Raw genomic sequence first — 229,728 nt, forward strand, 5'->3', positions numbered from 1 at the left:
CGGCAACGCCAAGAAATATAAGTCCGATGCCAAGATCGAGGGCGTCCAGGTGCAGCAGATGCTGGCCGGCGGCACCGAGGTCATCGTCGGTTCCATCACCGACGGCTCGTTCGGCAAGCTGGTGGCCTTCGGCCTCGGCGGCGTGCTGGTCGAAGTCCTGAAGGACATCACCTTCCGCCTCGCGCCCGCGACCAAGGAAGACGCGCTCTCGATGCTCGACGGCATCCAGGCCCATGAGATCCTGAAGGGCGTTCGCGGCGGCGAGCCGGTGAACCGCACGGCGCTTGCCGACGTCATCGTCAAGGTCTCGCAGCTGGTCACCGATTTCCCTGAGATCGTCGAGCTCGACCTCAACCCGGTGTTCGCGACCCCGAAGGGCGCAACCGCCGCCGACGTCCGCATCGTCGTCGACTTCGCCTACAAGCCCAAGCCGAAGCCGCGTCCGACCGAAGAGATTGTCGCGGCCATGAACCGCATCATGCAGCCGAAGGCGGTCGCCGTGGTCGGTGCCTCCGCCGAGGACGGCAAGATCGGCAACTCCGTGATGAAGAACCTCATCAACGGCGGCTACAAGGGCGAGATATACCCGATCCATCCGAAGGCTGCCGAGATCCTCGGCTACAAGGCCTATAAGAGCGTCAAGGACGTTCCCGGCGTAATCGACGTCGCGGTGTTCGCGATCCCCGCCAAGTTCGTGGCGGCAGCGCTGACCGAATGCGGCGAGAAGAAAATCCCGGGCGCGGTGCTGATTCCGTCGGGCTTTGCTGAAGCCGGCGCGCCGGAGCTTCAGGCCGAGATCGTCGAGGTCGGCAAGAAGTATGACATTCGCCTGATGGGGCCGAACATCTACGGCTTCTACTACACGCCCGCCAATCTCTGCGCGACCTTCTGCACCGCCTATGACGTCAAAGGCCACGCCGCGCTGTCGTCGCAGTCGGGCGGCATCGGCATGGCCATCATCGGCTTCTCGCGTTCGGCGAAAATGGGCGTCTCGGCGATCGTCGGGCTCGGCAACAAGTCCGACATCGACGAGGACGATCTGCTCGCCTTCTTCGAGCAGGACCCGAACACCAATCTTATCGCGCAGCACTGCGAAGACCTCAAGGATGGCCGCGCCTTTGCGGAAGCCGCCAAGCGCGTCTCCAAGAAGAAGCCGGTGGTCGTGCTCAAGGCCGGCCGCACCTCGGCCGGAGCAAAGGCGGCCTCGTCGCACACCGGCGCGCTCGCCGGCAACGACCGCATCTACGAGGACGTGTTCAAGCAGTCCGGCGTGATCCGCGCCCGCAGCTTGCGCCAACTGCTCGAATTCGCTCGTGGCGTGCCGGTGCTGCCGACGCCGAAGGGCGAAAATGTGCTGATCATCACCGGTGCCGGCGGCTCGGGCGTGCTGCTGTCGGACTCCTGCGTCGACAACGACCTGTCGCTGATGTCGATGCCGCCGGATCTCGATGCCGCCTTCCGCAAGTTCATCCCGCCGTTTGGCGCGGCCGGAAATCCTGTGGATATCACCGGCGGCGAGCCGCCGATCACCTACGTCAACACGGTGAAGCTCGGCCTGTCCGATGACCGTATCCATGCGCTGATCCTCGGCTACTGGCACACCATTGTCACCCCGCCGATGGTGTTCGCCCGCAACATGGTCGAAGTGAAGAAGGAGATGGAGGCCAAGGGCTTCGTGAAGCCGATGGTCGCCTCGCTCGCCGGCGACGTCGAGGTCGAGGAAGCCGCCGAATATCTCTACCAGCACGGCATCCCGGCCTACGCCTATTCGACCGAGCTTCCGGTCGAGGTGCTCGGCGCCAAATACAAGTGGGCGCGCGGGGCAGGGCTGCTCTGAGCGTCATCCCGCCTTTCATCCCGGGTCGATGTGACGGGACCGCGCAAGCGCGGCCCGGAGCATTGAACCCGGGACATCGAGATTCCGGGTCTGGTACGCCAGGCCCGCGCTGCGCGCAGCCCCGGCGCACCATCCCGGAATGACGGATGTACAAGCGGCAGGTCGCGATGAGCAAGAACGTGATCCGGCGCAAATCGCTCGAACCTCGGTCGCCATCGGACACCGAGCACGAGGCGCGTGACGGCGGCGTGCAGTCGGTCGATCGCGCGCTGTCGATCCTCGAAACACTCGCCGAGGATGACGAAGGCTATCGCCTCAGCGATCTGGCCGTGCGCACGGGCCTGTCTGCCTCGACCGTGCACCGCCTGCTGGCGACGCTGGAGAGCCGCCGCTTCGTACAGTTCGACCGTGCCGAATCCAAATGGCATGTCGGCGTGCGCGGCTTCACGGTCGGCGCCAGCTTCGCGCGGCGGCGCAATTTTTCCACCCAGGCGATTCCTTACTTGCGCAAGCTGCGCGATCTCACCCGTGAGACCGCCAATCTCGCCGTGGTCGACGACGAGTTCATCATCGTGCTGACCCGCATGGAGAGCCGCGAGATCATGCGCTCGCTCACCCAGGTCGGCGGCCGCGTCGCGATGGTGACCTCAGGCGTCGGCAAGGCGGTGCTCGCGACCTATTCCGACGAGGATGTCGGCGCGGTGATCCGCCATCATGGCATGCCGCGTCTGACCGAGAAGTCGATCGTGCGGCCGAGCGACCTGTTCAGGGAGCTCGAAAAGATCCGCAAGCAGGGATTTGCGATCGACGATGAGGAGGCCTGCATGGGCCTGCGCTGTATTGCCGCAGTGGTCTATAACGACTGTGCCGAGCCGCTCGCGGCGATTTCAGTCTCGGGGATGACCAGCCGCCTGACCGACGACAGATTGCCGGAAATCGGCCAGATCGTGCGCGACGTCGCCGGCGAGCTGACCATCGCGCTCGGCGGAGCGATGCCCGCCTCCGCATAGCGAGGAACCCGGGCGCTGTCGCTGGACAGCATCGGCCGTTTTGGTTGATATGCGACCAAACGACACAATGCGGCACACGATCAACACGTCCGCACGAGCCTGGAGGCTGCACTGATGTTTCAATTCCCCGCGCGCCTTGTCGGCGCAGCCGTCGCGCTGACCCTTGCGGCAGCTAGCCCGGCCTTCCCCCAGCAGCTCGAGCTCAAGCTGATGGCGCCGGCAGCCCCGGGCGGGGGATGGGACCAGACCGCGCGCTCGATGCAGCAGGCGCTGGTCGCCTCGGGCGTGGCGCGCAGCGTGCAGGTCACCAACGTTCCCGGCGCCGGCGGCAGCGTCGGCATCGCCCAGTTCGTCAACGGCGCCAAGGGCGACGGCAACCAGCTGATGGTCAACGGCTTCGTCATGGTCGGTGCGCTCGCCATGAACAAGTCGCCTGTGACACTCGATCAGGTGACGCCGATCGCGCGCCTCACCGAGGAAATCCAGGTGATCGTGGTGCCCGCGAATTCGCCGATCAAGACCGCGCAGGATCTCGCCGCCGCAGTGAAGGCCGACATCGCCAAGGTGACCTTCGCCGGCGGCTCGGCTGGCGGCGTCGACCATGTGATGGCGGCGTTGTTCGCAAGCGCCGTCGGCGCCGACGCCAAGAAGATCAACTACATCCCGTTCTCCGGCGGCGGCGAATCGCTCGCCGCGATCCTCGGGGGCAAGGTCACCGCGGGCATTTCGGGCCTGAGCGAATATGAAGGACAGATCAAGTCCGGCAAGCTGCGTGCGATCGGTCTCACCTCGGAGAAGCGCATCGCGGGCAGCGACATCCCGACCTTCAAGGAGCAGGGTATCGATCTCGTGATCGCCAACTGGCGTTCGGTCGTTGCGCCTCCTGGCATCACGCCGGAGCAGAAGAAGACGCTCAGTGACGCGGTCGAGAAGATGGTCAAGTCGGACGCCTGGAAGGAGATCCTCAAGCAGAAGGGGTGGGAGGATGCCTATCTCAGCGGCGACGCCTTCGCCGACTTCCTGAAGCAGGAAATCGTGCGCGTCACTGACGTGCTGAAGTCGGTCGGCCTCGTCAAATCATGACCTCAGGCGACCCCGCCCAGCCGCGGCGCGTCGATCGGGCCGGCATCGTCATCGCTGCACTTCTCGCAGGTCTCGCCGCGGTGCTGGTCTGGGACGCGCGCGGCCTGCAATCCGCCGCGATGTACGGCATGGGACCGGAGGCGATGCCGGTGGTGGTCGCCACCGGCCTTGCGCTGCTGGCGATCGGCAACTTCATCGACGCGCTGCGCGGCAACCTGCCGGCGCGCGAGAGCGCCGATCCGGTACCGGTCGTTCTGATCCTCGTTGGCCTTGCGCTGCTGATCGCCATCATCGGCTTCGGCGGGGGTTTCATCCTGGCCACTTCGGCGCTGTTCGTGACGACGTCGGCCGCGTTCGGGCGCCGCGCCATCCTGGTCGACAGCATCATCGCGCTCGTGATGTCGGCCCTCATTTATCTGGCGTTCGACCGCCTGTTGACGCTGAGCCTTCCCGCCGGCCCGCTGGAGCGACTGCTGTGATGGACACTTTTGCCGCGCTGGCCCACGGCATGGCGGTCGCCGTCCAGCCGATGAACCTGCTCTATGCGCTCATCGGCGTATTTCTCGGCACGGCCGTGGGCGTGCTGCCCGGCATCGGCCCGGCGCTGACGGTCGCGCTGCTCTTGCCCGTCACCTACAAGCTCGACCCCGGCGGCTCGCTGATCATGTTCGCCGGCATCTATTACGGCGGGATGTATGGCGGCTCGACGACTGCGATCCTCATCAACACGCCCGGCGAGAGCGCCTCGATGGCGACCGCGCTCGAAGGCAACAAGATGGCCAAGGCCGGTCGCGGCGGGCCGGCGCTCGCGACCTCCGCGATCGGCTCCTTCGTCGCCGGCACCATCGCCACCATCGGGCTCGCCTTCCTCGCGCCATGGCTGGTCGATTTCGCCGTGCGCTTCGGCCCCGAGGATTATTTCGCGCTGATGTGCGTCGCCTTCGTCACGGTGTCGGCGACCTTCGGCGATTCTCCGGTCCGCGGCCTGACCAGCCTGTTCATCGGCCTGACACTCGGCCTCGTCGGCATCGACAAGTTGACCGGACAGGCGCGGCTTGCGTTCGGCGTGCCCGAGCTGCTCGATGGCGTCGAGGTGACGACGCTCGCGGTCGGCCTGTTCGCGGTCGGCGAGGCGCTCTACGTCGCATCGCGCCGTCACCATACCGAGGAGAAGCTCGAGCCGGTGCGCGGCTCGCTGTGGATGACCAAGGAAGACTGGAAGCGGTCGTGGAAGCCGTGGCTGCGCGGCACCATGTTCGGCTTCCCGATCGGCGCGCTGCCGGCGGGCGGTGCCGAGATCCCGACCTTTCTGTCCTATTCAACCGAGAAGCGTCTTACCAAACACCCCGAGGAGTTCGGCAAGGGCGCGATCGAAGGCGTCGCTGGGCCGGAGGCCGCCAACAACGCCTCGGCCGCCGGCACGCTGGTGCCGCTGCTGACCCTGGGCCTTCCGACCTCGGCGACGGCCGCGATGATGCTGGCGGGCTTCCAGCAATATGGCCTCAACCCGGGGCCGCTGCTGTTTGCCGAGCGGCCCGATCTGGTCTGGGGCCTGATCGCCAGTCTCTTCATCGCCAACATGATGCTGCTGGTGCTCAATCTGCCGCTGGTTGGCCTGTGGGTGCGACTGCTCGCAATCCCGCAGCCCTGGCTCTATGCCGGCATTCTCGTCTTCGCGACCATGGGCACGATCGCGGCAAAGCCCTCGGTGGTGGAATTGTCGATGCTGGCCGGCTTTGGCGTGCTGGGCTTCCTGATGCGGCGGTTCGATTTCCCGATCGCACCCGTCGTCGTCGGCCTGATCCTCGGGCCCATCGCCGAGAGCCAGCTCCGCCGTGCGCTCGCGATCAGCCTCGGCGATCCCATGACGCTGGTCCAGAGCCCGATCTCGGCGACGCTGCTCGGCGTCGCGCTGATCGCGCTGTTGGCGCCGTTCGTGCTGAAGGGGCTCGGCCGGTTTAAGGCGAACGAAGATTAGCGGAACCCTTATCAGGCGCGCTTGCCTAATGCGTAAGCAGGAATGCCGTTTTATTTGAGTTGCCCGTGCCGCCTGCGCCGCGCAACCATCGCTGGGCTGTGCCCGTCAAACGAGAGCTCCGATGGCCAAACTCACCCGCTTTTCCGTCGCGCCGCTGCATAGCATGACGCGGCGTCTTGCCGACGTCGCCTCTGCGCGTGCCGCGCCGGATCTCGTCGTCACGGGCGCGCGGGTGCTTTCGACCTATTCGGAGCGTATCCATGCGGGCCGCGAGGTCTGGATTAGCGGCGGCCGCATCGCGGCGGTGAGGCCGGCCGGAACGGCGAACAAAGCCTGGAGCGGCATCGCGACTTATGACGCCGCCGGCGGCATCATCGCGCCGGGCCTCGTTGATCCGCACATCCACATCGAATCCTCGATGGTGACGGCCTGCGCCTATGCCGAGGCAGCGCTGCTCAACGGGACCACCACGATCTTCTGCGACAGCCACGAGATCGGCAATGTCATGGACGTCGCCGGCGTCGAGGCGATGCTCGAGGACGCGCGCGAGGCGCCGCTGTCGATCTTTCTGACGGTGCCGAGCACCGTCCCGGCGACCTCGGCCGAGCTCGAGACCGCCGGTGGCGATCTCACGCCGGACAAGATCGCCGGCTTGTTCGATCGCTGGCCCGAGGCGGTCGCACTCGGCGAGAAGATGGACTTTGTGCCTGTCACCATGGGCGACGAGCGCAGCCACGCGATCCTCGCAGCAGCGTTGAAGCGCGGGCGGCCGGTGTCCGGCCATGTCTACGGCCGCGAATTCGTCGCGGCCTACGCGGCATCCGGTGTCACCGACACCCATGAGGCAATCGATCGCGACATCGCCGACGATCTGCTCGACGCGGGCGTCTGGGTGTTCCTGCGCGGCGGGCCGCCGACCACGCCCTGGCATTCGCTGCCGCAGGCGATCCGGACGATCACCGAGCTTGGCGCCTCGCACAAGCGCACCGCGGTGTGCACCGACGACCGCGATGCCGACGATTTGCTTCTGTTCGGCCTCGACTGGGTGGTGCGCGAAGCGGTGAAGGCTGGGATGTCGCCGGAGCAGGCCTGGTCGATGGGCTCGCAACACGGCGCCGCACGCTTCGGCATGGAGGGCGATATCGGCGGCCTCGGCGGCGGCCGCCGCGCCGACCTCGTGTTGATGGACGATCAGCTCAAGCCGCAATGCACCTGGTATGGCGGCGAGCTTGTGGTCGAGCACGGCAAGATCACGGATCGCCTCGATCAGGCGCTGTCGCAGCGCTACCAATATCCGAAGGCGGCTTACGCGACCGTCAAACTGCCAGCGACGATGAAGCTGACGCCCGAGCTTCCTGCGAAGGCCTGCACCGTCAACGCGATCAAGACCGCACTGCCGGGCATCACGCTGATCCACGAGAAAGTGGCGATCGAGCCCGCAAATGATTGGCCGTCGCTGTTCGCGCGCCACGGTCTCTGCTTCGTCGCGGTGGTCGAGCGCCATGGCAAGTCGCCCGGCAACGTCGCCCATGGCCTGCTCAAGGATTTTGGCCTAAAGCGCGGCGCTGTCGCCTCCAGCGTCGGGCACGACAGCCACAACATCATCGTCGCCGGAACAAATGAACCAGACATGCAAGTCGCGATCGCGGCGATCAAGGACAAGCAGGGCGGCGTCTGTGTCGTCGCCGACGGCACGGTGAGGGCGCTAGTCCCGCTGCCGATCGCTGGCCTGCTCTCCGACAAGCGAGTCACCGAAGTCGCCGAAGAGGTGAAGGCGCTGAAGAAGAAATGGGCCGAGGCCGGCTGCACCATTCCCTACATGGGCTTCAATTTGATTCCGCTATCGGTCATTCCGGAAATTCGCATCACCGATAAGGGCCTGGTACTGGTGCCTCAGATGGAGCTGGCGCCGTTGTTCGAGTGATTTCTTTCATGCATTTCTCGATCTAAGCGCTTGAACCAGACGAATTTTTCCCACGGCTACCGCATCGTGGAAAATAAAATCGATCTCGTTGAGATCGGCTTCCGCGCATCTGATGATCTCGCTCGCCGACTTAAGCCAAAGCGAGGTCCGATATGGCGAAGATGCGAGCCGTCGATGCAGCCGTGCGTATCCTGGAGAAGGAAGGCATCTCGACTGCCTTCGGCATTCCCGGAGCTGCGATCAATCCGCTTTACTCGGCCTTGAAGAAGCGCGGGTCGATCCGCCACATCCTGGCGCGCCATGTCGAGGGCGCCTCGCACATGGCCGAAGGCTATACACGCGCCAAGGCCGGCAATGTCGGCGTCTGCATCGGCACCTCGGGGCCGGCCGGCACCGACATGATCACCGGGCTCTATTCGGCGATCGCAGATTCCATCCCGATCCTCTGCATCACCGGCCAGGCGCCGCGGGCGCGGCTCTACAAGGAGGATTTTCAGTCCGTCGACATCGAATCGATCGCAAAGCCCGTGACGAAGTGGGCGGTGACGGTGCGCGAGCCGGCGCTGGTGCCGCGCGTGTTCAGCCAGGCGTTTCATGTGATGCGCTCGGGTCGGCCGGGACCGGTGCTGATCGACATGCCCCTCGACGTGCAGCTCGCCGAGATCGAGTTCGACGACGAGACCTATGAGCCGCTGCCGGTCTACAAGCCCGCCGCGACCCGCAAGCAGGTCGAGAAGGCGCTGGAGATGCTCAACGCCGCCGAACGTCCGCTGATCGTCGCGGGCGGCGGCATCATCAACGCCGATGCGTCGGACCTCTTGGTCGAATTCGCTGAGATCGCCAACGTCCCTGTCGTGCCGACGCTGATGGGCTGGGGCGCGATCCCAGACGATCACGTCCTGATGGCCGGCATGGTCGGCCTCCAGACCAGCCACCGCTACGGCAATGCGACGCTGCTCGAATCCGACTTCGTGCTCGGCATCGGCAATCGCTGGGCCAACCGTCACACCGGCTCGGTCGAAACCTATACCAAGGGCCGCAAATTCGTCCATGTCGACATCGAGCCGACCCAGATCGGCCGCGTGTTCAATCCCGATCTCGGCATCGTCTCGGACGCCAAGGCTGCGCTCGAACTCTTCGTCACCGTCGCCAGGGAGTGGCGCCGGTCAGGCAGGCTCCGCGAGCGCCAGGCCTGGCCCGCAGCCTGCCGCGATCGCAAGAAGACCATGCTGCGCAAGAGCCATTTCGACAACGTCCCGATCAAGCCGCAGCGCGTCTATGAGGAGATGAACAAGGCGTTCGGCCGTGACACCACCTATGTCACCGTGATCGGCCTGTCGCAGATCGCCGGCGCGCAATTCCTCGGCGTTTACAAGCCGCGCAACTGGATCAATGCCGGGCAGGCGGGACCGCTCGGCTGGACGCTGCCGGCGGCGCTCGGCGTGCGCGCGGCCTGTCCGGATCGCGAGATCGTCGCGCTCTCCGGCGACTACGACTTCCAGTTCCTGATCGAGGAGCTCGCGGTCGGGGCTCAGTTCAATCTGCCCTATATCCATGTCGTCGTGAACAATTCCTATCTCGGCCTCATTCGTCAGGCCCAGCGTGGCTTCGACATGGACTACCATGTCCAGCTCTCCTTCGAGAACATCAACGCGCCCGAGATCGGCGTCTACGGCGTCGACCATGTCGCCGTCGCCGAAGGCCTCGGCTGCAAGGCGATCCGCGTCACCGACCCCAAGGACACGCAGGCTGCGTTTGCCACTGCGCGTGAATTGATGGCGAAGCACCGCGTGCCCGTGGTGGTCGAGTTCATCCTTGAGCGCGTCACCAACATCGCGATGGGGACCGAGATCGACAACATCGTCGAGTTCGAGGAGGTGCTGGACCTGCCGCTCGATGAGGTCGAAACGACGCGCACCGGCGTGCTGCAGCCGGCAGAGTAGGGGAGAGTCATGCCGAAATTTGCCGCCAACCTCACCATGCTCTTCAACGAGATGCCGTTCCTCGACCGCTTCGCTGCGGCCAAGGCGGCGAGTTTTTCTGGGGTCGAATATCTCTTCCCCTACGATTTCGACAAGGCGCAGCTGCGCGAGCAGCTCGATGCCCATGGCCTGACCCAGGTGCTGCACAATCTGCCTGCAGGCAACTGGGCCGGCGGGGAGCGCGGCATCGCGATCATGCCCGATCGCGCTAGCGAGTTCCGCGATGGCGTGTTCCGCGCCATCGACTACGCCAAGGCACTCGATTGCGACCAGCTCAACTGCCTCGTCGGCATTGCGCCTGCGGACGCCGATCCGCGCGAGCTTCAGGAGACGCTGGTCGGCAATTTGCGCTTCGCCGCCTCGACGCTGGCGCGGGAGAACATCAAGCTGCTTGTGGAGCCGATCAACACGCTCGACATCCCGGGCTTCTACCTCAACGGTACCGAGCAGGCGGTTCAGCTGATCTCCGAGGTGCGGTCGAACAATCTGTTCGTCCAATACGATATCTATCACATGCAGATCATGGAAGGCGATCTCGCCCGCACCATGCAGGAGTATCTGTCGCAGATCGCGCACATCCAGCTCGCCGACAATCCCGGCCGTAACGAGCCCGGCACCGGCGAGATCAACTATCCCTTCCTGTTCCGCCATCTCGACGCGATCGGTTATCGCGGCTGGATCGGCTGCGAATACAAGCCCCGCACCACGACGTTGGAAGGCCTGTCCTGGCACGCGGCGCAGACTTTTGAGACCTGAGGAATCTGGACATGATCGACATTGGCTTCATCGGACTTGGCACCATGGGACGGCCGATGGCCGGCCATCTCCTTGCGGCGGGCCATCGCGTTCTCCTGCATGACGTCGCCCCCGTTGCCCCCGAACTGATCGCTGCCGGCGGCATCGCCTGTAAATCGGCAAAGCAGGTCGCGGAGGAAGCGGATGCGGTCATCATCATGGTGCCGGATACGCCGCATGTGGAGGCCGTGCTGTTCGGCGAGGACGGCGTCGCGGCAGGCATCTCCAAGGGCAAGATCGTCGTCGACATGAGCTCGATCTCACCGCTTGCGACCAAGGAATTCGCGAAGAAGATCGAGGCGCTCGGCGCGGACTATCTCGACGCGCCGGTGTCGGGCGGCGAGGTCGGCGCGAAAGCCGCGAGCCTCACCATCATGGTCGGCGGGCCGGAGCGCGCCTTTGGCACGATGAAGCCGGTTTTCGACAAGATGGGCAAGAACGTCACCCATGTCGGCGCCAATGGCGATGGCCAGACCACCAAGGTCGCCAACCAGATCATCGTCGCGCTGACGATCGAGGCGGTGAGCGAGGCGCTGCTGTTCGCATCGAAAGCCGGCGCCGACCCGGCGCTGGTGCGCAAGGCGCTGATGGGCGGTTTCGCTTCGTCGCGGATTCTCGAAGTGCATGGCGAGCGCATGGTGAAACGCAATTTCGAGCCCGGCTTCCGCATCGAGCTGCATCAGAAGGATCTCAACCTCGCGTTGGAAGGCGCGCGTTCGCTCGGCCTGTCGCTGCCGAGCACGGCGGTGGCGCAGCAATTGTTCTCGTCCTGCACGGCGCACGGCGGCAAGGCCTGGGATCACTCCGCGATGGTGCGGGCGCTGGAACTGATGGCGGGGCACGAGATCGCGGCGGCCTGAAATGTTACGCGGTAACAGTCTTCGGATGTGATCCGCCTTTCGTCGCAGGGGAACCGGAACAATGATCCGGCCCCGCGGTTGAAGACGCACACGCAATCACTGGAGACTGAAGCACATGAAGACCCGTCTTGCGATTACGTTGGCTGCCGCGTCGGTGCTGGCGTCGAGCGCAGCCTTTGCCCAGTCGACGACCGAGGAAGGCGCGAGGAACGGCGCGCGTGCGGGCGGCGATATCGGCGGTCCGATCGGCGCGATGGTCGGCGGCACCGTCGGCGCGGCTGTTGGCGCGGGCCTCGAAATTCCGAATGCGGTGCTTGGCGGCATTCCGCGCGACGATTCCGTCGTGGTGCATGAGCGCGTTGTGGTCGGCGAGCCGCTGCCCCCGACCGTGGTGCTGCGGCCGGTGCCGAACTACACCCAATATCGATATGCCGTCGTGAACGATCGCCGCGTGATCGTCGAGCCGCGCACGCGCCGCGTGATCAAGATCATCGACTGATCGATCAGAAGGCAGAAGAGCCGCGCCCTGCGGAGCATCACTCCGCGGGGCGTCGGTCTGTCAGGGCCGGAGTTGCGCGAATGCGCGCGAGCGCCCAATCGGCTGCGGCGGCAAGCGCAAAGCCGATGCAGGCCGTGCCGGCGTCGACCAGGAAATCCTCCAGCCGAGCATGCCGTCCCGGTGCCCAGAATTGCATCAGCTCGAGCACACCGATCAGGACCACCGCGATGGCGGTAACGGCTCCGCGGCGATTCCTGTAAGCAAGTCCAAAGGCCAGTCCGATCAGAACGAAGGCGAGAGCATGCTCGCCGTCCTGCCCGAGATCGGAATGCGGCCGCAGGGTCGGCGGTCCCAGGGTCGCGAAGGTGACGGCGGCCGCAAGAACCCAGGCAAACAGGCGAACAAGAATGGACATCCGGCGCCGATAGCACGGATTGGCAACAGCTTGTTACCCGATATGGATCAGATCGCTGTGTAGTTAATGACGGAACGTTAAAGCGGCTCGCGTACGCCGAGGCCGTGCATGAAACGTTCCCGTATCTGTACGGGGTCGCGCCGGGTGGTGCCGACGCCCGGCTTGTCGTCGATGCGCACCGCGATCAGGCTGGGCTCCGAGCGCGACATCGCCTCGTCGATAAGGCGCTCGAAATCCTCCTCGTCCGCGGCCCAGACGCTGTTGGCGAGCCCCGAAGCGGTGGCGATGCCGACGATGTCGGCCACACTCGCAGCCGGCGTCGGCTGCGCGCCAGTGATCTGGTAGATGCCGTTGTCCATCACGATCATGATCAGGTTCTTGGGTTTCAACGCCGCAATGGTCGAGAGCGCGCCGAGCTGCATCAGCAGCGAGCCGTCGCCTTCGAGCGCGAAGACGCGGCGGTCGGGCTGCGCCAGCGCGACGCCAAGCGCGATCGGGAAGGCGAGGCCCATGCTGCCCAGCATGTAAAAATTCTGCGGGCGATGGCCGGCAGCCCAGAGATCGAAATTGGTATTGCCGATGCCGCCGATCACAGCTTCCTCGTGCTCGAGCTTTGCGATCAGACGCGAGGTGACGTCGAAGCGGTTCATGATCTTGGTGTTGCGCGTGGCCATGGCGGCGCTCACTTGTCGAAAACCTTGCCGCCCGTGAGCAGCGGGTTGAGGATCAGCGCGACCGGCGCCTGCGTGGTCACGGCCTGCTTGATCGAGCGGTCGGCGATGAACTCGAGCTCGTCGAGCCTTGTGATGGTGTGGTGCTCGAGGGCGAGCGAGTCCAGGACCGGGCGCATGGTACGGCAGACCAGCGACTGGCCGTAGTTGAACTCGCCGAGCGTGCCGCGCTCGGACACGAACATGATCAGCGGGATCTGGTAGGGCACCGCGAGCGAAGCAAGCACGTTGGCGAGCGTGGCAAAGCCCGAGGTCTGCATCAGCACCGCGCCACGCCGTCCGCCCATCCAGGCGCCGGAGACGATGCCGACGGCCTCTTCCTCGCGAGCGGTGGCGAAGGTGGTGAAGAAGGGATCGGCATGCAAATTCTTGATCAGCGGCGTCAGCACGCGATCGGGCACGTAAGGGATGAGACTGATCTCGTTCCGCTTCAGGGTCTGCAGGACGATGCCGTGCCAGCTCTTGTCGCTGGGCGCCTGTGCTGCCTGGGCCTGCTGTTCTGCAGTCGCCATTGCGTTCTCCCCGGAGCCGCGCATGCTTGTTGGTTCTGGCCGTCGCGGCGGTCTGCCGAACTTGACCCAGGCAGCGGGATTGTCAACATGCCCGGCCCGGCACCGTGATCTGCGCCAGACGGCCTGCCGTGGCCGGCACCGCCATGGCATAAGCGGCAGCCATGAGAAACGGGAGGGACGCATGGACCGGGTAAGCATTGCGCGGGCCTTGCGGGTCTCCATGAGAGAGCCGGAAGGGTCCTGATGTCCGTCAACAGCAAGCGCGTCTTCTACGTCAAATATCTGGCCAATCCGATCTATATCGACATTCTGAAGGCGCGCCCCGACGTCCGGCTCGATCGCATCGAGAACGAGAGCCCCGAGGACTTTTACGCCCCGATCCTGAGCGCGGCCCATGTCTACCAGATCGGCGCCGCCCGCGACGAGCTCGCGCCGCATTTCCATGTCGACGCCGCGTTTCTGAAGCGCACGCCGAACCTGCTGCTGGTCTCCAGCAACGGCGCGGGGTTCGACCCTGTCGACGTCGAGGCCTGCACCGATGCGGGCGTGCTGGTCGTCAACCAGTCCGGCGGTAACGCCCATTCCGTGGCCGAGCACGCGCTGGCGATGATGCTGACCCTGTCCAAGCGCATCATCCAGTCCGACCGCAGGCTCCGCAGGGAGTCCAACGTCAACCGCAATGAACTCGTCGGGAACGAGATCGAGCACAAGACCGTCGGCATCATCGGCCTCGGCAATGTCGGCCGCCGCATCGCCGCGCTGTGCAACGGCCTGTTCGGCATGAAGGTGCTGGCCTACGATCCGTATCTGACGGCCGAAGTGATGGCCGAGCGCGGCGGGGAAAAGGTCGACCTCGACGAACTGCTGCGCCGCGCCGATTTCGTCTCGATCTCCTGCCCGCTGGACAAGCGCAGCCGCAACATGATCAGCACGCGCGAATTCGCGCTGATGCAGCCGCACGCTTATTTCATCACCACGGCGCGCGGCTTCATCCACGATGAGGACGCGCTGCTCCAGGCCTTGCGCGACAAGCGCATTGCCGGCGCCGGTCTCGACGTCTGGTCCAAGGAGCCGCCGCCGCCGGAGCATCCGCTGCTCCAGCTCGACAACGTGCTGGCGAGCCCGCACACCGCCGGCGTCACCGTCGAGGCGCGTCAGAACATGGGCCGCATCGCCGCCGAGCAGGTGCTGGAGACGCTCGACGGCAAGCGCCCGCCGCGCATCATCAATCCCGAGGTCTGGCCGCGCTATGCCGAGCGCTTCAAGCAGGCTTTTGGCGTGACGCCGGGGTAGGCGGCGCGCTCATGGGATTGCGCTCCGATCGTTGGTTACGAGGCTGAAAACAAAAAGCAGCGGATTTTACCGATGCCGTGAATGAACGCGCATGACTTGTGCTGTAGATCAGGATGCATGAGCATACTCTCGATTGCGGCATCCGGACTTTCGGCGGCGAGCCTTCGCGTGAACGTGGCCGCCAGCAATATCGCCAACGTCAACACGATCGGGCCGCTCCCCGTATCAGGCGGATCGAGCACATCGGCCAGCTCGGGCATTGCTCCGACGTATCCCGCCGCTTATGTGCCGCTGCGCGTCGATCAGGTCGCCCAATCGAGCGGCTCGGCGCCCGGCGGGACGATCGCGACCGTATCGGCGGTTTCGCCGAGCTATACCGCGCAATCCGACCCGAGCGCTCCCTTCGCAAATCAGGCGGGCCTGGTCGCCGCGCCGAACGTCGATCTGGCCAACGAGTTCGCTCAGGTGGCGACCGCAAAGTACAGCTTCATTGCCAATGCGAAGGTCATTCAAGCCTACGCCGAGACCGAAGACACACTCCTCGATATCAAGACGTGATCGCTGACGGATCGTTTCGAGGCCTCCTTTGGCGACGGGAACCGTCGCCGGCCTTGATCCGCGTCAAAATCTCCTTCCCCAATCCGGCCTAAATGGGATTAGAGTGCCGCCGGGGCAGGCAGGAGGTCCGATGTCCACTTATGTCGTCAGGTTCATGAAGGACGTGCTCGGCCACGGCCGGCAGATCGAGGTTTGCCAGGGCACCCTCGAGGTCGATGCCTGCGATGAGAACGAAGCCAAGGAGCGGGCGAAAGCAAAATTCTGCAAGGACCAGGCGTTGCTTCACTGGTCGTTGCATGCCGACCGCATCCAGGTCAGACCGGCTGACTATCCGTCCTGAGGTTTAGCGTCCAGGTGCCGTGAGCGCCGGCGGCGAGGTTGCGCCCGCGCCGAGCGAGCGCTGCACCATGACGGTGTCGGACCAGCGGCCGTGGCGATAGGCGACGCCGCAGAGCAGGCCGGCGCGCGCGAAGCCAAACTTCTCGTGCAGTGCCAGCGAGGGCGCATTGTCGGCATCGATATAGCCGATCATCTGGCGGAAGCCAGCCGCAGCGCAGGCGTTGATCAATTCCCCGAGCAAGAGCCGCCCGACCCCGCGGCCGAGATGCTCGTGGTGGACGTAGATCGAGTGCTTGGCGGTGTAGCGATAGGCCGGCCGCTTGCGGAACAGCACCGCATAGGCATAGCCGACCACCTCGCCGCGAAAGGTCGCGACAAGGTGCGGCAGGCGGGTCTGCTTCAGGTTCTTGCGGCGGTCGCGCAAATCGTCAGGCTCGGGCGCGCCGGTTCCCTCGACGTCGCGCGGCACGCCATTGCGGACGTGATGGCGATAGATCGCCAGCATCGCCTCGACATCGCTCTCGCGTGACGGCCTGACCAGGACAGGCTCGTCACTCGCGCGCACAGCTGTCTCGTTCATCGGCACCTACTCGGCAACGACGTATGTATAGAGACCGATGCGGCCCCGCGCATCGATCTCCTTGTAGACGCCCTGGATTTCCACGTCGAATCCCGGGAAAGTGTTGAAGCAGGTCTCGAACATCTTGAGATAATCCACCATGGGCTTGGCCCGTTCCGTCAGCCGCTCGCCGGGCACGATGGTGGCGATGCCGGGCGGGTAGACCACGAAGGGCGTGGTGGCGATGCGGCCCGCGATCGCCTCGATCGGCAGATAGTCCACATCGTTCTTGAACAAATAGCGCGCAGCATCACGGGGCGACATCGCGATCTCAGGCATATGCTCGGGCATGAACTGGCGGGCCTGGAGCGCGCTGACGTCGGCGGCGCGGAAGAAGCGGTGCATGTCGGCGCAGAGGTCGCGCAGCCGCACGCCGGCATAGCGCGCCTGGCGCCGCTGGTAGAACTCCGGGATGACCTCGGCCAGCAGCGCATTGTCGTCATGCAGCTTCTTGAAGGCGACGAGGCCGGAGATCAGCGTGCCGGCCTTGCTCGCCTCGACGCCGGGGGTGAGCAGGAAGAGCAGGGAGTTGAGGTCGTTCTTCTCGGGGACGATGCGGTTCTCGCGCAGATATTGTGCGAGGACGGGCGCGGGGATGCCGTGGTCGGCATAGGCACCGGTCGCGCGGTCGAAGCCGGGGGTGAGGAGCGTCAGCTTGTTCGGGTCGGTAATGGCGAAGCCTTCAGTAAGATTGGGGAAGCCGTGCCAGTTTGTATCGGGCGAGAGCTGCCAGAGCGCGGGATTGGTGGCGAGCTCGTCGGTGGAGAGCGACTCCCAGGCGACGTTATGCGCGGTGCCGGGCCGGCCGACGTCGGGAATGGCGACGCGATCCGGCACGAAGGGTTCGAAGAACCAGCGCCGATCCGGATTCTGCTCGTTCTCCTCGAACTCCCGGCGCATCGCGCGGACTTTCTTGCGCAGCTCGATGCCGAGGCGGATCGTGTCGTCCCACAGCACCTCGCCGGATCGACCCTTCATCATCTGCGCGCCGACGTCGAGCGAGGCGAACAGCGGGTAGAAGGGCGAGGTCGAGGCGTGCTGCATGAAGCTTTCGTTGAAGCGGCGGTGCTCGACACGACGCTTCTGGCCGCGGATGTGGCGGTCCTTGATGTGGATCTGCGAGGCCTGCGAGAAGCTCGCGAGCTGCTTGTGGGTCGACTGCGTCGCGATGATGCCGGGCGCCTCAGGAGGGAGGTTCGACAGCCCCATGGCAAAGCGGCCGGCATAGAGCGGATGGAATTTCATGAAGCCGGCCCAGGCCTCGTCGAACAGGATGTATTCGCAGAGATGGCCGATGCGCTTCAGGATCATCTCGGCGCTGTGGATCGAGCCATCATAGGTACACTGCTCGACCACGGCGACGCGGAACGGCCGCTCCTTGCGCCAGGCGTCCCTGTCGGTCACCAACGGATGGTTGCGGATCGCCTCGCGCAAGGCCTTCTCATCGAGCATGTCCCACCGCATCGGGCCGATCAGGCCCCAGGCGTTGCGGACGCTGGGGACATAGACCGGGATGCCCCCATTGATCATCAGCGCGCCGTGATGGGCGGCCTTGTGGTTGTTGCGATCGAACAGCACGAGGTCGCCGTCGGTAACGAGGGCGCCGAGCGCGACCTTGTTCGAGGTTGAGGTGCCGTTGAGAACGAAATAGGTTTTTTCCGCGCCGAAGATCTGCGCGGCTTCCTTCTGCGCTTTCAGCGCCGGTCCCTCATGGGTGAGGAGGTCGCCGAGATCGAGGACCGAATTGTCGAGGTCGTCGCGGAACACGGATTCGCCGAGATGCTCGACGAAGACCCGGCCGATCGGGCTGCGGTTGTAGAACACGCCGCCGTTGTGCCCCGGGCAGGTCCAGAGCTGGTTGCCTTCCTCGGCATAGTCGACGAGGGCACCGAAGAACGGTGTCTTCAGGGTCTCGGCATATTGCTTGAGCCGGCTGATCAGGTTCCTGGCGATGAAGGTCGGCGTCTCCTCGGACAGGAAGACGTAGCCGTCGATGAAGTCGAGCACCTCGACCGGCAGGTCCTCGAAGCGCTTGCGCCGGATCAAGAGAATGATCGGGAAGTCGAGGCCGCGGCGCCGCATCAGGTTGATCAGGGCCGACGTCCTGCCTTCCAGGCCCTTCTTGCCCCAGTCCACCACCATGCAGCCGATCGCGGCATCGGTCTGTACCGCGATCTCGGCGTCTTCCAGCTTGCGTGCCCGGACCACCTCGAAGCCGGAGCGCTGGATCTCCTCGATGATCTGGTTGAAGCGGAGGCCCTCGAGGTCGTCGGCGTCGAATGCAGGTGCGGCGAACAGGAAGTTGAAGCGTTTGAAATAGTCCATGGCGTGTCCCGAATGTGCGAGACGGACAGGTCTCTGCACATTCGATGACAGTTATATGACGGCGGCTTGCGCGCGACGAACCCGGTCAGTTCGCGGCGGCGATGATCATGCGCTTTCGTCCGAAATTCGCCACGGCTGCCTCGGGAACACCGAAATTGTTGGCCAGCAGGTGGCGCGGCGCCTTGGCCAGCCAGTCGCCGAGGCTGCTTTCGTGATAGGTGCCGCTGTCGAGCACGCCGACGACCTCGGCGTCCTCGTTGCCGATGTTCTGGATCGAGTGTCCGCAATTGGCGGGGACGTAGGCGCATTCGCCGGACGAGAGTTCTGCGATCGCAACACGCTTGTCGAATGCGAACAGCGTCACGCGCGTGCGCCCCTTCAGCACGTAGTGCCATTCATTGGCATCGGTGTGCCAATGCGGCTCGTGCATCGCGCCGGGTTTGAGCTTCAGCACCGTCCCTGTCATGGTGCTCGACACCGGAAACTCGTTGGCCGAGGCGACGTAGAGCTGGCCGCCGGCCGTGCTCACCCGCGGCTTCTGCGACGTCAGCGGGAAACGGTGGGTGCGGTCGCGGTCGAGCGCGCGGGCGACTTTCGCCTGCGGACCATCGAGCGCCAGCACCTCGCCCTGCATGATGTAGGTTTCGGCCTTCGGATTGGCGCCAAAGATATCGGTGGAGACACCCAATGCCTGCGACAGCGTGGGGGCGTCGTAGCGGCTCATCCAGTCGCTGATCCCGAACGTACCATGCTCGGAATAGAGCCCATCATCGAAGGCGAGGATGGCGTGACAGGGGGCAGACCCCAGCGTCTGGATGGCGTGGCTGTGGCCTTTCGGGAAGAACCAGAGATCGCCGGGCGCGAGATTGACGATCTCGAGCTGGCCTTCAGGATCGACCACCGTCACCTGGCAATGGCCGTCGACGACATAGGCCCACTCGGCGGAATTGTGCCAATGCATTTCCCGGGCGCCGCCGGCATTGACGAACAGATGCGCGCCGGCAATGCCGGTCGCGAGCGGGAGGGTGCGGGTCGTGACCTCGCGCGCCCAGCCTCCGGAGGTGGCCTTGATCGGACCCTTGTCGAGTGAGGCCGTGAACACGACGGGATCGCCGGACTTGCGCGGGATCGTCTTCAGGAAGTCCGCCGCCGGAGCGACATCGTAGCCCGCGGCATGTCCATCGGGAGCCGCGATCGCGGATTTGGCAGCGCCGAGGCTGCCGGCACCGAAGGCAACAGATTGAATGAAGAGACGGCGGCTGGATTCGAACATCGAAGACCCCAATATCAGATGGTTGCATGAAACGGACCCGCGAAGCCTCTACGCCTCCGCGCCATCATCTGGGTCTGATGAACCCGCCCGCCGCGCCTCAACCATTGGGTTGAGACGGCGCCTCAATTATCTTTGATTGAGCAATGAAAACGACTGTGAAGCGGTGCGCTTGACAGCACGATCCGCGCCGCGGGCGGCGATTCAGCTAGCGCTTGGCTTCGCCGAACACCACCGTCGGCACGGCGCGGTTGACGATTTCGCGGAGCGCGAAGCTCGATTGCACCCGCGCCACGCGCGGCAGGCGCGACAGCTCGGTGCGATGGATGCGCTCGAAATCCTGGATGTCGCGGGCGAGCACAATCAGGATGTAGTCGTCGGTCCCCGACATCAGGAAGCAGCGCACAACCGAAGGGCATTTCACCACCTCGGCCTCGAACGCCTTCAGCGCCTCGTCGCTTTGGCTCTCGAGCGCGATGCGGACCAGCACGGTGGTGGTGAGGCCGAACTGGTTAAGATCGAGCGCGGCCTGGTAGGCCTGGATGTAGCCGTCGTCCTCAAGGGCTTTCTGACGACGCGCCAGCGCCGTGCTGGAGAGCCCGATCTTGTTGGCGAGCTCGGCGTGGCTCGCCCGCGCATTGGTGGTAAGTTCCGCGAGGATAGCGAGATCTTTCCGGTCGAGGGCCAAGGTTTTGTTTCCGGCGTGAAAGGGCGCTTCCGCGCCGGAAACCGGCGCGCAAGCAGCCAAACTAGCGGATAATTGCACGAAACCAAACCGCCCCCGTCGCTACGATCAACAACGGAATCAATGCGATGGCGAGGGAGCTCAAGATGCGCGTCGGTGTGCCCAAGGAGATCAAGGTACAGGAATATCGCGTCGGGCTCACTCCGGGTGCGGTCCGTGAATATGTCGCGGCCGGACATCAGGTCGCGGTCGAGACCGGTGCCGGCAGCGGCATCGGCGCGTCGGACGAGGTGTACGAGCGGGCAGGGGCTGCCATTGCCGCGAGCGCGCGCGACATCTTCGCCACGTCCGACATGATCGTGAAGGTGAAAGAGCCGCAGGTAAGCGAGTGGGTCCAGCTCCGCGAAGGCCAGATTCTGTTTACTTTCCTGCATCTTGCGCCGGATCCCGAACAGGCCAAGGGTTTGCTTGCGTCCGGCTGTAGTGCGATCGCCTATGAAACCGTCACCGACGCGGCCGGTCACCTCCCCCTGCTGGCGCCGATGAGCGAAGTCGCCGGCCGCCTCGCGATCGAGGCCGCTGGCGCCGCGCTCAAGCGGTCGGCGGGCGGCCGCGGATTGCTGCTCGGCGGTGTGCCCGGCGTACAGCCGGCGCGCGTCGTCGTGCTCGGCGGCGGCGTCGTGGGAACGCAGGCGGCGCGCATGGCCGCCGGCCTCGGCGCGGAAGTCATCGTGATCGACCGTTCGATTCCACGTCTGCGCGAGCTCGATGATCTCTTTGTCGGACGGGTCCGCACCCGTTTCTCGACGATCGAGTCGGTCGAGGATGAAGTGTTCGCCGCGGACGTCGTGATCGGCGCGGTGCTGGTGCCGGGGGCCAGCGCGCCAAAACTCGTCACGCGCGCAATGCTGAAATCCATGAAGCCGGGCGCCGTGCTGGTCGACGTCGCGATCGACCAGGGCGGCTGCTTCGAGACCTCGCACCCGACGACGCATACCGATCCGACCTACGAGGTCGACGGCGTCGTGCACTATTGCGTTGCCAATATGCCGGGTGCGGTGCCGGTGACGTCGAGCCAGGCGCTGAACAACGCGACGCTGCCGTTCGGCCTGATGCTCGCGAGCAAGGGCTTTGCCGCGGTGCTGGAGAACCCGCATCTGCGCAACGGTCTGAACGTGCATCGTGGCCGGATCACCAACAAGGCCGTGGCGGAGAGCCTTGGGCTGGACTTTGCGCCTGTCGGGAGTGGGCTCGCGGCCTGAGTAGCGACTTACCCCTTCGTCAGCCGGTACTGCTCCAGATCCGGATCATGCGTCATGCGCCAGTAATCGACGAACCGCCACGGCATCGCCGAGAACACGCGACCGCTCGCGTTGCGATAGTAGGTACTCATGCCCGGATGGGTCCAGATCATGGCCTCGTGCTCGGCATCGACTTTACGAACATAGTCGTCGAGAACGTCTGGGCGAACGTCGATCGCGGCTATATCGTGCTCGATCATCTCGGCGAGACAGGCGGAGATGTAGCGGCTCTGGCATTCCGACTGGAAGATGACGCTGCCGCCGTGCGCAGGACCTGAGTTCGGGCCGAGCATGCAGAAGAAGTTGGGAAAATCAGGCACCGTGAGGCCGAGGAATGCAGTCGGATTGTCGTTGGCCCAGGCCTCGCGCAGATTCTTGCCACCGCGGCCTATGATGTTGAGGCGCGCCGCCATCTCCGTGACCTTGAAGCCGGTAGCGACGACGATGACGTCAGCGTGGCGATGCTTGCCGTCGGCGGTGACGATGCCGGTTTCGTCGAAATGGTCGATCGTGTCGGTGACGAGCTCGACATTGTCCCGCCTCAGGGTCTTGAACCAGTTGTTGTCGAGCAGGATGCGCTTGCCATAGGGCGGATAGGTCGGCACGCATTTCTCGATCAGGTCCGGCCGTCCCTGCAGTTCCGACAGGATGAAGTCAGTCAGCTCCTGGCGGTGCCGGTCATTGCCCTTGTTGACGGCGCGCTCGGGATGCGGCCAGGCCGGGTCCTTGCGCAGGAATGGCAACAGGCCGTCGCCATAGCGCCAGAACATGTTGAAGCGGTACCACTGCACATAGAACGGCAGATGCGCGAGCAGCCAGCGCGCGCCTTTGCTGATCGGATCGGAATAACCCTTCACCGGACGCGCCCATTGAGCGCTGCGTTGATAGACCGTGACCGAGGCGACGCGGCCCGCGATCGACGGCACCAGCTGCATCGAGGTCGCGCCGGTGCCGATCACGGCGACATGCTTGCCGTCGACATTGATGTCGCCGGACCACAGCGCCGAATGCAGGATCGTGCCCTTGAAGGTCTCTTCGCCCTTGAAATGCGCGCGCGAGGGATCGTTGAGCTGGCCGATGGCCGAAACCAGCGCGGTGGATTCGAAGGTCTCTTCGCCGTCTCTCGTCTTCAGCGTAGAGACCCAGCGCTTCTTGCCTTCGTCCCAGCGCGAGGAGGTCAGCTCCGTGTTGACCCGCAGATGCTTGCGGATGCCGAATTCGTGCGCGACCTTGAGCAGATAGCCGAGCAGCTCCTCGCGCTGGCAGAAATAGCGCGTCCAGGCATTGCCCGAGCCGAACGAGTAGGAATAAGAATGGTTCGGCGTATCGACGCCGCAGCCGGGATAGCGGTTGATCCACCAGGTGCCGCCGAGCTCGGCGTTCTTCTCGACGATGGTGTAGGGGATGCCGAGATGGCCGAGCGCTACGCCGAGCGCGATGGCGCAGACGCCGGCGCCGACGATCAGGACGTGCTGCCCCGCAAGCTTCTCGTCCGCGGGTCTCTTGGTCCAGCGTGCCTCGCGCGGCACAAAACCCATCTCCTCGCGCATCAGGGGCGCATATTCCGGCGCAACATTCTCGCCAAGGCAGGCGCGCATCATCCTGAGCAGCAGCTCTTCGCCGGGATCGGTGATGACGGGTTTTGGCGTCCCGCCGGCAAACAGCTCGACCACGGCGGCGCGGATCTCGTCCTGGATATTGCGGGGCACGCCGGCCTCGGGATCGGGGATGAGGCGGATGTCGCGCTTGGGCAGATACGGCGGCTCCAGCCATTTCTTGTCGCCGGTCATGTGCACCAGCACCATCAGCAGGCAGCGGATGTCGGCTTCGGCGATGGCCGAGGCGAGGTCGAGCGGATTGTGGGAAGATGCGATGTTCATGGCGTGTCACCGGAGGCAGTGAAGAGGCCACGCGTCATCAGCTTGCGATAGGCGGAGATAACGTGGTCGGGCACGGTGGTGACGCCGCCTTCCGAATAGGAGTAGCGGCGGCTGAGATAGCCGCGCGAGCCCATCAGCATGTGGACGATGGCTTCGAATTCCTCGTCGCTGTAGTCGTGAATCGCGCCTGCTGCGCGTGCGCGACGCAAGATGCGCACATAGGCCGTCGAGATGTTGTCGAGGTGCTTCTGATAGCCTGTGGGCGCGAAGAATTCGGCCTCGTTGAGGATGCGCAAGAATTCCGGCACCTCGCGGATGAAGTCGAAGAAGGCGGAGAAGCGCGAAATTTCCTGCCGCGCCGCGTCCGCCGTGCCGGTCCGGGCGCGGATGAACTCGACCATGTCGAGTCCGATCTTCGGCAAGAGCTGGTCGAGCAGCTCCTGCCGGTTCTCGAAATGGTTATAGAAGGTGCCCTGCGCGACGCCGGCCTCTTCCGTGATGCGGGCGACCGAGGCTTCGGCGTAGCCATATTTGCCGACGACCTTGGTCGCAGCGTCAAATATCTTCTGCTTGGTCCAGGCATTGCGCTCGACGCGGTTCAGCTTGGTCACCTTGGCGTTCGCTTGCGTCATTCAGACGTCTCCAGCTCGGCGCGCAGCACGCGCTTGAGGATCTTTCCGCTCGGATTGCGCGGCAAGCTGTCACGGATGATCAGCTGTTTCGGCACCTTGAAGCTCGCCAGTCGCGCCCGGCAGTGTTCGGTGAGGGCAGGAAGCCCAAGACTCGCGCCTTCCGCCAGCACGACGATAGCGACGGGACGCTCGCCCCAGCGCGGATCGCGCAGGCCGATCACGGCAACCTCGCGCACCTCGGGCAAGTCGTAGATGACGCGCTCGACCTCGGAGGAGGAGATATTTTCGCCGCCGGAGATGATCATGTCCTTCTTGCGGTCGGTCAGGTAGAGAAAGCCCTGATCGTCGAGATAGCCGACATCGCCGCTGCGGAACCAGTCGCCGAAAAAGGCGGAGGCGGTCTTCTCCGGATCCTTCCAATAGCCACGCGTGATCTTGGGGCCACGCAGGCAAATCTCGCCATTGAAGTTCGGCGGCAGCGCCTTGCCGTCCTCGTCGCGGATCTCGATCTCGACATGGGCGATGGCGCGGCCTGTCGAGCCGATCTTCTCGATCTCGCGGCCCGCTTCCATAAAGGTGTCGCCGCCCATGGTCTCGGTGAGGCCATAGGCGTCGATGTAGCGCGCATTGCGGAAGAATTCCGAGAAGGCGCGGATGCGCAGCTCCGGCGTCTTCTCGCCGCCGCCGATCGCCCATCGCAGGCTCGACACGTCGTGGCGATCGCGGGTCGGGCAGGTGAGCATTGCGGTGGTCATGACAGGCGCGAACCAGGCGGCGTTGAGCTTGTCCTCGGCGATCGCGGCGAGCGCCGTTTCGGGCTCGAAGTTTCGCTCGATGCGGATGAAGCCGCCGTGCCAGAGCACGGCGATGCCGGGCAGGTCGAGCGCGCCGACGTGATAGAGCGGGCCGACGACGAGCAGACGCACGTCGGCGCTGAGGCCGAGCGCGATCGTCTGGTCGGCCGACTTCCAGTAGAAATTATCGTAAGAAAGCATCGCGCCTTTGGGGCGATCGGTCGTGCCCGAGGTGTACATCAGCCGCATCAGGTCGGATGGCGCGCGGATGTTCATGGATACAGGTGCCGCGTCGCGCGCGAGATGCGTGACGCTTTGTTGCGCGGCCTCGCTCAGAACGACGGTCTTTGCGCCCGCTGCGTTCGCAACCAATTCTTCATCGATGATCAATAGCCGCGCGCCGGCATTGCCGGCGATATAGCCGATCTCGTCGCGGGAGAGGCGAAAATTGATCGGCAGGAACACCGCGCCGAGATGGCTGGTCGCAAACACCAGCTCCAGGAACGCCGCGCTGTTCTTCATCAGCACGGCGACGACGTCGCCGGCTCCGATGCCTTGCGAGGCGAGCCAGCCTGCGGCTTGCCCGATGCGCGCATCGAGCGCCGCGTAGGAAATCACCTCGCCGCGATATTTCAGCGCGGGCCGGTCCGGCGTTCGCCGGGCATGAAAGGCGATGAAGCTCGAAAGGTTGATCATGCTGCGGTTTCGGGCCGATTGGTGGCCTCGTTTCCTCCCATTCTGAATTCTGACTCATAATTCATGTTTGTCTTGACGTCACCCCCTGCCTCTGAAATTGTTGGGAACACGGAGACGAGACGATCTTCGACAAGGGACTGGAACGCCGACCCGAAAGAGGGAGGGGAAAATGAAGAGAACCCGCACGCCGGGCGTCAGCCGCCGTTCAGCACTGGCGCTGATGGGCGCCGGTGTGATGAGTGTTGCCGCGCCGTGGGTGGCGCGCGCCCAAGCCAAGACCATCAAGATCGGCATGCCGACGATCTTGTCGGGCCGCGTCGCGCAGCTCGGCACATCGTCGCGCAATGCGGTGATGCTCGAGGTCGAGAAGGTCAACGCCGCCGGCGGTCTTGCCGGCCGACAGATCGAGATGGTGATCCGCGACTCCAAGGGCCAGCCGCAGGAAGCAGCCCGCGTCGCGCGCGAGCTCGTCAACACCGATGGCTGCGAGCTGCTGATCGATGCCGAAGCCTCCTCCGGCGCCTTCGCGGTGCATGAGGTCGCGCGCGATCTCGGCGTGTTCTGCGTCCACACCAATTCGGAAACGTCGTCGCTGACCGCCGATCCCAAGCAGCACATTCCGAATGCCTTCCGCACCGCGCGACAGGGCGTGCACGATTCTATCGTCGGCGGCAGCTATGCCGCGGCGATCGCAAAGGCGAAGGGCTTGAAGAAATGGGCGACCTGCTCGCCCGACTATGCCTATGGCCGCGACACCACGGCGGAGTTCACGCTGTACCTCAAGCGCTTTGCGCCCGAGGTCGAGATCATCAGCGAGTCCTGGCCGAAGCTGTTTCAGCCCGACTATACCGAGGTGGTCACCAAGATCCTGCAGGCCAAACCGCAAGCGCTCTATTCCTGCTTGTGGGGCGGCGATCTGACCTCCTACATTGACCAGGCCAACATCTACGCGATGTTCGGCCAGATGGAGGTGTTCGCGGTTAACATGGCCGACTACACCGCGCTCACCGTGGTGAAGAACCTGCCCAAGGGCATCCACTCCGGCAACCGCTACATCAAGACGTTCCCGGCCACGCCGGAGAATGCCGCCTGGGGCGACGCCTACAAGGCCAAGTATAATGAATACCCGACCAACTGGTCCTGGGAGAACGCCACTGCCATCATGCTGATGGCGGAAGCCGCGAAGAAGGCGAACTCCGCCGACGGCAAGAAGATCGCGGAGGCGCTGAAAGGCCTCACAATCAAATGCCCGTTCGGCGCCGACGGCACCGTGACGATGCGCGGCGACGACCACACGCTGGTCGGCTACGCCATCGGCTGGGGCACCACGATTCCGCAGGAGCCTTATGTCCCGGAGGTCAAGGCCGGCGACTGGAAGACCATCTTCGAGTTAGAGGCCGAGTGGAAGAAGAGCAAGGGTTACACCTGATGTGATGTGCGGCGGAGGCGGGTGACTTCCTCCGCCGTTTTCGTCTGGCTTTCGCGCCACATCGGGCGCGCCGCAATGAAAGTGCTCCCGTGGACCTCGATGCGCTCACCGGCTGCCTCTCCAGCTCCGCCTGCCTGGTGACGCAAACCACCAGCGGGCTCATCATCGGCATGCTGCTGTTCCTGGTCGCGGTCGGATTGACCCTGATTTTCGGCGTGCTCAAGGTCGTCAATTTCAGCCACGGCGCCTTCTATATGTTCGGCGCATATTTCGCGATGACGGCCAATCAGCTCACCGGCAGTTTTGCGCTGGCGATGCTGGCCGGCGCGGCAGGCACCGCCATTCTCGGCCTGATCTTCGAGCGCGTCTTCATGAGCCGCGTCTACGGCGCCGACGTTTTGATGCAGCTCCTCGTCTGCTACGCCTTCGTGCTGATCTTCGACGACGTCGTGCGCATCATCTGGGGGCCGGAGTTCAAGTCGATGGGCATGCCGTCCGCGTTCCAGGTGATGCCGCTGTTCATCGCCGGCGGCGTGGTGCCGCCCTATTATCTCTTGCTGATCGGCGTCGCGCTGCTCGCGGCGATCGTGCTCGGCATCGGGCTGTCGCGCAGCCGCATCGGCAAGGTGATCCGCGCCGCAGCACATAATCCCGGGATGGTCTCCGCGTTGGGCATCAACACCGGCCTGATCTATGGCGGCGTGTTCGCGCTTGGCGGCATGTTGGCGGGGCTCGCGGGCGCGCTGGCTGCGCCCGTGCGTTCGCTGACGCCCGGCATGGGATTTTCGGTGCTGATCGAATCCTTCATCGTCACCGTGATCGGTGGCATGGGCTCGATCCTGGGTGCGCTGATCGGAGCGCTGCTGCTCGGGCTGATCCGCTCGTTCGGCTCGCTCGGTTTTCCCCTGTTCACGGAAGGCCTGATGTATCTGTTCATGGTGATCGTGCTGGTCTCGAAACCCACCGGCTTGTTCGGCAAGGAGGCAGCATGACCGAGCTGGAGGCCGGACGCGCGCAAACGCTAGCGCCGGTGCGAAGCGGCTCGGCGCTTCATCGCTACCGCGACGTGCTGATCGCGCTGGCCGCCTTTGCCGTGCTGGCGAGCCTGCCGCTGTTCACGGGCAGCAAGGCGCTGCTCGATTTCGTGATCCGCTGCTCGGCGTACGGCCTGTTCGCGACCTCGCTCAATCTGCTGGTCGGCTACACCGGCCTGACCTCGTTCGGACACGGCATGTTCTTCGGCCTTGGCGCATACAGTTTCGGCCTGATCATGCAGAAGCTCGGCGTGCCGATCCCCGTGGCTTTCGTCGCGACACTCGCAATCACCGCGGTGATCGCCGCCATCATCGGCGCGATCTGCGTGCGGTTGAAAGAGATCTACTTCGCCTTCGTCACGCTCGCGTTCCAGATGCTGATCCACTCGACTATTTTGTCTTGGGCGTCCTTCACCGGCGGTGATCAGGGCTTGCGCGGCGGCATCCCGCGCCCGGTTTTCCTCGGCATCGATCTCGCCAACCACGTCCATCTCTATATCGCGAGCTGCGCGCTGCTGATCCTCGGTCTGCTCGCGATGCGCCAGATCGCGCAATCGCCGTTCGGCTACACACTGCGCATGATCCGCGACAACGCCGCGCGCGCGAGCTTTCTCGGCATCGACGTCTGGCGCGCAAAGCTCACCGTCTTCGTGCTGGCGGCGCTGTTCGCATCCATGGGCGGCATGGTGATGGCGCTGTTCGTCTCCGGCGCCTATCCCGAGTTCGCCTATTGGACCATCTCGGGCGAGGGCATTTTCATTAACATGCTCGGCGGGGTCTCGACGTTCCTGGGGCCGATGGTCGGCACCGTGCTGCTGCTCCTCCTCAACGACACCGTCACGCGCTTCACCGAATATCACGGCATCGTGCTCGGCATGGTCATCCTGTTCTTCGCGCTGGGCCTGCGCAAAGGCCTGCTCGATTTCGTCGCCGAATGGTTCGCGCACCGGCGCGATGCAGGCGAGGGGCGCTAGCATGCCTGGAGTGTTCAAGATGGAGTCATTCCGGGGCGCACGAAGTGCGAACCCGGAATCTCGAGATTCCGGGTCTGGCCCTGACGGACCATCCCGGAATGACGGGGCCAGGCGAAGGCCTGAGGGGTGCTAGCCATGCTGGAGATCCGCATGCTCGCAAAGTCTTTTGGCGGCGTGAAGGCGACCAACGACGTCTCGCTGGATTTCCCGGATGGTTCGCTCACGGCGGTGATCGGCCCGAACGGTGCCGGCAAGAGCACCTTCTTCAACCTGATCACCGGCGCGTTGAAGCCGGATTCCGGCCAGGTGCTGCTCGACGGCGTCGATCTCGTTGGCCGCTCGCCGCCGGAGATCGTGCGTCATGGCATCGGCCGTGCCTTTCAGGTCGCAAGCATCTTCAAGTCATTGACGGTGCAGGAAACCATGCTCGCCGCGGTCAGCGCCGACCAGCGCTCGTCGGCGGTGCTGCACAAGCGTTTTCCCTTGCCGGAGACGCGCGACCGCGCCGAGCGCGTGATGGAGCTGCTCGGCCTTGCCGGAAAGCGTCATCGCACCGCCGCGACGCTGTCGCATGGTGACCAAAAGCTGCTCGACATCGCTCTCGCGCTCGTTCTCGAACCGAAGGTGCTGCTGCTGGACGAGCCGACCGCCGGCATGGGACCGGAAGAGCGCTGGCGCATGATCGACAAGGTGCGCGAGCTCTGGGAGACCCAGAAGATCACGGTCATCTTCATCGAGCACGACATGGACATCGTGTTCAAGATCGCGCCGAAGATTGTCGTGCTTTGCTACGGCCGCATCCTCGCGACCGGCACGCCGGACGAGATCCGCAACAACAGCGCGGTGATCGATGCGTATCTCGGCACCGAACATGCGGGAGCCGCCGCATGAGCACGCCGGTCATCGAGGTCGCCGATCTCGACGTCTTTTACGGCACGAGCCAAATCCTGTTCGGCGTCGGCCTCTCTGTGCGACAGGGCGAGACCATGGCGCTGCTGGGGCGCAATGGCGCCGGCAAAACGACGACAATGAAAGCGATCATGGGCCTTGCGCCGCCGCGGCGAGGCAGGGTCAGCCTTCGCGGCGCGGTGATTTCCGGCCACAAGCCGCACCACATCGCGCGCGCCGGGCTCGGCTTCGTGCCCGAGGATCGCCAGATCTTTCCGGAGCACACCGTCGAGGACAATCTCATCATCGGGAAGAAGAAAGGGCCGGAAGGCCAGGACGAATGGCCGATCAAGCGCATCTACGAGGTCTTTCCGCTGCTGGAGCCGCTGCGCCATCGTATCGCCGGGCGTCTCTCTGGCGGCGAGCAGCAGATGCTTGCGATCGCGCGCACGCTGATGGGTAATCCGGCGCTGCTGCTGCTGGACGAACCGAGCGAGGGGCTCGCACCGATCATCGTGCAGCGGATCGGCGAGCTGTTGCGGCAGCTTCGTCAGATCGGCTCGACCGTGCTGATCGCCGAGCAGAACATGCATTTCTGCCTGGGCCTTGCGAGCCACGCCACGGTCATCGACAAGGGCCAGATCGTCTATGCCGCCGGGATCGAGGAGCTGAAAGCCAACGACGCCATCCGTCGCCGCTATCTGGCCCTCTAGGCCGGTGGCCGGGGTCCAAATAGGCCGAAAGAAGAAAACCATTGCCTTGGCGCCGTCGAGAGGAAGGAGTTTCCCCTCCGGAGGATAAAAACGCCAATCGCTTCCATTGCTGTTTTGGGCCGAAACGACGACATTTCCGCCAGAGATTGATGGATTTGACCGCCATGGAACGCACCGGATTTGAGCCCTTCGGCGAGCAACTGGTGTCCGCAACGGACACCCAGCCGCGGTCGCGCGCCTCAAAAATGTTGCTGCGGGTCGGCACCGGCCTGTTCTGGTCGCTGGTCGCCGGCATCGTGCTCGCCCGTGCCGCTTTCTTTGAGCCGGGCGTCTATGATGGCTTCAGCCGCGTCGCTTTGCTCGCCAAAAGCCTGATCTTCTGACCCTCGCTCTTCCGGGCCGAGCACAGAACTTCCCTCGGCCCTGATATGCCGAAAACTTATTCCCCAATCGGACGGCGCTGCGTATAAATCCTTCCCCTTGGGAGAGATTTGTGTCGCAGAATCAAGCATCCAGCCCGGCCGATTCCAAGCCGGCCACCACCGCGAGCCGGGTCCTCGCGTTGATTCCCGGCATTCTTCTGTGCATCGTCGTCGCCGGGGTCTCGGCTCTGCTGGAGCGGGCTGAGCTCGGCGTGTTCGAGCATCCCTATGTCGAGGCGCTGGTGATGGCGATCCTGCTCGGCATGGCGCTGCGCAGCTTCTGGAAACCCGCGCCACGCTGGCAGGCCGGCATCGCCTTCAGCGCCAAGCAGCTGCTCGAAGTCGCGGTCATGCTGCTCGGCGCCTCCATCAGTTTTGCCGCCATCGCGGCCTCGGGCATCGCGCTGCTGGCATCGATCGCGGCCGTCGTCGGGGTCGCGCTCTGCGTCTCCTTCGGCCTCAGCCGGATGCTCGGCCTGTCGACGCGGCTGTCGATCCTGATCGCCTGCGGCAATTCGATCTGCGGCAATTCCGCGATCGCGGCGGTGGCGCCGATCATCGGCGCCAACAATGACGAGATCGCATCGTCGATTTCCTTCACCGCTATCCTCGGCGTGATGATGGTGCTGGGCCTGCCGCTGCTGATCCCGTTGCTGCAACTGTCCGCCACGCAATACGGCATCCTCGCAGGTCTCACCGTCTACGCCGTGCCTCAGGTGCTCGCCGCAACGGTGCCGGCCGGGCTGGTCTCGACGCAGATCGGCACGCTGGTGAAACTGATGCGCGTGCTGATGCTCGGGCCGGTCGTGGTCGTCCTGTCGCTAGTCGCCTCGCGCTGGCAAAGCGGTGCCAAGAAGGCCAATGTCGGTTTCTTCCGTCTTGTTCCCTGGTTTATCCTCGGCTTCCTCGCGCTGGCGACCTTGCGCTCCCTCGAGATCGTGCCGGCGACGGTAGTAGGGCCGGTGACGAAGATCACGAGTTTTCTCACGGTTGTGTCGATGGCCGCGCTAGGTCTGGGCGTCGATGTGCGCGTGCTGGCGAATGTCGGCGGCCGGGTGACGGCGGCCGTGACGCTGTCGCTGCTGCTGCTGCTTGGCATCAGCATCGCGCTGGTGCACTGGTTCAAGTGAGGCACACGAAACTGCCGTCGGGGTGAGCGAAGGCACGAACGCGCGGTGTCCACCATCTGCGTGACCAAAGATGCTGGGCACCCTCCGCTTTGCCCACCAATACGAGACCGTCGTCTCCGCAAGCGGGGAGGGCTTAATGAAATCCTCTAGCGATTGGCCGTGGACTTCCCATGCCAGACCGCTATTGGTTTTCGCCAATGTGGTTGGCCGTGAGCAAGCGCGGCCGATCCGACGAGAGCGAGGACGCGGCCATGACGACTTTGACGGTAAAGGACCTTCTCCCCGAGGACGGAACACGCGGCACGCTCGCCGGCCGCGTCTGGCTGCCGCAGGTGAATGGCCCCGCCGTGGTCGCCGTGCGCGGCGCTGGCGTGTTCGACGTCACGGCAAAATTTCCGACAATCAGCGCACTCTGCGAGGAGAACGATCCGGCCAAGGCGTTGGCCGCGGCGAAGGGCGAGCGCATCGGCGGTCTCGAAGCCATCGTGGCCAACACCGCGCCCGATAGTCGTGACCCCAAGAAGCCGTGGCTGCTCGCGCCGGTCGATCTCCAGACCTTGAAGGCCGCCGGCGTCACCTTCGCGATTTCGATGTTGGAGCGCGTGATCGAGGAGCGCGCGAAGGGCAATCCGGCGTCGGCCGAGGCGATCCGCAAAGAGGTGACGCGGCTGATCGGTGACGATCTGTCAAAGCTCAAGCCGGGCTCCGACCAGGCGATGCACCTGAAGCAGGTGCTGATCGATCAGAACGCCTGGAGCCAGTATCTCGAGGTCGGCATCGGCCCCGATGCCGAGGTCTTCACCAAGGCGCCGACCATGTCCTCAGTCGGCACCGGCATGGATGCGGGCCTGCATCCGAAGTCGACCTGGAACAATCCGGAGCCGGAGCTCGTGTTGTTCGTCTCCAGCCGCGGCAAGATCGTCGGCGGCGCGCTCGGCAACGACGTGAACCTGCGCGACTTCGAAGGCCGCTCTGCGCTGCTGCTGTCGAAGGCCAAGGACAACAACGCGTCCTGCGCGATCGGCCCACTGCTGCGCCTGTTCGACGACAGTTTCACGCTCGATGACGCGCGCAAGCTCGACATCAGCCTGAACGTGACGGGTGCGGACGGCTTCGTCCTCGACGGCCATTCCTCGATCAGCAAGATCAGCCGCGATCCGACCGATCTCGTCGCGCAGACCATCGGCAAAATCCATCAATATCCAGATGGATTCGTGCTGTTCCTCGGCACCATGTTCGCTCCCGTGAAGGATCGCGACGCGCCGGGGCAGGGGTTCACCCACAAGCGCGACGATATCGTCACCATCGCGGCGCCGCAGCTCGGCAAGCTCGTCAACCGCATGCGCACCAGCGACGAGTGCGAGCCCTGGACGTTCGGCATTGGTGCGCTGATGAAGAACCTGGCGCAGCGGAAGCTGATCTAGCTCTTTTCCTGCGTCTGCTTGCGGCTTCGTCATGGCCGGGACTAGTCCCGGCCATCTACGTCTTGCTTGCGGCACAAGGTGTGGAGCCCAGAACAAGCCGGGCATGACGCGTTGCTGGCACGCAAACCACCCCGCACGTTTTCCTTCATCCTCCCGTTGCACTTGCGGAACAAAATCGCGCTTGGCGTGTCATCTGCGCGGCCGTCCTGCACGCCTGCGCCGCTTCATCTAATAGTCAAATAATATGACTATACGGAACCGATCTTACGTGAAATAGTATCTTCCGCCAGCCTAAGGGGCCGGCCTGCGGGTGCCATGCTACCAATCGGCGCCCGAGATAACTCTTGGGAGACACGCCTTGATGACCCCTAAAGCCCTCTTTGCGGCCAGCGCCATGGCCGCGTTGCTTCTCGCGTTGCCGGTCAGTGCCGCAGAGCTCACGATCGGCTTCTCGCAGATCGGATCGGAATCCGGCTGGCGCGCGGCTGAGACGTCGGTCTCCAAGCAGGAGGCGACCAAGCGCAACGTCAATCTCAAGATCGCGGACGCGCAGCAGAAGCAGGAGAACCAGATCAAGGCGATCCGTTCCTTCATCGCGCAGAACGTCGATGCGATCTTCCTTGCGCCGGTCGTCTCGACGGGGTGGGATTCGGTGCTGAAGGAAGCCAAGGAGGCCAAGATCCCGGTCGTGCTGCTCGACCGTGACATCGATCCCTCGGGCAAGGAGCTCTATCTCACCGCCGTCACCTCGGATAGCGTGCATGAAGGCGAGGTCGCCGGCGACTGGCTGGCAAAGACGGTCGGCAACAAAGCCTGCAACATCGTCGAACTGCAGGGCACGGTCGGCGCCAGCGTCGCCGCGAACCGTAAGAAGGGTTTTGACACGGCGATCTCCAAGCATCCGAACCTGAAGGTGGTGCGCAGCCAGACCGGCGACTTTACCCGCGCCAAGGGCAAGGAGGTGATGGAGAGCTTCATCAAGGCCGAAGGCGGCGGCAAGTCGATCTGTGCCGTCTACGCGCACAATGACGACATGATGGTTGGCGCCATCCAGGCGATGAAGGAAGCCGGCCTCAAGCCGGGCAAGGAGATCCTCACCGTCTCGATCGACGCGGTCCCCGACATCTTCAAGGCGATGGCCGCGGGCGAAGCCAACGCCACGGTGGAGCTGACGCCGAACATGGCCGGCCCTGCGCTCGATGCCATCGCGGCCTTCAAGGCGAAGCGCACGGTGCCGCCGAAATGGATCCAGACCGAGTCGAAGCTCTATACGGCTGCCGACGATCCGCAGAAGATCTATGACAGCAAGAAGGGCCTTGGTTACTGAGGTGAAATGCGCCGCCGCGATGGATCATCCGGCGGCGCCCCTTCGAATCCGCTGCGCGAACGATTAGGCTGGCTGTCCGCGTCGCAAGCGCGGCACCGGTGGGAGTGAATTTGCCATGGAGAACGGCCTTGACGCTGCTCCGCCGCTACTGGAGGTGCGCGGGATCAGCAAGAGCTTTGGCGCGGTGCGCGCGCTGCAGGAGGTCGACTTCACGCTCCGCGCCGGCGAGATCCATGCGCTGCTCGGCGAGAACGGCGCCGGCAAGTCCACGCTGATCAAGGTGATCACCGGCGTCTTTCCGCGGGATGCCGGCATCATCAGGATTGGCGGCGAGGAGGTTGCGCCGCGCTCGGCCAAGGCCGCACTTGGGGCCGGCATCGCCACGGTCTACCAGGAGGTCAATCTGTTGCCCAATCTCTCGGTGGCGCAGAACCTGTTCCTCGACCGGCAGCCGATGCGCTGCGGCATCGTGCGCGAAGGCGAGATGCGGCGCCGCGCCAAAGCGCTGCTTGCGGATTTCGGTCTCGATATCGACGTCACCGCGCCGCTCGGCAACTACTCCGTGGCGGTCCAGCACGTCACCGCGATTGCGCGCGCCGTCGATCTCTCCGCGCGGGTACTGATCCTGGACGAGCCGACCGCGAGCCTCGACCGTCATGAAGTCGAGATCCTCTTCGGCATCATGCGACAGCTCGCGGGGCGCGGCATCGGCATCGTCTTCATCAGCCATTTCCTCGACCAGGTCTACGAAATTTCCGACCGCATCACCGTCCTGCGCAATGGCCGCCTCGTCGGCGAGCGCGAGACCGCCTCGCTGCCGAGGCTGGAGCTGATCCGCATGATGCTCGGCCGCGAGCTGGCCGAGACCACCAGCGCGCGGGCCTCGGCCGGCGAGCACAGGACACGCGAGGTTTGCGCGAGCTTCGAAGGCTATGGCAAATCAGGCTATGTCGCACCGTTCAATCTCGAGCTGCGCCACGGCGAGGTCGTCGGTCTCGCCGGTCTGCTCGGCTCGGGCCGCACCGAGACGGCGCGGCTGGTGTTCGGTGCCGAGCGCGCCGATTGTGGGCAGGCGAGGGTGGAGGGCACGGCCGTACGGCTGCAGTCGCCGCGCGATGGCGTGCGCCACGGCTTTGGCTATTGCCCGGAGGAGCGCAAGACCGACGGCATCGTCGCCGAGCTCACCGTGCGCGAGAACATCGTGCTCGCGCTTCAGGCCAAGCGCGGCCTGCACCGTCCATTGTCGCGCCGCGAGCAGGACGAGATTGCGCGTCGCTATGTCAGGATGTTCGACATCCGCCCGCCCGATCCCGAGCGCGCCGTCGGCCTGCTCTCCGGCGGCAACCAGCAGAAGGTGCTGCTCGCACGCTGGCTCGCGACCTCGCCGCGGCTCCTCGTGCTGGATGAACCCACACGCGGCATCGACGTCGGCGCGCATGCCGAAATCATCCGCCTGATCCGCGAGCTCTGCGACGATGGCCTCGCACTGCTCGTGATCTCTTCCGAGCTCGACGAGATCGTGACCTATTCCGACCGCGTCGTCGTGCTGCGCGACCGCGCCCATGTCGAGGAGCTCCAGGGCGAGGCGATCGACGTCACCAACATTCTCGCGGCCATCGCCGCCGACGACTCGGCCATCGCGCATGAGGGCAGGGCATGACAGCGCTGTTGCCGCGCCGCGGCCTTGCCCAGATCCTCGCGCTGATCGTCATCCTGGCGGTCGACCGCGCGGTTTCGCCGCAATTCTTCGACCTGCGCCTCCAGGACGGCCGCCTGTTCGGCAGCCTGATCGACGTGCTCAACCGCGGCACGCCGGTCGCGCTGCTCTCGCTCGGCATGGTGCTGGTGATCGCAACGCGCGGCATCGATCTCTCGGTCGGCGCGGTGATGGCGATCTGCGGCGCGATTGCGGCGACCCTCGCGGACAGCCACGGGCTGCCGGTGGTGCTGGCGGCTGCGCTGGGAGCCGGCCTCGTCTGCGGCTTGTGGAACGGTTTTCTCGTCGCCGTGCTCGGTATGCAGCCGATCGTGGCTACGCTGATCCTGATGGTGGCGGGGCGTGGCATTGCCCAGCTCATCACCGAAGGGCGGATCGTGACCTTCTCTTCGCCGGACCTGGTCTGGCTCGGTAATGGTTCGGTGCTCGGCTTGCCGGTGCCGGTCGTGATCGCCTTGGGCATGCTCATCCTGACCGGCGCGGTGGTGCGCGGCTCGGCGCTGGGGCTCCTGATCGAGGCGACCGGCGGCAATGCGCGCGCGAGCGAGCTTGCTGGCGTTGGCACCCGCGCGATGATCCTTTCCGTCTATGTCTGGTGTGGCATCTGCGCCGCGCTGGCCGGCGTGATCGCGGCGGCCGACATCATGGGCGCGGATGCCAACAATGCCGGTCTCTGGCTCGAGCTCGACGCCATCCTCGCCGTCGTAATCGGCGGTACCTCGCTGTTCGGCGGCCGCTTCAGCCTCGTTCTGGCCGTTCTCGGTGCGCTGATCATCCAGACCATGAACACCGGCATCTTGCTGTCCGGCTATCCGCCGGAGTTTAATCTGCTGGTCAAGGCGGTGGTGGTGCTCGCGGTGCTCCTGCTGCAATCGCCGAAACTACCGGGCATTGCCGGTGTCGTGTCGCGGCTGTGGAGGACGAAAGCATGAAAAGCTTGCCACCCGTCCTCATCACCGCCGTCGTGCTCGTTGTGGCCTTTGCGGCCTGCGCGGTGCAGTTCCCCAACATTGCCTCGACCCGTGTGGTCGGCAATCTCCTCACTGACAACGCCTTCCTCGGTATCGTCGCGACCGGCATGACGTTTGTGATCATCTCCGGCGGCATCGATCTGTCGGTCGGCTCGGTCATTGGTTTCACCACCGTGTTTGTCGCGCTCGCGATCGAGCGCTGGGGCGTGCCGCCGCTGGTCGCCTTCGTCGCCATCCTCGCGCTCTCGGCTGCCTTCGGCGCGGCCATGGGCGCTGTCATCCATATCTTCGACCTGCCGCCCTTCATCGTGACGCTGGCCGGCATGTTCCTCGCCCGTGGCGCGAGCTTCCTGCTCTCGACGGAATCGGTGCCGATCACCGCGCCGTTCTATTCCACCGTGTCGGATTTCGCGCTGCGGATGCCCGGCGGCGGGCGGTTGACGGCGATCGCGGTCATCATGCTCCTGATCGTGATCGGCGGTGTCTTGCTGCTGCATCTCACCCGGTTCGGGGCCAATGTCTATGCGCTCGGCGGCAGCCGGACGACCGCGAGCCTGATGGGCGTCGCGGTCGGCAAGATGACGATCAAGATCTACATGCTGTCGAGCCTCCTCGCAGGCATCGCCGGCATTGTCTTCTCGTTTTACACCAGCGCCGGCTATTCGCTCTCGGCGGTCGGCGTCGAGCTCGACACCATCGCCGCTGTCGTGATCGGCGGCACGCTGCTGACGGGCGGGCAGGGCTCGGTGATCGGCACTTTCCTCGGCGTGCTGATCCAGGGTCTGATCCAGACCTACATCAATTTCGACGGCACGTTGTCGAGCTGGTGGACCAAGATCGCGACCGGCGTGCTGCTGTTCGCCTTCATCGTTTTTCAGCAGGGCCTTGTCGCGCTGGCGCGCCGACCGGTGGCGAAACGAGCGGGAGCCGTCTCATGACCTCGCGCATCGTTGTTATTCCGACACGACGAGCCCATTCCAACCATGCAGAAGTCGCCCGCTCGATCGGCGTCGACATCATCGCGGGCCGCTATGCCGAGGGCACGCGGCTTCCCGGCGATGCCGAGATGATCGCGATGTTCGGCGTGTCGCGGCCGGTGCTGCGCGAGAGCGTGAAGACGCTGGTCGCCAAAGGCCTGCTCAGCACAAAAGCGCGGGTTGGCACTATCGTGCGCGAGCGCGCCGCCTGGAACATGTTCGACGCCGACGTGCTGGCCTGGCATCTCGATGCCGGCATCGACAAGCGCTTCCTCAACGACCTCGCCGAGATCCGTCTCGCGGTCGAGCCGCGCGCCGCCATGCTCGCGGCCGCACAGCGATCTGAAGAGGACATCGCCGAGCTTCGCCGCAGCATGGAACGCATGCGTCTTGAAGCCTCCGACTCCGTCGGCTTTGCCGACGCCGACCTCGCGCTTCACGTGGCGGTGGCGCGTGCCTCGGGCAATCTGTTCATGCGCTCGATAGGGCACGTCATCGAGGCCGCGCTTCGCGCCTCGTTCCTGCTCAGCGCTCCGGTCGAGCAGGAGGACCGCGACACCGTGTTGCTCTGGCATCAGAAGATCGTCGATGCGATCGCCGCCGGCGATGCGGAAGCCGCATCAGAGGCGATGATTTACGTCATTCACAACGGCATGCGCCGCCACGAGGGTACGGTGATCGAGACTGCCCCGGCGGACCCGCTACCGTCAGCAGATACTGGAGAATAAGCGTGCGCGAACTTCGCATTGCCATCGTCGGCTTCGGCAAGATCGCACGCGATCAGCATGTCGGCGCGATCGCCGCCGTAGAAGGCGCGACGCTCGCCGCCGTTGCCAGCCGCAACGCCGCCTTGCCGGGGCTGCCGCATTTTGCGACCATCGAGGAATTGCTGGAGCAGGGCCCGCTGGTCGACGCCGTCTCGCTCTGCACGCCGCCGCAGGTGCGCCGCGCCCAGGCCGCCGCGGCGCTCGCGGCCGGCAAGCATGTGATGCTGGAGAAACCGCCCGGCATCGGCGTTGCCGAACTCGATCCGCTCATCGCGATGGCGACGGAGGCAAAGCGGACGCTGTTTGCGACCTGGCACTCGCGCTACGCGCCGGCAGTCGAGCCGGCGCGCGCATGGCTGGCCACGCGGCGGATCAAATCCGCACACATCAACTGGAAGGAAGACGTCCGCGTCTGGCATCCCGGGCAGACCTGGATCTGGGAGCCGGGCGGGCTTGGCGTATTCGATCCCGGCATCAACGCGCTGTCGATCCTGACTTGGATCCTGCCGCAGCCGATGTTCGTCACCTCGGCCGAACTTGCGTTCCCGGCCAATTGCCAGGCGCCGATCGCCGCGAATCTGAACCTGACGGATATCAACAGCCTGCCCATCAGTGCCGAATTCGATTTCCGCCAGACCGGGCCGCAGAGCTGGGATATCTTCGTCGACACCGACAAGGGGCAAATGACGCTGTCTCGCGGCGGCAGGATCATGGCGGTCGACGGCAAGGTTGTTGCCGAGGCGCCTGATGAGGAATATCGCGAGCTGTACCGGCGTTTCGTCGCGCTCACCGCGACCGGAGCGAGCGACGTCGACTTGGCGCCGCTCCGTCTCGTCGCCGACGCGTTCCTGCTCGGCAGGCGCACCCTGGTCGAACCTTTTGTGGACTGAACATGGCTGGCTCAAAAACAACAAAAGACGTCTTCGGAATGCTGCCTGACGGTCGCAAGGTCGAGCGCATCGTGCTGCGCGGCGAGGGCGGGTTTGAGGCCCACATCATCACCTATGGCGCGGTGATCCAGGCGCTGATCGCGCCGGACGCCAACGGCGGCACCGACGACGTCGTGCTCGGCCATGATGCTTTCGCCGGCTATCTCGCCGAACGGAAGTTCTTCGGCGCCACCGTCGGCCGCTACGCCAATCGCATCGCCAAGGGACAGTTTTCACTCGATGGCGAGACCGTCCAGCTCCCCGTCAACAACGGCCCGAATGCCCTGCACGGTGGCCTCGACGGTTTTGATCGCAAGCTGTGGGACATCGCCGCGACCGACGATGGCGCCGAGCCCGCAGTGACGCTCGCTTACACGAGCCCGCACGGTGAGGAAAACTATCCCGGCAAGCTCGAGGTCTGCCTGACCTATCGTGTGACCGGCCCGGCCGAGCTGTCGCTGATGATGGAAGCACGGACGGACCGTCCGACCATCGTCAACCTCACCAACCACAGCTTCTTCAACCTGGAAGGAGCCACATCCGGTACGCCCATTCTCGATCACAAGCTGACGGTCGCCGCCGAGCATTTCCTTGCCATCGATCCCACCGCCATTCCGCTGCCCGAGCCGCCACGCGCAGTGGCAGGCACGCCATTCGACTTCCGCGAGGCGCAGACCGTCGGTGCGCGCATCCGCGAGAGCCACGAGCAATTGCGCAACGGCAGGGGCTACGACCACACCTACTGCCTTGGGCGGGACGGCAAGCTGGCGCTCGCGGCGCGGCTGGAGGCACCGCGCTCGGGCCGTGTCATGGAACTCTTGACCAATCAGCCGGGGCTTCAGGTCTATTCCGGCAATTATCTCGAGGGCACGATCTCAGGCAAGGGCGGCAAGCTCATTCGGCAGTCGGATGCAATATGCCTCGAACCGCATTTGTGGCCCAATTCGCCGAACCGGCCGGACTTTCCGAGCCCGCGCCTCGATCCCGGCCAAGTCTATCGGCATCACACCGTCTATCGCTTTGGGACGAGGTCGCCATGACGGAGCAGGTACCAACCTCGGTTCTATCTGCCGAGCAGTGTCATCTCGGCGAGGGACCGACCTATGACGTCACCACCGACACCGCCTGGTGGTTCGACATTCGCGAGGGACGTCTGTTCGAGGCGCATCTCGCCAGCCGACGCATCCGCGTCCACGCCCTCGGCCGGATGGCGAGCGCGCTCGGGCGCATTGATGCCGAGCGTCAGCTGATCGTCGCGGAGGATGGCCTCTACATCCGCACACCCGCCGACGGCGCGATGACATTGCTCTGTCCGCTTGAAGCCGATAATCCCGCGACGCGCTCCAATGACTGTCGCGTGCATCAGTCCGGCACGTTCTGGATCGGCACCATGGGCCGCAAGGCGGAAGCCGGGGCCGGCGCGATCTACGCGTTCCACCGCGGCAAGATCTCGACGCTGTTTCCCGGCATCAGCATTCCGAACTCCATCTGCTTCTCGCCGGATGGCGCCACCGGCTATTTCGCGGACACCGCGCGCGCGGTGCTCTACGCTGTGCCGCTCAATCCAACCACCGGCCTGCCGCGCGGTGAGCCGGAGGTGCTGCTGCGCCACACCGGCGTCGGCGGTCTCGACGGTTCGGTGTGCGATGCCGAGGGGAACATCTGGAACGCCTGCTGGGGCGCGGCCCGCATCGATGTCTACTCGCCGCAGGGCGAGCGCCTGCGCTCGCTCAGCGTGCCGGCAAAGCAGTCGAGCTGCCCGGCCTTCGTCGGCCCAGATTTCTCGCGCCTTCTCGTCACCTCGGCCTGGCAGGACATGGATGCGGCGGCGCGGGCCGCCGATCCGCAAGCCGGCTGCACCTTTCTCTTGGAGGCATCCGCGCACGGTCGCGCGGAGCCCGACGTCAAGCTCGCATAGGAGACCAGAGGCAATCCACCCAAGTTCTCGACGAAACGAAGAAACAGTCTGACACCCAAAGGGAGTGAAATATGCTGAAATTGAAGACGACTTTCCTCGCGCTTGCTCTCGCGAGCGCCGCTGCGATGATCGCTGGTGGGCCTGCGTCCGCCCAGGAGAAAGCAACTGTCGGTATCGCCATGCCGACCAAGTCGTCGGCGCGCTGGATCGACGACGGCAACAACATGGTCAAGGTGCTGAAGGAGCGCGGCTACAACACCGACCTGCAATATGCCGAGGACGACATCCCGAACCAGCTCTCGCAGGTCGAGAACATGGTGACCAAGGGCGCCAAGGCGCTTGTGATCGCCGCGATCGACGGCACCACGCTGTCCGACGTGCTCAAACAGGCGAAAGCAAAAGGCATCACCGTGATCGCCTATGACCGCCTGATCCGCGGCACGCCGAACGTCGACTATTACGCGACCTTCGACAATTTCCAGGTCGGCGTGCTCCAGGCGGAGTCGATCGTGCAGGGCCTTGGCCTGAAGGACGGCAAGGGTCCGTTCAACATCGAGCTGTTCGGCGGCTCGCCCGACGATAACAACGCCTACTTCTTCTACAACGGCGCGATGAGCGTGCTGAAGCCCTATATCGACAGCGGCAAGCTCGTCGTCGTGTCCGGCCAGATGGGCATGGACAAGGTCGCGACCCTGCGCTGGGACGGCGCCACTGCCCAGGCCCGCATGGACAATCTTCTCAGCGCCTACTACGGCAACAAGAAGATCAACGCGGTGCTGTCTCCTTATGACGGTCTCTCGATCGGCATCATCTCCTCGCTGAAGGGCGTCGGCTACGGCAGCGCCGACCAGCCGATGCCCATCATCTCCGGCCAGGACGCCGAGGTGCCCTCGATCAAGGCCATGCTGCGCGGCGACCAGTATTCGACCATCTTCAAGGACACCCGCGACCTCGCCAAGGTGACCGCCGACATGGTCGACGCCGCACTCGCCGGCAAGCAGGTCACGGTCAACGATACCAAGACCTATGAGAACGGCGTCAAGACCGTGCCGTCCTATCTGCTCAAGCCGGTCGTGGTGTACAAGGACAATTGGGAGAAGGTGCTGGTCGACAGCGGCTACTACAAGAAGTCGCAGTTCCAGTAAAAGTTGCTTCTCCGTCATTCCGGGGCGATGCGTAGCATCAAGCTATGGTGCGCAATTGCGCACCTGAGAATCTCGAGGTTCCGGGTTCGCCCTTTGGGCGCCCCGGAACGACGGTGATTTAAGGACATGACACGATGACCGCCATGCTGGAGATGCGCAACGTCAGCAAGAGCTTTGCCGGTGTGCAGGCGCTGCGCGACGTCAACTTTTCGGTCGAGGCCGGCCAGATCCACGCCCTCGTCGGTGAGAACGGGGCCGGAAAATCCACGCTGATGAAGGTGCTGAGCGGCGTCTACCCCGCCGGCAGCTACGAGGGCACCATCGTTTTCGAGGGTGAGGAGCGGCGTTTCCGCGACATCAACGATTCCGAGGCGCTCGGCATCATCATCATCCATCAGGAGCTGGCGCTGATCCCGCTGATGTCGATCGCCGAGAACATTTTCCTCTCGCATCCGCCATCGAAGTTCGGCGTGATCGACCGCGACGAGGTGTACCGGCGCACGCGCGAGTTGCTGGCGCAGGTCGGCCTGAACGAGTCGCCGGATACGCTGATCACCGATCTCGGCGTCGGCAAGCAGCAGCTCGTGGAGATCGCCAAGGCGCTCTCCAAGCGGGTCCGCATGCTGATCCTGGACGAGCCGACCGCGAGCCTCAACGAGGCCGACAGCGCCGCGCTGCTCGAGCGCCTGATGGCGTTCCGCGAGCAGGGCATCGGCTCCATCCTGATCTCGCACAAGCTCAACGAGGTCGCCAAGGTTGCCGACCACATCACCGTGCTGCGCGACGGCCGCACCGTCGACAGCATCGACTGCCATGCCGAACCGATCCAGGAAGACCGCATCATCCGCAGCATGGTCAATCGCGACATGGCGCATCGCTTCCCGGAGCGTCGCGCGAAGATCGGCGAGCCGGTGCTGAGCGTCGAGAATTGGTCGGTCTATCACCCCATCCATCCCGAGCGGCAGGTGATCAAGAACGTCAATTTCGGCGTCAAACGCGGCGAGGTCGTCGGCATTGCCGGGCTGATGGGGGCGGGGCGCACTGAGTTCGCCATGAGTCTGTTCGGCCGCTCCTGGGGCACCAATATCAGCGGCCGCATCGCCCTCGAAGGCCACGAGATCGCGCTGCCGAGGGTCGCCGCGGCGATCGATGCTGGCCTCGCCTATGTCACCGAGGACCGCAAGCAGCTCGGCCTGATCCTCGCCGACGACGTCCGCAAGAACATCACGCTCGCCAGCCTGGACCAGGTCGCGCCGGGGAGGGTGATCGACGACATCGCCGAGCTGAAGGTCGCCAGCGATTACCGCAACCGCATGCGCATCCGCTGCTCCGATGTCTATCAGGAGACCGGCCAGCTCTCCGGCGGGAACCAGCAGAAGGTGGTGCTGTCGAAATGGCTGATGACGGACCCCAAGGTCTTGATCCTGGATGAGCCGACGAGGGGCATCGACGTCGGTGCCAAATACGAAATTTACTGTATCATCAATGAGCTGGCGGAAGCCGGCCGGGGCGTCGTGGTGATCTCCTCGGAGATGCCCGAGCTGCTCGGCATCTGCGACCGCATCTGCGTGATGAACGACGGCGCCTTCGTCGGCGAGTTCAATGGCTCAGAGGCGACCCAGGAAAAGATCATGCGCGCCATCATGCGCAACGAACGAAGCATTGGAAACGCCGCGCCCGCGGCCGCGGAGATGGGAGGATCGCAGCCATGACCGACAAGACGGTTTCGCTGCCCGAGGAGCGCCAGCACGGCAGCTTCATCAAGAACAATTTGCGCAACTACGGCATGTTGATGTCGCTGGTTGCGATCATGCTGTTCTTCCAGGTCGTGACCGGCGGCACGCTGCTGCAGCCGCTCAACCTCACCAACCTGGTGCTGCAGAACAGCTACATCGTCATCATGGCGCTGGGCATGCTGCTCGTCATCGTCACCGGCCATATCGACCTCTCGGTCGGTTCGGTCGCGGGCTTCATCGGCGCCGTGGCCGCGCTTCTCATGGTCACCTACAAGGTCGACTACACCCTCGCCTTCGTCGCTTGCCTCGCGCTCGGTGCAGCCATTGGTGCGGCGCAGGGCTATTGGGTGGCCTATTTCAAGATCCCGTCCTTCATCGTCACGCTGGCCGGCATGCTGGTGTTCAAGGGGCTGGCGCTCGCGGTGCTGCAGGGCCAGTCGCTCGGACCGTTCCCATCGACCTTCCAGAAACTGTCGTCGGGCTTCATTCCGGAGCTGCTGCCCGAAGCCGGCACGCTGCATCCGACCTCGATGCTGATCGGCGCTGTGCTCGCGCTCGGGCTGGTCTACGCCAGCGCCAAGAGCCGGGCGCGTGAAGTGTCGCACGGTATCGAGGTCGAACCCTACGCGTTCTTTCTCGGCAAGAGCATTGTGCTGTCCTGCGCCGTGCTCTACTTCACTTATCTGATCGCGACCTATCGTGGCCTGCCCAACGTGCTGGTGATCATGAGCGCCTTGATCGCGCTCTATGGCTTCGTCACCCGCCGTACCGTGATCGGCCGGCAGATCTATGCCGTCGGCGGCAACGCCAAGGCGGCCAGCCTGTCCGGCATCAAGACCGAGCGGCTGACCTTCCTCACCTTCGTCAATATGGGCGTGCTGGCCGCGCTCGCCGGCCTCGTCTTCGCCGCGCGGCTGAATACGGCGACGCCAAAGGCTGGTTTGGGCTTCGAGCTCGATGTCATCGCCGCCTGCTTCATCGGCGGCGCCTCGGCCTATGGCGGCGTCGGGCGCGTCGGCGGCGCCGTGGTCGGCGCAATGATCATGGGCGTGATGAACAACGGCATGTCCATCCTCGGCATCGGCATCGATTATCAGCAGGTTATCAAGGGCCTGGTGTTGCTCGGCGCGGTATGCATCGACGTATATAATCAGCGGCGGTAGGCGCAAAGATCACGTCGCGGAGGTGGCGCTCTGGCGCGGCCCCCGCCAGGCGACCACAATTTTCGTCAATTTCGATCACGGCATCGGCATCGCGACCGGAACCGATGCCTCGCGATGACCATGATTGCGGTCTAAATCCGGGGGTGCCGAGGAGGGCACGGGCAGGGCAGCACCAGTGGCGGCTCATATAGACGAGATGACGGATGATGAATTTGAGGGGCGGCTTCGCATCCTCTTGCGGATCGTTTCCGTCTGCACTCTCGGGCTCTGCTCCTTTGCTGCAGGCTTGTTGATCGGCGCCTTTGTTCTGTTTTGAAGGACGCGATTCACGCCAAAGCCTCGGAACGGAAGGCGCCAGCGCGTCTTCTTGATCTAGATCAACCGGCAGACAGTTTCGCGCGAATTTCATGCGGTTGGCGCAAGGGATCATGGGGAAGCTGAGTGACGCGTACAGTAAGGTCATCGCTGGCTTCGGAGGTGATGCTGGTCTCGACGTTTCCGGCGTTGCAACTGATCTACGACACTGCCCCGATCGGGCTTGCCTGTCTGTCACCGGACTGCCGCTACCTATTGATCAACCAGCGCCTGACCGAAATCTGCGGTATATCCGTCGATCAGATCGTCCGTTCGATCATGGAGACCGGCGATCCCGTGATCGGCATCGAGGTGGCGGGCCGACCGCCGGCGCGAACTGATCGCACCTCCGATCGGCAGCGTCTGGATTATTGTGTCGTGAACAGCACCGTCGCGATCGCGACGGAAAGACTCACCGCCGAAACCGTCGCGACCGTCGACAATACGCCCATACGCCGGAGCGCGATGGCGAAGACGATGATGATGGGTGTCGCGGTCATCAGCCCGATCTGTGCATCGCTCATGGCGTCGCTCGCCGCTCCCTGGGAAGCCTGAGCCGGTTCGTACCGCGATCGAGCGAAACGGACGTTGCGCCGGCGCAAACATCTCCGCCGCCGATCCCCAGTTTGTCCTGCGACAAATTCCGAACAAGACGGCTGAGCTAAGGCTCACTGGTGTCCTGATCCGGAAAGACGATGTCTGCGGCCGATTGCGAACAACAGGGAACCGGCTGGGGAATTTTGGAAGATCTCCCCGGCGATCCCATGATCTGGGTGCTGATCTTCAGCGAGCTCGTCGCTTTCGGCCTGTTCCTCGGCGCCTTCGTGGTCGCCCGCGCGATCCATCCTGCGGTGTTCGCGGCCGGGCAGGCCGCGCTCGATTCGAATCTCGCCGGCCTAAACACCTTGGTGCTGGTGACCAGCGGCTGGGCTGCCGCCCGGGCGACGAAATCCGCGCGGGCCGGTGAGAAGTGGACGTCGCGCCGCTGCCTGCTGATCGCCATGGCGCTCGGTGGCTTCTTCATCGCGATCAAGCTGGCCGAATATGCCGAGGAGATCGGGCGCGGCATCGGCTTGGAGACCAGCCCGTTCTTCACGCTCTACTTCCTGCTGACCGGATTCCATCTGCTGCATGTCGGTCTCGGCATCATCATCCTAGCCGTGGTCTGCCGCCGCGCCGAGACCGCGGGCGTCGAGACGGGCGCCGCCTTCTGGCACATGGTCGATCTGGTCTGGATCGTCATGTTCCCGATACTGTATCTGGCGCGATGACGATGCCGGATCGCCTCGAGATCACCTGGACCACGCTGATCGGCCTCGCGCTCGCGACCATCCTGCTTCCGCCGTTGATGCCGTGGCCGCTGCTCGGCAACGCGGTGCTACTGGCGCTGGCCGGCATCAAGGGCCGCCGGATCGCGCTCGACTTCATGGACTTCAGGGCGGTGCCCGCGCTGTGGCGCGGCCTCGTCAGCGCCTGGGTCGTCATCGTGCTGCTGTTCGCATGGCTCGCCTCCGCCGTGATCATCCTGACCTGACGCTGCCAACGCGAGCGTTCATTGCGCCCCGACAAAGACCCATCCGCGCTATCAGGCAAAATACAGCATCACCGCTTCCTCACGACCGGACTCACCACGGAAAGGATTGGCAATGGCTGAACGCCTGACCAAGTCGGCGGCTCGAAACGTCTTCTACGGCGGCTCGGCCTTTTTCTTCGCCATCTTCTTAGGGCTGACGGCACACAGCCATTACTACATGGCCACGACCTCGACGGATGCGACGACGCTGACGTCGTCGGTCGCGCGCGGCAAGCATGTCTGGGAGAAGAACTCCTGCATCAACTGCCATACGCTGCTCGGCGAGGGTGCCTATTTCGCGCCTGAAGTCGGCAACGTCTGGGACCGTTGGGGCGGCAACGAGGATCCGGCCGCGGCGCGCGAGACGCTGAAAGCCTGGATGCAGTCGCAGCCCTCGGGCGCGGAGGGGCGGCGGCAGATGCCGCAGTTCAACCTCACCGACCAGGAGCTCAACGACCTCGCCGATTTCCTGCAATGGAGCAGCAAGATCAAGCGCCAGGAATGGCCGCCGAACAAGGCGGGCTAGCGCGCTTGCCTCTTTCAGGTCCCTGCCTCTTTCAAGACAGAGAGAATCCGAGATGAAATATCAGACCCAGAAAGTCGCGATGCTGTATTTCTACGGCGCGCTGACCTTGTTCATGGCTCAGGTCGTGTTCGGCCTGCTCGCCGGAACCATCTACGTCCTGCCCAACACGCTGTCGGTCATCCTGCCGTTCAACATTGTCCGGATGATCCACACCAACGCGCTGATCGTGTGGTCGCTGATCGGCTTCATGGGCGCGACCTACTTCTTGCTGCCCGAGGAAACCGAGACCGAGCTGTACAGCCCGCTGCTGGCAAAGATCCAGTTCTGGATGTTCTTTGGCGCCGCGGCCGTGGCCGTGGTGGGCTATCTCTTCCACTATCACGAGGGCCGCGAATTCCTCGAGCAGCCCTTCATCATCAAGGTCGGAATCGTCGTCGTCTGCCTGATGTTCCTGTTCAACGTCACCATGACGGCGCTCAAGGGCCGCAAGACCACGGTGACCAACATCCTGCTGTTCGGGCTGTGGGGCGTTGCGATCTTCTTCCTGTTCGCCTTCTACAACCCGGCGAATCTCGCCGTCGACAAGATGTACTGGTGGTACGTCGTCCATCTCTGGGTCGAGGGCGTCTGGGAGCTGATCATGGCCTCCGTGCTCGCCTACCTGATGATCAAGCTAAACGGCATCGACCGCGAGGTCGTGGAGAAGTGGCTCTATGTCATCATCGGCCTTGCGCTGTTCTCCGGCATCCTCGGTACCGGCCATCACTTCTACTGGATCGGCGCGCCCGGCTACTGGCAGTGGATCGGCTCGCTGTTCTCCACGCTCGAGGTCGCTCCCTTCTTCACCATGGTGATCTTCACGGTGCAGATGACCTGGAAGGCCGGCCGCAAGCATCCGAACCGCGCTGCGCTGTTGTGGTCGGTCGGCTGCTCGGTGATGGCGTTCCTGGGCGCCGGCGTCTGGGGCTTCCTGCACACGCTGTCGTCGGTGAACTATTACACCCACGGCACCCAAGTCACCGCCGCGCATGGCCATCTCGCCTTCTTCGGCGCCTATGTGATGCTGAACCTTTCGGTGATGGCCTACGCGATCCCGCAGATCAAGGCACGTGCGCCCTATAACCAGTGGCTCTCGATGGCGAGCTTCTGGATCATGTGCACAGCCATGACGGTGATGACCTTCGCGCTGACCTTCGCCGGCGTGATCCAGGTCCATCTCCAGCGTGTGCTCGGCCAGAGCTACATGGATGTGCAGGAACAGCTCGCCCTGTTCTACTGGGTGCGGCTCGGATCCGGCGTGTTCGTTGCGATCTCGGCGCTGATGTTCGTGTGGGCCGTGCTGGTCCCCGGTCGCGCCAGGCAGCCGGTCATCCCCGGCGCCTTGCAGCCGGCCGAATGAGCGTAAAGGCGGCCGCGGGTTCGCCGCGGCCGCCGTCTCAATCTGAATTGCGGAGAATGACCATGAAAGCTGCCCTTCACGCCGTCACCGCGCCAGCGCTGCCGGCCTATGTGGCCAGCGGCAATGAATGCGCGCTATTCGAGCACGCCTGGCGGCACCAGCTGCCGGTTTTGCTGAAGGGACCGACCGGCTGCGGCAAGACGCGCTTCGTCGCGCATATGGCGGCGCGGCTGGGATTGCCGCTGCACACCGTCGCCTGCCACGACGATCTCACCGCGGCCGATCTCACCGGCCGCTATCTGCTCAGGGGCGGCGATACCGTGTGGAGCGACGGCCCGTTGACGCGGGCGGTGCGCGAGGGCGGCATCTGTTATCTCGATGAGGTCGTGGAGGCGCGCAAGGACGTCACCGTCGTGCTGCATCCCCTGACTGACGATCGCCGCATCCTGCCTCTGGAACGCACGGGCGAGGAGCTTGCCGCGCCGAACCGCTTCATGCTCGTGGTCTCCTACAATCCCGGTTACCAGACGCTGCTGAAGGCGCTGAAGCCCTCGACGCGGCAGCGCTTCGTCGCCATCGAGTTCGGCTTTCTGCCGCCCGAGCAGGAGATCGCGGTGATCGCGGCCGAGAGCGGATTGTCGCCGGAGCCTGTGCGGCCGCTGGTTGTGTTGGCCGGCCGCCTGCGCGCGCTGAAGGGCCACGATCTGGAGGAGGGCGTCTCGACCCGGCTCGTGGTCTATTGCGCGACCCTGATCGCGGCCGGCATGCCGATTCCAGACGCGGTGCTCGCCGGCATGATCGAGCCGTTGACCGATGATGCCGACGTCAAGTCGGCGCTGCTCGACGTCGCACGCGCCGTGATCGGCTGAGGTGCGACCATGCTCGCTTTCCTGGAACTGGAGGAGACGGTCGGTCATGCCTGGCACAAAATGGTCGGCGGCACTGCCAGTTATCCGGTTCACGCCGATCATGCGGTCTCGCTTGCCGAGATGAGAAGCAGGCTCGCGGTGATGTTCCGCGCACTGGGCGGCGAGGCGGGTGTGCAGATCGCGAGCGCCGGCGCGCGCAAGTCCGGGCACCGGCTCGGCTGGCGGCAGCGCATCGGTCTCGGCGACGAGCGCATCGAGCAGCCGGGCCGCGACGCCGCGACCATCTTCCTTCCTGACCGCCTCGCGATCTTTCCCGACAAGGCGCTGAATGCAACGCTCTATCGCTGGCTGGCGACCTGGTTCGCGGCCGCGCCGATCGAGGCGATCATCGAAACCGATGCGCTCCGGCGCGATCTGCTCGTGCTGCGCCGCGCCGCCGAAACCGCGGTCTTCGTGCTCACCCAGTTTCCCGGACTCGTCGCCGACTACGCCCAGCTTGCAGCGGCGACCGCCAAAGCCCGGCCGCGGCGCTCCCTGCCGCGTATCGAACAGGAGATCGAGCAGATCGTTCTCGCTTTACTCGGCGCGGGACCTGCGCCCGCGGGGAAATTGTGGCCGGCGATGATGGGGATGGGACCGCTGCCGGACAAGGCGCCGCCGGGCTATCGTCCGGTTCTGCCGTGCCCGCTCTGGGGAGATTGCTGGGCGCGTGCGCTGTCGCCGGCCCCTGCGGGCGAGGACGAGGGCGCGAGCACCGCGGCGCCGGCCGCCCAGGACAATCGCAAGCGGTTCGCTGTCCGCGAACGCGAGGACCGCGCCAATCGCCGCGATCCCTTCGTGCTCAATCGCTTCGAAAAAATCCTAGCGATGGCCGAGATGGTCAATGTCGATCGTCCCTCGGACGACAGTGAGGACGAAGATGCGCAGAAAGCGGCCGACGATCTCGAGGAGATCACACTCAGCCGCCGCAGCGGCAAGCCCGCGAGCCGATTCAAGTTCGATCTCGATCTGCCGCCGGAAGCGCTCGATGCCTCGCGACTGACTGCGGACCTGATCTATCCCGAATGGGACTATCGCAGCGGCTCCTATCTGCCCGATCATTGCCGCGTGCTCGCATCGGCCGCTTCTGAAACCGGCGAAAGTTGGAGACCCGACGAGGCCATGCGCCGGCACATCCGCCAGGTGCGCCGCCGCTTCGAGGTCTTGCGGCCGCGCCACGAATTGATGCGCGCCCAGGCCGACGGACATGACCTCGACCTCGACGCGCTGGTGCGCGCGCGGTGCGATCTCCGGGCCGGTGGCAATGGCGCCGGTCTCGATCGTGTCCACATGGCGATGCGCCCGCAAGGGCACGATCTTGCCGTCACGCTGCTCGTCGACGTCTCGCTCTCGACGGACGCCTGGGTCGATGGCTACCGCGTGCTCGACGTCGAGAAGGAGGCGCTGCTCGTGCTTGCCCACGGGTTGTCGGCCTGCGGCGATCACTACAGCATTCTCACTTTCACCTCGCGCCGGCGTTCCTGGGTGCGGCTCGAAAGGGTTAAGGCGTACGGTGAGCCGATGAGCGGCGTGGTCGAGCGCCGCATCGGGGCGCTCAAGCCCGGCTATTACACGCGGATCGGCGCGGCGGTGCGCCACGCCGCGGCCGAGCTTGCGCGCCAGCCGCAGCGCAAGAAGCTGCTGCTCGTCCTCACCGACGGCAAGCCGAACGACGTCGACCACTATGAGGGGCGCTTTGCGCTCGAAGACACCCGGAAGTCCGTGCAGGAAGCGCGCCGGCTCGGAATCGCGGTGTTCGGCGTGACGATCGACGCGGCGGCGCAATCCTATTTTCCGACGCTGTTCGGCTGCAACGGCTATGCCATCGTCGGCAACATCAAGCGATTGCCGGCGGCGCTGCCGCTAATCTACCGCCAGGTGGCGCATTGAGCTGGGAATGCCGCCGCGCCATGTTCGTGGCTGATCTATTGCTCACCTATTGAGTATATGATCGAATGGCCGGATGGACCAGGGCCGGTCAAAACCCGATCTGATCATCTTCGACTGCGACGGCGTGCTCGTTGACAGCGAACTCTTGAGCTGTCGCTGTCTGTCCGAGGTCTTGGCGGAATTCGGTCTGGTGCTCAGCGAGGAGCAGGCACTGGAGCTGTTCCTCGGGCGCAGCACCAGGGCGATCGAGCAGCACTACCGCGATCTCGGAGAGGTCGTGCCGGATGGCTTCCTGCCGCGATTGAAATCGCGCGTGCTGGAGACGTTTGCCGCCGCGCTCGAGCCGATCCCCGGGGTGGAGGCGGTGATCTCGGGGCTGACCGTGCCGTTCTGTGTGGCCTCGTCCAGCGACATTGACCGCGTCTCGCTCTCCCTCGACGTCACCGGTCTTCGGGCACATTTCGGCGACCGGATCTACACCGCGCAGATGGTCAGGCACGGCAAGCCGGCGCCTGATCTCTTTCTCCATGCAGCCGAGAACATGCGCGTCTCGCCTGCGCGCACGCTGGTGATCGAGGACAGTGTCAGCGGCGTGCAGGCGGGCAAAGCGGCCGGCATGACGGTCTTGGGATTTGTCGGCGGCAGCCATTATCGGGGGCGGGACGGCCGCGCTATATTGGCCGCCGCCGGAGCCGATCGGGTCTTCGCGCAGATGAGCGATTTCTGGAAGGAGACGTGACGCCTTGGCTGGCGAGAACGACAAGTCGAGGCTGGATGACGCCGCGCGGGCCGGCTGGCTCTATTTCATTGCCGGCCATACCCAGGACGAGATCGCAAAAATGCTCCAGGTCTCGCGCGCCTCGGCGCAGCGGCTGGTCTCGCTGTGCCTCGCCGAGCGGCTCATCACCTTCCGGCTCGAACATCCCATCGCCGCCTGCATGGAATTGGCCGCGCGCCTGAAGGAGCGGTTTGATCTCATCCATTGCGAAGTTGTGCCGGCCGATCTTGCGGCGCCGCAGGCCACTGCCGGCATCGCCGAGCGCTGCGCCAATCTGCTGGACTCGACGCTGCGCTCCGAGACTCCGGTCATCGTCGCGCTCGGCACGGGAAGGGCGGTGCGCGCAGCGGTCGAGCGCGTCACGCCGATCGACCGGCCCAACCATCAGATTGTCTCGCTGGTCGGCAACATCTCTGCCGACGGCTCGGCGAGCTTCTACGATACCGTCGGGCGGCTCGCCGACCGCACCGGCGCGCGGCACTATCCGATGCCGCTGCCATTCCTGATGTCGTCCGAGGACGAGCGCAACAAGATGGTGCGGATCGAGCCGATCGCGAAGGTGAAGGCGGTCGCGGCCAAGGCGGACTTGCGCCTCGTCGGCATCGGCCAGATGGACCAGAAGGCGCAGGTCCACGTCGACGGCTTCGTCACACGCGATGAATTGTTCGAGATGATGCGATTGGGTGCCATCGGCGAGATCACCGGCTGGGCCTATGATGCCAAGGGCCGCCTGCTCAAGGCCGGCACCAATAAGCGCCTCACCAGCATCCCGCCGGAAGTGCCGGCCAAGACCACGACCATCGGCGCAGCCGTCGGTGCCGCCAAGGTCCCGGCGATCGCCGCGGCGCTGAATGGACGGCTGATCAACGGCCTGATTACGGACGAGGCGACCGCAAGGGCGATTTTGGAGCGATAGGTTGGCGCGGCAGCGGGACCGGCTCCCTCTCCCGTTTGCGGGGGAGATCGAGCAAGCCGCGGCGTTCGTTCCCAACAACTGAAATCCCTCCCGCGCCGCAGCACTCATAAGTTGCGCGAACACCGGCGCGCCTGCTTGACAACCGTCGCCCTTCGGCCGAACATACGCTCAACGCGTGGGCATCTGCTCAAAAGCGCGAGCTTAGGGAGGTCACCGTGAAACAATTCCTCGGCGCCGTCTGCGGCGCGTCTGTCCTGTTGGCCGTCCCTGCGATGGCCGAAACCACCCTGACGATCGCCACCGTCAACAACGGCGACATGATCCGAATGCAGGGGCTGACCAGCGACTTCACCAAGAAGAACCCGGACATTTCAGTGAAATGGGTGACGCTGGAGGAAAACGTGCTGCGCCAGCGCGTCACCACCGACATTGCCACCAAGGGCGGCCAGTTCGACGTGCTCACCATCGGCACCTATGAGGTCCCGATCTGGGCCAAGAAGGGCTGGCTGGTGCCGCTCGCCAATCTCGGCGCCGATTATGACGTCGCCGACCTCCTGCCCAAGATCAAGGATGCCGTCTCCGTTGACGGCAAGCTCTACGCCGCGCCGTTCTATGGCGAGAGCTCGATGGTGATGTACCGCACCGATCTGTTCGAGAAGGCCGGCCTGAAGATGCCGGAAAAGCCGACCTGGGACTTCGTCATCGACGCCGCCAAGAAGCTCACCGACAAGAGCGCCGGCACCTACGGCATCTGCCTGCGCGGCAAAGCCGGCTGGGGCGAGAACATGGCGTTCCTGTCGGCGATGGCCAATTCCTACGGCGCGCGCTGGTTCGACGAGAAGTGGGAACCGCAGTTCAACACGCCGGAATGGAAGACGACGCTCACGACCTACGTCAATCTGATGAAAGAGGCTGGCCCTCCCGGCGCGAGCTCGAACGGCTTCAACGAGAATCTCGCGCTGTTCAACGCCGGCAAATGCGCGATGTGGATCGACGCGACGGTTGCGGCGTCGTTCGTGACCAACCCCAAGGATTCCAAGGTTGCCGACAAGGTCGGCTTCGCGCTTGCGCCCAACACCGGGCTCGGCAAGAACGCCAACTGGCTTTGGGCCTGGAACCTCGCCATCCCTGCCGGCTCGAAGAAGACCGACGCGGCCGAGAAGTTCATCGCCTGGGCGACCAGCAAGGACTACACCAAGCTCGTCGCATCGAAGGAGGGGTGGGCCAACGTGCCGCCGGGCACGCGCACCTCGCTCTACCAGAACGATGAGTATCTGAAGGTCGCGCCATTCGCGAAGCTGACGCTGGCCTCGATCGACGCAGCCGATCCGAACAAGCCGACGGTGAAGCCGGTGCCTTATGTCGGCGTGCAATACGCCGCGATCCCCGAGTTCCAGGGCATCGGCACGCAGGTCGGCCAGCAGTTCTCCGCGGCGCTCGCGGGCTCGACCACCGTCGATGCGGCGCTCTCCGCCGCGCAATCCTCCACCGAGCGCGAGATGAAGCGCGCCGGCTACATCAAGTGAACCCGAGCTCTCCTTCCTGAGCTCAAACTTGCGGCCATCCACCCATCCCGGATGGACGGCCGCCTTCTTCCGCCAGCGGAGACCTCAGGGATGGCAACCCGGCAGACGCAATTCCTTGCGCGGTCGCTCCTGACCCCGGCCGTCGGCCTGCTGTTCATCTGGATGATCGTTCCGCTCGCGCTGACGATCTACTTCTCGACCCTGCATTACAGCCTGCTCGATCCCGGTTCGGAATCGTTCGTCGGGCTGGAAAACTTCCGCTACTTCCTCACCGATCCCGCCTTCCTCGCTTCGCTCCAGAACACGCTGGTGCTGGTCGGCTCGGTGCTGGCGCTGACGATCGTGCTCGGCATCCCCCTGGCGCTGCTGCTCGACCAGCCCGTGGTGGGGCGCAACTTCGTGCGGCTGATGGTGATCGCGCCGTTCTTCGTGATGCCGACTGTGAGCGCACTGGTCTGGAAGAACCTCTTGATGCACCCGGTCTCGGGCTTGTTCGCCTGGCTCGCCTCGCTGGTCGGGTTGACGCCGATCGACTGGTTCAACGACGTCCCGCTGCTCTCTGTGATCCTGATCGTCGCCTGGCAATGGCTGCCGTTCGCCACGCTGATCCTGCTGACCGCATTGCAGTCGCTAGACGAGGAGCAGAAGGAAGCTGCGGAGATGGATGGCGCCAGCGCCGTGTCGACCTTCATCTACATTACTTTGCCGCATCTCGCGCGGCCGATCACCGTCGTGATCCTGATCGAGACTATCTTCCTGCTCACGGTGTTCGCCGAGATCTTCGTCACGACCGGCGGCGGGCCGGGCCTGCAGACCACCAACATCGCCTTCCTGATCTACTCGCAGGCGCTGATCCAGTTCGATGTCGGCAGCGCCTCGGCGGGCGGGCTCGTCGCGGTCGTGATCGCTAACGTCGTCGCTTTCTTCCTGGTCCGCATCGTCGGCCGCAATTTGGAGGCCTGACATGGCGCGGATGGCGACGACGCAGCGGGTGGTGGTCTCGACGATCGGGGCGTGGTTGTTCGGCTTTCTGATCTTCTTCCCGATCCTCTGGATGGTGCTGGCGAGCTTCAAGACCGAGCTCGAGGCCTTCGCGATTCCGCCGTCCTTCCTGTTCTTCCACTGGACAACGGAGAACTATGCAACGGTGCAGGAGCGCAGCGACTATTTCCACCACGCGATGAACTCGATCATCATCGCCGGCGGCTCGACACTGATCGCGCTCCTGATCGCAATTCCCGCGGCCTGGTCGATGGCGTTCTCGCCGACCAAGCGCACCAAGGACACCCTGCTCTGGATGCTCTCGACCAAGATGATGCCGCCGGTCGGCGTGCTGGTTCCGATCTACCTCATCTACAAGAATTTCGGCCTGCTCGATTCCCGCATCGGTCTCGTCTTCATCCTCTGTCTCGGCAATTTGCCGATCGTGATCTGGATGCTGTTCACCTATTTCAAGGAGATCCCGCGCGACATCCTGGAGGCCGCGCGCATGGACGGCGCGACGATCGGCCGCGAGCTCGTCTATGTGCTCACGCCGATGGCGATCCCGGGGCTCGCCTCCACGCTGCTGCTCAATCTGATCCTCGCCTGGAACGAGGCGTTCTGGACGCTCAATCTGTCGACCTCGAGCGCCGCGCCGCTCACCACGTTCATCGCCTCCTATTCGAGCCCGGAAGGGCTTTTCTGGGCAAAGCTGTCCGCGGCCTCGACGCTGGCGATCGCGCCCATTCTCGTCCTCGGTTGGTTCAGCCAGAAACAGCTCGTGCGCGGGCTCACCTTCGGCGCGGTGAAATAAGGGGGCTGCCATGGGCCAGATCACACTTCAGGGCGTGCAAAAATCCTTCGGTCCCGTACACATTATCAAGGGCGCCGATCTCGACATTGCCGACGGCTCCTTCGTCGTCTTCGTCGGCCCTTCTGGTTGCGGCAAGACCACGCTGCTGCGGCTGATCGCGGGCCTCGAGGATGTCAGTGGCGGCAGCATCCTGATCGACGGGAGGAATGTGGTGGACACGCCGCCCGCCAAGCGTGGACTGTCGATGGTGTTCCAGTCCTACGCGCTCTATCCACATATGAGCGTCCGCGGCAATATCGGGTTCGGCCTGAAGATGGCGGGCCTTGCCAAGGATGAGATCAACCGCAAGGTCGAGGCCGCCGCCGCAACGCTGAACCTCACGCCCTATCTCGACCGCAAGCCGCGTGAGCTCTCCGGTGGCCAGCGCCAGCGCGTCGCGATCGGCCGCGCTATCGTGCGCGAGCCCAAAGCGTTCCTGTTCGACGAGCCGCTGTCGAACCTCGATGCGGCCCTACGCGTGCAGATGCGCATCGAGGTGACGCGACTGCAGAAGCAGCTCGGCACCACCGCGATCTACGTCACCCACGACCAGGTCGAGGCCATGACGATGGCCGACAAGATCGTCGTGCTCAACGGCGGCAAGATCGAGCAATACGGCTCACCGCTGGAGCTGTACGAGCGGCCGGCCAATCTCTTCGTCGCCGGCTTCATCGGCTCGCCCAAGATGAACTTTGTCACGGGTGAGCCTGCATTGCAGAAGGGCGCGGCCACGATCGGCGTGCGGCCGGAGCATCTGAAGATCGATCGCGATGGCAGCGGCGGCTGGCAGGGAACGATCTCGGTCGCCGAACATCTCGGTAGCGACACTTTCCTGTATGTCGATGCCGGTCCGCTCGGCATGCTGACCGCACGCTACATCGGCGAGCTGAGCCTGCATGCCGGCGACCGCGTCTCGCTGGTGCCGGACCCCGCGCGCATCCACCGCTTCGACCAGAGCGGCAACGCTCTTCGCGCCTAACAGGAAACGGAAGATCACCATGTACCTGGAAAAATTCAAGCTGAACGGCAAGACCGCGTTCATCACCGGCGGCGGGCAGGGCATCGGCCTTGGCTGCGCCGAGGCGCTGGCTGAAGCCGGGGCCAAGGTGATCATCGGCGACCGCGACAGCAAGGTCGCCGATGATGCGAAGGCCGCTCTGAAGGCCAAGGGTTTTGATATCGAGACCGCGATCATGGACGTCACCGACACCAAGCGGGTGGCGGAGGTCGCGAACGATCTCTTCGCCCGCCATGGCAAGGTCGACATCCTCGTCAACAATGCCGGCATTGCCCGCAGCGAGACCCCGGCCGAGACCGTCACCGACGAGCATTGGCTCAACGTCATCGACGTCAACCTCAACGGCACCTTCTGGTGCTGCCGCGAGTTCGGCAAACACATGCTGAAGGCCAAGAGCGGCGCCATCGTCAATGTCGGTTCGATGTCCGGCTTCATCGTCAACAAGCCGCAGGAGCAGTGCTTCTACAACGCCTCCAAGGCCGGTGTGCACCATTTGACGAAATCGCTCGCCGCTGAATGGGGCGCACGCGGCATCCGCGTCAATGCGGTCGCGCCGACCTATATCGAGACGCCGCTCAACGCCTTCGTGAAGAGCAATCCCAAGATGTACGACGCCTGGATCGGTGGAACCCCGATGGGGCGGATGGGGCAGGTCGAGGAGATCGCCTCCGTCGTGCTATTCCTTTCTTCGGAGGCCGCGAGTCTGATGACCGGCAGCATCGTGCTGGTGGATGGCGGCTACACTTGCTGGTAGGCTTGCGTCAAAATTGACGGAGAGCGACCAGGAGCGACTATGCCGCGAGCGTATATCGGCGTCGACGTGGGAACCACGAGCACGCGGGCAGGGGTGTTCGATGAGGCCGGCACGTTGCTTGCGACCGCGCGGCACCCGATCCGGACCTGGCACGAGACCGGCGACGTCGTCGAGCAGTCCTCGCATGACATCTGGGAGGCCTGCGTCGGATCGGTGCGGGCGGCGATGGCGGAAGCCGCGATCCCGCCCGCCAGCGTCGGCGGCATCGGCTTTGATGCGACCTGTTCCCTCGTGGTTCTCGACAAGCAAGGCGAGCCGCTCACCGTCAGCGCCTCGGGCGAGGCGCCGCGCAACGTCATCGTCTGGATGGACCATCGCGCCGTTGCCGAGGCGCGGCTGATCAACGAGACCGAGGATGCCGTGCTGCGCTATGTGGGCGGCTCGATCTCGCCCGAAATGGAGATGCCGAAGTTGCTCTGGCTGAAGCGGCATCTGCGCGCGAGTTTTGATGCCGCCGGTCACTTCTTCGATCTCGCGGACTATCTGACCTGGCGCGCCACCGGCTCGCTCCAGCGCTCCACCTGCACGGTCACCTGCAAGTGGAACTATCTCGCCCATGACGACGGCGGCTGGAGCGCGTCGTTCTTCAAGCGCATTGGACTTGCGGATTTCGTCAATGAAAAATACGCCCGCATCGGCACCGAGATCGTCGCGCCCGGCACCCGCCTCGGCGAAGGGCTCACCCGGACCGCTGCGGCCGAACTCGGCCTGCCACCGGGCACGCCGGTCGGCGCCTCCTTGATCGACGCCCATGCCGGCGGCATCGGTGCGATCGGCGGCCGCGACGGCTTCGGCGCAACGGCGGATGTCACTGGTCGCCTTGCCTACATCATGGGAACGTCGGCCTGCATCATGGCGACGACGAAGGAGCCGTGCTTCGTGCCCGGTGTGTGGGGCCCATATTATTCCGGCATGGTGCCGGACTTCTGGCTCAACGAGGGCGGCCAGTCGGCGGCGGGCGCTGCGATCGATCATCTCCTCAAGTCCCACCCCGGCCACGCCGAGGCGAGCGCGGCGGCGCGCGGCGAGGGTCTCGACCTCATCGACTTCCTCGAGCGCCGCATCATCGCGCGCGCGGGCAGCGCCAGCCGAGCCGCGCTGCTCGCCCGCGAGGTCCATGTGCTCCCTGAATTCATCGGCAACCGCTCGCCCTACGCCGACCCGGATACGCGCGCGGTGATCGCCGGGCTCGATCTCGACACCGGTATCGGCTCGATGGAGCGGCTGTTCATCGCCGGCCTCTGCGGGCTTGCTTATGGCCTCGCCGAGGTGATCGAGGCCTTTGCCGCGCACGGCGTTCATTCCAGCCTCATGATCATGGGCGGCGGCGCCAGCCGCAGCCCGCTGGTGCGGCAGATCATGGCCGACACCACAGGTCTCACGGTCGCCCTGCCGCAGACCAAAGAGCCGGTGCTGCTGGGCGCGGCCATGTTAGGCGCGGTCGCCGGCGGCGCCTACGCCTCGATCGGCGAGACCATGGCAAAGATGTCGGTGCTCGGAGGCAAGAGCGAGCCGACCACGCCCGACATGGCCGCCTTCCACGCCCGCAAGCGTGAGGTCTACAAGCTGCTGCGTGACGTCGATCGCGACAGCCGCGCCGCGATGCGCGACATCGCCAAAGGTTGAAGCCAATGTTGATTTCCTGCGGCGATGCGCTGATCGATTTCGTGCCGACACGAAACGTTGCGGGGCGCGAGGCGGTGATGCCGGCTGTCGGCGGCTCCTGTCTCAATGTCGCGATCGGCATGGCGCGACTGGGCGCTGCGACCGGCTTTGTCGGCGGCATCTCAACCGATCTGTTCGGTCAGATGATCACAGATCACGCCGCGGCGTCCAACGTCCAGCTCGATCTCGCCACCCGCAGCGACGACCAGACCACGCTCGCCTTCGTCCGCATCGTCGCAGGCGAGTCGCACTACGCGTTCTACGATGCCGGGACCGCGACACGGAACTGGACTTACCGGCGCGGCTCGATTCCCTTCGCGAACGTCGAGGCCGTCCATGTCGGCTCGACCACGCTCGTCAACGACCAGGGCGCGGCCGAGACGAAGGCGCTCATCGCGGACGCGCGGGCTTCCTCGACCATCTCCTTCGATCCGAACTGTCGGCCCAATCTCGTCAAGGACAAGCCGGCCTATCTTGCGCGCATGATGGCGTTCGCTGCGGGCGCCGACCTCATCAAGATGTCCGACGTCGACTTCGCCTATCTCTTCGGCGACGAGCCTTATCAGCAGCGCGCGAATGCGCTGCTGGGGCAGGGCACGCGCCTCGTCGTGGTCACCCGCGGCAACAACGGCGCTGTCGCCTGGCACGCGGGAGCAGGGCAGATCGAGGTTGCTGCGCCCAAGATCGAGGTCGCCGACACCATCGGTGCCGGCGACAGTTTTCAGGCGGCTCTGCTGTTTGCCCTGCACAAGCAGGGCTGCATCGCCCGCGAGAGGCTGAAGGACATCGGCGCCGACGAGCTCCGCCGCGCGCTGTCGTTCGCCGCCAACTGCGCCGGCCTCACCTGCATCCGCCCGGGTGCGGATCCGCCGTGGAGCCACGAGGTGACGTGGGGCCGGTAGTCCACATCACAGCCGTGAGACGACCTTCTCAGCGCATTTGAGAAAGGTGCGGATCAGCGGGCTGTGCGCGTCGCGCCGCCAGCACACCGCGATGTCGATGGAGTCGGCGGCATCCCGCAGCGGCCGGAACACGATGCCCTGCGGCGCGCCGAGCCTGGCGCAAGCCGGCAGAATCGCAAAACCTTCGCCGGCGAGGACAAGGCTCATCGCCGAATGCACCGTCTCGACCCGGCTTGCGATCGGCATCACCACCTGGTGCCGGCGCAGCAAGGCGACGACGGCCGAGGAGGCGGGGCCATGGTCGGGATGCGGCAGCGCAATCAGCGGACGGCCCTGCAATCGCGCCATCGGCACCGAGCTCAGGCGGGCGAGCGGCGAGCTCGTCGGCATGACCAGCATTAAAGGCTGCGCGCCAATCCGCGCCACCTGGATCTCGGGATGGTTGATGGCGGGCATGCACAGCGCGACTGTGACGCTGCGGTCGAGCAGCCGCGCCTCGCGCGTCGAGGCGCTGAGCTCGGCGAAATCGAGATCAACGCCGGGAATCGAGCGGCGCAGCTCGGGAATGAGTCTCGGCAGCATCGCGTTCGCCAGCACGAACATGTAGCCGACCGACAGCCGCCCGCGCCGCCCTGAGGCAACCGCGCGCGCGGCTTCGATGCCGTCGGCCGCCAGTGCCAGGGCCTCACCGGCGCGTGCCAGCAGCGCCTGACCGGCTTCGGTCAGGTCCATGCCGCGCGTGCCGCGGCGGAACAGCGGCGCGCCGACCTCGGCCTCGAGCTTGCGGATCTGCACCGAGAGCGGCGGCTGCGCCATCCGAAGGCGCTCGGCGGCCTTGCCGACGCTGCGCGCCTCGGCGACCGCGACGAAATAACGAAGCCGGCGGAGATCCATTGGCATACCGAAAGTGTATGGCTTGGCGCTCAAAAACGTATTGGACGGTGAGTTAACAAAACTGTCATTCTCGCTGTCAATGCCTGCCAACGGTGGTGGGCTTTTGGAGCGTGACGTGACGATGAACGGCGATCCCTGTCTGCTGTCCGCAACCGAGCTGCGCGGCCTCATCGCTGCCAGGAAGATTTCGCCGGTCGAGGTCGTCAGCGCCGTGCTCGCGCGTGCCGAGGCGCTGCAGCCCAAGCTGAACTGCTTCATCACGGTCTGTACCGACCAGGCAATGGAAGCGGCGCGCGAGGCCGAGCGCAAAATGATGGCCGGCGAGGCGCTCGGCCTGCTGCACGGCATTCCCGTCACCGTCAAGGACATCGTCAACACCAAGGGTGTGAAGACCACCTTCGGCGCCGTTCCTTACCGGGACAATGTGCCGACTGAGGATGCCGTCGCGGTCGCACGGCTGCGCAGCGAGGGCGCGATCCTGATCGGCAAGACCACGACGCCGGAGTTCGGCAGCAAGTGCCTGACCGATTCGCCGCTGTTCGGCCGCACCTGCAATGCGTGGAGTCCGGAGCGCTCCTCCGGCGGTTCCAGCGGGGGCGCGGCGGTGGCGGTGGCGAGCGGCATCGCGCCGCTGGCGATTGCGACCGATGGCGGCGGCTCGACGCGGATTCCCGCGGCGTGCAACGGCGTGGTCGGCCTGAAGCAGAGCAACGGCGTGATCGCGCATAGCCAGGCGCTCGATGCCTTCGGTAACCAGACCTACGTCACGCCGACGACGCGCACGGTCGCGGATACCGCACTGATGATGCAGGCGATGGCCGGTGAGGATGCATGCGATCCCTGGTCGATCGGCGTGCCCGTGCCCGATTTCGTCGGCACGGCCGTCTCCCGCGGCGATCTGCGCGGGCAAAAGATCCTGTACTGCCTGACGCCGCCGGGCCGCCCGGCGTCCGCCGATGTCTGCGCCAGCTTCAAGGCGGGCCTCGACCGCCTCGCAGGCCTCGGTGCCGAGCTCGAGGAATTTTCCGGCGAGGGTTTTGACATCGAGCCGGTCTGGCGCGCCATCAACCACACGGTCTGGCGCACGCGCTTTGCCAAGCTCGCGGCCGAGCACAGGGACGAGCTGAGCGAGACCTTCCTCAAGCAGCTTGCGCTCGCGACCAATGTCAGCGGCGTCGACTATCAGGAAGCGATGTTCGCGCGCACCGCGCTGTTCCGCCGCGTTCAATCGCTGCTTGCGCGCGGGCATCTTCTGGCGATGCCGACGCTGACGCGCACCGCGCTGCCGATGGAGCAGGACCTGTTCGGCAGTATCGAGATCGATGGCAAGCTCTTCGACAGCGTTCGCCCGCACTGGTTCCCCTGGACCATGCTGTTCAACATGACCGGGCATCCCGCGATCAGTCTGCCCTGCGGCTTCGGCCGGGACGGCCTGCCGATCGGCCTCCAGCTCGTCGGCCGCTTCCGCGCTGATGCCGAATTGCTGCGCGTTAGTTCGCTGTTCGAGGCGTCAACCGACCTTCTGTCCCGCCGGCCCGGCTGAGGGGAGGAGGACCATGCCGCAAAGGACTTGCGTTGACCGTCCGGACATGTTGATCGTGCCGCGGATGAGCCGTGAACCCGAACGCGCATGAGCGTATTTGTCCTTCGACGTGTCCTGACATTGCTGGCGACGCTGGTCGGCGCATCCGTGATCATTTTCCTGGTGCTGGACGCGCTTCCCGGCAATGCCGCCCAGATGTTGATGGGCGCCGACGCATCGGCCGACGCGGTGCGCGCGCTCAGCGTCAAGCTCGGGCTCGATCAGCCGCTGGCGGTCCGCTACCTGCAATGGATCAAGGGCTTCTTCGTCGGCGATCTCGGCAACTCCTATGTCTACGGCACGCCGGTCGCGAGCCTGATCGCGGAGCGGCTGGTGCTGACCGTTCCGCTCGCGATCCTGTCGATGCTGATCACGGTGACGCTGGCGCTCTCGGCCGGCATCTACACCGCCGCCAACCACAACAAGCTCGGCGACGTCGGCGTGATGTCGCTGACGCAAGTGGGCATCGCGCTGCCGAATTTCTGGTTCGCGATCCTGCTGGTGTTGTTGTTCTCGGTGCGGCTGCAATGGCTTTCGGCGGGCGGCTTTGCCGGCTGGGAGGACGGCATCTGGCCGGGCATCAAGTCGCTGCTGCTGCCGGCCATCTCGCTGGCGGTGGTGCAGGCCGCGATCCTTGCGCGCGTGACGCGCTCGGCCGTGCTCGAAGTGCTGCGTGAGGATTTCGTGCGGACGGCGCGTGCAAAAGGGCTCGGCAAGCGCGAAGTGCTGTGGCGTCACGTGCTGCGCAACGCAATGATCCCCGTGATGACGGTGATGGGACTGCAATTCGCCAATCTGCTCGCCGGCACGATCGTGATCGAGAACGTATTCTACCTGCCGGGCCTCGGCCGGCTGATCTTCCAGTCGATTGCCAACCGCGACCTGATCGTGGTGCGCAATTGCGTGATGCTGCTGGCGGCCATGGTCGTCGTCGTCAATTTCGTCGTCGACGTGCTCTACGCCTTCATCGATCCCCGCATCAAGGTCCACGACCTGTGAGCGCGCCCCTGACCATTGACGCACCGGCGCGCCGCTTGCCGGCCAAAACCTTCTGGGGCCGCGCGCTACGCCATCGCAGCTTTGTGCTGGGTGGCGCGCTCAGCCTGCTGGTGCTGGCCTCGGCGCTGCTGTCGCTGGTGTGGACGCCGTGGTCGCCCTACGAGATCGACATCGCCTCGAAACTGCGGCCGCCGTCGGCGGCCCACTGGCTCGGCACCGATTCCTTCGGCCGGGACATCGTCTCGCTACTGCTCGCAGGCGCGCGCTCGACCATCCTGGTCGGCATCATCGCCGTCAGCATCGGTCTCACCTTCGGCGTCTGCCTCGGCCTGATCGCGTCGGCCAAGCGCGGCTGGACCGAAGAGATCATCATGCGGTTCTCCGACTTCACCTTCGCCTTCCCGGCCGTGCTGTCGGCGATCATGCTCGCCGCGGTGGTCGGCCCCGGCATGGTGACCTCGATCGTCGCGATCGGCATCTTCCAGATCCCGACCCTGACCCGGCTGACGCGCGGCTCGGCCAACGCGATCTGGGCGCGGGAATTCGTGCTGGCCGCGCGGGCCTCCGGCAAGGGCAAATTCCGCATCACCATCGAGCACGTGCTGCCGAACATCCTCTCGATCCTGATCGTGCAGATGACGATCCAGTTCGCGCTCGCGATCCTCGCCGAAGCCGCGCTATCCTATCTCGGTCTCGGCACCCAGCCGCCGCAGCCGTCCTGGGGCCGCATGCTGAATGACGCCCAGACATTGCTGTTCCAGTCGCCGATGCTCGCGGTCTATCCGGGCGCTGCGATCGCGATCGCCGTGCTCGGCCTCAATCTGCTCGGTGACGGATTGCGCGACCTGCTCGATCCCCGACTCGCGCGGGAGCGGTGACGATGGCTGATCCCGCAACCACACCGCTGATCGACGTCGGCAATCTCGGCGTCCGCCTCAACACCAGCCGCGGCCCGGCACAGGCCGTGCGCGGCGTCAGCTTCACCCTGAACCGCGGCGAGACGCTGGGGCTCGTCGGCGAATCCGGCTGCGGCAAGTCGGTCACCGCACTGTCGCTGATGGGCCTCCTGCCCGAGAGTGCGGTCGTTACCGGCAGCATCAAGCTGGATGGCAGCGAACTCGCCGGACTATCGGATGCGGAGTATTGCCGCCTGCGCGGCAACCGGATCAGCATGATCTTCCAGGAGCCGATGACCGCGCTCAATCCGATGCACACGATCGGGCATCAGGTTGCCGAGCCGCTGCGGCGCCACAAGAAATATTCGCCGGCGCAGGCGCGGAAAGAAGCAATCGCCTTGCTCGACCGCGTCGGACTGCCCGATCCTGCGCGGCGCGTGGATGCCTATCCGCACCAATTCTCCGGTGGCCAGCGTCAGCGCGTCACCATCGCCATGGCGCTCGCCTGCGAGCCTGATCTGTTGATCGCGGACGAGCCGACCACCGCACTCGACGTCACCATCCAGGGCCAGATCCTCGATCTCATTGCCGATCTCGTCGAAGAGCGCGGCATGTCGATGATCCTGATCTCGCACGATCTCGGCGTCATCGCCGAGAACGTCCAGCGCATGATGGTGATGTATGGTGGCACCGTGATCGAGAGCGGGCCGACCGACGAGGTGTTCCGCCGGATGGGACATCCCTACACGCAGGGCCTGTTCCGTGCCCGCCCGAAGCTCGGCGCGCGCAAGGGGACTCGGCTGAAGACGATCTCGGGTACCGTGCCGGAGCTGGCCGATCTGCCGGCCGGCTGCACGTTCGCCGATCGATGTCCGCTCGTGATCGATGCATGCCGCGCGGCGCTGCCGCCGATGGTCGACGTCGGTCCCGGCCATGGTGTGCGCTGCATCCGGACCGACGTCTCCATGGCTGCGAATGTCGGAGCTCTGTCTGCATGACCACAGCACCTCTTCTCGACGTCAAAAATCTCGAGCAGCGCTATACGCTGCGGCGCGAAAGCCTGTTCCGCCCGCCCGGCGAGGTGCGCGCGCTCAACGGCGTGAGCGTGACGGTCGCGGCCGGCAAGAGCCTCGGCATCGTCGGCGAGTCCGGCTCCGGCAAATCCACCTTCGCGCGCGTCGTGATGGCGCTGGAGCGGCCGACATCGGGAGAGGTCACGCTGCTCGGCCGCGATCTCAATCGCATCTCGCCCGATGAGCTGCGCCGCGCGCGCCGCGACTTCCAGATGGTGTTCCAGGATCCCTACGGCTCGCTCGATCCGCGCCAGACCGTCGCCCGCATCGTCACCGAGCCGCTCACCGTGCTGGAAGGGGCCGACCGCACCACCTTTCGCACACGCGTCTCGACGGTGTTGCGACAGGTCGGCTTGCGCGATGCGGACATGGACAAGTATCCGCACGAATTCTCCGGCGGCCAGCGCCAGCGCATCGCGATCGCGCGCGCGCTGATCACGCAGCCGAAACTGATCGTCGCGGACGAGCCGGTCTCCGCGCTCGACGTCTCCGTGCAGGCGCAGGTGCTCAACCTGATGCAGGATCTGCAGGAGCAGTTCGGCCTCAGCTACATCCTGATCAGCCACGATCTCGCCGTCGTCGACTATCTCTGCGATGAGGTCGCGGTGATGTATCTCGGCCGGATCGTGGAGCAGGGACGCCCCGAGGATCTGTTCGAGCGCTGCGCCCATCCCTACACGCGGGCGCTACTGGAGGCCGTGCCGCGGGCGCGGGCCGGGGGCGGCCGGCGCCGCCGCGGGGCGCAGGCGATCGCCTCGCAATCGGCGGCCACAACCGGGTGCCCCTATGTTGCCCGCTGTCCGCTTGCCGACCAGCATTGCCGCGGGGTTCCGCCCTTGCTACGCAAGGTGGGTGAGGGCCATCTCGCCGCCTGCCACAAGGCAGAGGGGGTGATGGCGTTGCCGCAGGCGGTGATGGAAGGTTAGTGTCCGCCGCTGGATTGGCGTAGGCTTAAAAAGAAAGCAGGCCGGGGAGTTACGAGATGTTCAGGAAGCTATCGATCGTCGCTATTGCTGCAGCCCTTGCCGCAGCGCCGCTGCCGGTGCTGGCGCAGGGCAAGAAGGACAGCGTCGTCATGGCGATGACGCTGGAGCCGCCCGGGCTCGATCCCACCAACGCGGCCGCCGCGGCGATCGCCGAGGTCACGCTCTACAACATCTACGAGAGCCTGACCAAGATCAACGAGGACGGCTCCGTCGCTCCCTTGCTGGCGGAGAGCTGGACCGCGTCGCCTGATTTGAAGACCTATACGTTCAAGTTGCGCAAGGGCGTCAAATTCCACAATGGCGAGCCGTTCGACTCTGCCGCGGTAAAGTTCTCGTTCGAGCGCAACGCGGCGCCCGCCAGCACCAACAAGGACAAGAGCCTGTTCCAGGCGTTCGAGAAGGTCGAGGCGCCCGACGCCGACACCGTGGTGATCACCCTGAAATATGGCGAGCCGAACCTGCCGTTCCTGCTCGGGCAGGCGAGCGGCTCGATCGTCGAGCCGAAGAGCGCAGCCACCAACGTCACGCAGCCGGTCGGCACCGGGCCCTATCAGTTGGGGGCCTGGGCTAAGGGCTCCTCGATCACGCTGAACAAATGGGCCGACTATCGTAACGCGTCCGCGGTCAAGCTCTCGAAGGTGACGATCCGCTTCATCTCCGATCCCGCAGCGCAGGCGGCGGCGCTGCTCTCGGGCGATGTCGATGCGTTCCCGCGCATCGCCACCCGCGTCGTCGCCCAGTTCAAGAGCGACCCACGCTTCACGGTGCTGATCGGCGGCTCCAAGGCCAAGACCATCGTTGCCATCAACCACCGCAAGAAGCCGCTCGATGACGTCCGCGTTCGCCGCGCCATCCTCGCGGCGATCGACCGCAAGGCGTTGATCGACGGCGCGGTCGAAGGTTTCGGCACGCCGATCGGCAGCTTCTACACGCCGGGATCGCTCGGCTATGTCGACACCACCGGGATCAATCCCTACGACCCCGAGAAGGCCAAGAAGCTGCTCGCTGAAGCCGGCGTCACGACGCCGCTCGAATTGTCGCTGAAGCTGCCGCCGCCTCCCTATGCGCGCCAGGGCGGCGAGATCGTCGCGGCCCAGCTCGCCAAGGTCGGCATCATCGCCAAGATCGAGAACGTCGAATGGGCACAGTGGCTGTCGCAGGTGTTCGCGGCCAACGGTCCGCATAATTTCGATCTCACCATCGTCAGCCATGTCGAGCCGTTCGACCTCGTCAAGATCACCGAGCCCGACTATTATCTCGGCTACAACAACGAGGCGTTCAACGCGCTCTACAAGCAGATCGTCTCGACGCCGGACGAAGCTGCGCGCGCAAAACTGCTCGGCGACGCGCAGCGCATGCTGGCGACCGACGCCGTCTCCGCCTACCTGTTCCAGCCGCAATGGCCGACCGTCATCAACAAGAAGCTCAAGGGCGTCTGGAAGGAAGTCCCGCAATTCGAGAACGATTTCTCGACGTGGTCCTGGGAGTAAGGACTGCGCGACCAGGTAACCTGTCGCCTCAACATCGGCCTCTTCCCATCGGGAAGAGGCTATTTTTTTGGCCGGTCCAAACCAAATTCTGAAAACAACCCCATGCACAGTAGCCCAGGGGTAGTCATTTCAACGGCTTGCGCGCGCTGCCCGACGGTATGCCCGAAATCCTCGATTCCGGTTGACCCGTCGGGCAAAACACTGGCATGATGGCATCATCGGTAATTCCGAAGTCGGCGCCCGCGATGGCCCAAACTTATACCGATGAGTATTTCGCGATTTGTCCCCTGCCGCCGATCTGGTTCAAGCGGCGCGGCTGGTTCGAGTGACAAAGCGGCGCACCGATTGGGAACAATGCGCCGCTTCCGAGTTACGCCGCTCTGGCGTCGACGCTGGCGATCCAGTTGCGGGCCAGCGTCACGTCGGCCTGCGATAGTTGATGGCCTGCCGGCAGCACCCTGTGGTCGACGCGCGCTCCTGCCTCCAGCAGCAGCGCCGTAAGCTGTTCCGAATTGCTCGCCGGCACGATCGGGTCGGCTTGCCCTGACAGCAGCAGCACCGGCTTGCCGTCGAGAGCCGGCTTCAGCGGATCGGTCTTGGGCGGATCCGACAGCGGCACCATGGCACGCAGCAGGATCGCGCCTGCCAGAGCCTCCGGCTTCAGCAAGAGCAGCGCGGCTGCGATATTGGCGCCGTTGGAGAAGCCGACCGCAACCGGCGCGGCGAGGCCGTATTGCTTCCGCGCCTCCGCGACGAACGCACCGAGCTCGAGCGCGCGTCGCCGCACGTCCGCCTCATCGAACACGCCTTCGGCGAGACGACGGAAGAAGCGCGGCATGCCGTGCTCGAGCACACGGCCGCGCGGCGAGAGCAGAGCGGAGCCGGGGGAGATCATCTTGCCGAGGCCGAGCAGGTCGTTCTCGTCACCGCCGGTGCCATGCAGCAGCAGCAGTGGAGGGGAGCCCGCGCGGGTCGCGGGCTCGAAACGATGGATGAACTCGGTCACGACACGCTCTCTTCCAGGCTCGGCAGAACTTCCTCGATCTGCTTGCGATGCTGTTCGAGGAAAGCCGGCAGCTTCAGGTCGCGTCCCAACGTCGCGACGGGCTCGTCGACGGCGAAGCCGGGGATATCGGTCGCGATCTCGAATAGAACGCCGCCGGGCTCGCGGAAGTAGATCGAGCGGAAGTAGTTGCGGTCCCGCTGCTCGGTCGGATGCAGGCCGTGATTGCTCACGAGCTTCTGCGCCATCTTGCCCTGCTCGGCATCGTCAGCCGCGCGGAAGGCGATGTGGTGCACCGAGCCGCCGCCCTGATGCCCGCGCAGAAAACCCTTGGCCTCGTAGATGTCGACGACGCTGCCCTCGGCATCGCCCGGCGCCTTGAAGCGGATCACCGAGCCTTCGCGTCCGGTCTCCTTGAAGCCGAACACGTCGGTGAGGACGGCCGCCGTCTTCGCCGCGCTATCGAGCAGCAGGGTCACGCCATGGAAGCCGCGGATCGCATGCTCGGCCGGCACATCGCCATTGCTCCAGCCGGGCTCGTTCTCGGCGCCGGGGACGCCGATGAGGGCGAGCGCCATGCCGTCAGGATCAGTGAACGGCAGCACGGATTCGCCGAAACGCTTCTCGAGCGCCTCGTAGGCAATGCCCTTCTCGATGAAGCGCTGGGTCCAATAGCCGAGCGAGCGCTGCGGCACGCGGAAGGCGGTCTGATGGGTCTCGCCGACGCCGCGGCGCCCGGCGGGAACGCCGGCCCAGGGGAAGAAGGTCAGGATGGTGCCGGGGCGGCCGGTCTCGTCGCCATAATAGAAGTGATAGGTGCCGGGATCGTCGAAATTGACCGTCTTCTTGACGACGCGCAGGCCGAGATCCCGGGTGTAAAAGCCGAAATTGCGGATGGGATCGCCGGCAATCGCGGTGACATGGTGCAGTCCAGACATTGTCGTCCTCCAGATGCGGGGAGCGTCTTGCTCTGGGGCGAAATATCGTTCCGCTTTGGATTGGAGACAATCCATGCAAATATGACGGCTATGTCTACCATTTGGAAACAATCGCCGGGGCTGGCCCTTGGATAAGGTCGCCAGCCTTCGGGCCTTCGTGAAGGTGGTCGAGAGCGGCAGCTTTGCCGAAGCGGGCCGACAGCTCAGGCTATCGCGCTCGGCGATCAGCAAATACATCGCCGATCTCGAGGAGAGCCTCGGGGTGCAGCTGTTGAACCGGACCACGCGGCATGCGAGTCCGACCGAGAACGGCCAGCGCTATTTCGAGCGCGCGCTCGTGATCCTTTCGGAGATCGAGGCCGCCGATCAGGCGGTGACGCAGGCCCAGTCGGCGCCGCGGGGCCTCTTGCGCGTCAACGCGCCGATGTCGTTCGGCACCATGCGGCTAGGTCCCGTGCTCGCCGATTTCATGGCGCGTTATGGCGAGCTCCAGCTCCAGATCGTGCTCAGCGACGATCTGCTCGATCCCGTTCAGGACGGCTTTGACGTGACGCTGCGGATCGCGGAGCTGGAGTCCTCCAGCCTGATCGCGCGAAAGATCATGCCGGTAGCGCGGATGATCTGCGCTTCGCCGGATTATCTCGCGCGTCACGGCACGCCGAGCCATCCGCAGGATCTGCGTGACCACGCGTCGCTGACCTACGGCTTCCTGCTGACAGGCAATCAGTGGAAGCTCACCGGCAGCGACGGCGATCACTGGATCCAGCCGGCCTGGTCGCTCTGCGTCAATAATGCCGAGGTGCTGCGCGACGTCGCGATCAAGGGCAGGGGGCTCGCGCTGCTTCCCGAATTCATCGCCGCCGATGCGTTGAACAAGGGCGAGCTGCGCTCGGTGCTGGACGACTATTCAGCGCCGCCGCTCGCGCTCTACGCGGTTTATCCGCCGACGCGGCATTTGTCGGTGAAGGTGCGGCTGTTCATCGATTTTCTGGTCGAGCGTTTTGGCCGGGAGGAGGAGGGCGCGCGGACGCGCTGAGGCGGCCAAGTGGACTCATATCAAGCGCTGGGGTTGCCGATGTCCGCTTCACCTCGAGCAACGATGGAAAACAGGGCGTACGGCGACTTCGCCTCGGGGCCAACAAGCAGGCTACCTGGCACCGTCCGCCTGCACTCCGCTTCCGAAAAGGCGACGTTCAGGCGTTTATGACGGAAGGCAGTTTGGAGCCAATAACGGAAATTTCGCTGTCCTATTAAGGAGGTGGCGCGTGTAGTAAGCTCCGATCGAGTTCAACCAATTCAGCAATACGCCTCCCTGGTCTTGGTCTTTGTCGCAACTTTGCACGCGGCAGGTCACGCGCGTCACCGCGTGCATTCTGGAGAGGAGAGTTAGATGAGGACTCACTCAATAAAGATATCTTTTGCGATAGCCCTGCTAGGTGGTGCCATCACGAGCGGTGCAATTGGTCAGCAAGACCAGCAGCTCGGTAAGGTGACATTCCCCACCTCTTGCGATCCCGGTGTACAAGCCGAGTTCGACCGTGGCGTCGCCATGCTGCATTCGTATTGGTTCCTGATCGCCCGCCGGAAATTCGAAGCGATACTGCAACAAGATCCCGGCTGCGCCATGGCATATTGGGGTGTGGCGATGGACCTCCTTGGCAACACGCTTGCGACCACGCCATCAAATGTCGAGGCACAAGCCGCCTGGGATGCACTTGAAAAGGCACGGTCGGTCGGGGCGAAGACTCCACGTGAGCGGGACTGGATCGAGGCGCTGAGCGCCTATTTCCGCGACTACAATAAGGTTCCCGTTGATGCCCGTCTGACGGCCTACAATGCTGCGATGGAGCGCATGGTGCAAACCTATCCTGACGACTACGAGGCGAAGGCGTACTACGCGCTCACGCTACAAGCTTCTGCGAAGAAGAACGACCTCTCATACACGAACCAGCTGAAATCCGCGGCACTTCTGGAACGCTTGTTCGAAGAGAACCCTCAACATCCGGGTGTGACGCATTACCTCATTCACGCCTACGATTTTGCTCCGCTTGCCGAAAAGGGTATTGCATCCGCCCGTCGCTACGCCGGCATCGCTCCGGCGGTGCCGCATGCGCGGCACATGCCGTCTCACATCTATTCCATGGTCGGGCTCTGGGAGGAATCCATCGCCTCAAACGCCTTAGCGCTTGAGATTCAGCCCGACTACTATCACGCATCTGACTTCACGGTGTATGCGCATCTGCAGCTCGCGCAAGATGCCAAAGCCGACGCGATGATCAAAAAGTCGCTGGCCACCGCCGATCGCGGCGACCGACCGATCAACTTCGTCAATTTCACTGCCAAGGCCGCCATGCCGGCGCGCTATGTCTTGGAGCGTGCCGACTGGGCCGGCGCTGCCGCCCTGGCGATGACGCCGACTAAATATCCTATGGCGGATTCGTTGATCCGCTTCACGCGCGGTCTCGGCATGGCGCGTGTCGGCGATATCGCCGGCGCCAATAAAGAGATCGAGGAGATGAGAGTGTTGCGCACAACGTTGCAGGGTGCTGACCAATCCTACTGGGCCGAACGCACCGAAGAGCAAATGCTTGCAGTTGCCGCGTGGGTCGCACTGAAGGAAGGCGACCACGATCGGGCCCTCAAGTTAATGCGGGCAGCCGCCGACAGCGAAGACGGCAGTGTCAAACACGTGGCTATGGAGAACCGCCTCTTTCCGTTGCGTGAACTGTTGGCGGAATTGCTCCTGGAGGTAGGACAGCCCACATCCGCACTGAACGAGTATGAGACCGCACTCAAGCAAACTCCCAATCGCTTCCGTGCATTCTGGGGCGCCGCGCGCGCCGCCGACCGCTCCGGCGACCGTCAGAAGTCAACCGAGTATTATAGCAAACTGATAGAGCTCGCCAGGAACGCAGATACGGAGCGGCAGGAAATCCGTGAAGCCAAAGCACAGCTACGGAACGACACCGTGGGTACTTCACGACAATGATGTTTCGGCTGTCCGACCCATGCCCAAGAGCGCCGTCAATGTAGGAATGACAACGCTGATCCCAGCAATTGCTGCGGCGACGGTGCTCGGTGGGCTTGTCGCCTATTTCGCCGTCTACGGGAATGACCGGACGGAATGGGGGATTATACAGCTGTTCAGTGGGTCCACCGGCAAAGTGACGACCGCAGTCGCGCCCGAAGCTTGGCCGATCTGCACCACCATGGCGCCGGTGGCGGCGGATGCTGAGTGGGTGGAGCTCGATCCCGATTTCAAGGCGGGCAAGATGGCGCTTGCCGCTGCGGACTGGAATGGGGCCATTGTATCGTTCATGCGCGCCGCCCTGCGTGACCCGGTCAATGCCGATATCCAGAACTACCTTGGTTATTCGTATCGACGCTTGCGCCAACTCGGGCCGGCTATTGGACACTATCAGCAGGCGCTAATGTTAAATCCGCGTCATCGCAGCGCGCACGAGCATCTTGGCGAGGCTTATCTGGTGCTCGGCGAACCCAGCAAAGCTGAACAACATCTGGCTGCATTGGAAAATCTCTGCCTCCTTCGTCCGTGCCAGGAATATGATGACCTCATGCGCGCCATCGCGGCGTACAGAAAGCTAGCTGCACGTTGAGGGCAGAGCGGCCGCTTCGGAAACTTCGGCCGATAAATCAGCCTATACGCGCGGCTTCGGCAATTGAACAAACGATATTTCCTGTGATGTGGACCCGCCCGCAGATTTCTGCTTAGGGGCAGTGGCGCTCCGCAGCATGCCTCCGCTCTGCCCGCTATTAGCCGGCATGTAGCTGCGCCGCATCAACGGAAGCGATGGGCCACAAGCCGACGTTGCGTCGTCGGTTCATCCCCAGGTGAACCCGACTTCGTGCCGACGAACCAAGTGAGACTTACTTACGTGGCTCGTTCACCACTTTGGTTGATCCGTCCGGCGCTGCCTGCATTCCCGGTGGGCTTTGACCTTGCGGGCTTTCCGGGTACGAGCAATTGGGTCCCTCACGCGTGTCTTGTTCAAAGGTCTATCTGAAGATTAAACCTATGTGTCTGCCACCTTCTGCATAGGAACTTAAAATCGCTCCGATGAGCAGAAGGAACACGCGATGGGAAAGAAGCGGAGGAGGTTTATGCAAACAGTTTCACTCGAAACACGGCTGACGCAGTTCGCTGAAGACATGCGGGAACGCGCGGAGCGAATCCCCGCCGGTGATGAGCGAAACTCCTTCGTAAAGCGAGCCTATAACGCAGATCAAGCAATCCAGTTGAAGCGGCAGCTTCGCGAGCATCATTAGGAACGAGACAGAAATGGGAGGTTGACTCTGCGTCCCTCCCAAACTTGGCCCCACGCGGGGCCTTTTCTTTGAATGCAGCATTTGAGCGCTGTCATTGCCGCCGACGCTCGGTCGCGTCATTCTTTGGGTAGGCCGACTTCTCTGGCGGTCCTTCGAGGCCACAAGCGGGGTCAACGCCCTAGCCCCGCGTCCGCTCCGCTTCCCATATCCGACATTGCAGATGCCTCGGCGGTTCGGCTGGGTCCAGACGCCGATATGAAGGGCGTAGCATTGCAAACCCGGCCGGTGTCTTGGTCGAATAGGAACCCAAAAATTGACTGCACGTTCCAACCCCAAGGATATCTGCAATGACAAATTATTTGAAGCTGCCGACTTGGGCCGACAAAGAGAACGTCTTCGCCGTCGTCGAGACTCCTCGCGGGAGTTGCTGTAAATTGGAATTTGATCCGAAGTTGCGGGTGTTTACGCTTTCAAAGGCATTGATGGCTGGCTTAACTTATCCTTACGACTGGGGATTCATTCCGTCCACTCGGGCTGACGATGGTGATCCGTTGGACGTGTTGGTGATCCACGATGGCGCTACCTATCCCGGCACGGTCCTTAGGTGTAGACCCATTGGCGTCCTCAAGGTCCTTCAGGTGACCGCGCGCAAGAAAAAGAGGAACGATCGAGTTGTTGCCGTGCCCCATCACTCTTTCTTTGCCGGTGATTTGCCGGACGTTCGTAGTCTACCTGCGACGGCGACGAAGCAATTGGAAAAGTTCTTTGATGCTAGCAACGCGCTCAAAGAAAAAAAGCTTCAGTTTCTCGGCTGGCGCGGGCCAGTTCGGGCAATGAAGCTCATAAATCGATGTCGTCTCTAGCCTCTTCAGGCAGAAACACCACCATGTCGATGCGCCGTTTGGTAAGCCTGTCAGTCACTTCTGATGTACCAGAGCGGCAGGATACGCGGCCACACCGCGATCTGAGACCCAGGTCCGCGAATGGGCAAGAGCGCTGGTTTGGCGCTCCGCAGCAAGCCTCCGCTCTGCCCGCTATTAGCCGGCATGTAGCTGCGCCGCGTCAACGGAAGCGATGGGCCACAGGCCGACGTTGCGGGTCGGCTCATCCCAGGTGAACGCGACTTCGCGACGACGAACCAAGTGAGTTACTTACGTGGCTCGGTCACCACTTTGGTTGATCCGTCCGGCGCTGCCTGCATTCCAGGTGGGCTTTGACCTTGCGGGCTTTCCGGCGGCGCGCCACCCGATTTCGTGTCCAGCGGCCCGGTCCAACCTTGTGGCTGCAATTGACCTTTTTCTTCTGGTGCCGAGCGTCCAGTTGTCATGCCCTTGGGGTCGGTCTGCGCTGCCGCAAATCCGCACGACAACGCCCAGCCGACCGCCGTTACCAGAATGATCCGCATTGCGAGACTCCGCTTGGCTGATCGATCGAACCAACAGGCTGGTCCCGCTTCAGTTCCGAATCGAACTCCCCGGAAGCGATGTCCGCCTCCAAGCGGGCTCCTGGCCTGTGGTTCGCGGCCGGAAAGCCGACGTATCGTCAGCCCAGGCTCATCCGCCTCGCGCGCCGCGCATCGCCTGTGCGACTTTCGTCGCCTGCGACGCTCGTCCGATCTTTGCGCCTGCAATGATCTTTCTTCGCGTGCTTGCCGGGCGGTCGCGTCACTGCGGACTCCGCTTCCAGTAACCGGTGCCGAGCTTGCCGGTGATGATCGCTGCGGTGTCCCGGATTTCGTAGGAGCCGCCGTCGTCATAGCCGGCGAGTCCTCTATTTGCGTGGATCGACCAGTGGCCGTTGCTGGCGGCGATCGTTCCTTCATGCGCCGGCGCTGCGCGATGTCCTTCGGCGCGGAATTTGTAAGTGCCGTCACCCATGATGCGCCAGATCCAGCGCGACATCCCGCGATCACTCGGCACCAAGATCTCCCAGGTCCCTACCAGCGCTGGATCGATTGCCAGAGAAGAAGGCGCGAGTGTCACCCTCGCTGGTGCACCTGCGCCCGCAGGCGCGGCATTCGCCTGGCTTGTACCCGCCTGGTCAGCTGACAACGGCAGGCCTGCAAGATAGATCGCCCTGCGCGAGAGCGAGCCGTAGACAAAGGGCTGCTGCTCATTGCTGGTTGCCTCCATGACGTCGTCGCGGACGTTGCGAAGCATGAAGGTGACCTCAACCCCCGGCGCTTCAATATTGTGCAGGAGCGCCGCGGTAAATGGGCTATTTCGCCCGTCCCCATCGAGAGCGGTGGTGCCGTCGCGAGCGGCATAAGCGACCAGCACGTTGCCGGCTGGCTCGATGCGACCGAGGCCGCCGCCGATGGCTGCGCGCAGCAACGGCGACCGAGACATCTTCGCAACAAATGGGTTGTTGCGGCAGGCGTCGAGTATGACGAGGCCGAGGCTCGTGGTGTTCGACAGTTGCAAAATCACGCTGCGGAGGCTGACGGCTTCGTTCGCTGCGTCGGTGTCCTTCTTCAAGTCCGCATCGACCGGGATCAGCCAGTTCTCGCCGCTGATCTCCATGCCGTGGCCGGCAAAAAAGACCGCCGCCATATCGGCCCCTGCAGCGTCGTGCCCGAGCGCGATGAGGCCTCGCCGCATCTGGTCGAACGAGGCGTTGGTGATAAGGGTCACGGCGAACCCGAGACGCTCCAGCGCCGCGGCGATATCAGTCGCGTCATTAGCTGGATTGGGCAGCGTCGGCACGTTCCGGTAAGTGCTGTTACCGATCACCAATGCCACGCGCTTGCCGTCCGCCAAGGCGGGCAGCACGGCGAAACCGGTCAGCACCGCGAAAAAGCCCAGTCCTCGAATAAATCCGCGTCGGTACATGCTCGCCCCGGATCGCCGTCTAACGGCGTCATCTTGTACAGCAACCGTAGCGGCCCAGCTATGGGACTGACCGCCGTAACGCATGAAAAGGCGATGGGCGAACGTGTCCTTTGGGGGGCACAAACGGGCTGCCATCAACCGAAGGGCGAGAGCAAGCTGCGGTGCAGTGAGGACATTCGCCTGCCGCTTCCTCAGGGATCGTGGTTCCCGCTCTTCAGGTGGCTATACCGGCATTGCGAACGCGGTGGCGAGAGGCATTTTTGGCAATTGTTTAGAAACCAGTCCTAAGTTGCAAAAAGAATTCGGGGCTCATTGGACAGTTGCGCCATGCGATCTTGGAGGGGATTCGTCGTTTTTGCGGCAATGCTTGGCGCTTTTCTGACCGGTTATACAGCCGACAGATGGCGCCATGTTGACGTTCCTCCCCACTGGCCCCTTCGCACTCTGGCCATTGAGGCGCAAGCAGCTCAGTTGCAAAAAAGCGGCTGGTTGTTGTTGGGCGATAGCATCGTCGAATTGGCCGCAGTTTCATCACTGTGCGGCGAGTCGGTATTGAATGCAGGCTTGGCTAGTGCCGGAGTTGCCGAAGTCGCTGGCGTCGTGTCCGGCCTTGGCTCGTTTAGAGCAAAGCACGTTCTCATAGCGGTCGGAGTAAACAACGCAAAGCGCACAAGCGGCACCGATGCAGTTGAATTTGCAAAAGCATACGGAGAGCTGGTTTCTTCCGCAAAATCGATCTCAACGGACGTTTTTGTCGCCCTGATCGCTCCAGTGGCCAAGGGAATGCCCGCTGGGGATCAATATTTTGATACGGCGAAGATCGCCGAGTTCAACGCCTTCATTCGACAAGTGAGCGGCGTGCGTCTGGTCGATTTCGCCGTCCTGGCCGGCCAAGATGGTTTTCTCCCGGCCGCGTGGACGGTAGATGGTGTTCACTTCACGCCGCCCGGCTATTCCGCTTGGCACAGTGTCATCGAAAAGACTGCTTGTAACCGCATCACTCCGTGACTACAGGCGCGCGAAGCGCCGGGAGTGGTGTAGCGAGTACACGGTGGGGGCCACTGTCAGGCTGATGCGCTACCGCCAAACGTTGCGCCTAATTCGATCGGTCGGCGTGACCTGGGCGAAAACCCGGCAATTGCAATCCGCGACAGAACGGCCGCCTCAAATCGTTCGAGCCGGTCTCTGAGCCGGAGTGCGTGTTTCTCGACGAGGTGCCAAGAGGCGATAGCAACGCCAAAGGCAATCGGCAGACTGATCAGGACGTTCAGATGCCAACGCTGAACCGACGGGTCGAACGCTGCAACGCACTGTTGGATGACGAAGCCATAGAGATACATCCCGTAGGAGTAGTCGCCGGACGACACGATCCAGCTTCGCCGCGGATACATGAGGCCCAGATAGCACGCGATATAAGTAGCGGGCACGGCAAAGAGCGCGTCGTGGCGTCCGCCAGCCATGCCGGCAGTACAAAGCACGAATGCGAACAGGCACGTCGCCCGGTTGTACGGTATCTTGTCGCGCCAGAGGTAGAAGCCGACACCCAAGAGGAAGCAGAACACAAGAAGGTGCGGGCGCAGGTGAATAAGCAACTCGTCACTATGGTAGATATCGTAGCAGACGAGCCCGATCTGGGCGAGCACCAGAAAGCCCAGGTATAGCACCCTGTTGAAGCAGATCGTGGTCACGGCAAGAAGCGCCAGGATGGTGTAGCACCACAGCTCATACGGCATCGTCCAAAGCTGAGCGTTCACCAGACCAGGCGTCGGATTGTGAAGAAATACGCCCGGCAGTGCAAAGTGGATGTCGCCGACGATGTTGAGAAAATAGATATGGAACTTCGGGTCCGCGAAGTACTCGCTCGCGGGCAGCTGGGTGAAGATCGGGCCGACGATGAGGGCCGACAGCGTCGTCTCGACCGCGAGCGCGGGCACGATGCGAAGCACGCGCAGGCCGATAAATGAAATCAGGCTTTTGCACCTCAACAAGCTCGCCGTCACCAAAAATCCGCTCAGAGCGAAGAAGAACGCGAGAAGCATGGCGTTCACCACGCGAAAATGGCCCACGATCTCCATGGCCCGATCGAGCCCAAGGGTGACGTTCGCGCCGTGCAGGCAGATAATCGTAGCCGCCAACACAAGTCGCAAGTAGTCGAAACCCGCGGGCCGATTGCGCGAAAGAGCCAACTGATCAGCCAGGCTGAACATGGTTGCGTGTCTCAAAGAAGCACCGCAAAGCCGCACGCGAAAGCGGCGATCAACCAGCAGCACTGCTCGGTCCGCGGATGGGACGCGCAACCTGTTCCGAGCGCAATTGAGAACGCGATCTGCAGATATTTCGATAATCCAATGCGGTCGAGCGACGCCACAGCTCTCGCAAAAGTCGACGCGCTGAACATTCCAATTCCAAACCAGCGTACGTGCAATTCTCGGGCAGTTCTCCTAGAAGTTTAGCATGCACACCGTCTGGTTGCACCGTGCGATCGAAGCTATCGATCTTGTTGGTGAATAGTGTGTTTCCAATTCAGGTTGCTCGTGCAGCGCAAGCCAACAATCTAGCGCCGAACAGTGAACTCATCCGCGCTGCGCCGGTGCTCCCATTTCGCCTGCTCCAGCTCCGGCTGATCGCATTCGGCCTCGGGATAGCCGACGCAGAGATAGGCGATGAACTTCCAGGTGTCGGGTACGTCGAGAATCGCGTGCATGCGCGCGGGGTTCAGGATCGACACCCAGCCGAGCCCGATCCCTTCCGCACGCGCGGCCAGCCACATCGCGGTGATCGCGGCAACCACGGAATATTCCGTCGCCTCCGGCATGGTGGCGCGGCCGAGGCCGTGACCGATGTCGCTGGCCTTGTCGGCGAACACGGCGAGTTGGCCCGGCGCCTCTTCGAGGCCCGACAGTTTGAGCGTGGCGTAGCGCGCGGCGCGTTCGCCGGCATAGGCACCGAGCGCATCGGCGTTGCAGGCTTTGAAATCGTCGATGACGGCGCGCCGGCGGGCGGCATCGTCGACGACGACGAAGCGCCAGGGCTGGCTGAGGCCGACCGAGGGCGAGAGGCAGGCGGTCTCGATCAGGCGGTCGATGGCGCGCTCCGGCAGCGGATCGCTGCGAAAGCGCCGCACGTCGCGGCGCCACACGAACAGCTCGTGCAATTGCCGGCGGAAGGTGTCGTCGAACTCGACCATCGGCTCAAAGTCCGATCTGGAAAGCTGCGGCGACCAGCAGGATCAGGATCTCGCCGATCTGCTCGAACGCGCCGAGAATGTCGCCGGTCTGCCCGCCGATCTGGCGGACGGCAAGCCGCGCCAGCAGCAGTCCGGCGAGCGAGAGCAGGATCAGGCCGACCAGCGCTTTGCCCGGCCCCAACGCAAGGGCGAGTGCGAGCGTTCCAATCGCAAAGGCGATGGCGACGCTGCGGCCCGGTGGCACTCCCGCGCTGGCCGACAATCCATCCGGCCGTGCCGGCGGGACCAGCGACATGAACGCCGGCACGCCCGCACGCGCCGCTGCATGCGCCGCGCACAGCGCCAGCGTCACGGCCGTGGGATTGGCGATCGCCGCGAGCGCGCTCCAGCGCAGTCCGAACGACAGGATGAGCGCGCAAGTACCATAGGTGCCGATCCGGCTGTCGCGCATGATCTCGAGCTTGCGCTCGCGCGTGCGGCCGCCACCGAGCCCGTCGGCGGTGTCGGCGAGCCCGTCCTCGTGCAGCGCGCCGGTGATGAGAGCGGTTGTCGCGAGTGCAAGGAGGGCGGCAAGATCCGGCGTCAGTCTGACGCGCATGGCGAGCATGTAGACCAAAGCGCCGGCAAGGCCGACCAGCAGTCCGGCAAGGGGAAGTGCCCAGGTCGCGCGCGCGACCGCTCCGTCGCCCGCGGGTTTTGACGATGCCACGGGAAGGATCGTGACGAACGACGCCGCCATCCTGAGATCGGCGATGATGTCCTTCAAAAGTTCAGTGCGCGGCGTCATTTCAGTTTCATCGGCAGGCCGGCAACGATGAACTCGACCTCGTCGGCGACGGCGGCGATGGTCTGGTTCATGATCCCGGCGGCGTCGCGATAGCTGCGCGCCAGCGAATTGTCAGGCACGATGCCGAGGCCGACCTCGTTGGTGACGAAGACGGCGGGGCTCTTCAGGCGGGGCAGGGCGCCGGCGAGCTCTCTCACTTCACGTTCCCAGTCGCGCTGCGCATGCATCAAGTTGGAGAGCCACAGGGTCAGGCAGTCCACCAGCCTTGCGCCGCCGCCATCGGTTGCGACCAGCACCTCTACGAGATCGAGCGGCACCTCGCGCTCGATCCAGCCGGTTGCGCGCCGCGTGCGATGTTTTGCGATGCGCAGCTCCATTTCGGCATCGAGCGCCTCGGCCGTCGCGATGTACACGGGCTCTCCGGGAAACGCGCGGGTGCGCATTTCCGCGCGCTTGCTCTTGCCCGATCGCGCTCCGCCGGTGATCAAGATGACAGCCATCAAAGTCTCCTTGAGCCTGACTAACCACCAAACACGGCCAAAGACAAAGCCGAAATCACGCGGGCAGGGGCTTGCGCTCGCCCCTCGCTTTGCGCAACAGGGGCGGGACAGGAGGCAGGTTTGGGCTTTGCAGGTGCGATGGTGGTGGCGATGGCGGTGGACGCCCTCTCGGGGTGGCCGTCATGGCTGTTCGCGCGGATCGGCCATCCCGTGATCTGGCTGGGCCGGCTGATCGGTGCGATCGATGTGGCCTGGAATCGCGATTCCGATCCGGCGGCCCTGCGCCGCGCTGCAGGTGTCGCTGGGGCGCTTGTGGTGATCGCGCTCTCCGTTGTGGCCGGCTGGGTGCTTCAGTCATGGCTCCCCTTGAGCTGGTTGCGGATCGTCCTGGTGGGCGTCCTCGCCTGGCCGCTCGTCGCGCTGCGCTCGCTGCATGATCATGTTGCGGCCGTCGCCGTGCCCTTGCAGGCCGGTGATATCGCGGCTGCGCGCGAAGCGGTCTCGCGCATCGTTGGGCGCGATCCGGCGGCGCTCGATGAGGCCGGCATCGCGCGCGCGGCGATCGAGAGTCTGGCGGAAAATGCGTCCGACGGCATCGTCGCGCCGGTGTTCTGGGGCGCGCTGTTCGGTCTGCCGGGCATCTTGGGCTACAAGGCGATCAACACGCTGGATTCCATGATCGGCCATCGCAGCGATCGCCATGACGCTTTTGGCTGGGCCGCCGCACGCATCGACGACGTCGCCAACTTCGTCCCGGCGCGCCTGACCGGGTTTCTGTTCGTGCTGCTTGCTCCAAAGCGATCAGAGGCGCTGGCGTGCATGATGCGCGATGCCCGCCGTCATCGCTCGCCCAATGCCGGCTGGCCGGAGGCGGCGATGGCCGGCGCGCTCGGCGTGCGGCTCAGCGGCCCGCGCATCTATCATGGCAGCGTTACGAACGAGCCGTGGCTCAACGGAGGCGCGCGCGATCCGCTTGCTGCCGACATCGGCGAGGGACTGACCATCTACCGCCGCGCCATGCTGCTGCTCGCCGGCATCCTTGCGATCCTCGCCTTCGCGTGAAAGAACGGGGGCATGCGCGAGCACGGTGGAAATCTCGATCTGGCCCAGCAGCGGTTTGGCGGCCGCGCGGAAGACTGGATCGATCTGTCGACCGGGATCAACCGGCTGCCTTATCCCGTGGGCGAGGTGAGCGCACGCGCGTGGAGCGCGCTGCCGTCGCGGGCCGAGATCGAGACGCTGCATCAGGCGGCGCGGCAAGCCTATCGCACAAATGCGCCGATCGTCGCGCTCGGCGGCGCGCAGGCCGCCATTCAATTGCTGCCGCAACTTGGCGGGCCCGGCCGCGCCCGCATCCTCGCGCCGACCTACAATGAATATGCCGGGGTGCTGTCGATGGCGGGTTGGGACGTCCAAGAAGTCAGCACGCTCGACGCGCTGGGCGGCGCGGACCTCGCCATCGTGATCAATCCCAATAATCCCGATGGCCGAACCTTCGCACCAAACGATGTGTTGACACTGCCGCCGCGCGTCGGCCGTCTCATCGTGGATGAGAGCTTTGCCGATGCCGTTCCGCACGTCTCGCTCGCATCGGAAGCGGGCCGGCCGGGGCTCCTGATCCTGCGCTCGTTCGGCAAGTTTTACGGGCTTGCCGGGCTGCGGCTCGGCTTCGCGATCGGCAATGCGAGCGACATCGGCAGGCTCGCGGCTGCGTCGGGGCCATGGCCGGTCTCGGGCGCGGCGATCTCAATTGGTTGTCGCGCATTGCGTGACGATGCCTGGGCCAAAGCGACCTCAGCGCGACTTGCCCGCGACTGTGCTCGCCTCGACGACATGGTGCAGTCGCAAGGCTGGACGCTCGTCGGCGGCGCGCCGCTGTTTCGTCTCTATGAAACGCCGGACGCATGTGCTGCCCAGGAAAAGCTCGCGCGTGGCCAGATCTGGTCGCGCGTGTTCGCGAAAGAGCCAACATGGTTGCGGCTCGGGCTTCCCGGCAGCGAAGCCGAATGGACACGTCTTGCCGAGGCCCTAGCGCGCTAGCGCGAGCAGGCCGTTGACGTCGAGATGCTTTTCGATGTGATCGGCGAGGGCGTCGAGCGCGCTCTCGACGCGGGCGTGATAGGGCTCGTTGCCCGCGGGAATGTCGAGCTTCGCCAAAAACGCCTTGCGGAAATCATCCGACGTGAACAGGCCGTGCAGATAGCTGCCCTGCACGCGGCCATCGCTGGAGATCGCGCCTTCCGGCTCGCCGTTGAGCTTCGCGAACGGACGGGCACGATCCGGACCGTCGGTGCGGCCGATATGGATCTCGTAAGCCTCGATCGGCTGATCCGTCGCCGCATGCACGGCTGCGACACGCGTCAGCGTCTTCTGCGGGCTCATCACCGTCTCGACATCGAGAAGCCCGAGGCCCGGCGTATCGCCCGCCGGGCCTTCAATGCCATGAGGGTCGGCAACATTGCGCCCCAGCATCTGATAGCCGCCGCAGAGGCCGAGCACATGACCGCCCCTGCGGTGATGCGCGAGCAGATCGATGTCCCAGCCCTGCGCGCGCAGGAAGGCGAGATCGCCGCGGGTGGACTTTGAGCCGGGGATGATGACGAGCCTGACGTCGCCGGGAATCGCTTCGCCCGGCCGCACCATCACGAGATCGACGCCAGGCTCGAGCTTGAGCGGGTCGAGATCGTCGAAGTTCGCGATGCGCGAGAGCGCAAGGCACGCGATCTTGCACTGGCCGGCCTTGCGCGCGTCGCTGAGGCCCAGCGCGTCCTCGGCCGGCAGCTCGCCCGCGCGGGCGAACCAGGGCAGCACGCCGAGGCCGCGCCACGACGTTTTCTGCGCGATCAGCCTATAGCCGTCGTCGAAAAGCGTGGGATCGCCGCGGAACTTGTTGATGACAAAGCCCTGGATCATGGCGGCATCCTCGGGGTCGATCACCGTCTTGATGCCGACGAGCTGGGCGATGACGCCCCCGCGGTCGATGTCGCCGACCAGCACGACCGGCACATCGGCCTTGCGCGCAAAGCCCATATTGGCGATGTCGGCCTTGCGCAAATTCACTTCGGCCGGGCTGCCGGCACCTTCGACCAGCACGAGATCAGCGCGCGCTTTCAGCCGCTCAAAGCTCTCCAGCACCGTCCCCATCAGCTGTGGTTTCATCGCCGCGTATTCGCGCGCGCGCGCGGTCGCGATGCGCTTGCCATGGACGACGATTTGCGCGCCGACATCGGTCTCCGGCTTGAGCAGCACCGGGTTCATGTCGGTGTGCGGCTCGACGCCGGCGGCGAGCGCCTGCAACGCCTGCGCACGCCCGATCTCGCCGCCATCGACGGTGACGGCCGCATTGTTCGACATGTTCTGCGGCTTGAACGGAAGCACGCGCAAGGCCCGCCGTGTAAAGGCGCGCGCGAGACCGGCGACAATGAGCGACTTGCCCACGTCCGAGCCGGCCCCCTGGATCATCAGCGCGCGTGCCATCGACTTCAGAACTCGACGCCGGCCTGCGCCTTGATGCCGGAGCGGAAGGGATGCTTGACCAGCGTCATCTCGGTGACGAGATCGGCGATCTCGATCAGCTCGTCCTTGGCGTTGCGTCCGGTGAGCACGACATGCGTCATCGGCGGCTTCGAGGTCGTCAGGAATTCGACGACCTCGGCGATATCGAGATAGTCGTAGCGGAGCGCGATGTTGATCTCGTCGAGCACGACCATGCGCAGGTTCTCATCGAGGATCAGCTCCTTGGCCTTCTCCCAGCCGGCGCGCGCGGCGGCGATGTCGCGGGCGCGGTCCTGCGTCTCCCAGGTGAAGCCTTCACCCATGGCGTGGAACTGGCAGAGCTCGCCGAAATGGCCGGTGAGCAGGCGCCGCTCGCCGGTATCCCAGGCGCCCTTGATGAACTGCACGACCGCGCAGGGCAAGCCATGGGCGACGCAGCGCACGATCATGCCGAAGGCCGAGGACGATTTGCCCTTGCCGGCGCCGGTGTGGACGATGATGAGCCCCTTTTCGCCGCTCTTGGTCGCCATGATCTTGTCGCGGGCGGCCTTCTTCTTCGCCATTTTCTGGGCGTGCCGGGCGTCGGTTTCCTCAGCTGTTTGGGTATCCGGTTCAGGCGTCATCGGTCCCGGTCCTTCGGCTTGACAAGAGGCGGCCGGGGGCAAATGGTGGCCCGGCACTGGTTCCTGTCCTATGACAGGCGAAGAGGGAATGCGATAGGGTCCGAATCGACAAGATTGGGGTCCAAAATGCAGCCGCCCCCGCGACCGTGATCGGAGAGATGCCCGAAGCCACTGATCCCCCTGGGATCGGGAAGGCGGGGATCGAAGGGCCAAAACCCTGCTCCGCAAGCCGGGAGACCTGCCAGCGCGGACGAGTTTTGGACCGGCGGACGGGGGTGTTCCGCGACGGGGAAACGGGCCTTCAGGAAATGGTCCGTGTGCCTCTGCGCCTCCCGCTGTTATTCTGGAAGAGGCGATGACCGTCACACTTCACGTCTGCATCACCTGCCGCGCCGGCCAGACGCTCAGCGAGGGCGAGACGACGCCCGGCAAGCGCCTGCATGGCGCGATCCTCGAGGCCGGCGTGCCCGAGGGTGTCCGCGTGGTTCCCGTCGAATGCCTTTCTGCATGCAGCCAGGGCTGCTCGGTCGCGCTCAGCGCGCCGGGGCGCTGGTCCTATGTCTATGGCCGCCTGTCGGATGCGAACGCGCAGGACGTGGTCGCCGGCGCTGCGGCCTATGCGGCCGCGCCCGACGGCCTCGTGCCCTGGCGCAGCCGGCCCGAAATCTTCCGCAAGCAGTCGCTTGCCCGCATTCCCCCCATTGCCGTGTTGCCGGAGGCCGCTGAATGAACTCGCTTGCAAAAGTCCCGGTGACGGTGGTCACCGGCTTCCTCGGCTCCGGCAAGACTACCCTGATTCAGCACCTGCTCGGCAATGCGGGCGGCAAGAAGCTCGCCGTGCTCGTCAACGAGTTCGGCAGCGAGGGCGTCGACGGCGAGATCCTGAAGTCCTGCGCCGATGCCAACTGCCCGGAGGAGAACATCGTCGAGCTCGCCAATGGCTGCATCTGCTGCACCGTCGCCGACGATTTCATTCCGACCATGGAGCAGCTGCTGGCGCGGCCGGTGCGGCCCGATCACATCCTGATCGAGACCTCGGGCCTGGCGCTGCCAAAACCGCTGCTGAAAGCGTTCGACTGGCCGGAAATCCGTTCGCGCATCACCGTCGATGGCGTGATCGCGCTTGCCGATGCCGAGGCTGTGGCGGCCGGTCGCTTCGCGCCGGACCCGGCGGCTGTCGAAGCGCAGCGCGCGGCCGACGAGAATCTCGATCATGAGACGCCGCTGTCGGAAGTGTTCGAGGACCAGATCGCCTGCGCCGACATCGTGCTGCTGACCAAGGCCGATCTCGCCGGCAGCGCCGGCATTGAAGCCGCCAAGGCCGCGATCAGCGCCGAGATGCCGCGCCGTGTGCCGATGTTGCCGGTGACCGACGGCGCGATCGATGCGCGCGTCATCCTCGGGCTCGGCGCAGCCGCCGAAAACGATCTCGCCGCGCGTCCCTCGCATCACGATGGCGAGGAGGAGCACGAGCACGATGATTTTGCATCGGTGGTGATCGATCTTCCCGAGGTTGCGGATGTCGATGCGCTGGTCGCATCGGTGCAGAAGCTGGCGCGCGAGCAGAACGTGCTGCGCGCCAAGGGGTATATTGCGGTGGCGGGCAAGCCGATGCGCCTGCTGCTTCAGGCCGTCGGCGAGCGCGTTCGCCACCAGTTCGACAAGCCCTGGGGCGTGGGTCTCCGGCAGTCGAAGCTCGTCGTGATCGGCGAGCACGGCGACATCAATGAGGCCGCGATAAGAGCGGGATTGGGAGTCTGATGCACGTCGTCTTCCGCGAGAGCCGGGGTCTCGAGGAGACCGCGACGCCAAGGGACATCGGCCAGGACCCGGCTGATCTCGTGGTGCTCTCGTATTCGGATTCCGACCTTGCGGCATTCGCAGCCGGCTGGCGGCGTGGCCGGGACAGCCTGCCGTCGCTGCGGCTCGCCAATCTCGCGGAGCTGCGTCATCCGCTCTCGGTCGACACCTATATCGAGCGCACCCTGTCGCAGGCGCGCGGCATCCTGGTGCGGCTGATCGGCGGGGAATCTTATTGGTCCTATGGGCTGGCAGCGCTCCAGCAACTCGCGAAGGATCGCAACATTGTGCTGGCCGTGCTGCCGGCCGACGGCCGCGACGACGTCAGGCTCGATGCCTACTCGACCCTGCCGGTCTCGACGCTGCGGCGGCTGAAGGTGCTCTGCGACACCGGCGGTCCCGTCGCCGCTCAGGCGGCGATTGCGCAGCTTGCGCTGGCTTCGGGCCTCTATGCGGGGCCGGTTGTTGGCGAGATGAGCGTGCCCGGGATGGGTTTTTACGATCCCGCGCGCCGTGTGATTGCCGCGCCGGCGTCGGGTGAAGGCAGGCCGCTCGCACTCGTCACCTTCTATCGCTCATATCTTACCGCTGCGGACACTGGCCCAGTTGACGCGCTGATTGCCGCGCTGCGCGAGAAGGGGTTCGACGCGTATGGGGTGTTCGTCACCTCACTGAGGGCTGCGGGCGCTGCGGATTGGCTGCGCGAGCATCTCATGCAAAATCCTCCGGCGGCGATCGTCAATGCGACGGCGTTCTCTGCCGTGGGCGATGACGGCACGACGCCGTTCGATGCCGCGCCGTGTCCGGTGTTCCAGGTCGCGCTTTCGAGCGCGCGGCGCGAGGAGTGGGCGACATCGCTGCGCGGCCTGTCGCCCGGCGATCTCGCGATGCATGTGGTTCTGCCCGAGGTCGATGGCCGCGTGTTCGCCGGCGTGGTGAGCTTCAAATCGGCGGCGGAGCGCGATCCGGATCTGCAGTTCTCGCATCTGGCGCACAGGCCCGATGAGGAACGCGTGACGGCCGTCGCCGCGCGCGTTGCGGCCTGGTGGCGCCTCGCGGCGACGCCTGCCGCCGAGAAGCGCGTTGCCATCGTGCTCTCGAACTATCCGGGCCGGCCGCACCAGATCGCTCATGCGGTTGGTCTCGATGCGCTGGCGTCGGTCGAGGCGCTGGTGTCTGACCTTGCAGAGGCCGGTTTCGATGCCGCGCGGGTCCATGCGCTCGGCGGGACGCTGCTCAAGCAGAAACGGTGCTGGGACGTTGCAGAATATCGCGCGGCGCTCGCGCGTCTGCCGCAAGTTTTGCAGGATGATCTCACGCAGGCCTGGGGCGCGCCGGAAAGTGATCCGACCTGCCGCGACGGTGCGTTCCATTTCGCGGCGATCCAGTGCGGTAGCTCGATCATCGCGGTCCAGCCGGAGCGCGGCGACGTGGCTACGCGCGATAGCGATTATCACGATCTCGCCCGCACGCCGCGCCACGGCTATGTCGCGTTCTATCTCTGGCTCCGTGAGCAGCGGATCGATGCGGTCGTGCACATGGGTGCGCATGGCACGCTGGAATGGCTGCCCGGAAAATCCGTGGCGCTGTCGTCCGCCTGCTGGCCGGAAGCGCTGGTCGGCGATCTCCCCGTCATCTATCCCTTCATCGTCAACGATCCCGGCGAGGCCGCGCAGGCCAAGCGGCGCGTCGGCGCCGTCACCATCGGGCACCTGCCGCCGCCGCTCCAAACGTCCGCGGTGCCCGAAGGTTTGCGCCGGCTCGAACGCCTGCTCGACGAATATTCGACCGCCGACGGGCTCGACCCCGCGCGCCGCCAGCGCCTGATCGCTGCGATTCGCGACGAGGCCCGTGCAGCGGGCCTCGAAGACGATCTCGGTCTCGATGCATCGGCCGCGCCGGCGGAAGCCATTCCGCGCATCGACCGCTTCGTCTGCGATCTCAAGGAGAGTCAATTCGGCGACGGCCTGCACGTGTTCGGTCGCGGCGCCTGCGGCGAGGCCGAGCGGGACGCACTGCGCGCCGCGCTCGCAGGGCAGCGCGTCGCCCCGGGGCCATCGGGTTCGCCCTATCGCGGCCGGCAGGACGTGCTGCCGACGGGACGCAATCTGTTCGCCGTCGATCCGCGCGCGGTGCCGACGCCGTCGGCGCAGGCGCAAGGGATCAAGCTCGCCGAAGAGCTGCTCCGCCGCCATTTGCAGGATCACGGCGACTGGCCGAAGGGCCTCGTCGTCGATCTCTGGGGCTCGGCGACGATGCGCACCGCGGGTGAGGAGTTCGCGATGGCGCTGCATCTGGCCGGCCTCGCGCCGCGCTGGGATCATGCATCGGGCCGCATCACCGGCTACGACATCATTGCGCCGGCCGAGCTCGGCCGGCCCCGCATCGACGTTACGCTGCGCGTATCTGGCCTATTCCGCGATGTCTTCGCGGGGCTTGCGCAATTGTTCGAAGCCGCCACTGAAGCGCTGGCAAGCCGTCAGGATGAGGGCGACGAGAATCCCTACCGCCACCGCGCCTCCCGCGTGTTCGCGCCGCGGCCTGGACAATACGGCGTCGGCCTCTCGGCGATCCCCGATGCGTTCACGCCCGAGACGCGCGATGCGGCGGGCGAAGCGTGGCTGTCGGCATCGTCCTGGGCATTCTCGGCTGATGGCGCGATCAAGCCGGATCGCACCGGCATCGAGCAGCGTCTCGCATCTGCCGATGCGTTCGTCCACGTCCAGGACCTGCCGGAGACCGATCTTTTGCTCGCCGCCGACTATGCCGCGCATGAAGCCGGCGTTGCGGCGGCGGCTGCGCATCTCGGCGCGGCCGGTCCTACGCTCTATCATCTCGACACGACGTGCCCGGAGCAGCCGCATGCGCGCACGCTGACCGAAGAGATTTCGCGCGTGGTTCGTGCGCGGGCCGCCAATCCGGCCTGGATCGCCGGCATGATGCGCCACGGTTTTCGCGGAGCCGCCGAGATCACCGCGACGCTCGAACACATGGCAGCGTTCGCGCATCTGGCCGGCGCCGTGCCGCCGCATCAGTTCGATCTATATTATGATGCGACGCTTGGTGATGCCGATGTCCGCGCCTTCATGGCTCGTGAAAATCCGGCAGCGCTAGCCGCGATGGAGACCTGCTTCACGCGCCTGCACGAGGCCTCGCTCTGGCGAACGCGCCGCAATTCGATCGCGGCTGCGCTGCGGGAGGCGTCATGAGTGCGTCGATGGTCAAGGGCTGGTGTCCCGGCGCATTGCGGCCGATGCAATCGGGCGACGGGCTCGTGGTCCGCGTGCGTCCGTTCGGCGGACGGCTCGAAGCAAACCAGATTGCCGGGCTCGCCGATCTCGCCGAGCGCCACGGCAACGGCCTCATCGACGTGACGAGCCGCGCCAACCTCCAGATCAGGGGCGTGAGCGAGGAGAGCCATCGGCCGGTGATCGATGGCCTTTCCCGGCTGCAATTGCTCGATCCCGATACCGACATCGAAGCCCGCCGCAACATCCTGGTGACGCCGTTCTGGACTGTCGGTGACGAGACGCAGGCGCTCGCCGCGGAGCTTGAAGAAGCGCTCGCGGATAGCGCGCTCGATCTTCCCACCAAATTCGGCTTCGCCATCGACGACGGCAAGTCGCGCGTGCTCGCCGGCGATTCCGCCGACGTGAGGATCGAGCGCGATCGCGGCGGCCGTTTGATGGTGCGGCCCGATGGCGCAAGCTTCGGCCACTCGGTCGCGCGCGGAGAGGCGGTGAGCACGGCGCTCGCGCTCGCAGCCTGGTTCATCGCTTCCGGCGGCGCGAAGGGCGGACGCGGGCGCATGGCGGCCCACATCGCGGCCGGCGCGGCATTGCCTGCGGCTTTGCGGGGCGAGACCGAGCCTGCGCCCGTGATGCCGGCGTCCCGGCCCGGGCCTTATCCGCAAGGAGCGCTCGTCGGCGTCGCCTTCGGGCAGATGCTGCACACGACGCTGCATCAGTTTTCCGGCTGCGGTCATGCGCTGCGCATGACGCCGTGGCGGATGGTTCTGAGCGAAGGCAAGCGCGCGATGCCGAGCGCGGCCGGCCTCATCACGGAGCCTCACGATCCGGCCCTGCGCGTGATCGCCTGCAGCGGCGCGCCGCGCTGCCGCGAAGCGCACGCCGACACGCGTGCGCTGGCGGCGGCGTTGGCGCCGCGCATCGCGCTCGACACGAAGCTCCACGTCTCCGGCTGCGCCAAGGGCTGCGCCCGCTCCGGAGCGTCCCCGGTGACGCTGGTTGCGACCAGCGCCGGCTTCGATCTCGTCCGGAACGGGTCAACCCGCGACGAGCCCGTCCTGCGCGGCCTGAGCTGTGCCGACATCGTCAGCGATCCCTCCATCCTGGTCGGAGGGCACTGATGCCGCACATCTACGAGACGGACGGCGCGGCGATCTACCGGCGGTCCTTTGCGACCATCCGGGCCGAATCCGATCTTGCGCGGTTCACGCCCGATGAAGAGCAGGTCGTGGTGCGGATGATCCATGCCGCCGGCATGGTCGGTCTCGAGGCGCATATTCGTTTCACGCCCGGCATGGCGACCGCCGCACGCGCGGCCCTGCAGAAGGGCGCGCCGATCCTGTGCGACGCGCGCATGGTCTCGGAAGGAATTACGCGCGCGAGATTGCCTGCGGCCAATGCCGTGATCTGCACGCTCGGCGACGAGGCGGTTCCCGCGCTGGCGCAGTCCATGCGCAACACGCGCTCGGCTGCGGCCCTCGAACTGTGGCGCCCGCATCTCGAAGGCGCGATCGTCGCGATCGGCAATGCGCCGACTGCGCTGTTTCACCTGCTCAACATGCTGGAGGACCAAAGCTGTCCGCGCCCGGCAGCGATCATCGGCTGTCCGGTCGGCTTTGTTGGCGCGGCCGAATCCAAGGCGGCGCTGATGGCCGCCCCGCCAGCGCCGGCATTGACGGTCGAGGGCCGGCTCGGCGGTTCCGCGATCACGGTTGCCGCCGTGAACGCGCTGGCGAGCCGGAGCGAATAGCGATGGGGCGCATCATCTGCTGCGGTCTCGGCCCCGGCGATCCCGATCTGATGAGCGTGCGCGCCGATCGCACGGTGCGCGGCGCAAAGCACGTCGCCTATTTCCGCAAGAAAGGCAGGCCCGGCCAGGCGCGGCGCATCGTCGAGGGCATGCTGGCGGCCGACGTTACCGAATATCCCATGGAATACCCGGTCACCACGGAGATCGCGTTCGACAGCGCTGAGTACGTTCAGCTGCTCGCCGGCTTCTACGACGAATGGACCGAGCGCCTTGCGCGGCTTGCGCGCGCGGTCGATGTCGTCGTGCTCTGCGAGGGCGATCCCTATTTCTACGGCTCCTTCATGCATCTGCACATGCGCCTGCAAGGCCGCGTCGAGATCGAGGTGATCGCCGGCATTCCCGGCATGGTCGGCTGCTGGAACGGCGTCGCGCAGCCGATCGCGCTCGGCGACGACGTGACGACGGTGCTGATGGGCACGCTGGCCGAGGACGAACTCGAACGGCGCATGCGCGATTCCGATGCGCTGGTCATCATGAAGACCGGGCGCAATCTCGTGAAGGTGCGCCGCGCGCTCGCATCCGCCGGTCGGCTCGACGACGCGTGGCTGGTCGAGCGCGGCACCATGCCCGGCGAGCGCGTGGTGCGGCTCGCCGAGATCGATGCCACCGATTGTCCTTACTTCGCGATCGTGCTGGTGCACGGCAAGGGCCGGCATCTGGACGCCGCCGAATGACGGGCACACTGACCATCGCAGGCCTCGGGCCGGGCAGCGATGCGCTGGTGACGCCCGAGGTCGCCGCTGCGCTTGCCGCCGCGACCGATATCTTGGGCTATGCACCTTACGTCTCGCGCGTGCCGCCACGGCCGGGTCTCACGCTGCATCCGTCGGACAATCGCGAAGAGCTGCAGCGTGCGAGTGAGGCTTTGCGGCTTGCGGGGGAAGGCGGGCAGGTCGTCGTCGTCTCCTCCGGCGACCCCGGCGTGTTCGCGATGGCTTCGGCCGTATTCGAGGCGCTGGAACAGGCGCCGCACTATCAAGCGCTGCCGATCCGCGTGCTGCCCGGCATCACCGCGATGCTGGCGGCGGCCGCGCGCGCCGGCGCGCCGCTCGGCCATGATTTCTGCGCGCTCAATCTCTCCGACAATCTCAAGCCGTGGGCGGTGATCGAGAAACGCTTGCGGCTCGCCGCCGAAGCCGACTTTTCGATCGCGATGTACAATCCGCGCTCAGTGAGCCGGCCAGAGGGATTTGGCCGCGCGCTGGCGGTGCTGAAAGCGGCCGGCTGCGGCGAGCGCCTCGTGATCTTTGCGCGCGCGATCAGTGCTGCTGACGAGAAGATCGAGATCGTGACGTTGAGCGAGGCCCGCCCAGAAATGGCCGACATGCGCACGCTGGTGATCGTCTGCAATTCGCAGACGCGCCGTGTCGGCCGCTGGGTCTACGCACCGAGGCGGTTAGAATGACCGAGCCACTGCATCACCTCGGCCACGCTCTCTACGCAGGGCCTTTCGGGCAGATGTGGCCGGGAGATCATGATCACGGGCAGGCCGAGCCTGCGCGCGGCGTCGATCTTGGCGCGCGCGCCGTCGCCGCCGGAATTGCGGGCGACGATCCAGGCGATGCCGCGCGCCTGCAGCATCTCCAACTCGCCCTCGAGCGTGAAGGGGCCGCGCGACACAATGACATCCGCGGCAAAGGGCAGGGGCGCTTCGGGCGGATCGACGAAGCGCAGCGTGTAGGCATGCTGCGGCTTGCTCGCGAACGGGGCGATGTGCTGGCGGCCGATGGCGAGGAATACGTTTGCCGGCGCGTCGGGCAGCGCGGCGACGGCGGCGTTGATATCGTGAATTTCGATCCAGTTGTCGCCGGGCGCTCTCGTCCAGGACGCGCGTTCGAGCGCTATCAGCGGCGTGCCGGTTTCCGCGCACGCCGCCACCACATTGCGGCTCATCTCGGCCGCGAAGGGATGCGTCGCGTCGATCACATGCGTGATGCCTTCGCTGCGGATATAGTCTGCAAGCCCGCCCACGCCACCAAAGCCGCCGATGCGGGTCGGCAGCGGCTGATCGGCGGGCGCGCGGGTGCGGCCGCCATAGGAATAGACGGCCTCGATCTGCGCGCGCGCGATCTCCGCCACAAGCACGCTCGCATCGGCCGTTCCGCCCAGAATGAGGGCGCGTATCATGACTGATCCTTGGCTGACCATCATCGGTATCGGCGAAGATGGCCTTGCCGGGCTGTCTGAGGCAAGCCGAAAGGCGCTCGCCAAGGCGGAAACCGTTTTTGGCGGCGAGCGTCATCTCGCGCTTGCAGACGTTGGTCACCGCGGCCGCCCCTGGCCGGTGCCGTTCGATGCGGAGATCGTGCTGAAGCGCCGCGGCCGGCCGACGGTGGTGCTCGCCTCGGGCGATCCGTTCTGGCACGGCGCCGGCGCGAGCCTTGCCGAGAAGCTCGATGCTACCGAGTGGATCGCGCATTCTGCACCGTCGACCTTCTCGCTTGCCGCAGCGCGGCTGGGCTGGCGGCTCGAAGCCGTCGCATGCCTCGGCCTCCACGCAGCGCCGTTCGAGCGTCTCGTGCCGCATCTGGCGAATGGTGCGCGGATCCTTTGCCTCGTGCGCGACGGGAAAGCGGCCGGTGATCTCGCTAAGTGGCTCAGCGAGCGCGGTTGGGGCGCCTCGGTGTTCTGGATTCTGGCTGCGCTCGGTGGACCGCGCGAAAGCATTGCGGGATATCGTGCCGACAGCTTTGCGGGCGACCTCGCTGCAAATCTTGTCGCAGTCGCCGTCGAGGCGAGAGGTGGGCATGGTGTTCCCCGCAGCTCCGGCGTTTCGGACGATCTCTTCGTCCATGATGGCCAGATCACCAAGCGGCCGGTGCGCGCACTTGCGCTCTCGGCGCTGGCGCCGCGCCCGGGCGAGCAGCTATGGGACATCGGTTCCGGCTCGGGCTCGATCTCTGTGGAGTGGGCGCTGTGCGGGGGGGCGGCAACCGCTGTCGAAATGCGCGAGGAGCGTGCGGCGAATATTCGCAACAATGCAGTGGCGTTCGGACTCGCGCATCGGATCACCGTTGTCACGGGAAAGGCGCCTGAAGCTCTTGCTGGCCAAGACGTACCGGATGCCGTCTTCATCGGCGGCGGTCTCGATCTCGCGATGTTCGATGCCGTCTGGTCCCGTTTCTCGCCGGGTGCGCGGCTCGTCGCACATTCAGTCACGCTGGAGACGGAAGCGCTGCTCGGCGAGCTGCATCGGCGCCATGGTGGCGAGCTGATGCGGGTCGAGATCGTGCATGCCGCCCCGCTCGGCCGCTATCGCTCCTGGGAGGCAGCGCGCCCTGTGGTGCAGTGGAGTGTGGTCCGATGAAGGTCGCGGGACTTGGCTTCAAACGCGATGTGACGCTGGCTTCGCTGCGCGAAGCGCTGCTGGCTGCCGGCGGTGCGGAAGGGCTTGTGGCGTTGGCGACCGTCAGCGACAAGGCCGACAGCGACGCGCTGAAGCAACTCGCACGTGAATGCGGTGTGTCGATCAGGGCCGTTCCGGCCGCGACACTGGCCGGCATCGACACGCCCACGCAATCGACGCTTGTCGCGCAGAAGTTCGGCACCGGATCCGTGGCCGAGGCCGCGGCGCTCGCGGTCGCCGGTCCACGCGCGCGGTTGATTGCAACACGGGTTGTCTCGCAGGATCGCACCGCGACCGCTGCGATCGCGGAAGGAGACAGCGCATGACGGTGCATTTCATCGGCGCCGGGCCGGGCGCGCCCGATCTGCTGACGCTGCGCGGCCGCGACCTGATCGCGGCCTGTCCGGTTTGCCTCTATGCCGGCTCGCTGGTGGCGGAGGGCCTGCTGGCGCATTGCCCGCCGGGGGCGCGGATCGTCAACACCGCGCCGTTGTCGCTCGACGAGATCATCTTCGAGATCGCCGCCGCGCATGCGGCAGGCCACGACGTCGCCCGGCTGCATTCCGGCGATCTCTCGATCTGGTCGGCGATGGGCGAGCAGCTCCGCCGCCTGCGCGCGCTCGGCATTCCCTTCACCGTCACGCCGGGCGTTCCGTCGTTCTCGGCGGCGGCTGCCGCCCTGGAAGCCGAGCTGACGCTGCCCGGCCTTGCCCAAACGGTGGTGCTGACGCGCACGCCCGGCCGGGCCAGTACGATGCCTAAGGACGAGAAGCTCGCTGCCTTCGCCGCCACCGGCGCGGTGCTTGCTATCCACCTGTCGATCCATCTGCTCGACAAGGTCGTCGCCGAGCTGACGCCGTATTACGGCGCAGACTGCCCGGTCGCGATCGTCTGGCGTGCGAGCTGGCCGGACCAGCGCATCGTCCGCGCGACGCTTGCGACGCTCGATGCTGCCGTGGGTGCCGAGATGGAGCGCACAGCACTGATCCTCGTCGGCAAGACGCTTGGCGCGGCGGATTTTGACGAGAGCCGCCTTTACGCCGTCGATTACGATCGCCGCTATCGACCCGTCGGCGCCGAGCCGCGCTTTCCGGAGGCATCGTGATGGCTGCTGGCCTCGTCATCTCCGCGCCGGCCTCCGGCGTCGGCAAGACCACGTTGACGCTGGCGCTCGCGCGCGCCTGGCGCCAGCGCGACTTGAACGTGCAGTGCTTCAAGAGTGGGCCTGACTATATCGATCCCGCCTTTCATGCCGCCGCGACGGGACGCGCCTCCGTCAATGTCGATAGCTGGGCGATGGATCGCGCGGACATCGCGCATCTCGTCAGCCGCGGCGCGGATGCGGATGTGGTGCTCGCCGAGGGCTCGATGGGTCTGTTCGACGGCGTCGCCGCGCGCGGCGTCTCGGGTACCGGTGCTACCGCCGATATCGCGGAGATGCTGGGCTGGCCGGTGGTGCTGGTGATCGACCCTTCCGGGCAGGCGCAGACCGCGGCGGCGATCGCGGCCGGCCTGCGCGACTATCGCGCCGGCGTGAGCCTTGCGGGCGTCGTGCTCAATCGTGTCGCCAGCTCGCGCCATGAAGACCTCGTGCGCCGTGCGCTCAACGACGCCGGCATCGCCGTTTTCGGCGCGCTGCCGCGCCATGCCGAGATCAGCCTGCCGAAGCGGCATCTTGGCCTCGTGCAAGCCGAGGAGCAGGCTGAGATCGGCAAGCTGATTGACGAAGCCGCGCGCTTCGTCGCCGAGCATGTCGATCTCGATGCGGTGCTGCGCGCGGCCGCCGTCTGGTCGCCGCAAGCTGTGTCGAACGGCCTCAACGTGACGCCCCCCGGGCAGCGCATCGCGCTGGCGCGCGATGCGGCGTTCTCCTTCGTCTATCCGCACATGCTGGAGGCCTGGCGCGCGGCCGGCGCGGAGATCTCGACGTTCTCACCACTCGCCGATGAAGGACCTAATGACAGTGCCGACGTGTGCTGGCTGCCCGGCGGCTATCCCGAGCTTCATGCCGGCAAGATCGCGGCCAATGCAAGCTTTCGTAGCGGCTTGCGCGCCTTCGCCGAGACGCGACCGGTGCACGGCGAATGCGGAGGCTACATGGTGCTCGGGACTGCTTTGACAGATGCCGACGGTGTGCGCCACGAGATGACGGGCCTGCTTGGCCTCGAGACGAGCTTTGCCAAGCGCCGCATGCATCTCGGCTATCGTCTCGCCGCGCTGGCAGCGCCGATGCCGGGGCATCGGGCGGGCGCGCGCCTGCGCGGCCACGAATTCCACTATTCGACCATCCTTGCGCAGCCTGACACGCCTTTGGCCGTCGTGCATGATGCGACCGGCGCGGTGATCACCGAGACCGGCTCGCGGCGGGGACAGGCGACCGGGACGTTCTTTCATCTGATCGCGGAGGACCGGTGAGCGGTTTTGTCTCCTTCGTCTCTGCCGGCCCCGGCGATCCCGAGCTCCTCACCGTGAAGGGCGCCGCGCGGCTGCGCGAGGCCGACGTCGTGCTCTATGACGACCTTGCCTCCGGCGCGATCCTCGACCTGGCGCGGCCCGGCGCCAATCTCGTCGCGGTGGGAAAGCGGGCAGGGCGGCCTTCGACCAGGCAGCACCACGTCAACCGCCTCCTGGTCGACTACGCCGCAACCGGCGCGCGCGTGGTGCGGCTGAAGTCCGGCGATGCCGGCATTTTCGGCCGGCTCGAGGAGGAGCTGGAGACGCTGCGCGAAGCCGGCATCGGCTACGAGATCGTTCCCGGCGTCACCTCGGCCTGCGTCGCCGCCGCCCAAGCCGGCATTCCCCTGACCCGACGCCATACCTCGCGCCGGGTGCAGTTCGTCACCGGGGCCGACGTCACCGGCGAGCTGCCCCAAAACCTCAACTGGGCGGCGCTGGCCGACCCCGAAGCGACGACCGTGGTCTATATGGGCCGGCGCACCTTTCCGGATCTTGCCGCAAAATTGATCGCGCACGGGCTCGCTCCAACCACCCCGGCGCTGTTCGCCGAATCGCTTGGCCGCGCCGACGAACGGCTGGTTCGCACCACGATTGCGGAGCTTGCCGAGCAGCTTGCGCGGGGCGGGGCGGCCTCGACGGCGGCCGTCATCCTGTTTGGCGCGCTGGCGGGGGATTATCCGTCATGATGGCCCGGGCTGCCTTCCACCCTTGACGCCCGGCTGGCGAAAGGGGCACACAGGAGAGGCATGGTGCTCCATGCGGCGCAAAGCGCCGGAGCATAATCGGGAATGGGGATGGGCGGACCCAGTTGCGGCGCCCAAAACCCCAGCCGCCCCCGCGACTGTAAGCGGTGAGGGGCTCCGATCAGCCACTGGGCCGTAAGGTCCGGGAAGGCCGGAGAACCCCAGTGAACCGCGAGCCAGGAGACCGGCCGTGCATGTTTTGAGGCCAAGGCCGTCGGGTGTGACGGCAGGAAGGAACTGAGCCATGCATATCGAACCCGGCATCGTGACGGGCGCCAAGCTCGTATTGAGTTACGCAACCGGCATCGCCGCAGGCGGCGTTGCCTTGAAGCTCGCGGCCGAGACCGTACGCGAGCAGGGCATCACATCGTTCGCGGTGCGCACGCTCGCCACCACCGGCCTCGTCTTCACCTTCTTCGAGATCCTGCCGCACTTCCCGGTCGGCGTCTCCGAGGTGCACTTCATTCTCGGCTCGACGCTGTTCCTGCTGTTTGGCGCTGCGCCCGCGGCCTTCGGCCTCGCGTTCGGCCTCTTGCTCCAGGGCGTGTTCTTCGAGCCCGCCGACCTGCCGCAATACGGCATGAACGTCACCACGCTGCTGGTGCCGCTGTTCGGAATCCAGGCGATCGCCGCGCGGATCATCTCGCGCAACACGGCCTATGTTGATCTCAGGTATCGCCAGGCGCTGGCGCTCTCGACGACCTATCAGGCCGGCGTGATCGCCTGGGTGGCGTTCTGGGCGCTCTATGGCTCCGGCTTTGCCATGAGCAACCTCGCCAACATCGCGACGTTCGCGGCCTCCTATGCGCTCGTCATCGTGATCGAGCCGCTCGCCGATCTTGCGGTGCTGGCGCTGGCGAAGTCGCTGCGCGGCGTCACCGCGCCCGGCCTCGTCACCCCGCGCCTGCACAACGCGGCCTAGGAGACAAGGGGCGGCCGCTAACGCCGCCCCTCGCGCTCGCGATGCTCACGCTCTCTCTGATAGGCATCGGTTGCGGCGATCCCGCTCAGCTCACGCGCGCTGCGATCACTGCCATCAACGCGGCCGATCTCGTCCTGATCCCGCGCAAGGGGAGCGCGAAATCCGATCTCGCCGATCTCAGGCGCACGATCTGCGCGGATGTGCTCACGAGCGACAAGACCCGCATCGCCGAGTTCGATCTTCCCGTTCGCGATGCGGGTGAAGCCGACTACCGCAAGGGCGTGGACGATTGGCACGATGCCGTCGCCGCAACGTGGTCGCAGGCGATCGCAGATCATCTTGGCGGCAAGGGCAAGGTTGCGCTGCTGATTTGGGGCGATCCCTCGCTCTATGATTCCTCGCTGCGCATTGCGCGTCGACTCAATCCCTTGCCCGAGATCGAGGTCGTGCCGGGCATCACCTCGATCCAGGCGTTGTGCGCGGCGCATGCATTGCCGCTCAACGACATCGGCGAGCCTTTCCTTGTGACGACGGGACGCCGCCTGCGCGAAGGCGGCTGGCCGCAGGGCGTCGATACCGTGGTAGCGATGCTCGATGGCGGCACCGCATTCCAGTCGCTCGATCCGGCGGGGCTTCACATCTATTGGGGCGCCTATCTCGGCATGCCCGATCAGCTCATCCTATCCGGCGCACTGGTCGAGGTTGGACCGCGCATCGTCGCCGCGCGGCAGGAAGCGCGCGAACGGCATGGCTGGATCATGGACAGCTACATTCTCAAGCGCGGGCGTTAGCGAGGCAGCATGCTCCCCGAATGGGTCTACCAAAAGTGCCCCGACATCTCGACGGTCCATCGCGAGGCGGCGATTGCGCGGCAGGCGCAGCTAACGAAACCGACCGGCGCGCTCGGCCGGCTCGAGCAGCTCGCGATCGAGCTTGCCGGCCTGCAAGCGACTGAGCAGCCGCGCGCGGCTCGCGTGCCGGTCACCGTTTTTGCCGGCGATCACGGCATCGTCGCGCAGGGCGTCTCGGCCTATCCGCAAGCCGTGACCATCGCCATGATGGCGAATTTCGCCTCCGGCGGCGCGGCGATTTCGGTGCTGGCTCGCGAACTGGGTTCGAGCCTGGAAGTCGTCGACGCGGGCACGCTCGCGCAGGAGGCGATGACAGGCGTCGTCACCGACAAGCCACGCAGCGGTACGCGCGATTTCAGCATCGAAGCTGCGCTCACGCCTGAGGAACTGGCCTTCGCGTTTGAAGCTGGCCAGCGCGCGGTCGCGCGCGCGGCGGCCACCGAGCCCGATCTCCTGATCTTCGGCGAGATGGGCATCGGCAACACCACGACGTCGGCGGCGATCGCCGCCAGCCTGCTCGGCACCAGCGCCGAGGAGATCGCCGGCAGTGGCACCGGTGTCGACGCCGCCGGCCGCGCGCACAAGGCGCGGGTGATCGATGCTGCGATCGCACGGCATGGCGTTGCAGGCGCGGCGCCCGAAAAAATCCTGTGCGCCGTCGGCGGCCTCGAGATCGCCGCGATCTGCGGCGCAATCATCGCGGCTGCGCAGCGCCGCATTCCCGTGCTGATCGACGGTTTCATCGTCTCGGTGGCAGCGCTGGCCGCGACGCGCCTCAATCCCTCCTGCCAGCCGTTCCTGTTGCCCTCGCACCAATCTGCCGAGCAGGGGCATCGGCTGGTGCTGCGTGCATTGAACGTGCAGCCGCTGATCAGCCTCGACCTCCGGCTGGGCGAGGGATCGGGCGCCGCCATCGCGCTGCCGCTGGTGCGATCGGCCTGCGCTCTGCACAACGGCATGGCGACGTTCGCGCAGGCCAATGTGCCTGATAGGCCTAAGCGCGATGAGATCATCGCGCTCTAGGTTGTTGTTTGAGCATGATCTTTTCGAAAAACCGCTGCGCACTTTTCCGGATCATGCGTTAGCTGATCCGCTGATTGACGGAGACGACGCGCCAGCCAGCCGCGAGCCGGTCGATCCGGGTCAGCGACAGCGGATCGACGACAAAGCGCAAGGCCGCTTGCGGCGTGAGGTCCAGCGCGATGCAGAGCGCGGCGCGGATGGTTCCGGAATGGACGACCAAGTTTGCACAACCGGCGCTGATCCGCGAGAGACCCTGCCTGACACGTGCGACCTGATCCTCAAAGCTTTCGCCGCCCGGCGGCCTTCCGCGCGCTGGATCGCTCCAGAACTGTGCATAGGCATCGCCGCCTGTCGCGGCGAGTTCGTCATGCCGATGGCCGGTCCAGCCGCCAAAATTCTGCTCATTGAAATCGCTCACCAGCAGCGGCTCCAGCCCCAGCGCCCGTGCCGTCTCGGCCGTGCGCCGCGACGGGCTGGCATAGCTCGCAGCATCCCGCGGCAGGCGCTGCCGTAGCGCGTCGAGTTGCGCGCGATCGCCGAGATCAGCCGGCGCGTCGGCGGCATGGATCACGGCTTTGATGCCGTCGACGGGCGCATGCCGTATCAACCAGAGGAAGGTCTCGCCTTCCATGCTCGTCTCCAGGGAAGTTGGTGGCTGTGGCAATAACGCCGCAGCTTGCACATTGACTCTGTCTTGGTCGTAATCCTAGATGCCTTTGACGGTTTCCCCGAGAGGGGATGAAAAGGGAATGCGGTGCGGGGACATTGTCCCCAATGCCGTAGCTGCCCCCGCAACTGTAAGCGGTGAATCCTTCGTCAGAAGCCACTGGGTCCTCGGTCCCGGGAAGGCGACGAAGCGGTCACGACCCGCGAGCCAGGAGACCTGCCGTCAGCCGTGGTCATACGCGAAGATGTCGGTCGGGGAGTACAGACATTCGGCTTCATCGGGCGGCTGACAAGCCCAGGGTGAGACCTCGTTCGCTGTGACGTGCCACTGACGTCATACCGAGGTCCAAACCGTGCCTTCCATCCATATTGTACGACCGCGTCGTTTCCTGCTCGCCTCCGCCGTGCTCGCGGCGCTAGCGGTCGCAGATAATGTGCCCGCCGCGCTGGCGCAGCAGGCCCGCGAACAGCTGCCGCCCGTCGAAGTGTCGCCCGCCCAGTCCCGCAAGCAGGCGAGGCCGGCTGGCCGCGAACCCCAGAGCGCGCGGCGCACGGCAACGCGCAGGCCGGCGGCCGTTGCCCCTCAGCCGGTGGGGCCGGCTGCGACGGCGCAGAGGCCGCTCAACTCCAACGCGGTCGCGGAAAGCGCCTCGCGTCTCGGCTTGACCGTGCGTGAGACGCCCGCGACCGTCGAGGTGATCTCGGCCGAGACCATGCGCGAGCAGGGCTATCGCACCGTGTCCGAAGTGGCGCAGGGCGCGGTCGGCGTCACCTCTGGCGACAATCCAGCCGAGCCCGCGGCCTTCTCCATGCGCGGCTTCACCAACAGCCAGATCAACACGCTCTACAACGGCATCAAGATCGGTCCGCAGAATATGACCTCGCGGATCATGGATACGGCCAATCTGGAGGCGGTGGAATTCCTGAAAGGCCCGGGCTCGCTGATCTCGGGCGAGGGCGCCGCCGGCGGCGCCATCAACTTCGTCACCAAGCAGCCGCACACCGGACCGATCCGCAATGAGGCGGACTTCTCCTGGGATTCGCTGAACTCGTTTGGCGCCCATTACGGCTCGGGCGGCAGCACCAATGTCCAGGGCCTCGACTACCGCTTCGACATCAGCCGCTCCTCGCTCAACGGCTTTGCCGACGACACCAACACCAAAACGCTCGACGTCTCGGGTCAGCTCAACTACCGCATCTCCGACAGCCTGAAGGTCTGGAGCGCGATCGAGTATCGCGAAGACCGCGGTAGGGCCTATTGGGGCGCGCCGCTGGTGCCGATCGCTTTCAGCGGCTCGCATGCGACGAGCGGCATCGTTTCGGGCAATTACGTCTCCAACTACAACGGAACCAATCTCGGCGCTGTCACCATCGACGATCGCACCTTCAACACCAACTATAACGTCCTCGACAATCGCAACGTCGCGCAGGAAGTGTGGCTACGCGGAGGCTTCGAGCTGAAGCTCGCGCCCGACCTGACACTGAAGAGTCAGGCCTACGGCTATGGCGCCGAGCGCACCTGGTTCAACAATGAGGTTGAGGCATTCAATTCCGTTTCGAATCTCGTCAATCGCGAGCGCTTTTACGTCGCGCACAGCCAGCGCCTTGTCGGCAACGTCACCGATCTGATCTGGGACACGAACATCGCCGGGTTCGACAACCGTCTGGTCACGACGCTGTCGTCAAGCTATCTGGATTTCGTCAGACCCGGTGCTGCGAACTTTCCCGGCGACTCCGTCTCGCTTGTCGATCCCGCCCGCGGCTATTACGGCCTGCTGACGATCCAGCAGCAGACCGCCCGCATCGACAACGAGGCGCTGTCATTCGAGGACCGCTTGAGGCTGACGCGCAGCTTTGCGCTGGTCGGGGGCCTTCGTGTCGAACATATCGGGCTCGACCGCAACTCCACCGACGTCAACGGCCTGGTGAAGGCGGGCTTCCCGTTTGCGACGGACTGGGCACCAGCGACGGGACGCATCGGCTACACCTGGGAGGCCGTGCCCGGCTTGACCTTCTTCAGCCAGTACGCCACCGGCGCCGACGTTTCCGCCAACAACATCTTCCTGCTTGGGCCGACCCAGCCGCTCGACCTGACCACCGCACGCACCTACGAGACCGGCGTCAAGCATCTGTTCTGGGACAACAGGGCGGAGTGGTCGTTCTCCGCCTATGACATCCTGCGCAAGAACGTCTATGCCGCGGCCGGCGGCATGGCGCTCAACATCGCGGGGCGGCAGGAATCAAAGGGCGTCGAGCTCGCCGCCTCGGTGCGCCCGATCGAGCCGCTTCGCCTCTGGGGCAACATCGCCTATGTCGATGCAAGCTATGCCGGCTACAATTTCGTCGGCGGCTCGTTCTCCGGGAACACGCCGCCGAACGTGCCGAGCATCGTCGCCAATGCCGGCGCATCCTATCGCTTCTTCACGCCCTGGCCGATTGAGGTCGGTATCACCGGCCGTCATGTCGGAGATCGCTACAACACCGATGCCAATCTGGTGACGATGAAGGCGTACACCGTTGCCGACGCCTATGCCTTCGTCGATATCCCGAAGACGGTGTTCAACGGGGTCGATCAGGCCCGACTCACCTTTCGCATGCGGAACATCGCCGACAAGCGCTACGCGATCTGGGGCGATCCGTTCTATCCCGACCAGATCCTCCTGGGCGCGCCGCGCACCTACGAGCTCTCCGCCGCGTTCAAATGGTAGGGCGCTAGTCACATGATGAGCGCGATCGTCCTCTCGCATCGCTGGCTCGGGATCGCTTTCTGCCTGCTGTTCGCGATGTGGTTCGCAAGCGGGATCGTGATGCATTTCGTTCCGTTTCCGTCACTGACGGAAGCGGAGCGCTTTGCCGGACTGACGCCGATCGATCCTGCGGAGGTGAGGATCACCGTCGCCGAAGCCGTGACGGCAAGCGGGGCGGCGGATGCGACGCGCGCGCGGCTGGTCCAACGGGTCGATGGGCCGGTCTACATCGTGTCAGGGCGATCGCACCTCGGCGCGGTCCACGCGTTCGATGGACGGGACGCGAGTGTAACGTCTGCCGACATTGCGCTGGCTATTGCGCGGGCGAACGCCGAGCGGCGAGGGCTCGATCCCGCGCCGGCCGCAATCGTCGCGCGCGCGGACTATGACCAATGGAGCGTTCCGAACGGCTTTGACCGCCATCGGCCCTTGTTTCGCATCACCCTCGGCGACGCCGCAGGGAATGAGATCTATGTCTCGTCACGCACCGGCGAGGTCGTTCTCGATACGACCCGCAGCGAGCGTGGGTGGAATTGGCTCGGCAGCGTCTTGCACTGGATTTACCCGACCGTGCTGCGGCGCGATTGGGCGCTGTGGGACCGCGTGGTCTGGACGCTGTCACTGCTGGCCTCGATCGCGGCCTTGCTCGGTGCGGTGCTCGGGATCGTGCGGATCAGGATGCGGGGACGGGCGATCTCAACGCCGTACCGTGGCTGGCACGCCCTGCATCATCTCATCGGGCTCGCAGCAACGCTGTTCGTGCTGACTTGGATTTTCAGCGGCTGGCTGTCCATGGATCACGGCCGGCTGTTCTCGCGCGGGCAGTTGGCGGGCGCCGAAGCGCGCATGGTGGACGCCGCGCCGGACTGGACGGCCTCTTCGCGCGACGAGCTGGCGGCAGCGTCACCGGTCCACGAGGTCGAATGGTTCGCGTTCGGCGGCAAACTCTACCGTCGCGATCGGCTTGGTCTCGAATCGCAGACATTGGTCGGGGCAGGGGATGTGCCTCGCGATGGACACGTGGGAGCCCTGAGTGTGCGCGACATTCAGGAATTGACGAGGCGCCTTGCCGCCAACTGCGGCATGCCGTCCGTGCTCACGGAGTCTGACGACTATCCGGCGCAGTCCACCGTTCCCGGAGCGCCCGTCTACCGCACCCGATGCGGCGACGTCTGGTTCGATGTCGACGGCGCCGACGGCAAGGTGCTGCAAAGGCTGGATGCCTCGCGGCGGGCCTACCGCTGGTTCTACAGCGCGCTCCACACGCTCGATTTTCCGGTCCTCATGGCACATCCGCGCCTGCGCGAAATCCTGATTGTCGGACTTTGTGCGCTCGGGCTCGTATTCTCCGTGACCGGCATCGTCATTGGCTGGCGGCGTCTGCGGTCAACCCTTGCGGCTTGAACGACGGACCGGCCTCGTGTGTCCCTCACATCGGCTCGATGCCGATCGTCTCGATGATGCCGGCCCATTTGTTGGCGGGTCCATCACCAGCGGCTCGGCGCCCTGCTCGGCGGATCACCTTGTCTTGATCGTGAATTCGTTGCCGCGTCCTGGATCGAACGGAAGCGATAGCGAGAGGTAGCCATTTTCGGGATCGCGGACGTAGTCGATATAGCCCGAGGCCTCCTCGAACGCGTTCTCGCCGACGATGAGCGCGCCGGGCTTCAGATGCGGCTCCAGCAGCTTGAGAATAGGAAGATAGAGCGTGAAGGCGCCATCGAGCATCACCATGTCGATCTCGCCGCCGAGATCGGCCTGGAGGGTTTCCCGCGCATCGCCAAGCCGAAACGAGACCAAGTCCGCCAGCCCCGCGGCCGCGACGTTCGCTCGTGCGCGTTCGATCTTGCCGGGTTCGAGATCGGTCCCGATCAGGCGGCCGCCGCCCATGTCGCGCAAGCCCGCGGCCATGTAGATCGACGAAATTCCCATCGAGGAGCCGAACTCGACGATGCGGTTGGCCTTGCTGGCGCGGACGCACATGTAGAGGAAGCGTCCGAACCGCGGCGAGACGCTCAGAAAATTGTTCGCAAATCTGTGGTAGACCTCATTGAGATCGCGGCTCTCGGCCGCGATCGCCTGGCTGATCATCTCTTCGCGACTCGTGCCCTCGTTCATGTAGGCCTGCATCAGCGGCCCGTCGGCGATCTCCGCTTCCTGATGAAGACGACGGAGGACGTCGGCGACGAGGCCGCTGCTGATCGAATCCATGTATCCAGCTCCCTTGCAATGCGCCCGCCGGCGCGTTAGAGCCTGGATACGAAATTACATCTCAGATCGCATTCCGCGAACGGGACAATCGATTGCGGTTTTCGGTCAGTGTGCGCTGATGCGGCGTTCGGCGAGGTATCGCGCCGGCGGTTTGCCCAGCGCCTTGCGGAACATGGTGACGAAGGCGCTCGCGCCCTCATAGCCGAGATCCAGCGCCACGGCCTGTACCGAGGCGCCCTGGTCGAGGCGCTGGAGCGCGACGAAAATGTGGAGCTGCTGGCGCCACCGGCCAAAGCTCATGCCGGTCTCGCGTTGCAAGATCCGGGTGAGGGTGCGCGGGGCCACGGCGATGCGTCGGCCCCAATCCTCGATCGTCGCTCGGTCGGAGGGATCTTCCATCATCGCGCTCGCGATCCGGCGCAGCCTGGCATCCGCAGGCATCGGCAGCCGCAGCTCCTCGACCGGAGCGGCGGCGAGCTGGTCGAGCAGCACCGTGGCGATTCGGCCGTCGGGCCCGTCAACGTCGTACATGACAGGCATGTGGGTGGCATGCACCAGCAGGCTCGCCAGCAAAGGTGAGATCGAGAGCGCGCAGCATTGCCGCGGAAGCATTGGCATTGCATCCGGTTCGATGAACAGGCAATACATCTCGACATCGCCCGCGATGCTCACGCCGTGCGGCACGTTGCCGGGAATCCACACAGCGCAACGCGGCGGCACGATCCAGACGCCGTGCTCGGCCTCGAGCCGGACAATGCCCCGCAAGGCGAGAACGAGTTCGTCTTTGCGATGCGCGTGCATCGCGAGCTCCATTCTCTTGGTGACCATGCGGCTACCGAAGGCGGTGAGGGTGCGCGGCACGGTGTCAGGATCGAAGTCCCCGAGATCATCGGGGAGGAATTGGTCGTCGGCGAGCCGGAAGAAGGGCATGGCGGGCGGTGATTGTCCGGATGCAATGGACTGCGTCAACATATCGGCCCGCGATCGAGACATTCAACACAGTCGGTCCCAATCTCGATCAGTTCTAACCAGCCCGCCTCGGTAGCGTTTTGCGCTCCTTGCGGCCGGACGAGCTCGCGCCGCCGGAGGCGGGCTCTACAAACGTTCTGGCTATCGCGGGCCAGTACCAACAGCTCCGTGATCATGGCCGCCGAGAAGATCAGCGATGCGTTGCTGCGGCATCATTGATCCCTTTTCCGTGACCGCCTTTCGGTGTAGCTCTGCGCCGGCTTGAAACGGGGGGCGCCAAGCCCGCCGATGCGCGAAATCACGGAGGCAACGAGGATGTATCCGAAAGTTCAAATGTTCATCGCCGGCGAGTGGACCGACGGCACGTCCGGCAAGTCGGAGGACATCCTCAATCCCGCCACGGGCCAGCCGATCGGCAAGACCCCGCACGCCTCGAAAGCGGACCTCGACCGCGCGCTCGAGGCCGCCAAGGCCGGCTTCGAGCTCTGGCGCAAGACCTCGCCGTTCGCGGCCGACATCATCCGCTCCCGTGCCGCCGAGATCTCGGCAGCGCTCGCTGCGGGCTGCTCGATCATCGTCAAGGGTCCGGAAGAGACGCCTGCGAGCTGCATGGAGCTGGTGCGCGCCTATGCCGATGCCGGCATTCCGCCCGGCGTCGTCCAGCTGGTGTTCGGCGTGCCGGCGGAAGTATCGGAATATCTCATCCCGCACCCGATCATCCGCAAGATCAGCTTCACCGGTTCGACCGCGGTCGGCAAGCATCTGGCTGCGCTGGCCGGTCTGCACATGAAGCGCGTGACCATGGAGCTCGGCGGCCATGCGCCGGCGATCGTGTTCGCGGATGCCGATCTCGACAATGCCGCGAAGATCCTTTCGGCCAACAAGTTCCGCAATGCCGGCCAGGTCTGCGTCTCGCCGACGCGCTTCCTGGTGCATGAAAGCGTGTACCAGCCGTTCGTCGACAAGTTCGTCGCGGCCGCCAAGAGCCTCAAGGTCGGCAACGGCCTCGACAAGGACACCCGCATGGGTCCGCTCGCCAATCCACGCCGCGTCGATGCCATGGAAGGTTTCGTCTCCGATGCCGTCCAGCGCGGCGCCAAGGTGCAGGCCGGCGGCAAGCGCATCGGCAATGAAGGCTTCTTCTTCGAGCCGACGGTGCTGACCGATGTGCCGCGCGATGCCCGCATCATGAATGAGGAGCCGTTCGGGCCTCTGGCGCCGATCACCTCGTTCCGCAGCTATGACGAGGTGGTGGCCGAGGCGAATCGTCTGCCCTACGGACTTGCGGCCTATGCCTACACGACCTCGACCAAGACGATGCAGGCGATCGGCGCCGATGTCGAGAGCGGCATGGTCTCGATCAACCATCACGGCCTCGCGCTGCCCGAAGTGCCGTTCGGCGGCATCAAGGATTCCGGCTACGGCTCCGAAGGCGGTCTCGAGGCGATCGAAGGTTACCTCAACACGAAGTTCGTGACGCAGGCGAGCGCGTAAAGTCAGACGCGGTGTCATTCCGGGGCGCGCGGAGCGCGAGCCCGGAATCCATCGCACAGCACGCTACGCGTACAAATGGATTCCGGGCTCGCACCAAGTGGCGCGCCCCGGAATAAGGGCGGAGAGTACCTGCGTTGCCTGACGGGCGAGACATGGACAACAGCCGCCATCGCAAAACTTTCTCGAGCAGCCGACGCGGCAAGGCGCGGCTGCAGGTCGAAGATGCCACTCCGCTGCTTGCGAGAATCGCGGCTTGCATCGGCTCCGGTCCCCGCAAGGCACCATCCGGACCGGCAATTTCCTCCCTTACTGTTCGTATAATAAAGCGAGGCTGAGCCGACTGTGGTGCATGGCTCATAGGCAGGCGGTGATCCCGCACTGCCGGTCGATCGCCTGCAAATTAGACAGTCGATTGTGCGCGCTTCGATTGCAGTGCAGCGGCACCGCGATTCACGCGGCAAATTTCGTGGTGCGCCGCACTCGTCCGGCGCGCCTTAGCCCGCGCTTGTGTGCTCTTTGCGCGGGCACCGCTGCACCAAAACGTGCAGCCGATGTTGCAGCGCGCGATGCCGCGTATCTTCTGGTCTAGCGGATTGCGACAACTCTGGCCCTATCGCGAAGCCTTCGCTCTGTCGCACGCTCCCGTCCGGTGGCATGACAGGGGATGCATGATGAGCGCTCGGTTCGGCATTCGACGTTGCGATGGATGGGAACGACCCGGCGTCCGGTCCGGACGTCACGCGTAGGCTGATCCCTGCACATGAGCTCTTCCGAACATCACTGGGCAGTCGGCACCGATATCGGCGGCACCTTCACCGACATCATCGCCATCAGGCGCGGCTCCACGGAGACGCGGATCGCAAAAGTGCCGTCGCGGCCCCACGCGCCCGTCGAGGCGATGCTGGAGGCGATCGAGGCGGTGGGCCTTCGCAAGAGCGAGGTCAAGCGCTTCGTCCACGGCACCACACGCGTCACCAACGCCATCGTCGAGAACCGGTTGCCGAAGGTGGCGCTGGTCGCGACGGAGGGATTTGCCGACGTGCTGGAGATCGCGCGCTATCGCCGCCGCGATCTCTACCGGCTCGACATTCCGCCGAAATCGCCGCCGCTGGTGCCGCCGGAACGATGTTTTGGCTTGGCCGAGCGCCTCGATCACGAGGGGCGGGTGCTGAAGGCGCTGGATGAAGCGGAGATCGAGCGCCTGGTGGATTGGCTGAAACAGACCGGCGTCCAGAGCGTCGCCGTGGCCTTGCTTCACGCCTATGCCAACCCGGTGCATGAAAGGATGGTAGGCGAGCGGCTCAAGGACGTCGTCGCTCATGTCTCGCTCTCGCACGAAGTCAATCCCGAGGCGCGCGAATACGAGCGGACCTCTGCCACCGTGTTCAACGCGGCGGCGATGCCGATCGCGGTGGAATATCTCAGCGAACTGGAGCAGCGGCTGCCGATCGGCGCGGGCTTGCAGGTCTTTCATTCGGCGGGTGCCATGGTTCCGATTTCGGCGGTGAAGCGGCGGCCGCTGGTGATGGCGATGTCGGGCCCCGCCGCCGGCGTCTCGGCCTCCGTCAGCATCGCGCGCCAGCTCGGCACGCCGCGCATGCTCACCTTCGACATGGGCGGCACCACGACGGACGTCTGCCTGATCATTGACGGCCAAGCCGAGTTGGCCGACGGGCGCATGCTCGGGGACAGGCCGCTGCGCCAGCCGATGCTTGCGGTTCATTCCATCGGCGCGGGCGGCGGATCGATCGTGCGCAACGGTCCCGGCGGTCTGACCGTCGGCCCCGAGAGCGCCGGCTCCGAGCCCGGACCGGCCTGCTACGGCCGCGGCGGCGTCGAGCCGACCATCACCGATGCCAATGCCGTGCTCGGCTATCTCAATCCCGAAACGAAACTTGGTGATCGTATCGGCATCGATACCGAATCCGCCAAGCGCGTCATCCAGCCAATCGCGCAGGCCCTCGGCCTCAGCCTGACCGAAACGGCGCTGGGCATCATCAAGGTCGCGAACGCGACCATGGCCCGCGCGCTCCGGCGCGTCACGGTCGAGCGTGGCATCGATGGGCGCGACTGCATGCTGCTCGCCTTCGGCGGCGGCGGTCCCATGCATGCAGCAGGACTTGCCGATCTCTACGGCATTGCGGAGGTCGTCGTGCCCAGCGCCTCGAGCGCATTCTCGGCGCTGGGCTGTCTCACCGCCGATTTCAGCTTCCTCCAGCAGCAGACGCTTCGCGCCGCCCTCGACGGCACCGATCTCGTTCGCGTGTCGGATCGGATCGCCACCTTGATCGAGGACGCGTCCGCACCGCTGATCGCCAACGGCGTTGTGAAGGAGGAGATCCAGGTCGAACTGGTGGCTTTGATGCGCTATGCGGCGCAAAACGACGCTATTCCGGTATCATTCACGCTCCCGCTCGACGTCGGCAAGCTGAAGCAGGATTTCCTGACGCGGCATCACGAGCTGTTCGGCTATGCGACCGGCGAGCCCTGCGTCATCGAATCCGTGCGGGTCCAGGCACGCCGCCCATCGACAACCGTGGTCAGCCGACCGGCGACCGCGGTGAGGGCGGTGTCGTCGGGCCAGCGGACCTGCTCGTTCGACGGCTTCCACGATATTGCGACAGCGATCATCGACCGCGCCGCGCTGACCGACATCGTCAGCGGTCCCGCGATCATCGAAGACGCATGGTCGACCGTGGTGGTGCCACCCGGCTGGCAGGCCAAACCTGACGCCGCCGGCAACCTGTTCCTGACGCGGAGGGCGGCATGAAGCTCGATCCCTTCGTCGTCGAAGTCATCAGGCAGGGGCTCTCGGCCGCGGCCGAGGAGATGAGCCTCGTGATGACGCGCTCGGCGCGCTCGCCGCTGCTGCGCGAGGCCGGCGATTTGTCGTCCGCGATCACGGATGGTCGCGGCGGCCTGGTCGGGCAGGGCCGCGACATCCCGATCCATCTCGGCGCGATGGCCTACACGATCCCCGAACTCTTGAAGATAATGCCGATCGAGAGCCTGAACGACGGCGACGTCGTGATCTATAATGTCGGTGCGCTCGGCGGCAATCATCTCAACGACGTCAAGGTCGTGCGGCCAGTGTTCGTCGACGGCGAGATCGTGGCCTTCGCTGTCAGTCTCGCGCACTGGCCCGACATCGGCGGCACCTGGCCCGGCAGTTATTTCGCCAAGGCCGTCGACACCTTCCAGGAGGCGATGCGGATTCCGCCGGTGCTGATTGCGACGGCGGCCGGCGTCAACACGCCGATCGTGCAGCTGCTCAAGGCCAACGTTCGCGATGCCGAGTCCTGCGAGGGCGACCTGCTCGCCCAGATTGCGGCGACAAAGGCAGGCGAGAAGCGCATTGTCGAGCTTTGCCGCGAGCACGGCAAGGCGGTGTTCATGGCGACGCAATCGCGTCTGCACGATCTTTCCGAGCTCGAGATGCGCGAGGCGCTGCGCGATCTGCCGGATGGCGTCTACGAGGGCGAGGACTATCTCGACGACGGCAGCGAGAACAACGCCCCGGCGCGCATCCATGTGAAGATCACCATTCGCGGCGACGAGGCCACCTTCGACCTCTCTGGAAGCTGCGATCGCGTCACCAACTTCTGCAACACGACGCCGTTCATGGCGCGTTCGGCCGTCGCCTATGCCGCGCGCATCATGAGCGGGCGTGACATGAACCAGAACGCCGGCGCGCTGCGGCCTCTGACCATCATCACACGCCCGGGCTCGATCCTGGAGCCGGGCTGGACCGGGTCGGTCGCCGCCGGCAATCACGAGACGTCCATGCGCATCGTCGATGCGATCTTTCGCGCCATGCAGGACACGATCCCGGAACGTTTGTCGGCGGGCGGCGCGACCACTGCCGGCGTCCTGTTCTTCGCCGAGCCGCGGCCGAACGGTTCCTGGAAGATGCTCTACGAGGTTCACGGCGGCGGCGAGGGCGCGCGGCATGACCGGGCCGGCACCTCGGCGACGCGGGTGCATCTGTCGAACACCTCGAACACGCCGGTCGAGGTGATCGAGGCGAACTACGCGATTCGCCTCGAGCAGCAGGCCGTCCGCCGGCAGTCCGGCGGCGCCGGCGCGCATCGCGGCGGTGACGGCTCCGTTCGCACCTACCGCATCCTCGCACCTTCGATGCATCTGACCACCTGCATCGAACGGATGGTGATCGCGCCCTGGGGCATGCAGGGCGGCGAGTCCGGCAAGGCTTGCCGCATCTCGCTGGTCAGGCAGGGTGCGAACGTCGCGATCGACGGCAAGTCGAACCTGGTGTTGCAGCAAGACGATCTCGTCACGATCGAGATGTGCGGTGGCGGCGGCTACGGCGTCGCGGTCATGAAGTGAGGGACTCGCGATGAGCAGATTGTTGCGAACCGGGCTGAACGCGGGCGAGGCGGCGCCGATGGCTGTCGTCGGCGGCGAGGGCGTCTATTTTCATCTGTCGGACGGCCGCAAGCTGATCGACGGCAGCAATACCGGCGGCGGTCTCGGCCATCGCCACCCCGCGATGGTGGAGGCGATCTGCCGCGCGGCCGATACGCCCGTTGTCAACGAAGGCTGGACCTGGGTCGGCCGCGAGCAGGCCGCGGACGATCTGATGGCAACCGCTTTCAGGGGCGAAGAGGATTGGGTCGGCGCTGTGCGCTTCTGCATCAGCGGCAGCGAGGCCAACGACATGGCGCTGTCGCTCTGTCAGGCACTGACGCAACGCTCCGCGCTGGCGACGCGCGAGCGCGCCTATCACGGCATCACAGGGCTGTCGCGCAGCATGACGGTGCAACCGCAATGGCACGGCGGTCTCGCCGTACATACCGGCGGCTCGAAGCTGCCGGCACCGATGGCACCGGTGCGGATCTTGCCGGCCCCGGATGGCGCGATTTATGGTGGGCCGGCCAATAACACCCCGCCGAGCGAATATCTCGCGGATGCCGCGCGTCTGCTCTCGGACACGGCGGCAACGATCATCGATTACACCCAAGGCGGCATCTATTACGACGGCGCCTATCAGGACGAGGTGGCGCGCTGTGCGCGACAAGCCGGCTCCAACTGGATCGCGGATGAGGTCGTTACCGGTGCAGGCCGCGCCGGCCGCTGGTTCGCGTTCCAGGGCGCGCAAAGCCGCCCCGATATCGTGACGCTCGGCAAGTCGCTTGGTGGCGGTGCGGCGGCGGTCGCCGCGGTCGTGGTGTCCAAGGACATCGTTGAGCGGCTCAAGGGGACAAGCTGGCAGAACTACGGCACGCTGCGCGGCCATCCGATCAGCATGGCTGCCGTCAGCGCGTATCTTAAGGTCGTCAGCGGCGACAAGATTCTGGAACACGTTCAGAAGCTGGAGAAGCTGTTCGCCCGACGCCTCCTAGCGATCGCGCAAAAGCATCCGAGCGTGCGGCGCGTGGCCGGGCAGGGTTTGCACTGGACAGTGGAGCTGCACGGCCCGGACTGGCGCAGCTGGCACGCCGACACAACCGAAGTGCCGATCGCCTCGCGGGTCGCGGAGCGGGCGCTGGAGGCCGGCGCGGTGATCGGGACCAGCGGCGAGCAAACCTCGCTGTTCCTGGCGCCGCCCCTTGTGATCTCCGAGCGCGAAGCCGGGCAGCTTCTGGACGCGCTCGACCATGGCCTCGACATCGCCGACAGGGAGCATGGCTGAATGCGAAGCATGCAATGCACATCTTGCCGTCGCGCGGGCCTCCGGCTGGAAATGTCCGGCGAGGCTGCGCTAAGCTCCGCGCGCCGGCACGTCCCCGAAATGGCAGTCTCTGCCAAGACATCACCAGGAAATCGCTGATGCGCATCGTCAATGTCGCCGCTGCCCAGATGGGCTCGATCCAGAAAGCCGACAGCCGCGAGGCCGTGATCAAGCGTATGATCGCGCTGATGGACGAGGCCAAGAGCAAGGGCGCCGACCTGATCGTCTATCCGGAGCTGGCGCTGACGACGTTCTTTCCCCGCTGGTACGTCGAGGACCGCTCCGAGTTCGACAGTTGGTTCGAGCGCGAGATGCCGAATGCGGCGACGAAGCCGCTGTTCGAGCGTGCGTCGCAGCATCAGATGGCCATGAACTTTGGCTATGCCGAGCTGACGCCCGACGGCCACCACTTCAACACCGCCATCCTGACCGACAAGTCCGGCAAGATCGTCGGCAAATACCGCAAGGTCCATCTACCGGGTCATGTCGACTACGACACCAAGCGCTCGCATCAGCATCTGGAGAAGCGCTATTTCGAGCCCGGCGATCTCGGCTTCAAGGTCTGGCGCGAGCTTGGCGGCATCATCGGCATGGCGATCTGCAACGATCGCCGCTGGCCCGAGACCTATCGCGTCATGGGCTTGCAGGGCGTCGAGATGGTGCTGATCGGCTACAACACGCCGTCCGTGAACGCTGAGAAGAGTGAAGAAGGCGTCGAGAAGCGCCTGTTCCACAATCGCCTGTCCGTGCAGGCCGGCGCCTATCAGAATGCGACCTGGGTGGTCGCGGTGGCCAAAGCCGGCAATGAGGACGGCCATGCGTTGTTCGGTGGCAGCCTGATCGTCGATCCCGATGGCGAGATCGTCGCGGAGGCCAGGACCGAGGAGGACGAGCTTCTGGTTCACGCTTGCGATCTCGATGCCACCACCTTCGGCAAGAGCACGATCTTCAACTTCGCGGCGCACCGCCGCATCGAGCATTACGGCTTGATCACCAGTCGCACCGGCGCGGTGCCGCCGCCCGAGACGTGAGCCGATGGCGGACAAGGGCATCTCCATGCGCGAGCTCGACCCGCGCGATCGCTACAAGCTGCTTTGCGGCGTGGTCGTGCCGCGGCCGATCGCGCTGGTGACGACGCTGGACCAGAACGGAGCCGTGAATGCCGCGCCGTTCAGCTTCTTCAACGTATTCTCGGAAAACCCCGCGCTGATCGTGCTCGGGCTCCAGCACAAGCCGGATCACAGCCCGAAGGACACCACCCGCAACATCCACCGCGACGGCGAGTTCGTGGTGCACATGGTCGACGAGGCGCTGTCGGTCGCCATGAACGACTGCGCCGTCGACTTTCCCTCCGGCGACAGCGAGGTCGCCGCGACAGGGCTCGCCGCGCTTCCCTCCGTCGATGTCAAGGTGCCGCGTCTGGCTGCCGCGCCCTTCGCTCTGGAATGCAGGCGCCACGTCGTGCTGACCTTCTCGCCCGATCGCGAACTCCTGGTCGGCGAAGTGCTCAGGATTCACGCCCGCGAGGGCCTCGTCGATGAGGCCAATATGTACGTCGATCTCGACGCCTATCGGCCGATCGGCCGCATGTTCGGCAATCTCTACACGACGCAGCGGGATACGTTTGCGCTTGTCCGCGAGAGCCATGCGCAATGGCTCGCGCGGCAGGACCAAAAAGAGCTGAAGGACGCCTAGTGAGCCGAGAACTGCACCGCACCCAGCGCCATGGTGACGGCCGCCTGTGTCGGGTCGATCACGGGAATGCGCAGCGCGTCTTCCAGCGGGCGGCGGTGACGCGCCATCCCGGCGCAGCCCATCACGATGGCGCAGGCGCCGTCCTCGTCCCGCAGCGCGCGGCCGACCTCGATCATCCTGGCCAGCGTGCCTTCGCCCGAGGCGGTCTCCGCAACGCTCATGTTGAGCGGCCGCTCGCCAGCGAGGCGCTCGGTCAGCCCCATCTGCCTGAGATAGCGCATGTGCCGCGGGATCGAGCGCTGCGCGATCGCGATGACACCGAAGGTTTCGGCGCGGGCGAGCGCCGTCAGCACACCGCACTCGGCAATGCCGAACACCGGCCGCTCGGTGCCTTCGCGGCAGACCTGAAGCCCGGGATCGCTGTAGCAGGCGATCACGAACGCGGCCGAGCTGTTGTCGACTTCGACGAGGCGGCGCAGCGGCATCGCGACACTGTCGACATCGGCCTGGCTCTCGATGCCGAACGGACCCTCGGCCAGCGACTGGCAGACCAGTTCCGGCCCGCCCCCGAAGCCGAGCGGCTTCAACGCATCCTCGAGTCCTCGCGTGACCGCAGGATTGGAGTTCGGATTGATGACGAGAATGCGCGGCCGGGACATGATGGTCTTCCTGCGAAATTGCGATTGCGAGCCTTGAGCCTATCACGGAGTGCCTCATGACTGAACCCGCCTACGACCTGATCATCCGCGGCGGCCGCGTCGCCACCACCACGGACGTCTTCGAGGCCGACGTCGCGATAACAGGCGAGACCATCGCGGCGATCGGCCGCGGACTTCCGGCAGGCAAGCGCGAGATCGACGCGCGCGGCAAACTGGTGTTGCCCGGCGGTGTCGACAGCCACGCTCATATCGAGCAACTGTCCGCCGCCGGCATCATGAATGCCGACACCTTCGAGAGCGCGACCGTGTCGGCGGCCTTCGGCGGCACCACCACGGTGATCCCATTTGCCGCTCAGCATGTCGGCATGAAGCTGCCGCAGGTGGTGGAAGACTATCACGCGCTCGCCAAGAAGGGCGCTGTGATCGACTATGCCTTTCACATGATCATTGCGGATGCGACCAGGGAGACGGTCGAGGAGCACATCCCGGCGCTGGTGAAGCAGGGCCACGGGTCGATCAAGATCTTCATGACCTATGACCGGCTCAAGGTGGATGACGAGCCGCTGCTCGACATTCTCCTGGCCGCGCGCCAGTCCGGCGCGATGCTGTGCGCTCATGCGGAGAACCACGGCATCATCGCCTGGATGGTGAAGCGGCTGCTTTCGCGCGGCTACACCATGCCGAAATACCACGCCGTCAGCCACGCCCGCGTCTCGGAGGCGGAAGCCTTCACCCGGCTGATCGGCATGGCGGCGCTGATCGACCAGCCAATCATGATCTTCCACGTCTCGACCGCCGAAGGCGCCAAGGTGATCCGCGACTCGCGCGGGCAGGGATTGAAGGTCTTCGCCGAGACCTGCCCGCAATACCTGTTCCTCACCGCGGATGATCTCGACAAGCCCGGTGCTGAAGGCGCCAAATGGATGTGCAGCCCGCCGCCGCGCACGCATGCCGACCAGGAGGCTCTGTGGCAGGCGCTGTCGCTCGGCGATCTCCAGACCATCTCGTCGGATCATGCGCCCTATCGCTATGACGAGACCGGCAAGCTGCGCGCCGGTCCCAATCCGAATTTCAAGCAGATTGCCAACGGCCTGCCGGGGCTGGAGCTGCGGCTACCGCTGCTGTTCGACGCGATGGTCTCGAAGGGCCGGCTGGGCCTGGAAAAATTCGTCGAGCTGACCGCGACGGCCCCGGCGAAGATCTACAATCTGCATCCGCGCAAGGGTTCGATTGCGGTCGGTGCGGACGCAGATATCGCGATCTGGGATCCCAACCGCGAGGTCACCGTCGCTGACGAGATGATGCACGACCTTGCCGGCTACACACCGTTTGCGGGCCGCAAGCTGAAGGGCTGGCCGGTGTCGGTGCTCTCGCGCGGCCGCCTCATCATCGACGGCAACAAGTGCCTCGCGAGCGCCGGCAGTGGACAATTCCTCGCACGCAGCGGCGGCGAGGCGGCAAAGCCCACTGGCCGGCTCGTCGCCGACATGGATCCAGAACGGAATTTCGGAGCGAAGCTGCTGTGATGGTGGATCGCGCGCGATGAAGATCGTCGTCTTCGGCGGTACCGGCTTTGTCGGCCTCAATCTCGCTGAGGTGCTGCTCGCGCGCGGGCACGGGGTGGCGCTGTATGATCGTGCGCTGCTGCCGCCGGCAGCGCAGCGGTTCCTGGCTGATTTTCGGGAGCGGCTCAGGATCGTTCAAGGTGATATCACAGACGCGGACGGCATCGATGCCCTCATTGCCGAAGGTTGGGATGCGATTGTGCTGGGTGCGGCAATCACCGCCGGTGATGATCTCGAGCGGGCATCGCCCGCGCGCGTTCTCGATATCAACGTGATGGCTCAAATACCGATCCTGCAATCGGCGATCCGCCACGGCGTTCGCCGCGTCGTCAATCTGTCGTCGGCGTCGGCCTATGGCGCCGCGGGCCAGCGCTTTCCGGTGCTGGATGAGGAGACGCCCTGCGATCCGGTCTCGTTCTACGCGATCAGCAAGTTCACCTCCGAACGATCTGTCGCGCGCCACGCCGAGCTCTTTGGCGGCGATTTCTTGAGTGTGCGCTTAAGTGCCGTGTTCGGTCCATGGGAGCGGCCCGGCTCGGTGCGCGATACGCCGAGCCTGCAATTCCAGATCCTTGCTGCGTTTGCCCGCGGTGAGCCGGCTCTTCTCCCGGCGCCAGGCATCAAGGATTGGACCTATGCGCCGGACGCCGCTGAAGCGGTGGCACTGCTGATCGAGGCCGAGCGGCCGCGCCACGGGCTCTACAACATCTCCAGCGGCAGCGCCTGGTCGGCGCTGCAATGGGGCGAGGCGTTTGCGGGCCTGCATCCCGGGCTGGAGTGCCGGCTCGCGTCTCCCGGAGAGAAGACCTTCATCAAGCTCCACGGTGGGGATCGGGCGCCGATGTCGGTCAAACGGATGGCCGACGAATTCGGCTGGCGCGCGCGGTTCGGCTGTGCCGGGTCTGCGGCAGCGATGAGCAACTGGTGGATGCAGCACAAGGAGGGGATCTGACATGCGGCTGCAGGGGCGCACCGCCATCATCACCGGCGCCGGCTCCGGCATCGGCCGCGCCAGCGCGAGGCTGTTCGCTGAGGAAGGCGCGCGTCTGGCCCTGGTCGACCGCGATCCCGCAGGACTCGAGGAAACGCGAGCCTTGGTGGGCGAGGCAACGACGCATGTCGGCGACGTCGGCGATGCCGCATTCGCCGAGACTGTCGTCAGCGCGGTCGTCGCGCATTACGGCCGGCTCGATATCCTGATGACGGCGGCCGGCTTCTCCTGCGGCGGGACGGTGCTGACCACGAGCCTGGAAGACTGGGACGCGGTGTTTCGCGCCAATGTGGGAGGCACCTGGCTGTGGGCGCGGGCGGCTGTGCCGCAGATGCAGCGGCAGAGCAGCGGCTCGATCATCACCTTGGCATCGCAACTCGCGATGGCCGGCGGCAAGGGCAACAGCGCCTATATCGCTGCCAAGGGCGCGATCGTCAGCCTGACAAGGACCATGGCGGTGGACTTTGCTAGCGATGGCATCCGCGTCAACGCAATCGCGCCGGGCGCGATCGATACGCCGATGCTGCGCCGCAGCTTTGCCCGGCACGCCAATCCGGACGAGGTGCGCGAAGCTTCCCGCAACCGTCACGCCATGAAGCGGTTCGGCCGCGCGGAAGAGATCGCCCAGACCGCGCTGCATCTCGCCAGCGATTCGTCCTCGTTCACGACGGGGACCGTGATGGTGGTCGACGGAGGCTGGCTCGCGGCATGAATGACGCGCTGACGGATCTCGAAGCGGACGTTCACGCCGATCTTGCGCGGATCGCGCATCCCGGCGCTGCCTGGCTCGAATCGAAGACGGGACCCGATGGCAAGCCGGCGCTCGATGTGCTCATCATCGGCGCCGGCCAGTCCGGCATCGCCATCGGCTTCGGCCTGTTGCGCTCGCGCGTCAGCAATATCCTGCTGATCGATAAGGCGGAGGAGGGGAAGGAGGGCCCATGGCTCACCTATGCCCGGATGCCGACCCTGCGCAGCCCGAAGGACTATACCGGCCCGGACCTCGACATTCCGAGCCTGACCTATCAGTCCTGGCATGAGGCGCGGTTCGGCAAGAAGAGCTGGCAGCAGCTTGACCTGATCGCGCGCGATCACTGGGCCGAGTATCTGCTCTGGCTGCGGCGCACGATCGGCTTGCCCGTGCGCAACGGTTGCGAGCTTCTGGAGATTGCGCCTGCATGTGACGGCCTGCTCGCGGCGCGCGTGAAACGCGCCGACGGTATCGAGACGCTCTACGCCCGCAAGATCGTGCTGGCGACCGGGCAGGAGGGCATGGGCGGCTGGATGATCCCGGAGCAGCTAGCGCACCTGCCGAAAAGTTCCATCGCGACCGTTGCCGACGATATTGATTTCGAGCGCCGGCGCGGCAAGCGCGTCGCCGTGATCGGCGCCGGCGCCTCCGCCTTCGACAATGCGGCGACCGCGCTGGAAGCTGGCGCCGCCGAAGTGCACCTGCTCTGCCGCCGTGCGCAGATCCAGTTGATCCAGCCCTATCGCTGGCTGACCTTCCGCGGCTTCCTGCGCCATCTGAGCGATCTCGATGACGCCTGGCGCTGGCGCTTCATGCGCAAAATTCTCGAGATGCGCGAGGGATTTCCGCAGCCAACCTATGACCGCTGCGCGCGTCATGCCAACTTCAGCTTGCACGAGGGCGCGCCGGTCGACGCGGCGCAGGAGACCGGCAATGGCATCGCATTGCAGACGCCGCGCGGAACCATCACAGCGGATTTCGTCATCTGCGGCACCGGTATCGACATGAACTTCGCCGGCCGCGCCGAGCTCAGCCGTTTTGCCGCCAACATCGCGACCTGGGCCGACCGGTATCAGCCGCCGGATAACGAGCGCAACGATCGGCTCGGCCGCTTCCCTTATCTTGCCGACGATTACGCCTTCACCGAGCGTGTGGCAGGCACGACGCCGTGGATCTCCGACATCCATCTCTTCGCCATCGCCTCCAGCATGAGCTTTGGCCCGTCGGGATCGTCGATCAATGCGATGACGACGGCCGTGCCAAAACTGGTGAATGGCCTGACGCGCGGCCTGTTCCGCGCCGATATCGCGCGACATTGGGCGTCGCTCGGCGCCTATGACGTGCCTCAGGCTACGATCACGCGGCCAGCGCGGGCAATGGAGCAATCGCAATGATCATCCATGCGCCGCCGCGACGATACGCCTACAAAATCGCCCCATGAGACTGGCGCGCAACTTGCTTGTTTCTGAACCTGCCTTGCTGGCGTTCTCGTTCGAAATTCAGGGAAAAACCAATGCGTTTTGTGTCTTTCAGGCCGGCGACCTGCGTCCTCGCTACCACCGCGCTGTTGCTCGTCGCCACCGCGCCGTCGCAAGCGCAAACCAGGGCAGAGACATTGCGCTACGTCACCGGCGCGTCCGTCAACACGCTCGATCCCAACATTCCCGGATCCACCCGCGAGTCCTTCGCGCTGAGCATGAGCACCTATGACCGGCTGGTCGCGTTCGGCCGCAAGCAGCTCAACGGCAAATGGGTGTTCGATCTCGACACCATCACCGGCGAGCTCGCCGAATCCTACGACGTCAGCCCCGACGGCCTGAAGCTCACCTTTCGCCTGCGCAAGGATGCAAAATTCCAGGACGGCTCGCCCGTCACCGCCGAGGACGTCAAATGGTCGCTCGACCGCTGCGTCACCGCGCCGATCCTCGGCAAGGCGCAACTGCTGACGGGATCGTTGACGTCGGCCGACCAGTTCAAGGTGATCGATCCCCTCACGATCGAGGTAACGCTGCCAAAACCTGACAAGCTCGCGCTGCCGAACCTTGCCACCGTCTACCCGATGATCATCAACTCGAAAGTGGCAAAAGAGCATGCGACGGCGGATGATCCCTGGGCGACGGCCTGGCTGAAGGAACATGCCGCCGGCAGCGGCGCCTATGTGATCGAGACGTTCAAGCCGGGCGAGCAGGTGATCGTCAAGCGCAACGAGGCCTGGAACCGCGGATCGCCAAGCAAGCCGGCGTTCTTCAAGCGCGTCATCATCCAGTCCGTGCCGGAGCCGGCCACGCGCGCCAACCTCGTCGAGCGCGGCGATGCCGATCTCGTCGTCGATCTTCAGGCCAGCGACGTGCAGGCGCTCGAGGCCAAGGGCAAGCTCAAGGTGATCTCGACACCGCAATACAATTCGATCACCTTCGTCTCGATGAACAACCAGATCCCGCCCTTCGACAACGTCAATGTCCGCCGCGCCATCGCCTTTGCGCTGCCCTATGAGGACATGTTCAAGGCCGCCCTGTTCGGCCGCGGTGCGCCGCTGTTCGGCGCGAACTGGCCGGACGGCAAGCCGCTGAGCGGTGTCTATCCGTTCCAGCAGCCGGTGAAGATCGATCTCGACAAGGCGAAGGAGTACCTGAAGGCAGCGGGCCTGCCCGAGGGATTCTCGACGACGTTCAGCTTCAATGTCGGCCAGGCCTCGACCGCCGAGCCGATGGCGGCGCTGGTGAAGGAATCGCTCGGCAAGATCGGGATCAAGGTCGACATCCAGAAGCTGCCGGATGCGCAGATGTCGACGCAGATCAACGAGAAGAAGCTGCCGTTCTTCACCGAGGGAATCGTCGCCTGGCTGCCGTCGACCGATTATTTCTACCGCAACTTCTACACCGGCAACCAGCGCTGGAACTACAGTTCGATCAACAATCCCGAGCTTGCCGCGATCGCGCAGGAGGCCCGCTTTGAGCCGGACAAGGCCAAATACGAGGAAGACGGCCGCAAGCTCAATGCGATGCATGCCGATTTGATGCCGCAGATCATGTTATGGCAGCCGAACCAGGATGCGGTGATGGCCGCCTCGATCGAGGGTTACACCTACGAGTTCCACCGGCAGGTCGACTATCGCGACGTCAGCCGCAAGTGACATGCGCAGCCAAGAGAGAGTTTGAGAGGTGATGACGGGTCTTGGCGCAACGATGGTGCGGGCGGGCAGGCGGCTATTGTCGTCGCTGCCGGCGCTGTTCGGTGTGCTGGTCTTCACCTTTCTGCTGATGCGCGTCCTGCCCGGCGACCCCGCGGTGTTCTTCGCCTCGGGGCCCAATGCCGGCAAGGAGGAGATCGAGCAGATCAGAAAGCAGATGGGGCTCGACAAATCCGTGCCGGAGCAGCTCGTGTTCTATCTCTCCGACATCGGCCACGGCAATCTCGGCCGGTCCATGATGACCGGGCAGCCGGTGCTCAAGGATCTACGCGAACGGCTGCCGGCCTCGCTGGAGCTCACCTTCACCGCGTTGCTGATCGCGCTGATCGCGGCGGTGCCGCTCGGCGTGATCGCCGCCTTGAGGCCTGGATCAGTCGTCGACCATGTCGTGCGGCTGTTCTGCGCGCTCGGCGTCTGCGTGCCGACCTTCGTGTCGGGGCTGCTGCTGATCTACGTCTTCTATTATCTGCTCGGGCTAGCGCCCGATCCCACGGGGCGCATCGACGTCTTCACCTCGCTGCCGCCGTCACGCACCGGTTTCCTATCGATCGATTTCCTGCTCGCCGGGGACTTCGAAGGCTGGTGGGCGGCCTGCAAGCAGCTCATCCTGCCGGCGGTGAGCATGGCGCTGTTCGTGATCGCGCCGCTGGCGCGGATCACGCGCGCCTCGATGCTGGTCTCGCTCGGCAGCGATTTTGTGCGTACCGCGCGTTCCGTCGGATTGTCCTGGCGCAAGGTGGTCGTCACTTACGCGTTGAGGAACGCGATCCTGCCCGTCATCACCATCGCGGGCATCGTGTTCTCGACCATGCTCGGCGCCAATGTCCTGGTGGAGAAGGTGTTCTCCTGGCCCGGCGTTGCCTCCTACGCGCTCGATGCGCTGCTCTCCTCCGACTACGCGCCGGTCCAGGGTTTCGTGCTGCTGATGGCCAGCCTGTTCGTGCTGGTCAATCTCGTGGTCGACATCTGCTACGGCATCGCTGATCCCAGGGTGTCGATCGAATGACCAGCGCAACCCTCCGCCATTCGGTCTGGATCCTGCGCGGCAACCCGCTGACGGCCGTCGCCGCGACCGGCGTACTGGTGTTCGTCCTGCTCGCGATTTTTGGCCCCTGGATCGTGCCTTATGATCCCGTGGCCTCCAATGTGTCCGAAGCCTTGCAGCCGCCGAGTGCGGCGCATCTCGCCGGCACGGATCAACTCGGGCGCGACGTGTTCAGCCGTCTCATCATCGCGGCGCGGCTCGATCTCGCCATCGCGGTCTCGGCGGTCGGCATCTCCTTTGTGCTTGGCGCGGTCGTCGGTGCCTTCTGCGGCTATGCTGGCGGCAGGCTCGATCGTAGCGTCGGCCGTTTCGTCGACGTCATGATGGCCTTTCCGCTGTTCGTGCTGGCGATGGCGATGGTCGCGGCGCTCGGCAACCGGATCGAGAACATCGTGATCGCAACGGCGATCATCAATCTTCCCTTCTACATCCGTTTCGCTCGTGCCGAGGTCAACGTCCGCCGCAATGTCGGCTGGGTCGAGGCCGCGCGCGCCTGCGGCGAAAGCCATTTCTCGGTGGTGCTGCGCTTCCTGCTGCCGAACATCCTGCCGGCGATGGCGGTGCAGATCTCGCTCAATCTCGGCTGGGCCATTCTCAACGCGGCCGGACTGTCCTTCATCGGCCTCGGCGTCAAGCCGCCGACGCCGGAATGGGGCATCATGGTCGCGGAGGGCGCGCGCTTCATTTCGACCGGCCGGTGGTGGCTGGTGGCCTTTCCGGGCCTCGCGCTGATGCTTGCCGTACTGTGCTTCAATCTCCTTGGCGATGGGATGCGGGACATTCTCGATCCCCGGATGCGCACATGAGCGAAGCGCTGCTCAGGATCGAGGATCTCCACGTCACGTTCTCGACGCGGCGTGGCCTGGTCGAGGCGGTGCGCGGTGTCACGCTCACGGTCGAAAAGGGCGAGATGCTCGGCCTCGTCGGCGAGAGCGGATCGGGCAAGTCGGTGACCGGCTTTGCGACGACGCGGCTGCTCGATGCGGCCGGTCGCGTCACCGGCGGCAGGATCCTGTTTCGCGGGCAGGACGTGACAAAACTCCGGGGCGATGACCTCCGTCAGCTCCAGGGCGCCGCGATGTCGATGATCTTCCAGAACCCGCGGGCGGCGCTCAACCCGATCCGTGCGATCGGCCTGCAGATCGCGGACGCGATCCTCACCCACAAGCGCATCTCGAAAGAGGCCGCGCGCGCCGAGGCACTGGACTTGTTGCGTGCGGTCCAGATCCGCGACCCCGAGACGCGGATGAATGCCTATCCGCACGAGTTGTCCGGCGGCATGTGCCAGCGCGTGATGATCGCGATCGCGATCTCCTGCAATCCCGCGCTCCTGATCGCGGACGAGCCGACCACCGGTCTCGACGTCACCACCCAGAAGGTTGTGATGGACCTGCTCGCCGACATCGCCGCCGCGCGCGGCATGGCCACGATCCTGATCACGCACGACCTTGGCCTTGCGGCGCGCTATTGCCGCCGCATTGCGGTGATGGAGCGAGGACGCATCGTCGAGGAAGCGAGCCCCAAGACGCTCTTTGCGGGGCCGCAGCACCCTTACACCAAACGCCTCGTTGCGGCATCGCCAACCGCGACCTCCCGGATCGAGGATCTCGTCACTGAGGAGGAGCGGGAGCGATACGCGGCCGTCGTCAGCAAGCCCAGGCCTGAGCTTCCGCACGGGACGCCACCGCTGCTCGAGGTGCGCAAGCTTGCAAAACGTTTCGACCAGGGCTCCGCCGCGGTCGCTGACTTCTCGATGACGATGGCCGGCGGCGAGAGCGTCGGGCTCGTCGGCGAGTCCGGCTCCGGCAAGAGCACGACGTCGCGGATGATCTGCCGGCTGATCGATCCGAGCGAAGGCGATATCGTGTTCGACGGGCAGTCGATCGGCCACGTCGCCTCGCGCGACTTCCATCGTTCTCCCCTGCGCAAAGACATCCAGATGGTCTTCCAGGACCCGAACGAGAGCCTCAACCCGCGTTTCACGGCATTCGACTGCATCGCCCATCCCCTGATGCGGCTCGACGGCATGCGCGCCGGTGATGCGCTGCGCAAGCGGGTGGAGGAGTGTGCGGAGCGGGTCGGATTGCCGCTCGATCTCTTGCCGCGCTTTCCGCACCAGCTTTCAGGCGGCCAGAAAGCGCGCGTCGGGATCGCGCGCGCCATCGCCTGCCGGCCGCGGCTCCTGGTGCTGGACGAGCCGACCGCCGCGCTCGACGTTTCGGTGCAGGCGGTAGTGCTGCAACTGCTCGATCGTCTCAGGCGCGAGAACGACATTGCGCTGCTGTTCGTCAGCCACGATCTCAACGTGGTTCGCATGCTGTGCGACCGCACCATCGTGCTGCGCAACGGCGGAATCGTGGAGCAGGGCGAGAGCCGGGCGCTGTTCGACAATCCGAAGACGGACTACACGCGCAAGCTGGTCGAGGCGATCCCGCATATCGAGACCGGCAAGGTGCTGGCGGCCTCGCTGTGAGGCCCGGATCGTTCCAAATTGCAGCGAGATCCCGCTGGCGAAGGGGCATTTAGTGGCATACCATTTGCTTGCAAATGGGCTCGGTTTCACTCGCCCTTGGCCAAAGAAAAGCTGGCATCACGGCATTACTGGGAGGACTTCATGGATCGCAGGACCGTATTGAAGGGACTGGCTGGCGCGGGCGGTCTGGCATTGACGGGCCTGTCGGCCCCCGCGATCGCCCAGAGCGCCGCGGCGCGCACCCTGCGTTTCGTGCCCCAGGCCAATCTCGCCAATTTCGACCCGATCTGGGGCACGCAATATGTCGTGCGTAACGCCGCGGCGCTGGTCTGGGATACGCTCTACGGCATTGATTCCTCGCTCCAGCCGCAACGGCAGATGGTCGAATCCGAGGAAGTGACGGACGACGGCACGACCTGGACGTTCAAGCTGCGGCCGGGCCTCAAATTCCACGACGGCGAGCCGGTGCTGAGCAAAGACGTCGTTGCAAGTCTCACCCGCTGGGCGGCGCGCGATCCAATGGGATTGATGATCAAGGCGCTCCAGCAGGAGTTGACGGCGGTTGACGACCGCACCTTCAAGTGGATCCTGAAGCAGCCCTACCCGAAGATGCTGTACGCGCTTGCCAAGAACAACTCGCCCTGCGGCTTCATCATGCCGGAGCGCATCGCGCAGACCGATCCGTTCAAGCAGATCACCGATTATGTCGGCTCCGGGCCGATGAAGTTCGCCAAAGGCGAGTGGGTGCCGGGCGCCAAGGCTGTGTTCGAGAAGTTCGCGGACTACGTGCCGCGCCAGGAGAAGGCGTCCTGGCTCGCGGGCGGCAAGCAGATGATGATCGATCGCATCGAATGGATCGTGATGCCGGATCCGGCCACCGCTGCCGCGGCGTTGCAGAATGGCGAGGTCGACTGGTGGGAAAGCCCGATCGCCGATCTCGTTCCGGTCCTGAAGAAGAACAAGAACATCAGCGTCGATATCGGCGATCCGCTCGGCAATGTCGGCTCGTTCCGCATGAACCATCTCTTTGCGCCCTTCAACGACGTGCGGGCGCGGCGCGCGGTGCTGATGGCGCTGAGCCAGGAAGACTACATGCGCGCGATCGTCGGCGACGACACGGCGCTGTGGAAGCCGCTGCCCGGATTCTTTACGCCGGATACGCCGCTCTATTCCGAGGCGGGTGGCGAAATCCTGAAGGGCAAGCGCGATTTCGACGCTGCCAAGAAGCTGCTCGCCGAGAGCGGATATTCCGGCCAGCCGGTGACGTGCCTCGTGGCGCAGGACCAGCCGATCACGAAAGCGCAGGGAGACGTCACGGCCGACCTGCTCAAGAAGCTCGGCATGAATGTCGATTTCGTCGCGACCGATTGGGGCACGGTCGGCTCGCGCCGCGCGCAGAAGACACCTCCCGGACAGGGCGGCTGGAACATGTTCCACACCTGGCATGCGGGCGCGGACTGCATCAATCCGGCGCCCTACACCGCCATTCGCGCCAATGGCGACAAGGCCTGGTTCGGCTGGCCGAACAGCCCCGGCACCGAGAAGGAGGTCGCGTCCTGGTTCGAGGCCAAGAACCTCGACGAGGAGAAGGCCGCCATCGGTCGCCTCAACAAGGCGGCGCTCGATGACGTCGTCTATGCCCCGACCGGTTTCTTCCTGAGCTACACGGCATGGCGCAAGAACGTCTCCGGCATCACCAAGGGGCCGCTGCCGTTCTTCTGGGGTGTGTCGAAGTCCGCATGATCGCGCGCTGAGGCCAGATGCTCTCCTACATCCTCCGTCGCATCGTCGCGACCTTGCCGGTGATGGCAATCGTCGCGCTGTTCGTGTTCAGCCTGCTGTACATCGCGCCGGGTGATCCCGCCGTGGTGATCGCAGGCGACCAGGCGAGCCCGGAGGATGTGGAGCGCATCCGCCAGAGCCTCGGCCTCGACCGCCCGTTCCTGATCCAGTTCGGGAGCTGGGTCTGGCGCATCCTGCATGGCGATCTCGGCACCTCGATCTTCACCAATCTGCCGGTCTCGGCGATGATCGGGCAGCGTCTCGGACCGACGCTGTCGCTGATGATCGTCACGCTGCTGCTCACCGTCCTGGTGGCGGTGCCGCTCGGCGTGGTGGCGGCGTGGAAGGCCGGCAGCCTGATCGATCGCGCGATCATGGGTTTTGCCGTATTCGGTTTCTCGCTGCCGGTGTTCGTGGTCGGCTACATGCTCGCCTACATCTTCGCGCTCGAGCTGGAATGGCTTCCGGTGCAGGGCTATACGCCGCTCAACCAGGGCTTCTGGCCGTGGCTGGAGAACCTGATTCTGCCGGCGGTTGCGCTCGGCTGCGTCTACATCGCGCTGGTCGCGCGCATCACCCGCGCCGCCATGCTCGAAGTGTTGCAGCAGGACTATATCCGCACGGCGCGTGCCAAGGGCCTCGGGCAGGGTGGCATCCTGTTCATTCACGCGCTGAAGAACGCGGCGGTGCCGATCGTGACCGTGATCGGGATCGGCATCGCGCTGCTGATCGGCGGCGCAGTGGTCACGGAAAGCGTGTTCGCGATTCCCGGGCTCGGCCGGCTCACGATCGACGCGATCCTTCGCCGCGACTATCCGGTGATCCAGGGCATCGTGCTGCTGTTCAGCTTCGTCTATGTCCTCGTCAACCTGATGATCGACGTCATTTATACGCTCGTTGACCCGAGGATCCGCTATTGACCGACACCACCGTCAATCCGCAATCACTTCCGGCCGGACTCGTCCTCGCGCCGCAGCTGCCGGAGATCCTGCGCCCGGTCACGATCCGGCGAGGTTTCATCGGCCTCTTGCGCGGCCATCCCACCGTTGCGATCGGCGGCGCGCTGCTGCTGCTGCTCGTCCTGATCGCGGTGTTCGCACCTCATCTCGGCACGGTCGACCCGACCGCGCTGGCGCCTGCAAAACGCACGCGGGCGCCGTCGGCCGATTTCTGGTTCGGCACCGACGTGCTCGGCCGCGACATCTATTCGCGCGTGCTGTTCGGCGCGCGGGTCTCGCTCACGGTCGGCCTGTCGGTCGCGATCTTCGCATCCGCGGCAGGTCTTGCCATCGGCATGGTCTCGGGCTTCATCCGCTGGGCCGACGGCATTTTGATGCGCTTCATGGACGGGTTGATGTCGATCCCGCCGATCCTGCTCGCGATCGCGCTGATGGCGCTGACGCGCGGCAGCGTCGGCAACGTCATCCTCGCGATCACCATCGCCGAGATCCCGCGCGTCTCGCGTCTCGTCCGCAGCGTGGTGCTGTCGCTGCGCGAGCAACCCTATGTGGACGCTGCTGTCGCCTGCGGCACGCGCACGCCGATGATCATCCTGCGCCACATCCTGCCCAACACGGTGGCGCCGATGCTGGTCCAGGCGACCTACATCTGCGCCAGCGCCATGATCACCGAGGCGATCCTGTCCTTCATCGGCGCCGGCACGCCGCCCACCATTCCGTCCTGGGGCAACATCATGGCGGAAGGTCGCGCGCTGTGGCAGGTCAAGCCCTATATCGTGTTCTTCCCGGCGGCCTTCCTGTCGGTCACCGTGCTCGCCGTGAATTTGCTCGGCGACGGCCTTCGCGATGCGCTCGATCCGCGCATGGCCAAGCGTCTCTGATATCCCGGGGCTGCGTGCGATGGCGTTGTTAGAGGTCGAGAATCTGCAAACCCACTTCCGCACCCCGAGCGGCATCAACCGCGCCGTGGACGGGATGTCCTTCCACGTCAACGAGGGCGAGACGCTGGCCATCGTCGGCGAGTCCGGCTGCGGCAAGTCGGTGACCTCGATGTCGCTGATGCGCCTGATCCCGGAGCCGCCCGGCAGGATCGCAGGCGCCATCCGCTTCGCCGGTAAGAATCTCCTCGAGCTCTCGGATCGCGAGATGCGCGCCATCCGCGGCAACGACATCTCGATGATTTTCCAGGAGCCGATGACGAGCCTCAATCCGGTGCTGACCGTCGGCCGCCAAATCCGCGAGACCTTGATGATCCATCAGGGCCTCGACAAGCAGGCCGCCGAGGCGCACGCGATCGAGATGCTGACGCTGGTCGGCATTCCCGAGCCGAAGCGGCGCGTGCGCGAATATCCGCATCAGCTCTCCGGCGGCATGCGCCAGCGCGTGATGATCGCGATTGCGCTCGCCTGCAATCCAAAGCTCCTGATCGCGGATGAGCCGACCACCGCGCTCGACGTGACGATCCAGGCGCAGATCCTGAAGCTGATGCTGGATCTCAAGCGCCGGGTCGGCGCGGCCATCATCCTGATCACCCACGACCTCGGCGTCGTCGCCGAGATTGCCGAGCGCGTCATGGTCATGTATGCCGGCCGCAAGGTCGAGGAGGCGCCGGTGGCGGAGCTGTTCCGCTCTCCGCGGCATCCCTATACGCAGGGCCTGTTAGGTGCGGTGCCGAAACTCGGCTCCTCGCTCGCAGGCACTGCGACGCGGCTCGCCGAGATTCCCGGACAGGTGCCTGACCTTCGCAAGCCGATCATTGGCTGCGTCTTTGCCGGGCGATGCGCGCTCGCCACCGATCTGTGCCGGCAATATGCGCCGGGCCTGGAAGAGAAAGGCCCGCGCCACATAGCGGCCTGCCACTACGCCGCCAAGGGAGCGGTCGCGGCATGAGTGTTCCGTTGCTCCAGGTCAACGACCTCAAGAAGCATTTTCCGATCAAGACCGGCCTGTTCGGCCGCAAGTCCGAGTTCGTCTATGCGGTCGACGGCGTGTCATTCGAGATCGCGCGCGGCGAGACGCTGTCGCTGGTCGGCGAGTCCGGCTGCGGCAAGTCGACGGTCGGCCGTGCCATTTTGCGGTTGTTCGACATCACCGCAGGGCAGGTGATCCTCGACGGCCAGCGCATCGACGACGCGCATCCGAGCACGATGCGTCAGATGCGCCGCCGGGTGCAGGTGGTGTTCCAGGATCCATTCTCGAGCCTCAATCCGCGCATGCGCGTGCGCGACATTCTCGCCGAGCCGATCCGTAATTTCGGCTTAGCCAAATCCGCGGAGGATCTCGAAGTCCGCGTCACCGCGCTGATGGACACGGTGCGCCTGCCGCGCGAGGCGCTGAACCGCCGGCCGCACGAATTCTCGGGCGGCCAGCGCCAGCGCATCGGCATTGCCCGGGCGCTCGCGGCCGAGCCCGAGTTGATCGTCTGCGACGAGGCAGTCTCGGCGCTCGACGTCTCGGTCAAGGCACAGATCGTCAACTTGCTCCAGGACCTCCAGCAGAAATTCGGCCTGGCGCTGCTGTTCATCAGCCATGATCTCGCCATCGTCGAGCACATGACGCACCGCGTCGCGGTGATGTATCTCGGCAAGATCGTCGAGGTGGCGCCGCGCCGCGAGATATTTGCCGCGCCAAAACATCCCTATACGAGGGCGCTGCTCTCGGCGGTGCCGCTGCCTGAGCCCGGCGCGAAGCGCAATCCCATCATCCTCGGCGGTGACGTGCCGAGCCCGATCAATCCGCCGAAGGGATGCCGCTTCCACACCCGCTGCCCGCTCGTCTTCGACCGCTGCCGCACCGAGGAGCCGACGCTGCGCGCGATCGGACCCGAGCAGTGGGCGGCTTGTCACCTTGCGGAAGAAGTAGAGGGGCTTTAAAGCGCGATGAGATTTGGATGAATCATCATCGCGCTTTAGGTTGTTGTTTACGCATGATCTTTCCGGAAAACCGCTTCGCACTTTTCCGGATCATGCTCTAGCCCTGCCGGCGCAGGAAGCCGGTGATCGTGACTTTCTCCCAGATGCCCGCCGCGGCAAAGGGATCGGCGCGGTTGAAGGCTTCGACCTCGCTGCGGCCCGGCGCCTCGATCAGGAACAGGCTGCCGATCATGGTCTGGCCATCGTCGGAGACCAGCGGCCCCGACATCACGATCTTGACGCCGAAGGACGAGGTGTCGCTCAGGAAGGCCTTGTGGGCGTCGTAATTGGCGAGCCGGGTCGGCAGCGCGCCGGCGCGGTCGACGGCGTGGATGGCGAACAGCATGGTGTCTCCATGTTCTCAGGACGGCCGCGAGCGCGGCCGCCCGGTATTTGCGGTGATTGGTTGGTCTATTTGGCGCCGAGCTTGCCCGCGTCCTCGAACGTCGGGCAGGTGCGCTGCTCCAGCGGAACGTCGAACGGCTGGTAGTTGTCCTTGGTGATGACGGTCGGTTTCAGCACGATCTCGCTGATGACAGGCTGGTTGCGCAAGGAGCGGATCGCCATCATGGTGCCGAGGCAGCCTTGCGCAAATCCGTTGTAGTCGCCGCTCGCGAGCAGCTTGCCTGACTTGATCGCGTCGATGGCTTCCTTGGTGCCGTTGATGCCGATTACTTGCGCTTTCCGGTTCGCTCCGTCGAGCGCCTCGATCGCGCCGATCGCCATGGCGTCGTTGGCCGCGAGCACGCCGTCGATCTGCGAATTCGACTGCATCAGGTTCTCCATGACCTGGAGCGCCTGGAGCCGCTGGTAGTTGCCGGGCTGCGAGGCCAAGAGCTTGGCGCCCGGGGCCTCCTTCAGCGCGTCGTTGAAGCCGCGGACGCGGTCGACGTTTGTCAACGAGCCCTTGACGCCCTCGATGATGACGATGTTGCCCTTGCCGCCCAGCGTCTTGAGCAGGAAGCGCGCGGTCTCCAGCCCCAGGCTGTAATCGTCGGCGCCGACGAAGGACAGGAATTTTCCGCCCGCCGAGCGGTCGGTGATGTTGACGACGGGGATCTTGGCCTCATTGATCTTCTCGACGCCCGGCACCATCGCCTTGTAATCAACCGGCGTGAACACGATCGCGCTCGGCTTCTTCACCACGACGTCCTCGATCTGGCTGAGCTGCTCGGGGATCGAGTCGGGCTTGGTCGGGATGTATTGCAGCGTCTTCGCGTTCAGCGACTTCGCCATGTTGTCGGCGCCGACCCGCACCGTCTGGAAGAACGGGTTGGTCTGGTTCTTGGTGAAGACGGCGATGGTCTCGCCGTCGGCGCGCGCTCCAGTCGTGAACGCAGCCGCCATCAGCAGCGGCAGCGCCAGATAGCCAAGTTTCTGTTTCATCGTGCCTCCATCCCTCATTTTGCTTGTTGGATTGTTGAAAAACTCATTGCGCGCGGCGGCGGGTCTTCATGTCGAGCCAGACCGCGAGAATGACGATGATGCCCGTGACCAGCGGCTGCCAGTTGGCGCTGACCGAGAGCAAGTTCATGCCGTTCAGCACCAGCGTCAGGATCAGCGCGCCGATGAAGGTGCCGAACACGGTGCCGACGCCGCCGAACAGCGAGGTGCCGCCGATCAGCACGGCCGCGATCGCCGGCAGCGTCAGGCTTTCGCCGATATCGGCCTCGGCCGAATTGAGCCGCGACAGGAAGATGATCGAGGCGAGCCCCGCCATGGTGCCCGAGACCGCGTAGACCAGCAGCAGGCGCCGCGCAACGGGAATGCCGGAGAGGCGGGCGGCGACCGGATTGGCGCCGATCGCATAGATCTCCTGCCCCCAGATCGTGCGCTGTGCGAACAACGTGCCGATGCCGAGGAAGACCAGCAGCAGATAGACCGGAATGGGCAGGCCGAACAGATATCCGCTGCCGATCTGGCGGAAGCCCGCGGGGAAGCCGTGCAGGGTCTCGCCCGCCATGTACCAATAAGTCAGGCCGTTCAGCACCCAGAGCATGCCGTAGGTGGCGATGAAGGAGGGGATGCGCAGCGCGGTGACCATGATGCCGTTGAGGAGGCCGACGATGCCGCCGCAGGCAAGGCCGGTGAGGATGCCGAGCGCCGGCGAGCCGGTCTTGTGGATCACGGTGCCGGCAATGCAGGCCGACAGCGCGACATTGGCGCCGACGGAGAGATCGAGGCCGGCCGTGAGCACCACCAGCGTCAGGCCGGAGGCGATGAAGAAGGTCAGGCTCGCTTGCCTCAGCACATTGAGGATGTTGCCGAGGCTCAGGAAGGAATCGCTGAGCACGGCGAGCAGCGCACAGATCAGGAGCGCCGCGAGCAGGCGATAGAACAGCTGGATCGCGTCCTGCGACAGGAACGAGCGGGGCGGTGCGATGGCGTCCTTGGTGATGTCGGTCATGCGCGGCTCCTGAGGCCGTCGAGGAACAGGGCAACGATGACGAGGACGCCGACGCTTGCGACCTGCACCGAGGACGGCAGCGAGATCAGGTTCAGGCCGTTGCGCAGCACGCCGACGGAGAGGACGCCGAGCAGGGTGCCGAGCAGCCAGCCATTGCCGCGCTCGAATGAGGTGCCGCCGACCGCGACTGCAGCGATGGCGTCGAATTCGAGGCCGAGGCCCGCGGTCGGGTGGCCGGAATTCATTCGCGCGGTCATCAGCAGACCCGCGATGCCGGCCATGGCGCCGCCGATCGCGTAGACCGCGATCAGCAGCTTGTTGGGCGAAAGGCCGGCATAGCGCAGCGCCTCGCGATTGCCGCCGAGCGCAAAGATGTAGGTGCCGAAGCGGGTGTGATAGAGCAGGCCGTGGAACGCCGCGTAGGTCACCAGCGCCATCACGATCGGCACGGGAACGCCGAGCAGCGTCGCCGAATAGATGTCGCGCACGCTGTGGGGAATTCCGACCACGCTCTGGCCGTCGCTGACGATCAGCGACAGGCCTTGCGCCATGCCGAGCGTGCCGAGCGTCGCGACGAAGGGCGGGATACCGAGGATCGCGACCAGCCAGCCGTTGGCGACGCCGAACGCCGCGCCGACAACGAGGCCGGCGCCGAGGCCGAGCAGCATCGACTTGGTCGCGAGCGACACGATCGCGACGCAGAGCGAGGTCAGTGTCAGCACCGCGCCCATCGACAGGTCCAGCCCCTCGGTCATGATGATCAAGGTCATCGGCAGCGCGAGCATGGTCAGGATGGTCGACTGCACCAGCACGTTGGAGAGGTTGGCGGCCGACAGGAAGCCGGGCGCAATGGCGCTGAACAGCGCGATCAGCAGCACCAGCACGATGGCGACGCCGGGGATGCGCTGCAGTGGATTGGGTTGTGATACGACCGCGGCTTCACGCATGATGCATCCCCAGTCGCACGATGTTCTCCTCGGTCAATTCATTGCGGGTCAGATGCCCGGCGATGCGTCCCTCGCGCATCACATAGGCGCGGTCGCAGACATGGCAGATCTCGACCTGTTCGGACGAGATCATGAGCGCGGCCGCGCCCTCCGCGACGAGCCGGTCGATCAGGGTAAAAATCTCGGACTTGGCGCCGATGTCGATGCCGCGCGTCGGCTCGTCGAAGATGAAGAGCTTCGAGCCGGCCGCCAGCCATTTGCCGATCACGACCTTCTGCTGGTTGCCGCCCGAAAGCAGGCCCACGGTCTGCCGCGCGCTCGGCGTCGCGATCCGCAACTGCCGGATCAGAGCGTCCGAGGTGCGCTGCGCGCTGCGCTGGTCGAACAGGCCGCTCGGGAACAGCTTTTTCAGCGCCGACACGACCAAATTATCGCCAACCGAGCGGAGCAGCGCGAGACCTTCGCTCTTGCGGCTCTCCGGGATCAGCGCAATGCCGCGGCGGGCGGCGAGATCAGGCTCGCCGGAGATGCTCTTGCCCTCGAAGATGATCTCGCCCGATGTCACGGGATCGGCGCCGAAGATGGCGCGCGCCACCTCGCTGCGGCCGGAGCCGACCAGGCCGCACAGGCCGACGATCTCGCCGCGGCGGACCTCGATGTTGATGTCGGAGATGCCCGTCGCGGCCGAGAGGCCCTTGACCTCGAGCAGTACTTCGCCGGGCTTATCGGCAAAATTGCGCGGATAGGTCATGTCGACGTTGCGGCCGACCATCATGCGCACCAGTTGGTCCGGTGTGACATCGGCGGGCTTGACGCCGTCGATGCGGCGGCCGTCACGCAGCACCGTGATGCGGTCGCCGAGCGCGAACACCTCGGCCATGCGGTGCGAGATGTAGACGATCGACACGCCATCGGCCTTGAGCCGCGCGATCAGCGCGAACAGCAGCTCGGTCTCGCGATCGGACAGCGCCGCGGTCGGCTCGTCCATCACGAGGATGCGTGCGTTCTGGCTGATTGCTTTCGCGATCTCGACCATCTGCTGCTGCGCCACGCCGAGCTTGTCGACCGTGGTGGAGGGATCGATGTCGAAGCCGATCGTGTCAAGCACGCGCTTGGCCTCGGCCAGGATCCTGCGGCGGTCGATGGTGCCGGGGATGCGGCCTTTCGGCTCGCGGCCGAGGAAGATGTTCTGGGCGATGTCGAGATAGGGAACCAGCGAGAATTCCTGGAAGATCACGGCAATGCCGAGCTTCTGCGCATCCGCGGTCGAGGAGATCGCGACCTTCTCGCCCTCGTAATAGAACTCGCCGGCATCGGCACGATAGGCGCCGCACAGCACTTTCATCAGGCTCGATTTTCCGGCGCCGTTCTCGCCGAGCAGCATGTGGACTTCGCCGGGGTAGACGGCAAAGGACACGTCATCCAGCGCCTTGACGCCCGGAAACGCCTTGCTGATGCCGCGCAGCTCCAGCAGCGGCGTGGGCGAGGTGACCTCGATCGGGAGCGCGTCGCTCATGCCATCTCACTCATGTCTTGGCTCCGCCTGCAAAGATCTTTCCGGGGTTCATCAAGCCGTTCGGATCGAGCGCGGTCTTGATCGATCGCATCACGTCGACGGCGTCACCGAGCTCGTCGGTGAGGTAGTCGATCTTGCCGAGCCCGATGCCGTGCTCGCCGGTGCAGGTGCCGTCCATGGCGATGGCGCGGGCGACCATGCGGGCCTGCAACGCCTTGGCGCCCTCGGTCTCCTCCTGTTTCAAGGGGTCGATCAGGATCAGCATATGAAAATTGCCATCGCCGACATGGCCGACGATCGGCGCGGTGAAGCCGTGCTCGTCCGCATCGCGCCGCGTCTGGGTCAGGCATTCCGCCAGCCGCGAGATCGGTACGCAGACGTCGGTAATCACCGCGCGTGCGCCGGGCCGCAGGCCGAGGCCGGCATAGAGCGTGTTGTCGCGGGCGTGCCAGAGCCGGCTGCGGTCTTCTGGGGCCTTGGCCCAGGCAAAGCCGTGGCCGCCATGATCGGCGGCGATCGCCTGCGCCGCCTCGGCCTGCTCGGCGACGGAGTTTTCGGAGCCGTGGAATTCGAAGAACAGGGTCGGGGCCTCGCGATAGCCGAGCTTGGCGTAGGCGTTGATGCCGCGCATCATCACGTCGTCGAGCAGCTCGATGCGCGCCACGGGGATCGCGGACTGGATCACGGAGATCGCGGTGTCGACGGCATCGTGCAGGGTATCGAAACTGCAGACCGCAGCCGAGATCGCCTGCGGCACGGGATGCACCTTCAGCGTGATCTCGGTGATGACGCCGAGCGTGCCTTCCGCGCCGACGAACATGCGCGTCAAATCATAGCCCGCCGCCGACTTCCGCGCGCGTTTCGCGGTGCGGATCACGCGGCCGTCGGCCAGCACCACCTCCAGCGCCATGACATTGTCCTTCATGGTGCCGTAGCGAACCGCCATGGTGCCGGAGGCGCGCGTCGAGGTCATGCCGCCGATCGAGGCGTCGGCGCCGGGATCGATCGGAAAGAACAGTCCGGTGTTGCGCAGCTCCGCATTGAGCTGCTTGCGGGTGATGCCGGGCTGCACGACGACATCCATGTCGCTGTCATGCACGCTGAGCACCTTGTTCATGCGCGCGAAATCGAAGCAGACGCCGCCGGCGACCGCGGCCGCATTGCCTTCGAGCGAGGTTCCGGCGCCGAACGGGACGATCGGCATGCCCGCGCCCGCACAGAGCTTGACGATCTCGGCGACCTCCTGTGTCGTCTCGGGGAACACGACGATGTCGGGCGGCAGATTGCGATAATGCGATTCGCTCTGCCCATGCTGGTCGAGCACGCCGCGCGCTACGCTCGCGCGCGGGCCGATCATGCCGGTGAGGCGGTCGGCCAATATGCTCGTGCTGACACGAGGTCCCATCCCAAAACTCCCGTCTGCTCCCTGTTGCCGGACTCTTGTCGGTCCGCGGCGTCGTCGATCGGCTTAGGCGGCTCTTGCGCTGCTCGCAACCTGCTTCAGGCCGAAATCATAGTTGAGGTGAAAATACTCGCTGTCCACCATGCGACCATCCGGCGCACGGCCGGCGGGATGCCTCGTGAATTCGCGGATTAGGCTGTCCTTGACGCCGAACACCACGTCGCTGTCGAGATACTGGTCGCCGGCAACGAACACGTGGGTCACCAGCTGCTCGAAGCCGGGCGCTGAGATCATGAAATGCACATGTGCAGGGCGCCAGGGATGGCGGCCCTGCGCCTCCAGCATCTCGCCGACCGGACCGTCATGCGGGATCGGATAGGCGGCCGGCTTGATCGACCAGAAATGGAAGCGGCCGTTGGCATCGGTGTGGAAGCGCGCGCGCATCGCGAGATCGCCGATCTCGTCGAGCTGCTGCACGTCGTAATAGCCGTGGTCGTCGGAGTGCCACACGTCGACGACGGCGCTCGCCAGCGGCTTGCCGTCGACGGTCGAGACCGAGCCGGTGACCAGCATCGGATCGCCTTCCATCGGGCCGGAGATATCGGCGCCGCTGTCCTTTTCAGGCGCGGCCTGGACGAAGAACGGGCCGAGCACCGTGGTTTCGGTCGCGCCTTCCGGCACCGGATGGTTGATGGCGTCGACCAGCATGGAGACACCGAGCGTGTCCGAGAGCAGGATGAACTCCTGGCGCTTGTCATCGCACATGTGGCCGGTGCGGGTCAGGAAATCGATGCCGTACTCCCATTCCTTCTGGGTCGGGCGCACCTCGCGGACGAAGGCGTGAAGGTGGCGCACCAAGGCTTCGCTGACCTCTTTGATGCGCGGATCGGTGGCGCCCGCGATCCGCTCCAGCACCGCGTCCGTGATCGTGTTCTCGTTGAAGTTACGCATATGTATCTCCACGATCAGAGTTTCGGTTCGCCGAGGCCGGACAGCCGCTCGAGATGCTTGACGGTCGCGATGAAGTCGGCCTCGCCATCGCCCTGCGCCACCAGCGAGCCATAGGTCTCCCGCACTTGCGCGGCGAGTTGCAGCGGCACGCCGACCGAATGGCCGGCACCCAGGATGAGATCGAGGTCCTTGGCCATCTGCTTGCAGGAGAAGGTGGACTCGAAGTCTCGCGTCCGCAGCGGCGCGGTCTTGTACTTCACCATGGGCGAAGCCACCGCGCTGTCGTCGAGCACCTTCAGGATGTCCTGCCAGGCGATGCCGCCCTTGCGGGCCAGCGCCAGGCTCTCCGCCATCATCGCGGCCGACACCGCGATCATCAGGTTGACCGAGAGCTTTGCGTAGCGCGCTTCTTCGGCGGGGCCGAGATAGGTCTGGGCACGGGTGAAGGCGGCGAACAGCGGCTTTGCGGTCTCGAACGCGTCCTTCGGCCCCGAGACGAAGCAGGTCAGCGCGCCGGTGTGGACGATGCTGGCATTGCCGGAGACCGGCGAGCGCAGATAGGCGATGCCGCGTGCCTGCGCCGCGGCAGCAACCTCGCTGGAAGCCTCGACGCTGACGGTGCTGGTTTCGATCAACACGGCCCCAAGCGCCATCGCCGCGATCAGGCCGGCGGGACCGAGCAGCGCGCCGCGCAGGGCGGCGTCATCGGGCAGGGAGGTGATCACCGCCGCTTTGCCGCTCACGGCCTCGGCGGGCGAGGCGGCGATAGAAATGCCTTGCGTACGCGCCTCGCTGATCCGCACCGCGCTCTGGTCGAACGCGGTGACGGCGTAACCGGCCTTGGCGACGAGCACCGACATCGGGAGGCCCATCTTGCCGATCCCGATGAAAGCAACATTCTTCGTAGCGTCTGTCATTGTCGTTGTCCGTTGGCGCCTTCAGGCGGCGCGTCCTTGTCGTTCGATGTCCCGTACCAGCCGCCGGCCGGATTGCACCAGCAGCTCCTTCTTCGTCTGCAGCCCTTCGACGAGTAGCTTGCCGTTCCGCTTCTTCCAGGTACCGCCGATCATGACGGCCTCGATATTGGCAAGGCTTGTCTGCATCACCACCGTCGCGACGGGATCGTGCACCGGATGGAGATTGAGATCGGAGGCGTTGATGAGGACGAGGTCGGCGAGCTTGCCCGGCGAGAGTGAACCGATCTGGCGCTCGCGGCCGAGCATGCGGGCGCCTTCGGTGGTGACCCAGCGCAGCGCCTCGCGGACGGGAATCGTGGTCGTCGCCGGAATGGTACCGTTCGCTTTGCGCGATTCCGCGTTGTCGAGCGCTCGCTGCATCGACAATGCAACGCGGGCGACCGAGAGGAGGTCGCCGGCCAGCACCGATTCGAGATCGATGCCGATGGTCGGGCGCACGCCGCGCTTGAGCAGCCGTCCGGTGATCGGAAAGCCGTGGCCCTGGATCATCTCGTTCTCCGGCGTGACGGAGAACGAGACGCCGAGGTCGACGAGGTGATCGAGCAGGTCGTCGGGCAGATCGTTGCCATGAACGATGTTGATGCCGGCGCCGACGAGGCCGGCCTCGATCAGCTTCTCCCAGCCGCCGGGCGTCTTGGCCGGTCCGCCGCCCTGATGCATCGATGCGATCAGATTGAGCTCCCGCGCCAGGCGGAAATCGTGCATGGCGACGTCCAGTGTCGAATAATGGGGTCCGAGGATCGCAAGTCCCAGCGTGACCAGGCCGTCGCGATCGGCGAGGGGCCCCCCCAGCAGCCGCTCGACCTCGCGGCGCGGATGCGGCACTTCCGAGAAATGCGGCTCGCCTGGTTTCGGCTCCGGCTTCGGAGAGCCATGGAAGAAGGCGGCGCGGATGCCGCTCTCGATCAGGCCGCGCACGGCCGCGTCGGTGTGATCGGGCGTCGGATTGTTGTGACACCAATCGACCAGCGTGGTGACGCCATGGTTGATCTGGTTCAGCGCGCCGACGAGCGTCGCGATGTGGATGTCCTCGGGCCGGAACACGGTGGCAAGGCCCGCATGCATGCGGCGGAAATATTCCAGCAGCGTCCAGTTGGCGGCGAAGCCGCGCAAGCCGGTCTGCCAGGTGTGCATGTGCGCGTTGATCAAGCCGGGAATGACGATGCGGCCCGTGCCATCGACGATCTCTGTGTCGGCCGCGACGTCGATCGACGGCCGTACGTCGACGATGCGGCTGCCCTCGACCAGCACGTCGCCGGTCGGAAGATCGCCGATCGCGTCATCCATGCTGATGACGGTGGCCGATCTGATCAGCGTGCGTCGCATCATCTCACGCCGCCGCTTTGATGGTAACGGGCGGCTGGCCGGCCCAGGCGCGCGCGATCAGGTCGCGGATGGCATTGCGCTCCAGCGGGCGTGGGTTCCAGTAGGCATTGGTGACGGCGAGATCCGCCGCCTTGTCGATGCCGCTCTCGGGCATGCCGACGTCGCGCAGCGCCAGCTTCGCGCCCAGCCGTTTGGCGAGATCGTAGAGACCCTGCGACGCATCGGCAGCGCCAATCGCGCGCGAAATGCGCGCCATCGCCTCGGGTACGGCCGGCGCATTGTAGGCCAGCGCATGCGGCAGCACGATCGTATGGGTCTCCGCATGCGGCAGGTCAAACGTGCCGCCCAGCGTATGGCAGAGCTTGTGATGCAGCGCCATGCCGACGGTGCCGAGGCAGACGCCGCATAGCCAGGCGCCGTAAAGGGCTTCGGTGCGGGCTTCGCGATCATCGCTCTTGACGCTGATCGCGGGAAGGGCGCGCGCCAGCGCACGGATGCCTTCCTCCGCCATCAGCGATGTCACGGGATTGGTGTCGCGGGCATAGAGGGCCTCGACAGCATGCGCGATCGCATTGATGCCTGAGGTCGCCGCGAGACCAACCGGCAGCGTCAATGTCAGATCGACATCGTAGATCACGGTCTCCGGCAGCACGGCCGCATCGCGCACCGTGGTCTTGAGGCCGTTCTCCGTCTGGCCGACGATCGGCGTCATCTCCGAGCCGGCATAGGTGGTGGGAATGCAGAGCTGATTGACGCCGGTGCGCAAGGCCAGCGCCTTGCCGAGGCCTGTAGTCGAGCCGCCGCCGAGCGAGACGACGCAATCGGCCTCGCATGCCTTCATCGCCGCGAGCGCGCGCTCGGTGACATCGACCGGCGTATGCATCGTGGCGCCCGGAAAAATGCCGGCATAGAGCGGGCCGAGCGCGGCACCGAGGCTCTTACCTTGTGCCTCCTGCTGCGGCGTCGTCAACACCAGCGCGCGCTTGCCGCCGAGCCGCTCCACCTCGGCTTTGGCCGATGCCAGGGTTCCGCTGCCGAACACGACGCGGCAGGGCAGGTTTTCAAAGGTGAACGTACCGATCATGCGCCGGTCTCTTTGATGGGATAATCGACCTGGAAGCGTCCGATCCGCAAGTCGCCCAGCGCCTCGCGGACGCGCAGGTGCTCCGGATGATTGGCATAGGCGCTGAGCGCCGCCTGGTTGGTGAACTCCGAGAACAGCACCACATCGCAGGCATAGTCGACCGCACTGACGTCCATGCCGACCTCGATGTGGGTGAGGCCGTCGATCCGGCCCTTGAGGCCCTCGAACAGGGTCTTGACCTTCAGCCGGGCGGCGGAGCGCTCCTCGGGGGTCTCCCCGCGCAGCCGCCACATCACGATGTGCCTGATCGGGCCCGACATTTCCTGATTTCCTCGCCTGCCATTGTGCTTTGTTGGGGGCATTTTGCCTTGCGGAAAACGGAAATAAAGGCCAATCTTCGTAAGTCTCTTTTCCTCTTTGCGCAAAAATGGACCGGCTGCTCCAACTCGAAGTCTTCTCCAAAACCGCCGAGCTCGGCAGTCTTTCCAAGGCCGCCGAAATGCTGCGGATGTCGAACGCGGCCGCCAGCCGGCATCTCAGCGCGCTGGAGGAGCGGCTTGCGGTCCGGCTGATCGAACGCAACACGCGCCGGCAATGGCTCACCGAGGCAGGGCAGGAGCTGTTGCAGCGCTGCAGCACGCTGCTGAACGAGCTCGCCGAAGCCGAGGACGCCGTCTCCGACCGCGCGCTGTCGCCGAAGGGCATGCTGCGCGTAACGTCTTCGCTGTCCTTCGCGATGATCTATCTCGCGCCGATGCTGCCGGCCTTCCGCGCGCTCTATCCTGATCTCAGCGTGCAGATCATCAGCGCCAACCGCTATCTGGATTTCATCGAAGCCGGCATCGATGTGGCGATCCGCACGCGCGAGCACGAGCCGGATTCCAACATCGTCGTCCGCCGCATCGGCCAGATGCACCGCGTGCTCGCGGCGGCTCCCTCCTATCTGGAGAAGCACGGCCGGCCCGAGCATCCCGCCGATCTCGCCCGTCACAACATGCTGATCTACAATCTCGCCAACGATCCCTATTCGCTGCGGTTGAGCAAGGGCAGCACGACGCAGACGGTTCGGATCGCGCCGACGCTCGACAGCAATGACGGCCAGATCATCTGTGGCGCGGCGCGCGCAGGGCTCGGCATCCTGATTCAGCCGCTCTACATTGTGCAGAGCGACATCGCGGCCGGCCGGCTGGTGCCCGTCCTGAGGGACTGGGAGCTGCCGCTGCTCACGATGAACATCGCCTATCAGAACCGCGTCAGGCTGCCGGCCAAGATCAGGGTCTTTTCCGACTTCCTCGTCAGCCACATTCGGGAGCATTCGGAGCCCGGAATCTGGATCGACGCGACCAAGTGAGCGGAGAGCATCCATGTATCTCGGCATCGATCTCGGGACCTCCGCGGTCAAGACCGTTCTCGTCGACGATGCCCAGCGCGTGATCGCAAGCGAGAGCCGCCCGCTTGCGACGGCCTCGCCGCTATCAGGCTGTTATGAGCAGGAGCCCGCGCAGTGGATTGAAGCGACCTTTGCCACGCTGGACGCTCTGAAGGCGAGCCATGCCGCTGCGTTGGCGGCCGTCGAAGGCATCGGACTATCCGGCCAGATGCATGGCGCCACGCTGCTCGATGCGAGCGGGAAGCCGCTCCGGCCCTGCATCCTCTGGAACGACGGACGTGCTGCCGCGGAGTGTCGCATTCTGGAACGACGCTGGCCCGCCTTGCGTGCGACGACGGGCAACAAGGCGATGCCCGGTTTCACCGCGCCGAAGCTGCTGTGGATCGCGGCGCACGAGCCTGAAATATTCGCGGCGACCAAGCTCGTTCTGCTGCCAAAGGCCTATTTGCGCCTGGTGCTATCAGGCGAGGCCGTCGAGGACGTGTCGGATGCATCGGGATCGCTCTGGCTCGACGCCGCGCGCCGAGACTGGTCGGAGGCCGCGCTGGCGGCGACCGGCCTGTCGCGCGGTCACATGCCGCGCCTGGTCGAGGGATGTGCGCCCGCATCGACGCTGCGCGGCGAGCTCGCGCTGCGTTGGGGCATGCGCAGGCGGCCGGTGATCGCGGGCGGCGCCGGCGACAATCCGGCGGGCGCCGTCGGCATCGGCGCGATCCGGCCGGGAACCGCGTTCGTGTCGTTGGGAACTTCCGGTGCCTTGCTGGCGCCGACCAGCGCCATCGCCGCCAACCCGGATCGCGCGGTGCATACGTTCTGTCACGCCGTTCCCGGCATGTGGATTCAGGCCGGTGCAATTCTCTCGGCCGCCTCCTGCCTCGCCTGGATCGCGCGCCTTCTCGGCGCCAGCGAGGCCGAGCTGCTGGCGCCGCTTGGATCGCACCCGCGGGCACCGTCACCGGTGAGCTTCCTGCCTTATCTTGCCGGCGAGCGGACGCCGCATGACGATCCCCTCGTCCGCGGCATGCTCGATGGCTTGAGCCATGGCACCGATCGCGGGACGATCGTGCAGGCGGTGCTCGAAGGCGTTGCCTTCGCGCTCGCCGATTGCCGCGACGTGCTCGCTGATGCCGGCATCGCGATCGCGGAGGCCGACGCCATCGGCGGTGGTTCGCGGTCCCCGTTCTGGCTCTCGGTGCTGGCGAGCGTGCTGAATGTTCCGGTCCATCGTTTTGCCGGAGGTGAAACCGGCGCGGCGTTCGGTGCGGCGAGATTGGGGCGGCTTGCTGTCACCGGTGAGGCGGTCGCCGCCGTATGCACGCGGCCGCAGCGCATCGAGACCTTTGAACCCGACGCCGGGCTGGTCGATGCTTATGCCGACCGGCTTCCCGCCTGGCGCGAACTGTATCGGCCGCGCCACTAGTGCCGCTTCGATGTTGCCTTCCCGTGTCTTCGGTATTGCCCTGCGCCGCAGCCTTTTGTTTAATGCGTGAACCGCGCTGAGAAACCGATTGAGACGCGGGTAGGAAACGCATTGTGCGTCGGGAGGCACGATGGACGATCCGATCCTCGAGATGCGCGGGGTCTCGAAATCCTTCTTCGGCATCAAGGCGCTGCGTGCCGTCGATCTCACCGTCTATGCCGGCGAAATCCATGCTTTGATGGGAGAGAACGGCGCCGGAAAGTCGACGCTGATGAAGATCCTGTCCGGCGCCTACCGGCCTGATGCCGGCGGCGAGATCCGCATCGAGGGACATCCGGTCCGGATCGAAGGTCCGCTCGGCGGTCGTGCGGCGGGCATCTCCATCATCTATCAGGAACTGTCACTGGCTCCCAATCTCAGCGTTGCCGAAAATATCTATCTGGGACGGGAGCTATCGCATGCAGGCTTGCTGGCCCGCGGCGCGATGCGTGAAGGCGTCGGGCCGATCCTGAAGCGGCTGGGCGCAGACTTCCTGCCATCGACGCTGGTGGCGCACCTGTCGATGGGCCAGCGGCAACTGGTCGAGATCGCCCGCGCGCTGCACGCGAGATCAAAGATCCTGATCATGGACGAGCCAACCACCTCGTTGTCGGCGGCCGAAAGCGAGCGGCTGTTCGCGCTGATCCGCCAGCTTCGCTCCGAGGGGCTCGCCATTATCTACATCTCGCATCGCATGGACGAGGTCTACGCGCTCGGCGACCGTGTCACCGTGCTGCGCGACGGCCGGCTGGTCGGCTCGCTCGACAAGCAGGGCATCCGCGCCGATACCATCGTCCGCATGATGGTCGGGCGCGATGTTTCCTCGTTCTACAAGAAGGAGCACGATGCCGAAGCGGGACGCGGACATCCGGTGCTCGCGGCGAGCGATATGGCTGACGGACGCCGCGTCAAGGGCTGCTCGCTCACCGTGCATGCAGGCGAGGTGGTGGGGCTCGCCGGCCTGATCGGTGCCGGCCGGACCGAGCTTGCGCATCTCATCATCGGCGCGGCGCCCAGGACTGCCGGCCGTCTCGAGCTCGAGGGACGCCCGATCGACATCCGCACGCCGGGCGAGGCGCTCGAGGCCGGCATCGCTTACCTGACGGAAGACAGGAAGGCGCTCGGCCTGTTTCTCGACATGTCGTGCCTGGACAACATCAATCTCGCCGTGCTCGGGCGCGATGCGAAGCTCGGCTGGGTCCTGGATCGCGACAAGGCGCGCGAGCGGGCCGAACGAGCCTTCGCAGGGCTCAGCATCCGCGCCGCCAATGTCGGCGTCGCCGCAGGGGGCCTGTCCGGCGGCAACCAGCAGAAGGTGCTGCTGTCGCGGCTTCTCGCCATTGCGCCGAAGGTGTTGATCCTCGACGAGCCGACGCGCGGCGTCGACGTCGGCGCCAAGTCGGAGATCTATTCGATCATCGACAATCTGGCCAAGGCCGGCACCGCGATCCTCGTCATCTCGTCCGATCTGCCCGAGATCATCGGCATCTGCGACCGCGTCGTCGTGATGCGTGCCGGCCACATCGCCGGCGAGGTCACGCGTGGCCCGCATTCACCGCTGGCGCAGGAAGACATCATGGCGCTTGCCACGGGGATGGAGCATCTCGATGCCTGACAACGGTGCTTCGAAGGCCAGTGCCGTCTCGACGACGACCAACGGTGCCGCTGCGGAGACGAGGCGTCAGCGGGTGAGAATGCTGATCAGCGCGCTCGGCATGCTGCCGGTGCTGCTGGTTCTCTGCATCGGCTTCCACATGCTGTCCGAGGGGCGCTTCTTCACCGGACAAAATCTCGGCATCGTGCTGCAGCAGGCCGCGGTGAACACCGTGCTCGCCGCTGGCATGACCTTCGTCATCCTCACCGGGGGCATCGACCTCTCGGTCGGCTCGATCCTGGCGGCCTCGGCGATGGCCGGGTTGACGCTCTCCAAGCTGCCGGAGCTCGGCATGCTGTGGCTGCCGGCCGCGCTCGTCACCGGCCTTGGCTTCGGCCTCGTCAACGGTGCGCTGATTGCGCTCCTGCGGCTCCCGCCCTTCATCGTCACGCTCGGCTCGCTCACCGCCGTGCGCGGCCTGGCGCGGCTGCTCGGCGCCGACACCACCGTGTTCAATCCCTCGATTCCCTATGCGTTCATCGGCAACGGCTCGCTGACGCTGGTCCCCGGCGTTGCGTCGATCCCGTGGCTGTCGGTGATCGCCTTACTCGTCATCCTCGTCTCCTGGCTGGTGCTGCGCCGGACCGTGCTCGGCGTGCACATCTATGCGGTGGGCGGCAATGAAAGCGCGGCACGGCTTGCCGGCATCAAGGTCTGGGCCGTGCTGATCTTCGTCTACGGCGTCTCGGGGTTGTTCGCGGGGCTCGGCGGCGCCATGCAGGCGGCGCGCCTCTATGCGGCCAACGGTCTGCAGCTCGGCCAGTCCTATGAGCTCGACGCGATCACCGCCGTGATCCTGGGCGGCACCTCGTTCGTCGGTGGCATCGGATCGATCTGGGGCACGCTGGTCGGCGCGTTGATCATCGCCGTGCTGTCGAACGGGCTGATCCTGATCGGCGTCTCCGACATCTGGCAATATGTGATCAAGGGCCTCGTCATCATCGGCGCCGTGGCGCTCGACCGCTACCGCCTGCAAGGGTCGGCCAGAACGTGATGCGACGTTCCGTTGCGGCAACTGGTCTGCCGTGCCGGGGATGAAGACAGACCAGGGAGGATACCAATGTTGAAGACCATCATGCTCGCCGGCGCTGCCATGGCGCTTGCCCTAGGCACCGCGCCGTCCTGCGCCAAGGAGCTCAAGTCGATCGGCGTCTCGCTGGGATCGATGGGCAACCCGTTCTTCGTCGCGCTGTCGAAGGGCGCCGAGTTCGAGGCGAAGAAGACCAACCCCAATGTGAAGATCACGACGGTCGGCTTCGAATACGATCTCGGCAAGCAGGTCACCCAGATCGACAATTTCATTGCCGCCGGCGTCGATCTGATCCTACTGAACCCGGGTGATCCCAAGGCGATCGGGCCGGCGATCAAGAAGGCGCAGGCGGCAGGCATCGTTGTCGTCGCGGTCGACACCGCGGCCGAAGGCGCCGATGCCACCGTGACGACCAACAACGTGCAGGCCGGCGAGATCTCCTGCCAGTACATCGTCGACAAATTGGGAGGCAAGGGCGACGTCATCATCGAGAACGGGCCGCAGGTCTCCGCCGTGATCGACCGCGTCGTCGGCTGCAAGAACGTCTTCTCGAAGAATCCCGGCATCAAGGTGCTGTCCAGCGACCAGGACGGCAAGGGCTCGCGCGAAGGCGGGCTCAACGTGGCGCAGGGCTATCTGACGCGCTTCCCGAAGATCGATGCCATCTTCGCCATCAACGATCCGCAGGCGATCGGCAGCGATCTTGCGGCGCGACAGCAGAACCGCACGGGCATCATCATCACTGCAGTCGATGGCGCGCCCGATATCGAGGCGGCGCTGAAAGATCCGCAGTCGCCGCAGATCCAGGCCTCGGCTTCGCAGGATCCGTTCTTCATGGCGCGGCGGGCCGTGCAGGTCGGCGTCGGCATTCTCAACGGCCAGAAGCCGGCCTCCACCGTCGAGCTCCTGCCGTCCAAGCTCGTGACCAGGGACAACGTCGCCGAGTACAAGGGCTGGACCTCGGATCGCTCGCAGTAGGACGTCCGCCGCTGCCGAGACTGCTCGAAACGAGCCATGGCGGACGGCGTTTGATCAACGCCGCCCGCCGTGTCATAGGCGCCAAAACGCGCGCCGATCGGCCGTACGAGCGCGCGGGGCAGCTCTTGTGTTAGCCTCGCACGATCTCGATCGGCTGGCGGCGGCTCAGCAGGCCGTTAACGCGCTGGCTCGCGCGGGTAAAACGGCCGATGGAAATTTGCTGGCGAAGGCACGGCTCTTGGGTTGAACGCGCGATCCGTCGATCACCTCGAGCCGGCCGCAGCGGTTCAGCGTGTGCAGCTTCCTGCCGGGCCAGGCCGGGCCGGGCTTGAGAGAGTGGCGGACCACCTGCCTGTATGTCGTCGGCGACAGCTCGACGATCTCCGCAAGGGCGAGCGCTGCGCCGTATGCGTCAGTGCAGTCCTGCACCGGCCGCCACAATTTGCCATCGATGGTGACGAAATTCCCCGCAGGTCGCGTGCTTGCGCGATCGATCAGCACCGGGTTGCTGGCATGCGGCAGCCACGGGCCGAGCAGGTGTTCGGCGTAATAGATTGCCAGCGAATCCGAGTAGCCGCCGGCTCCGTCGCGCCAGGCGCCGAACAGATAGTTCAACCCGTTGTGCCGCGTGATCGTCGCGTCGGCGAACTCGAGGCCCGACAGCAGCGTCGCGTGCCGCTCCCATTTGTCCGGAAACCGGACGCATTTGTAGAGCGCAACATCGCGGTGGAGCGAGCTTTCCGGGATCATCCACAACTCGCCATCATCCTCGATCAGGAATGGATAGGAAAGGTGCCAAGGCTCCTCCAGCACCGGCACGACCTCGCCGATGGGCCCGCTGTCGCTGAACTCGATCGCCGAGATGATGCCTTTGCCGACGCGGTGATCGAGATCCTCGAAGAAGACGAAGGTCCGTCCGCGCCAGGTGATCGGGAAGGGATCGGCGTAGAAATGGTTTCCGGGATCGCCGAGCACGTTCCAGCGCGGCCCGGAAAGATCTCCGGTTTGCCAGATGCCCGCGCCGTCATTGAAGCGCCATCCGACATGCCAATGCGGCGCATAGCAGCACAGGCGATAAATCTTCTTGGCGACCGATACGGCGAGGCCGCGCAGCACATAGGGTGCCGGCTGCCGGCCATTGCCACCAGCGGCGGGACGCGCCAGCTGCGGCACGATGCGCGGCCGTCCCGACAGGATGGCCGCCACCATGGTCAGCGTTCGCGCCATGACCGTTTCAAGCCCGCCGCTCAGGCCGGCCGCGGTCTCCGCGGACGGATGGCCGCGATCGAGCACGGCGCCGTCGACCTCATTGACGATCTCGACGACAGGCAGATCGCCGGCGAGGATGGCGGTGAGCGCAGCGTTCTCGCCGGCGGTGCCATTGAACAGGGGGCGGAGATAGAGCCGGGCCGTGCAATTCGGATCCCGTGCCGCGCCGGTGAAGTCGACGATCACGTCGGCCGTGCCGCTTGGCGCTTGCGTGCGTTCCGGAATGATCTTCAGCTTGCCGGCGCCGCTGGGCTTGCCCTTGTGCAACACCAGGCGCTCGAGCTCGAACAGCGCATCGAGACCAGCGGGCCGCGGCTGTGCCGTCGCGGTCCATGCGATCCGGACCGGAACGTCGCGGCCGTCGATCGACAGCGTCTGACGGCCCATCCACTGCCGCGCATGGTCACGTTCACAGCGAAACTCGATGATCATGTCGAGCTCATCTCTTCCAACGCCCTGGTCAGATGACCCGGCCGAGAATTCGAACGTATTCCTCCACCATCGCATCGACCGAATAGCGCGACTTTAGGCCCTTCGCATTCTGTCGCAGCTCGCTGCTCAATGCCTGGTCATTCAGGAGTCTCGAGACGGCGGCCGACAGCTGCGCATGATCGGTGGCATCGACGAACAGGGCTGTCGGCTTGCCCTCGAAGGACAGCACCTCGCGCAGCACGGGAAGGTCGGTGACGACGGAAGGAACGCCGGCGTTTGCGGCCTCGACTGCGGCAAGGCCGAAGGTCTCGGCCTGCGTCGGAAAGACGAACACATCGAGACAGGCGAGAAACTCCGCCATCCGGCGCGGTGGGATTTCGCCGAGCAGATGCAATCTGTCCGTTACTTTCAGCTCACCCGCGAGCTGCCTCAGCCGCGCCTCGTCGGCCCCCTGGCCGGCGAGGGCAAGGTGCCACGACGGTTGATCGGGCAGGAGGCGGATCGCCGCATCGAGCCGCTTGTGCGGGTGCAGCCGCGCGGCGCAGCCGAGCAATGTGCGATCCAGCGGCAGGTCGAATGTCTGCCGCGCAGCCTGCTTCGACAAGGTGAGCGCCTTGTCGTCGAAGCCGTGTGGGACATGCACCATGCGCGACGTGTAGGCCGCGGGGTAGCGTGAATATTCGCGCTCCATGTCTTTCGAGTTGAGCGTGATGCAATCGAAGAAGCCGAGGCTGCCCATGGCGATGTCGGCGGTGCGCACCGGCCAGCTCATCGAGAGCGCGGATGACACCTGGTTGGCAACGACTGGCGCGCGGCTGACGAGGCGCGTCACGCCCGCGCCGATGACGTTGCCGAAATGCTGGAAGGTCAGGACGGCATCGGGCCGGATGGTCCTGATATGGCGGCCGAGCGTCCACAGCATGCGCAGCAGCGCCAGCGCATTGCCGGGACGGCGCGAGGCGCAGTAGAGCGTATCGGGCGGCTCGTCGAACGAATCGGACTTGCGGAAGAAGAACAGATTGGTGACGCGGTAGCCGCGAGCGGTCAGCCCGGCGCCGAGGAGCCTCGAGATCTCCTGCGCCCCCGCGTTCTCGGCCTGCGTCTGCACGAGAAGCACGCGCGGCTTTGCTCCGCCACCGTCCGGTCTTGCCAGCGCCGCCGCGGTCGACGGCAGCCTCGGTGCCTCGCCCAGTTCTGTGCCTAGCTGGTAATGGAGCACGGATCCCGCCCGCTAGTGAAATCTTCACCTTCTTAACTCCGTACCTATCACGCGGGCATCGGCCAGACACCGACTAGCAACAAACGGAGTTAATGCGCCCCGCTGCCGGAAACACATCATTCACAAGGGAATTCCGCTTGCTCTCGGGCGCATGGCGCGAGCGCGTTAACCATTTGGTCATGGTCGTGCGGGGGCGGGTAACCGCGGATTAACCATAGATAACTACGTTGGGGGCAGGCCACTGAACCAGTGTTTGCCAGTTGAATCCGAGTAATTTCCATGACGTTCGGTCGCCGCGTAGACCCGACCAGTTCCGGATCGACCGCCGCGTCGTGGCAGCCCCGCAATTCGTCGAACGGTAAGGGAAGCGGGGTCGCCGCGCGCGGTGTCCTCACGACCGCCGGCGCGCTGTCCTTCATCCGGGACAACGGTCGCCGCATCCTGACGCTCGCGCTCGCGATGTTCGCGCTCGGCGTCGTCGTTCTGCTCGTGATCCCGGTGCGATATGCCGCGACCGCGCTCGTCGTCGTCGATCCCCGCGAGCAGCGCGTGACCACCGAACAGGACGTCCTGCCGGGCATCGGGCAGGACAGCGCCGCGCTGCAAAGCCTGGTCGAAGTCGCCAAATCCGACGGCTTTCTCAAGCCGCTGCTCGAGCAGCTCAGGATTCGCGACGATGACGACATTTCCGGGGGACACACCGACCCCGCGCGCCTGCTCGAGCGCTTCCGCAACCGGCTCGATATATCACGCCGCGGGCTGACTTACGTCATCGCCTTCCGCTTCACCTCGAACCGGCCGGACCGCGCAGCCTATTATGCCAATGCCATCGCCGAGGCGTTCGTCGCGAGCCAGAAAAGCATCCGCACCGAGGCGACCGACGAGGCCGCCGACTGGCTGAGCAGCCGGCTCAAGACGTTGAGCGACAGGTTGAAGGCGTCGGAGGACGCGGTTGCCGCCTTCAAGCTCGAGCACAGGATCGTCAACGCCGGCAAGGATTCCACGACGCAGCAATTGCGCGTGAGCGAGCTGTCGCAGCAGGTCGCCGCTGCGCGTGCGCGGACCGAAGAGGCCAAGGCCCGCTTTGAGCAGGCGCAGCGCGACCTCAAGGGCAATGTCGAGAGCCCCGTCAAGCAGGATCTGCTGAGCGCGCTGCGTGCCCAGCGCTCGGCGCTCAACGATCAGATCGCGCAGAAGCGGGCCGTGCTCGGTGATCGCCATCCCGACCTCGTGATGTCGTACAGCCAGCTGAACGATCTCAACAGGCAGATCGAGGTGGAGCGGGCCAAGGGCATCGACACCGCAAAGTCGGAATATGAAGCGCAGCGCGATCAGCAGAAGGCCCTGGAAAGCCAGATGAAGGCGGCGGAATCGCAGCTGCTGGTCGACGGTCAGGCGCTGGTGAAGCTCCAGGAGCTGCAGCGCGATGCCGAGGCCAACAGGAACATCTACGAGCAGTTCCTCTCGCGCTCCAAGACCACGAACGAGCAGCGCCTGTTGCAGAGCTCGCAGACCAAGATCGCCTCATCCGCCGTTCCGCCGCTGCGCTCGACGCTTCCGCCGCTACCCTTGCTGCTCGCAGCGCTCGCGATCGGCTCGCTGCTGACATCGACGGCGGTCGTTGTCGCAACGGGACGCGGATCGGAGAAACCCGTTCCGGACGTTCGCGAGCGCGACGCCGAAGTCGCTGAGCGCCAGCCCGGAGCTTGGTCGCGACCGCCGGTGTGGGCCCGCGTTCCCGAGCTGATGCCGGGCGAGGGGCCCAGAAACATCTGGCAAGGTCCGCTGTCCGCAACCGCCGAGCTCGATCTCGGTCCCTATCTCCGGCCGCTGCTCGAGCGGCTGGAGAAGTCATCGGGACCGCGGGGCAAGGTCGCGCTCGTGCTGTCGGTCGGCAAGCGCGCCGGCGGTAACACCGTCGCGCGGTCGCTGAACCGGTGGGCGGTGAACCGCGGCAAGCTGAGCGTCCTGATCCGGGTCGAGCCGGACCTCGGCGGTGCCCGTCCTGCCAACGCCAAAGCGCCGGCGGACGGCATGACCACCACGGCGGATGTCCGCAGCGTCGATGAGCTTCTCGGCGCCGGCAAGCGGCGCGACGCGACGCCCGCGGACGATATTCGCTCCGAGTTCGATCTGATCGTCGTTCACGCGACGTCGCTGGCGTTGCAGCCGGAAGCGGCGGCGCTGGCGGCGCACGCCGACCTCGTCATTCTGGTCGCGCGCGAAGACGCCGTCGATTCAGCGGCGATGCGCCGGGCAACGGCCGCGCTCTCCCGGTTCGGCGGCGTGCCCACCGGGATCGTCGTCAATCACGTGCCCGCCGATCCCTCGGCGCAGCGACGGGGCGAAGTGCTGGGGCTGGCCGGCTGAACCCGCGCCTATTCGGCGGAGTCTATTCCGCGGACTGCGTAAGTACCGCGCTTCGATGCAGGGAAGCGCAGCAATCCGAGAATTGAAGGATCGACCCCGGTCCGCCGGCGGCACAGGATGTTGAGGGCGATGGTCGCAAGCGCCAGCGACACGGTCGCCGAGATCGCTGCGCCAAGCACGCCGAACCAGGGAATGAGCACGAGGAATCCGACCAGCCGCAGCGCCACGTTCGCGGCGACGACGGGCACATACTCACGCTCATAACCGGTCAGCTGCAAGATCGCCGCCGATGGACCGCCCGCCGCCTGGAACGCCGTTCCGATCGCAAGCACGATCAGGACCCAGTGCTGTGCGGCGAAATGAGGCCCGAACAGGTTGAGGAGATAAGGGCCGCCAAACCAGATCAGCAGGAGTCCGCTGATCACGCAAAGCGCGGTCACTTCCGACATAAGTTGCAAGGTTCGCTCGAACTCCTGGTGGTTCTTGCTGAAATACAGCGAGGGAAGCCGGCGCGCGCCGAAGCTATACAGGGCGGCCGAGAGCATGGCGAAGATGTTGGCGAGGCGCGAGGCGGCAAAGTAGATGCCGGCGGTCGCCGGATCCAGCATCCAGTAGACCAGGATCACGTCGAAATACTGGTTGGCGGCTTCGAGGATGGACGCGACCCAGAAATGAAGCGCGCTCGATCTCCAGCGCGACGTCTCGGAACGCGCCGCGGTGCCGCGGAAATCCGGCAGCGCGCGCCTGATCGCAACGATCTGCGCGCCGAGGCCGATCGACATCGCGACCGTCATCACGGCGATCAATTCGGCGGGATCGAGCTGGCGATGCCCGGTGAGGACGGCGATCAGAAACAGCACGACGCTGGCCCTCCAGAAGAACTCCCTGTTTCCTTCGCCCATGAGGATGCTGACCAGCGAGCGTGCGATCTGGCTGCCGAGCATCAGCCCCGCATTCGCGGCGGTGTAGGCTGCCACCGCGAGGATCAGCAGCCACTCGTCGCCGCGCAGGCTCGCCACGATCGCGATTGCGCCGATCGCGAACAGCATCGCGGCGGAGGAGATCTTCAGGCTCGATAGCAGCACGCCCTTGGTGAGGTCGGGCTGATTTGCCACCCGATATTCGTTGAGGAATCGCACCAGCAGCGATTCCTGGCCGACCAGTCCCACCACCGACGCCATCTGGGCCACCGACAGCCAGGTCGCGAAGATGCCGAACCCGTCCGGCGACATCGTTCGCGCCGCCAGCGAGAACAATGCAAACGCCAGCGCGCCGCTACCAACCTTGAGCAGGATGGTCCCGGCAACACCACGCGTCACGTCGCGCCGCATGAACTGGACGATGGATTCGATCATGGAAGTTGAGGGGCAACTCTCCCCTGAAGAGACGTGGTCCGATAGCGGAGATAGCCTAGCATGCCGGAAAATCGCGAGTGTTAATGAGAGACCTTCAGGATATTGCCGGCCGCGACGATGTCGCGACGCGGCCGGCTGCGTCACCGTGAAACACGGCCGTCCCGACTGTCCCGTTAACGCAAAGCCCTGACCCGGCCGAAATGGCGGCATAGCGCCGCATCGACGGCCATGACGACGAGATCGGCCGTTTGGACGCGCAAACGATTGTCAAAACGGGCCGCCGTTCAGGCCGAGTCCGGGATTTGCCTGACATCCCGAGCAAACCGCGTGCCGCGATGTCATGGAGCTGGATCAGTCCGCCGGCTCATTAACCTCGATCGGCAGAAATGATCGCGTTTGATCGCGCGATGCGACATCAGGCGAGAGAATTGCACGAGAGAATTGCAGACGGGACCACCGTTAACCGTGGGAGCCTGAACCATGACGGCGGATCAAAGCGTCACCGAGCCGGTCGCGGCAACCGGGGCTGCGGCGATGGTCGACGTCGCGATCGTGGGCGGCGGCCTCGCGGGATCCCTCGCTGCGGCGGTGCTCGCGCGGGCGGGGCATCGCGTCGCCCTCATCGACAAGCGCGCGCTCTACCCGGACGAATTCCGTGTCGAGAAGATCGGCGGCCACCAGCTGGAGATGTTCCGGAAGCTGGGCTTCCTCCGTGGGCTCGAGAGCGTCGCGTGTCCATACGACCGCGTGCTCAATATCAGGGAGGGCAAGCTGGTCGATGTCAGCGTCGGCCAGGCTTACGGGCTTCCTTATGCAGATCTCGTTGCGATGGCGCGCGGCCAGATCCCCGATCCGTCCAGCCTGATCATCGACGAGGTCACTGCACTCAGCTGCAGCGATGACGTCCAGCAGCTCGAGCTCGCCTCCGGACGGCGCCTGAATGCCCGTCTCGTCGTTCTGGCGACCGGCATGGCCGGTGCTCTCGGCTACAAGCTCGGCATGAAACGGCGCCTGCTCGCCGCGGGTCACTCGGTCTCGTTCGGCTTCACGATTGCCCGGCGGGACGGCATGCCGTTCGATTTCAACGCCCTGACCTGTTACGGCGAGCGCACCGCTGACGGCATCGATTATCTCAGCCTGTTTCCGGTGCGCGCCGGCATGCGGGCCAATCTCTTCATGTTCCGCGACCCGGCCGATCCTGTCATGCGCGATCTGCGCCGCGACACCGAAGCGACGCTCTTGCGCTTGCTGCCGGGATTGCGGCCCTATCTCGGCGACTTCCACGTGACGGACCGCGTCCGGAATTGGGTGATGGATCTGTCCGTCGTCGAAGGGCACCTCCAGGACGGCGTCGTGCTCATCGGCGATGCGTTCCAGACCAACTGTCCTGCAGCCGGCACCGGCGTCGCCCGCCTGCTGGTCGACGTCGAGCGTCTTTGCACCGAATATGCGCCGCGCTGGCTCATGACCGCAGGCATGGGCAAGGAGAAGATATCGGAGTTCTATTCCGATCGCGACAAGATCGCGGCGGACCAGCAATCGCTGAAGATGGCGCACTTCCGTCAGGCGCTGACGTCCCGCAACGATATCGGCTGGGACGTGCGGCGGCGGCTGCACTTCCTGCGGCGCAGTCTCACCCATCGGGTGGATCAGATGCGGCCGGGCTGGCTCGCGCAGGTCCGAAGCGCGCTGCGCGTCTGAGTGCTGCGGCCCTCGGCGTCTCGCCTCGTTCAGCGCGTGGGCGTCGGGGTCCGCGTCGGCAAGAGCCTCAACTCCGACATTCGCTTGGCGGCCAGTTTGAGCCAGGGGGCCTGCTTCAGCGCGAACAGCGATATGGCGCCCGCGGTGCTGCCGGCCTGCGTGACCTCCCACATCGGCGAGGGCTGCCCGCCGAACATTTTCTTGTAGGGCTCGTCGCCGATGGTGAAGTCGAGCATCTGATCGCCGCGCTCGATGCAATCCCTTGCCACCTGCTCGAACATCAGCGCGCCCAGGGACTGGCTCTTGTATCCGGCGATGTCGAACGCGCTCATGATGACCAGGAAATTGCCCTGGTGGTGCAGTCCGAGCACGGCCGCGATCACCTCGCCGTCCATCTTCATGACATAGAGCCGCACAAAGGAGCCGAGACCGCGAAGCGCCACGCCGGAGTAGAAGGCGTAATATTCGGGGCGCTGCAGCAGGTCCCCGTCGCCCTGTGATTGAAAGCGCGGGCCGCGAAATTTCCGCATCACGTCCAGTGCCTCGATCGCGGAGGCGCTGTCGTTGCAGCATGCGAAGCTCAGGGCGCCCTTCTTCTGGAGCTGGCGATATTTCTTTGCGAGCTCCTTTTGATAGGAGCGATGCAGCGCGCTGGCTCGCCATCGTTCGAACGGCGCGACAAGGACGGTCGCGTAGGCATTGGTCTTCATCAACACGCGACGAGGCGCAGCCAGAAGATTTTCGATCGGAAGCCGTCCATCGGGAATCTTCGTCATCCGAAGCAGATCGAACGGGCGGATGAGATACCTGATCTCGGCGCATGCGCTCTCGTCCGCGAGCAGCTGGGAAAATGCCTCGGGCCTGCAAACCGGTGCCAGATAGTCGGAGACGCGGAGGTCGGCGAACTCGACTGTGCGTATCGGTCCACGCCGGACCCGCAGCATGGGCAGCACCATGGCAAGCGCGCCAGTTGCGCGATGGCGGACCACGACGATCAGAGGGATTGCCCCTGCATGAGATGCAAGCTCGGTGTAGAGGCTATGCAGCCAGACCGGATGCTGGAACGCGGTGGCGGCCGAGCCGTCGAACAGCTCGGCGTATTCCGGCGACAGGAAGTCGAACGCCGGCTCGACGGCGATGTCGAAATTGGTGCTGGGGCTGTTCATGCGCAATCGGGAAAACCAGGTAAATTGAGACGTCGATCGAGCCGGACCCGCGCTTTATAGCAAGGTCGTTACGGGCGAGACACCTGAGGCGTGTAATTTGCATTAATGCGCCGGATAGGATTCATATCGTCACCAAGCTATTAAGTCGCCGGCCGGAGCGGGGGGCGGAGATCGCGGGCGCTAGCAGATTGTTAACCGCGCTTTAGGAAAGTCGTCTCATGGCCAGCCTGCAGACCGAGGTGGATTCCGAGGCACTCGAGAGCGCGTTCTGGAAGACGCGCAGCGCAGGCGTCGAGACGCTTGCCAGGACCGCCATCCTCGTTTCGATCACCGTCAACGTGGTCGCATCGATGGGCAATTTCAACGCCGCGCTGCTGCCGGAACAGCTGAGCAATCTGCAACAGGCGATTGCGATCCTGATGTGGGCCGTCCTCATCTACGCAAGTGCATTCGTGCGCCCGCGTCTGCGATTGCAGCTCAATCCGGATTTGATCGCGTTGCTCGCATTCTATTCGTTCGCCACCATCTCCGTGCTCTGGTCCAGCCTGAGCGCCGCGGCGTTCATGAAGAGTGCGGCGCTGGCGATGACGACATTCGGCGCGTTCTGCCTGATCACGCGTATCGACATCGACGAGATTGTGGGGGCCACAGTCCTCGGGCTCTTCCTATCGGTCGCCGCATCGGCCTTCTTCGCGATTGCGGTGCCCGATATCGGGATCGACCACACCTGGATGCACGAGGGCCAGTGGCAGGGCATCTATGAATCCAAGCAGACGCTCGGCTTCGTCGGGGCCTACCTGATGTTCTTCTCCTGCTATCGGAAGATGACCGGGCAGGGCTGGATCTCGTTCCTCGTCGTGTTCCTGCTGGCGTCAACCTGCGTGCTCGCGTCGGAATCGCGCGGCGCCGGTGCCGTTGCTCTCGCCGCCTGCGCGCTGCTCCTGACCTCGATGTGGTCGGTTCGCTGCATGAGGATCTATGCGGTCGTGCCGGTCGTCATGTGCATGACGGCCGCTCTCCTGATCCTTTATTTTTATGTGACGGGTCATGATGCCATCCATATCGGCGATGCGAGCATCGATTTCACCGAGCGGACCTTCATCTGGCAGTACGCCATCAGCCACCTCGACAATGCACCGCTGCTCGGCTTCGGCATCAACGGCTTCTGGACCGTCCCGTCGGTCTACGACTACTTCGAGCAGAACCACGGCTGGGTTCTGGACAATTATCACAGCGGCTACATCGCAATCCTGATCGAAACGGGATTTCTGGGATATGCGCTCTTTGCCGCGAGCGTCTTGCTGTTCTCGAACAAGATCCTTCATCTGATTTCCACGCAATCGATCAACCGGTCGCACTGCGCCCTGATCATCGGTTTCGTCGTGCTCAGCTTTCAGTCCAATTTCACCGAAACGATGTTCCTTCGTTCGACGATGTTCACCTCGGTGCTCCTCCTGGCGTTCTTCTTCGCCACGTGCCGGCCGGTGCCGCAGACGAGCCTTTAGGTTCTTACCAGGGGAAGCAAGATGACCGCCATCCGGGCTCGCTGGCCGAGAATCTCGTCTCTTGCCGCAACGGCATTTTGCCTTGTCTCGCTGCTCTGCCCCACTTGTGCGGTCGGGCCGACCGCTGCGGGCGACATGCCGCGACTGGGCCGTGGCATCAACATTCTCGGCTATGATGGAATCTGGGAAGGCGGCCAGAACGCGCCATTCCGCCTAGACAATTTGACGGCGATCAAGAAAGCCGGCTTCTCGCACGTCAGAATCAACTTCTTCGGTTTCAAGTTCATGGGCCCCGGGAACGTGCTGGACGAGATGGTCCTGCGGCGGCTCGATGCCGTCATCGAAGAGGTTTTCGCGAGGGGCCTCATCCCCGTCCTCGACGAGCATGATACTGATGTTTGCCAGAGCGACGTCTCCGGATGTGCCGAGAAGCTCAGGGCGTTCTGGCGGCAGATCGCCGAACGCTATGCCGGAAGATATCCCGGACTCGTGTTCGAGGTCCTGAACGAGCCCGGTGGGCAGATGACGTCGGGGAGCTGGAATACGCTCCTCAACGAATGCCTCGGCATCATCCGCCGCACCAATCCCGAGCGACAGGTGATTGCCGCCGTTCTCAACGTGGACGAGATTCCTGTCGACGAACTGGCGCTGCCGGTCGACGACAGGAACCTCATCGTCACGTTCCACTACTACGCGCCGATACGATTCACCCATCAGGGCGCGCCGTGGTCCCGAACGTTTTCGCGGATCGGGCCGCTCGATTGGGGCGGCCCGGACGACGAAGCCAAAGCTGCCGCCGATTTCAACAAGATGAAGCTCTGGGCGGAGAAGGAGAGGCGTCCGGTCTATCTCGGCGAGTTCGGCGTGTACGAGCGGGCACCGTCCGACAGCCGCGTGAGATACCTGTCGTTCATGGCGCGAAGCGCCGAGAAGCTCGGCTGGGCCTGGGCCTATTGGCAGTTCGACCACGACTTCGCGGCGTTCGACACTGCTCGTCAGGCCTGGAAGCCGGACATCCTGCGCGCCTTGTCGCCATCGCCGTCGCGTTGAGGCGAGCGGGGCCGCGGCGGGCGGCGCCCGAATGAGCGCGGCAAACATCCACCTTGATCTGGATCAAGCTTGCCACGGCCGGCAGGGCGCTACTCCTTGCACGCGTGCGCCCGCCCCGAGAGACAGGCTTCGATCTTGAAGAAACCGCGCCAGCTTCTGTTTCCGGACGTGATCCAGCTTGTGATTCGGCTCGGATTGCTGGCCTTGCTGGTTCTGTGGACCTTCATCATCATCAAGCCATTCGTGCCGATCCTGACCTGGAGCGCGGTATTGGCGGTGGCGTTCTATCCGGCGTTCAGCTGGCTCGCCAGATGTCTCGGCGGCAGGCCGCGGACGGCGGCTGCCATTCTCACGCTTGTGGCGCTCGGCATCGTGATCGGCCCGGCTGCCTGGCTCGGTCTCGGTGCCGTCGAAGCGATCAAGGACATCGCGGGCCAGATCGGCAGCGGTGAGCTCAGGCTTCACGCCGCGCCCGAGCAGGTCAAGGACTGGCCGCTGGTCGGTCCGCAGCTCCACGAGTTCTGGAATCTGGCCTATACCAATATCCGCGCGGTGCTGGGTGAGGTGGCGCCATATCTGAAGCCGCTTGCGGGAATGATGCTGTCGTTTGCGGGCGATACCGGCGTTGGCATGCTCCAGTTCCTGCTCTCGGTCTTCGTCGCCGGCTTGCTGCTTCCGTTCGGGCCGCAGCTCGTCGCCGCGATCAGGGGCTTCTTGGTCCGCGTCGTGCCGGAGCAGAGCGAGCATTTTCTGGAGCTCGCAGGCGCGACCATACGCGCGGTCGCTCAGGGCGTGATCGGCGTGGCGATCGTGCAGGCGTTCCTCGCCGGGATCGGCTTCAGGCTGGCAGGCCTCTCGATCGCGGGCCTGCTTGCGGTGATCGTCCTCCTCCTGTCGATCGTGCAGATCGGCGCCTTCCTCGTGCTCTTGCCCGTCGTCATCTGGATCTGGATGGACAAGGACGTGACCACGGCCTTGCTTCTGACGCTCTATCTTGCCGTCGTCGGCCTGCTCGACAACATCCTGAAGCCGCTGGTGATGGGACGGGGGCTGACCACGCCGACGCTCGTCATCCTGATCGGCGTGATCGGGGGAACGCTGAGCCACGGGATCCTCGGCCTCTTCATCGGCCCGATCATCCTGTCGGTCGCCTGGGAGCTCGCGGCGGCCTGGATCCGCGTCGATCGTGCCGCGCCGGTCGAGATCGACAGGGTTACGGTTGAGGCGGCGAAGACGGCTTCGCAGCCGGGCCGCGAATTGAGGACTGGTCGATCGCCATGATGCTGCAGTTCCTCGTCGGCACCCTGGTCAGCGTGATCAATATCGGACTTCATGCGCTGGTCACGGTGGTCGCCGTCGCGATCGCCCGCAGCGCGGGCCTGCGCCATAGCAAACGACCGAGATTGCACCTGATGGGCGTGATGATCGCGACCGCCGTGGTGCTGAAGCTCGCGCACACGCTGGAGATCCTGGTGTGGGCTGTGACCTACGGCATCGTCCGGGCCGCCACCGCCGGCAGCGATCTGCTCTATTTCGCTTTCGTCAACTACACCACGCTCGGCTATGGCGACATCACGCCGGTGCAGGAATGGCGGCTGATCGGACCGTTGACGGCCATGAACGGCGTGCTGCTGTTCGGCTGGTCCGTCGCGATCCTGTTCGAGGTTCTGCGCAAGACGCTCGAGCATCTCGGTCTGACCGAAGCGTCCGGCACGGTGATATCGCGGGACTGATGCGGCAAGGCGCCGCATCCGCGAAGTTCGCGCAGGGGCTGCCCGGCGGTTCAGGACTGCAGATCGAGGCGCGCGAGCAGGTGCCGGTTCCGCAGCACGATCTGGCGCTGGGTGTTGCCGATGAAGCCGAGAACGCCGATCTCGTGCAGCCGCGACAAGGCGCGCGACACGGTCTCCAGCGTCAGGCCGAGATAGTCGGCGATATCGCGCCGCGACATCGGCAGCGCCATGACGTCGGATGCGGTCAGGCGCTTGTCCATTTCCAGCAGGAACGCGGCCACCCGCTCCAGCGACGTCTTGCGGCCGAGCAGCAGCATGTGATCCTCCGCGTGCTGGAGGTTGTTCGTGGTCATGCTGAGCAGGTTCCTTGCGACCATGGCGTCGCTCTCGGCCACCATTTCGAGGCTTTGCCGCCGGACCAGCCGGACCGTGGTGTCGACGATCGCTTCGGTGGTGAAGCGGTGCTCGCCGCCGTTTTCCAGCCCGAAGATATCGCCGACGAGATGGAACGCGCCGATCTGCCTGCGGCCGTCCGACAACAGCTTGTAACTTCGCACCGCGCCGGACTTGACCTGGTAGACGTAGTCGGCGGGCTCTTTCTCGCCGTAGATTTCGGTGCCTTTTCTGTAGGAAAATTCGCTTAAATTGACCAGCGCATTTGAGTCGCTCGTCAGGCCGAGGTCGCGGAGGGAATTGGGGCGCGGTGCGGAGTCCGTGGTGATGCGAACAAACATAGGCCAACTCCTCAGCTCACCGCCGAATTGGTCTGTGAGGCTAACTATTCTTGCCGCTGGAATGCGCCGCGCTATCCCACTCCCGCTGAAGTTGATTTTCGGCCAGTGTGGTATTTCAATCCATTGTCCCTAGGTCCATTGTACCAAGGGACAACATGATTGTCCGGTGCGCAGAATGAGAAAGCATTGCGTCCTTCGAATTTGACTCATCACGAAGCGGACATTTCAATCCTCAAATGGATGAAGACGGATTTGTAGAGTGAGAAGACCATCGGTAGTCTTCATGCAAGGGGTGGAAGGTGCCAGGCCTCGTTCACGTGGTCGACGACGATGAATCCTTTCGGACGGCGATCGAGCGTCGGCTGAAGCTGGCTGGGTATGAGGTCGCGACCTATGCGTCGGCGAAGGAGTTGCTGGATGCCGGGCCGGACGACGAGCAGGCGAGCTGCATCCTGCTCGACGTGCGGATACCGGGACTGAGCGGCCCCGACTTGCAGACCCAATTGGTCGCATCGGGCTCGACACTGCCGATCATCTTCCTGACCGGGTTCGCCGACACGCCGACGACGGTGCGGGCGATCAAGGCGGGCGCGGAAGACTTCCTGACCAAGCCGATCTCCTCGGAGCAGTTGATCGACGCGATCGAGCGCGCGCTGGCGCGCCAGAGTGTCGCGCGTGCGCATCGCGGCAGGCTGGAGGCATTTCGTGTCCACCTGGCGACGCTGACGCAGCGCGAGCGGCAGGTGTTCGATCTCATCGTGCGCGGGCGGATCAACAAGCAGATCGCGCACGAGCTCGGGACCACCGAGCGCACGGTGAAGGCGCATCGCCATCAGGTGATGGAGAAGATGCAGGTCCATTCGCTTGCGGAGCTCGTTTCGATCGCGGAGCGGCTTGGAATGCTCGATACGAATGGCGACTAACGATTTGTCGCCACGCACTGCACAGTTCTCCCGGTGAGACTTCCCGAAGGGACAATTGCAAAGACGTCGGCGCAGTGTTGCGATGCCGGCGCGGTAGCTGCGGCTTTTTGCCCGATCCCCGGGAAAGGGCCGGATCATATCGCGTTCAGCCGCAGGGCCACCACCGTCGATGCCACCTGAGAGGTCGCCGTGCCGACGCGCCAGTCCGTGTTCATCGTCGATGACGATCCGTCCGTCCGGACGAGCATGTCCAGACTGCTCCGCGCGCACGGTTTCGTCGCCACGCTGTTCGAGTCCGCGGGCGCCTTGCTCGATGACAGCGGATTGGAACGGGCGATCTGCATCGTGCTCGATATCAACCTTGACGGGAAATCGGGCATCGATTTGCGGCGGCGGCTCACGGAAAGAGGCGTGACCGCACCCGTCATCTACATCACCGGCAATGATAGTCCGGCGAACCGCACCGCGGCGATCGCATCGGGCTGCGTCGCCTATCTGACCAAGCCGTTTTCGGCCGAATCCCTCATCGAGTCGGTGACGCGCGCGGCTGCGGCTTAAGGCTGCTCACTCGTCGACATACTGCTCCAGCGTCTTCGCCGGCGCGCCGCTGCGGACGGACGCAAACTGCGTCAGCGGCACCGAGGTCGTGAGGGCGAGGAGGTTCGAATCGACGAGCTCGAGCGTCAGCACCTTGCCTGATGCCATGTCCTTGACGGTCTTGGCCGCCGCCACGTCGGCGGCGATACAGAGATTGGTGGCACACCAGGTATAGGGCACGCGGAACGGCGTGCCCTGGTCGATCGTCAATTTTGGCGCCTGTTGCAGGTACATGCCGACCGGCACGAACAATTGCAGCCGGGCGGTGGGCGCATCCTGGCGTTCGATCAAATCGATGCGCACCGCGGTCTGGCCAGTCGGGAATTTGCCCGTGATCGAGGTCCGGCACAGCAGCGGCGCGCCGCCGGCCTTGAAGCAGAGCTTTTGCCAGTCGCCATAGCTGATGTCCCTGGCTTCGCGCTGGCCGCGCGTTGCGACCTCGGCCGGCTTGTCGGCCTGCGCGGTCTTCGGTGCGGCGATGCTCGGGGCCGTGGGGGTCGCGATGACCGCCGCCAAGAGGCCGGAGAGACAAGCAAGAGGGCGAAGCATAGTCGCGTCTCCGAACTTGGCGTTCACTTCTGCGCATCGAGGAAGTTCGTCACCAGCGGCGACCAGAGCGGGATCGCATCCGGTGAGCCGATGAAGAAATGGCCTTCATTGCCGAACGGCGGCATCAGATGATATTCGGCGCGGCCGCCGGCGGCGGTGAAGGCGGCATGCATGCGCTTCGACAGCTCGGGCCCGAAGAACGTATCGTTCTCGATGTAGATCCACAGCATCGGCACGCGCGAGGTGCGGCCGAAATCCGCGGTCGCTTCCACGAGCTTGTCCGGCGCGCAATTGTTGTTGGGCTTGCCGCCGACCCGGCCGCCGCGGCCGGCGGCGAAGGTGATGATCGCCTTCACCTGCGGCGGGTTCACGCTCGACAGCGCGATCGAGGCCCAGCCGCCGGCGGACTGGCCGACCACGATCACGTCCTTCGGGATGATCCGCTTCTCGGCCGCAAGATAGTCGATGATCCAGAGGTCGACGTGCGCGACCGCAAGCCCCGCATCATGGAAGTTGGGATTGGTGCATTTGCCGACCTTGGAGAAGAACGGGCCGAACAGCGCGCGATCGGGGATGTCGATCGCCTGCGCGCCATAACCGCTGCCGACCGGCGCCACCACGAGATAGCCGCGCTTTGCGAACCATTTGGCGGCGTCGCGGAACTCCACCAGCGGGAAGAAGCTGCGGTCGGTCGGGTTGAGCGACACGCCGTGGTTCATGATCACCAGCGGGAACGGGCCGTCGCCGATCGGGCGCACCAGATAGGCGAACATCGGTAGCGGCAGCGGCAGTGCCCAGATCTCTTCCTGGATGCGGATCTCGTCCTCGGCGCGCGCGGGCAATGCGGCGACGAGAAGGACGAGGAGGGTGAACGCGAAAGCGTGGAGCAATGCAGGCAAGCGGTGCATCGCGAGTTCCTTCAACCTGCGCCTCCCATGCGGTGGTGATGATCCACCTGACGGTATCCATGGTCTCGCATTCCGCCGGCACTTTGCCGCGATTTGATTGGCGGCGTGGCGGCATTGCTTGATCCAGATCAAGCCTTGGCGGCGACGAGGCAAGGCCTATGCGATGATCGAGTATCTGCGACAGCCCCCATTGCCGACATGAGTACTCTGGACCTCGCTGCCGTTTGCAGCACGGTGATGATCACCGGCAACATGCGTGGGTTCATTGAGAACCTGTTTGCGGCCGCCGGGGCTTTCGCCACCAAGGTCTTTCCCGGCCTCGCGCTCGGCATTCCCGTGGTCGCGCTGCTGATTGTCCTCTTGCGCTGCGAAGCGATGCCACGTGTGGAGGAGGAGCGATGAACGCACCCTCCGATCCGACCTGGACGCGGTTCTTTCCACCGGCCGAATGGCTGGCAACCTATCGGCGCGAATGGCTGCCTTCCGACGCCATCGCCGGCATCACGCTCGCCGCCTACGCCATTCCGGTTTCGCTCGCTTATGCGGCGCTGGCCGGGCTGCCGCCGCAGGTCGGCGTCTATGGCTACATGCTCGGCGGTATCGGCTATGCCCTGCTCGGGGCGTCACGCCAGCTCGCGATCGGTCCGACCTCGGCGATCTCTCTGATGATCGCCGCGACCGTCGGCGCGCTCGCCGGAGGCGATGCGGTGCGCTATGCGCAGATCGCAAGCCTTGCGGCCTTTGCCGTGGCGGTGCTGTGCTTCATCGCCTGGCTGTTCAAGCTCAGCGTGCTGGTCCGCCTCGTCAGCGACAGCATCCTGGTCGGCTTCAAGGCGGGGGCCGGGCTCACCATCATCATGAGCCAGCTGCCGAGTCTGCTCGGCGTTGCCGGAGGCGGCCACAATTTCTTCGATCGCGCCGTCAAGCTGGCCGGGCAGCTCGGCGGCATCAACCCGCTCGTGCTCGGCATCGGCGCCGTCGCGCTCCTGCTGCTGCTCCTCGGTGAGCGGCGTTTGCCAGGCAAGCCGGTCGGCATCACCATCGTTGCGCTCGCGATCATTGTGGCAACGGTGCTCGGCTTCCCCGCCCTCGGTGTGCCCGTCACCGGGAAGATACCGGAAGGGCTGCCGGCGCTCGGCATCCCGACATTCGGCCTGCTGGAGTTCGACGATCTCTTTCCGCTCGCGGCGGGCTGCGTGTTGCTGGCCTATATCGAAGGCGTGTCGGCGGCCCGCAGCTTCGCGGCCAAGCACGGCTATCCGCTCGATGTCCGCCAGGAGTTTTTGGGATTGGGCGCGGCGAACCTCGCGGCGGCTTTTGGTCACGGCTATCCCGTCGCCGGCGGCCTGTCGCAATCGGCGGTCAACGACAATGCCGGCGCGCGTACGCCGCTGGCGCTGGTGATCTGCGCGGTGGCGCTCGGGCTCTGCCTGCTGTTCTTCACGGGATTGTTGACCAATCTGCCCAAGGCGGTGCTTGCGGCCATCGTCTTCGCTGCCGTCTACAGGCTGGTCGATATCCGTGCGCTGCTGCGCATGTGGCATGTCAGCCGGATCGATTTCTACGCGGCGGCGATTGCCCTGGTTTCCGTGCTCCTGCTCGGCATCCTCCAGGGCGTCCTGCTGGCCTCGATCGCCTCGATCTTCCTGCTGCTGGCGCGGGCCTCGCATCCGAACGTCGCGTTCCTCGGCCGCTTGCCCGGCAGCGGGCGTTATTCGGACAGCGCGCGGCATGAGGGCGTCGAACCGCTGGTCGGCATCATCGCCTTCCGGCCCGAGGCGTCGCTGCTCTACATCAATGCAGAGACGATCCTGGACACGGTTATGGCCGCGCTCCGGAGCTCGCCGGGCATCCACCTCGTCGCCTGCGACCTTTCGGCCTCGCCTTACATCGATCTGGCGGGCGCGCGGATGCTGCACGAGCTGCATGATGAACTTGTGTCACGCAACGTGACCTTCTGCATCGTGGGCGCGCATGCGCAGCTCCGTGATCTCCTGCGCGCCGAAGGGCTCGCGGAGAAGACCGACAGCGGCCAATGGCTGCGCTCACTCGACAGCTTGCTCGGCGATGATCAGGCGAGCGCTGCGCAACGCATGGCCTGATGCCGTGCTATTGCGATGCGAACGGCCTGGCATCGCCCGCCAGAATGCAGGCAAGCGTTGACTTGGATCAATGGGGCGAGCGGCGCCGCACTCACGATCCCGCGTCACCTTCGCCCACAGCAATCGGAAGAGACACATGTCCATAGAGCCCAAGGCCGGCGGGCAGACCATTGGCCTACGGACAGAACCCGTTCCTGACCGCGAGCAGTGCCACCACCGGTGGTCCCGACAACCTGCTGGAGCGATTACTTCGCGATGATCCTGGCTCAATAGGAGAAAGAAAACGTCATGAGAAATTTGACCTTCGGCGCCATCCTGGTTGCCTCGCTGGTGGGTGTTGCCGGTTTCAGTCCGCCGGCGCGTGCGGAGACCGGACAAGTCGCCGTCGTCTTCACCAAGGGCGGCTTTATCGTCGGCGTCGGCGGTGGGGAGGGCGTTCTGGTTCTGAGGGGGAGGAGATACCCCTTCACCGTCTCAGGCATGAGCGTCGGCTTTACGGTCGGGGCGTCGACCACGAAATTCGTCGGCCGCGCGCTCAACCTGCGGGGGCCGGCGTCGATTGAAGGCTCTTATGCGGTGGGCGGCGCCGGCGGCGCCGTCGCAGCGGGCGCCGGTGCCGTGCAGTTGCAGAACGCCAATGGCGTGATCCTGCAGCTCAGCGGTCCCCGGGTCGGCGCGGAGGTGTCGGCGGCGGTCGGCGGCGTCACGATCAAGCTGAAATAGCTCCTGGAGGAGGGGCCAAGGCAAACGGGCTGCGTCACCGCAGCCCGTTTCGCATCTCAAGCCGTACGTTTCAGTATCGCTCCTCGACGAACTTCAGCCCGCGCAGGCTCGCCTGGTCGTTGTAGCGTCCCTTGTTCGACCGCGGCGGCAGCTTGACCTTCTCGCGCTTGACCTTCTTGTAAGGGATCGTGCTCAGGATATGCGAGATGGCGTTGAGCCGCGCTCGCCGCTTGTCGTCGGAGCGGATCAGCCGCCAGGGCGCATGTTTGGTGTCGGTCGCCTCGAACATCATGTCGCGCGCGCGCGAATAATCGTACCAGCGGCCAAACGACTCGGTGTCCATCGGGCTCAGCTTCCACTGCCGCAACGGGTCCTCGATACGTGCCGTGAAGCGGCGTTCCTGCTCCTCCATCCCGACCTCCAGCCAAAGCTTGATCAGGATGATGCCGGCGTCCACGCCAAATTTTTCGACCAGCGGACACAGTTCCAGGAAGCGCTTGTGCTCGGTCGGCGAGCAGAAGCCCATCACATATTCAACGCCGGCGCGGTTGTACCAGCTGCGGTCGAAGATCACGATCTCGCCGCCGGCCGGGAATTGCTCGATGTAACGCTGCATGAACAGCTGCGATTTCTGCCGATCGGAGGGCGCGGGAAGGGCGCAGACACGGAACACGCGCGGGCTGACCTTTTCCGTCAGTGCCTTGATGGTGCCGCCCTTGCCGGCGGCATCGCGCCCCTCGAAGACGATGATCACCTTCAGTTTCTCGGCCTTGACCCATTCCTGGAGGTGACACAGCTCGACCTGGAGCTTTTCCAGCTCCTTCTCATAGTCCTTCCGCTTCATTCGCCCGGCAGAATCATCCTTGGCCATGCCCGTCCTTTTCCTCCTGCGCTCGCTAGTTGTCGCCCCATGAAATGGTCACGCCGATGTCGCCGGGCACGCCGCCCGGAAAATCGATGATCTGATAGGCGATGCGATAGCCGCGCGGCTTCAGATAGTCGGTCCAGAGCTGGAAGATCTCCTTGGGGATGCCGGTCAGCGTATTCTCCCAGCCCTTTTCCATCTGGTTGATGGCGCGCCCCTTGTCCGTGCAGAGCGTATTGGGAAAGCGGTAGACCAGGACCTCGGAGAGACCGTTTCGCACCGCACGCTGGATGATGGTCGAGGCGAGCTTGATCTTCTCCTCCTCGGTCTTGCCCGAAGGCTTGCTCAGCCGCTCGATCAGGGCACGCTTTTCGGCCTCGGCGGCCGCGGCGAGGCGGACATACTCTTCCGCCTTCTCGGCCTCCTTGAGAGCGGCTTCTTTTCGGATCTGCGTGGCGCTTGGAATGAGATCGTCGAGGCCGGGCATGGGGCGGCTCCCTTTCAGTGTGCAATCGGCGTTTTGCGGACGCTAGGTCCGGCGGCCGGCATTCCCTTGATTCAAATCAAGCAAATTGCGATGCTGCCTGAACACAGTGCTTGCCAAGTGCACGTGCGCTGACCGGGAGAGACGTTTGAGCGACCAGCTTCATCCGATGGCCCCGCACCATCTGCCGTTCTATCTCGCGCCCGGAAGCGGCACGGACACGCTGACGGTGGTGATGGGGATATTTCTGATCGGCGTCATCTTCTGGGTCGGCACGCTCTATTGGAAGCTGCACAGCCTGCCGGAGCGAATGGCGCACAAATCACAGAAGCTGCAGTTCGAATTCGTGGCGGTGCTCGGTCTGATCTCGCTGTTCACGCACATGCACATCTTCTGGGTTGCAGGCCTGTTGCTTGCGCTGATCGATATCCCCGACTTCGGAACGCCGCTGCGCAGCATCGCCGATTCCGTCGAGAAGATCGCCGACGCGGCGCCGGGCCAGGACGAAGGGCCGATAGAAGCCGGTCCTGCGCCGGCTCCGGCGGACAAGCTGGACGTCGTTCGGAAGGAGCACAGCCATGCTTGAGCTCATGATCTGCTCCCTGGTGACGATCCTGCCCGATTACCTCTATCGCCGTTACGCCCAGGGCAAGCGTTTCGGCAAGGAGATCACCTTCTTCTCGGTCTGGTACGAGCTGCGCTGGGGCATCACGGGATGCCTGATGCTGACGGTGTCGCTGATCACGATGATCTTCTACTTCCATCCCTCGACATCGAGCGCGACGCTTTATTTCCGCACCGTGCCGATCCTCCCCGAGGGCTCCGGGCGGGTCGCCGACGTCAAGGTCGGCTTCACCCAGGCCGTGAGGAAAGGCGACGTGCTGTTCACGCTCGACAGCTCCAAGCAGCAGGCGGCGCTGGAAACGGCGAAGCGAAAGGTCGCAGAAGTCGATGCCGCCATGCAGACTGCGCAGGCCGATGTGGTCAAGGCCGAGGCGCAGCTCGGGGAAGCCAGGGCCAATTATCAGCAGGCCAAGGACGAGCTCGAGGTCAAGAGTGAGCTCCAGCGCCGCAATCCCGGCATCGTTCCGCAGCGTGACATCGACAAGCTCCAGGTGCTGGTCGATCAGCGCCAGTCCGGCATCGATGCCGCGACAGCCGCACGGCAGGCCGCGAGCCTGCAAGTGTCGACATCGCTCCCCGCGCAGAAGGCGAGCGCCGAGGCCGCGCTCGACCAGGCCCAGGTCGATCTCGACAAGACGATCGTCCGGGCCGGCGTCGACGGTCGCGTCGAGCAATTCTTGATTCGCCCCGGCGACGTCGTCAACCAGCTGATGCGTCCGGCCGGTGTCCTGATCCCCGAGGAGGCGGGCCGCAAGATTCTTCAGGCCGGCTTCGGCCAGATCGAGGCGCAGGTGATGAAGGCCGGCATGGTGGCGGAGGCAACCTGCATCTCGAAGCCGTGGGTGATCATCCCGATGGTGATCACGACGGTGCAGGACTATATCGCGGCCGGGCAGTTCCGCGCCGGCGAGCAGTTGCTCGAGGCCCAGAACGCAGTGAAGCCTGGCACGATCCTCGTATTCCTGGAGCCGCTCTACAAGGGCGGGCTCGAGGGCGTCACGCCCGGCTCGAGCTGCATCGTCAATGCCTACACCAGCAATCACGAAGAAATCTCCGCAAAGGACACTCCTGGTGGCCGGAAGTTCGCGCTCCACGTCGTCGACGCCGTCGGCCTCGTCCATGCGCTGCTGCTGCGCATCCAGGCCTTGCTGCTGCCGATCCAGACGCTGGTGCTGAGCGGGCATTGAGCGGCGGCGATGATGCCTTCCGACCTGTCGAGGCGGTGGAATTCCCGCTAGACTTGCCCGGCAAGCAGCCGTTCGGAAGCTGCGGGGATTGGAGCATGAGCTGGCGCATGTCCACTGACCAGGTCAGGCCGCGGCACGCAGCGGTTGCGCTGGTCTGCCTCGCGCTCCTTGTCGCCGCGTGCCTGTCGCCCGGACGCGCCGATGCCGCCGAGCGCAGCCTGGGCGGCGAGCTCAAGCGCGTGCTGCTGCTGCATTCCTTCGGCCGCGAATTCCGGCCGTGGAGCGAGTTCTCGCGCAGCATCAAGGCGGAGCTCGAGCAGCAATCGCCCTGGCCGCTCGACATCCAGGAGCACGCGCTGCTCACGGCGCGCTTCAACAATCCCGGTCCCGAGGCGCCCTTCGTCGAGTATCTGCACTCGCTCTATCAGGGCGCCATGCCTGACATCGTGCTCAGCATCGGCGCGCCCGCCGCTCGCTTCGCGCAGCGATATCGCGCGCGGCTGTTCCCCGATACACCGTTGATTTTCTCCGCGGTCGAGTACCGGCTGATCGATCGTGCCGATCTCACCGACAACGATATCGTCATCGCGATCCGCAACGACTTCGTGGCCGCGTTCGACAATATCCTGCAGCTGCTGCCGGACACCAGGACGGTCGCAATGGTGATCGGCGCCTCGCCGCTCGAGCAGTTCTGGGTCAAGGAGGTGAAGCAGGAGCTGAAGCCTCTGGGCGAGCGGGTCGAACTCGTCTGGTATACGGACCTGTCGTTCGAGGAGATCCTGAAACGCGCCTCCAAGCTGCCGCCGCACACCGTGCTGTTCTGGGGCCTGATGTCGGTCGATGCGGCCGGGATCGTCCACGAGAGCGACATCGCCCTGCGCAGCCTGCACGCGGTCGCGAATGCGCCGATCTTCTCCTACCAGGAGCCGTTCTTCGGCGGCAGCACCGTCGGCGGACCCATGCATCTGGTCGCGGAAACCAGCTCCCGGACCGTGAGCGCGGCGCTACGGGTTCTCGGCGGTGAGAAACCCGCAAACGTCAAATACGAGCCGGTCGGCTTTGCGCCGCCGCGCTACGATTGGCGGGAACTGCGGCGCTGGGGCATCAGCGAGAGTCGCCTGCCTCCCGGCAGCCAAGTCCTGTTTCGCGAGCCCAACATCTGGGAGCGCTATCGCTGGCAGATGTTGCTGATCACCGCCGTCTTCCTGGTCCAGGCGGGTCTCATCAGCGGTCTTCTGCACGAGCGGCGCGGCCGCCGGCTCGCCGAAGTGGAATCGCGTCAGCGCCTTGCCGAACTTGCGCACGCCAATCGCTATTCGGCGGTCGGTGAGCTGACGACGTCGATTGCCCACGAGTTGAACCAGCCGCTCGGCTCGATCCTGACCAATGCCGAGACGGCGGAGCTCCTGCTCAAGAGCGCATCGCCCGATGTGGATGAGATCCGGCAGATCCTCGCCGACATCAGGCGCGACGATCAGCGCGCGAGCGAGGTGATCCGCAGGCTGCGCAGGGTGTTGAAGAAGATGCCGTTTGAGGTCGGCGACATCGAGCTCAACGACACCGTGCGCGAGGCGATCGGCCTGGTCGCGGCCGTCGCCGATGGACGCCGGATCGTGCTGACCTATACGCCTGCTCTGGCCCATCTGCACGTCAAGGGCGACCCGGTCCAGCTGCAACAGGTCGTTCTCAACCTGATCATCAACGCGATGGATGCGGTGTCCGATGCCGGCATGGAGAAGCGCGAGGTCAGCGTGACGACGATGCGCGCCGGCAATCATGCCGAGATCAGGGTTGCCGACACCGGTCCGGGGATCGCATCCGCCGATCTCGGCAGCGTCTTCAACCCGTTCTTCACGACCAAGCCGGAAGGCATGGGCATGGGGCTTGCGATCGTCAAGACCATCGTCGAGGCCCATCACGGCACGATCAGCGTCGAAAACCAGCCTTGGGGTGGCGCGCTGTTCACGATCCGCCTGCCGCTGCTCGGCTGAGAGCCATGAAGGCGGCCCATGGCCTCGGGCCGACCGTCCCGAACCGGCTGCTGCTGGATGCCGAGCTGATCGATTGACGCGCCGCCGCAACGGCGCACGCGCGCCGTTTCGTTGATCTCGATCAATAAACGTCTATCGCTCGGCCCGATCGTCGCGGTCGGAAGTCTTGGGAGGATTGCAATGGTTGGTTGCGGCAGGATCCTGATGGCGATTGCGCTCGTGGTGACGATGCCCGCGGCTGCGATGGCGCAGGCCAGCACGCCGGCGGCGCCGGCGACACCCACCACGCAGGTACAGCCTGCAACGCCGCCCGCTCCTTCGGCCGAGCTGTTGAAGCCCGAGCAGTTGGAGGCTTTGGTCGCGCCGATCGCGCTCTATCCCGACGAGCTGCTCGCCAACGTGCTGGCCGCCTCGACCTATCCGCTCGAAGTGGTGGAGGCCGACCGCTTGCTGAAGGCGCGCAAGAGCCTGAAGGGCGATGCGCTCAAGACCGAGGTGGAGAAGCAGGCCTGGGACGACAGCATCAAGGCGCTCGCCAGCACCGCCGATGTTCTCGCCATGATGAGCGACCAGCTCGACTGGACCAAGAAGCTCGGCGACGCCTTCCTCGCGCAGCAGCCCGACGTGATGGACGCGATCCAGCGTTTGCGCAACAAGGCCTATGACAACAAGAAGCTGGTCACCACCAAGCAGCAGAAGGTCAGCGTCCAGTCGCAGGAGGGCAAGCAGGTCGTCGTGATCCAGCAGGCCAATCCCGCGGAGATGTACGTGCCCTATTACGATCCGGCGACGGTCTACGGCAGCTGGCCCTATGCGGAATATCCGCCGTATTATTGGGGCTATCCGTCCTATATCGGCGCAGGCGTGGTCGCGGCAGGCATCGCTTTCGGCACTGCCTGGGCGATCGGGCGCTGGGGCAATTACTGGGGCGGCGGCTGCAACTGGGGCAACCGCAACGTCTATGTCAATCATCGCACCACCAACATCAACACCGGCTGGCAGCACAATCCGGCGCATCGCGGCGGCGTGCGCTACAACAATACCAACGTGCAGCAGCGCTTCGGCAACACCAACATCAAGGCCGGCGCGTCCGACCGGATGGATTTCCGCGGCCGTGACGGCAACCAGGTGCTGCGTCCGAACCAGGGTGCAGGAGATCGTGCTGGAGACCGCGCCGGCGACCGTGCTGGTGATCGCGTTGGCGATCGTGGCGGTGCCGGTGATCGCGCCGGCAATCGCGGTGATCGTCCGGGCGGCGGCGATCGTGCAGGTGATCGGGCCAAGGGCGGCAACAAAGGCGGCGGTGCCAAGGCCGCGAACCGCGCCGGCGGCGGGGCTGCGGCCAATCGTGGCGGTGGCGGCAATCGCGGCGGCGCCATGAACGTCTCCTCCGGTCGGTCAGCGTCCGCGGCATCCGCACGAGGTCGCGCCAGCATGGCGAGCATGCCGCGCGGTGGCGGCGGACCGAGCTTCGCCGGCCGCGGCGGCGGTGGCGGCATGGCGATGCGCGGCGTTGGCGGAGGCGGCATCCGCGGTGGAGGTGGAGGAGGTGGTTTCCGCGGCGGTGGCGGCGGCCGGCGTTCCGACATCGCGCTGAAGCACGACATCGTTCTGCTCGGCCATCTCTCGAATGGCCTCGGCTACTATCGCTTCAGCTATATCGGTAGCGACCAGGCCTATGTTGGCGTGATGGCGCAGGAGGTCGCGCAGGTGATGCCCGGTGCCGTCACCCGCGGCCGCGACGGCTATCTGCGGGTTTATTACGAGAAGCTCGGACTGACATTCCGGACCTACCGCGACTGGCTCGCCGGCGGCGCGAAGATTCCGGCGGAGGTGACGCCATGACCGGTCTGAAATCGTTCCGTCGCGCGGTGCTGCCCGGCCTCGTCGCGCTCGCATTGTTCGGATCGGCATCTCTCGCGCAGGAATCCTACAAGACACCGGAAGACGCCGCGGCTGCGCTTGCCGCCGCAGTCAAGAGCGGACCGAAAGACATTTTGAAAGTGCTCGGCAGGGATGCCGAGGACATCGTCTTCTCCGGTGACGATGTCGCCGACAACGACATCCGGGCGCGCTTCAGCTCGATGTATGAGGCCAAGCACGGCATCAAGGCGGAAGGCAACAAGACCGCGACGCTGCTGCTCGGGCCGGACGACTTCCCGTTCCCGATTCCGCTGGTCAACACTAAGGCCGGCTGGGAGTTCGATACCGCCGAGGGACGGATCGAGGTGCTCCGCCGCCGTATCGGCCGTAACGAGCTCGACGCGATCCAGACCATGCTCGCCTATGTCGATGCGCAGAACGAATATGCCGACAAGGACCGCGGCGAGGGCGCCGGCGTCTACGCACAGCGCATCGTCTCCTCGCCCGGCAAGAAGGACGGCCTGTTCTGGCGCGACGACAGCGACCCGAGTCCGCTCGGCGCGCTGGCGGCGGAGGCGTCGAAGGAAGGCTATCGCGCCGGCGATGTCGGCCCCGCGCCGTATCACGGCTACTACTTCCACATCCTCAAGGGGCAGGGCCCGGATGCCCGCGGCGGCGCGCTCAACTATGTCGTCAAGGGCAAGATGATCGGCGGCTTCGGCCTGATCGCCTGGCCTGCGGAATACGGCAATTCCGGCGTCATGACCTTCCTCGTCAATCACGACGGCGTCGTCTACCAGAAGGATCTCGGCCCGCGCACGGCGTTGATCGCCGAGCGCATCACGCAGTTCAATCCCGACCAGACCTGGAGGAAGGTCGATGCTGCAAAACCCTGAACGCTGCGCGCGGATGTTCCTCCGGATCGCGCTCCTGCTGCTGGCGCTCGGCGTTGCGGTGCCGACGCCGTCCTTGGCGCAGGCGGCGGGTCACGTCAGGGCCAAGATCGTGAAGGCCGGCCTCCTGGTCGGCGGCGGCGCCGGCGGCGGCGTGCTGACCTATCGCGGCAAGACCTATCCGTTCAGGATCAGCGGTCTGAGCTTCGGCATCACGGCCGGCGCGACGGTCGGCCGTTTCGACGGCTGGGCCTCGGGGATCCGCGATGTCGGTGACTTCGCCGGCACCTACAGCTCCGTCGGCGGCGGCTTTGCGCTGGTCGGCGGGGTCAACGGCGTTCACCTCCGCAACGAGAAGGGCGTGACCATCGTGCTGCAAGGCCCGAAGGCGGGACTCGAGCTCGCCGCCAATATCAGTCAGATCACGATCGCCTTGCGATGAGGCTCGGGCGGGCCTGGAGGATGATGACATCAGCTTCGGCGGGCCGTCCGTGGTTCACCTCTCCCCGTCGGGAGAGGTGAACCGAGTCCTGAGCGCGCATCGATTCAACCAAAATTCATCCCGCTTTAAGAGCGAGAACCAGGCGCACCGTCCTCGGATCGTCGCTGCGCGCCGGCCTGAAATCGGACTTCGCGAACACCCGGCGCATCGAGGCATTGCCGGACAGAACATCGGCCGTCAGCTCGCGCATCCCCTGTTCCCGCGCGATGTCGATGAGATGCTTCAGCAGCAGGGAACCGATCCCGTGTCCTTGCCAGGCATCCACCACGACGAAGGCCATCTCGGCCTCGCCGGGCTTTGTAACCACGTATCGGCCGCCGCCGACGATCGCGGGACGATCCTGTTCCTCAACCCAGGCGGCCAGCGCGACGTGAGTGCTGAAATCGACGTTTATGAAGAAGCTTCGTTCCTTCTCCGAGAAGTGCCGCTTCATGGCGAAGAACCGGCTCTGCAGCGAGCTCGGCCCGGTGCGCTCGACCGCGGCCAGCATATCCGCTTCGTCGCTCGGCCGAAGCGCGCGAATCTCGATCGGAGTGCCGTCCTTCAGCGCGGCTTGCGCGCTGTAATCAGCGATTTGTGACATGCCGATGTCGCCCCGGCAGCTATTGGCGCGTCAAGCAAGTCGCGCCTCATAAGCCCGTTGCAGGACAAGAGCCTTCCAAGCGTGCAGGTCATCTTGACCTAGATCAACGTTCGTCCTGGCTCGCCGCCGTCAATTGTCGAACGCCACGGAGAGGTCGAAACATGTCCATCGATAAGGTGCAAATTCCGGGCGGTCCGATGTCGGGCCTCGTCGCCTCGGCAGTCGAATACATGATCGATGCGGCACAGCGCAGTGTCCTCTTCCTGGACATCATGCGCCGGCGCGGCGACCAGTACAGGGAACATGTCGCGCAGACCGCGCCGCACGTTCTGCAATATTCCGCCGAATTGATCATGGACGGCCGCAAGCTCGATGACCCCGTCAACTATGCGCTGGTGCGCATCATTCCGCCCGACAATGTCGAGATCGACATGAACCGGCGGCCGTTCGTCGTGATCGATCCGCGCGCAGGCCACGGCCCCGGCATCGGCGGCTTCAAGGCCGACAGCGAGATCGGCGTCGCCATGAAGGCAGGCCATCCCTGCTATTTCATCGGGTTCCTGCCGGATCCGATGCCCGGACAGACCATCGAGCGCATCGCGCGTGCCGAAGCCATCTTCATCGAAGAGGTCATCGAGCGCCATCCCCACGCCGACGGCAAGCCCTGCGTGATCGGCAATTGCCAGGCCGGATGGGCCCTCATGATCCTGGCCTCGCTGCGCCCCGAGCTGTTCGGGCCGCTGATCATCGCCGGCGCACCGCTTGCCTATTGGGCTGGCGTGCACGGCAAGAATCCGATGCGCTATTCCGGCGGCCTCCTCGGCGGGAGCTGGCTCACCGCGCTCACCAGCGATCTTGGCGCCGGCAAATTCGACGGCGCCTGGCTGGTGCAGAATTTCGAGAACCAGAACCCGTCGAACACGCTGTGGACCAAGCAGTACAACGTCTATTCCAAGGTCGATACCGAGGCGGACCGCTATCTCGAATTCGAGCGCTGGTGGGGCGGTCACGTCAACCTCAACGCCGAGGAGATCCAGTTCATCGTCGACGAGCTGTTCGTCGGCAACAATCTCGCCACGGGCAACATCGAGATGTCCGACGGCCAGAAGGTCGACCTCCGCAGCATCAGGTCGCCGATCGTGGTGTTCTGCTCCAAGGGCGACAACATCACGCCGCCGCAGCAGGCGCTGCACTGGATTCTCGACTGCTACGCCGATGTCGACGAGATCAGGGCCTATGGCCAGACCATCGTCTACACCGTGCACGAGAGCATCGGTCATCTCGGCATCTTCGTCTCCGGCGGCGTCGCCAAAAAGGAGCATGCGGAATTCTCCGGCAATATCGACCTGATCGACGTGCTGCCGCCCGGACTTTATGAGGCCACTTTTGAAGCGAAGGGCAAGGAGACCGCGAGTCCGGAACTGGTCGTCGGCCAGTGGGTGATGCGCTGCGAGGCTCGGACGCTCGACGACATCCGCGCGATGGGCGGCAATTCGCCCGAGGACGAGCGGCGCTTTGCCACCGCCAAGCGCGTCTCGGAGATCAATCTCAAGGCCTATCAGAAATTCCTCCAGCCCTGGATCAAGGGCATGGTGACGCCCACGATGGCAGAGTGGGCCCACAACATGCATCCGTTGCGGCTGCAATACGAGCTGTTCAGCAGCCGAAATCCCTACATGGCGGTGGTGAAATCATTGGCCGAGAAGGCCGAGGAGGAGCGCAAGCCGGTCGCGGAGGACAATCCGTTCCTGGCGTTCCAGGAGCAGATCTCGAAGCAGATCGTTCACGCCCTGGATAGCTGGCGCGACTCGCAGGAGGCGCTGAGCGAAGCGATCTTCCTCAGCGTCTATGGTTCGCCGGCGCTGCAGGCGGCGGTCGGGATCGATCCCACCTCCGCGCCATCCCAGCGGCGTGAGATGACAGCCGAGCACCGCGCCATGCTCGAGAGGCGCATCGCTGAATTGAAGGCGCGGATCGGCAAGGGCGGCCTTCGCGAAGCGGCGCTGCGCGCCTTGCTCTATGTCGGCTCGGCGCGCGGGATGGTCGATGAACGCAGCATCGAGGCGCTGCGCCAGGTCCGCCGTGATCAAGCCGGCGCGCGCATGACGTTGTCCGAGTTCAAGATGCTGGTGCGGGAGCAGTTCTTCATGCTGCTGCTCGATCGCGAGGGGGCGCTGGCCGCCATCCCGAAAATGTTGCCGGACGACGTCAATCTTCGCCGCGGCGCTTTCGAGGCGATCAAGCAGGTGCTGTCCGCGAGCGAGGACGTCACCGGCGAACGGGCCAAACGACTGCGGCAAGTTGCCGGCCTGTTTGGCCTCGACGTCAGCGAGCCTTCCGAGACGGCGTCGAATGTTGCCTCTTTCGATCCAAGGGCGAAGGCGTCGTAACACGAATTGCAGGGACCCGGAGCAACATCATGTCACCAGATGCGACGGCCACGCAGTCTCCCAGCAAGTACGATCGTCTGATCGCCGCTGCCAGGGCGATCCCGCCGGCGCCGACCGTCGTCGTGCATCCCTGCGACGAAACCTCGTTGCGGGGCGCCGTCGACAGCGCCGCGGCCGGCATCATCCGGCCCCTGCTGGTCGGGCCGGAGCGGAAGATCAGGGATACGGCCGCGAAATTCGGGTTGGACATTTCCGGCTATGATGTGGTCGATGCCGCGCACAGCGACGATGCCGCGGCCAAGGGCGTCGAACTGATCCATGCCGCGCGGGGCGAGCTGCTGATGAAGGGCAGCCTGCACACCGACGAGCTGATGCGGGCGGTGACGGCGAAGGTCGGGGGGCTCAGGACCGACCGGCGCATCAGCCATGTCTTCGTCATGGACGTGCCGGCCTATGCCGAAACCATCTTCGTCACCGACGCCGCGATCAACATCTTCCCCGATCTCGACGCCAAGCGCGACATCATCCAGAACGCGATCGATCTGTACAACCAGGCGAATTTCGGCAAATTGCCGCGCGTCGCCATCCTGTCCGCGGTCGAGACGGTGACGTCGAAAATCCCGTCCACGATCGAGGCGGCTGCGCTCTGCAAGATGGCGGACCGCGGGCAGATCACCGGCGGCCTGCTCGATGGCCCGCTGGCCTTCGACAACGCCATCGACGTCGAATCCGCGCGCATCAAGGGCATCAAGTCCGAGGTTGCCGGCCGCGCGCAGATCCTGGTCGTGCCCGATCTCGAAGCGGGCAACATGCTCGCCAAGAATCTCGCTTATTTCGCCAAGGCCGACGGCGCCGGCATCGTGCTCGGTGCACGTGTGCCTGTCGTCCTGACCTCGCGCGCCGACACTCCGCGGGCACGGATGGCGTCCTGCGCGGTCGCTGCGCTCTATGCTCATGCAAGGCGCCAGAAGGCGCCGACAGTTCCGGCGTGACCGCCATGGACAGCATCCTCGTCGTCAACGCCGGCTCGTCGAGCGTCAAGTTCCAGGTCTTCGCGGCCGAGGGTGAAGGCACGCTGCGCCGGCTGATCAAGGGCCAGGTGGACGGCATCGGCAGCCGCCCGCGTCTGCGGGCGAGTGACGCAGGCGGCGATCCCATGGCCGACCGTGCCTATCCGATCGAGGCCGTTGCGGACGTTCCGGCGGCGATGGAGATCGCGGGCGAATGGTTGCGGAACGAGGTTCGCATCCAACCTCTGGCGGTCGGACACCGCGTCGTCCATGGCGGGCCGGACTATGAGCGGCCGGTCCTGATCGATCATGGCGTGGTGGCGCGCCTTGAACGCTTCGTGGCGCTGGCGCCACTGCATCAGCCGCACAATCTGGCGCCGATCCGTTCGATCCTCGCCAATTTCCCCGCTGTGTTGCAGGTCGCCTGCTTCGACACGGCGTTTCACCGCACGCATGGGCTGCTCGCCGATCATTACGCCATCCCGCACCAGCTCCACACCGAGGGTGTTCGGCGCTACGGCTTTCACGGGCTGTCCTACGAGTACATCTCGCGGACCCTGCCGCAGATCGCGCCCGACATCGCAAAGCGCCGGGTGATCGTCGCCCATCTCGGCAGCGGCGCATCCATGTGCGCGATGAAGGGCGGATCGAGCGTCGAGAGTACCATGGGATTCACCGCGCTTGACGGGTTGCCAATGGGCACGCGTCCCGGCCAGCTCGATCCCGGCGTCGTGCTGTATTTGATCTCCGAGAAGGGGATGACGGCATCGAAGGTGCAGGATTTCCTCTATCGCGACTGCGGACTGAAAGGTCTCTCCGGTCTCAGCAATGACATGCGCGAGCTGGAGGCCAGTCCCGATCCGCAGGCGAAGCTCGCGGTAGACTATTTCGTCTATCGCATCGGCCTCAACGCCGGCATGCTCGCCGCCGCGCTCCAGGGCCTTGACGCCTTCGTCTTCACCGCCGGCATCGGCGAGAACTCGAGCGGCATCCGCGCCCGCGTGGCGGAGCAGCTCGGCTGGCTCGGCGTCGCGCTCGATGCGGCCGAGAACGCGCGCCATGCGCGGCTGATCTCGGCGGCGACCAGCCGCATCCCCGTTTACGTGGTGCCGACCGATGAGGAGCTGATGATCGCGCAGCACACGCTGGCGCTTCTGATGAACGGTCACTCGCATAATCCCAGACATGAGAGGGTGTCATGATCCCAGTATTTCCGGATAGCAAGGTCGCCCTGAAGGGGAAGAAGGGCCTCGTCGTCGGCATCGCCAATGACCAGTCGATCGCATGGGGCTGCGCCAGGGCGTTCCGGGCACTCGGCGCCGATCTCGCCGTCACCTATCTGAACGACCGCGCCAAGAAGCATGTCGAGCCGCTGGCGCAGGCGCTGGATGCGCCGATCTTCATGCCGCTCGACGTCATGGTCGAAGGCCAGACCGAAGCGGTGTTCGAGCGCATCAAGTCAGAGTGGGGCCAGCTCGATTTCCTGCTTCATTCCATCGCCTTCTCGCCCAAGGAGGCCTTGCACGGCCGCGTCGTCGATGTCGGCCGCGATGGTTTCCTGAAGACCATGGACGTCTCCTGCTGGTCGTTCCTGCGCATGGCGCATCTCGCCGAGCCGCTGATGAAGAACGGCGGCACGATGTTCACAATGACCTATTACGGCAGCCAGATGGTGGTCGAGAACTACAACATCATGGGTGTTGCCAAGGCGGCGCTCGAAGCCTCGGTTCGCTATGCTGCTGCTGAACTCGGTCCGAAGGGCATCCGCGTACACGCGATCTCGCCGGGACCGCTTGCGACCCGCGCGGCTTCAGGCATTCCGGAGTTCGACGAGCTGATGGACAAGGCACAATCCAAGGCGCCCTCGCGCAGCCTCGTCAGCATCGACGATGTCGGCAACGCCACCGCCTTCCTTGCGCTCGACGGCGCCAAGCTGATCACCGGCGGTGTGCTCTATATCGACGGTGGCTATCACATCATCGATTGATCGTGCATCCGGGCGTGGTCACGCCGGGTTGGACCGTCTGGGCGCTCGGGCTGATGATGGCACTTTGCCACTGTTTTGCCCGACGGGTCAAGGAAATTTCGACAAAACAGAAGCTAAAGCAGAAAATGGCTGTGCCATCAACCCCATGCTACTGTGCATGGGGTTGTTTTCGAATTTTGTTTCAGCGGTAGTGCAGGGCGATCAGCTCGGCGATACAGGCAGGCTTCTTGCCGCCCTCGATCTCGATCACGAGGTGATAATTGACGCGCAATCCGTCGGGCGGCACGTCCTCGGCTTCGGCGACCGTGACGCGGCCGCGCAGTTTCGAGCCCGCCGGCACCGGCGCGAGATACCTGATCCGGTCCGCGCCATAGTTCAGCGTGTTGCGCAGGCCCTTCAGTCCGATCACGGAGCGGATGAACAGCGGCGCCAGGGCGAGCGAGAGCAGGCCGTGGGCGATGGTCTTGCCGCCGGGCATCTCCTTGCTCGCACGCTCCTGGTCGATATGGATCCATTGCTCGTCGCAGGTCGCCTCGGCGAACTGGTTGATGCGCTCTTGGGTGATCTCGATCCAGTCGCTGGCACCGATCTCGGTGCCGACAGCGGATTTGATCTCGTCGAAGTCGCTGAAGATCCGCATGGTCAGCCTGCTCAGAGCTTCATTTCCGGAACATTGTCGGGAATGGCCAATTCCGCCTCCGTCAGCGCCAGGACCTCGCCGACGCTGACGCCAGGCGCGGTTTCCAGCAGCGTCGCCTTGCCCTCGGGGAAGCCGATCACGGCCATGTCAGTCACGACCAGGTTGACGGGCCGGGCCGAGGTCAGCGGCAGCGAGCATTTCGCGACGATCTTCGACTTGCCCTTGGCGGCGTGCTGCATGGCGACGATGACGCGCTTGGCGCCGCTGACGAGGTCCATGGCGCCGCCCATGCCCGGCACCATCTTGCCTGGGATCATCCAGTTGGCGAGAAGGCCGTGCGCGTCGACCTGGAGGCCGCCGAGCACGGTGATATCGACGTGGCCGCCGCGGATCAGTCCGAACGACATCGCGCTGTCGAAGGTGGCAGCGCCCGGCAGCGCACTGATCGGCCGCCCGCCGGCGTCTGTGAGCAGGGGATGCGCCATCCCTTGCTCGGGGATCGGCCCGGTGCCGATCAGGCCGTTCTCCGACTGGAAAAACACCTTGAGCTCGGATGGCACGTAATTGGCCACCAGCGTCGGAATGCCGATGCCGAGATTGACGAGGTTGCCGCTCTTCAGCTCCTTGGCGACGCGCCGGGCGATGATGATCTGCGGATCCATGGCTCACCCGTTGGTAATGAGATAGTCGACGAGCGGCGCCGGTGTCATGACATGATCGGGCGCGATGACGCCGACCGGCACGATGTTCTCGGTCGTGACGATGACGGTGTCGGCGGCCATCGCCATGATCGGGTTGAAGTTGCGCGACGTCAGCGCGTAGGCGAGGTTGCCGAGATAGTCGGCGAGGAAGGCGTGCACCAGCGCGAACTGCGCCCGCAGCGCGGTCTCGAGCAGGAAGGGTTTGCCGTCGACCTCGATCTGGCGCTTGCCTTCCGCGACCAGCGTGCCGACGCCGGTCGGCGTGAGCACGCCGCCGAGGCCGCATCCGCCCGCGCGGATGCGCTCGACCAAGGTGCCCTGCGGAACGAGATCGACCGCGACCTGGTTCGCCAGCATCTGCTGCTGGGCTTTCGGATTGAGACCGATATGCGTCGCGGTCAAGCGGGAGACCAGCGCCGCGTCGAACAGCTTGCCGACGCCCTTGCCGGGCATCGCAGCGTCGTTGCAGATCAGTGTCAACCCGGTCTTCTTCTGCCGCACGAGCTCGTCGAGCAGCCGCTCCGGCGTTCCCACGCCCATGAAGCCGCCAACCATGACGCTGGCGCCTGCCGGGATCATCGCAACGGCTTCTTCGACGGTGACGGCCTTCATGATTAAAACTCCCGGTCGGCCGGCGATGGGCAAAAGGGCGGCAGCAGGTGGATGTTGGCGGGGGCTGGTTGGTCTCCTTTGATCTGCATCAAGGCTTCAGTTCATTCCGTTCCGGCTGCGTCCACGCCGATGCTTGCGAGCGTCTCGCGCCAGAGCCTGCGAACGCCGGCGTGGCGCTGCTCGAGCGCCGCGCTGACGGCATCCCGATGCGCCGCGAGGACTTCACTCTTGAGGAATAGGATCTGCGCCTGCAACAGACGGCTGCTCTCGAACTCGATCCGGCGCAATGCCATGACGAACGGGTCCTGCGCATTGGCCTCGACCGGGAGCAACGCAGCCGGCCGGATGCCAGCATGCACCGCATGCGCAAGTGTTGCGAGGTGGACCGCCTGGGCGAGGCGAGGCTCTGCGATCCCCTCGATCGGCGCAGGCAACCAGGCGGTCTCCCAGGATGCGGCCATGTATCCCAGGGCAAGATCCGGCACCCAAGACGTGGCGCGCATCAGCAGCGAGACGATCTCGCTCTCGCGATAGAACTGCGCGTTCAACTCGGTCTGCCAGGCGGCGTCGAGCTTCATCGGCAGAGTGAAGGCGAATTGCCGGGCGAGGGCGCCGTGCGCCGAGATCAGGAATGCCGCGACCCGCGTCTGCTGCCGCCGTGGAATGCGGCTGTCGAAATCGAGTGGACCGAGGAAGCCGCTCATGGCAGCGCTCGCTTGACCGGGATGGCGCGCAGATGATCGTAGCCGGGGGGAAACGGCGTGAGCTCGCCACCGGCCTCGTCCGGCGCAATCCAGACCGCTTGATTGCCTTGCCAGCGCCCGGCCAGCACGTCGTCGGCAAAGCGGGCGAGCAGATCGGCCGTCAGCGCGCCCTTCTCCAGCGTGAAGGCGTGATAGGCCTTTGGTACGATGACCAGTGAGCTATTGGGAATCTCGACGCGCAAGGTCTCGTGCAGGCTGCGCGGTGTCAGGAAATCGAACTCGCCGTTGAGGATCATGGTCGGAGCCGTGATCGCGGACAGGCGCGGCGTGAGCGGCTGGAAGTCGAGGAAAGATTCCATCAGGTTCTGGAGCGCGTAGACGTCGTTGACCAGCCAGCCCTGACGCTTGACGCCGTCGAGCTTGTCCAGCAGCGGCTCCAGCCATTGGTCCGACAGGTTCATTGGCAGCAAGAGGTCCTGGAGGTAGCTCGTGCCGCCGAGGATCAGTCCGGTGCGCAGGGCATTGCCGAGCAGCAGAAGCTGCGGCGTGAGCTCGGCGAAGCAGCTCATCGGCACGAACCCGGACAGCCGCTCGCCGTGCGCGATGGCGTAGCGCAGCGCGATCAGGCCGCCGAAACTGATACCGCTCAGGAAGACCGGGCCGTCGCCGAGCTCGTCGATCAGGAGGCGCAGCGCGGTGACCTGATCGTCCTGGCTGATGAAGAGCGTCGGCTTGTCGGAGGCGCCCTGGCCGAGCAGGTCGAAGGTCGCGACGCGAAAGCCGCGCGCCAGCAGCGCCTCGCGATAGGCCGACCAGAGCTCGGCATATTGCGTCAACCCGTTCACGAGCACATAGGCCGGGGCATCCGCCGGCCCGTCCAGCTCATAGCGGATCCGGTATGAGCCATGACGGAGGAAGGGCATTGCGCTGGCCGGCGGCGGTTTCGGATGCGCGATCCTCAAGCGTCGGCAGTCAAATTCCATTGAGTTAGATCAAAGCTGGCCCGGCCGTCCTGCCTAGCGTCTCGCCAAAATGCGCGTGGGAGGATTGCGTCATGATCGCGAGAGACATCGTCAAGCGCTGCTTGATCAGCCTGGTCGTGCTGCTGGTCGGCACGGCGCTCGCAGTCGCACAACCCTTCACGCGGCGTTCGTCGCAGGTGCAGCATGACGGTTTGAAGAAAACCTACGAGATCGCCAACTTCCGCCTTGGCGGCAAGTATGATCTGTCGGATCCCTCGAAATGGGAGAACGGCGGCGAGGGCGGCGTCACGTTGGAGTCGCTCGGCGCCAGCAAGCTGCGCACCGCCTACATCGCTATCGGCAACGCCCGGCGTAACGCGGCCGGCGAGATCACCAATGCCGTCGTGATCAACTCCTACTATTCCGGCGATTCCACCGACATGTACGAGCAATGGGTGAAGGGCGCCGCACTATCGGGCGGCGTGCCGATCATCGGTCCGGGCCGGCCGATCGACACCGACCGCTATTACGTCATCATGGTCGATCCGCTCGGCACCTGGGGCGCCAGCAAGCCGTCGGACGGACTCGGCGTCAAGTTTCCGCAGTACAGCTACTACGACATGGTGCAGGCGAATTACCGCCTGCTGCGTGACGAGCTGAAGGTCGCGCGCATCGCGCTGGTGACCGGCGTCTCCATGGGCGGCACGCAGACTTATGTCTGGGGCGTGATGCATCCGGAATACATCAACGCCCTGATGCCGATCGGCGGCACCACGCAATCGGATGGTGACGACCCCGTCGGCAACTGGACGTTTCAGATGATGACGGCGGCGATCCAGTCCGATCCCGTCTGGCAGTCCACCAACGGCGACTACTACAAGCTGCCCAAGGAGAAGCATCCGGTCCCGGGCGTTGCGTTCGGCTGGTCGATCCTCGGCATGACCGGTTACGACTTTGCCTTCCGCACGACCCAGAACTGGGCGGCCGTGCAGCCGGAGATCTTCTATTGGGACCCACCGAACGAGAAGGCGGGATTGAACGTCACCAACCGCGCCAAGCTCTATGATGCCGTCGACCTCGTCTGGCGCAACCGGGTCGGCGAGACGCACAATATCAACCCGTATCTCGGCCGCATCCAGGCCCGCACGCTGGTGATGCACATCACCAACGACCTCTGGCTCAACTTCAAGCTGGCGCAGAAGGCTGTCGATCGCGTGCCCGGGGCCGACCTGATCGCGCAGGAGAGCCCGGTCGCGCATTACGGCGTGTTCCCCATCATCAACCAGCGCAAGAACGATCCGAAGTTCGTCGCCTTCATGGACGACGTGGCCGCGCTCGATCGCGCGCAGAAATTCGTCGACAGGAATTACCGCGTGCCTGGCGTCGCCGAGAACATCGATCCCAAGAAGTCGTTCTGGAAGGCGTATGTGACCTATCCCTATCCGGTCAAATTCGCCAGCGCCAAGGACAAGAGCGGCAACTCCTGGGAAATCGGCTACATGGACGAGTATGCCGGCGCCGACAAGGATCCGAAGGTGCTCGTCATCATCCACGGTAAGGGCGCGTTCGGCGGCCACTACGGCAACATCATGCAATACGCGCTGCACAGCGGCCTGCGCGTGATCGTGCCCGACCTGCCGCATTACGGCATGTCGGGGCCCGGCAATCTCGACAAGAGCCCGGCCCGCACGATGCAGGACATGCGCGAGGTGATCTACGACCTCGTCGTCAACCAGCTCGGCGTCAAGAAGGCCTACTATCTCGGCCATTCGCTCGGCGGCCAGTTCGTCGTGGGCTATGCCCTGACCTGGCCGGATGCGGTGCAGGGCCTCGCCCTCGAAGCGCCATCGGGCCTCGAGGAATATCCGCGCGAGATCACCATTGCGAAAGACAAGAAGGCGCCGCTGTTCGATCCGACCCTCGGCCGCGACTTCGACAAGTGGAAGCAGGTCTGGGACCAGACCGGCATCCTCGCCGCGGAAAAAGCGCGTGACGAGCTGAACATCCGCGACTTCTTCTATTTCAAGAAGCGTGACCCCGGCACCGGCGCGGTGTCGGCGGCGAAGAGCGGCTACTTCTTCAGCGACAGCGAATATGCCCGCCTTCACACCGAGCAGCGCGTCGGGCTCACCAAGGGCAACCCGAAGGAGCTCGAGCAGTGGTGCAACGTCTTCATCTTCGACATCTACACCATCGGCGCGGAGCTGCAGCAGGATGATCCCAAGAATCTCTATGAGCGGGTTATCCAGATCAAGGCGCCGATCTTCCTCGCGTTCGGCGACAAGGAGCCGTTTATCCCGACCCCCGCATTCAACGGGCTGACCGACCTTGGCCGCGATGTCATCACGCCGTTCATGACGCGAATGACGAAGGCGGGCAATCGGCCGATGCTCAAGATCTATCCGGAGACGGGGCACTTCATCCACACCGACAACCCCGTGGAATATTCCGCCGATGTCGTCGACTTCGTGATCAACGGAACTGTCGACACCTCATCGCCGCTCGGCACCGACCGCATGATCAAGGGCGCGGTGGCATCGGCCTTGCCGCTGGCGCCCACGCCGCCCGGCGCGGCGCCGACGGCCGGTCTCAACAAGTAGGACCTGCCCATGCCGAGAGTGCAGGCGGGAGATGTGCAACTCGGCTGGCGGGAGTGGGGGCAAGGCGACGTCACGGTCGTCTTCATCCACGGCAATCTCGCCAGCAAGGACTGGATCGAGCTCGCTGCGCCCTTGTTTCCGACCGGCCTGCGCGTCATCGCAATCGACTGGCGCGGTTGCGGTGACAGCGATCGCCCCAAGCCCGCGCCGGACTACGCCAACTACTCCATGCAACAGCACGCCGAGGACATGCTGGCGGCGCTCGATGCGCTCGATATCGGCTACTGCCACCTTGCGACCCATTCGACCGGCGGCATCATCGCCGCGCGCATGCTGTTGATGCAGCCGCAGCGCTTTGGCCGCGTCTTCGCGCTCGATCCGGTGACGCCGCTCGGCGTGGCCTTCAATGCCGAGCAGATTGGGTCGTTCAGGGCGATGATGGCGAGCAAGGAGCGGACACGGTCTGTGATGGCGACCGCCGCCTCGTCGCTGTTCGAGCCGGAGAGCATGGCGCCGAACATGGTCCCGCGATTTCGCGAGGGGCTCGGCGAGATCCAGGTGCTGTTCGACCGGATCATCGAGCAGACCTTCGGCGTGTCGGAGGGGATCTGGATCGGAACGCCGGTCAACTTGACGCGCGAGAAGGAGAGCCGCGAGCTGGAGCGGCGCATGCCGGAGATCCGGCATCCGCATCTCGTATTGTGGGGCGAGTGGGACGGCTGGATTGCACCGGCCGATCTCCGCACCATGGCCGAGGCGATGCCAGATTGCCGTCTGGTGGTGGTCCCCGGCATCGGCCATTCGATGAACCTCGAACGGCCGGCGCTCTATGCCGGTTATTTCGGCGCCTGGTTCGGAGGCCTCCGTGCCGGCTCGTCGTAGCCCACTGAAAGCGGGCCTGGATTCGCGCTCGCCGTGTTGCCCTGGTCGTCGTGATCGGCACGAACTTCCCGATGTCGCTGGTCGTATTCCCCCGACTCGATTTTTCGTTCCTGTCGGCCGAGCAGTGGGGCGGAACGACCATCGGCGCCGTGTCCGGTGTCTGGTCGACGATCTCATGCGCCTGGTGACGGAGCATCACCTCGCTCCAGAATTGATGCATCGTGTCACGACAATGAGCGCCGGCACCCTGGACGCGCTTCGCCACAACGGCACCGTGCTTCTGCTGTTGCCGATCAGCGGTCTCACCCACCGGGAAAGCTATCTCGACATGGTGATGACCGTGATCGTCAGTTGCATGATCGCGCTGGTCGCCGTGCTGATACCGGGGGCGATGTTCGGGTCGTTCTGAGGGCTGAGATCGCCAGCTAATGTCGTTCCGGCAGCGCATAGGCGCGGACGTAATCGCCGAGCTTGGTGCCGAACGAGCCGTGGCCGCCGTCGACCGTGACGACGTATTGCTTGCCGCCGGCCTCATAGGTCATCGGCGTCGACTGGCCGCCGGCGGGAAGGCGGTCCTGCCAGAGCTGCTTGCCATCGCGGACGTCGAAAGCGCGGATGTAGTCATCCATCGTTCCCGTGATGAAGACGACGCCACCCGCGGTCACGATCGGGCCGCCCAGCATGGGGACACCGAGCTTGAATGGCAGCGGCAGCGGCGCCTGATCGCGGATCGTGCCGATGCGATGTTGCCAGATCACCTTGTGCGTTCTCAGGTCGATGGCCGCGATATTGCCCCAGGGCGGCGCGAGGCAGGGGATGCCGAGCGGCGAAAGGAAGATGCCGAGATCGACGCCATAGGGGGCACCGTACATCGGCTGCACGCCGAGTTCGGTGCCCGGCGGATGCGCCGCGTTCGGCGCGGCCGGGTTGTCCTTTCCACGCGGAACGAGGCGGGAGACGAACGGGATCGATTGCGGGTTCGCGATCGCGATCTGACGTTCGGGATCGACGGCAATGCCGCCCCATTCGAACATGCCGAAGTCGCCCGGGAAGACCAGGGTGCCCTGTTCTGACGGCGGCGTGAACGGGCCCTCATAGCGCAGGCGCTTGAACTTGATGCGGCAGGCCAGCTGGTCAAACGTCGTGCTCCCCCACATCTGCGCGTCGGTCAGCATGCCGGGCGGGCGGAAGCTCAATTGCGAGAAGGGCTGCGTCGGCGACAGCCGGTCGCCCGGTGCGGGTCCTTGCGGCACTGGCTTCTCCGGTGCGGGCACCAACTGATGCCCGTCGCGGCGGTCGAGCACGAAGATGTCGCCGGTCTTGGCCGGAATGTAGATCGCCGGCGTCACGCTGCCATTCGAACGCAGATCGACCAGGCTCGGCTGCGATGGCATGTCCATGTCCCAGAGATCGTGGTGCACGTTCTGGAACGACCAGCGCAGCTTCCCCGTCATGATATCGAGCGCGATTAGAGCCGAATCGTAACGCTCGTTTTCGGGCGAACGTCCGCCGCCCCAGATGTCCGGCGAGCTCGAGCCGAGCGGCACGTAAACGAGCCCGAGGCTCTCGTCGACCGCGGAAATGCTCCAGGAGTTGGGAGAGCCCGCGGTGAATTGATGCGACGCCGAGGGCATCTCGTTGGGGTCGGTATTGCCGGCGTCGAACGCCCAGATCAGCCGCCCGGAATAGACGTCGAAGCCGCGGATCACGCCCGATGGCACGCGATCGGAATAATTGTCGATGACGGCGCCACCGACGATCAGGACCTTGTCGGTGACGACGGGCGGTGAGGTTCCCTCGTAGAAGCCGAGGGTCTGGATCTCGCTTCCTTCCTTGAGGTCGATCTGCCCGTGATTGCCGAAACTCTCGCAAGGCTTTCCGCTCTGTGCGTCCAGCGCAAACATGCGTCCGTCATTGGTCGGAATGAAAATGCGCTGGGCACAATCGGCCGGCGCAGGCGCACCGTCGGCCGTCACGGCGCCCGGTTTTGTTGCGTGATAAGACACGCCGCGGCAGGTCATGTGCTGGAAGGTCTTATTGTGCTGGACCTGCGGGTCGAACTTCCAATGCAGTTTTCCGGTCGCAGCCTCCAGGGCAAATACGATCTGATGCGGAGAGCAGGTGTAGAGAAGATCGCCGACCTTGAGCGGCGTCGCCTGGTTGGTGATCTCGTCGGGATCATCCGGCCCTTTGTGGTCACCGGTGCGAAATTCCCAGGCCAGGGTCAGATCCTTTACATTGTCCCTGGTGATCTCGCTCAGCGAGGAATATCGCGTCCCGAAGCCGCTGCCGCCATAGGCGGTCCAGTTCTCGGCTGCGCTGGCCGGTGAGGAAGAGGCAATGGCGCCGGTCGTGTCGTTCCCGGGGATCGTGCCGGCAAGATCGCGGCGGTCGCTCGTCAGCGAAATACGGAGTACGACGGCTGCAACGACAAGGACGAGACCGAGCGCCCATCGCGCCGCTCGCAAGCGGGGACCGAGGCGGGAGGCAACGAAGGGGAGCAACAGCCATAGGCCGAGCGGCGCAAGCACGTCGCCGCGCGGGGCCAGCGACCAGAAATCGAATCCGGCTTCCCAGATCGCCCACGCCATGGTGGCGGCAAGCAGCGCGGCATAGACCCAGAGAGCCTCGGCACGACGGCGCGCGAGCAGCCAGCCGGTGAGCAGAAGCATGGCCCCCGCGAGGAGATAGTAGGCGGAACCGCCAAGGGCTGCGAGCCAGGCACCGCCAGCGAGGAGCGCCAGTCCCATGATGAAGACGACCGCGATGGTCACGGCCAGCAATGGGATCTCACGGAAAGAGATCGGTGAACGATGTGTCGGAGTCATGATGCCTGCTTCAGCGTAGCGACAAGCGCGGGATTCCGCGCGCGAGCGCGCGCAGCCGCTTCCGACATAGTCATTTCCCGACATGCCGATGTTCCGTTGCGGCAATGTCTCTGCGGCCGAGAGGTTCCTGCAAGGCTAGGAACTCTTGCGCAAGCCTTCCGTTAGCGGGAGTAGATTCCCGGAGCGGTTCGATGACTGAATACCCAAAGCCTCCTTTCCCTTCGCAGCAGCAACCGATGCCTGGTTCAACGCGTGCGATGGATCCCCGGCCGGATCACGGCGAGGAGAGTTACAAGGGCGCCGGGCGCCTCGCCGGAAAGAGGGCGATCATCACAGGCGGCGACAGCGGGATCGGCCGCGCGGTCGCGATCGCCTATGCCCGTGAAGGCGCGGACATCGCCATCGCCTATCTGAACGAGGACGAGGATGCGGCCGAGGTCAAGGCGCTGGTGGAGCGGGAGGGCCGCAAGATCGTCCTGATCCCGGGCGATATCCGCAGTCCCGATCACTGCCGGTCCATCGTGCGTCGTACGGTCGAGGACCTTGGCGGGATAGACATCCTCGTCAACAATGCCGCGCATCAGGCCACGTTCAAGGACCTCGAGGAGATCAGCGACGAAGAGTGGCAGCGGACGTTCGAGACCAACATTCATGCCATGTTCTATCTGACCAAGGCCGCCGTACCCCACATGCGCCCGGGAGCTGCGATCATCAACACGGCCTCGGTGAATTCCGACATGCCTAACCCGAGCCTGCTCGCCTATGCCACGACGAAAGGGGCCATTCAGAACTTTACGGGCGGCCTCGCCCAGATGCTGGCCGGGAAGGGCATTCGGGTCAACGCAGTCGCGCCGGGCCCGATCTGGACGCCGCTGATCCCCTCGACCATGCCGGAAGAGACAGTGAAGAATTTCGGCAAGCAGGTGCCGATGCAGCGCGCCGGCCAGCCGGCCGAGCTCGCAACGGCCTATGTCATGTTAGCCGATCCGCTCTCGAGCTACACCTCAGGCGCGACCCTGGCCGTCACCGGCGGAAAGCCGTTCATCTGAACGGGAGATAAGGCGGCGCAATTGGTGCGAAGCGGGCCGCGTCGCGTCTCGGTCATCCCGCAAGAAATCCGCCGTCCACCGCGACCACCGTACCCGTCGCATACTGCGACGCTGGCATGCAGAGGAATGCGACCGCGCCGGCGATGTCCTCCGGTTGTCCCCAGCGCTTGAAGGCGGTGCGATCGGCGATGCGCTGATAATGTGCGCGATCGGTGCGGCCGGCGGCGTTGATTGCGGTTTCGATGTAGCCAGGTGCCACCGCGTTGACGCGGATACCTTCCTCCGCCCATTTGAGGGCGAGTGCCTTGGTCAGCATCACGACGCCACCCTTGCTGGCGCAATAGGCGGGGATTCGCGGCAGCGCCAGCATCGCATTCATCGAGGCGATGTTGACGATCGAACCCTTGCTCTCCGCGAGCAGCGCATGGAACGCCATGCAGGTCCGGAACGTACCGGTGAGATTGACATCGAGCACCTTCATGAATGTCTCGATCTCGAATTCCTTGTCGCGTGCAAGAATGCCGGCGCAATTGACCAGCGCGTCGACGCGCTTGTGCTGTCCGGCGAATGACGCGATGGCCGCATCGTCGGTGACATCGAGAGTCGCAAGCGTGAGGCCAGCGCGTGGGTTGAGCAGGATGCGGGCAAGATCGGCATCGTTGGCACCGGTTGCTGTGACCGTCGCGCCGAGGTCGCAAAACTGGTTGCTGATCGCCGCGCCGATGTCGCCGGCTCCGCCGATCACGACGGCATGAAAGCCGGGTGCGAGGGAGAAATTCGAAGTCATTGGGGTTGTCTCACTTCAGGGATTTCGGAGGCGGGGCCGGTCGATTCACGGACCACCAGCGAGAAGTCGATCTCGCGGTGCATGATGGTCTGCTCGCCGGCGAGGCTCCGGACCAGATATTCGCCGGCGCGCTGCCAGGTTTCCCCCGTCGGGACGTGGATCGTGGTCAGGCTCGGCCGCAAATGGCGGCTCCAGTCAAGGTCGTCGAAACCGACCACCGACAGATCGCGGGGCACGGAAAAGCCGTCGCGCTCCGCCTCCAGCAGCACGCCATAGGCGATGACGTCGTTGCCGCACACCAGGGCCGTCGGGCGATCCTTGAGATTGAGGAGATAGCGGGCCGCCTCGCGGGCGTCGTCGAGCGTATAGGGCACCTCGACGTGCCATTGCGGGGGAAGCTCGATGCCATTCTCGGCGAGCGCGCGGCGAAAGCCGGCGACGCGGGCGCTGGCGCGGTCATTGTTGCGCTGAAGCGCCGAGACGATCCCGATGCGGCGATGACCGAGTTCGATGACATGTGCGGCGGCGCGATGGGCGGCCGCTTCGTTGTCGGTGCCGACGCAAGGGTAAGGACGGTCAGGCTGGTAGATGCCGACATTGATGAAAGGCACCGCGTTGTCCGCGAGCAGCTTGCGCAATCCGTCGTGATGGCAATCGCCGCGTAGCACGAGGCCGTCGACGCCGCGGCTGATCAGATTGCGCGCCTGCTGCAATTCGACGTCGAGATCGTAGCCGCTGGTGGTGAGGAATAGCATGTATCCGACCGAGGAGAGATACTGCTGAAGCGAGGCAATACCGCGCGCGAACATCGTGTTGTCGATCGTCGGCACGATCGCGCCAAGGGTACGTGAACGGCGCGACGAGAGGATGCGAGCCGGCGCATGCGGGATGTAGCCGAGCGCGTCGATGGCCTGCTCGATGCGCGCGCGCAGGGGCGGGCTCACCGCATCGGGATTATTGAGCGCGCGCGAGACCGATGCCGTCGAGACGCCGGCGCGGGCCGCCACGGCGCGGATGCCCTGCTTCACAGACTTGGCGCTGGTTAGTCCCATGTATGTAACGTTACATCTCGGCTCGGATCGCCGGTTGATAGCGGATAATGTCGCATATTCGTCGCAGATTGCAGAGCTTGTCCATTGCTTGACACGGCGTTGGCGGAGCGTAAATTGTAACCGTTTTCATGCCATAGTCAAAATGGTCCGCCAGCTTAAGGCGGCTCGCCGGGAGGAGAGTTCGATGAAGGCCAGGATGCTTGCGACGCATGTCGCGTTGCCCGTTCTCGCGATTGCCGCCAGCGCGCAGGCGCACGCCGCCGATTTCGACTGGATGAAGTTCAAGGGCAAGACCGTCACCTTTCTCGCCAATAACAATCCGGTCGCGCAGGCGCTGCTGACCTACAAGGCCGATTTCGAGAAGCTGACCGGCATGACGCTCAAGGTCGACGGCTATCAGGAACAGCAGATGCGCCAGCGTCTGGTCACTGTCATGAATGCGAACAGCGACGAGGTCGACGTGTTCATGACGCTACCCTCACGCGAGGGCGAGCAGTTCGCCGCCGCCGGCTGGTACGCCGATCTCACCGCGATGGCCAGGAATGAGGTTGCCAAGGATTACGACCCTGCCGGGCTGAGCCAGGCGCTGCTCAAGGCGGCTACGTTCAATGGCAAGCTCACCAGCATGCCCATGAATCTCGAAGGGCCGATCTTCTATTACCGCACGGACATCTTCAAGAAGTGTGGCCTCGATGCGCCGAAAACGATCAAGGACGTCGAGGCTGCCGCCGAGAAGATCAAGACCTGCGACAGCGCGGTGACGCCCTTCGTCTCGCGCGGCCTCAAGCCGGCGGTCGCCTACACCTTCAGCAATATGCTGCACAATATCGGCGGCACGTACATCGCTGGCGGCAAGTCGAACCTCTGCTCGGCCAAAGGCAAGGAAGCCCTCGACACCTATAGCCGGCTGCTGCGCGATTTCGGTCCGCCCGGCGTCGTCAACTACAGCTTCCAGCAGATCTCCGCGCTCTATCGCAGCGGTCGCGCCGCGATGGCGTTCGAATCGTCCAACGAGCTGCGTACCGTGATGGAAGGCGGCGCGCGCCTGAAGGACACCGGTCTGCTGCCGTTCCCGGCGGGCGAGGCTGGGCAGGTGCCGACCACGATCGGCTGGGGCATGGCAGTGTCCTCGCACAGCAAGCAGCCGGATGCGGCCTGGTACTTCGTGCAGTGGGCGACTAGCCCCGAGGTGCAGAAGAAGATGGCGCTCCAGGGCATTGCGCCGCCGCGTCCGTCCGTCGCCAACGATCCTGAATATCGCAAGTGGATCGAGGAGGAGCCGGTGCGGAAGGAATGGCAGGCCGCGCTCGACGTGCTGGCCACCAAGGGCTCGTCCGAAGTCGGCTATCCCATCGTCGCCAATCCGCAATCGCGCGAGTTCATCGGGCAGGCCGTGCAGGATCTGATCCTGAAGCAGAAGCCGATCGACCAGGCCTGCGCGGATGCCGACAAGGCGCTCGATGCACTGATCGCACTGAACTAACGGCTTCTCGCCGGCAGGCCAGCGGCCTGCCGGCACCCAATTCGATCGAGGACACCAACGCATGTCGGACACGGCTGCGGCACTCAGGCAGGACCGGCAGAAGCTGGAGATGGCGGCGCTCTCGGCGCCGGCCGTGATCTTCACGCTCGCGATGATTGCGTTTCCGGTCGTCTATACGATCTGGCTCGGCTTCCAGAATTTCTCCTCGACCGGCAAGCAGTCGTTCGCGGGGCTCGCCAATTACTCGAAGCTGATCTCAGACTACGAGTTCTGGCACGGGCTGTGGGTCACCATCGCGCTTTACTTGCTGTCGCTGGTGCTCCAACTCGTCTTCGGCGTCTGGCTGGCGCTGGTGCTGTTCCACGCCAAGCGCCTGCCGGGCATCGTGCGCTCGCTGTTCATCTCGCCCTTCATGATGCCGCCGGTCGTGGCTGGGATGATGTGGCTGGTGATTCTCGATCCGTCGCTGGGCGCCGCCAATTATATCCTTCAGCTGTTTGGCTTGCCGCCGTCGGACTGGCTGGCCTCGCCGATATGGGTGATTCCGACCGTGGCACTGATCGATAGCTGGCAGTGGACGCCTTACGTCGCCCTGATCGTGCTGGGTGGATTGCAGTCGCTGCCGCCGAGTGTCTACGAGGCCGCGCAGATCGACGGCGCATCCCCGTTCAAGACGTTCCAGCGCATCACGCTGCCGCTGCTGCTGCCGACCATCGTCACCGCGGCGATTCTGCGCAGCGTCGATCTGCTGCGCTTCTTCGACATCATTTACATCACCACCCAGGGCGGCCCCGGCAACGCCTCGAATACACTCAATATCTACGGCTTCCGCGTCGGATTCGAATTCTTCAACATCGGCTATGCCAGCGCCCTGATGCTGACGCTGACGGCGATCGTGTTCGGCGCCGTGCTAGCCTTCAACCGCCTGCGCGGCGCGGTGGCGTGGTGACCCCATGACCGGTGCAGCCACCACCGATCGCTGGATCCGCTGGCTCAACACGATCCAGCTCGTGCTCGCCGGCGTGCTCATCATGGCGCCGACGGTCTGGATGGTGCTGTCCTCGTTCAAGCCTTCCTTCGAGGTCACCGCATATCCGCCGACGCTGATCTTCAGGCCGACGCTGGAGAACTACGTCGAGTTGACCAAGACCACGCCGTTCCTGAGCTATGCGCTCAACAGCCTCATCGTCACAGTCGGCTCGACCGCGCTGGGACTATTGTTCGGAATTCCGGCCGCTTTCGCCGTCTCGTGGACGCGCATCTCGTGGCCGGCAATCCTGACGCTCGCCGCGCGCATGGCGCCGGGCACGCTGTTCCTGCTGCCGTGGTACGTCATGTTCCGGCAAGTCGGCATGATCGGCTCCTACACCGCGCTGATCCTCAGCCATGCCGTGATCACGCTGCCGATCGTGATCTGGGTGTTGCTGCCGTCGTTCGACGGCATTCCACGCAGTGTGTTCGAGGCGGCGCAGGTCGACGGATGCAGCGTCACGCGCCTCCTCTGGCGCATCGCGCTGCCGCTGGTGGCATCCGGCGTCGCCGTCTCGGCGATCCTCGCCTTCGTGTTCTCGTGGAACTACTTCCTGTTTGCGCTGGTGCTCTCGAACGGCGACACCAAGACGCTGATCGCGGCGGCCTTCAACTTCATCGGCGAAGGCTCGACGCAATGGGGCGCCCTCATGGCCGCGGCGACGCTGATCGCGTTGCCGCCACTGGTGTTGGCGGCCCTGGTTCAGCGCTGGCTGGTGTCCGGACTGACGCTCGGCGCGGTGAAAGGCTAGGTATCTGATGAACGTATCACCCCGTCCGAATGCGATCATGCAGGCTGCGGTCTTCCACGGCAACGACCGCATCACCATCGAGCGCGTCGCGATGCCCGAAGTCGGAACCGGCGAGGTGCTGGTGCGCGTCTCGCGCACCGCGCTGTGCGGCTCGGACTTCAAGCTCTGGCACAAGGGCGCCGAGTTCACCGCAGGTCACGAGATTTTCGGCGTGGTCGAGCAGCCTGGTCACCGGCTGCATGGCCGCCGCTGTGCCGTTTATATCCCGCTTCATTGCGGTCATTGCGCCGCGTGCGAGCGCGGCGACACCCAGATGTGCCTGGAAGTCTCCAGCCTGATCGGCTGGAACAGGCCGGGCGGCTATGCCGAATACGTGCCGGTGCCGGAGAACTGCCTGCTGCCGGTACCCGATGATATCGAGGATAGTCTCGCGCCGCTGCTGCTCGACACCATCGGCACGTCAGGCCACGCCGTGCGCTTCGTCAGTCGCGTGGTGCCAGCGCGTGAGGCAGGTCCGGTCCTCGTCATGGGGGCGGGGCCGGTGGGCCTCGGCGTGGTGCTGGCGCTCCGCGCGCTCGGCTATAGCGACATCTACGTCGCCGATCCCAACGCGGCGCGGCTGAAGATCGCGCAGTCCTTCGGCGCGACGGCGCACCCGGTCGGCGCGACCTCCAAGCGCTTTGCCCTCATCATGGAATGCTCGGGGGCCCATGCGGCGCGCAACCTCGGCATCGATCTGGTCTTGCCGCGCGGCGCGCTGGTGCTGGTGGGCGAGAACGCTGCGCCCTGGACCATCGAGGAGGGCAAGGTCTTCCGCCGCAAGGACTTCTACATGATCCGGACCTTCTATTTTCCGGTCTCGGAGTTCGAGCCGAATGTCGAGCTGCTGCGCAAGTACAAGGACGAATATCGCGTCCTGGTCGACGGCGAGTTCGGCCTTAAGGCCTTGCCCGAAAATTTCGCCCGCTTCGCCAAGGGCGAACTGATCAAGCCCGTGCTGGCGCTGGACTGAGCGATCATGGCCTCGATCTCGATCCGCAATCTCGTCAAGCGCTACGGCAATTTCACCGTCATTCCCGATCTCAATCTGGAGATCGCGGATCATGAGTTCGTCGTCTTTGTCGGCCCGTCCGGCTGCGGCAAGTCGACCTTGCTGCGCATCATCGCGGGTCTTGAACCGATCTCGTCCGGCGACCTCTATATCGGCGACAAGCGCGTCAACGGCGTCCAGGCCGCGCAGCGCGATATCGCCATGGTGTTCCAGGACTACGCGCTCTATCCGCACATGAAGGTCTACGACAACATGTCGTTTGCGCTGGAGCTGCGCGGTACGCCGAAGGCGGAGATCGATGCCCGCGTGAAGCGCGCTGCCGCGCTGCTCCACATCGAGCCTTATCTCCATCGTAAGCCGAGGGAGCTCTCCGGCGGTCAGCGCCAGCGCGTCGCCATGGGCCGCGCCATCGTGCGTAACCCCAAGGCGTTCCTGTTCGACGAGCCGCTGTCCAATCTCGACGCCAAGCTGCGCGGGCAGGTGCGCACCGAGATCAAGGCGCTGTCGCAGGAGCTGAAGACCACCATGGTCTTCGTCACCCACGACCAGATCGAGGCCATGACCATGGCCGACCGGATCGTGGTGCTCCAGAGCGGCACGATCCAGCAATATGACACGCCCGAGATGGTCTACGAGCGGCCGGCCAACCAGTTCGTCGCCGGTTTCATCGGCTCGCCCGCGATGAACTTCTTCCCGGTGGCGTGGCGCCAGGAGCGCGCAATCCTTTCGCAAGGTGGAATGGTGGTGCCGCTGGACGGCGAGACCGCAAGCCGCCTGAGCAAGGCCGGCAACGCCGTGTTGGGCATTCGCCCTGAACATTTTGCCGTTGCTACCGATGGCATTGCGATCAACGTCAAGCTGGTCGAGCCGCTCGGCTCGGACACGCTGATTCATTTCGATCTCGCCGGCGGCCCCGCGATCGCGCGGGTCGATCCGTCGCTGCGGCCGAAGGTCGGCGATCGCATCAGTCTGCGTCCGCGGCCGGGCAAGACGCATCTGTTCGATGCGGCCAATGGACAGGTCCTGCGGTGAACGCATCGGCCAACATGGATGATCTCTCCGCGCTGGCGGACGTCGCGTCCAGGGCGAGACCCGTGCACGTGATCTGCCTCGGGCTGTCCGCGCTCGACCAGGTCTGGCGCGTCGATCGGCCGTTCGCGGGCGGAAGCGAGAAAATCAAGGCCGTCGCCTACGGCACGCTCGGCGGCGGTATGGCGGCCAATGCGAGTGTGGCAGTGGCAAAGCTCGGCGCCTCTGTCGCGTTCTGGGGGCGGGCAGGGAACGATGCCGCCGGCAAAGAAATGAAGTCGGCCTTCATCGCTGAAGGCGTCGACGTCGAGAATTTCCGGCTGTTTCCTGATGGACGCTCGTCGGTTTCCGGGATCATCGTCGACAGCGCAGGCGAGCGACAGATCGTCAATTTCCGTGGCCTCTATCCGGAGGCCGCGGACTGGCTTCCGCTCGAAACCGTGGCGCGCGCATCGTCCGTGCTGGCCGATCCGCGCTGGGCCGAGGGCGCCGCCACGTTGTTCGGGGAGGCGCGGGCGCGTGGCATCCCGACGGTGCTTGACGGCGATATGGCCGATGCAGAGGTGTTCGAGCGGCTGTTGCCGTTGACCGATCATGCGATCTTCTCCGAGCCTGCGCTCGCCTCCTTTGCTGGCTCCGCCGAAGATGAATCTCTCGCAGCTTTGGCGCGCTTCGGCTGTACCGTTATCGCCGTGACACGTGGCGAGGATGGCGTGAGCTGGTACGAGAACGGCCAGCTGCAATGGCAGGCGGCCTTCGCCGTCGACGTCGTCGACACAACAGGCGCGGGTGACGTCTTCCATGGCGCCTATGCACTGGCGGTCGGCGCCGGCCTCGATGTGGGCGCCGCCATGGCGTTCTCGGCAGCCACGGCTGCCCTCAAATGCCGCCACGCCGGCGGCCGCAACGGAATCCCCGATATCAACGAGTGTCTTGTATTCATGAGGACGAAGGCATGAGAACGATTGGAAAGAACCGCGGCCTGGCACGACTTGCTGACGCGGATGGCCACTTTCGCATGGTCGCGCTAGATCAGCGGCCGCCACTGTTCGATGCCATCGCGAAAGCCAAAGGCATCACACGCGAACAAGTCGAATATTCCGACGTCACGGCGGCCAAGCGCCTCCTCGTCGAGAACCTCGCGCCGTATTGCAGCTCGATGTTGTTCGACCCGAATTTTGCGGTGCCCGCCGCGATCGACCTGTTACCGCCGCGATGCGGCTTGATCATGACTCTGGAAGAGCATCGCGTCGAGGAGACCGCTGGCGGCCGGAAGTCGCGCGCGATCACCAATTGGAGCGTGGAGAAGATCCGCGCCATGGGCGGTGACGCCGTCAAGGTGCTGGCCTGGTACCGGCCGGACGCCGATGCCGCGGTGAACGAGCACCAGAAGCGCTTCGTGCGGGAGATCGGGCAGGACTGCGCCCGCCATGACATTCCCTATGTCCTCGAACTGCTGGTCTATCCGTTCCTTGGCAGTGCCAACCACACCGCCGACTACGTGGAATCGCCGGGCAAGCTGCCGGGTCTCGTCATCGACAGCGTTCGCGAGTTTGCCAAGCCGGAATATGGTGTCGATCTGCTTAAGCTGGAGAGCCCGCTTGCGGCCGACGGTCTGCCGGCCCGCGACGGCAGCGCCGAGGCGAAGTCCGCGCAGAAGAAGTTCGATGCGATCGGCGATATCTGCCGCGAACGGAGCATTCCCTGGGTACTGCTGTCGGGCGGTGCGGCGCCTGAAAAGTTCGAGCGTGTGCTCGACTACTCCTATGCCGCAGGCGCAAGCGGCTTCCTGGCGGGCCGGACCATCTGGCTCGATGCCGTCCTGAAGTATTTCCCGGATCGCGCGGCAGTCTCCGCAAGCCTGCGCAGGGATGGCCTCGGCGTGCTGGAGCGGCTCAACCGGCTGACCACGGCCAAGGGCACGGCATGGAAGGCGCGTTTTCCGGTATTCACCGACATCAAGCAGGAAGGTGACTTCGCGCGCGCCTACTAAGATGGTACCGGTTCCGCATGGTCTCGCAGGATCTGCAACATGACCGATAGCTTCACCATCCGTTCGATCGAGGCGTTCTGCTACCGCTACCCACTGGCTACGCCGGTGGTGACCTCGTTCGGCAGCATGCTTGACCGTCCCGCCGTCTTCGTCCGCGTTGTCGACGAGGACGGCGTCGAGGGTCGGGGGGAGGCGTGGTCCAACTTTCCTGCTCCAGGCGCGGAGCATCGCGCCCGGCTTATCAACGAGGCGCTTGCGCCGAGCCTCGTCGGGCGCAAATTCGAGGCTCCCGCTCAGGCTTTCGAAGCCCTGACCAAGGGCACCGAGGTGCTGGCGCTCCAATGCGGCGAGCCTGGACCGTTCGCGCAGGCGATTTCGGGCATCGATCTCGCGCTATGGGATCTTTTCGCGCGACGCCAGAATTTGCCGCTGTGGCGGCTGCTCGGCGGACAGTCGCGCACGGTCAAGGTCTACGCGAGCGGCATCAATCCCGGCGGCGCCGCGCAGACGGCCGAAGCTGCGCTTAAACGCGGCCATCGTGCGCTGAAGCTGAAAGTCGGCTTCGGTACCGAGACCGACCTCGCCAATCTCGCGGCGCTGCGCGACCTCATCGGCACGGGTATGCTTGCCGCGGATGCCAATCAGGGGTGGTCCGTTGCGCAGGCGTTGGCAATACTGCCGCGCTTGGCCACATTCGATCTGCGCTGGCTGGAGGAGCCCATCCGCGCCGACCGGCCGCGCGAGGAGTGGCGCAGGCTGCGGGTCGTTGCGAAGATGCCGATTGCCGCAGGCGAGAATATCTCCAGCGTGGAGGGATTCAAGCTCGTTCTGGCCGAAGACGTGCTCGGCGTGGTTCAGCCCGACGTCGCGAAATGGGGCGGGCTCAGCGCCTGCGCCGGCCTCGCGCGTGACGTCCTGAAATCGGGCAAGACGTTCTGCCCACATTATCTCGGTGGCGGCATCGGGCTGCTTGCCTCGGCGCATCTCTTGGCGGGCGTTGGAGGCGACGGCTGGCTCGAGGTCGACATCAACGACAATCCGTTGCGCGATCTGTTCTGCGGTCCCGTCGCCGATGTGACGGACGGTACGATCATCCTGGGCGAAGAGCCGGGGCTTGGCTTTACACCGGATCTTGCTTCGATTGCACGTCACCGCAGTTTGTGAAAGCCTCCGCACCAGTAGCCATGGCCGCACACGATGCGTCTTTCCGGCAAGGACATGCTCAATCGACAACCCAAAGCGCGATCACGATTCATCCCAATCTCATCGCGTCGTCCGCTGCCGCTCCCCTAGTCTAGCGCTTCGGGCCATCAGCGCCGCCTGTGCCTCTCGAATCCAGCATACGTTGGATGCGTTCTGCGTGCTCTTTCGTCAGATTCTCGGCCAGATCGGCTCCAATCACCGCCGGGCCTTTCCTTTCTCGATCGTATACCATCCAACCCTTGCCACCCATTCGAACAAAAAATCTGCTCTGCAATGGCGTTCGGTCATTCACCAAAATGGCTCCAAAATCCTGGGCTATTTCTACTAGTCAAGCTCCGAGCATAGCATCTGCCTATGCAAGCTGAATCGGGACATTTTGGCAATTCCTCGTAGAGGTGTATCAAACACAAAATTGAGTAACGTGTTTCGGCATTTGGACCCGAGCCCGCGCTCCTCTGCAGATAGAGACGCAGCCCATGATGAGGCGAGCACAAGGAAAGGTGTGATTGGGCGATCCGGAGAGGGCTCGGCAGACCGAAGTGGCTGATCGGGATTTTTCAGCTAGCGCAATTTCCGTCAATGCGTTGGCAAGGACAACGAAAGAGATCTATTCGGAATATTTCGATGGCGGCGACGCAGTCCAGCCGTGTGCCCGCTGGCGACAAACCTATCGGCGCCGCCAGCGGCTTTTTGCCAATCTCTCCGCGAACAGATGTGAATGCACCAAGTAACAGAAGTATTGGTCAGGATCAGTCGGAGCGAATTGGCGACAGAAACATGCTTTTGTTCATGCCCAGCGGAAGCATACAGTTGTTCCACTGAGTTGCCGGCGAGGGGCTCTATTCACATCACCGCGTTGCGTGGATTCACGACTGTGTACCCTCTCAATGAACGCGCGTGTATTCGCGTTGTGTGTCCACCTGAGTTGGCGTCGTATGCCATCCAAACGTCGCCGGCGACATGCTGCTCCAGGACGAAAACGTGTCCGCGCCTTGCCGCAACCATTCCTGGTGCCGGCGACGTGCGCGGGAACCGCAGCCAATTTGCCGCGAGGTTCAGTTCCGGCACGATGCGGCCAAATACGCGCAGGGCGGCGCCACAACCGCAGAACGCAGAGGGGCAACCGGCGGGGCGGCCGCCAACAATTCGACTGCTGGTGGGAGTATTGAGCGCGGCAAGTTGATCTAACCGATGTGTCCGCGGCGAGTGCCGCAACACCGTTCGCTGATTCAAGTTTTGCGAGTAGGATGAGAAGTCACAGGGCATGGTGATGTTGCATTCGGACGCGCGATCTACTCGATATGGTCGCGCGTCCGAAGTGAGGGAGGTGATCGCAACGAAGCAGCACGCAAAAATTACTTGCTTGAACATCACAGGCTCCAAATTGAAGGACCCCGCCCCGAGCAAGGAACAACCATCAACAGATTGGCTGAAATCCGCCGAAAAAGCGGCCTCACTCTGGATGAGAGGCCAACTATACTTCTGGAGTAACTCCAAGCGTGCCGCTCGTCGCAGAGCGCCGCGGCCGCAGATGCGCCCCCGCTTCACGTGTCAATCATTGTCACGTAGTTCACATGAAGGGTGATTGGGCCCTTCGATCCGTCCAAGATCACGCGGAGGCTCTTGGGGTAGTACCCGGCCCCAATCACAGTCCCGATCCTTCCAGCGAGGCGAGGACCGGCGGCCTGCTTTACCTGAATTCGTGAGCCCGCTGGAAACTTGAGCTCGATTTCGGCCAACATAGAATCCTCGGCAGCGAGTGCCCAATTCTGCCCGAACGTCGCAACAGCGTTGCGCCAGATGGACGGGCGCGTGCGATTTCACAAAAAACGGCTCTTCGATTGACGGCGCTGAACGAGCAACACAGCCCGACGCCTAAGACAAAATTCCTTTCTTCCGCAACTTCGCGGCTCGCTCGGCAACGAAATCGATTTCGGTGCCTCAATACCGATGCCTAAGCGAATCCGGCTTGCAATAAATCAATCGCCGAACGGGACCACTGAACAATGGAAAGGCGCCGATGAGAACCTCCCTCATCGGGAGTAATCCGCGAGCATAGCTTGTCCCGTTTGCTGTCCGCCGTGGCATTGAAACAATTGTGTCAGCGTTGTGCCGGATTTTCAGAGCTCTCCGTAGTCCCGATCGTTGGCAGAGCGTTGAATCCCCTTTTGAAACAGGCCGCCTCGCAATTTGGCAAACCATTGCTGTCGTGTTGCTGTGCAAACTTTAGGCACAACAATCCCTTGGTTACGCCCAAAGGAACGGGAATTCCCGCCTCAAACGTAAACATACGTTAGCCGCCGTGGGACGCACGATCGGTTGTCGGCGGTCAGGCCCAAAAGGGTCACTGGGGGTTTCAACACACATAGGGGAATATCATTGACTACCTTACACTACGCAGCTGGCGGGGGTCTGGACTCGAACGGTAACTACACACCAGCCGAAGCGGGATTCAATCTCGCGGACATCCAGTACGTCGACCAGGCGAACGCATTGCCCAACGGCGTGCAGGGTCTGGTCTGGCTCGATCAGTATCAAGGTGTGACTCAGGACTTCATCGACAAGGTCACACCTTTCCTCAACAATCCAAAAGTGTTCGGCTTCTACCTCGTGGATGAGCCGGATCCCACCGGGCAGTGGGGCCCGCAAGCCAACGCGGCGGACCTGAAGGCGGAATCCGACTGGATCCACCAGCACGATCCCGGCGCCAAGACGTTCACGGTCCTGAACAACATGGGATCATCGGACGACCCGAGCTACATGAACAGCTACAACCAGGCGAATACCCACATCGACTACTTCGGTCTCGATTGGTATCCGGTCTGGTCGGATCGTCCGAACGTCGATCTCAGCACCATCGACAAGTACGTCGCTGCTGCGGAACAGGCAGGTATCCCGCTCGACTCGATTGTCCCGGTGTACCAGGCGTTCGGCGGGGGCGGCTGGACCACCGAAACCGGCAGCCAGGTCGTCATGCCCAGCGCCGAACAAGCGCAGGCGATGATCAATCACTGGGCGGACCTCGTTCCCAACCCGGCGTTTGACTACGCCTATGCGTGGGGCTCGCAGAATGGCGATACGGCGCTGGAGAACTCGCCGGAATTGCAGCAGGTCTTCCACGCGCACAATACGAGCGCGGGTGCGTCGACCCCGGTCCCGCCGGTCGTTAGCGCGCCCCCGGCTGAAACCCCGACCGACACGCCGGCGCCCGATCAAAGCGGAAGTTCGGCCTCCGACGGCAGCACGCCTCCAACTTCCGACGCGAGCGGAAGCACTGGGACGGACGGCAGCACGACGACGCCTGTTGCCGATGCCGGCGGAAGCACCGGCGGCTCGACGGGAAGCTCCGCGCCGACGACCAGCCCGACGACACCGGTTTCCGGTTCGGACGGAGCCACCGACCCTTCGGCCGGTGGTACGACGGACACTGGCTACTGGCATGGCGGCCATGGTCACTGGTCGGCCGACGCGTCCGGGTCCACCAGCGGCGATACCGGCGGCTGGCACAACAACCACGGCGGGAGCTTCGATTTCTCGCAGTGGATCAATGGTGCCACGGCGTCCTCGTTCGGAGGTCACGGGGGATGGCGAGGCCTGAACACGCTGTCATCTGCGGTGTCGGATGCAATCACTGATCAGACCGATACCTCGGACACGGGGTCCTTCGTCGGGCATCTGGCTGACTTCGTGGCTCACCACCACGACCATCACGCGTGGCACTCGTGAGCTCCTAGCGTAGTTTTGCAACAAGAGCATACGCGCGGTCCGCCCGCGCGTATGCTCAATGTGGGGATACCTCGCGACCGCAGTGGTCGGGAGTAGGGGTGCCATTCCGCGCACGGCGGAATGTTGAAATGCGGGCGTCCTGACGCTCGATTGCATGCAATTTTCAACCAGCTTACCGCCGCCCGGCCAAGGGCGGCCCGGATATGCACATGCACGCTTCGGCAAAACAATCAGCGCTCGCGAGCGCTCTCCGTCAGATACGTCCCGGCCTGATCGCGGCCGGCGGACTATCCATCTTCATCAATCTGCTGGTATTCGTCTCGCCGCTCTACACCATGCAGATCTACGATCGGGTGCTAACGAGCCGCAACGGGATGACGTTGTTGCTGCTGTCGGTGATCGCGCTCGCGCTCTTCGTCAGCTACGCGGCGCTCGAGCATTTTCGCAGCCGCGTTCTTGTGCAAACCGGGCTTCACTTCGATCAGCTCATCTCGGGGGAGACATTCGAGACCGCGCTCGGACAGGCGCTGAGCACAAGCAGCTCGCACCATGTCCAGCTGCTGCGCGACGTCGATACCTTGCGAGAGGTGCTGTCGGGCGGCGTGATCACGTCGCTGATGGACGTGCCGTGGACGCCGATTTTCCTCGCGATCTGTTTTCTGCTCCATCCCCTGATCGGCTTGGTCGCCCTGGTCGGCGCAGTGATCATTCTGACGCTGGCCTTCCTCAACGAGCGTCTTACGAAGAAGCCGCTGAATGCGGCTGCGTCGAAGAATCTCCATGCACTTGACCGTTTGACCTCTTCGCTCCGCAACGCAGAAGCGATCCGCGCGCTTGGAATGGGACCTGCGATCCGCTCATCCTGGGCGCAAACTCATGAACAGGCGCTGTCGGAAAGCGCGACGGCCGGAGAGCGCGGTGGGACGTTGCTCGCAATCTCCAAATTCCTGCGCATGGCGATTCAGGTCATCATCATGGGAGTGGGCGCCTATCTTGCGATCCAGCAGGAAATCTCGGGAGGTGTGCTGTTTGCCGCTTCGCTGATCATGGGACGCGCTCTTGCGCCCGTGGAGGCTGCCGTCTCGCAATGGAAGGCGCTCGTTGCCGCGCGGACCTCCTATGCCCGACTCAATCGCGCGCTTGAGGCGCGCGCCACGGAGCGGCGGCCGACGAGACTGCCGGCGTTGGTGGGCCAGGTCTCGCTCGAGGCCGCGACGGTTCTCGTTCCCGGTTCGCAATTGCCGGCTATCGCCGACGTCTCGTTCCGCCTGGAGCCGGGCGAGGTCGTCGCCGTCGTCGGCCAGTCCGGCTCCGGAAAATCGTCGCTAGCACGGGCTCTAGTCGGAGCCTGGCCGCTGGCGCACGGCTGCGTGCGTATCGACGGTAATGATATTGGGCATTTCGACCCCAATTTCCTCGGACGGAACCTGGGCTACCTGCCGCAGGACGTGGAGCTGTTCGCCGGCACCGTGCGCGACAATATTGCTCGTTTCCGCGACGACGCGTCCGACGAGGCGGTCGTGGAGGCGGCGCAGTTGGCATCGGCGCATGCAATGATCCAGCGTCTTCCGAAGGGCTATGACACGGTGATCGGGGATAACGGCGCAGGTCTCTCCGGCGGCCAACGGCAGCGCATCGGGCTCGCACGCGCACTGTTCGGCAAGCCTGTGCTGGTCGTGCTCGACGAGCCGAACGCGAATCTCGACGGCGACGGCGATCGCGCGCTGGCCGATGCGATCCAGAGACTGCGGCAGAGTAAGGTGACGATCGTGATCATCAATCACCGACCGAACCTGCTCGCCGCCGTAGACAAGATCGTGTTCATGCACGACGGGCGGCTCGGACGAATCGGGACGCGCGAGGAAATGCTGCCTGCGCTGCTTGGCAAGACAGTTGCACCGATGCGACGCGAGGTGCGCGGGCCTGCCGAACACCATCGTGCTGACCGCCATCATCATGCTGAGGGCCACCACCGCGCTGAAGGTATTCACGGGTCCGCGCAGTTTTCAAATCAGCTGCGCCCGGCGCACGCGACGAGGCAATAATGGACAAGATGTTGCAACGGGGAGCGGACGCTCTCGACAACGAACTGGCGGAACTTCTGAGGCAGTTCAACAAAACCGGCGAAGCGGCGCGAGCGCCGCTGGCTCCCGGCAAGCTGGCACCGCAAGCTCCGGATCAACTCCTTGCCAAGGCGAAAGCGATGACAAGCTCGCTGCTTCACCTTGCAAAGACAAAACTGCCCGCCCTGTGGTCCCAATGGTCCTCAGTGGGCGACAATGAGGGGCCGCCGGGCGATTGGAAGACGCCCGCGCGGCGGGGCTTCCTGATCGTCTTCCTCACCTTTGGCGTGTTCGGCGGCTGGACAGCCCTCGCATCGATCGATGGTGCCGTGGTGGCGACCGGCTCCGTTGTCGTCGAGAGCGACCGCAAGGTCGTGCAGCATCTCGAGGGTGGAATCGTCCGGGATCTGATGGTGACAGGCGATGCGCATGTCGCGGAAGGTCAGGTCCTGTTGCGGCTCGACCCGACCCAGGAGCGGGCCAAGGAGGAGATCGCCCGCTCGGCGGTGTACTCGGCGGTCGCTGAGGAGGCACGTCTGCAGGCGGAAGCCGAAGGAAAGGATAGCATCACGTTTCCGGCCGAGCTGCTCCAGAAGAGCTCAGATCCGAGCGCGCTGCGCGCAATGGGGGACCAGAAGCGGCGCTTCGATGAACGTCGCGCGGCGCGAAAGATCGAGATCTCGATTCTCGAGGAGCGAATCGCGCAGGCGCAGCGGCAGATCCAGGGAAACACCGCGCAAAACAAGGGCGCCCACGCGCAATTCGACAGTGTGAGCCAGGAATACACCAAGCTCAAGCCGCTCGCTGACCAGGGCATCGTGCCGTTCGCGCGCGTCGCCACGTTGGAGCGCTCCAGAGCGGACCTCGAGGGCAAGATCGGCGCCTATGAGGCGGACATCGCTCGCTATGGCCGCATCATCGACGAGTCGCGGCTGCAGATCGATCAAGTCGGGCAGAAGGTGCTGGAGGAAGCAACCGGCAAGCTCGCCGACACCCGTGCCCAGCTTGCTGATGCGCGCGAGAAGCTGCGCGTCGCCGTCGATGTGCTGGCCCGGATGGAGGTGCGCGCACCGCGATCTGGGCGGATCGTGAACCTCAAGGTTCACACGATCGGTGCCGTGATCAAGGCGGGCGAGGTGTTGATGGAGATCGTGCCGGATAACGACGTGCTCGTGGTGGCTGCAAAGGTGTCGGCGCTCGACATCAACCACGTCCAGCTCGGCCTGCCGACCGAGGTGCGGCTACCCTCATTCAAGGCGCGCACGACGCCGATCGCTCTCGGGGAGGTGCTTTCGATCGCGGCCGATGCCACTCGCGACGATGCGACGCATCAACCCTATTACGAGGTGAAAGTGTCGGTCCAGGTCACTCAGTTCCCCGAGGCAGTCCGTGAGAAGCTCAAGCCTGGCATGATGGCTGACGTTCTGATCGCAACCGGCGAACGCACAATTCTTGCGTATCTGACCCAACCGATCACGGACGCGATCCGGCGCGGCATGAGGGAAAGCTGACGACACGTCGGCTTTCGCTCGCCGGCGCGCGGGTCGCTGGACACAGTGATGCCGGCCCATCGTTCGGGTACGACGCGGGCGAAACCGGCATCAATTTGCGTGCGCCATTACGACGCGACCGGTGCCGGTCTCGTCCCTAACCACGCGGACATTCCCGTAAGCCTCGTTGCGTTCGAGCAGGGTTGCCACTTGGCGATCCTGCCCGCGGCCGACTTCGAACAGCAGCAGTCCTCCCGGCCGCAAGTATCGAGGTGCGTCTTTGGCAACGCGCATATGGATGCTCAGTCCGTACGGCCCGGCAGCGAATGCCTCACGCGGCTCGTCTATGAGCAGGGAAGCGCGATCGCTCTTGAGGCGCGATTCCGAGATGTAGGGTGGGTTGCAGACGATCGCGTCGATTGTTCGCTCCAGCTGCAGAGCCGACAGGGCTCCGAACAGATCGCCTTGAAGCACGGCCATGCGTGAATCGAGGCCGTGATGGGCAGCATTGCGTCGCGCGAGCTCGACACACCCGTCGGTCAGATCGCTGGCCCAGACGCGAGCACCGGGCATGTTGAGCGCAATCGCGCATGCCAGATTACCGGCGCCGCAGCACATGTCGACGACCAGCGGCGCGGAGAGGTGTCTTTGGCGTAGAGCGTCAATCGCGGTTCTGGCAAGCAACTCCGTCTCCGGCCGAGGCACGAGAGCGCCGGGAGTGACCAGCAGCTCGATTCCCATGAACAGCGTGGATCCACGCCCGTAAGCTTCGCCGACATTGATTGTTTCAGCCATTGCCTTCAGACCCCCGTTCCTGCCCATCGTTCAGCCCGGCTCAGCTCGCCGGCCGGCCGCAGACTTCTGCAAATCGCCGGCGAACTGCCTCCAGACCCACCAGCTCAAACTCGTTCTCGGAGACGGGAGCCGCTCCAGTGTACACTTTGACCAGAAGTCGACCAGCCGCCGGCATGGCGCCTATGAGACGGGCGGCATCGCCCGGAAAGACCAGGCTTCGTCCGCCATCGGCGACCTTCCAGCGTTGGTCTACAGCCGCCTGATCATTGATCTGGAATACGACTCGGATCTCGGACGAGGGGGTTTGGGTCCAGGGACTCGCTGCGGAGAGCAACAGCGCGGTTCGATTGGCGTGACAATGGATAGCGAGCGAGGAGGGCGCATCCTTCGAGCCGGACCGTGCGGTCGTTCGCGCGCCGATCTGTGGCTTGTAGTCGACCGGCGATGTCGTTTCGCTCACAATCCAGTTCGGAGTTTGAGGAGCGAGCTGGACCAATCGCTCGGGTGCGACCGCCCCGATCCGCTGGTCGACGCATGTCATGTGCTCCATGCCCTGAAATTGCGCGCATGCCTTCAAGCGATCCGTCGCGTCGTCGGCCCACGCGCAGTCGAGATGCGCCATACCCACGAGCACGCAGGCTACGAGGGTATCGAGGCGCGTCATCGCGACAAGCCGACGGTCGCGCTGGATGAATGATCGAGCCATTCCTGCGCTGGGCCAAATCGGGCCAAGCTCGGGACACCCGCGCGGAGATTCACGTCCTTCCATTTCGGATCGAAGCCGGCGGATTGCAGCCGGTCGAGTCTTCCGAAAAGGTGATCCACGAAGCGCGCCATCCGCCGGTAGCGATCGCTCTGTGGTTGCCAATTGTACGCGGCAAGAATTGTAGGAACGGCAATGGTTGGAATCCGCGTGCCGTTCGGAACCAGGTTGGGATAATCCTTTGCATCAAGGAATGACGGAAGATAGTAATCCTCAAATCGGGGATCATATTCGATCGGCAGGAACTTGAAGCCATCGTCCCAACGACCTTTCAAGAATGCATCGACTGGCTTGGACGTGATGAAGACGACCGCTGCAATTTCTCCATTCTTCATCTGTTGCAATGCGACCTGATGGGGAATGAACAGTTTTTCGACATTCAATCCCAGCCGGCTGAAGATCAGCGGACCAGAGTAGGCGGCCGCCGTACCCTGGGTATTGAAGTTGACTTTCTTTCCCTTGAGGTCATCGAGCGACTTGATCTCGGGACGCACGAAGACGTGCAGCTCGGCCGGGAAGAGGTTGAGCACATAGACGATTCGCCGTTCGATCCCCGGAACCTGTGCCTTGTACTCGTCAAGCGCGTCGGTGTTGATGATTGCCGCATCGACGCCCCTGAGGTAGAGCAGCGAATTGACGTTCTCGGTCGCGCCTGTCGTCACGATCGGAATGACGTGCAGCTTGTCCTCTTCATTGACGACCCGGGCGATCTCTGCGGCGAGCCGAAGCGGCGCGCCCTCAATGAGCCCTCCGGCGAGCCCGACCGTCCACGCGTTGATGCGCTCCTTTGCGATCATGTCGGCGGTTCGTGCCGCGCTTGATGCCGGCGGCGGCTCGCGGGGCGGGCGAGATTGGGCACTGGCGGTCAGCTGCAGGCCGAGCATCGCCAGCACTACCGTGAATGCGAGCTTGTTCAAGAACATGAATCGCTCCCCTTTTGGGCTGCCTTCCCAAGGCTCACTCGCCAGCTATCTGAGTCCCTTGATCCGTCCGTCCGCATCGCGAATGCCGCCAGCCCGAGCTCGTTCATACAGCTCGCGCGCTTTCGCCGAATCGCCGGTGACGCCGCGGACGTCCCAGGATTGCAGCATGTGAGGATCGTAAGTTTGGGCCAGCATGAAGGCAGCCTGTGCGCTGCCATGCGTTAATACATATTCGAGGAGCCCACGGGCGCCGTTGATGTCCGCTTGGCGGAGCAATGCGCTGGCACGGGCGAGCAGTCTCTCCTCGTTGGCCAGTGGCCGCGGTGCCGCGCTGACAGCGGCCGTTTGCTCCGTCTGGTCAGACGGCGCAGAGCCCATTGTGAGCTGCGCATTCGGCGGCGTTGCGGCAGAAGCTGGAGGCTTGGGCGCGGGTAGAGCGGGGGTCTGGACGACACTTTGGATGGGCGCGCGGCCCTGGTCGCCACGCGAGAGGGCGAGCACATCGGCGAAAGCGTTCCACGCTGCAAGTTGATCCCGGGCGGATGCAAACGTCGCGGACGGTGCCTTGCCGCCTCCTGCTTGCTCCTTTTCGCGCTTGGCTTGGGTCTTTGCGGCAGCCTCGGCGGCGCGCGCCGCATCCGACGCTTCAGCACGCGCCGCGTCGCGCTCATTCCTCAGCGATGTCGTCTCTCGCGCGAGCGCGTCCGCACGGTTTCGTTGCTGCTCGAGATCGCGCTCCAGCACCCGCTGGTGTTCGCCATCGGCGGCGAGGTGGGCCGTCAGTTCTGATGCCGCAGTTTGTGCTGCACGGAGTTCGGCCTGAGACGAGTCCAGCTGGCGGGCCGCGCTATCTGCCCTGTCTCGCTGCTTCTCAAGCTCGCGTCTCAGCGCCTGCTTTTCAGTGGAATCTGCAGCATTGATCTTGACGGTCTCGGAGGCCGTAGTCCGTAGAGCGCTGAGTTCGTTGATGAGAGCCTCAGTCTTATCCTGCTCCTGCTTCAGTTCTCGCTCCAGAGCTTGCCTCCGTTCAGTCTCCCTCGCAATGGAATTCGTGGCCTCGGATATTGTGTTGCGAGCGCCGTCCAGCTCTGAGCGAAGCGAAGCAAGCTGGAGTGCAAAACGCTTCGCTCCGTTCCGTCGGTCGAGTGGACATTCCTGCTTGACTTCCATTTCGGACGCTTGCATCGCCTTCGAAGCCGCGACTCGTGCGACATCGAGTTCTGCTCTCAGGAACGAGAGCTCACGCGATAGAGTGCTCGTCTTTTCCCGTTCCTGCTCGAGTGCCTGCGTTTGCTGGATTCCGATCTCGATGGCGCGGGCGGTGTGCGTCTGGATTTGCCGCGCCGCGTCCAGCTCCGCTCGGACCGAAGCCAATTCGCGGGCAAGCTGTTCCCTGCGCTGGCGTTCCTGATCCAGCAGTAGTTGCTGATTGATCCGCTCTGCTTCTGACGCACGCTGAACTGCGCCACGGTCGGCCGGTAGAGACATCGTGTCCGGCGGAACGGCACCGGCCTCAGCAGGTGCGCGTTGCTGCTCCTTCGTCGTTGCTCCTTGCGCGGCTGCCGCGGGCCTTGGAGCGGGTTGCGGCGGGGCAGGTTGCGTCTTGTCCACGCGTTGAGCGAAGATCTGCGTTCGTTCGACCTCTTTGATTGGCGTTCGTTCGCCCGTGCCCGTCGATTGATTGAATGCCGCTGCTGCGACGAACTGGGCGCTGCCCTCTTGTTCGTTCCAGGACGCAGCAGCTGCCGTACCAACCAGAAGCGGCACAAGGCAGATGACCGGGATCACCATGAAAGCACCCACGCTTGCGTGCCTATGCAAGCGGTAAGCGAGGTCGAACAATCCGCGTCCGCGGAATGGAAGCTGCTCGCGCCGGGGCCAACGCACAGCAATCATCGCGGTCGTACTTCTTTTCAACAACTCGGATCTCTGCGCCCCCATCACTACAGCCCAAATGAAAATGCTTGGTAGGGATCATGGCTTGGTAGTCATGACACCGCGTTCACCGACGTACTGTCGAGATCGCAGTCGTAGTAGCCAGAACGGATTAGAAGGAGCGGCAATGGGTATTAAGTAGATGAGAACGGACCGTTGCTCGAAGCGTCTTGACCCCGCCGACCGCTTAAATAGCTTGCGATGTGCACGGCTCATCACACGCGCTGGGAGCAAAATATGAGCAGATCATTTGCCATTCTTGCCGGCGTCGCGGCCTTCGGACTGATCCTCGCAAGCGGCATGGAAACTCACGGTTCTGCGCAATCGCCGTTCTCCAGCAAGAATCCCAGCCTTTCGGTCAGGAATGCAAATGCCAAGATATCGAATGCGACGCCACGGACCGAGCGTCCGCATCGGCTTGTCATCCATGTCGACGTCAACGATCCCGCGGTGATGAACCTAGCCCTCAACAACGTCAGCAACGTGGCTCAGCACTACAGCGACCTCAATCAGAAAGTCGAAATAGAAGTGGTCGCGTACGGACCGGGACTGCACATGCTGCGCGACGACACGTCCCCCGTCAAAGGGCGTGTTGCAGCGATGAGCGAGACCACTCCCGGACTGACGTTCTCGGCATGCGGAAATACGCGCGAGAACATGACGAAGACCGAAGGCAAAGACATTCCTCTGATTTCGCAAGCCAAGGTCACCAAGTCCGGGGTGGTCCGCCTGATCGAGCTTCAAGAGCAAGGCTGGAGCTACTTGCGACCCTGACGGCACGATCGGTCTGTACGGTGCTGTCCTGACAGGACCGGTGGATTGAAAGCACCTCGCATCAAGAGTTGGAAGCCGCGATCGCGCGCTCGATGACAGGCCGGTTGACCGAGAGATGTGGCTCGATCACCAGATCAAGATGTCCGCCGGCGATCGGAATCACATCCAGCTCTTCGAACAGGGCGTCCCATCCAAGGCGCGGCGTTACTCCTGGCCGATGACAGGCGAAGACCGTTCCCTTGATAGGCAGACGGGGTTTGGTGTCGGTAACCCAGCGCCCGAATGCCCGCATCCGCAGGAGTTCCTCGAGTTCGAGCTTGAGCATGAAACGTGTGCTTGCCAGGCGAGACCACGTGATGGCGTCGACGAGGCTGCAGAATCGAACCTCTTGGCCCATTCGGGTGGCCAACTTCGCCACTGAGCGGCAAAGCATGCGGTAGATGGTCATCCGGTGGGATCGGATCCGCTGCATCGTGCGCGAAAAGGCTTCGCGGTGATTTGCCCTGCGCGGACCCACATTGGTGTCGAGTATGCCCAGAAACTTGACTGCACGGCCCTGTTCGATCAGTCGCGCGGCAACTTCGAAGGCGACGCCGCCGCCCAGGGAATAACCGATCATTCGAACGTCGCCACGCGGTTGGGCCGCATTGATCTGTTCGACGGCCAGCGCAGCCATCTCCTGGACGGAATCGCCGCCTGCGAGGCTCCAGCTCAGGTCTGGATAACGAATCGGGATGACGCGTGCCACCTTGCTCAGCTGAGCGCCGAAGGCGGCCATGCTCGGGCCGTATCCCATGGAGCCAGGCAGTATGACAAGAGCCGGCACAGTCGGATGGTCAAGAGGCTGCCGCGCTGGTTGGTCGACCGTGGCGACGGCCTGGACCATGTCGTCAGCCGTCATCTCCACCGTGAATGCTTCCATGCTGAGTTCACGGCCGATCAGCTCTTCGAGATCCATGACACAGCGCAGGAGCTTCAGGGAATCTCCGCCGGCCTCGTCCCAACGTCCGACGGCTTCCTGTGCGCCCAGGATACTGCTCCACACCTGTTGCACGACCCTGTGCGCCTCGGCCATTTTCTGCGCGGTCGGCACGGGCATGGGCGGGGTCTTTTTGGTCTCCGCATCGAGCAGCTTCAGCCGGGCGTGATCGATCTTTCCTCCGGGAAGGCGGGGAATCTCTGGTACCTCGTGCAGCCTGGTGGGATGCAGGGCCGCGGGAAGAACCTGTCGGATCGCATCGCGAATGTCGGTCTGGAAGTGCGGCCTGGGTGGTTTGGCCGGCGATACGAAAAGGATCAGCTCGTTCGCGTCTGACACGATGGCGACGGCGTCCTTCACATAGGTGAGCTTGCGCAGCGCACTCTCGAGCTCGGCGGGCTCAACACGCTGACCATTGATCTTGAGCTGGCGTCCCTTCCGTCCGACGATGCGCACCAGCCCTTGGGGATCCACGACCACCAGGTCGCCGGTCCGGTAGATGCGAGCCTTTGGGTCATCCGGGGCGGGCAATGCCGGCGAAAGCAGTCCGCCTTCCCAGTATCCGAGCATGACGTACCTGCTCTTTATGACCAGTTCTCCGACCTCGCCGCACTGGACCGATTTTCCACGTTCGTCGACCACGGCATAGGATATGCCGGGAAGAAGGTAACCAACTGGGACGCTGACGCCATCCTCTCGCCATTCCTTGGGAAGAAACCACTGCGTGCCGGTGGTCTCGGTCGACAAATAGCTGACCTGAATGAAGCAACTGGGCTTCACCGCCTTTCGGACGAGCCCAATGTCGGTCCACAACACCTTCTCGCCGCCAATGCGAACGATGCGAAGCGAATCGAAGTCGCCTTGCCGGCTGGCGGTGATCAGCGCACGAGCCAAGGCTGGTACGACGTAGGTGATCGTGACCTGTTGAGCGGCGATCTGACGAAGAACGCCGCGCAACCCGAGCGCCTCGACGTCGACGATGTGAAGTCTTGCTCCCGTCAATAGTGCGGACAGCATTTCTCGGCAGCCGGCGATCGTGGTGGGGCCGCTCAGAGGCATGAAGACGTCATCGGCACTGATGTGACATGCATCCACGTATTGCTGAACGCGCTGGAGCAGATTGCGTTGGCTATTCACGACACCTTTCGGCGTTCCAGTGCTACCGGAGGTATAGAGCACTACTGAAGGAGCATCGACCGAAACGCGCGCGTCCGTCGTGATTGCTGCTGAAGCTTCGCAGGCACTTGCGACGTCAAGCCAGAACAGGCCGCATTGCTCGATCCAGTCGGCAGAAGCGCCGGCGCCCTGTCCGATCAATACAGAAATCCGTGCAGTCGTGGCGATGCCCGTCAGCCGCTGAACCGGATCGCGCGGATTGAGCGGGATGAGGGTCCGTCCGACCGCCATGCAGGCCAGCATGGCAATTGGCTGCCAGGCCGAGCTGCGCAATAGCCATCCGACGGCCTCTCCCTCAGGGGTCAAAGCCTCGATCGCCTGGGCCAAGGTCAAGACGCGGGACAGTAGCTGTGAGTACGTGAAGGAATGATTGCCGTCGCTGATCGCGACCTTGTTTGCAAACTTCAGGCTCACCGCGACGAGGTGATCGATGGCAGAGACGCCGGCAAAGTCGGCTCCCAAGGTCGCGAACGATCGATCCACCGGGCCATGCAGGTCGAGCGGTACCTCCGTGGGGCTGAGCCAGCGCAATGTTGCAAAAGATTGCTGTGGGAACGAGGACGGGGACGTCTCGAGGGTGTCGCATGACCCACCAGACGGACATGTCGTGCTAGTTGTCTCAAGCTGCATCACAGGACCCGTTCCATTTCCTGCTTCAACGTATGTTAGTCCAGCCCGGGCTCGCATACTTCGAATGAAGGATGCTGATTTTCGACTGCCGGAGCCCGACGGCACCTGTCCAAGAAGTCCGTACGCACGCCGGGCGGCCTGCCAGGCCGATAGGCTTGTTGCCGTCCAGCGGGCCGGGTGGTCAGCACACGGCCAGCCGTCTCATTTCCGTTGCCTCCAACCGGGTTCGGCGTCACCTGGAGTACGGATGAACGCCGCTATATTCATCCACCGTGCTGCTACTGTTTTGAGGCTGCGAAAGGACAGCCCGAAGCTCGACGCCCATGGCCGCTCTACATCCGGTGACGCAAACTCAGTCGTCCGTCCGCGTGTCAGGACGCACCAGAGCTTGACGCTGGACTCAATGTCCGATGTTCGTGCGAACCGACTCAATGTGCTCTGCACGACGTCTCGGCTCGTGCTTCCGGCCCGGACGGCGAGCAAGACATGATCCGCCCAATAAGCGAGCAGCCGCACTTCAGGCGCCTCGTCCAAAGACGGAGCGTTGATGACGATCAGATCATAGGTCTTTCGGAAGTGCTCGAACAATGTCGCGAGCTTGGGTCCTGCCAGCGGCCCAAGGTGGTTACCCTCGGACAATCGTGACGACACGTAATCGATGCCGAGCTCAGGAATGTGCTGAACGGCCTCGGCTGCCGCTCCTTCATGCGCCCGCAGCTTCAACAGATCCGGAGTATCGCCGGTGGCACGCCGGGGCACTTGAGCGAAATCCATGAACAGCACGCGCTGACCTAGTTGCGCGGAGCAAAAACCGAAACTCCACGCGATGGCGCTCTTGCCTTCACCATGCAAGCTGGATGTCACAAGGACTACGTGCCGGCGCGGTGGCGCGACCGGATCCGCGGCCATGAGAGACACCACGGTGGAACGGACTGCCTTGTTGTATGAGATCGCCGATTCGTCCACGAACCGCCGTGGCGGGGTGCTCAACTCCGGCGGAATCGATGGTACCAACCCGAGGCACGGGATACCCAATGCCTCTGCGGCTTCGGCCTCCGTGTGCAGGCTTCGATCGAGGCGCTTCAAGACCACCGCTGTAAAGCAGGCCAGAAGAGCGAAAACGATCGTGATCGGAGGAACGAGGAGGAAAGGATTCAACGAACTGGGCAAGTCCGGCGGAGACGCTTCCGCGATGACGGTCACGTCCGGTTCGGCAACGACGCCCCTCGTGGTTAGATCCTGCCGCTTCCGTAGCAATGTTTCATACTGCTGCGCCAGGGTGGTGATCTTCCACTCCAACGCCGCACTCTGCGCTGACGAGGTCTGGCTTGAGCGATCCCATTCTGCGTTTGCCATCGACAGTTCATGCTGAACGGCCGCAGACTGTGCGGCGATGGCGTTCAGGGCCTGCTGCTCTACCGTTTGCTTTTGTCTGACGAGCTCGTCAGCGTAGGACCGGGCGACCAGGTTCGCGATGTCGGCGGCTCGTTGCGGATTGGCATCGTTGGCGATGACGCTAATAACTCTGGATCGGCGCTCCTGACTTACTTTCAAACGCCCTTTCAATGCCGCCACCGCCGCGCCGTCGCTCGGTTGGTCTTTCCGGAACGAGAGGAGCTCTCTTATCTTTGACCATGCGGTGCGGAGTAACGAATCCGTTCCTTTTCCCTGCGCCGGCTGATCGAGCATCTTCAGCGCCGGCAGCAGGCGCCGCAGATAGGCATCGGACGACATAACGGTCACGTGGGTGTCGATGGTCGGGTCGTCCGACCCGCCAGTCGGCGCGGCGCCAGGTGCGCCGGCAGTATCTGCTGGTCCGGCGCCCCGGGCGCTCACGACGAGCTGTGCCGTCGCGACATAGGAGGGGGACATCAACAGACTCCAGACCACTGCGAGCAGCGCCCCTGCGCCGATCATCCTCATAATGAAGCGCTTGTACTGCCTGACGCTGTCGAAGACATGCTTGAATGCGGCGATGGTGTCATCGGAACGGGGCTCGTCGGCCCTCGATCGGTCCTGCGGCAGAACTGTGACCGGCAGAATTCGTTTACCTGCGAACGCTTCCATCGCGTGCTCCTTTACTGCGCTGGTTCCATCGCGCCCGCCAGGCGCGACGTCCCGCAGGCAACCGGCGTGTCGAGCCAGGATTGCAGCATGAGGACAGCCCACAGCGCTCGCGAAAAATCTCGGCGGCCGCTAAGATGTTGAAGCCAACAGTCCTGCACGCGCGCTGCGTCCAGGAGATCCTGGTTGCGAAGGCGCGACTCGGACATGAGGTCCGATGCCCACGAACGAAGCGGTCCCTTCAGCCAGGCGCCGACGGGTACGTCAAAGCCCTGTTTCGGTCGCTCGAACAGATGCCGGGGCAGATGGCGGCCTAGTACTTGGCGCAGGAGCCATTTCCCCTGGCCATGACGCACCTTCGCGGAGTTCGGCAGCGACCAGCTGAACTCGACAACGCGATGGTCGAGCAGTGGGCAGCGCGCCTCCAGGCTCGTCGCCATACTGGCACGATCGAGCTTCACGAGAATATCGCTCGGAAGATATCCAAGCATGTCCCGAACGATGAACTCGGACAAAAGATCGTCGAGCGGCGGAATCAAATCCGAATCTCTACCCGGTTGAGCCTGTGTCAACTGCAACTCGGTGAGCTGTGTCGACCTCCGGTACATGCCAGCGATGTCGTCGCTGCCAATGAGGTTTGCCAGGCGATTGATCCGGTCACTGTGCGTCATCCGCTGTAACCAGCCTGGAAGATGAAGCGCCTCGACGACGCTTTCGCGCATACCGCGTCCGAGCAGCGCCACGCCTGATGCGGCCATCGTCCTTATTGGCTTGCTGGAGTTCAGTAGAGGAGCAAGGCGGGCGCACAGAACGTGCCTGGAATAACCGGCGAAGCACTCGTCGCCTCCGTCGCCCGAAAGTGCGACCGTGACTTCCCGCCGTGCGAGCCGTGACAGAAGCAGCGTCGGAATCTGCGATTCATCGGCGAACGGCTCGTCCCAGACGGTTGGAAGCTCGGGAATGACCGCTCTGGCTTCCGCGGGAGTGACGCGTAGCTCGGTGTGGCTGGTGCCCAGATGTCGCGCCACGGCCGCAGCATTGGCCGTCTCATCGAAGGCGCGCTCACCGAAGCCGATCGTGTACGTCCGCACCGGCCGACTCGATTGGGCTTGCATTAGAGCCACGACGGTGGAGCTGTCTATTCCGCCCGACAGGAACAACCCGACCGGCACGTCCGCAACCATGCGGTCGGCGACTGCGGCTTCGAGCAGATGGCTAGCCTGCGAGACGAGGTGTTGGTCCTCCGCCGGCGCCGGCGTCCGACGACCCGCGCGAGCGACATCGGCCAAGGACCACCAGGAGCGCGCGTTCTCCCGCAGCGCTGCCGCGTCGCGACAGCCCGATAGATCCGCTGCGCGGATCGACAGGATGGTGCCGGGAGGGAGTTTGAAGACGCCCCGCCAAATACACTGGTCTTCCGGCAACCATCCGCGTGTGAGAAACTCGGCGACGGCCCCCGAGTCGATCTCCCGATGAAAGTCGGGAAATGCAGCAATGGCCTTGAGCTCCGACGCGAACACAAGCGCATGCGGAGTCCGCGCGACATAGAGTGGCTTCTTTCCCATCCGATCGCGCGCCAGATGGAGCATGCGGGTGCGGCGGTCCCACAAGGCGAGCGCAAACATGCCATTGCTGCGCTGAAGCGCCTTCTCGAGGCCCCATCTCTCGATCAGGCCGAGCAAGACCTCCGTATCGCTATGGCCGACGAACTGTTTGCCTTCGCGCTCAAGCTCTCCGCGCAATGCCTTGTGGTTGTAGATCTCGCCATTGAATGTAATGATGAAGCGGCCGCTGCCCGAAAGCATCGGCTGCCGGCCGGCATCGGAAAGATCGATGATGGCCAGCCTCCGGTGTCCGAACGCAACTCCGGCATCCCGATCGCTCCAGAATCCGTCGGCATCGGGACCGCGGTGACGCAGACAAGCCGTCATCGCTCCGATGGCGGTCAGGTCCGCGGATCGAGCAGCATGTTGCGTCTGAAGTATCCCGGTTATCCCACACATGGCTTAACCTTCAGTGCGTGCATGCGCCCATGATCGCCGATCGAAGCCCAGGACGAGGCCAAGAGTGACGGCAAACCACACGGTCGGATGGCGCAGGATGAAATGGCTGATGCTGAAGACGGCGAGCGCAAAGATGAGGACGGACAAGGCGTCGAGGCGCGCGCGGAGCAGGAGGACAAGCGTGCCCGCGAGCAAGCCGAAAATGGCGAACACGCCTGGCAGCCCGGCTTGAGTGAAGACGTCCAGGATTGTGCTGTGAGCTTCCACCGGGAGTGCGACACCCTTGTCGGTAATGCCGGTTGGTTTCTCCAGGTGCGGTCCGGGCCCAAGGCCGAGTGATCCGGACTCCAGTCCGGCATGCACAGCGTCCTGCCAAAGGCTCAGCCGCAGACTGGCCGTCGCCTTCGTTCCTTCACCGCCACGATCCTTCATCATGCCGGCCGCGAATCCCTCGACGTCATTCGCAGTCGCCACTCCGTAGGGCAGCAGCGACAGTGAAAGGGGAACCATGGCCACCATTGCGAGCGTTGCAGCCGCAAAACGCAGGCTGAAGCGATGTTCGGGTGACGTGAGCCAGCTTCGCAGGCGCAGCGCAAGCAAGAGGGGGATCGAGAGCGACATCGAGATGAGAAATGTATCGCTCTTCGTCAGCCGGCCCACGACGAACGTCGCGATGCAGCTCACTACTGCGACAAGGCGGCCAAATCCTTTGGCTGTCAGGGCCAAGTGGAGCGACAGCGGCGTGAAAACCGCACAATAGATCGCAAGCTGGTTCGGATTTTCGGACCATCCGCGGAATCGATCCCAGTACCATGGATTGACTGAAGAGATGCTGATGTAGTTCCAGCCCAATGCAA

The 229,728-nt window shown here is 64.6% G+C and carries 204 protein-coding genes and 3 riboswitches (2 of these 207 cut by a window edge); of the genes, 140 read left to right on the forward strand and 64 right to left on the reverse strand.

What is annotated here, in order from left to right; genetic code table 11:
- The 10 genes from AC5V87_RS14000 to AC5V87_RS14045 all read left to right on the forward strand — a co-directional run.
- Positions 1–1,837: the 3' portion of an acetate--CoA ligase family protein gene (locus tag AC5V87_RS14000; RefSeq protein ID WP_495371318.1), read on the forward strand. Its footprint begins 293 nt before the window's first position; only the last 1,837 of its 2,130 coding nucleotides appear in the window; its start codon lies off the left edge, out of view; its stop codon occupies positions 1,835–1,837.
- Between the two features lie 167 nt (positions 1,838–2,004).
- Complete coding sequence (locus AC5V87_RS14005; RefSeq protein ID WP_456843390.1) at positions 2,005–2,847, forward strand: IclR family transcriptional regulator; 843 nt, start codon at positions 2,005–2,007, stop codon at positions 2,845–2,847.
- A 114-nt stretch (positions 2,848–2,961) separates the two neighbouring features.
- The gene (locus AC5V87_RS14010) at positions 2,962–3,930 is read left to right on the forward strand and encodes a Bug family tripartite tricarboxylate transporter substrate binding protein (protein ID WP_495371319.1); all 969 of its coding nucleotides are present in this window, start codon (positions 2,962–2,964) and stop codon (positions 3,928–3,930) included.
- A complete protein-coding gene (locus tag AC5V87_RS14015) occupies positions 3,927–4,409 on the forward strand; it encodes a tripartite tricarboxylate transporter TctB family protein (protein ID WP_495371320.1) in 483 nt (160 codons plus the stop codon). The genes AC5V87_RS14010 and AC5V87_RS14015 overlap by 4 nt, the downstream gene beginning before the upstream one ends.
- Complete coding sequence (locus tag AC5V87_RS14020; protein ID WP_456839536.1) at positions 4,409–5,908, forward strand: tripartite tricarboxylate transporter permease; 1,500 nt, start codon at positions 4,409–4,411, stop codon at positions 5,906–5,908. Before AC5V87_RS14015 ends, AC5V87_RS14020 begins: the two co-directional genes overlap by 1 nt.
- A 121-nt stretch (positions 5,909–6,029) precedes the next feature.
- Positions 6,030–7,832 (forward strand): adenine deaminase C-terminal domain-containing protein, encoded by a 1,803-nt coding sequence (locus tag AC5V87_RS14025; protein WP_495371321.1) that lies wholly within the window; start codon positions 6,030–6,032, stop codon positions 7,830–7,832.
- A gap of 152 nt (positions 7,833–7,984) precedes the next feature.
- On the forward strand, positions 7,985–9,775 hold the full coding sequence (gcl, locus tag AC5V87_RS14030; RefSeq protein WP_495371322.1) for a glyoxylate carboligase: 1,791 nt from the start codon (positions 7,985–7,987) through the stop codon (positions 9,773–9,775).
- A 9-nt stretch (positions 9,776–9,784) separates the two neighbouring features.
- Positions 9,785–10,570, forward strand: a complete 786-nt coding sequence (gene hyi / locus AC5V87_RS14035; RefSeq protein WP_456839533.1) for a hydroxypyruvate isomerase — start codon at positions 9,785–9,787, stop codon at positions 10,568–10,570.
- Between the two features lie 11 nt (positions 10,571–10,581).
- The gene (locus AC5V87_RS14040) at positions 10,582–11,469 is read left to right on the forward strand and encodes a 2-hydroxy-3-oxopropionate reductase (protein WP_495371323.1); all 888 of its coding nucleotides are present in this window, start codon (positions 10,582–10,584) and stop codon (positions 11,467–11,469) included.
- Between the two features lie 115 nt (positions 11,470–11,584).
- Entirely contained in the window at positions 11,585–11,968 is a 384-nt protein-coding gene (locus tag AC5V87_RS14045; protein WP_495371324.1) for a DUF1236 domain-containing protein, read from the forward strand.
- Between the two features lie 37 nt (positions 11,969–12,005).
- Here AC5V87_RS14045 and AC5V87_RS14050 read toward each other — a convergent pair whose 3' ends face one another.
- The 3 genes from AC5V87_RS14050 to AC5V87_RS14060 all read right to left on the reverse strand — a co-directional run bounded on the left by AC5V87_RS14050 (position 12,006) and on the right by AC5V87_RS14060 (position 13,626).
- Complete coding sequence (locus tag AC5V87_RS14050; protein ID WP_495371325.1) at positions 12,006–12,383, reverse strand: VanZ family protein; 378 nt, start codon at positions 12,381–12,383, stop codon at positions 12,006–12,008.
- Positions 12,384–12,460: 77 nt separating this feature from the next.
- Complete coding sequence (locus AC5V87_RS14055) at positions 12,461–13,057, reverse strand: thiamine pyrophosphate-dependent enzyme (protein WP_456839529.1); 597 nt, start codon at positions 13,055–13,057, stop codon at positions 12,461–12,463.
- An 8-nt stretch (positions 13,058–13,065) separates the two neighbouring features.
- A complete protein-coding gene (locus tag AC5V87_RS14060; protein WP_456839528.1) occupies positions 13,066–13,626 on the reverse strand; it encodes a thiamine pyrophosphate-binding protein in 561 nt (186 codons plus the stop codon).
- Positions 13,627–13,869: 243 nt separating this feature from the next.
- Between AC5V87_RS14060 and AC5V87_RS14065 the strand changes: the two genes are divergently transcribed.
- The 3 genes from AC5V87_RS14065 to AC5V87_RS14075 all read left to right on the forward strand — a co-directional run bounded on the left by AC5V87_RS14065 (position 13,870) and on the right by AC5V87_RS14075 (position 15,817).
- Positions 13,870–14,919: a hydroxyacid dehydrogenase gene (locus AC5V87_RS14065; RefSeq protein WP_495371326.1), complete on the forward strand. Its 1,050-nt coding sequence runs from the start codon at positions 13,870–13,872 to the stop codon at positions 14,917–14,919.
- Positions 14,920–15,036: 117 nt separating this feature from the next.
- Positions 15,037–15,477: a flagellar basal body rod protein FlgC gene (locus AC5V87_RS14070; RefSeq protein ID WP_495371893.1), complete on the forward strand. Its 441-nt coding sequence runs from the start codon at positions 15,037–15,039 to the stop codon at positions 15,475–15,477.
- Positions 15,478–15,607: 130 nt separating this feature from the next.
- Positions 15,608–15,817: a hypothetical protein gene (locus AC5V87_RS14075; protein WP_456839526.1), complete on the forward strand. Its 210-nt coding sequence runs from the start codon at positions 15,608–15,610 to the stop codon at positions 15,815–15,817.
- Positions 15,818–15,820: 3 nt separating this feature from the next.
- Here AC5V87_RS14075 and AC5V87_RS14080 read toward each other — a convergent pair whose 3' ends face one another.
- The 4 genes from AC5V87_RS14080 to AC5V87_RS14095 form a co-directional block, all read right to left on the reverse strand.
- Positions 15,821–16,396 (reverse strand): GNAT family N-acetyltransferase, encoded by a 576-nt coding sequence (locus AC5V87_RS14080; RefSeq protein ID WP_495371327.1) that lies wholly within the window; start codon positions 16,394–16,396, stop codon positions 15,821–15,823.
- 6 nt (positions 16,397–16,402) lie between these two features.
- Positions 16,403–18,760: an Orn/Lys/Arg family decarboxylase gene (locus AC5V87_RS14085; protein ID WP_495371328.1), complete on the reverse strand. Its 2,358-nt coding sequence runs from the start codon at positions 18,758–18,760 to the stop codon at positions 16,403–16,405.
- An 85-nt stretch (positions 18,761–18,845) separates the two neighbouring features.
- Complete coding sequence (locus tag AC5V87_RS14090) at positions 18,846–20,033, reverse strand: cupin domain-containing protein (protein ID WP_495371329.1); 1,188 nt, start codon at positions 20,031–20,033, stop codon at positions 18,846–18,848.
- A 205-nt stretch (positions 20,034–20,238) separates the two neighbouring features.
- Entirely contained in the window at positions 20,239–20,718 is a 480-nt protein-coding gene (locus AC5V87_RS14095; RefSeq protein WP_456839521.1) for an Lrp/AsnC family transcriptional regulator, read from the reverse strand.
- Positions 20,719–20,861: 143 nt separating this feature from the next.
- Between AC5V87_RS14095 and ald the strand changes: the two genes are divergently transcribed.
- On the forward strand, positions 20,862–21,977 hold the full coding sequence (ald, locus tag AC5V87_RS14100; RefSeq protein ID WP_495371894.1) for an alanine dehydrogenase: 1,116 nt from the start codon (positions 20,862–20,864) through the stop codon (positions 21,975–21,977).
- Positions 21,978–21,985: 8 nt separating this feature from the next.
- Here the strand turns inward: ald and AC5V87_RS14105 are convergent, their stop codons facing one another.
- The 3 genes from AC5V87_RS14105 to AC5V87_RS14115 are packed head-to-tail and all read right to left on the reverse strand — an operon-like array spanning position 21,986 to position 26,018.
- Positions 21,986–23,896: a flavin-containing monooxygenase gene (locus AC5V87_RS14105; RefSeq protein WP_495371330.1), complete on the reverse strand. Its 1,911-nt coding sequence runs from the start codon at positions 23,894–23,896 to the stop codon at positions 21,986–21,988.
- The gene (locus tag AC5V87_RS14110; protein ID WP_456839519.1) at positions 23,893–24,528 is read right to left on the reverse strand and encodes a TetR/AcrR family transcriptional regulator; all 636 of its coding nucleotides are present in this window, start codon (positions 24,526–24,528) and stop codon (positions 23,893–23,895) included. Before AC5V87_RS14110 ends, AC5V87_RS14105 begins: the two co-directional genes overlap by 4 nt.
- Positions 24,525–26,018: an AMP-binding protein gene (locus AC5V87_RS14115; RefSeq protein WP_495371331.1), complete on the reverse strand. Its 1,494-nt coding sequence runs from the start codon at positions 26,016–26,018 to the stop codon at positions 24,525–24,527. The genes AC5V87_RS14110 and AC5V87_RS14115 overlap by 4 nt, the downstream gene beginning before the upstream one ends.
- A gap of 169 nt (positions 26,019–26,187) precedes the next feature.
- Here AC5V87_RS14115 and AC5V87_RS14120 point away from each other — a divergent pair, with 169 nt between their 5' ends.
- The 35 genes from AC5V87_RS14120 (at position 26,188) to AC5V87_RS14290 (ending at position 62,785) form a co-directional block, all read left to right on the forward strand.
- Positions 26,188–27,447: an ABC transporter substrate-binding protein gene (locus AC5V87_RS14120; protein ID WP_495371332.1), complete on the forward strand. Its 1,260-nt coding sequence runs from the start codon at positions 26,188–26,190 to the stop codon at positions 27,445–27,447.
- 89 nt (positions 27,448–27,536) lie between these two features.
- Entirely contained in the window at positions 27,537–28,439 is a 903-nt protein-coding gene (locus AC5V87_RS14125) for a branched-chain amino acid ABC transporter permease (protein ID WP_456839516.1), read from the forward strand.
- Positions 28,436–29,455 (forward strand): branched-chain amino acid ABC transporter permease, encoded by a 1,020-nt coding sequence (locus AC5V87_RS14130; protein WP_495371333.1) that lies wholly within the window; start codon positions 28,436–28,438, stop codon positions 29,453–29,455. The genes AC5V87_RS14125 and AC5V87_RS14130 overlap by 4 nt, the downstream gene beginning before the upstream one ends.
- A gap of 135 nt (positions 29,456–29,590) precedes the next feature.
- A complete protein-coding gene (locus AC5V87_RS14135; protein WP_495371334.1) occupies positions 29,591–30,346 on the forward strand; it encodes an ABC transporter ATP-binding protein in 756 nt (251 codons plus the stop codon).
- Positions 30,343–31,056, forward strand: coding sequence for an ABC transporter ATP-binding protein (locus tag AC5V87_RS14140; RefSeq protein WP_495371335.1), 714 nt, complete (start codon positions 30,343–30,345; stop codon positions 31,054–31,056). The genes AC5V87_RS14135 and AC5V87_RS14140 overlap by 4 nt, the downstream gene beginning before the upstream one ends.
- A 41-nt stretch (positions 31,057–31,097) precedes the next feature.
- Positions 31,098–31,439 carry a hypothetical protein gene (locus AC5V87_RS14145; RefSeq protein ID WP_456839512.1) on the forward strand — a complete coding sequence of 114 codons (342 nt, stop codon included), beginning with the start codon at positions 31,098–31,100 and terminating at the stop codon, positions 31,437–31,439.
- Positions 31,440–31,549: 110 nt separating this feature from the next.
- On the forward strand, positions 31,550–32,608 hold the full coding sequence (locus AC5V87_RS14150) for a YeiH family protein (protein ID WP_456839511.1): 1,059 nt from the start codon (positions 31,550–31,552) through the stop codon (positions 32,606–32,608).
- A gap of 251 nt (positions 32,609–32,859) precedes the next feature.
- Positions 32,860–34,032, forward strand: a complete 1,173-nt coding sequence (locus AC5V87_RS14155) for a fumarylacetoacetate hydrolase family protein (protein ID WP_456839510.1) — start codon at positions 32,860–32,862, stop codon at positions 34,030–34,032.
- 361 nt (positions 34,033–34,393) lie between these two features.
- On the forward strand, positions 34,394–35,359 hold the full coding sequence (gene ytfQ, locus AC5V87_RS14160; protein WP_495371336.1) for a galactofuranose ABC transporter, galactofuranose-binding protein YtfQ: 966 nt from the start codon (positions 34,394–34,396) through the stop codon (positions 35,357–35,359).
- Between the two features lie 115 nt (positions 35,360–35,474).
- Positions 35,475–37,019: a sugar ABC transporter ATP-binding protein gene (locus tag AC5V87_RS14165; RefSeq protein ID WP_495371337.1), complete on the forward strand. Its 1,545-nt coding sequence runs from the start codon at positions 35,475–35,477 to the stop codon at positions 37,017–37,019.
- The gene (locus AC5V87_RS14170) at positions 37,016–38,008 is read left to right on the forward strand and encodes an ABC transporter permease (RefSeq protein WP_495371338.1); all 993 of its coding nucleotides are present in this window, start codon (positions 37,016–37,018) and stop codon (positions 38,006–38,008) included. Before AC5V87_RS14165 ends, AC5V87_RS14170 begins: the two co-directional genes overlap by 4 nt.
- Positions 38,005–38,985 (forward strand): galactofuranose ABC transporter, permease protein YjfF, encoded by a 981-nt coding sequence (gene yjfF, locus AC5V87_RS14175; RefSeq protein ID WP_495371339.1) that lies wholly within the window; start codon positions 38,005–38,007, stop codon positions 38,983–38,985. The genes AC5V87_RS14170 and yjfF overlap by 4 nt, the downstream gene beginning before the upstream one ends.
- A complete protein-coding gene (locus AC5V87_RS14180) occupies positions 38,982–39,752 on the forward strand; it encodes a FadR/GntR family transcriptional regulator (protein WP_495371340.1) in 771 nt (256 codons plus the stop codon). The genes yjfF and AC5V87_RS14180 overlap by 4 nt, the downstream gene beginning before the upstream one ends.
- Before the next feature lie 2 nt (positions 39,753–39,754).
- On the forward strand, positions 39,755–40,681 hold the full coding sequence (locus tag AC5V87_RS14185; RefSeq protein WP_456839503.1) for a Gfo/Idh/MocA family protein: 927 nt from the start codon (positions 39,755–39,757) through the stop codon (positions 40,679–40,681).
- Between the two features lie 2 nt (positions 40,682–40,683).
- The gene (locus tag AC5V87_RS14190) at positions 40,684–41,760 is read left to right on the forward strand and encodes an aldose epimerase family protein (protein WP_495371341.1); all 1,077 of its coding nucleotides are present in this window, start codon (positions 40,684–40,686) and stop codon (positions 41,758–41,760) included.
- Complete coding sequence (locus AC5V87_RS14195) at positions 41,757–42,638, forward strand: SMP-30/gluconolactonase/LRE family protein (RefSeq protein WP_456839501.1); 882 nt, start codon at positions 41,757–41,759, stop codon at positions 42,636–42,638. Before AC5V87_RS14190 ends, AC5V87_RS14195 begins: the two co-directional genes overlap by 4 nt.
- A 71-nt stretch (positions 42,639–42,709) precedes the next feature.
- Positions 42,710–43,783, forward strand: coding sequence for a multiple monosaccharide ABC transporter substrate-binding protein (chvE, locus tag AC5V87_RS14200; protein WP_456839500.1), 1,074 nt, complete (start codon positions 42,710–42,712; stop codon positions 43,781–43,783).
- A 134-nt stretch (positions 43,784–43,917) separates the two neighbouring features.
- Positions 43,918–45,495, forward strand: a complete 1,578-nt coding sequence (gene mmsA / locus AC5V87_RS14205; RefSeq protein ID WP_495371342.1) for a multiple monosaccharide ABC transporter ATP-binding protein — start codon at positions 43,918–43,920, stop codon at positions 45,493–45,495.
- On the forward strand, positions 45,492–46,682 hold the full coding sequence (gene mmsB, locus AC5V87_RS14210; protein ID WP_456839499.1) for a multiple monosaccharide ABC transporter permease: 1,191 nt from the start codon (positions 45,492–45,494) through the stop codon (positions 46,680–46,682). Before mmsA ends, mmsB begins: the two co-directional genes overlap by 4 nt.
- 480 nt (positions 46,683–47,162) lie before the next feature.
- Positions 47,163–47,591, forward strand: coding sequence for a hypothetical protein (locus tag AC5V87_RS14215; RefSeq protein WP_456843580.1), 429 nt, complete (start codon positions 47,163–47,165; stop codon positions 47,589–47,591).
- Positions 47,592–47,731: 140 nt separating this feature from the next.
- Positions 47,732–48,307, forward strand: a complete 576-nt coding sequence (locus AC5V87_RS14220; protein WP_456839498.1) for a cytochrome c oxidase subunit 3 family protein — start codon at positions 47,732–47,734, stop codon at positions 48,305–48,307.
- 2 nt (positions 48,308–48,309) lie between these two features.
- Positions 48,310–48,570: a cytochrome C oxidase subunit IV family protein gene (locus tag AC5V87_RS14225; RefSeq protein WP_456839497.1), complete on the forward strand. Its 261-nt coding sequence runs from the start codon at positions 48,310–48,312 to the stop codon at positions 48,568–48,570.
- Positions 48,571–48,682: 112 nt separating this feature from the next.
- Entirely contained in the window at positions 48,683–49,135 is a 453-nt protein-coding gene (locus AC5V87_RS14230; protein ID WP_456839496.1) for a c-type cytochrome, read from the forward strand.
- A 52-nt stretch (positions 49,136–49,187) separates the two neighbouring features.
- Complete coding sequence (locus tag AC5V87_RS14235) at positions 49,188–50,534, forward strand: cbb3-type cytochrome c oxidase subunit I (RefSeq protein ID WP_495371343.1); 1,347 nt, start codon at positions 49,188–49,190, stop codon at positions 50,532–50,534.
- A 62-nt stretch (positions 50,535–50,596) separates the two neighbouring features.
- Positions 50,597–51,403: a CbbQ/NirQ/NorQ/GpvN family protein gene (locus AC5V87_RS14240; RefSeq protein ID WP_495371344.1), complete on the forward strand. Its 807-nt coding sequence runs from the start codon at positions 50,597–50,599 to the stop codon at positions 51,401–51,403.
- A 9-nt stretch (positions 51,404–51,412) separates the two neighbouring features.
- The gene (locus AC5V87_RS14245; protein WP_495371345.1) at positions 51,413–53,332 is read left to right on the forward strand and encodes a nitric oxide reductase activation protein NorD; all 1,920 of its coding nucleotides are present in this window, start codon (positions 51,413–51,415) and stop codon (positions 53,330–53,332) included.
- A 73-nt stretch (positions 53,333–53,405) separates the two neighbouring features.
- Positions 53,406–54,071, forward strand: coding sequence for an HAD family hydrolase (locus tag AC5V87_RS14250; protein ID WP_495371346.1), 666 nt, complete (start codon positions 53,406–53,408; stop codon positions 54,069–54,071).
- A 4-nt stretch (positions 54,072–54,075) separates the two neighbouring features.
- Complete coding sequence (locus AC5V87_RS14255) at positions 54,076–55,026, forward strand: sugar-binding transcriptional regulator (protein WP_495371347.1); 951 nt, start codon at positions 54,076–54,078, stop codon at positions 55,024–55,026.
- Between the two features lie 215 nt (positions 55,027–55,241).
- A complete protein-coding gene (locus AC5V87_RS14260; RefSeq protein WP_456839490.1) occupies positions 55,242–56,552 on the forward strand; it encodes an ABC transporter substrate-binding protein in 1,311 nt (436 codons plus the stop codon).
- Positions 56,553–56,642: 90 nt separating this feature from the next.
- On the forward strand, positions 56,643–57,515 hold the full coding sequence (locus AC5V87_RS14265; protein ID WP_456839489.1) for a carbohydrate ABC transporter permease: 873 nt from the start codon (positions 56,643–56,645) through the stop codon (positions 57,513–57,515).
- A 1-nt stretch (position 57,516) separates the two neighbouring features.
- Complete coding sequence (locus AC5V87_RS14270) at positions 57,517–58,347, forward strand: carbohydrate ABC transporter permease (RefSeq protein ID WP_456839488.1); 831 nt, start codon at positions 57,517–57,519, stop codon at positions 58,345–58,347.
- A 10-nt stretch (positions 58,348–58,357) separates the two neighbouring features.
- The gene (locus AC5V87_RS14275) at positions 58,358–59,365 is read left to right on the forward strand and encodes an ABC transporter ATP-binding protein (RefSeq protein ID WP_495371348.1); all 1,008 of its coding nucleotides are present in this window, start codon (positions 58,358–58,360) and stop codon (positions 59,363–59,365) included.
- A 19-nt stretch (positions 59,366–59,384) separates the two neighbouring features.
- Positions 59,385–60,158 carry an SDR family NAD(P)-dependent oxidoreductase gene (locus AC5V87_RS14280; RefSeq protein WP_456839486.1) on the forward strand — a complete coding sequence of 258 codons (774 nt, stop codon included), beginning with the start codon at positions 59,385–59,387 and terminating at the stop codon, positions 60,156–60,158.
- A gap of 39 nt (positions 60,159–60,197) precedes the next feature.
- On the forward strand, positions 60,198–61,844 hold the full coding sequence (locus AC5V87_RS14285; protein WP_495371349.1) for an FGGY-family carbohydrate kinase: 1,647 nt from the start codon (positions 60,198–60,200) through the stop codon (positions 61,842–61,844).
- A 5-nt stretch (positions 61,845–61,849) separates the two neighbouring features.
- Positions 61,850–62,785, forward strand: coding sequence for a carbohydrate kinase family protein (locus AC5V87_RS14290; protein WP_495371350.1), 936 nt, complete (start codon positions 61,850–61,852; stop codon positions 62,783–62,785).
- Positions 62,786–62,791: 6 nt separating this feature from the next.
- Here the strand turns inward: AC5V87_RS14290 and AC5V87_RS14295 are convergent, their stop codons facing one another.
- Entirely contained in the window at positions 62,792–63,679 is an 888-nt protein-coding gene (locus tag AC5V87_RS14295) for a LysR family transcriptional regulator (protein WP_495371351.1), read from the reverse strand.
- Positions 63,680–63,800: 121 nt separating this feature from the next.
- Here AC5V87_RS14295 and AC5V87_RS14300 point away from each other — a divergent pair, with 121 nt between their 5' ends.
- The 6 genes from AC5V87_RS14300 (at position 63,801) to AC5V87_RS14325 (ending at position 70,705) form a co-directional block, all read left to right on the forward strand.
- On the forward strand, positions 63,801–65,222 hold the full coding sequence (locus tag AC5V87_RS14300) for an amidase (protein WP_495371895.1): 1,422 nt from the start codon (positions 63,801–63,803) through the stop codon (positions 65,220–65,222).
- An 87-nt stretch (positions 65,223–65,309) separates the two neighbouring features.
- Positions 65,310–66,260 carry an ABC transporter permease gene (locus tag AC5V87_RS14305; RefSeq protein ID WP_456839482.1) on the forward strand — a complete coding sequence of 317 codons (951 nt, stop codon included), beginning with the start codon at positions 65,310–65,312 and terminating at the stop codon, positions 66,258–66,260.
- Complete coding sequence (locus AC5V87_RS14310) at positions 66,257–67,138, forward strand: ABC transporter permease (protein WP_495371352.1); 882 nt, start codon at positions 66,257–66,259, stop codon at positions 67,136–67,138. The genes AC5V87_RS14305 and AC5V87_RS14310 overlap by 4 nt, the downstream gene beginning before the upstream one ends.
- A 2-nt stretch (positions 67,139–67,140) precedes the next feature.
- Positions 67,141–68,154: an ABC transporter ATP-binding protein gene (locus AC5V87_RS14315; RefSeq protein ID WP_495371353.1), complete on the forward strand. Its 1,014-nt coding sequence runs from the start codon at positions 67,141–67,143 to the stop codon at positions 68,152–68,154.
- On the forward strand, positions 68,151–69,155 hold the full coding sequence (locus AC5V87_RS14320) for an ABC transporter ATP-binding protein (RefSeq protein WP_495371354.1): 1,005 nt from the start codon (positions 68,151–68,153) through the stop codon (positions 69,153–69,155). The genes AC5V87_RS14315 and AC5V87_RS14320 overlap by 4 nt, the downstream gene beginning before the upstream one ends.
- A 56-nt stretch (positions 69,156–69,211) precedes the next feature.
- Positions 69,212–70,705, forward strand: a complete 1,494-nt coding sequence (locus AC5V87_RS14325; RefSeq protein ID WP_495371355.1) for an ABC transporter substrate-binding protein — start codon at positions 69,212–69,214, stop codon at positions 70,703–70,705.
- A 370-nt stretch (positions 70,706–71,075) separates the two neighbouring features.
- Here AC5V87_RS14325 and AC5V87_RS14330 read toward each other — a convergent pair whose 3' ends face one another.
- Together AC5V87_RS14330 and AC5V87_RS14335 are read right to left on the reverse strand one after the other, a co-directional pair.
- Complete coding sequence (locus AC5V87_RS14330; protein WP_495371356.1) at positions 71,076–71,711, reverse strand: alpha/beta hydrolase; 636 nt, start codon at positions 71,709–71,711, stop codon at positions 71,076–71,078.
- Positions 71,708–72,646 carry a ring-cleaving dioxygenase gene (locus AC5V87_RS14335; RefSeq protein WP_495371357.1) on the reverse strand — a complete coding sequence of 313 codons (939 nt, stop codon included), beginning with the start codon at positions 72,644–72,646 and terminating at the stop codon, positions 71,708–71,710. The genes AC5V87_RS14330 and AC5V87_RS14335 overlap by 4 nt, the downstream gene beginning before the upstream one ends.
- A gap of 127 nt (positions 72,647–72,773) precedes the next feature.
- On the opposite strand from AC5V87_RS14335, the gene AC5V87_RS14340 reads away from it, so the two are divergent.
- The 4 genes from AC5V87_RS14340 (at position 72,774) to AC5V87_RS14355 (ending at position 77,796) form a co-directional block, all read left to right on the forward strand.
- Positions 72,774–73,682, forward strand: coding sequence for a LysR family transcriptional regulator (locus AC5V87_RS14340; RefSeq protein ID WP_495371358.1), 909 nt, complete (start codon positions 72,774–72,776; stop codon positions 73,680–73,682).
- A gap of 354 nt (positions 73,683–74,036) precedes the next feature.
- Entirely contained in the window at positions 74,037–75,635 is a 1,599-nt protein-coding gene (locus AC5V87_RS14345; RefSeq protein ID WP_495371359.1) for a hypothetical protein, read from the forward strand.
- Positions 75,636–75,681: 46 nt separating this feature from the next.
- The gene (locus AC5V87_RS14350; RefSeq protein WP_456839472.1) at positions 75,682–76,263 is read left to right on the forward strand and encodes a tetratricopeptide repeat protein; all 582 of its coding nucleotides are present in this window, start codon (positions 75,682–75,684) and stop codon (positions 76,261–76,263) included.
- A 1,017-nt stretch (positions 76,264–77,280) separates the two neighbouring features.
- On the forward strand, positions 77,281–77,796 hold the full coding sequence (locus AC5V87_RS14355; RefSeq protein WP_456839471.1) for an inorganic diphosphatase: 516 nt from the start codon (positions 77,281–77,283) through the stop codon (positions 77,794–77,796).
- Positions 77,797–78,080: 284 nt separating this feature from the next.
- On the opposite strand, the gene AC5V87_RS14360 is transcribed toward AC5V87_RS14355, so the two are convergent.
- Both AC5V87_RS14360 and AC5V87_RS14365 read right to left on the reverse strand, forming a co-directional pair.
- Positions 78,081–78,338: a hypothetical protein gene (locus tag AC5V87_RS14360; protein ID WP_495371360.1), complete on the reverse strand. Its 258-nt coding sequence runs from the start codon at positions 78,336–78,338 to the stop codon at positions 78,081–78,083.
- A gap of 259 nt (positions 78,339–78,597) precedes the next feature.
- Positions 78,598–79,764 (reverse strand): caspase family protein, encoded by a 1,167-nt coding sequence (locus tag AC5V87_RS14365; protein ID WP_495371361.1) that lies wholly within the window; start codon positions 79,762–79,764, stop codon positions 78,598–78,600.
- 327 nt (positions 79,765–80,091) lie between these two features.
- On the opposite strand from AC5V87_RS14365, the gene AC5V87_RS14370 reads away from it, so the two are divergent.
- Positions 80,092–80,772 carry an SGNH/GDSL hydrolase family protein gene (locus AC5V87_RS14370; RefSeq protein ID WP_495371362.1) on the forward strand — a complete coding sequence of 227 codons (681 nt, stop codon included), beginning with the start codon at positions 80,092–80,094 and terminating at the stop codon, positions 80,770–80,772.
- A 56-nt stretch (positions 80,773–80,828) separates the two neighbouring features.
- Here the strand turns inward: AC5V87_RS14370 and AC5V87_RS14375 are convergent, their stop codons facing one another.
- The 4 genes from AC5V87_RS14375 to cobU form a co-directional block, all read right to left on the reverse strand.
- On the reverse strand, positions 80,829–82,034 hold the full coding sequence (locus AC5V87_RS14375) for an acyltransferase family protein (RefSeq protein WP_495371363.1): 1,206 nt from the start codon (positions 82,032–82,034) through the stop codon (positions 80,829–80,831).
- 284 nt (positions 82,035–82,318) lie between these two features.
- Entirely contained in the window at positions 82,319–82,951 is a 633-nt protein-coding gene (gene bluB, locus AC5V87_RS14380; RefSeq protein ID WP_456839466.1) for a 5,6-dimethylbenzimidazole synthase, read from the reverse strand.
- Positions 82,952–82,955: 4 nt separating this feature from the next.
- Positions 82,956–83,738: an adenosylcobinamide-GDP ribazoletransferase gene (gene cobS, locus AC5V87_RS14385; protein WP_495371364.1), complete on the reverse strand. Its 783-nt coding sequence runs from the start codon at positions 83,736–83,738 to the stop codon at positions 82,956–82,958.
- A complete protein-coding gene (gene cobU / locus AC5V87_RS14390; protein ID WP_495371365.1) occupies positions 83,735–84,238 on the reverse strand; it encodes a bifunctional adenosylcobinamide kinase/adenosylcobinamide-phosphate guanylyltransferase in 504 nt (167 codons plus the stop codon). Before cobU ends, cobS begins: the two co-directional genes overlap by 4 nt.
- Positions 84,239–84,358: 120 nt before the next feature.
- On the opposite strand from cobU, the gene cbiB reads away from it, so the two are divergent.
- Both cbiB and cobD read left to right on the forward strand, forming a co-directional pair.
- Positions 84,359–85,300, forward strand: a complete 942-nt coding sequence (gene cbiB, locus AC5V87_RS14395; protein ID WP_495371366.1) for an adenosylcobinamide-phosphate synthase CbiB — start codon at positions 84,359–84,361, stop codon at positions 85,298–85,300.
- Between the two features lie 12 nt (positions 85,301–85,312).
- Positions 85,313–86,278, forward strand: coding sequence for a threonine-phosphate decarboxylase CobD (cobD, locus tag AC5V87_RS14400; RefSeq protein WP_495371367.1), 966 nt, complete (start codon positions 85,313–85,315; stop codon positions 86,276–86,278).
- Here the strand turns inward: cobD and AC5V87_RS14405 are convergent.
- Together AC5V87_RS14405 and cobO are read right to left on the reverse strand one after the other, a co-directional pair.
- The gene (locus AC5V87_RS14405; RefSeq protein ID WP_495371368.1) at positions 86,267–87,715 is read right to left on the reverse strand and encodes a cobyric acid synthase; all 1,449 of its coding nucleotides are present in this window, start codon (positions 87,713–87,715) and stop codon (positions 86,267–86,269) included. The genes cobD and AC5V87_RS14405 overlap by 12 nt on opposite strands.
- A 5-nt stretch (positions 87,716–87,720) precedes the next feature.
- Complete coding sequence (gene cobO / locus AC5V87_RS14410) at positions 87,721–88,356, reverse strand: cob(I)yrinic acid a,c-diamide adenosyltransferase (RefSeq protein WP_456839462.1); 636 nt, start codon at positions 88,354–88,356, stop codon at positions 87,721–87,723.
- A 40-nt stretch (positions 88,357–88,396) separates the two neighbouring features.
- Positions 88,397–88,616, forward strand: a riboswitch (cobalamin riboswitch).
- A gap of 95 nt (positions 88,617–88,711) precedes the next feature.
- On the opposite strand from cobO, the gene AC5V87_RS14415 reads away from it, so the two are divergent.
- The 7 genes from AC5V87_RS14415 to cobJ are packed head-to-tail and all read left to right on the forward strand — an operon-like array spanning position 88,712 to position 96,619.
- Positions 88,712–89,086, forward strand: a complete 375-nt coding sequence (locus AC5V87_RS14415) for a DUF1636 family protein (protein WP_495371369.1) — start codon at positions 88,712–88,714, stop codon at positions 89,084–89,086.
- Positions 89,083–90,117 (forward strand): cobalamin biosynthesis protein CobW, encoded by a 1,035-nt coding sequence (gene cobW, locus AC5V87_RS14420; protein ID WP_456839460.1) that lies wholly within the window; start codon positions 89,083–89,085, stop codon positions 90,115–90,117. The genes AC5V87_RS14415 and cobW overlap by 4 nt, the downstream gene beginning before the upstream one ends.
- On the forward strand, positions 90,117–93,365 hold the full coding sequence (cobN, locus tag AC5V87_RS14425) for a cobaltochelatase subunit CobN (RefSeq protein WP_495371370.1): 3,249 nt from the start codon (positions 90,117–90,119) through the stop codon (positions 93,363–93,365). Before cobW ends, cobN begins: the two co-directional genes overlap by 1 nt.
- Positions 93,362–94,525 carry a precorrin-3B synthase gene (gene cobG / locus AC5V87_RS14430; protein ID WP_495371371.1) on the forward strand — a complete coding sequence of 388 codons (1,164 nt, stop codon included), beginning with the start codon at positions 93,362–93,364 and terminating at the stop codon, positions 94,523–94,525. Before cobN ends, cobG begins: the two co-directional genes overlap by 4 nt.
- On the forward strand, positions 94,525–95,154 hold the full coding sequence (locus AC5V87_RS14435) for a precorrin-8X methylmutase (protein WP_495371372.1): 630 nt from the start codon (positions 94,525–94,527) through the stop codon (positions 95,152–95,154). Before cobG ends, AC5V87_RS14435 begins: the two co-directional genes overlap by 1 nt.
- A 2-nt stretch (positions 95,155–95,156) precedes the next feature.
- Positions 95,157–95,888, forward strand: a complete 732-nt coding sequence (locus AC5V87_RS14440) for a precorrin-2 C(20)-methyltransferase (protein WP_456839456.1) — start codon at positions 95,157–95,159, stop codon at positions 95,886–95,888.
- Positions 95,885–96,619, forward strand: a complete 735-nt coding sequence (cobJ, locus tag AC5V87_RS14445) for a precorrin-3B C(17)-methyltransferase (protein WP_456839455.1) — start codon at positions 95,885–95,887, stop codon at positions 96,617–96,619. Before AC5V87_RS14440 ends, cobJ begins: the two co-directional genes overlap by 4 nt.
- Here the strand turns inward: cobJ and AC5V87_RS14450 are convergent.
- Entirely contained in the window at positions 96,595–97,341 is a 747-nt protein-coding gene (locus AC5V87_RS14450; RefSeq protein ID WP_495371373.1) for a cobalt-precorrin-6A reductase, read from the reverse strand. The two genes, cobJ and AC5V87_RS14450, sit on opposite strands and share 25 nt — an antisense overlap.
- Between AC5V87_RS14450 and cbiE the strand changes: the two genes are divergently transcribed.
- The 8 genes from cbiE (at position 97,340) to cobT (ending at position 104,556) form a co-directional block, all read left to right on the forward strand.
- Positions 97,340–98,521, forward strand: coding sequence for a precorrin-6y C5,15-methyltransferase (decarboxylating) subunit CbiE (cbiE, locus tag AC5V87_RS14455; RefSeq protein WP_495371374.1), 1,182 nt, complete (start codon positions 97,340–97,342; stop codon positions 98,519–98,521). The two genes, AC5V87_RS14450 and cbiE, sit on opposite strands and share 2 nt — an antisense overlap.
- Positions 98,518–98,886 carry a cobalamin biosynthesis protein gene (locus AC5V87_RS14460; protein ID WP_495371375.1) on the forward strand — a complete coding sequence of 123 codons (369 nt, stop codon included), beginning with the start codon at positions 98,518–98,520 and terminating at the stop codon, positions 98,884–98,886. The genes cbiE and AC5V87_RS14460 overlap by 4 nt, the downstream gene beginning before the upstream one ends.
- Positions 98,883–99,665, forward strand: coding sequence for a precorrin-4 C(11)-methyltransferase (gene cobM / locus AC5V87_RS14465; protein WP_495371376.1), 783 nt, complete (start codon positions 98,883–98,885; stop codon positions 99,663–99,665). Before AC5V87_RS14460 ends, cobM begins: the two co-directional genes overlap by 4 nt.
- Entirely contained in the window at positions 99,665–100,975 is a 1,311-nt protein-coding gene (locus tag AC5V87_RS14470) for a cobyrinic acid a,c-diamide synthase CobB (RefSeq protein WP_495371377.1), read from the forward strand. The genes cobM and AC5V87_RS14470 overlap by 1 nt, the downstream gene beginning before the upstream one ends.
- On the forward strand, positions 100,972–101,703 hold the full coding sequence (gene cobA, locus AC5V87_RS14475; RefSeq protein ID WP_456839449.1) for a uroporphyrinogen-III C-methyltransferase: 732 nt from the start codon (positions 100,972–100,974) through the stop codon (positions 101,701–101,703). Before AC5V87_RS14470 ends, cobA begins: the two co-directional genes overlap by 4 nt.
- A gap of 44 nt (positions 101,704–101,747) precedes the next feature.
- Positions 101,748–101,967, forward strand: a riboswitch (cobalamin riboswitch).
- A gap of 37 nt (positions 101,968–102,004) precedes the next feature.
- The gene (locus AC5V87_RS14480; RefSeq protein ID WP_456839448.1) at positions 102,005–102,682 is read left to right on the forward strand and encodes an energy-coupling factor ABC transporter permease; all 678 of its coding nucleotides are present in this window, start codon (positions 102,005–102,007) and stop codon (positions 102,680–102,682) included.
- 41 nt (positions 102,683–102,723) lie between these two features.
- Positions 102,724–103,473, forward strand: coding sequence for a precorrin-6A synthase (deacetylating) (cobF, locus tag AC5V87_RS14485; protein ID WP_495371378.1), 750 nt, complete (start codon positions 102,724–102,726; stop codon positions 103,471–103,473).
- Positions 103,474–103,482: 9 nt separating this feature from the next.
- A complete protein-coding gene (cobT, locus tag AC5V87_RS14490) occupies positions 103,483–104,556 on the forward strand; it encodes a nicotinate-nucleotide--dimethylbenzimidazole phosphoribosyltransferase (RefSeq protein WP_495371379.1) in 1,074 nt (357 codons plus the stop codon).
- Positions 104,557–104,614: 58 nt separating this feature from the next.
- Here the strand turns inward: cobT and AC5V87_RS14495 are convergent, their stop codons facing one another.
- Positions 104,615–105,187 carry a histidine phosphatase family protein gene (locus AC5V87_RS14495; RefSeq protein ID WP_495371380.1) on the reverse strand — a complete coding sequence of 191 codons (573 nt, stop codon included), beginning with the start codon at positions 105,185–105,187 and terminating at the stop codon, positions 104,615–104,617.
- Positions 105,188–105,259: 72 nt separating this feature from the next.
- Positions 105,260–105,461: riboswitch (cobalamin riboswitch) on the forward strand.
- Positions 105,462–105,575: 114 nt separating this feature from the next.
- On the opposite strand from AC5V87_RS14495, the gene AC5V87_RS14500 reads away from it, so the two are divergent.
- Together AC5V87_RS14500 and AC5V87_RS14505 are read left to right on the forward strand one after the other, a co-directional pair.
- The gene (locus tag AC5V87_RS14500; protein WP_495371381.1) at positions 105,576–107,930 is read left to right on the forward strand and encodes a TonB-dependent receptor; all 2,355 of its coding nucleotides are present in this window, start codon (positions 105,576–105,578) and stop codon (positions 107,928–107,930) included.
- 12 nt (positions 107,931–107,942) lie between these two features.
- A complete protein-coding gene (locus AC5V87_RS14505) occupies positions 107,943–109,373 on the forward strand; it encodes a PepSY domain-containing protein (RefSeq protein ID WP_495371382.1) in 1,431 nt (476 codons plus the stop codon).
- Positions 109,374–109,487: 114 nt separating this feature from the next.
- Here AC5V87_RS14505 and AC5V87_RS14510 read toward each other — a convergent pair whose 3' ends face one another.
- Both AC5V87_RS14510 and AC5V87_RS14515 read right to left on the reverse strand, forming a co-directional pair.
- Positions 109,488–110,180, reverse strand: coding sequence for an O-methyltransferase (locus AC5V87_RS14510; protein WP_456839443.1), 693 nt, complete (start codon positions 110,178–110,180; stop codon positions 109,488–109,490).
- Positions 110,181–110,285: 105 nt separating this feature from the next.
- Positions 110,286–111,110, reverse strand: a complete 825-nt coding sequence (locus tag AC5V87_RS14515; protein ID WP_495371383.1) for an AraC family transcriptional regulator — start codon at positions 111,108–111,110, stop codon at positions 110,286–110,288.
- A gap of 354 nt (positions 111,111–111,464) precedes the next feature.
- Here AC5V87_RS14515 and AC5V87_RS14520 point away from each other — a divergent pair, with 354 nt between their 5' ends.
- The 6 genes from AC5V87_RS14520 (at position 111,465) to AC5V87_RS14545 (ending at position 120,030) form a co-directional block, all read left to right on the forward strand.
- Positions 111,465–112,643, forward strand: coding sequence for an NAD-dependent succinate-semialdehyde dehydrogenase (locus AC5V87_RS14520; RefSeq protein WP_495371384.1), 1,179 nt, complete (start codon positions 111,465–111,467; stop codon positions 112,641–112,643).
- Positions 112,644–113,403: 760 nt separating this feature from the next.
- Positions 113,404–115,413 carry a hydantoinase/oxoprolinase family protein gene (locus AC5V87_RS14525; protein ID WP_495371385.1) on the forward strand — a complete coding sequence of 670 codons (2,010 nt, stop codon included), beginning with the start codon at positions 113,404–113,406 and terminating at the stop codon, positions 115,411–115,413.
- Entirely contained in the window at positions 115,410–116,990 is a 1,581-nt protein-coding gene (locus AC5V87_RS14530) for a hydantoinase B/oxoprolinase family protein (protein WP_495371386.1), read from the forward strand. The genes AC5V87_RS14525 and AC5V87_RS14530 overlap by 4 nt, the downstream gene beginning before the upstream one ends.
- 10 nt (positions 116,991–117,000) lie before the next feature.
- Positions 117,001–118,296: an aminotransferase class III-fold pyridoxal phosphate-dependent enzyme gene (locus AC5V87_RS14535; RefSeq protein WP_495371387.1), complete on the forward strand. Its 1,296-nt coding sequence runs from the start codon at positions 117,001–117,003 to the stop codon at positions 118,294–118,296.
- A gap of 137 nt (positions 118,297–118,433) precedes the next feature.
- A complete protein-coding gene (locus AC5V87_RS14540) occupies positions 118,434–119,366 on the forward strand; it encodes an N-carbamoyl-D-amino-acid hydrolase (RefSeq protein WP_456839438.1) in 933 nt (310 codons plus the stop codon).
- Positions 119,367–119,370: 4 nt separating this feature from the next.
- Positions 119,371–120,030, forward strand: a complete 660-nt coding sequence (locus AC5V87_RS14545) for a flavin reductase family protein (RefSeq protein ID WP_495371388.1) — start codon at positions 119,371–119,373, stop codon at positions 120,028–120,030.
- Here AC5V87_RS14545 and AC5V87_RS14550 read toward each other — a convergent pair.
- The gene (locus tag AC5V87_RS14550) at positions 120,027–120,689 is read right to left on the reverse strand and encodes an aspartate/glutamate racemase family protein (protein WP_495371389.1); all 663 of its coding nucleotides are present in this window, start codon (positions 120,687–120,689) and stop codon (positions 120,027–120,029) included. The genes AC5V87_RS14545 and AC5V87_RS14550 overlap by 4 nt on opposite strands.
- Before the next feature lie 56 nt (positions 120,690–120,745).
- Here AC5V87_RS14550 and hydA point away from each other — a divergent pair, with 56 nt between their 5' ends.
- The 13 genes from hydA to AC5V87_RS14615 all read left to right on the forward strand — a co-directional run bounded on the left by hydA (position 120,746) and on the right by AC5V87_RS14615 (position 136,318).
- Positions 120,746–122,215: a dihydropyrimidinase gene (gene hydA, locus AC5V87_RS14555; protein WP_456839435.1), complete on the forward strand. Its 1,470-nt coding sequence runs from the start codon at positions 120,746–120,748 to the stop codon at positions 122,213–122,215.
- Positions 122,216–122,231: 16 nt separating this feature from the next.
- Positions 122,232–123,206 (forward strand): NAD-dependent epimerase/dehydratase family protein, encoded by a 975-nt coding sequence (locus AC5V87_RS14560; protein ID WP_495371390.1) that lies wholly within the window; start codon positions 122,232–122,234, stop codon positions 123,204–123,206.
- Position 123,207: 1 nt separating this feature from the next.
- The gene (locus tag AC5V87_RS14565) at positions 123,208–123,957 is read left to right on the forward strand and encodes an SDR family oxidoreductase (protein ID WP_495371391.1); all 750 of its coding nucleotides are present in this window, start codon (positions 123,208–123,210) and stop codon (positions 123,955–123,957) included.
- Positions 123,954–125,390: an NAD(P)-binding domain-containing protein gene (locus tag AC5V87_RS14570; protein ID WP_495371392.1), complete on the forward strand. Its 1,437-nt coding sequence runs from the start codon at positions 123,954–123,956 to the stop codon at positions 125,388–125,390. Before AC5V87_RS14565 ends, AC5V87_RS14570 begins: the two co-directional genes overlap by 4 nt.
- A gap of 119 nt (positions 125,391–125,509) precedes the next feature.
- Complete coding sequence (locus AC5V87_RS14575) at positions 125,510–127,129, forward strand: ABC transporter substrate-binding protein (protein ID WP_495371393.1); 1,620 nt, start codon at positions 125,510–125,512, stop codon at positions 127,127–127,129.
- Positions 127,130–127,160: 31 nt separating this feature from the next.
- The gene (locus AC5V87_RS14580) at positions 127,161–128,192 is read left to right on the forward strand and encodes an ABC transporter permease (protein WP_495371394.1); all 1,032 of its coding nucleotides are present in this window, start codon (positions 127,161–127,163) and stop codon (positions 128,190–128,192) included.
- Positions 128,189–129,037 carry an ABC transporter permease gene (locus AC5V87_RS14585; protein ID WP_495371395.1) on the forward strand — a complete coding sequence of 283 codons (849 nt, stop codon included), beginning with the start codon at positions 128,189–128,191 and terminating at the stop codon, positions 129,035–129,037. Before AC5V87_RS14580 ends, AC5V87_RS14585 begins: the two co-directional genes overlap by 4 nt.
- Positions 129,034–130,704, forward strand: a complete 1,671-nt coding sequence (gene nikE, locus AC5V87_RS14590) for a nickel ABC transporter ATP-binding protein NikE (RefSeq protein ID WP_495371396.1) — start codon at positions 129,034–129,036, stop codon at positions 130,702–130,704. The genes AC5V87_RS14585 and nikE overlap by 4 nt, the downstream gene beginning before the upstream one ends.
- Before the next feature lie 141 nt (positions 130,705–130,845).
- Positions 130,846–132,447 (forward strand): ABC transporter substrate-binding protein, encoded by a 1,602-nt coding sequence (locus AC5V87_RS14595; RefSeq protein ID WP_495371397.1) that lies wholly within the window; start codon positions 130,846–130,848, stop codon positions 132,445–132,447.
- 17 nt (positions 132,448–132,464) lie between these two features.
- Positions 132,465–133,406 carry an ABC transporter permease gene (locus AC5V87_RS14600; RefSeq protein WP_495371398.1) on the forward strand — a complete coding sequence of 314 codons (942 nt, stop codon included), beginning with the start codon at positions 132,465–132,467 and terminating at the stop codon, positions 133,404–133,406.
- Complete coding sequence (locus AC5V87_RS14605) at positions 133,403–134,326, forward strand: ABC transporter permease (RefSeq protein ID WP_456839425.1); 924 nt, start codon at positions 133,403–133,405, stop codon at positions 134,324–134,326. The genes AC5V87_RS14600 and AC5V87_RS14605 overlap by 4 nt, the downstream gene beginning before the upstream one ends.
- 19 nt (positions 134,327–134,345) lie before the next feature.
- Positions 134,346–135,335 carry an ABC transporter ATP-binding protein gene (locus AC5V87_RS14610; RefSeq protein WP_456839424.1) on the forward strand — a complete coding sequence of 330 codons (990 nt, stop codon included), beginning with the start codon at positions 134,346–134,348 and terminating at the stop codon, positions 135,333–135,335.
- Positions 135,332–136,318 carry an ABC transporter ATP-binding protein gene (locus AC5V87_RS14615; protein WP_456839423.1) on the forward strand — a complete coding sequence of 329 codons (987 nt, stop codon included), beginning with the start codon at positions 135,332–135,334 and terminating at the stop codon, positions 136,316–136,318. The genes AC5V87_RS14610 and AC5V87_RS14615 overlap by 4 nt, the downstream gene beginning before the upstream one ends.
- Before the next feature lie 97 nt (positions 136,319–136,415).
- Here AC5V87_RS14615 and AC5V87_RS14620 read toward each other — a convergent pair whose 3' ends face one another.
- The 11 genes from AC5V87_RS14620 to AC5V87_RS14670 form a co-directional block, all read right to left on the reverse strand.
- On the reverse strand, positions 136,416–136,703 hold the full coding sequence (locus tag AC5V87_RS14620; protein WP_456839422.1) for a YciI family protein: 288 nt from the start codon (positions 136,701–136,703) through the stop codon (positions 136,416–136,418).
- 65 nt (positions 136,704–136,768) lie between these two features.
- Positions 136,769–137,743 (reverse strand): sugar ABC transporter substrate-binding protein, encoded by a 975-nt coding sequence (locus AC5V87_RS14625; RefSeq protein ID WP_495371399.1) that lies wholly within the window; start codon positions 137,741–137,743, stop codon positions 136,769–136,771.
- Between the two features lie 43 nt (positions 137,744–137,786).
- Positions 137,787–138,764, reverse strand: coding sequence for an ABC transporter permease (locus tag AC5V87_RS14630; protein WP_495371400.1), 978 nt, complete (start codon positions 138,762–138,764; stop codon positions 137,787–137,789).
- The gene (locus AC5V87_RS14635; RefSeq protein WP_495371401.1) at positions 138,761–139,711 is read right to left on the reverse strand and encodes an ABC transporter permease; all 951 of its coding nucleotides are present in this window, start codon (positions 139,709–139,711) and stop codon (positions 138,761–138,763) included. The genes AC5V87_RS14630 and AC5V87_RS14635 overlap by 4 nt, the downstream gene beginning before the upstream one ends.
- Complete coding sequence (locus AC5V87_RS14640; protein ID WP_495371402.1) at positions 139,704–141,227, reverse strand: sugar ABC transporter ATP-binding protein; 1,524 nt, start codon at positions 141,225–141,227, stop codon at positions 139,704–139,706. The genes AC5V87_RS14635 and AC5V87_RS14640 overlap by 8 nt, the downstream gene beginning before the upstream one ends.
- A gap of 10 nt (positions 141,228–141,237) precedes the next feature.
- Positions 141,238–142,632: an FAD-linked oxidase C-terminal domain-containing protein gene (locus AC5V87_RS14645; RefSeq protein ID WP_456839418.1), complete on the reverse strand. Its 1,395-nt coding sequence runs from the start codon at positions 142,630–142,632 to the stop codon at positions 141,238–141,240.
- A gap of 63 nt (positions 142,633–142,695) precedes the next feature.
- Positions 142,696–143,580, reverse strand: coding sequence for an intradiol ring-cleavage dioxygenase (locus AC5V87_RS14650; protein WP_495371403.1), 885 nt, complete (start codon positions 143,578–143,580; stop codon positions 142,696–142,698).
- 14 nt (positions 143,581–143,594) lie between these two features.
- Positions 143,595–144,497: an NAD(P)-dependent oxidoreductase gene (locus tag AC5V87_RS14655; RefSeq protein WP_495371404.1), complete on the reverse strand. Its 903-nt coding sequence runs from the start codon at positions 144,495–144,497 to the stop codon at positions 143,595–143,597.
- 21 nt (positions 144,498–144,518) lie between these two features.
- Complete coding sequence (locus AC5V87_RS14660) at positions 144,519–145,883, reverse strand: amidohydrolase family protein (protein ID WP_495371896.1); 1,365 nt, start codon at positions 145,881–145,883, stop codon at positions 144,519–144,521.
- Positions 145,884–145,887: 4 nt separating this feature from the next.
- Positions 145,888–146,967, reverse strand: a complete 1,080-nt coding sequence (locus AC5V87_RS14665; protein WP_456839415.1) for a maleylacetate reductase — start codon at positions 146,965–146,967, stop codon at positions 145,888–145,890.
- Positions 146,964–147,287, reverse strand: a complete 324-nt coding sequence (locus AC5V87_RS14670; protein WP_027559005.1) for a Dabb family protein — start codon at positions 147,285–147,287, stop codon at positions 146,964–146,966. Before AC5V87_RS14670 ends, AC5V87_RS14665 begins: the two co-directional genes overlap by 4 nt.
- Before the next feature lie 107 nt (positions 147,288–147,394).
- Here AC5V87_RS14670 and AC5V87_RS14675 point away from each other — a divergent pair, with 107 nt between their 5' ends.
- The 5 genes from AC5V87_RS14675 to AC5V87_RS14695 all read left to right on the forward strand — a co-directional run bounded on the left by AC5V87_RS14675 (position 147,395) and on the right by AC5V87_RS14695 (position 153,478).
- A complete protein-coding gene (locus AC5V87_RS14675) occupies positions 147,395–148,318 on the forward strand; it encodes a LysR family transcriptional regulator (protein WP_456839414.1) in 924 nt (307 codons plus the stop codon).
- A 13-nt stretch (positions 148,319–148,331) separates the two neighbouring features.
- A complete protein-coding gene (gene xylB, locus AC5V87_RS14680) occupies positions 148,332–149,777 on the forward strand; it encodes a xylulokinase (RefSeq protein WP_456839413.1) in 1,446 nt (481 codons plus the stop codon).
- A 130-nt stretch (positions 149,778–149,907) separates the two neighbouring features.
- Complete coding sequence (locus AC5V87_RS14685) at positions 149,908–151,431, forward strand: sugar ABC transporter ATP-binding protein (RefSeq protein WP_495371405.1); 1,524 nt, start codon at positions 149,908–149,910, stop codon at positions 151,429–151,431.
- Positions 151,424–152,464, forward strand: a complete 1,041-nt coding sequence (locus AC5V87_RS14690) for an ABC transporter permease subunit (RefSeq protein WP_495371406.1) — start codon at positions 151,424–151,426, stop codon at positions 152,462–152,464. The genes AC5V87_RS14685 and AC5V87_RS14690 overlap by 8 nt, the downstream gene beginning before the upstream one ends.
- Positions 152,465–152,530: 66 nt before the next feature.
- Complete coding sequence (locus AC5V87_RS14695) at positions 152,531–153,478, forward strand: ABC transporter substrate-binding protein (RefSeq protein WP_495371407.1); 948 nt, start codon at positions 152,531–152,533, stop codon at positions 153,476–153,478.
- Positions 153,479–153,643: 165 nt separating this feature from the next.
- Here the strand turns inward: AC5V87_RS14695 and AC5V87_RS14700 are convergent, their stop codons facing one another.
- Positions 153,644–155,179 carry a glucosamine inositolphosphorylceramide transferase family protein gene (locus tag AC5V87_RS14700; protein ID WP_495371408.1) on the reverse strand — a complete coding sequence of 512 codons (1,536 nt, stop codon included), beginning with the start codon at positions 155,177–155,179 and terminating at the stop codon, positions 153,644–153,646.
- Positions 155,180–155,207: 28 nt separating this feature from the next.
- On the reverse strand, positions 155,208–156,398 hold the full coding sequence (locus AC5V87_RS14705) for a glycosyltransferase family 4 protein (protein WP_456839408.1): 1,191 nt from the start codon (positions 156,396–156,398) through the stop codon (positions 155,208–155,210).
- Positions 156,399–156,677: 279 nt separating this feature from the next.
- Between AC5V87_RS14705 and AC5V87_RS14710 the strand changes: the two genes are divergently transcribed.
- Entirely contained in the window at positions 156,678–158,768 is a 2,091-nt protein-coding gene (locus tag AC5V87_RS14710; RefSeq protein ID WP_495371409.1) for a GumC family protein, read from the forward strand.
- Positions 158,769–158,776: 8 nt separating this feature from the next.
- On the opposite strand, the gene AC5V87_RS14715 is transcribed toward AC5V87_RS14710, so the two are convergent.
- A complete protein-coding gene (locus tag AC5V87_RS14715) occupies positions 158,777–160,123 on the reverse strand; it encodes a lipopolysaccharide biosynthesis protein (protein ID WP_495371410.1) in 1,347 nt (448 codons plus the stop codon).
- A 480-nt stretch (positions 160,124–160,603) separates the two neighbouring features.
- On the opposite strand from AC5V87_RS14715, the gene AC5V87_RS14720 reads away from it, so the two are divergent.
- Complete coding sequence (locus AC5V87_RS14720; RefSeq protein ID WP_495371411.1) at positions 160,604–161,824, forward strand: FAD-dependent oxidoreductase; 1,221 nt, start codon at positions 160,604–160,606, stop codon at positions 161,822–161,824.
- Positions 161,825–161,853: 29 nt separating this feature from the next.
- Here AC5V87_RS14720 and AC5V87_RS14725 read toward each other — a convergent pair whose 3' ends face one another.
- Complete coding sequence (locus AC5V87_RS14725) at positions 161,854–162,990, reverse strand: GNAT family N-acetyltransferase (RefSeq protein ID WP_495371412.1); 1,137 nt, start codon at positions 162,988–162,990, stop codon at positions 161,854–161,856.
- Positions 162,991–163,208: 218 nt separating this feature from the next.
- Here AC5V87_RS14725 and AC5V87_RS14730 point away from each other — a divergent pair, with 218 nt between their 5' ends.
- The 4 genes from AC5V87_RS14730 to AC5V87_RS14745 all read left to right on the forward strand — a co-directional run bounded on the left by AC5V87_RS14730 (position 163,209) and on the right by AC5V87_RS14745 (position 167,278).
- A complete protein-coding gene (locus AC5V87_RS14730; RefSeq protein ID WP_495371413.1) occupies positions 163,209–164,495 on the forward strand; it encodes an O-antigen ligase family protein in 1,287 nt (428 codons plus the stop codon).
- A gap of 135 nt (positions 164,496–164,630) precedes the next feature.
- Positions 164,631–165,545, forward strand: a complete 915-nt coding sequence (locus AC5V87_RS14735; protein ID WP_495371414.1) for a glycoside hydrolase family 5 protein — start codon at positions 164,631–164,633, stop codon at positions 165,543–165,545.
- 135 nt (positions 165,546–165,680) lie between these two features.
- A complete protein-coding gene (locus AC5V87_RS14740; RefSeq protein WP_495371415.1) occupies positions 165,681–166,826 on the forward strand; it encodes an AI-2E family transporter in 1,146 nt (381 codons plus the stop codon).
- Positions 166,823–167,278 (forward strand): potassium channel family protein, encoded by a 456-nt coding sequence (locus AC5V87_RS14745; RefSeq protein WP_456839401.1) that lies wholly within the window; start codon positions 166,823–166,825, stop codon positions 167,276–167,278. The genes AC5V87_RS14740 and AC5V87_RS14745 overlap by 4 nt, the downstream gene beginning before the upstream one ends.
- 50 nt (positions 167,279–167,328) lie before the next feature.
- On the opposite strand, the gene AC5V87_RS14750 is transcribed toward AC5V87_RS14745, so the two are convergent.
- Entirely contained in the window at positions 167,329–168,012 is a 684-nt protein-coding gene (locus tag AC5V87_RS14750) for a helix-turn-helix domain-containing protein (protein ID WP_456839400.1), read from the reverse strand.
- A 299-nt stretch (positions 168,013–168,311) separates the two neighbouring features.
- On the opposite strand from AC5V87_RS14750, the gene AC5V87_RS14755 reads away from it, so the two are divergent.
- Positions 168,312–168,935, forward strand: a complete 624-nt coding sequence (locus AC5V87_RS14755) for a response regulator transcription factor (protein WP_495371416.1) — start codon at positions 168,312–168,314, stop codon at positions 168,933–168,935.
- Between the two features lie 207 nt (positions 168,936–169,142).
- Positions 169,143–169,493: a response regulator transcription factor gene (locus AC5V87_RS14760; RefSeq protein WP_495371417.1), complete on the forward strand. Its 351-nt coding sequence runs from the start codon at positions 169,143–169,145 to the stop codon at positions 169,491–169,493.
- Positions 169,494–169,499: 6 nt separating this feature from the next.
- Here AC5V87_RS14760 and AC5V87_RS14765 read toward each other — a convergent pair whose 3' ends face one another.
- Together AC5V87_RS14765 and AC5V87_RS14770 are read right to left on the reverse strand one after the other, a co-directional pair.
- Positions 169,500–170,081 (reverse strand): invasion associated locus B family protein, encoded by a 582-nt coding sequence (locus AC5V87_RS14765; protein ID WP_456839397.1) that lies wholly within the window; start codon positions 170,079–170,081, stop codon positions 169,500–169,502.
- Between the two features lie 23 nt (positions 170,082–170,104).
- Positions 170,105–170,989, reverse strand: coding sequence for an alpha/beta hydrolase family protein (locus tag AC5V87_RS14770; protein WP_456843384.1), 885 nt, complete (start codon positions 170,987–170,989; stop codon positions 170,105–170,107).
- Between the two features lie 237 nt (positions 170,990–171,226).
- Here AC5V87_RS14770 and AC5V87_RS14775 point away from each other — a divergent pair, with 237 nt between their 5' ends.
- The 3 genes from AC5V87_RS14775 to AC5V87_RS14785 all read left to right on the forward strand — a co-directional run bounded on the left by AC5V87_RS14775 (position 171,227) and on the right by AC5V87_RS14785 (position 173,814).
- The gene (locus AC5V87_RS14775; RefSeq protein WP_456839396.1) at positions 171,227–171,391 is read left to right on the forward strand and encodes a hypothetical protein; all 165 of its coding nucleotides are present in this window, start codon (positions 171,227–171,229) and stop codon (positions 171,389–171,391) included.
- Positions 171,388–173,091, forward strand: coding sequence for a SulP family inorganic anion transporter (locus AC5V87_RS14780; RefSeq protein ID WP_456839395.1), 1,704 nt, complete (start codon positions 171,388–171,390; stop codon positions 173,089–173,091). Before AC5V87_RS14775 ends, AC5V87_RS14780 begins: the two co-directional genes overlap by 4 nt.
- 288 nt (positions 173,092–173,379) lie before the next feature.
- Positions 173,380–173,814: a hypothetical protein gene (locus AC5V87_RS14785; RefSeq protein ID WP_456839394.1), complete on the forward strand. Its 435-nt coding sequence runs from the start codon at positions 173,380–173,382 to the stop codon at positions 173,812–173,814.
- Between the two features lie 70 nt (positions 173,815–173,884).
- Here AC5V87_RS14785 and ppk2 read toward each other — a convergent pair whose 3' ends face one another.
- A complete protein-coding gene (gene ppk2 / locus AC5V87_RS14790; protein WP_456839393.1) occupies positions 173,885–174,685 on the reverse strand; it encodes a polyphosphate kinase 2 in 801 nt (266 codons plus the stop codon).
- A gap of 25 nt (positions 174,686–174,710) precedes the next feature.
- On the reverse strand, positions 174,711–175,166 hold the full coding sequence (locus AC5V87_RS14795; RefSeq protein ID WP_456839392.1) for a hypothetical protein: 456 nt from the start codon (positions 175,164–175,166) through the stop codon (positions 174,711–174,713).
- Between the two features lie 166 nt (positions 175,167–175,332).
- Here AC5V87_RS14795 and AC5V87_RS14800 point away from each other — a divergent pair, with 166 nt between their 5' ends.
- The 6 genes from AC5V87_RS14800 (at position 175,333) to AC5V87_RS14825 (ending at position 182,163) form a co-directional block, all read left to right on the forward strand.
- Positions 175,333–175,749 carry a hypothetical protein gene (locus AC5V87_RS14800; RefSeq protein ID WP_495371897.1) on the forward strand — a complete coding sequence of 139 codons (417 nt, stop codon included), beginning with the start codon at positions 175,333–175,335 and terminating at the stop codon, positions 175,747–175,749.
- Positions 175,742–176,974: an HlyD family secretion protein gene (locus AC5V87_RS14805; RefSeq protein WP_456839391.1), complete on the forward strand. Its 1,233-nt coding sequence runs from the start codon at positions 175,742–175,744 to the stop codon at positions 176,972–176,974. Before AC5V87_RS14800 ends, AC5V87_RS14805 begins: the two co-directional genes overlap by 8 nt.
- Before the next feature lie 107 nt (positions 176,975–177,081).
- Positions 177,082–178,965, forward strand: coding sequence for a sensor histidine kinase (locus AC5V87_RS14810; protein WP_495371418.1), 1,884 nt, complete (start codon positions 177,082–177,084; stop codon positions 178,963–178,965).
- A 180-nt stretch (positions 178,966–179,145) separates the two neighbouring features.
- Entirely contained in the window at positions 179,146–180,810 is a 1,665-nt protein-coding gene (locus AC5V87_RS14815; protein WP_495371419.1) for a DUF3300 domain-containing protein, read from the forward strand.
- Positions 180,807–181,724, forward strand: a complete 918-nt coding sequence (locus AC5V87_RS14820; protein WP_495371420.1) for a DUF2950 domain-containing protein — start codon at positions 180,807–180,809, stop codon at positions 181,722–181,724. The genes AC5V87_RS14815 and AC5V87_RS14820 overlap by 4 nt, the downstream gene beginning before the upstream one ends.
- Positions 181,708–182,163, forward strand: coding sequence for a hypothetical protein (locus AC5V87_RS14825; RefSeq protein ID WP_456839387.1), 456 nt, complete (start codon positions 181,708–181,710; stop codon positions 182,161–182,163). The genes AC5V87_RS14820 and AC5V87_RS14825 overlap by 17 nt, the downstream gene beginning before the upstream one ends.
- 115 nt (positions 182,164–182,278) lie before the next feature.
- On the opposite strand, the gene AC5V87_RS14830 is transcribed toward AC5V87_RS14825, so the two are convergent.
- Positions 182,279–182,713 (reverse strand): GNAT family N-acetyltransferase, encoded by a 435-nt coding sequence (locus tag AC5V87_RS14830; RefSeq protein ID WP_495371421.1) that lies wholly within the window; start codon positions 182,711–182,713, stop codon positions 182,279–182,281.
- Between the two features lie 254 nt (positions 182,714–182,967).
- On the opposite strand from AC5V87_RS14830, the gene AC5V87_RS14835 reads away from it, so the two are divergent.
- From AC5V87_RS14835 to fabI, 4 genes are read left to right on the forward strand one after another with little or no spacing between them, the layout of a single operon-like run.
- The gene (locus tag AC5V87_RS14835; RefSeq protein WP_495371422.1) at positions 182,968–185,196 is read left to right on the forward strand and encodes a DUF3141 domain-containing protein; all 2,229 of its coding nucleotides are present in this window, start codon (positions 182,968–182,970) and stop codon (positions 185,194–185,196) included.
- Between the two features lie 29 nt (positions 185,197–185,225).
- Positions 185,226–186,188 carry a phosphate acetyltransferase gene (locus AC5V87_RS14840; protein WP_456839384.1) on the forward strand — a complete coding sequence of 321 codons (963 nt, stop codon included), beginning with the start codon at positions 185,226–185,228 and terminating at the stop codon, positions 186,186–186,188.
- A 5-nt stretch (positions 186,189–186,193) separates the two neighbouring features.
- Positions 186,194–187,408, forward strand: a complete 1,215-nt coding sequence (locus tag AC5V87_RS14845) for an acetate/propionate family kinase (RefSeq protein WP_495371423.1) — start codon at positions 186,194–186,196, stop codon at positions 187,406–187,408.
- Entirely contained in the window at positions 187,405–188,193 is a 789-nt protein-coding gene (gene fabI, locus AC5V87_RS14850; protein WP_495371424.1) for an enoyl-ACP reductase FabI, read from the forward strand. Before AC5V87_RS14845 ends, fabI begins: the two co-directional genes overlap by 4 nt.
- 181 nt (positions 188,194–188,374) lie before the next feature.
- Here the strand turns inward: fabI and AC5V87_RS14855 are convergent, their stop codons facing one another.
- From AC5V87_RS14855 to AC5V87_RS14875, 5 genes are all read right to left on the reverse strand, one after another.
- Positions 188,375–188,833: a MaoC family dehydratase gene (locus AC5V87_RS14855; protein WP_495371425.1), complete on the reverse strand. Its 459-nt coding sequence runs from the start codon at positions 188,831–188,833 to the stop codon at positions 188,375–188,377.
- Positions 188,834–188,844: 11 nt separating this feature from the next.
- Positions 188,845–189,495: a 3-oxoacid CoA-transferase subunit B gene (locus AC5V87_RS14860; RefSeq protein WP_495371426.1), complete on the reverse strand. Its 651-nt coding sequence runs from the start codon at positions 189,493–189,495 to the stop codon at positions 188,845–188,847.
- A gap of 3 nt (positions 189,496–189,498) precedes the next feature.
- The gene (locus AC5V87_RS14865; RefSeq protein ID WP_495371427.1) at positions 189,499–190,146 is read right to left on the reverse strand and encodes a CoA transferase subunit A; all 648 of its coding nucleotides are present in this window, start codon (positions 190,144–190,146) and stop codon (positions 189,499–189,501) included.
- 101 nt (positions 190,147–190,247) lie between these two features.
- A complete protein-coding gene (locus tag AC5V87_RS14870; protein WP_495371428.1) occupies positions 190,248–190,850 on the reverse strand; it encodes a hypothetical protein in 603 nt (200 codons plus the stop codon).
- Positions 190,847–191,773, reverse strand: a complete 927-nt coding sequence (locus AC5V87_RS14875; RefSeq protein ID WP_495371429.1) for an alpha/beta fold hydrolase — start codon at positions 191,771–191,773, stop codon at positions 190,847–190,849. The genes AC5V87_RS14870 and AC5V87_RS14875 overlap by 4 nt, the downstream gene beginning before the upstream one ends.
- Positions 191,774–191,904: 131 nt before the next feature.
- On the opposite strand from AC5V87_RS14875, the gene AC5V87_RS14880 reads away from it, so the two are divergent.
- From AC5V87_RS14880 to AC5V87_RS14890, 3 genes are all read left to right on the forward strand, one after another.
- The gene (locus AC5V87_RS14880; RefSeq protein WP_495371430.1) at positions 191,905–194,412 is read left to right on the forward strand and encodes an alpha/beta hydrolase; all 2,508 of its coding nucleotides are present in this window, start codon (positions 191,905–191,907) and stop codon (positions 194,410–194,412) included.
- A gap of 9 nt (positions 194,413–194,421) precedes the next feature.
- Entirely contained in the window at positions 194,422–195,294 is an 873-nt protein-coding gene (locus tag AC5V87_RS14885; RefSeq protein WP_495371431.1) for an alpha/beta fold hydrolase, read from the forward strand.
- A 175-nt stretch (positions 195,295–195,469) separates the two neighbouring features.
- Positions 195,470–195,703 carry a hypothetical protein gene (locus tag AC5V87_RS14890; RefSeq protein ID WP_495371432.1) on the forward strand — a complete coding sequence of 78 codons (234 nt, stop codon included), beginning with the start codon at positions 195,470–195,472 and terminating at the stop codon, positions 195,701–195,703.
- Positions 195,704–195,719: 16 nt separating this feature from the next.
- On the opposite strand, the gene AC5V87_RS14895 is transcribed toward AC5V87_RS14890, so the two are convergent.
- Positions 195,720–198,044, reverse strand: a complete 2,325-nt coding sequence (locus tag AC5V87_RS14895; protein ID WP_495371898.1) for a membrane-bound PQQ-dependent dehydrogenase, glucose/quinate/shikimate family — start codon at positions 198,042–198,044, stop codon at positions 195,720–195,722.
- A gap of 269 nt (positions 198,045–198,313) precedes the next feature.
- Here AC5V87_RS14895 and AC5V87_RS14900 point away from each other — a divergent pair, with 269 nt between their 5' ends.
- Positions 198,314–199,171, forward strand: a complete 858-nt coding sequence (locus AC5V87_RS14900; protein ID WP_456839372.1) for an SDR family oxidoreductase — start codon at positions 198,314–198,316, stop codon at positions 199,169–199,171.
- A gap of 52 nt (positions 199,172–199,223) precedes the next feature.
- Here AC5V87_RS14900 and AC5V87_RS14905 read toward each other — a convergent pair whose 3' ends face one another.
- Positions 199,224–199,958 carry an SDR family NAD(P)-dependent oxidoreductase gene (locus AC5V87_RS14905; protein WP_495371433.1) on the reverse strand — a complete coding sequence of 245 codons (735 nt, stop codon included), beginning with the start codon at positions 199,956–199,958 and terminating at the stop codon, positions 199,224–199,226.
- Positions 199,955–201,010: a LacI family DNA-binding transcriptional regulator gene (locus AC5V87_RS14910; RefSeq protein ID WP_495371434.1), complete on the reverse strand. Its 1,056-nt coding sequence runs from the start codon at positions 201,008–201,010 to the stop codon at positions 199,955–199,957. Before AC5V87_RS14910 ends, AC5V87_RS14905 begins: the two co-directional genes overlap by 4 nt.
- Before the next feature lie 184 nt (positions 201,011–201,194).
- Here AC5V87_RS14910 and AC5V87_RS14915 point away from each other — a divergent pair, with 184 nt between their 5' ends.
- From AC5V87_RS14915 to AC5V87_RS14950, 8 genes are all read left to right on the forward strand, one after another.
- Positions 201,195–202,493: an ABC transporter substrate-binding protein gene (locus tag AC5V87_RS14915; protein ID WP_456839369.1), complete on the forward strand. Its 1,299-nt coding sequence runs from the start codon at positions 201,195–201,197 to the stop codon at positions 202,491–202,493.
- Positions 202,494–202,554: 61 nt separating this feature from the next.
- Positions 202,555–203,442: a carbohydrate ABC transporter permease gene (locus AC5V87_RS14920; protein ID WP_456839368.1), complete on the forward strand. Its 888-nt coding sequence runs from the start codon at positions 202,555–202,557 to the stop codon at positions 203,440–203,442.
- Between the two features lie 4 nt (positions 203,443–203,446).
- Entirely contained in the window at positions 203,447–204,274 is an 828-nt protein-coding gene (locus AC5V87_RS14925; RefSeq protein ID WP_456839367.1) for a carbohydrate ABC transporter permease, read from the forward strand.
- Positions 204,275–204,281: 7 nt separating this feature from the next.
- Positions 204,282–205,286: a zinc-dependent alcohol dehydrogenase family protein gene (locus AC5V87_RS14930; protein WP_456839366.1), complete on the forward strand. Its 1,005-nt coding sequence runs from the start codon at positions 204,282–204,284 to the stop codon at positions 205,284–205,286.
- Positions 205,287–205,292: 6 nt separating this feature from the next.
- The gene (locus AC5V87_RS14935) at positions 205,293–206,357 is read left to right on the forward strand and encodes an ABC transporter ATP-binding protein (protein WP_495371435.1); all 1,065 of its coding nucleotides are present in this window, start codon (positions 205,293–205,295) and stop codon (positions 206,355–206,357) included.
- Positions 206,354–207,313 (forward strand): sugar kinase, encoded by a 960-nt coding sequence (locus AC5V87_RS14940; protein WP_495371436.1) that lies wholly within the window; start codon positions 206,354–206,356, stop codon positions 207,311–207,313. The genes AC5V87_RS14935 and AC5V87_RS14940 overlap by 4 nt, the downstream gene beginning before the upstream one ends.
- Positions 207,310–208,347: a tagatose 1,6-diphosphate aldolase gene (locus AC5V87_RS14945; protein WP_495371437.1), complete on the forward strand. Its 1,038-nt coding sequence runs from the start codon at positions 207,310–207,312 to the stop codon at positions 208,345–208,347. The genes AC5V87_RS14940 and AC5V87_RS14945 overlap by 4 nt, the downstream gene beginning before the upstream one ends.
- Before the next feature lie 39 nt (positions 208,348–208,386).
- Positions 208,387–209,511, forward strand: coding sequence for a mandelate racemase/muconate lactonizing enzyme family protein (locus tag AC5V87_RS14950; protein WP_456839362.1), 1,125 nt, complete (start codon positions 208,387–208,389; stop codon positions 209,509–209,511).
- A gap of 882 nt (positions 209,512–210,393) precedes the next feature.
- Here the strand turns inward: AC5V87_RS14950 and AC5V87_RS14955 are convergent.
- Positions 210,394–210,921, reverse strand: coding sequence for a hypothetical protein (locus AC5V87_RS14955; protein ID WP_456839361.1), 528 nt, complete (start codon positions 210,919–210,921; stop codon positions 210,394–210,396).
- Positions 210,922–211,929: 1,008 nt separating this feature from the next.
- Between AC5V87_RS14955 and AC5V87_RS14960 the strand changes: the two genes are divergently transcribed.
- The 3 genes from AC5V87_RS14960 to AC5V87_RS14970 all read left to right on the forward strand — a co-directional run bounded on the left by AC5V87_RS14960 (position 211,930) and on the right by AC5V87_RS14970 (position 216,850).
- The gene (locus AC5V87_RS14960; RefSeq protein WP_495371438.1) at positions 211,930–213,276 is read left to right on the forward strand and encodes a calcium-binding protein; all 1,347 of its coding nucleotides are present in this window, start codon (positions 211,930–211,932) and stop codon (positions 213,274–213,276) included.
- Positions 213,277–213,479: 203 nt separating this feature from the next.
- Entirely contained in the window at positions 213,480–215,321 is a 1,842-nt protein-coding gene (locus AC5V87_RS14965; protein WP_495371439.1) for a type I secretion system permease/ATPase, read from the forward strand.
- Positions 215,321–216,850: an HlyD family type I secretion periplasmic adaptor subunit gene (locus AC5V87_RS14970; protein WP_495371440.1), complete on the forward strand. Its 1,530-nt coding sequence runs from the start codon at positions 215,321–215,323 to the stop codon at positions 216,848–216,850. The genes AC5V87_RS14965 and AC5V87_RS14970 overlap by 1 nt, the downstream gene beginning before the upstream one ends.
- 90 nt (positions 216,851–216,940) lie before the next feature.
- On the opposite strand, the gene AC5V87_RS14975 is transcribed toward AC5V87_RS14970, so the two are convergent.
- From AC5V87_RS14975 to AC5V87_RS14990, 4 genes are read right to left on the reverse strand one after another with little or no spacing between them, the layout of a single operon-like run.
- Positions 216,941–217,624, reverse strand: a complete 684-nt coding sequence (locus AC5V87_RS14975; protein ID WP_495371441.1) for a N5-glutamine methyltransferase family protein — start codon at positions 217,622–217,624, stop codon at positions 216,941–216,943.
- A 40-nt stretch (positions 217,625–217,664) separates the two neighbouring features.
- The gene (locus AC5V87_RS14980; protein ID WP_456839356.1) at positions 217,665–218,288 is read right to left on the reverse strand and encodes a hypothetical protein; all 624 of its coding nucleotides are present in this window, start codon (positions 218,286–218,288) and stop codon (positions 217,665–217,667) included.
- Positions 218,285–219,310 carry a TAXI family TRAP transporter solute-binding subunit gene (locus AC5V87_RS14985; protein WP_495371442.1) on the reverse strand — a complete coding sequence of 342 codons (1,026 nt, stop codon included), beginning with the start codon at positions 219,308–219,310 and terminating at the stop codon, positions 218,285–218,287. Before AC5V87_RS14985 ends, AC5V87_RS14980 begins: the two co-directional genes overlap by 4 nt.
- 45 nt (positions 219,311–219,355) lie before the next feature.
- The gene (locus AC5V87_RS14990; protein WP_495371443.1) at positions 219,356–221,101 is read right to left on the reverse strand and encodes a coiled-coil domain-containing protein; all 1,746 of its coding nucleotides are present in this window, start codon (positions 221,099–221,101) and stop codon (positions 219,356–219,358) included.
- Positions 221,102–221,446: 345 nt separating this feature from the next.
- Between AC5V87_RS14990 and AC5V87_RS14995 the strand changes: the two genes are divergently transcribed.
- Complete coding sequence (locus AC5V87_RS14995; RefSeq protein ID WP_456839353.1) at positions 221,447–222,019, forward strand: DsrE family protein; 573 nt, start codon at positions 221,447–221,449, stop codon at positions 222,017–222,019.
- A gap of 61 nt (positions 222,020–222,080) precedes the next feature.
- Here AC5V87_RS14995 and AC5V87_RS15000 read toward each other — a convergent pair whose 3' ends face one another.
- The 4 genes from AC5V87_RS15000 to AC5V87_RS15015 all read right to left on the reverse strand — a co-directional run.
- A complete protein-coding gene (locus tag AC5V87_RS15000; protein WP_495371444.1) occupies positions 222,081–224,705 on the reverse strand; it encodes an AMP-binding protein in 2,625 nt (874 codons plus the stop codon).
- A gap of 300 nt (positions 224,706–225,005) precedes the next feature.
- Positions 225,006–226,871, reverse strand: a complete 1,866-nt coding sequence (locus AC5V87_RS15005; protein WP_495371445.1) for a GumC domain-containing protein — start codon at positions 226,869–226,871, stop codon at positions 225,006–225,008.
- Positions 226,872–226,882: 11 nt separating this feature from the next.
- On the reverse strand, positions 226,883–228,871 hold the full coding sequence (gene asnB, locus AC5V87_RS15010) for an asparagine synthase (glutamine-hydrolyzing) (RefSeq protein WP_495371446.1): 1,989 nt from the start codon (positions 228,869–228,871) through the stop codon (positions 226,883–226,885).
- Between the two features lie 3 nt (positions 228,872–228,874).
- Positions 228,875–229,728: the 3' portion of an O-antigen ligase family protein gene (locus AC5V87_RS15015; protein ID WP_456839349.1), read on the reverse strand. It continues 403 nt past the right edge of the window; 854 of the gene's 1,257 nt are visible here — the last part of the coding sequence; its start codon lies off the right edge, out of view; its stop codon occupies positions 228,875–228,877.

This window comes from Bradyrhizobium sp. SOJA106, from assembly GCF_059448745.1.

Bases quoted from the DNA above. Each gene is read 5' to 3' on its own strand.
- AC5V87_RS14005 (WP_456843390.1), top strand. From the start codon at position 2,005: ATGAGCAAGAACGTGATCCGGCGCAAATCGCTCGAACCTCGGTCGCCA.
- AC5V87_RS14010 (WP_495371319.1), top strand. From the start codon at position 2,962: ATGTTTCAATTCCCCGCGCGCCTTGTCGGCGCAGCCGTCGCGCTGACC.
- AC5V87_RS14015 (WP_495371320.1), top strand. From the start codon at position 3,927: ATGACCTCAGGCGACCCCGCCCAGCCGCGGCGCGTCGATCGGGCCGGC.
- AC5V87_RS14020 (WP_456839536.1), top strand. From the start codon at position 4,409: ATGGACACTTTTGCCGCGCTGGCCCACGGCATGGCGGTCGCCGTCCAG.
- AC5V87_RS14025 (WP_495371321.1), top strand. From the start codon at position 6,030: ATGGCCAAACTCACCCGCTTTTCCGTCGCGCCGCTGCATAGCATGACG.
- gcl (WP_495371322.1), top strand. From the start codon at position 7,985: ATGGCGAAGATGCGAGCCGTCGATGCAGCCGTGCGTATCCTGGAGAAG.
- hyi (WP_456839533.1), top strand. From the start codon at position 9,785: ATGCCGAAATTTGCCGCCAACCTCACCATGCTCTTCAACGAGATGCCG.
- AC5V87_RS14040 (WP_495371323.1), top strand. From the start codon at position 10,582: ATGATCGACATTGGCTTCATCGGACTTGGCACCATGGGACGGCCGATG.
- AC5V87_RS14045 (WP_495371324.1), top strand. From the start codon at position 11,585: ATGAAGACCCGTCTTGCGATTACGTTGGCTGCCGCGTCGGTGCTGGCG.
- AC5V87_RS14050 (WP_495371325.1), bottom strand. From the start codon at position 12,383: ATGTCCATTCTTGTTCGCCTGTTTGCCTGGGTTCTTGCGGCCGCCGTC.
- AC5V87_RS14055 (WP_456839529.1), bottom strand. From the start codon at position 13,057: ATGGCCACGCGCAACACCAAGATCATGAACCGCTTCGACGTCACCTCG.
- AC5V87_RS14060 (WP_456839528.1), bottom strand. From the start codon at position 13,626: ATGGCGACTGCAGAACAGCAGGCCCAGGCAGCACAGGCGCCCAGCGAC.
- AC5V87_RS14065 (WP_495371326.1), top strand. From the start codon at position 13,870: ATGTCCGTCAACAGCAAGCGCGTCTTCTACGTCAAATATCTGGCCAAT.
- AC5V87_RS14070 (WP_495371893.1), top strand. From the start codon at position 15,037: ATGAGCATACTCTCGATTGCGGCATCCGGACTTTCGGCGGCGAGCCTT.
- AC5V87_RS14075 (WP_456839526.1), top strand. From the start codon at position 15,608: ATGTCCACTTATGTCGTCAGGTTCATGAAGGACGTGCTCGGCCACGGC.
- AC5V87_RS14080 (WP_495371327.1), bottom strand. From the start codon at position 16,396: ATGAACGAGACAGCTGTGCGCGCGAGTGACGAGCCTGTCCTGGTCAGG.
- AC5V87_RS14085 (WP_495371328.1), bottom strand. From the start codon at position 18,760: ATGGACTATTTCAAACGCTTCAACTTCCTGTTCGCCGCACCTGCATTC.
- AC5V87_RS14090 (WP_495371329.1), bottom strand. From the start codon at position 20,033: ATGTTCGAATCCAGCCGCCGTCTCTTCATTCAATCTGTTGCCTTCGGT.
- ald (WP_495371894.1), top strand. From the start codon at position 20,862: ATGCGCGTCGGTGTGCCCAAGGAGATCAAGGTACAGGAATATCGCGTC.
- AC5V87_RS14105 (WP_495371330.1), bottom strand. From the start codon at position 23,896: ATGAACATCGCATCTTCCCACAATCCGCTCGACCTCGCCTCGGCCATC.
- AC5V87_RS14110 (WP_456839519.1), bottom strand. From the start codon at position 24,528: ATGACGCAAGCGAACGCCAAGGTGACCAAGCTGAACCGCGTCGAGCGC.
- AC5V87_RS14115 (WP_495371331.1), bottom strand. From the start codon at position 26,018: ATGATCAACCTTTCGAGCTTCATCGCCTTTCATGCCCGGCGAACGCCG.
- AC5V87_RS14120 (WP_495371332.1), top strand. From the start codon at position 26,188: ATGAAGAGAACCCGCACGCCGGGCGTCAGCCGCCGTTCAGCACTGGCG.
- AC5V87_RS14130 (WP_495371333.1), top strand. From the start codon at position 28,436: ATGACCGAGCTGGAGGCCGGACGCGCGCAAACGCTAGCGCCGGTGCGA.
- AC5V87_RS14135 (WP_495371334.1), top strand. From the start codon at position 29,591: ATGCTGGAGATCCGCATGCTCGCAAAGTCTTTTGGCGGCGTGAAGGCG.
- AC5V87_RS14140 (WP_495371335.1), top strand. From the start codon at position 30,343: ATGAGCACGCCGGTCATCGAGGTCGCCGATCTCGACGTCTTTTACGGC.
- AC5V87_RS14155 (WP_456839510.1), top strand. From the start codon at position 32,860: ATGACGACTTTGACGGTAAAGGACCTTCTCCCCGAGGACGGAACACGC.
- ytfQ (WP_495371336.1), top strand. From the start codon at position 34,394: ATGACCCCTAAAGCCCTCTTTGCGGCCAGCGCCATGGCCGCGTTGCTT.
- AC5V87_RS14165 (WP_495371337.1), top strand. From the start codon at position 35,475: ATGGAGAACGGCCTTGACGCTGCTCCGCCGCTACTGGAGGTGCGCGGG.
- AC5V87_RS14170 (WP_495371338.1), top strand. From the start codon at position 37,016: ATGACAGCGCTGTTGCCGCGCCGCGGCCTTGCCCAGATCCTCGCGCTG.
- yjfF (WP_495371339.1), top strand. From the start codon at position 38,005: ATGAAAAGCTTGCCACCCGTCCTCATCACCGCCGTCGTGCTCGTTGTG.
- AC5V87_RS14180 (WP_495371340.1), top strand. From the start codon at position 38,982: ATGACCTCGCGCATCGTTGTTATTCCGACACGACGAGCCCATTCCAAC.
- AC5V87_RS14190 (WP_495371341.1), top strand. From the start codon at position 40,684: ATGGCTGGCTCAAAAACAACAAAAGACGTCTTCGGAATGCTGCCTGAC.
- AC5V87_RS14195 (WP_456839501.1), top strand. From the start codon at position 41,757: ATGACGGAGCAGGTACCAACCTCGGTTCTATCTGCCGAGCAGTGTCAT.
- chvE (WP_456839500.1), top strand. From the start codon at position 42,710: ATGCTGAAATTGAAGACGACTTTCCTCGCGCTTGCTCTCGCGAGCGCC.
- mmsA (WP_495371342.1), top strand. From the start codon at position 43,918: ATGACCGCCATGCTGGAGATGCGCAACGTCAGCAAGAGCTTTGCCGGT.
- mmsB (WP_456839499.1), top strand. From the start codon at position 45,492: ATGACCGACAAGACGGTTTCGCTGCCCGAGGAGCGCCAGCACGGCAGC.
- AC5V87_RS14215 (WP_456843580.1), top strand. From the start codon at position 47,163: ATGCTGGTCTCGACGTTTCCGGCGTTGCAACTGATCTACGACACTGCC.
- AC5V87_RS14220 (WP_456839498.1), top strand. From the start codon at position 47,732: ATGTCTGCGGCCGATTGCGAACAACAGGGAACCGGCTGGGGAATTTTG.
- AC5V87_RS14225 (WP_456839497.1), top strand. From the start codon at position 48,310: ATGCCGGATCGCCTCGAGATCACCTGGACCACGCTGATCGGCCTCGCG.
- AC5V87_RS14230 (WP_456839496.1), top strand. From the start codon at position 48,683: ATGGCTGAACGCCTGACCAAGTCGGCGGCTCGAAACGTCTTCTACGGC.
- AC5V87_RS14235 (WP_495371343.1), top strand. From the start codon at position 49,188: ATGAAATATCAGACCCAGAAAGTCGCGATGCTGTATTTCTACGGCGCG.
- AC5V87_RS14240 (WP_495371344.1), top strand. From the start codon at position 50,597: ATGAAAGCTGCCCTTCACGCCGTCACCGCGCCAGCGCTGCCGGCCTAT.
- AC5V87_RS14245 (WP_495371345.1), top strand. From the start codon at position 51,413: ATGCTCGCTTTCCTGGAACTGGAGGAGACGGTCGGTCATGCCTGGCAC.
- AC5V87_RS14250 (WP_495371346.1), top strand. From the start codon at position 53,406: ATGGACCAGGGCCGGTCAAAACCCGATCTGATCATCTTCGACTGCGAC.
- AC5V87_RS14265 (WP_456839489.1), top strand. From the start codon at position 56,643: ATGGCAACCCGGCAGACGCAATTCCTTGCGCGGTCGCTCCTGACCCCG.
- AC5V87_RS14270 (WP_456839488.1), top strand. From the start codon at position 57,517: ATGGCGCGGATGGCGACGACGCAGCGGGTGGTGGTCTCGACGATCGGG.
- AC5V87_RS14275 (WP_495371348.1), top strand. From the start codon at position 58,358: ATGGGCCAGATCACACTTCAGGGCGTGCAAAAATCCTTCGGTCCCGTA.
- AC5V87_RS14280 (WP_456839486.1), top strand. From the start codon at position 59,385: ATGTACCTGGAAAAATTCAAGCTGAACGGCAAGACCGCGTTCATCACC.
- AC5V87_RS14285 (WP_495371349.1), top strand. From the start codon at position 60,198: ATGCCGCGAGCGTATATCGGCGTCGACGTGGGAACCACGAGCACGCGG.
- AC5V87_RS14290 (WP_495371350.1), top strand. From the start codon at position 61,850: ATGTTGATTTCCTGCGGCGATGCGCTGATCGATTTCGTGCCGACACGA.
- AC5V87_RS14295 (WP_495371351.1), bottom strand. From the start codon at position 63,679: ATGGATCTCCGCCGGCTTCGTTATTTCGTCGCGGTCGCCGAGGCGCGC.
- AC5V87_RS14300 (WP_495371895.1), top strand. From the start codon at position 63,801: ATGAACGGCGATCCCTGTCTGCTGTCCGCAACCGAGCTGCGCGGCCTC.
- AC5V87_RS14305 (WP_456839482.1), top strand. From the start codon at position 65,310: ATGAGCGTATTTGTCCTTCGACGTGTCCTGACATTGCTGGCGACGCTG.
- AC5V87_RS14315 (WP_495371353.1), top strand. From the start codon at position 67,141: ATGGCTGATCCCGCAACCACACCGCTGATCGACGTCGGCAATCTCGGC.
- AC5V87_RS14320 (WP_495371354.1), top strand. From the start codon at position 68,151: ATGACCACAGCACCTCTTCTCGACGTCAAAAATCTCGAGCAGCGCTAT.
- AC5V87_RS14325 (WP_495371355.1), top strand. From the start codon at position 69,212: ATGTTCAGGAAGCTATCGATCGTCGCTATTGCTGCAGCCCTTGCCGCA.
- AC5V87_RS14335 (WP_495371357.1), bottom strand. From the start codon at position 72,646: ATGTCTGGACTGCACCATGTCACCGCGATTGCCGGCGATCCCATCCGC.
- AC5V87_RS14345 (WP_495371359.1), top strand. From the start codon at position 74,037: ATGAGGACTCACTCAATAAAGATATCTTTTGCGATAGCCCTGCTAGGT.
- AC5V87_RS14350 (WP_456839472.1), top strand. From the start codon at position 75,682: ATGACAACGCTGATCCCAGCAATTGCTGCGGCGACGGTGCTCGGTGGG.
- AC5V87_RS14355 (WP_456839471.1), top strand. From the start codon at position 77,281: ATGACAAATTATTTGAAGCTGCCGACTTGGGCCGACAAAGAGAACGTC.
- AC5V87_RS14360 (WP_495371360.1), bottom strand. From the start codon at position 78,338: ATGCGGATCATTCTGGTAACGGCGGTCGGCTGGGCGTTGTCGTGCGGA.
- AC5V87_RS14365 (WP_495371361.1), bottom strand. From the start codon at position 79,764: ATGTACCGACGCGGATTTATTCGAGGACTGGGCTTTTTCGCGGTGCTG.
- AC5V87_RS14370 (WP_495371362.1), top strand. From the start codon at position 80,092: ATGCGATCTTGGAGGGGATTCGTCGTTTTTGCGGCAATGCTTGGCGCT.
- bluB (WP_456839466.1), bottom strand. From the start codon at position 82,951: ATGGTCGAGTTCGACGACACCTTCCGCCGGCAATTGCACGAGCTGTTC.
- cobS (WP_495371364.1), bottom strand. From the start codon at position 83,738: ATGACGCCGCGCACTGAACTTTTGAAGGACATCATCGCCGATCTCAGG.
- cobU (WP_495371365.1), bottom strand. From the start codon at position 84,238: ATGGCTGTCATCTTGATCACCGGCGGAGCGCGATCGGGCAAGAGCAAG.
- cobD (WP_495371367.1), top strand. From the start codon at position 85,313: ATGCGCGAGCACGGTGGAAATCTCGATCTGGCCCAGCAGCGGTTTGGC.
- AC5V87_RS14405 (WP_495371368.1), bottom strand. From the start codon at position 87,715: ATGGCACGCGCGCTGATGATCCAGGGGGCCGGCTCGGACGTGGGCAAG.
- cobO (WP_456839462.1), bottom strand. From the start codon at position 88,356: ATGACGCCTGAACCGGATACCCAAACAGCTGAGGAAACCGACGCCCGG.
- AC5V87_RS14415 (WP_495371369.1), top strand. From the start codon at position 88,712: ATGACCGTCACACTTCACGTCTGCATCACCTGCCGCGCCGGCCAGACG.
- cobW (WP_456839460.1), top strand. From the start codon at position 89,083: ATGAACTCGCTTGCAAAAGTCCCGGTGACGGTGGTCACCGGCTTCCTC.
- cobN (WP_495371370.1), top strand. From the start codon at position 90,117: ATGCACGTCGTCTTCCGCGAGAGCCGGGGTCTCGAGGAGACCGCGACG.
- cobG (WP_495371371.1), top strand. From the start codon at position 93,362: ATGAGTGCGTCGATGGTCAAGGGCTGGTGTCCCGGCGCATTGCGGCCG.
- AC5V87_RS14435 (WP_495371372.1), top strand. From the start codon at position 94,525: ATGCCGCACATCTACGAGACGGACGGCGCGGCGATCTACCGGCGGTCC.
- AC5V87_RS14440 (WP_456839456.1), top strand. From the start codon at position 95,157: ATGGGGCGCATCATCTGCTGCGGTCTCGGCCCCGGCGATCCCGATCTG.
- cobJ (WP_456839455.1), top strand. From the start codon at position 95,885: ATGACGGGCACACTGACCATCGCAGGCCTCGGGCCGGGCAGCGATGCG.
- cbiE (WP_495371374.1), top strand. From the start codon at position 97,340: ATGACTGATCCTTGGCTGACCATCATCGGTATCGGCGAAGATGGCCTT.
- AC5V87_RS14450 (WP_495371373.1), bottom strand. From the start codon at position 97,341: ATGATACGCGCCCTCATTCTGGGCGGAACGGCCGATGCGAGCGTGCTT.
- AC5V87_RS14460 (WP_495371375.1), top strand. From the start codon at position 98,518: ATGAAGGTCGCGGGACTTGGCTTCAAACGCGATGTGACGCTGGCTTCG.
- cobM (WP_495371376.1), top strand. From the start codon at position 98,883: ATGACGGTGCATTTCATCGGCGCCGGGCCGGGCGCGCCCGATCTGCTG.
- AC5V87_RS14470 (WP_495371377.1), top strand. From the start codon at position 99,665: ATGGCTGCTGGCCTCGTCATCTCCGCGCCGGCCTCCGGCGTCGGCAAG.
- AC5V87_RS14480 (WP_456839448.1), top strand. From the start codon at position 102,005: ATGCATATCGAACCCGGCATCGTGACGGGCGCCAAGCTCGTATTGAGT.
- cobF (WP_495371378.1), top strand. From the start codon at position 102,724: ATGCTCACGCTCTCTCTGATAGGCATCGGTTGCGGCGATCCCGCTCAG.
- cobT (WP_495371379.1), top strand. From the start codon at position 103,483: ATGCTCCCCGAATGGGTCTACCAAAAGTGCCCCGACATCTCGACGGTC.
- AC5V87_RS14495 (WP_495371380.1), bottom strand. From the start codon at position 105,187: ATGGAAGGCGAGACCTTCCTCTGGTTGATACGGCATGCGCCCGTCGAC.
- AC5V87_RS14505 (WP_495371382.1), top strand. From the start codon at position 107,943: ATGATGAGCGCGATCGTCCTCTCGCATCGCTGGCTCGGGATCGCTTTC.
- AC5V87_RS14510 (WP_456839443.1), bottom strand. From the start codon at position 110,180: ATGGATTCGATCAGCAGCGGCCTCGTCGCCGACGTCCTCCGTCGTCTT.
- AC5V87_RS14515 (WP_495371383.1), bottom strand. From the start codon at position 111,110: ATGCCCTTCTTCCGGCTCGCCGACGACCAATTCCTCCCCGATGATCTC.
- AC5V87_RS14520 (WP_495371384.1), top strand. From the start codon at position 111,465: ATGTATCCGAAAGTTCAAATGTTCATCGCCGGCGAGTGGACCGACGGC.
- AC5V87_RS14525 (WP_495371385.1), top strand. From the start codon at position 113,404: ATGAGCTCTTCCGAACATCACTGGGCAGTCGGCACCGATATCGGCGGC.
- AC5V87_RS14530 (WP_495371386.1), top strand. From the start codon at position 115,410: ATGAAGCTCGATCCCTTCGTCGTCGAAGTCATCAGGCAGGGGCTCTCG.
- AC5V87_RS14535 (WP_495371387.1), top strand. From the start codon at position 117,001: ATGAGCAGATTGTTGCGAACCGGGCTGAACGCGGGCGAGGCGGCGCCG.
- AC5V87_RS14540 (WP_456839438.1), top strand. From the start codon at position 118,434: ATGCGCATCGTCAATGTCGCCGCTGCCCAGATGGGCTCGATCCAGAAA.
- AC5V87_RS14545 (WP_495371388.1), top strand. From the start codon at position 119,371: ATGGCGGACAAGGGCATCTCCATGCGCGAGCTCGACCCGCGCGATCGC.
- AC5V87_RS14550 (WP_495371389.1), bottom strand. From the start codon at position 120,689: ATGTCCCGGCCGCGCATTCTCGTCATCAATCCGAACTCCAATCCTGCG.
- hydA (WP_456839435.1), top strand. From the start codon at position 120,746: ATGACTGAACCCGCCTACGACCTGATCATCCGCGGCGGCCGCGTCGCC.
- AC5V87_RS14560 (WP_495371390.1), top strand. From the start codon at position 122,232: ATGAAGATCGTCGTCTTCGGCGGTACCGGCTTTGTCGGCCTCAATCTC.
- AC5V87_RS14565 (WP_495371391.1), top strand. From the start codon at position 123,208: ATGCGGCTGCAGGGGCGCACCGCCATCATCACCGGCGCCGGCTCCGGC.
- AC5V87_RS14570 (WP_495371392.1), top strand. From the start codon at position 123,954: ATGAATGACGCGCTGACGGATCTCGAAGCGGACGTTCACGCCGATCTT.
- AC5V87_RS14575 (WP_495371393.1), top strand. From the start codon at position 125,510: ATGCGTTTTGTGTCTTTCAGGCCGGCGACCTGCGTCCTCGCTACCACC.
- AC5V87_RS14580 (WP_495371394.1), top strand. From the start codon at position 127,161: ATGACGGGTCTTGGCGCAACGATGGTGCGGGCGGGCAGGCGGCTATTG.
- AC5V87_RS14585 (WP_495371395.1), top strand. From the start codon at position 128,189: ATGACCAGCGCAACCCTCCGCCATTCGGTCTGGATCCTGCGCGGCAAC.
- nikE (WP_495371396.1), top strand. From the start codon at position 129,034: ATGAGCGAAGCGCTGCTCAGGATCGAGGATCTCCACGTCACGTTCTCG.
- AC5V87_RS14595 (WP_495371397.1), top strand. From the start codon at position 130,846: ATGGATCGCAGGACCGTATTGAAGGGACTGGCTGGCGCGGGCGGTCTG.
- AC5V87_RS14600 (WP_495371398.1), top strand. From the start codon at position 132,465: ATGCTCTCCTACATCCTCCGTCGCATCGTCGCGACCTTGCCGGTGATG.
- AC5V87_RS14610 (WP_456839424.1), top strand. From the start codon at position 134,346: ATGGCGTTGTTAGAGGTCGAGAATCTGCAAACCCACTTCCGCACCCCG.
- AC5V87_RS14615 (WP_456839423.1), top strand. From the start codon at position 135,332: ATGAGTGTTCCGTTGCTCCAGGTCAACGACCTCAAGAAGCATTTTCCG.
- AC5V87_RS14620 (WP_456839422.1), bottom strand. From the start codon at position 136,703: ATGCTGTTCGCCATCCACGCCGTCGACCGCGCCGGCGCGCTGCCGACC.
- AC5V87_RS14625 (WP_495371399.1), bottom strand. From the start codon at position 137,743: ATGAAACAGAAACTTGGCTATCTGGCGCTGCCGCTGCTGATGGCGGCT.
- AC5V87_RS14630 (WP_495371400.1), bottom strand. From the start codon at position 138,764: ATGACCGACATCACCAAGGACGCCATCGCACCGCCCCGCTCGTTCCTG.
- AC5V87_RS14635 (WP_495371401.1), bottom strand. From the start codon at position 139,711: ATGCGTGAAGCCGCGGTCGTATCACAACCCAATCCACTGCAGCGCATC.
- AC5V87_RS14640 (WP_495371402.1), bottom strand. From the start codon at position 141,227: ATGAGCGACGCGCTCCCGATCGAGGTCACCTCGCCCACGCCGCTGCTG.
- AC5V87_RS14645 (WP_456839418.1), bottom strand. From the start codon at position 142,632: ATGGGACCTCGTGTCAGCACGAGCATATTGGCCGACCGCCTCACCGGC.
- AC5V87_RS14650 (WP_495371403.1), bottom strand. From the start codon at position 143,580: ATGCGTAACTTCAACGAGAACACGATCACGGACGCGGTGCTGGAGCGG.
- AC5V87_RS14655 (WP_495371404.1), bottom strand. From the start codon at position 144,497: ATGACAGACGCTACGAAGAATGTTGCTTTCATCGGGATCGGCAAGATG.
- AC5V87_RS14660 (WP_495371896.1), bottom strand. From the start codon at position 145,883: ATGCGACGCACGCTGATCAGATCGGCCACCGTCATCAGCATGGATGAC.
- AC5V87_RS14665 (WP_456839415.1), bottom strand. From the start codon at position 146,967: ATGATCGGTACGTTCACCTTTGAAAACCTGCCCTGCCGCGTCGTGTTC.
- AC5V87_RS14670 (WP_027559005.1), bottom strand. From the start codon at position 147,287: ATGTCGGGCCCGATCAGGCACATCGTGATGTGGCGGCTGCGCGGGGAG.
- AC5V87_RS14675 (WP_456839414.1), top strand. From the start codon at position 147,395: ATGGACCGGCTGCTCCAACTCGAAGTCTTCTCCAAAACCGCCGAGCTC.
- xylB (WP_456839413.1), top strand. From the start codon at position 148,332: ATGTATCTCGGCATCGATCTCGGGACCTCCGCGGTCAAGACCGTTCTC.
- AC5V87_RS14685 (WP_495371405.1), top strand. From the start codon at position 149,908: ATGGACGATCCGATCCTCGAGATGCGCGGGGTCTCGAAATCCTTCTTC.
- AC5V87_RS14690 (WP_495371406.1), top strand. From the start codon at position 151,424: ATGCCTGACAACGGTGCTTCGAAGGCCAGTGCCGTCTCGACGACGACC.
- AC5V87_RS14695 (WP_495371407.1), top strand. From the start codon at position 152,531: ATGTTGAAGACCATCATGCTCGCCGGCGCTGCCATGGCGCTTGCCCTA.
- AC5V87_RS14700 (WP_495371408.1), bottom strand. From the start codon at position 155,179: ATGATCATCGAGTTTCGCTGTGAACGTGACCATGCGCGGCAGTGGATG.
- AC5V87_RS14710 (WP_495371409.1), top strand. From the start codon at position 156,678: ATGACGTTCGGTCGCCGCGTAGACCCGACCAGTTCCGGATCGACCGCC.
- AC5V87_RS14715 (WP_495371410.1), bottom strand. From the start codon at position 160,123: ATGATCGAATCCATCGTCCAGTTCATGCGGCGCGACGTGACGCGTGGT.
- AC5V87_RS14720 (WP_495371411.1), top strand. From the start codon at position 160,604: ATGACGGCGGATCAAAGCGTCACCGAGCCGGTCGCGGCAACCGGGGCT.
- AC5V87_RS14725 (WP_495371412.1), bottom strand. From the start codon at position 162,990: ATGAACAGCCCCAGCACCAATTTCGACATCGCCGTCGAGCCGGCGTTC.
- AC5V87_RS14730 (WP_495371413.1), top strand. From the start codon at position 163,209: ATGGCCAGCCTGCAGACCGAGGTGGATTCCGAGGCACTCGAGAGCGCG.
- AC5V87_RS14735 (WP_495371414.1), top strand. From the start codon at position 164,631: ATGCCGCGACTGGGCCGTGGCATCAACATTCTCGGCTATGATGGAATC.
- AC5V87_RS14745 (WP_456839401.1), top strand. From the start codon at position 166,823: ATGATGCTGCAGTTCCTCGTCGGCACCCTGGTCAGCGTGATCAATATC.
- AC5V87_RS14750 (WP_456839400.1), bottom strand. From the start codon at position 168,012: ATGTTTGTTCGCATCACCACGGACTCCGCACCGCGCCCCAATTCCCTC.
- AC5V87_RS14765 (WP_456839397.1), bottom strand. From the start codon at position 170,081: ATGCTTCGCCCTCTTGCTTGTCTCTCCGGCCTCTTGGCGGCGGTCATC.
- AC5V87_RS14770 (WP_456843384.1), bottom strand. From the start codon at position 170,989: ATGCACCGCTTGCCTGCATTGCTCCACGCTTTCGCGTTCACCCTCCTC.
- AC5V87_RS14775 (WP_456839396.1), top strand. From the start codon at position 171,227: ATGATCACCGGCAACATGCGTGGGTTCATTGAGAACCTGTTTGCGGCC.
- AC5V87_RS14780 (WP_456839395.1), top strand. From the start codon at position 171,388: ATGAACGCACCCTCCGATCCGACCTGGACGCGGTTCTTTCCACCGGCC.
- AC5V87_RS14785 (WP_456839394.1), top strand. From the start codon at position 173,380: ATGAGAAATTTGACCTTCGGCGCCATCCTGGTTGCCTCGCTGGTGGGT.
- ppk2 (WP_456839393.1), bottom strand. From the start codon at position 174,685: ATGGCCAAGGATGATTCTGCCGGGCGAATGAAGCGGAAGGACTATGAG.
- AC5V87_RS14795 (WP_456839392.1), bottom strand. From the start codon at position 175,166: ATGCCCGGCCTCGACGATCTCATTCCAAGCGCCACGCAGATCCGAAAA.
- AC5V87_RS14800 (WP_495371897.1), top strand. From the start codon at position 175,333: ATGGCCCCGCACCATCTGCCGTTCTATCTCGCGCCCGGAAGCGGCACG.
- AC5V87_RS14805 (WP_456839391.1), top strand. From the start codon at position 175,742: ATGCTTGAGCTCATGATCTGCTCCCTGGTGACGATCCTGCCCGATTAC.
- AC5V87_RS14810 (WP_495371418.1), top strand. From the start codon at position 177,082: ATGTCCACTGACCAGGTCAGGCCGCGGCACGCAGCGGTTGCGCTGGTC.
- AC5V87_RS14815 (WP_495371419.1), top strand. From the start codon at position 179,146: ATGGTTGGTTGCGGCAGGATCCTGATGGCGATTGCGCTCGTGGTGACG.
- AC5V87_RS14820 (WP_495371420.1), top strand. From the start codon at position 180,807: ATGACCGGTCTGAAATCGTTCCGTCGCGCGGTGCTGCCCGGCCTCGTC.
- AC5V87_RS14825 (WP_456839387.1), top strand. From the start codon at position 181,708: ATGCTGCAAAACCCTGAACGCTGCGCGCGGATGTTCCTCCGGATCGCG.
- AC5V87_RS14830 (WP_495371421.1), bottom strand. From the start codon at position 182,713: ATGCTGGCCGCGGTCGAGCGCACCGGGCCGAGCTCGCTGCAGAGCCGG.
- AC5V87_RS14835 (WP_495371422.1), top strand. From the start codon at position 182,968: ATGTCCATCGATAAGGTGCAAATTCCGGGCGGTCCGATGTCGGGCCTC.
- AC5V87_RS14840 (WP_456839384.1), top strand. From the start codon at position 185,226: ATGTCACCAGATGCGACGGCCACGCAGTCTCCCAGCAAGTACGATCGT.
- AC5V87_RS14845 (WP_495371423.1), top strand. From the start codon at position 186,194: ATGGACAGCATCCTCGTCGTCAACGCCGGCTCGTCGAGCGTCAAGTTC.
- fabI (WP_495371424.1), top strand. From the start codon at position 187,405: ATGATCCCAGTATTTCCGGATAGCAAGGTCGCCCTGAAGGGGAAGAAG.
- AC5V87_RS14855 (WP_495371425.1), bottom strand. From the start codon at position 188,833: ATGCGGATCTTCAGCGACTTCGACGAGATCAAATCCGCTGTCGGCACC.
- AC5V87_RS14860 (WP_495371426.1), bottom strand. From the start codon at position 189,495: ATGGATCCGCAGATCATCATCGCCCGGCGCGTCGCCAAGGAGCTGAAG.
- AC5V87_RS14865 (WP_495371427.1), bottom strand. From the start codon at position 190,146: ATGAAGGCCGTCACCGTCGAAGAAGCCGTTGCGATGATCCCGGCAGGC.
- AC5V87_RS14870 (WP_495371428.1), bottom strand. From the start codon at position 190,850: ATGAGCGGCTTCCTCGGTCCACTCGATTTCGACAGCCGCATTCCACGG.
- AC5V87_RS14875 (WP_495371429.1), bottom strand. From the start codon at position 191,773: ATGCCCTTCCTCCGTCATGGCTCATACCGGATCCGCTATGAGCTGGAC.
- AC5V87_RS14880 (WP_495371430.1), top strand. From the start codon at position 191,905: ATGATCGCGAGAGACATCGTCAAGCGCTGCTTGATCAGCCTGGTCGTG.
- AC5V87_RS14885 (WP_495371431.1), top strand. From the start codon at position 194,422: ATGCCGAGAGTGCAGGCGGGAGATGTGCAACTCGGCTGGCGGGAGTGG.
- AC5V87_RS14890 (WP_495371432.1), top strand. From the start codon at position 195,470: ATGCGCCTGGTGACGGAGCATCACCTCGCTCCAGAATTGATGCATCGT.
- AC5V87_RS14895 (WP_495371898.1), bottom strand. From the start codon at position 198,044: ATGGGACTGGCGCTCCTCGCTGGCGGTGCCTGGCTCGCAGCCCTTGGC.
- AC5V87_RS14900 (WP_456839372.1), top strand. From the start codon at position 198,314: ATGACTGAATACCCAAAGCCTCCTTTCCCTTCGCAGCAGCAACCGATG.
- AC5V87_RS14905 (WP_495371433.1), bottom strand. From the start codon at position 199,958: ATGACTTCGAATTTCTCCCTCGCACCCGGCTTTCATGCCGTCGTGATC.
- AC5V87_RS14910 (WP_495371434.1), bottom strand. From the start codon at position 201,010: ATGGGACTAACCAGCGCCAAGTCTGTGAAGCAGGGCATCCGCGCCGTG.
- AC5V87_RS14915 (WP_456839369.1), top strand. From the start codon at position 201,195: ATGAAGGCCAGGATGCTTGCGACGCATGTCGCGTTGCCCGTTCTCGCG.
- AC5V87_RS14920 (WP_456839368.1), top strand. From the start codon at position 202,555: ATGTCGGACACGGCTGCGGCACTCAGGCAGGACCGGCAGAAGCTGGAG.
- AC5V87_RS14925 (WP_456839367.1), top strand. From the start codon at position 203,447: ATGACCGGTGCAGCCACCACCGATCGCTGGATCCGCTGGCTCAACACG.
- AC5V87_RS14930 (WP_456839366.1), top strand. From the start codon at position 204,282: ATGAACGTATCACCCCGTCCGAATGCGATCATGCAGGCTGCGGTCTTC.
- AC5V87_RS14935 (WP_495371435.1), top strand. From the start codon at position 205,293: ATGGCCTCGATCTCGATCCGCAATCTCGTCAAGCGCTACGGCAATTTC.
- AC5V87_RS14945 (WP_495371437.1), top strand. From the start codon at position 207,310: ATGAGAACGATTGGAAAGAACCGCGGCCTGGCACGACTTGCTGACGCG.
- AC5V87_RS14950 (WP_456839362.1), top strand. From the start codon at position 208,387: ATGACCGATAGCTTCACCATCCGTTCGATCGAGGCGTTCTGCTACCGC.
- AC5V87_RS14955 (WP_456839361.1), bottom strand. From the start codon at position 210,921: ATGTTCAAGCAAGTAATTTTTGCGTGCTGCTTCGTTGCGATCACCTCC.
- AC5V87_RS14965 (WP_495371439.1), top strand. From the start codon at position 213,480: ATGCACATGCACGCTTCGGCAAAACAATCAGCGCTCGCGAGCGCTCTC.
- AC5V87_RS14970 (WP_495371440.1), top strand. From the start codon at position 215,321: ATGGACAAGATGTTGCAACGGGGAGCGGACGCTCTCGACAACGAACTG.
- AC5V87_RS14975 (WP_495371441.1), bottom strand. From the start codon at position 217,624: ATGGCTGAAACAATCAATGTCGGCGAAGCTTACGGGCGTGGATCCACG.
- AC5V87_RS14980 (WP_456839356.1), bottom strand. From the start codon at position 218,288: ATGACGCGCCTCGATACCCTCGTAGCCTGCGTGCTCGTGGGTATGGCG.
- AC5V87_RS14985 (WP_495371442.1), bottom strand. From the start codon at position 219,310: ATGTTCTTGAACAAGCTCGCATTCACGGTAGTGCTGGCGATGCTCGGC.
- AC5V87_RS14990 (WP_495371443.1), bottom strand. From the start codon at position 221,101: ATGGTGATCCCGGTCATCTGCCTTGTGCCGCTTCTGGTTGGTACGGCA.
- AC5V87_RS14995 (WP_456839353.1), top strand. From the start codon at position 221,447: ATGTGCACGGCTCATCACACGCGCTGGGAGCAAAATATGAGCAGATCA.
- AC5V87_RS15005 (WP_495371445.1), bottom strand. From the start codon at position 226,871: ATGGAAGCGTTCGCAGGTAAACGAATTCTGCCGGTCACAGTTCTGCCG.
- asnB (WP_495371446.1), bottom strand. From the start codon at position 228,871: ATGTGTGGGATAACCGGGATACTTCAGACGCAACATGCTGCTCGATCC.